Below are 228,434 nucleotides of genomic sequence, written 5' to 3' on the forward strand. Positions count from 1 at the left end.
TCAAAAAAAAGTAGATCGCTGGAACAAGATTGCTAAAGAGGCTGCAGAACAATCTCATCGTACGATTGTACCAGCAGTAGAAGCCCCAATTTCTTTTAAAAAACTAGTAGAAATTAGCGGTGATTATACTCATAAAGTTGTAGCCTATGAAGAAAGAGCAAAGCAAGGAGAAACATCTCATCTACACGCTGTTCTTTCAGCTTTAAAACCCGGCAATTCCGTGCTTGTGGTTGTAGGCCCCGAGGGTGGTTTGACCGAGCAGGAAGTAGAAGTATTAGAAGAAAATGAATTTACAATAAGCGGATTTGGTCCGCGAATTTTACGAGCAGAAACAGCTCCTTTATATGCGCTGTCTGCTATATCTTATCAAACTGAGTTAATGAGGTGACGATTATGTCAACAGTTGCTTTTCACACGCTAGGGTGTAAAGTAAATCACTATGAAACAGAAGCAATTTGGCAATTGTTCAAAGGCCAAGGCTATGAGCGTGTTGAATACGAACAAACTGCCGATGTATATGTAATTAATACATGTACGGTAACAAATACAGGAGATAAAAAAAGCCGTCAAGTTATTCGTAGAGCTGTGCGAAAAAATCCAGATGCGGTTATTTGTGTAACTGGGTGTTATGCTCAAACTTCGCCAGCTGAAATTATGGCCATTCCTGGTGTTGATATCGTAGTAGGTACACAAGATCGCGTTAAGATGCTTGATTATATTGAACAATTTAAAAAAGAGCGTCAACCGATTAATGGTGTAGGGAACATTATGAAAACACGCGTATATGAAGAGCTAGATGTACCGGCATTTACAGACCGTACGCGTGCGTCGTTAAAAATTCAAGAAGGCTGTAACAACTTCTGTACATTCTGTATTATTCCATGGGCTCGCGGTTTAATGCGATCTCGTGATCCTAAAGAAGTCGTAGCACAAGCACAGCAGCTAGTGGATGCAGGCTATAAAGAAATCGTGTTAACAGGTATTCACACTGGCGGATACGGAGAAGACATGAAAGATTACAATCTTGCACAGCTTCTTCGTGATTTAGAGTCGCAAGTAAAAGGATTAAAACGCATTCGTATTTCGTCAATTGAGGCAAGCCAAATTACGGACGAAGTGATTGAGGTACTAGATCAATCAGAAATGGTTGTACGTCATTTGCATATTCCTCTTCAATCAGGTTCAAATACGGTATTGAAGCGCATGCGTCGTAAGTATACAATGGAGTTCTTTGGCGAGCGCTTAAACCGTCTGAAAGAAGCTCTTCCTGGATTAGCGATTACATCAGATGTGATTGTGGGCTTCCCAGGTGAGACAGAAGAAGAGTTTATGGAGACGTATAACTTTATTAAAGAGCACGGTTTTTCAGAGCTTCACGTATTCCCGTATTCTAAACGTACAGGTACGCCAGCAGCTCGTATGACCGACCAAATTGATGAAGAAGTAAAAAATGAACGTGTGCATCGTTTAATTGAACTTTCAAATCAATTGGCAAAAGAATATGCTTCAACGTTTGAAGGAGAAGTACTAGAAGTAATTCCGGAAGAAAAATATAAAGAAGATCCTGAAAGTGGTTTATATGTAGGGTATACTGATAACTATTTAAAGGTTGTGTTTAAAGCGTCTGAAGAAATGGTTGGAAAGCTTGTAAAAGTTAAAATTTCAAAAGCTGGATATCCTTACAATGAAGGTGAGTTTGTTCGCGTGCTAGATGAGGTTCATCTTCAAGATCAGGTGAAAATGAGCTCATAACACTTATTGAAAAGCTGCGTGTTTACGCAGCTTTTTTCATACGTATAAAAAAGCTGAACGAGTAATGTTTTATCAAGAAAGTTCATAAAATAAAGGGGGAATAACTGCATTACTTTATGTAAAGCGGTTGACCTTAAGGAATCATTATATTATAATTGCAAAAGACATGTCTAACATGTCATTTCATTATGATGTTAGTGGTTTTGTTCGGAGGGAGGGAATTAGAATGTCAAGAACAGTTGTTCGTAAAAACGAATCGCTTGAAGATGCTCTTCGTCGCTTCAAACGTTCAGTTTCAAAAACTGGTACGTTACAAGAAGCAAGAAAGCGCGAATTCTATGAAAAGCCTAGCGTAAAGCGTAAGAAGAAATCTGAAGCTGCTAGAAAACGCAAGTTCTAATAAGAGGGTGGATTTATGAGTCTTCTCGAGCGTTTAAATAGTGATATGAAACAAGCGATGAAAAACAAAGAGAAAGAGAAGCTTGGGGTCATTCGTATGGTCAAAGCATCTCTTCAAAACGAAGCCATTAAGTTAGGCACTGACCTAACTGAAGCAGACGAGTTGACGGTTATTTCTCGCGAATTCAAACAACGTAAAGACTCCCTCCATGAATTTGAGAAAGCAGGTCGTCAAGATCTTGTTGATAAAATTCATTCTGAATTAGCGGTTTTAGAAGTTTACGCTCCTAAACAGCTAACTGAAGAAGAGTTATCTGAAATTATTAAAACGACGATTGAAGAAACGCAGTCTTCCTCTAAAGCTGATATGGGGAAAGTTATGGGAGCGCTTATGCCGAAAGTAAAAGGCAAAGCGGATGGCTCTCTTGTTAATAAGCTTGTCCTTCAACACTTATCATAAAAAACACCTTACCTTGTGTAAGGTGTTTTTTATATAGATAATATCCGAACGTATGTTTTGCTTCTCTAGTGCAAAGAATAAAATAGATAAATTTTAAAAAATTTGAAACTATTGTTAAAGTTATTCGTATATACAGATACATACTCATACTATCTATGGAAGGAGGGAAGTGTATTCGGTGAAAACCTTATTTTCTTTCGTGTGCTTTCTTATTTTAGCCACTGGGTTATTCCCCACTATTAGCACCGCTGACGTGAAGCGTGTACACATTATTCCTGTCAATAAAACGGTAGAAAATGGACTGCTTTCTTTTCTAAACAGATCCATTAAAGATGCGGAAAATGACGGTGCAGATTTGATTATATTGGACATAGATACTCCTGGAGGAGCTGTAGATGCAGCTTCTGAAATAGCTAAAAGCTTAACCTCAACACCTATTCCTACCGCTGCTTTTGTCGACAAAAAAGCATTATCGGCCGGAGCGTATATTGCACTTAACGCCGATCAAATTTATATGACACCCGGTTCTACAATGGGATCGGCAGCTGTGATTGACCAACAGGGAAATGCAGCAGGAAAAAAAGCTCAGTCCTACTGGTTATCGGCTATGAAGAGCGCAGCAGAACAAAATAACCGAAACCCTAAATATGCAGAAGCGATGGCAAACACAAAGATGGTCATACCTGAGCTCAACTTAAAAGGAAACGAATTGTTGACGCTAACTCCGAAGCAAGCCGAGCAAGTTGGTTATTCAGAAGGAACTGTAAAAAATTTAGATAATCTCCTGAGCGTACTTGGCTATGAAGATGCTAAACTGACGTATGCAAAAATGAGTGTAAGTGAACAAATTGCTCGTGTTCTTACCCATCCGCTTGTTGTGCCCATTTTATTATCCATTGGTGCTTTAGGAATTGTAATTGAATTGTTTACGCCTTCATTCGGTATTGCGGGCTCTATTGGAGTAGCTTCACTTCTTTTATTTTTCTATGGTCATATGGTAGCAGGATTAGCAGGAATGGAAGCGGTCGTTTTATTTATAGCAGGAATTATACTGCTTCTATTAGAGATTGTAGTGCCAGGCGGCGTTTTAGGGCTGCTAGGGCTTGGAGCTATCATTTTAAGTTTTTTTATGTCAACAGATAATAATGTCGAAATGGGAATTTCTCTTGTAATTGCAATAGTGGTGGCACTGGGAGGTGCGTTTGTGATGATGAAATTTTTTAAAAGAAAGCTTACACCTTTCAAAAAAATGGTGCTTAATGATTCACTTAATACCGAATCTGGTTATGTATCGAATCAAAATCGTTATGAATTAATAGGAAAACAAGGTAAAACAACAACACCGCTGCGTCCTTCAGGCACCGTGCTCATCGATGAAGAGTATGTGGATGTAGTCACTGAAGGCGGATATTTAGACAAAGATGTGTTAGTAAATATTATAAAAGTAGAGGGATCAAGGGTTGTGGTGCGGAAGCTTACAGAGCCTTTGAAAAAGGAGGACCTTAATTAATGGAAGCAGGTAGCGTATTGTTTTTTGTAGTTATTGGCCTAGCAATTATTGCTTTAGCTGTTTTTTTCACTTTTGTACCGATTATGTTATGGATCTCAGCATTAGCAGCAGGCGTTCGTATTAGTATTTTCACACTGGTCGGAATGAGACTTCGTCGAGTGATACCATCTCGCGTTGTGAACCCGTTAATTAAAGCAAGTAAAGCCGGTTTAGGTATTACCATTAATCAATTAGAAAGCCACTATTTAGCAGGCGGTAACGTGGACCGCGTGGTAAATGCGTTGATTGCAGCGCACCGAGCAAATATTGAGTTAACATTTGAGCGCGGAGCAGCTATCGACTTAGCGGGCCGTGATGTGCTAGAAGCTGTACAAATGAGCGTTAATCCAAAAGTTATTGAAACACCTTTTATTGCAGGGGTGGCTATGGATGGAATCGAAGTCAAAGCAAAAGCCCGAATTACCGTTCGTGCAAACATTGATCGACTAGTAGGGGGAGCTGGAGAAGAAACGATTATTGCCCGTGTTGGCGAGGGGATTGTTTCTACAATCGGTTCACAAAAAGATCACAAAAAAGTATTGGAAAACCCTGATATGATCTCTCAAACGGTTTTAGGAAAAGGGTTGGATTCCGGAACAGCGTTTGAAATCTTATCCATTGATATTGCTGATATCGACATTGGTAAAAATATTGGGGCAGTTCTTCAAACAGACCAAGCAGAAGCAGATAAAAATATTGCCCAAGCAAAAGCCGAAGAACGTCGTGCTATGGCCGTTGCTCAAGAACAAGAAATGCGTGCAAAAGTAGAAGAAATGCGTGCAAAAGTAGTAGAAGCAGAAGCAGAAGTACCATTAGCGATGGCAGAAGCACTGCGCTCTGGCAATATTGGCGTCATGGATTATATGAATATTCAAAACTTGACTGCTGATACGGATATGCGTGATTCAATTGGAAAAATGTCTAAAGAAGACGATGAGAAATAATGAATCAGTTTAACAAGGAGGTTTTCTCCTAATGAATATCGTTGAAACGCTTATTAAACTAATTATTAATAATGCTTTCATTTTTGTCATCATTGGAGGGATTATTTTTAACGTTGTGCAGCGTTTTATGGCTCAGTCAAAAGAGGAAGAACAGCAGCGTTCTAAAAGAGCTCCTATGCCTCCTGTAAACAATCCTTCAAGGCGGGAAAGACCTAGATATCGCCCTGTCAAAGAAGAGCCAAAAACAGCTCGTATGGAGCCAGAAACTGTTCCTTCAGCGGAAACAAATCCTTTGCAAGAAAAACTGGAAGAGCTAAAAAACCGTTCGTATCATGAACCTTCTATTCAAAAGAAAATTGCAGTTGAAAAACCAAAAACAACTGATGAGAAAAACGTTTTTAAGCCCATTTCTCGTAAAGAAGCTGTTCAAGGAGTGATATGGTCCGAAATTCTAGGGCCGCCAAAATCGAAACAACGTAAATATAAACGATAAATAGATGTGATACATTAACCCCCTTTCTCATAAACATGAGATGAAAGGGGGTTCTTTTTATGAGCAAAAAGTGGAGACACCAAATGAAAAGATGGATGACAAAAACAATGGAACTACCCGCTGATGTATTAATGGATCTTCCCCGTATTACGTTAGTTGGACAAATACACATTTATATTGAAAATCATAAAGGTTTATTAGCCTTTTCTGATACTGAAATACGCGTGTTACTAAAACAGGGACAAATGTTAATTCGAGGTGAAGGACTGGTCATTAAAGTAATACTGCCAGAAGAACTGGTTTTAGAAGGTAAAATCAATCAAGTTCTTTATTTAGAACAATAACACAAGGAGGAAAAAAATGAAGAATGGATGGACAAACTTTGTTATTGGTACCGTACGTATTCGAATTGTTGGAAAAGGAATTGAACGTTTTTTAAATAATTGTGTGAGACAACAGATTATGATTTCGAATGTCCATAAAGTTGACGGTCAGCTAGCGACAGCAACGATATTATTGAAAGATGTAAAGAAAATTCGTATACTAATTCGCAACGCAGACTGTAAAATTTATTTTATAAGAGGCCGAGGTTTTCCTTTTTTAACAAAACGAGTGATTAAAAATAGTGGATTTGCTTTAGGTTTTCTTTCTTTTTTTATTATTCTTGGTTTGCTTTCCAACATGGTGTGGAAAGTGGAAATTAGCGGTGCAGAACCACAAACAGAACATCAAATGACGAAGCAGCTGGCCAAAATAGGTGTAAAAAGAGGAGAGTTTCAATTTCTGTTAGAGAGTCCTGAAAAAATTCAGCGCTATTTAACGGATAATATGAACAATATTACCTGGGTGGGAGTAGAAGTGCGCGGCACTTCTTATCACTTCCAAGTGGTTGAAAAAAATGAGCCCAAGCCTCAGCAAAAAACACCTTACCAACATTTAATTGCTAAAAAGAAAGCTATTATTACGAATTTGTTTGTCGAAAAAGGACAACCTTTAGTCAAGGTTAATGATTTTGTCAACGAAGGCGAGGTCTTAGTTTCCGGTATTATTGGAAACGAAAAAAATAAAAAAGTAGTAGCTGCTAAAGGAAAAGTCTACGGTGAAACATGGTATAAGTCTGAGGTGGAAGTGCCTTTAAAAACTGATTTTCAAGTATTAACGGGTAATGGATATACGAAGCACTATTTAGATTTTCAACCTTTTAAAATGCCTCTTTGGGCTTTCAACAAAGAGAAATACGGCTCAAAGCTGACAGAAAAAGTGGAGCATCCACTCTATTTTTTTAAATGGAAATTACCTCTGTCGTATGAGAAAGTTGCTGTACGAGAAGAACAGAATTCGCAGCGCGTCTATTCTAAACAAGAGGCGGTGGAAAAAGCTTTGGAAATCGGTCGAAAAAAATTACTATCAACTTTAGGTGAGGATGCTAAAATAAAAGGTGAAAAAGTTTTGCACCAAGAACAGGACAATGGTAAAGTTAGATTATCAATACATTACCAAGTTATAGAAAATATTGCGAACACTCAACCAATTATTCAAGGAGATTGATGAATGTCAGAACAGCTAGTAACAATTAACGTACAACTTGATGATTCAAACGAAGCCATTTCATTATTTGGCGTACAAGATGCGAATTTAAAGCGAATTGAAGAAGAAATGCAGGTCTCGATCATTTCAAGAGGTGAGACTGTTGTAGTCTCCGGAAGTACAGAAAATGTTCAGCTAGTGGAAGAAATGCTTAAAAAGTTACTGAACATTATCCGCAAAAATATTTCCATATCTGAACGAGATGTTGTGTATGCGATTCAATTAGCTAAGAAAAATTCTCTCGAGTTTTTTGAAGATGTATATGAAGAAGAGATTGGTAAAAACGTAAAAGGTAAGACTATTCGTGTTAAGACATTAGGACAAAGTCACTACATTTCTGCTATTAAGAAAAATGATTTGGTATTTGGAATTGGGCCTGCTGGTACCGGTAAAACGTATTTAGCCGTTGTCATGGCCGTTAATGCTCTTAAAAATGGTCACGTACAGCGTATTATTTTAACACGTCCTGCTGTTGAAGCAGGTGAAAGTCTTGGCTTCTTGCCAGGAGATTTGAAAGAAAAAGTAGATCCGTACTTGCGGCCTCTGTACGATGCATTACATGATGTATTAGGAACAGAACATACGCAACGCCTAATCGAACGCGGAGTTATTGAAATAGCACCCCTTGCTTACATGCGAGGTCGTACACTAGATGATGCGTTTGTTATCTTAGACGAAGCACAAAACACCACGATGGCGCAAATGAAGATGTTTTTAACACGACTAGGATTTGGGTCTAAAATGGTGATTACAGGAGATATTTCACAAATTGATTTACCAAAAGGAGCTCAGTCTGGTCTAGCGGCTGTCTCGAAAATCCTGACCAATGTTAAAGGTATTTCGTTTGTTCATCTAGAACAGTCAGATGTTGTGCGCCATCCACTTGTGGGACGCATCATTCAAGCGTACGAACAAGCTGACCAAAAGACCCTTTCTTAATAGGGTCTATTTTTTGTAAAGGGGGTACGTTTGTGTCAACGTTTCGGATAATCAAGCAAACAATGGCACAGATCGAGCGATTACGGTTAATTCAAATTGGGTTATATGCCTTGTTAGGTATAATGATGTTTGCGTCTATGTATAGCAATGTAAAGCCGCAGGAATTAGATCTCAGACTATTGTCTATTTCCCCGCAAACCATTTACTCACCCGTTACCATTGAAGATAAAGAGAGCACAGAGAAAAAACGGGCAGAGGCAGAACAAGCCGTTGAAGATGTGTATACACAAAAAACAGAATACGCACAGAACCAAGTCGATCTTGTTGCATCTATTTTTGATGCGATGATGGAAGTTAATACAGAATATGAAAAAGAAGATCATGAAGATGACAGTATCGATGCCGTATTAAAAACCAAACAAAAAATGTTAGAGGACAAGCTTCCTGAAGACATTCAAAAAAACTTGCCAAAGGATACCATCAAGCAGCTGCTTCAGTCTTCTAACAGTGATTTATCGATTGCGAAAGACGCTGTAGTTACAGCCGTTCATCATGTGATGAAAGATCAAGTGAAGATTAGCGATGTAGAAGAGAAAAAAGACCAGGTAGAAGGTCAGCTTGTTTACACCAATGTCAGCAACTCCCTAAAGGATTCAATGAATGCAATTGCTAAATTCGCTATCATTCCGAATGTGATTTATGATCCCAAAAAAACAGCTGAAAACCGTCAAGCAGCTGTGGAAAAAGTGGAGCCTGTTCGAATTAAACAAGGTCAGATTATTGTAGAAGAAAATCAGCTTATTAATCCTGATATATATCGCCAGCTCCAGCTCGCGGGATTGTTGAATAATAAAGGATCTATTCAGCCTTTTGCGGGATTAGCTTTGCTGATTGTGATGATGATAGCGGGCCTCATTTACTATTTGCGTGAATTTCACACCAAGACATATCAGCCCTTGTTGTTGTATGTATTGGTAGCAACCATTACGATTGGCCTCATGAAAATCTTAAGCGTGTTTCAGCAAATTGATTTATCGGAAATTGGTTTCTTAGCTCCTGTTGCAGTGGGAGGTTTGCTGATTCGAATTTTAATGGATGAACGCATTGCTATTTTATCAAGTATTGTATTTGCTATTTGTGGAAGCATTATTTTTAATGGTGAATTGACAACCTCGTTTAATATGAACATTGGGATTTACTTTTTAATTAGCAATATTGCTGCTATTTTATTTTTAAGCAGGCAGCACAGGCGTTCACGGATTTTGCAGGCAGGTCTATTTGTGGCGATGGTAAACGTAATTATTAGCTTTGCTATTATTTTTATTAAAAATGGCCAAATTGGTACTGTAGAGCTTGGCTATTACAGCATGATGTCAATTGCATCTGGTGTTATTGCTTCCGTTTTAGCTATAGGTTTGCTTCCGTTTTTTGAAAGTGGATTTGGCATTTTATCTACGATGAAGCTGATTGAATTATCGAGTCCTAATCATCCGCTATTACGTAAAATCTTAACCGAAACACCAGGAACGTATCATCACAGTGTAATGGTGGCAAACTTATCTGAAGCGGCGTGCGAAACGATAGGAGCTAACGGTTTATTAGCGAGAGTGGGGGCTTATTACCACGATATTGGTAAAACGAAGCGACCGCAGTATTTTATTGAAAATCAAATGAATATTACCAATCCGCATGATAAACTAAGTCCGAAGACTAGTAAAAATATTATAATCGCACATGCTACAGATGGAGCGACCATTTTGCGAAATCACAAGTTTCCAAAAGAGATTGTAGATATTGCAGAGCAGCATCACGGAACGACCCTGCTTAAGTTTTTCTATCATAAGGCACTTGAACAAACAGAAGAAAAAATTGATGAAAAAGAATATCGCTATCCTGGACCAAAGCCTCAGTCGAAAGAAGCAGCGGTTATTTGCATAGCTGATAGTGTAGAAGCAGCCGTAAGGTCAATGTCCAATCCGACTCCGGAAAAGATTGAGAACTTGGTGCGAAATATTATTAAAGATCGCTTGCAGGATGAGCAGCTTAGCGAGTGTAACGTAACGCTCAAAGAGCTAGAGTTAATTCGCCAAGCACTATGTGAAACGCTAAATGGGATTTTTCATTCCCGAATTGAATATCCAGAGATAAAAAAAGAGAAGGTGAAGGTATGAGTTTAGTTATTGATTTTATTGATGAAACAAACGAAGTGAGTAAAGAGCAGCAAAAAGAGCTTGAGAAGCTGCTTGAAGCCGCTGCTATATATGAAAATCTTCAAGAGGATGCAGAAGTATCCGTTACATTTGTGGATAATGATCGAATTCAAGAAATCAATCATCAATACCGCCATAAAAATCAGCCAACGGATGTAATATCGTTTGCGCTAGAAGAAATGGGCGAAGATGAAATGCAAATTATCGGAGATGAGATGCCAAGAGTCCTGGGGGATATTGTCATTTCGATTCCAAAAGCTCATGAGCAAGCAGAAGAATACAATCACTCGTTCATGAGGGAGCTAGGATTCTTAACGGTTCACGGTTTCTTGCACTTGCTTGGGTATGACCATGAAACATCAGAAGATGAAAAAGAGATGTTTACACGTCAAAAAGATATTTTAGAACAATATGGACTCTCGCGATAAAAAAGGGATAGCTAAAGTTGTCAGTAGCTTTGGTTATGCAATAGAGGGGTTTCTCTATGTTTGTAAAACACAGAGAAATATGCAAATTCACGTAGCAGCTTCTTTCATCGTCCTTCTCTTAGGAGCCGTGCTGTCAATTACAGCTGGTGAATGGACGGTTGTGCTGCTTCTCATTGCAGGCATGTTCAGCTTAGAGTTAATGAATACAGCGGTGGAAAAAGTTGTCGATTTAGTTTCTCCTGAATATCACATACTAGCAAAACACGCAAAAGATGCAGCCGCAGCAGCGGTGTTGGTCTATGCGTGTTTTGCTGTCCTTATAGGAGGAATTATTTTCTTAAAGTATTTGTTTTAAAAAGGATTCTTTTTGGTTCTTTACACCCCCGTGGTATAATAAAAAAGGACAAGTTAAAAGACATGTAGAAGCGCAAAAGGAGAGCGGATAAATGGATAAGACCGGACTGATTGATGAGGCGAAAAAAGCTCGTGAAATGGCTTATGTACCGTATTCAAAATTTAAAGTTGGTGCAGCTTTATTGACGAAAGATGGAAAGGTTTATCGCGGCTGCAATATTGAAAATGCGGCTTATAGCATGTGCAATTGTGCTGAGCGTACGGCTTTATTTAAAGCCTATTCAGAAGGAGATAAAGAGTATGCAGCACTTGCTGTAGTAGCTGATACTGATCGTCCTGTTTCTCCGTGTGGAGCATGCAGACAAGTAATCTCTGAGCTTTGTCCAAAAGAAATGAAAGTTATATTAACCAATTTAAAAAATAACATACAAGAACTAACTGTGGAAGAATTACTTCCAGGAGCATTTTCATCGGAGGATTTACATGAGTAATAATGAATTTAAGTCAGGTTTTGTTTCAATTATTGGAAGACCAAACGTAGGGAAATCAACTTTTTTGAACCGAGTAATCGGTCAAAAGATTGCGATTATGAGTGACAAACCGCAAACAACTAGAAATAAAATTCAGGGTGTGTACACGGAAGATCAGGCGCAAATTGTGTTTATTGATACACCAGGAATTCACAAACCAAAGCATAAATTAGGCGACTTTATGATGAAGGTAGCGCAAAATACGCTTAAAGAAGTAGATTTAATTTTATTTATGATTAACGCAACAGAGGGTTTAGGTCGAGGCGATGAATTTATTATCGAGCGTTTAAAAGATACAAAAACGCCTGTTTTCCTTGTGATTAATAAAATTGATGAAATTCATCCAGACGAATTGTTTTCAATTATCACGAATTATAAAGACTTATATCCTTTCGCTGAAATTGTGCCAATTTCAGCTTTACAAGGAAATAACGTGGAGCGCTTGCTTGATCAAATCAAGCAGCGATTGCCGGAAGGTCCGCAGTATTACCCGGCAGATCAGGTAACAGATCACCCAGAGCGCTTTATTATTACGGAATTAATTCGTGAAAAAGTACTGCATGCAACGAGGGAAGAAATACCTCATTCTATTGCCGTTGTGATGGATTCTATGCAAAGACGAGATAATGGCGCTGTTTACGTCGGCGCTACAATTATCGTCGAAAGAGATTCACAAAAAGGCATCGTAATTGGAAAGCAAGGAAAGATGTTAAAAGAGGTAGGAAGAAAAGCAAGAGCAGACATTGAAGCTCTTTTAGGCTCAAAAGTATTTTTAGAACTATGGGTAAAAGTGCAAAAAGATTGGCGAAACCGAGCGTCGCATCTCCGTGACTTTGGATTTAGAGAAGACGAATATTAATCATTTGAGTTCTTGTTGGCGTCGATTTATACCCCTTCATAAAAGAAGGTAATTTGTAAAAAATTGTGTTACATGATTTTACGTCGGAAGGCTATTCTAAACATAAGGAATTGAAATATGTATCTGATCTTTATGGTTAGAAAGGTGGGAGTTCTATGTTGAATTTTACTTGGAACATTTTTTCACAAACAGGTAGCATTGATACTTATCTCATTTTTAAGGAACTTGAAAATGAAGTGAAAGAAAGACCCGAAACATATGAGGACAACAGCGAAAGTCTCAATTCTCCCTTGTCTTAGCCTTCTGTAAGATGGCGGTGATGATGATTGTTTAAAAAGTGTGAAGGAATTGTCATTCGAACGAATGATTACGGTGAATCAAATAAAATTGTCACCATTTATTCACGTGAACTCGGAAAAGTGGGTCTTATGGCAAGAGGGGCAAAAAAGCCCAGTAGTCGCTTAGCTTCCGTCACACAATTATTTACGTATGGATACTTTTTTATACAAGCAGGTTCAGGAATGGGTACTCTCCATCAAGGAGAAGTTATCTCATCTATGAGAAGCATACGCGAAGATATCTTCACAACAGCGTATGCTTCTTATATTCTTGAATTAACAGATAAAGCTACTGAGAACAATAAACCAAATCCATTTCTATTTGAACTGCTGCACCAAACCATTCATTATATGAACGAAGAGTATGATGCAGAGATCTTAACATTTATTTATGAAATGAAAATGTTAAACGTTCTAGGTCTTCATCCTACATTAAATGGATGTGCAGTCTGCCATCAAGGTGAAGGAACATTTCATTTTTCCATTCGAGAAGGCGGGTTTATTTGTCATCGATGCTTAGAAAAAGATCCTTATCATTTGAAAATTAGTCCGATGACGGTTAAACTATTAAGGCTATTTTATTACATTGATTTAAAGCGGTTAGGTTCTATTTCTGTTAAACCCGAAACAAAAAAACAATTAAAGTTTGTAATTGATCAATATTATGAAGAATATTCAGGATTGTTTTTAAAAACAAAGCGGTTTTTGAATCAGATGGAGTCTTTAAAACAATCGCTCTCTGATAAGAAATAGAAAAGATAATCAGTGATATGCAAGGAATTGCTGTCGCTAGGGTGCCTCGTAGTGTGTAGAGGACACCCTTTTTACTGTGGAGCGAAGGGATAGTTTCGCTTATTGTAAGCGTAATGTCTGCTTTTTTTGAGAAGCCATGGTAAAATAAACGGCATTCTAAAAAGATAAAATGCTAAAATTAATAAGTTATAGCTTTTACTTTTGCTTAAAAAGTATATAATGTTTTATAAATAGTATGTCACATTTAATGATTAGGTGGTGAGTACAATCGAACTGAACAAACGACAAGAACAAATTTTACAAATTGTCAAAGACGAAGGCCCTATTACAGGCGAGCATATTGCAGATCAGCTTAGCCTTACGCGGGCCACGCTAAGACCGGACTTGGCTATTTTAACAATGGCTGGTTATCTAGAAGCGCGACCGCGCGTAGGTTACTTTTACACAGGTAAAACAGGAGCACAGCTTCTTACAGATAAAATAAAAAAAATACAGGTGCAAGAATATCAGTCTATCCCTGTAGTCGTGAACGAAAATGTGTCGGTATATGATGCTATTTGTACAATGTTTCTAGAAGACGTGGGGACCCTTTTTGTAGTGGATGAGAAATCACAGCTAGTGGGAGTACTGTCGCGTAAAGATTTATTGCGCGCGAGTATCGGAAAGCAAGAGCTCACATCTATTCCTGTTCATATTATCATGACGAGAATGCCCAACATTACATATTGTTATCGCGAAGATTTGTTAATGGATATTGCTAAGATCTTAATTGAAAAACAGATTGATGCTATGCCCGTTATTAAAGAGGGAGACGGCAATTTTGAAGTGGTGGGACGCATTACCAAAACAAATATTACAAAATTACTAGTAGCACTAGCAAATGATGAAGTATTATAAGTGAAAAAGGATTAAAAAGGGGATGCACAAAATATGAACAACCCATGTCTTTATGTCATTTCGGATTCTGTAGGTGAGACAGCTGAACTAGTTGTAAAGGCTGCATCAAGTCAGTTCAATATGACGGACTTTGTAATTAAAAGAGTACCTTACGTAGAGGACATCGCAACACTTTCAGAAGTGGTTTCAGTAGCGAAGTTGAACAACGCTATTATTGGCTTTACGCTAGTAAAGCCCGAAATGAGAGAATTTTTAATTCAAGAAGCGTCCAAAAACGGGGTAGAGGTATTTGATATTATTGGACCTTTAATTGATAAAATTCAATCTTCTTATCAACTTTCTCCTCGCTATGAGCCTGGAATGGCTAGAAAGTTAGACGAAGATTATTTTAAGAAAGTAGAAGCGATTGAATTTGCAGTGAAATATGATGATGGGCGTGATCCAAGAGGCATTCTTAGAGCGGATATCGTATTAATCGGTGTATCAAGAACGTCTAAAACACCTCTTTCTCAGTTTTTAGCACACAAGCGTTTGAAAGTAGCCAACGTTCCGATTGTACCTGAGGTAGATCCGCCAGAAGAGCTGTTTCACGTATCACCTGAGAAATGTATAGGACTTACTATTAGTCCTGAAAAATTAAACGATATTCGTAAAGAGCGTTTAAAGTCTCTTGGGCTAAACGATAAAGCAATTTATGCTAATATTGGCCGTATTAAAGAAGAACTTGAATTCTTCCAAGGAATTGTAGATAAGATTGGCTGTGAAGTGGTTGATGTATCCAACAGAGCCGTAGAAGAAACAGCTGGTATCATTCTCAATACCATCAAAAAGAAATAAACGATGGATCTCCTCCGTGCGTGACAGAAAGGAGATTGCTTTCTTATGTTTGTATGCTGTAAGCCTAAGAAAATATACCAAAGATGAATATGACAGAACTTTTAAAAACAAGTGACTTTGGTATAGAAAATATAGGTTGTTTATATTATAATAAAAAATTGTGATAAAAAAGAATAGTTTTAGGTTTAGACTTTGTTAAGAACGAATAAACTATTTATATAAAAGTCAAGTCAAAATCGAAAAAAGTATTCGACAAATGCCATCTACAGGAAATAACAAATTGTTAGAAGGAATCTCTGGAGGGATGTAGAATACAGAGTTATAGCAAAAGAAAAAGTAAAGTTTTTGTCGATGCTGATGCATGCCCTGTTAAAGCAGAAATCGTTGAACTTACACATACATATGACATCGAGCTTGTGTTTGTTGCTTCCTATGCTCACATGCAAACAAATCCTACACCAGGAAAATGGGTCTATGTAGATGCAGAAAAGGAAGCCGCAGATTTATATATTTTAAATCACGCAGCCAAGCAGGATATTGTCGTAACTCAAGATACTGGCTTAGCAAGCATGTTAGTAAGTCGAGGGGTTTACGCACTGTCTCCTCGTGGAAAGTACTATAATGACGACGAAATGAATACGGTGCTTTTCTTTCGCTATGTTTCTGCAAAAGAGCGACGGTCAGGGCGTCATACTAAAGGCCCAAAGGCATTTAGTGAAGAAGATCGCCAGCATTTCATTCAAGCTTTTGAAAAAATGTTGTCGAAACTTGCAGGAATTTAGCACTTAGTGAAGAATATTATATGAAATACGGAGCTGTTACTATGGCAAATCGAATTCCTGATGAAGTAATCGACCGTATTCGGCATTCAGTAGATATTGTCGACGTCATAAGCGATTATGTACAACTAAAAAAACAAGGGCGCAATTATTTTGGACTCTGTCCGTTTCATGGGGAAAGCACACCATCTTTTTCAGTATCGCCTGATAAACAAATTTATCATTGCTTTGGATGCGGTGCAGGAGGGAATTCATTTTCATTCATAATGGAATTAGAAGGACTGTCCTTCACGGAAGCAGCTCAGCAGCTTGCTGAAAAAGGAGATATTCCTTTTGAACATGAGATACATCCTCATGAAGAAGATAATCAAAAGCCTAGCAATAAAATGATTGAAGCACACGAGCTTTTAAAGAAATTTTACCATCATTTATTGGTAAATACAAAAGAAGGCCAAGATGCTTATGATTATTTAATAAATCGAGGGTTTTCACGAGAAATTATCGATGAATTTGAGATAGGTTTTGCTTTAGATTCGTGGGAATTTGTAAGTAAGTTCTTAACAAAACGTGGGTTTAATCCGCAAGAGATGGAACATGCAGGTTTAATCATTAAACGCAACCAAGATGAAACGTACTTTGATCGTTTTCGCGATCGAATTATGTTTCCTATTGCTGACTTGCAAGGCAAAACAATTGCATTTTCAGGGCGCCTGCTAAAAGAGATAAAAGGGCAGCCTAAATATTTAAACAGTCCCGAAACTTCTATTTTTAACAAAAGTCGCACACTCTACAACTTTCACCGCGCTAAAAAACATATACGCAAAAATCAGCAGGTTATTTTATTTGAAGGATTTGCAGATGTTATTTCAGCTGTTAAAGCGGGGTGCCCAAACGCAATTGCAACAATGGGAACTGCCTTAACAGAAGAACAAGCCAAAATTATTCGCCGAAATGTAGAGTCCGTTATCATTTGCTATGATGCAGATTCTGCTGGAATTGAAGCAGCGCACAAAGCAACTGCTATCTTAACAAATGTGGGTTGTACCGTTAAGATTGCTGTGATGCCGGATGGTTATGACCCGGATGATTATATTAAAGAATACGGGGCAGAGAAGTTTCAAAATGATGTTATTAATAGCAGCTTGACCTTTATGGCATTTCAAATGAGGTATCTCCGCCGAAAGCGAAATCTACAAAATGAATCTGAACGTATGCAATACATTGAAGACGTTTTGAAAGAAATAAGCCTCCTTACAAAAGCTGTAGAGCGAGATCATTATTTACGCCAATTGGCACAAGAGTTTTCCATTTCATTAGATGCGCTTAAAGAACAGCAGTATCAAGTGTATCGAACGGAAAAAAAGAAAAAGGATAATGATTCTCCAAATCGAAATAATATAAATAGACAACCAGTCGTAAAGAGAAGCTTATTACCGGCTTATCAAAATGCAGAACGTTTTTTGATCGCTCATATGTTGAAAGATAAGGATGTAGCATTTAGAATTCAAGACCGACTTCAAGGTCAGTTCAATGTCGAAGAACATCGTGCGCTTGTTCTATATTTGTATGCCTATTACGAGGAAGGACACGAGCCTAATCCGAGCGGATTTATTGAGCGGTTGCCCGAATCTTCGTTGTCTAGTCTAGCTTCAGAATTGGCGATGATGTCAATCAATGATGAATTGTCGGAGCAAGCTTTGAATGATTATATCCAAACGATATTGATTTATCCACAAAGGGTAGCGATAGAAAAAAAAGAAGCAGAAAAGCAAGAAGCAGAGCGTCAAAAAGATTATTTAAAAGCTGCGACAATAGCAATGGAAATTTTACAGTTGAAAAAAACGTTAAAATAAACGATGTTGCGTATTAGTCCCACTTTTAGAAGGTTTTCCTTAAAATTTTGGAAGGAGGGGATCTGATGGCTGAAAAATCAGCTCAATCAAAACAACTTGATTCAGATTTAACAATTGAACAAGTAAAAGATCAATTGACCGAAATCGGAAAAAAACGTGGTGTGCTAACATACGAAGAAATTGCAGAGCGTATGGCGAACTTCGAAATTGAATCCGATCAAATGGATGAATATTATGAATACCTTGGAGAACAAGGTGTTGAAGTAATGAGTGAATCTGAAGCAAATGATGACGATGCCGATCCCGATATTCAAGAACTGTCAAAAGAAGAAGAGTTTGATTTAAATGATTTAAGTGTACCTCCTGGTGTGAAAATTAATGATCCAGTTCGTATGTACTTAAAAGAAATCGGACGCGTTGACTTATTGTCGGCAGAGGAAGAAATCAATTTAGCAAAACGTATTGAAGAAGGCGATGAAGAAGCGAAACGTCGTCTTGCTGAAGCAAACTTACGTCTTGTGGTAAGTATCGCTAAACGCTATGTTGGACGCGGTATGCTGTTTCTTGATTTAATTCAAGAAGGAAACATGGGTCTTATTAAAGCGGTAGAAAAATTTGATTATCGCAAAGGTTATAAATTCAGTACGTATGCGACATGGTGGATTCGTCAAGCTATTACTCGTGCGATTGCTGACCAAGCAAGAACGATTCGTATCCCTGTTCATATGGTTGAAACGATTAACAAACTAATTCGTGTTCAACGTCAGCTTCTACAAGATTTAGGTCGCGAACCATCTCCTGAAGAAATTGCAGAAGATATGGACTTAACACCAGAAAAAGTTCGTGAAATCTTAAAAATTGCCCAAGAGCCGGTTTCTCTTGAAACGCCAATTGGTGAGGAAGATGATTCTCATTTAGGTGACTTCATTGAAGACCAGGATGCAACATCACCTTCTGAACATGCTGCATATGAATTATTAAAAGAGCAGTTAGAAGACGTCCTTGATACGTTAACAGATCGCGAAGAAAATGTTCTTAGACTCCGCTTTGGTCTGGACGATGGGCGTACGCGTACGCTTGAAGAAGTAGGAAAAGTATTTGGCGTAACGCGTGAGCGTATTCGTCAAATTGAAGCTAAAGCGCTTCGCAAGCTTCGTCACCCTAGTCGAAGCAAACGTTTAAAAGATTTCTTAGAATAGATAAAAGCGTAAATAGCGCTTATGAGATAGCTTCTTTCCCTGCGGAAAGAGGCTATCTGTTTTTTTATGGAATAAATTTCATGAAAACGCATTTTAAAGAAGTATATTGATTTTTTTACCAACTTTTCTTCTTTCATATATTTTACTGAATTGTCCTTCGTTTTGCAAATGCTCCTTTATATTCTTTTGTTATAGAAGCGTAAGATGTTCAAATTTCATTTAAACATCCGAAAAAAATGGAATCGCTCTCATTTTATTCTTGCATTGATGAATACTCCTCTATTATAACATGAAAAAATTAAAACGTTTTAAAAGTTGAGAAAATTTACAAAAATGAATTATAATTAGATAATGTAAGCGTATACATTTTTTAGGGGGAATAAAAATGAATTATGAATTAACCAATGAACAAAAGATGATTCAACGGACGCTGAGAGAATTTTCAGAAGCTGAAGTAGCACCAAATGCACTAGAGCGCGATCGAAGTAAGCAATTTCCGCTTGATGTTTTTAAAAAGTTAAGTGAGCTTGGTGTAATGGGCCTTCCTTTTCCTGAAGAATATGGTGGCGGAGGCGCAGATACGGTTAGTTTTGCTATTGTCGTAGAGGAGTTAAGTAAAGCTTGTGGCTCTACAGGAATTACATACTCAGCTCATGTTTCGCTCGGGGGGGCACCTATTTATTTATTCGGAACAAAGGAGCAAAAAGAACAGTACCTACCAGCTTTATGCTCCGGGGAATCTTTTGGAGCGTTTGGTTTAACCGAACCGAACGCAGGAAGTGACGCGGGGGGAACGGAGACCGAAGCAGTGTTGAAGGATGGAACATTTAGGATTAATGGAAGTAAATGCTATATTACGAATGCCAGCTATGCAAAGTTTTTAGCTTTAACAGCTGTTACAAACCGTACAGAAGGTAAAAAAGAAATTTCAGCTATTATCGTGCCTACAGAAGCTCGAGGTTTTACTGTAATAGACAATTACGAGAAAATGGGTCTACATGCTTCAAATACAACTGAACTCGTTTTAGAGGATGTTGAAGTGCCTGAAGAGAATTTACTCGGTGTAAGAGGAGAAGGATTCAAACAATTTCTAATGACGCTTGACGGGGGAAGAATTGGAATTGGGGCAATGGCCGTTGGAATCGCTCAAGCGGCTTATGAAAAAGCACTGTCATATGCGCAGGAAAGAAAGCAGTTTGGGAAAGCTATTTCATCGTTTCAAGCGATTCAGTTTAAATTAGCTGATATGGCCATGAAAATTGAGTTAGCAAGAAATATGGTGTATAAAGCAGCGTGGTTAAAAGACCAAGGAAAGCCATTTACGAAAGAAGCAGCTATGTGTAAACTGTATGCTTCTGAAATTTGTATGGAAGTAGCCAGTCAAGCTGTGCAGATTCATGGAGGATACGGCTACATGAAAGAGTATCACGTGGAGCGGTATTTACGGGATGCCAAGCTTTTAGAAATTGGAGAAGGAACTTCGGAAATTCAGCGCTCTGTTATTGCAAGGCAAATTGGCTGTTAAGATAAGCAATAAGAAATTAGTTAATTATGTAAATAAAACCCTTTCACTTATGAGCATTTTCAAGTAAAATAAAAGTGCTTATACTATTTTGTTATTTCTAGGGATGGGAATACATAAAGGGGGTATAGTGAGTGAAGCGAAATCCGCTAATACCATTTTTATTAATTGCGGTAATTGGGATTGCTTTAATGTTAACGCTTTCGTTCAACGGATTGAACAATGCAAAAGAAATCGCGGCTGAAAAAGAAGGCGGTGGCGCGGAACAGCAGGCTTCAGCTAAACCAGAAGAAATTTATCAAAAAACTTGTATTGGTTGTCACGGTGATCAGTATCAAGGTGGAGTAGGTCCTTCGTTAAAAGGAATTGGGAAAAAAGTTTCTCAAGAAGAAATTGCAAATATTGTTGTAAACGGTAAAGGAAACATGCCGGCCGGGCTGGTTCCTCCGGAAAAAGCGAAGGAAATGGCTAAATGGGTATCCGAAATTAAATAGAGTTCAGAAACATGATTTTCTGGAAAGCCGCTCATTTATAAAGCAGGCTTTTTTTTTATGATTTTTTTATACGCATTCAGCTAGAAGGAAAACATGAAGAGAAATAGGAATCATGCAGCTATCTATGTTAAAATAATGAACAGTAATCACATAGAGAATAGGTGACAAAATGAATGAATTAAACTTATCAACAAGACTTGAAGAAGTAGTAAAGTCGATTCCTTTGGGAGCAAAGATAGCAGACATTGGCTCAGATCATGCGTATTTGCCATGTTTTGCTTATTTAAATGGATATATTAGCGGCGCTGTAGCAGGTGAAATTACAGAAGGTCCCCTGCAATCGGCTATTCAGCAGGTGAAAAAAACAAGCTTAACGGATGTTATTGATGTTCGAAAAGGAAACGGCCTAGAAGTAATATCGCCGAATGAAGTAGACTGTATTACAATCTGCGGAATGGGCGGAACGCTTATTACGATGATTTTAGAAGAAGGAAAGGCAAAATTAGAAGGAGTAAAAAGACTTGTGCTTCAGCCAAATATTGGTTCACATCATATTCGCAGCTGGCTGATTCAACACAACTGGGAAATAATTGATGAAAAAATCATCGAAGAAGACGGTCGTATGTATGAAGTCATCGTCGCTGAACCTGGAAACCCTTTAGCTCCGTATAACGGGGAAGTGGAAGCCGGCGTGTTAATGGGCCCTATTTTAAAAGAAAAGCGCTCTTCTGCTTTTATGACAAAGTGGACGCATGAACTAAATCATCTTAAACAAATTGTCAGTCAAATGGAACAGGCTCAGTCAGAGGAAAGCAAAGCAAAACTTCAAAAACTTACCCAAGACATCTCATTAATTGAGGAGGCGTTAAAATGAGTAAAATCCCTAACGGATTTCAAGTAATTGAGGCATTTGAATCATTTTCTCCCAAGCATTTAGCGGTTGAAGGAGATAAAATTGGTTTACAGATTGGAACGTTAAACAAGCCTGTAAAAAAAGTAATGGTAACGTTAGATGTTCTTGAAACGGTCGTAGACGAAGCAATTGAAAAACAAGTGGATTTAATTATTGCTCATCATCCTCCTATCTTTAGACCTCTAAAACAAGTGGTTACAGATCGTCCTGAAGGGCGTATTTTAGAGAAATGCATTAAGCATGATATTGCCGTATATGCTGCTCATACAAACTTAGATATAGCTAAAGGCGGAGTAAATGACTTGTTAGCCGAAGCGTTGGGGCTACAAGAGACAAAAGTGCTGGTTCCGACAACGTCGATTCAATTGAAAAAGCTAGCTGTATTTGTTCCTTCAAATGACGCTGAAGCAGTGCGCACAGCTATTTGTGATGCGGGAGCTGGACATGTTGGCCTTTACAGCGACTGTACGTTTTCAACAGAAGGCGAAGGCACATTTAAACCTTCTTCAGAAGCCAATCCATACATTGGCTCAAAAGGAGAGCTAGAACGTGTCAATGAAACAAAAGTTGAAACTATTTTTGAAGCGGGTCAACAAAATAAAATTATTCGTGCCATGCTCAGTGCTCATCCTTACGAAGAAGTAGCCTATGACATTTATCCAGTGGAACAAACGGGCGAAACGCTTGGACTTGGACGAATTGGTAAGTTAAAAGAAGAGATGACGTTAAAACAGTTTGCCGATCACGTTAAACAAGCATTGGATGTAGATGGTGTCAGAGTAGTAGGGTCTATGGATGCCACTGTGAAAAAAGTAGCTGTTCTTGGCGGAGACGGAAACAAATATATTACAAACGCAAAATTTAGCGGAGCAGATGCCTATGTAACAGGTGATTTGTATTTCCACGTTGCGCATGATGCAATGGCAATGGGATTAAACGTTGTAGATCCTGGTCATCATGTTGAAAAAGTCATGAGACAAGGTGTAACACGCGTATTAAACAGTCTTTTTGAAGCGAAAAACTTTGAGTGTGAAGTATTTGATTCAAAAGTAGACACAAACCCATTTACGTTTATGTAACAAAGAAGGTGTTGACGAATGTCAACACCTTCTTTTGCGTCTATTAAGACGATTTTTTTGTTCGAACTTTTGGTAAAATTTTTGAAAGAGGCACACTTTTTTCACGTGTCCATGTTGTTTCATCTTCCGGATCGAACTGATCTAGAAAATTGATGACCTCTTTTGTGATTGGAGTAGGGGTAGATGCGCCTGCCGTAACAGCTACGGTTTTCGCGTTCATCAACCATTCGATCTGAAGCTCTGAGATGTCACCGATGCGATATGCCTCAGTGCCGGCAATCTCCATTGATACTTGAGCTAGACGGTTTGAATTGTTACTTTTAGGATCTCCTACTACGATTGTAACATCTGCTTCACCTGCTTGCTCAGCTACAGCTTCTTGGCGAACTTGTGTAGCTAAACAAATTTCCTTGTGAACTTCAGCGTGCGGATATTTTTCTTTTACTTTTTCCATGACATCTGCAACGTCCCACTGACTCATTGTTGTCTGATTGGTTACAATGACTTTTTCACGTTGAATATTTAAATGGGCTACGTCTTCTGCTTTTTCAATTAAATGAACGATATCTGGTGCGATGCCAAGTGCACCTTCTGGCTCAGGGTGATTTCTTTTTCCGATATAAATAACGTCATAACCTTCTTTTTCTTTTTGGCGAATAAGGTCGTGGGTTTTTGTAACATCCGGACATGTAGCATCGATTGTTGTTAAACCTTTTTCTTTTGCTCGTTCTTTTACTTCTGGAGATACTCCGTGCGCCGTAAAAATAACGGTTCCTTCATTTATTTGGTCTAAGATTTCTAGGCGATTAGCACCGTCCAGTGTGATAATGCCGTCCTCTTCAAACGCATCTGTAACGTGTTTATTATGAACAATCATTCCTAAGATATAGATTGGTCGAGGCAATGATTTATCTAAAGCGGCGTTTCGTGCAATGACCATTGCGTCTACTACACCATAACAATAGCCGCGCGGTGCGATTTTAATAACTTTCATTTCAATTTCCTCCTCATCATAATCCTGACGAGCAATTCAACTCGCTTCTATTATATAAAAGAGGAAGGAAGAATACAAAGATATTCTTTTTTTACTTACTGTCTTTACTTACGGAACTAGCAGATTTATCAAATATAAAGTTTTGGTTTAGACACTCGATCTCTAGAGGAAAGTTCAATTTCTTCTTCGAAGAAATCCAGCTCATCATCAGATGAATCCGTGCTTTCTGCGCCTGTTGACAAAACCTTACTGTCTTTGCTTTCATCAGTTTCAGCAACCTCTGTTCCTTCTGCTTCGAGTACTTCATCTGTATCGTCACTTGAGCGCAGGGCCTGATAGATTTTCCATAGAGAAGGAGCATTTTTGACAAGAGGTCCGTATTGTTGAATCATAGGTCCCATCGTTTCCGCAGCTTTTAATACTCGCTGAACATTTCCCATCATGGAGCTTAAGTTAGCAGGGTTCGTTAAACCTTGTAAACCTCCAAGCAGGGAAGAAGAGTTGGTCGCTCCTGCAGCACCTTGGGCTCCTGAAAGGCCTGAAAACAAAGAACCTCGAGGAGCAGCAGCTGCTGCTTGTTGAAAGGGGATGTTTCTATTCCCGCCTCTTCGGAATAGGCGAGTTAAGAAGTTACCTCCTCCACGGTTCAGGCCTTGCTGATTCGGGTAAAATGATTGTTGAGCATTTGTTTGCTGGGCAAAGTTACGAAACTGCTGTAATGGATTAAATTGGCCAAAGTTACCAGGTTGTTGCCCAAAACCGTTTTGCGGTGGCATTCCTGGCATCATTCTTCTTTGCATACCGGGTGGAAATGGTGGTCTTCGCTGTAGCAAAGGACGCACCTCCTTTAGTAAAGTAGATTTTCTTTTACTATCGTATGCAACTCGCGATAAAATGTTTTTGAAACAGGTAATAAGTTTTAGTAATATGAATGAGAAGTAGTCACAGAAGGAAAAATCGATTATAATCATATATTGTGCCTTAAAAGATGAACGTGAATGTAAAAAAGGAGACTATTATGGAAAAAACAAACTTTGAACGTTTTGAGTTTCAACCATTTTTAATAGAAGCAATTAAACAATTAGGTTTTTATCAGCCTACAGAGATTCAAGAGCGCTTAATTCCTTCCGTTTTAAAAGGGGAAAGTGTAATTGGTCAGTCACAAACAGGGACGGGCAAAACACACGCTTATTTATTACCTTTACTTGAAAAGGTAGATCCTAAAAAAGAAGAAGTACAAGTTGTAATTACCGCTCCAACTCGTGAGCTTGCTTCTCAAATTTATCAAGAAGTCTTAAAGCTAACAAAACACAGTGCTGAAGGAGAAGAAATTTCAGCAAAATGTTTTATCGGCGGTACAGATAAGCAGCGTACAATCGACAAATTAAAGAAACAGCCTCAAGTGGTTGTAGGAACACCGGCTCGTTTGTTTGATTTAGTAAATGAAAAAGCGTTAGTTGTGTATACAACTAAGGCGTTAGTAGTAGACGAAGCTGATTTAATGCTTGATATGGGATTTTTAGAAGATGTGGACCGTTTGGCAAGCAACATGCCTGAAAAATTACAGATGCTTGTTTTTTCAGCAACGATTCCTGAAAAATTAAAGCCATTCTTAAAAAAATACATGGAAAATCCAAAATTTACGCATGTTTCGCCGAAGCAAGCAGCAGCGGCTAAATTAGAGCATGTATTAGTTCCACTACGTCATCGTAACAAGTTTAAGCTGCTGCACGATATGCTTATTTCGTATAATCCTTATTTAGCTATCGTCTTTACAAATACAAAGAAAATGGCGGACGAAGTAGCAGATGACCTACTGTCTAAAGGCTTAAAAGTAGGAAGAATTCACGGAGACTTATCTCCTCGTGACCGTAAGAAAATGATGAAGCAAATTAATAATTTAGAATTTCAATACGTAGTAGCGACAGATTTAGCAGCTCGCGGTATTGATATTGAAGGGATTTCACACGTTATTAACTTTGAGCTTCCTTCAGATCTAGATTTCTACATTCACCGCGTAGGCCGTACAGCTCGTGCTGGTCATTCTGGAATTGCTGCTACAATCTTCGATGTGGAAGATGAAGATGCAGTAAATAAGCTAGAGAAAATGGGAATCGAATTTGTAAACAAAGATCTTCAAAAGCAAGAATGGGTTTCTATTGATGACCGTAACCGCCGTAAAAAGCGTGTGAAGAAAGCGGATGAAGTGGGAGAAGAGGCACATCGTTTTATTCAAAAGCCTAAGAAAGTAAAGCCTGGCTATAAGAAAAAACGTGCTCGTGAAATTACAAAGTACGTGCAAAAGAAAAAGCGTAGTGAAAGACGCAACAATCGTTAATCGCAATAGGTTAGAGGTGTAAAAAAGAATGTTGAAAATTGGTTCTCACGTATCGATGAGCGGCAAAAAGATGCTTTTAGGAGCAAGTGAAGAGGCAGCTTCTTATGGAGCAAATACGTTTATGATCTATACAGGCGCTCCACAAAATACTCGTCGCAAAAAGATTGAAGAGCTTAATATTGAAGCTGGTCTTTTGCATATGAAAGAGCATGGAATGAAAGATATTGTTGTACATGCTCCTTATATCATTAATTTAGGGAATACAACAAAGCCCGAAACATTTGAGCTTGGAGTAGATTTCTTAACGTCTGAAATTCAGCGCACCCATGCTCTTGGCGCAAAGCAAATTGTTCTTCATCCAGGGGCTCATGTGGGGGCCGGAGCAGATGCTGGTATTCAGCAAATTATCAACGGTCTAAACGAAGTGTTGACAGCTGATCAAGAAGTTCAAATTGCGCTTGAGACAATGGCTGGAAAAGGAACAGAGTGTGGAAGAAGCTTTGAAGAAATCGCCCAAATTATTGATGGTGTGACGCACAATGAAAAGCTCTCTGTTTGTTTTGACACATGTCACGTACATGATGCTGGTTACGATATCGTTCAAGACTTTGACGGTGTATTAAATGAATTTGACAAAACCGTAGGAATACAGCGAATTAAAGTGCTTCACATCAATGATAGTAAAAATGTATGCGGTGCTCGAAAAGACCGTCATGAAAACATTGGGTTTGGTGAAATCGGATTTGGTGCACTGAATTATATTGTTCATCACCCAGCGTTTAAAGAAGTTCCTAAAATTCTAGAAACTCCTTATGTAGGAGAAGATAAGAAAAATAAAAAAGCGCCATATCAATTGGAAATTGATATGATTCGTGCACAAAGCTTTGATTCAGAATTAAAACAAAAGCTTATGTAATTTCATATGTGATTGAAAGAGGTCATGTCTACAGACATGACCTCTTCTTTTACATTAACTGCTGAAATAATTCGTTCACGCGTCTGGCAGTTTCACGATCTGTTACTTGAGCAATTTGTTTGATTAAATTTCGGCGCTCTTCAAGGTTATAAATATTTACGGGTTGCTGTCTAATGACAGATACAAGGGTGTGTGCCTGCTGATCTGTAATGGGGATGTTGTATTGTTTGCTATACTTTAAAAGCTCTTTCGGGGTAATATTGTTTACTTTCTTATTGACAATCTGCTGTACAATTTTCATATGATTACCTCCTCGTCATATACAGTTTATGAATAAAAAAGAAAGATGTGACTATATTGTGTAATAAAACAACATTTTGAGTCGGATGAACCTACGGGGGTAAGAAAGCGAAAGAGTGAAACGGCTTAGTTTACAAATAAAACACAATCCTGTATACTACATTAATGACTAAATCGTAATGATTCTGAGAAAGTAAATGGGTAACGGAGTATACGATAGAAACCGTGCCCTCTTTTGTATGGAGAAATATAAAAAAAGAATGGTGAGGCGCATATGAATACACCTGATATCATTGAAATTGATCATTTATCATTTCAATATGATGGAGTGAATGTATTAGAAGATATAAGTTTTTCAATTCCAAAAGGAGCTTTTTTGGGGCTCGTTGGTCCAAATGGTTCTGGGAAATCAACGCTAATCAAATGTTTGCTTGGTTTGCAAAAACCATCTCAAGGTTCAATTCGTTTATTTGGAAAAGATCAGAGAAGGTTTAAAGAACGAAGTAAAATTGGATATGTATCGCAAAAAGCGAATAGTTTCAACAGCGGCTTTCCTGCTACCGTTTTTGAAGTGGTTTCCACGGGCCTTACTTCAAAACTAGGTTTGTTTCGCTTTATGAATGCTTCTCATAAACAAAAGGTAAAAGAAGCGGTAGAAGCAGTGGGGATGAGCGAATTTTTAAATCGAAACATAGGAGAGCTATCCGGTGGTCAGCAGCAGCGAATTTTTATTGCACGCGCGCTTGTAAGTGAGCCCGAGCTGTTAATTTTAGATGAGCCTACGGTCGGAGTGGATGCACAAAATGTATACACTTTTTATGAGCTTCTTGAAAAGTTAAATAAAGAAAAAGGAATTACGCTTGTGCTTGTTACTCACGATATTGGAACTGTCTCGGAAAAAGTAACCCACGTTGCTTGTTTAAATAAATTTTTACACTTTCATGGGAATGCCAAAGAATTCGAACAGCTTTGTGAACATGACGTATCTATGTTTTATGGTCATAATGTTCATGTGTTAACCCATGATCATCATCATGGAGGGCAGCACGTATGATAAGCAGTTTATTTCAATTTGAGTTTTTGCGAAATGCATTTTTAACAGGTATGATTATTGGCGTCTTAGCTCCTTTATTGGGCACGTTCATCGTAGTAAGACGTCTTTCTTTAATTGCAGATGCGTTAAGTCACGTGACGCTAGCCGGAATTTCTGCGAGCTTGCTTCTTAGTCAGAAAATAGGGTTTATGCAAGGAGTGAACCCCGTCTATTTAGGAATGGTGTCTTCCGTTACAGGGGCTCTTTTTATCGAGAAGCTTCGAGGGGTCTACAAGCACTATCAAGAGCTTGCCATTCCGATTATTTTATCGGGCGGAATTGGTATTAGTGCAATTTGTATCTCGCTGGCAGACGGTTTTAATAATGATTTAATGAATTATTTGTTTGGAAGCGTGAGTGCAGTTAGTCGTTCGGATCTTTGGACAGTTGTTGTCATAGCCGTATTTGTAATAGCTATTGTCTTTTTCTTATATAAAGAATTGTTTATTTTATCTTTTGACGAGGAGCATGCTTCTGCTTCTGGAATTAAATCGAAGTGGATGCACTTTTTATTTATCGTGATGGTTGCTCTTGTCATTGCTGTATCGATGCGTATCGTCGGTATTCTATTGGTGTCATCGCTTATGACTCTTCCTGTAGCAGCAAGCATTCGCTTAGCTAGAGGCTTTAAACAAACGATTCTGCTTTCGGTGATTTTTGGTGAAATATCTGTTTTAGGCGGATTATTTTCAGCGTACTACTTGGATTTAGCACCAGGCGGTACAATTGTTGTCATTGCTGTTGTTATTTTAATCATATCTATTATGATTAATAAAGGACGGAAGGGGAAACAAAAATGAATTTAACTGAAGCCATTCATTTATTAAAAGATCAAGGATATAAACATACAGGAAAACGTGAAGAAATGCTTGCCTTGTTTTCAAAATCAAATAAGTACTTAACGGCAAAAGATGTATTAGAATATATGAAGCCTGATTATCCTGGTCTAAGTTTTGATACAATCTACCGTAATTTATCATTATTTGTGGAGTTAGGCGTACTTGAAATGACGGAGCTTTCGAGCGAAAAGCACTTTCGATTTAAATGTGCAACTGCTCATCATCATCACCACTTCATTTGTTTAGATTGTGGAAAAACAAAAGAAATTGAAGCTTGTCCGATGGAGTATGTAGACGAGGATTTGCGAGGGTATAATATTACAGGCCATAAATTCGAAATTTACGGTCAATGTATCGAATGTAATCAATAAAAAAGAGAGGGTGCTATGCACCTCTCTTTTTTATTTTTGCTGTTCTTTTAACCAGTCGGCTACCCACTGATCTGCTTCTAGCCAGTTATATACGCGAACCACTCCTTTTGGAACAGGTAAGCGATTATAAGGAGTATCAAATAAGATAACGGGAATATTGCATTCTTCACTGATTTCACAAGCATTATCATGTTTGTCTTCAAAAAAGATATCAACATCGTATCGTTTTGCTGTCTCAACTTTAAAATGAGAGCCGACTAACTCAATGTGATGAAACGATAGCTCATTTTTTTGAAACCATTCTTCCGTGACGTCCAATAGCTGATCGTGCCTTGCACTAATAAAGAATAATTCGTGCTTTTGATGCCACTTTTGCAAAACCGCTTTTGCATCGTCTGCAAGTGGAGAGGTTTCGTAAATAGAGCGTTCATTTGCTTTAAACCATTTCCCGAGTTCTGCAGGTGATACATTTACAAAAGGGCTGAAATCATATTCTGTAATATCTTCAAGTGTTAAATTTAAGTTAAAGGCTTTATTTAAATGAGGAACAAAAGTTTCAGGAGAGGTAACAGTTCCATCAATGTCAATTCCAAACTTTTTTGTCAACTACGTGCACTCCTTTAATACGTTTATTCTACTTAGGTGCTTGATTATTCTTGTCTAGTGTAACATAAAGCCTAAAGAGAAACAGTAATACTTTTTATACTCCTTAAGAAAAAAGATAAGGATGATTATACGGTGTGGGAATCGTGCAGGTATCTATTTTTGCAAGAAAATGAGCAGCTGTATAAGATTAACACTTATAATTTTTTCTCGCATTCAGATACTATAAATGCTCCTTATTTACGAAAGCGAGGGATTAAGCATGGAGAATGAAGAACAAAGGCGTAGAAAAGATGTATATGAAGCTGATTTCATGGAAGAAACTGCAGCTGAAGTGGGCGTTCCTTACCGAGTAGGAGAGCCACATGCAGAGCGTGAAGTTATAGATATTGACCGCAATCGCAATCATGAAGTCGCTGGACGAGGAGAAGGAACGGGATACGGTCGTTTCGCACTCGTGCTTTCGATTCTTTCACTATTCTTTTTACCAATTATTCTTGGTGCCGCTGGGATTATTCTAGGGTTTATCGCACGCAGAAAAGGAGCACTTACGCTAGGAGCATGGGCAATAGGGATCGGAGTTGTATCGATTATTGTCGGTACGTTTATATTACCGTTCTTTTCATAAAAAAAGCGAGGCGCATATGCGCCTCGCTTTTTTTGGTTATGATTTAGCTGCAGCTTTTTCAGCTTCTTGCTTTGCGTGATATTCAGCAGCAATTTTATCAATTTCTTTTTTTAGTTCCTCAACCATTGTTTCTTCCGGAACTTTGCGTACGATTTCACCTTTGCGGAATAGAAGACCTTCACCGCGTGCTCCTGCAATCCCGATATCAGCTTCACGAGCTTCGCCAGGACCGTTTACAGCGCAGCCAAGTACCGCTACTTTAATCGGTGCTTTTACAGTTGAAATATACTCTTCAACTTCATTAGCAATGCTAATTAAATCAATTTCAATACGTCCGCAAGTTGGGCAAGAAATAAGCGTTGCAGCATTGGAAGCTAAACCGAATGATTTTAGCAACTCGCGTGCAACTTTTACTTCTTCTACAGGATCCGCACTTAAAGAAATACGTAATGTATTTCCGATTCCTTTAGACAAAATAGCGCCAAGACCTGCTGCACTTTTTACAGTTCCCGCAAATAATGTACCCGATTCTGTAATTCCTAAGTGAAGAGGGTAGTCAAAAGCTTGAGCAGCTTTTTCATATGCTTCAATTGCCAAGTTAACATCGGATGCTTTCATTGAAACGATGATGTCATGGAAATCAAGGTCTTCTAAAATTTTAATGTGATGAAGTGCACTTTCTACCATGCCATCTGCTGTCGGATAGCCGTATTTATCTAAAATACGTTTTTCCAGTGAACCGGCGTTAACTCCAATACGAATTGGAATATTTTTAGCTTTTGCAGCATTTACAACAGCTTCCACTTTTTCACGGCGTCCAATATTACCTGGGTTGATACGGATTTTATCCGCTCCGCCTTCAATTGCTTTTAACGCTAAGCGATAGTCAAAATGAATATCTACAACTAATGGAATGTTAATGCGTTTTTTAATTTCAGGGATTGCATCTGCTGCGCGTTCATCTGGACAAGCAACACGAACAACTTGGCATCCTGCTTCTTCTAAACGTTTAATTTCTGCAACCGTTGCTTCAACATCATGTGTTTTAGTGGTTGTCATACTTTGAATAACTAATTCGTTACTGCCCCCAATTGTTAAATCTCCAACTTTGACGGGGCGTGTTTTTGTACGATGTATAATTTCACTCACGTGATAATCTCTCCTTCAAAATGAAATCAAGAATTTGAATTCATTAATAGAATAACTCTTTATGAACAAAATAACTAGTAGAAAGTACTACCTTAGCTATTTTAACAATGACTATCCCATCTTGACAAGAAGAATGCTGTCATTACTTGTAAATAGGGAACTTATACGTTTTTCCAATTTGAATATCTTCAGGCGCTGTACCGTTATTTAACTTCTTAAAGTCTTTAATCATTTGGTTCATAGAAACCGGTATCGATTTTTTTGTAAGCTCTTCAATGACGGACAAAACTGTATCGCCTGGCTTAATTTTTATTTTTGTATAGGTGGAAGAAGAGCTGGCGGCTTTTGTTTCTGCAGGCTGCGCTTTGCTGACTTGAACTGCTTCAGTCGCAGTAGGAATGGTACCGTATTTAATGTCGTAGTGACAAATATATCCGATAAAAGCGAAAGCGGCTAATGCACATAGCTTTTTCATTACGCTCCTCCTTCATTCTTTTGCTTATGTGTAAAGCCTATGCTTGTCTTACTTAAATATGATTGGAGAACGAAAATTGAAAGAAAAATTAATGATTGTTTCATTAGGCTTATTGCCTTTCATCATGGTGCTGGGAAATTCCATGCTCATTCCTCTGCTGCCAAGCATTCAAAAGTCACTTCACTTAAGTGGAGTCCAAACCAGTTTGATACTGAGTGTATTTTCGATTCCGGCTGCATTGTGTATTCCTGCGGTAGGAATTTTATCAGATCGATATGGACGTAAAAAATTAATTATGTATTCCCTCATCGTGATGATAATCGGTAGCCTTGTCGCTGCTAGTAGCGCTTTGGTCTCTTCTGGAAGCTTTGCTGTGTTGATGGCTGGAAGAGTGATTCAAGGGATTGGCGCTGCTGGTACTACAACGTTGGCAATGGCATTAACTGGAGATGTATTTACAGGGGAAAAAAGAGCAAAAGTCCTTGGGATTTTAGAAGTATATAATGGAGCTGGAAAAGTGGTTGCACCTATAATTGGAGCAACGGCGGCACTCGTTGTATGGTATGCCGCATTTTTTGTGTATCCTTTAGCGGCAGGTGCTGCTTTAGTAGGTATAGCCTTGTATGTGAGAGAAGCGAAAACAGGTTCAGATTCAGTATCTGTTGGAGAGTATTTAAAGAGAGCCATTGGGATTGTCTATGATAAAAGAAAATCGCTTTTTCCTTTATTCTTTGTCGGGGGACTGGGGTTGTTTTTATTATTTGGCATTTTATATTACTTATCTTTTTTAATAGAGGAAACGTATCATATAGACGGTTTTTTCAAAGGAACCGCTTTTTTATTTCCTCTTGGCGCGATGACGCTCGTTTCTTATTGGACCGGTCAGCGAATCAAAACAGATGTAGTGCTCATGAAAAAATTGATGATAGTAGGAATGATTCTTTTATTCGTAATGTTTGGAGTATTAACGGTGATTTATACGCTTCCTGTGCTGATGTTTTGTTTGACAGTCGCCTTTGGCGGCTTAGGATTTGTTCTTCCTTGTATTAATATGATGATTACTTCAGCGGCTTCAGACGAAGAAAGAGGATTTATTGTATCCATTTATGGAACGGTGAGATTTTTAGGAGTAGCGCTGGGACCCGTTGTTTTTGAAGTGTGGATGCATACTGAAAGGCTGATGTTTATTTATAGCTTTAGTTTGCTCGCAGCAGGAGGTTTGTGGGTTTTGTATCAGTTGAAAATTTTTTCTTCTGCAATGGGGAGAAGAAAAGTTGTACAGAAATAAAGAGGCTGGGACAAAAGTATGTTAGTTGAAGAAGCTCCCAACAAATTTGATTCTTGATCAAGAATTAAATTCGTTCGGAGCTTTTCATTGGCAGGGTAAACATAGATTTTATGTATGTAGGTGCTTCTAGCCGTTGATTGGATTCATTTCGTTATGTTTCAATCGCTTTATTAGGTTTTACCTTTTTTCTCATAGGAACCCTTGTGACGAGCAATAAGTAAATGAAGAACGTTCCTATCCAGTAAAGAGAGCTATGTGTTGCTAGAGACAAAGAAAAAGCTTCAAAAAGCGTATAAAGCAGCGTGAAGGCTACCGTACTATAAGCGCTCAGTGCCCATAGCTGTTTGAAAGGAAGCTGCTTCTTAGTGATGAGTCCAATCAGTTTTCCAAGATAAGCAAGGCAGGTAATAGAAAGGAAGTTTAGTCCAGATGTTAATACGTACAGTAAAAGCATAGCGATAGGGACAAGTATGTATAAAGAAAATTTTTGTTCGTGCAGCAAGTTTAACAGTTCATTTTTATCTTTATGATGCCAGTTTAGCAACTCATATGAATACGTTTGTGTTTGTGAATTAGTCGTGATGTAAATTCCATCCTTTAAAAAACCAATTGCATGAGCAGGGGAATGAAACCGTTCAATAGACTGTGAGGGGTCTAAGATAAAAGCGGTACCGTTTACTTTTTTTGTGAAAGGTTGGCTTGACGTAAGCTGTGAATTTGAAATAGAAAAAGAAGAAACAGATTTCGGGAGATCTGTAGTCGCGGTATGATAGCCGTTTACAATCGTCAAAGTCATAAAGAAAAATGTAGGCAGCAAAGAAATGAATGTTAAAAACAGCACAAAGCCAATTGTTTTATTCGTATGCTCAAAGCGAAGCGATCTTATTTTTTTGAAGGAAGTAAAACTCCATGCTATCTTTTTCAGCATGCTCATTGTAAAGCCTCCTATTATTGAAAATTCTGATTATACCTTATTTTATAGCGGAAATTTAAGGTTTACAATAGATTTTAGAAAACGTTACCAATTACAATAGTGCGATGGAGCGTTTTGTCAAAAGCATTTCTTTATATGTACAGATTTTGCTGTCATTGTTTTTGGGGGATATTACGGGCAGTTTGAGGACTGTGCTGTTAATAGTGCAGTGGTACACTCGAAAATCGTTATCTGAAGATATATTTGAAAGTAAAATAAAGGAAGGTCTCGTGGTGCAAGGTCTTTCTTTATAGGAGTGGTTATTGTATGATAAATAGTAATAATAAAAAGGATAGGTGCGGGCATGGCTATTTTATGTTGGGCATTAGTTATCATTAGCTTTGCTGTATCGTTTGTTGGGTTGGTTTATCCCATCATCCCAAGCGTGCTATTTGTAGCGCTAGGATTTGTTATATACGGTTTATTTTATGATTTTAGCTCCTATAGCTGGTTATTTTGGGTGATACAAGGATTGTTAGTTGTCGCACTTTTTTTAGCAGACTATATCGCTAATATTATTGGTGTGAAAAAATTCGGAGGCACTAAAGCAGGCGTTTGGGGAAGTACAGTTGGATTGCTTGTGGGTCCGTTTGTTATTCCGGGATTTGGAATTATTTTAGGGCCGTTTATCGGAGCGATTGTAGGAGAACTGATTGTTCATCGGACCACAATTAGCAACGCAGTAAAAATTGGAGTAGGTTCGGTTATTGGCTTTTTTAGTGGCGCTATCTCGAAAGGATTTATTCAACTGTTGATGATTGCCTATTTTTTATACGCTGTTTTAAAATAATATATTGACTTTAGGCCAGAAACATGTTAAATTTTTAATGTCGCTAGTAAATGTTATATTGTTCCACAGTAGCTCAGTGGTAGAGCTATCGGCTGTTAACCGATCGGTCGTAGGTTCGAGTCCTACCTGTGGAGCCATGGCGGTGTAGCTCAGCTGGCTAGAGCGTACGGTTCATACCCGTGAGGTCGGGGGTTCGATCCCCTCCGCCGCTATTTTCCAATTTACGTTTGTGACATACATAATTCATATTGTTCCACAGTAGCTCAGTGGTAGAGCTATCGGCTGTTAACCGATCGGTCGTAGGTTCGAGTCCTACCTGTGGAGCCACGTGGACCCTTAGCTCAGCTGGTTAGAGCAGACGGCTCATAACCGTCCGGTCGCAGGTTCGAGTCCTGCAGGGTCCACCATTTATAGGGTTGGAGGAATACCCAAGTCCGGCTGAAGGGATCGGTCTTGAAAACCGACAGGGGTGTTAAAGCCCGCGGGGGTTCGAATCCCTCTTCCTCCGCCATACTATTGTCTATTCAAAGCTTCTTTTGAGAAAAAGAAGCTTTTTTTATGTTTAAAAGAATAGCGAATGGGAATTAGGTAAATATAAATCATGGATTAGGTACTTTTTATTTGAAAGAGTAGGGTAAATTTGCTAATCTAAACGTATATGGTGCTTTTGCGCCAAAATGCTTACATATTTTGAAGGAGGAATTATTCATGGCTTACAAATTACCAGAACTACCTTATGCATACGATGCACTGGAACCACATATCGACAAAGAAACAATGAATATTCACCACACAAAACATCACAACACATATGTTACAAACCTAAACGCTGCTGTTGAAGGCAAAGCGGATTTAGAAAGCAAAAGTATTGAAGAGTTAATTTCAAACTTAGATGCTGTTCCTGAAGATATCCGTACAGCAGTACGCAATAACGGTGGCGGTCATGCGAACCACTCATTATTTTGGACAATCCTTTGCCCTAACGGCGGCGGTGCTCCAACTGGTGAATTAGCAGACGCTATCGCTAGCAAATTCGGCAGCTTTGATCAATTCAAAGAAGAATTTGCAAATGCAGCTAAAACTCGCTTCGGTTCTGGCTGGGCTTGGTTAGTTGTAAACAACGGCGAATTAGAAGTAACAAGCACACCAAACCAAGATAGCCCATTAATGGAAGGCAAAACGCCAATTCTTGGTCTAGACGTTTGGGAGCACGCTTACTACTTAAATTATCAAAACCGCCGTCCAGATTACATTTCAGCATTCTTTAATGTTGTAAAATGGGACGAAGTTGCTAAGCGTTACGACGCTGCAAAATAAGCTGAAGACGTATTTAAGAGCCAGTAAAGTAATTATTACCTTTACTGGCTTTTTTGTTTTCCAATTCTTTTACATATCTCCTTTTCTTTTTCACACACTAGGTGTAGAAGAGAAAAGGAGTTTTTTGATATGCCTTTATTAAAAAAAGTAGTTGGAGATGTAGAAGTTAGTAAAGATTTACTTTTGCTTTTAATTATAGGCGGTCTTTATGCCTTGGCTATTTCAATTTCCAATTCGTTTGTTAACATTTATCTGTGGAAACAATCAGGAGAATTTTCGGATCTCGCTATTTATAATTTAGCGGTAGTGGTGCTTCAGCCCCTTACGTTTATTTTAGCAGGTAAATGGGCCAAACGAATTGACCGGGTTGTGGTTTTAAGGTTAGGCGTATCTTTTTTAGCTGTTTTTTATATCGCTGTATTGGTCAGTGGAGCTAACGCAGCCGAGTATTTAGTATTGCTTGGTGGACTGCTGGGTATAGGATATGGCTTTTATTGGCTAGCTTTTAATGTGCTAACTTTTGAAATTACAGAACCTGATACAAGAGACTTTTTTAACGGATTTTTAGGGATCTTAAACTCTTTTGCAGGGATGATTGGTCCTTTAGGAGCGGGCTTTGTTATTTCCGCTTTGTATGAATCACTTGGGTATAAAATTGTGTTTGGTGTATCTCTGCTATTGTTTGTCGGTGCCGTTGTGCTTAGTTTTTTTATTACAAGACGCGCAGCTGAAGGAGTATACAAATTTAAAGAAGTGTGGGCTGAACGAAAAGTCAACAAAGACTGGAATCGAATATTACAGGCTCATTTCTTTCAAGGATTGCGTGAAGGTACGTTCATTTTTGTCGTATCCGTTATGGTATTTATTACGACGGGAAGTGAATTAGCTTTAGGAACTTATGGACTGGTGAATTCAGCGGTGGCGTTTGTAGGATACTATGTAGCCTCAAGATTTATTAAGCAAAAAAATCGCCTTCGATTTATTTTCACCGGGGGCCTCCTTCTCTATGGAGCAGTCTTTTTGCTTATCTTTAACTTATCGTATCCAAAGTTAATTATATATGCTGTTTGTATTGCCATTGCCTATCCTATTTTGTTGGTTCCATTCATTTCTCTAACGTACGATGTGATTGGACGAGCAAAGGACGTTGTTTCAAAAAGAATCGAATACATTGTTGTCAGAGAAGTATTTCTGAATATTGGGCGCGTCGTTTCCATATCTTTATTTTTAATAGCCGTACTATTTTTTGATGAAGCAAAAAGTATTCCTATTTTATTATCTATTGTTGGAGCAGGGCATACGATCATTTATTTTTGTGTAAGACATATCTCACAGCCTCTGCACAAAAAAGAAACGACTGTTACTCCTCCAGTATTAAATGAAGGAGACGGAGAGTCTCCAGCTTAGAGTATTATCAGCTCCTTCATTTGTACTATGGAAAATGCCTCTCTTTTCTTTTAGAATAAATACGTTGTGTAAATAGGCACCTGCCAGGTGTCTATTTATTTGCTAAATGTCTGATTTTATGGTGTTATGGTATATATGTTTTATAAAGTGTAGGTGTTGGTATGAAAAAGAAAAAAAGAAGAAAAAGTCACGTGCCTTTTCGTGTGAACTTACTTTTCTTGACCGTATTTGCCCTATTTTCCGTATTAATTTTGCGGTTGGGACTTGTTCAAATTGTGTACGGTGAGAATTACGAACGAGAAGTCGAAAAAACACAGGACGTTACAGTCAGTACGCCTGTTCCTCGAGGGAAAATGTACGATCGGTATAACCGCGTAATTGTAGATAATACCTCTTTAAATACGATTACATATACTCGTTTTCAAGGAAATACAGCTGAAGAAAGGCTGCGCATCGCTAAAAAGTTAGCCACTATGATCGATGTTCCTTACACCACAAATGTGATTGATATTCCAGAAAATAGAAAGAATAAAGATGCTAAAAACGTGGTAAAAATTACAGAACGCGACATGAAGGATTACTGGATTATGCTTCACCCTAAAGAAGCGGAGCAGAAAATTACGAAAGCTGATCGCAAAAAAGTTCAAGATGGTGAAATGACTGATGACGAACTGTATCAACGTCAGTTAGACCGCATTTCTAAAAAAGATTTAGAAAGTTTAAAGAGTGATTTAGAAGTTCTAGCTATTAAGCGCCAAATGGAGGCAGGTTATTCTAACACCCCGCAAATTGTTAAAAGCGGTGTGACAAATGAAGAGTATGCCGTTGTAAGTGAGCATTTAGATGAACTTCCGGGTGTTGATACAACAACGTATTGGGATCGCTCATACCCAGAAAACAGCACTCTCCGTACTTTGCTTGGAAATGTATCCTCTGCCAACGAGGGTCTGCCCAAAGATAAAGTACAGTATTACTTATCAAGAGGCTATAGTCGAAATGACCAAGTTGGGACGAGCTATTTAGAGAAGCAATACGAAGCTCAGCTCAGCGGTCAAAAAGAAAAAGTCCAGTATGTAACAGATGATAAAGGAAATCTCCTTGATACAATTCAAGTGTCGAAAGGCGAACGCGGCAGTGATTTGGTTTTAACTATTGATATGGAGCTTCAAAAAGCGGTAGAAAAACAAATTACGGACCAGCTTTTAGCCAAAAAGAAAATGAAAGGAACGCAGTTTTTAGACCGTGCTTTTGTGATTATGATGGATCCTCACACAGGAGAAATCTTAACAATGGCAGGTAAAAAATACACCATTGATAAGAAGACTGGGGTACCTAAAATAGAAGATTTTGCATTAGGGAATATTTCAACATCTTATACAATGGGCTCTGTTGTAAAAGGGGCAACGGTTCTAGCTGGCTTAGATTCAGGAGCTATTAAGCCAAACACAGTGTTCGTTGATGAACCGTTAAAAATTAAAGGAACACCAATTAAGAAATCAGCTGAGGCTGAGGGGTTAGGACCCTTAACGTATTCATCCGCGTTAAAATATTCATCCAACGTATTTATGTTTAAAACGGTAATGGCGATGGCTGGATTACAGTACCACAAGAACATGACTTTACCGATTAAACCTGACACATTCAGCGAACTGCGTTCGTACTACAGTCAGTTCGGCTTAGGCGTATCAACAGGCATAAACCTCGATAACGAATCAACAGGTGTACAAGGAGGAAGCAATGTTCCAGGTACAGCGCTTGATTTAGGAATTGGCCAGTATGATACGTACACGCCGCTGCAGCTTGTTCAATATACTTCTGCAATAGCTAATGGAGGGTATCGCATCAAGCCGCAGCTAGTAAAAGAAATCCGAAAACCAACGATAAAGACCGATGAAATTGGCGGTACGCAGCATTCCTTTGAACCTGATGTGTTAAATCGTATCACGATGAAAGAAGAATACATTAAAGATGTTCAAAATGGCTTTAAGCGGGTTACGCAGGAACAAGGCGGTACAGGGTACGCAGCTTTCCATACAGCGAACTATAATCCTGCTGGTAAATCTGGAACGGCACAAGCCTATGAGAAAAACCCAAGCGGAGGGGATCCAATTAAAGTTAATAATTCAAACTTTGTGGCCTTTGCTCCGGCAAATGATCCTGAAATTGCAGTAGCTGTTGTGGTACCATCGGCATTTGTGCCAAGTGCACCAAATACCATTACAAAAGAGCTTGCTCGTTCTGCGCTCGATACGTATTTTGATTTAAAGAAAAAAGGTGAACAAGAAGTAAAAGATCAAGAAGAGAATCAACAGGCTGTCATTGCAAACGACGCCAATTAAAGAGGCTGGGAAAAAGCATATTAGTTGAAGTAAGATCCGAACGACGTTGATTAAGAATCAACGCTGTTCGGATTTTTTTATTGAGAGGGTGAACGTAGATTTCATGTAAGTAGGTGCTTTAAGCGGTTGATTGGAGGGCAGGGCGAAGACTTCTGCCGGAAAAGCGGAAGAAGTGAGACCCCGCAGGAGCGGAAGCGACAACGAGGCTCATCGGCCGCCTGCTTGCACGGAAATCAACAGTGGTGTCAGAAGTGATTCGTACTGGCTTATTTATCTAATTTACTTATCTTTATATCAAATTAATTTAGTTATGTCTCAACCTCTTCTTTTTTTTGTTAGAAACATTTACATATATGGTTTTTTATTGAATTTAAGGGTCGTAAGAACTAGTTTTTTACCTAAAAAACACGCAGATAGGCCTTCGTTTACAAAAGCTTTACATTGAGTTAAAACACAATTAATAGTCGGCTATTATTCTGTAAGTGTAAGGATTAATAGAAATGATCAAAATAAGGGGAAGCGTTCGGCTTCTCGTATGTATTTACACTAATAGTAAACAATAGATATTAAATAGACATAGAGAGACTTTTATTGTGCTCAAAACGGTTAAAGACGATGAAGGAGGATTATCCAATGGCAATAACAATGGAATTGACTAACAAAGAAAAAGTAAATACTCCGCAAACAAAAGAAATTGTATATAAAACAAAAGGTTTGAATTTATGGTATGGCAACACACATGCCTTAAAAAATATTGATTTAGACATTCATGCTAACGAAGTTACCGCGATCATCGGTCCATCGGGCTGCGGAAAATCAACATATATTAAAACGTTAAATCGTATGGTAGAAATGACGCCAATTGTCCGTACATCAGGTGAAATTGAGTATAGAGGAAAAAATATTTTTGATAAATCGTACCATGTGGAAGAGCTGCGCACGCAAGTAGGAATGGTTTTCCAAAAACCAAATCCGTTCCCAAAATCTATTTATGATAATATCGCGTACGGTCCAAGAATTCATGGCGTTCGCAACAAGAAAAAACTAGATGAAATTGTTGAAAAAAGTTTACGAGGAGCAGCTATTTGGGACGAAGTTAAAGATCGTTTGAATCAAAATGCGAATGGGTTGTCAGGTGGACAACAGCAGCGTATCTGTATTGCGCGCTGTTTGGCTATTGAACCCGACGTTATTTTAATGGATGAGCCTACTTCTGCACTCGATCCAATTTCGACATTAAAAGTAGAAGAGTTAGTACAAGAATTAAAGAAAGACTTCAGCATTATTATTGTTACACATAATATGCAGCAAGCGGCACGTATTTCAGATAAAACAGCATTTTTCTTAAATGGAGAAGTGGTAGAGTACGCAGAAACAGATAAAATCTTCTCAATGCCATCTGATAAACGCACAGAAGATTATATTACAGGTCGTTTCGGTTAAGACATACAAGGAGATGGGATGAGTGGTTGTACGCGAAAAGTTTCATGGTGATTTAAAGATATTACGTGAAAAATTATTAGAAATAGGGCGCTTAACGCATGAGGCGTTATCAAAATCAATTGAAGCGTTGCAAACAAGTAACGTTGAGCTGGCGCTAGAAATTATCGACGGTGATTCATACGTGGATGACTTAGAAGAAGAAATTAATGACCTAGCTATCCTACTGATTGCAAAGCAGCAGCCCGTGGCTATTGATTTAAGACGTATTATTGTGGCAATTAAAATTGCTTCGGATGTTGAGCGTATGGCAGATTTTGCCGTTAATGTAGCAAAATCAGCTATACGAATTGGAAACGAAGAATTAATTAAGCCGTTAGAACATGTAAAGAAAATGCACGATATTTCGATTGAAATGCTGAGCCTTTCGTTAAAAGCTTATCACGAAGAAGATCTTGTGTTGGCTAAAAAAGTAGCGGAAATGGACGATCAAGTGGATGAGCTTTACGGAATAACAATTAAAGAACTTTTAAGTCTTGCTAAAGAAAAGCAGGAGGCTATGAACCAAATTACACAGCTTTTATTTGTAGCCCGTTATTTAGAGCGTATGGCTGATCATACCACTAACGTAGCAGAAAGCGTATTTTACCTTGTAAAAGGCAAACGCTACGATTTAAATGAATAGTGGAAAAAGAGGCTGGGACAAAAGTGTTTTAGTTGAAGGAAGATCCGAACGGTGAATCGTTCGGATTTTTTTCATTGTATCGAGAAACGTAGGTTTAATGTAGCTGCTTCTAGCTGTTAATGAGAGGGAAGGGCAAAGACTCCTGCAGGAAAAGCGGAAGCGACGAGGAGGCTCATCGCCGCCCTCGGAAAGCGACATTTTGCACGGAAATCAACAGCGGTGTAACAAACGATTCATACGGGCTCATGCATCCAATTTGCTGGCCTGGATTTTTTAACACAAATCGACAAATTGCGTTTATTGTGGCAACTTTTTCTGAATGGTAAGATGTTAATAAGTTTATACGGCATTTATATGTAGAAAAAACAATCTAAGAAACGAAGTGATAAAACATTGGCTCCTAATCTTATTCAAAACTTAAATGTGTGTATAGCTACTCAGCTTGACTCATCTCGTATTTATGTTCACTGGTCATTTTCAGAGCATATTCGAGAAATGGTAGAAAGTATGTTTTCGACACGATGGGAAGAATTGAATCTAGCTATGTGTACGTATGATATAACAGGCCTTCATTTTAACGGCCATGAATCAAACCGCTATTATATGAAGGGTCTTACTCCTAAGCAAGACTTCATATTTATGAATAGCTTGGAAAGTGAGCGCACGTATGTAATAGATATTGGTATTCAAGATAAAGAAGGAAGTTTTTTTTCCCTTCTTCGTTCGAATCCGGTTTATTTGATGAAAGAACAGCATGAACAAGTGAATGTAACGTCGTTGAGCTGGATGTACGAACCTGTAAAAGTTCACCAGGGTGTTCAAAATGAATTTAGCACATATTCCTTATATTCAAATGACTTGGAGCAGGTGAAGAAGCAATATGAATAGTGATGACTGTATTCTTTTAACTTATATGCATTATCCGTTGCTACATGTACTTCAAGCAGAGAGTGAGTATCCGCTGTTTGAACAAGTAACGAACGAATTCATCCCTTTTTTAGATCAAATTGAGTCTGAAAAATTGATAGGTGCAACAGCTGTGATGTCTTGTGTATTTTTGAACGTATTAAACGACGAGGAGTTTAATACTCGTTACGCTCAGTATTTACACCAGTTTTCAAGCCGGCAGCATCAGAGAGCACTCACTTTTTTAAAAAAATGGGACGGGAGCTTGTTCTCAGCCTGCAAATATTTCTTTCAGCATGACATGCTGGAATGTATTCCTACTACCGTAACGAACGCGTTCGTTTCCATCCTTAAAACAGAACAAACATTAAATCTCCAAATTACAGAAGCAATACGTGTTTTTCAACAGTTTTTTGAAAAAAAGCCCGTCGGTTTTTTTATACAGCAAGGAGAGTATACTCATCAAGTAGATATGCTCCTGAAATCTCATGAAATGCGCTATACCTTTGTGAAGTCATCAACAGATGAACTAAAAAAGTCCCCTGCTGGTATTATCTTGTTTCCATATCCTAAGCAAGGAAAACAAGTTGAGGAAGGAACAATGAATAAAGCGAGCGCTGTTTTGGATTTGAAAGCGAAGGACACGCTTGGCTTTCAGCGAATGCAAGCAGCAAGCGGTACATTTCAATATCCTTTAGATTACGCGAGGGATATAGAGTTTTATCAAAATGAAACTCTTGCACTCTACGGTGCAACAAAAAGCGCCGAATTTGTCAGTGAGAAAAATCAATTGTTTATTTCAACCGTACAGAAGTCAGAGGCGATGCTAGGTGTGATCGATTTTAAGCATCCTAGCGTGGTGAATGCTATCTACCGACAGTGGCTCCTTTTAAGTAGCAGCGATTGGCTTTATACTTTTGAAAAAGTCAGAGGTGAATACGAAAGGCAAATAAAGCTGTTTGATTTTCTCTGTCACGAAGAGAATCCAAGGATGGATAGTGAAAACAGTTTTCTTTCAGGAAGTTCTTTTTTATACCCTGTAAAAGAGATAGAGCCGTCGGCTTTATCAGTAAATCAATATAAAGGCGGTCTCTCCATTTTAATGCTTGCATGGGAATTCCCTCCTCTAGTTATCGGAGGACTTGCACGACATGTATTTGATTTATCCAGAGCGTTAGCTAGAGCGGGCCATCACGTTAGTGTATTAACGACCTATGTAGAGGGGCTGCCGGAATATGAACGTTTATACGGTGTTCACGTTTACAGAGTTAAAAGCCTGCAGCCTCATCATCCGGATTTTTTGACATGGGTAAACAGTTTGAACGTGGCTATGGCTCTTAGAGGACTGCAGTTAGGCTACAAGCTGTCTTTTGACGTTATTCATGCTCATGACTGGCTTGTTGCATCCGCAGCAAAATGTTTAGCAGATAAAACGGATAGGCCGCTAATTACGACCATTCATGCGACAGAACATGGGCGCAATAATGGTATTCATAATGACATGCAGCAGAAAATTCACTTGCAAGAAGAGGAGCTGATTCGACAATCAAGCTCAATCATTGTCTGCAGCGACTATATGAAGAAAGAATTAATCACTTTATTTCACGTAGAACAGGATAAAATTGCTATATTTCCAAATGGAATTGACAAGCAGCTGGTAGTCGACGCAGTAAATGAGCGGTTAAAAGAAAGTTTACAAAAGAAATATAATTTTAGAAAGGCCCCTATTATTTTTTCAATTGGACGAATTGTATATGAAAAAGGATTTCAGCTATTTATTGAAGCAGCGGAACTATTTAAGAAAAAACAAATAGATGTTCAATTTGTTGTGGCGGGAAAAGGGCCTTTACTTCATGAGTTTCGAACACAGGTAAGTGAAAAGCAATTAGACAAATACGTGTATTTTATTGGATACATTACCGATAACGAACGAAATCAGCTTCTTCAAGCTTGTAAAATGGTTGTTTTTCCAAGTCTATATGAACCTTTTGGAATTGTGGCTTTAGAGGGGATGGTAGCCAAGAAGCCAACCATCGTTGCGGATACAGGAGGTCTAAGCGATATTGTTTCACATTTCGACACGGGCCTGACGTTTGCCAGAGGAGATACGCTCGAATTAATCAACTGTATTGAATTTTTGTTAAAAAATGAAAAAATAGCTGCGAAAATCAGCGAAAATGGGTATAGAAAAGCAACAACGATGTTTAGCTGGGAGAAAATCGCTATTGATACAAGTAAGCTGTTTCAACATCACATTTGCCAAGATAAAAAAAGGAGGGAGGCAAAAAATTGAAAGCCATTATACTTGCTGGCGGTAAAGGAACAAGACTGCAGCCCTTGACCTACACGATTCCAAAGCCTATGCTGCCGCTTTACGATAAACCTGTGATGGAATATAGCATTGAACTGCTTAAGAAACATGGAATTACAGAGATTGGGATTACGCTGCAGTATAGGCATGAACAAATTATTGAATACTTTGGGGATGGCTCTCAGTGGGGAGTGACGCTTACTTATTTTATCGAAAAAGAGCCTCTTGGAACAGCGGGCGGAATTAAGCGAGCAGAGGCCTTTATTGAGGAAGACTGTATTATTATTAGTGGAGATGCCTTAACAGAAATTAATCTTCAAGACGTTATTCATTTTCATTATGAACAAAAAAGCGAAATGACCATTGTTACAAAAGAAGTAAACGACGTGCGGGGTTATGGAGTGGTGACGATAGATGAAGGGAATCGAGTCACGGGATTTGTAGAGAAACCGACCTACGAACAGGCCAATAGCCGATTGATTAATACGGGAGTGTATGTGATCAAAAAATCCGTTCTTGATTACGTGAATTCTTATGGTCCTACAGATTTTAGCTTTGACATTATCCCGCTTCTTTTGGAATATAATCATACTGTGTGCAGTTTTGTAACAAAGGATTATTGGATTGATATTGGGCAAATCCACCATTATCGTCAAGCACACTATGATCTGTGGAGCAAGTGGTTCGGCAATAGACAGGAAAGTATTGTCTCAGATGACGCGCTTATAGAAGAAGGGGTGACTGTTTACGATCCGGTTTACGTAGGAGAAAATGTGGTGATTAGAAAAGGTGCTTCAATTGGTCCTTACACGATTATCGGAACCAATAGTATCATAGAAGCACATGCTGCAATCGATAAAACGATTTTGCTTCAAAACGTAACGGTGGGGGCAGAATCGTTTTTATACAACGCTACGATAGGTCCGTATGTAAATGTTCAAGCAATGACTACGTATGTCCAAGATACAGTAGCTGAAAATCAAGTGCTACCTCACCTTTCTGTAAAACCAGATGTTTCTATCTTCAAAAACGGTCGCCTGTATGTACATTCATCTGTTGATCGAGAAAGACTATACAATGCGTTATTACTTGTATGCAAACATCAAGGATCGTTCTGTCTAGCAAGCGATGATGAAGGAGAAGCCACTCAACTTCGCAAAGAATGCTTTTCTTTTTTACGGAGTAATCATTCAGCTGTGTATGATATTAAAAAAGAAGCTCTTCCGGTATTTCGATATTACATGATGACTTCACAAGCGAGCATTGGTATTTATATTGGTGTGGATAGCAAAAACAGCGGTCTGTTTTTAGAAATATATGATAATAAAGGACAATTAGTTAATCAGCTTATTGAAAAAAAGATTGAGCGGATGTATCTTCAACCTAAAAAAGCAAACATAACGACTTCTGTTTCACTTAAAGAAACAAGCATAGGAAATATCAGGGAAGAATATTGTGATGCTTTAGTAAAATCAATTAATCAGCATGTTTTATTAGAAGACAGTACGCGGATTGGTGTGATTTGTTCACCGTTTATACAGGAAGTTGTCGAATTATTATGTAAGCGTCTTCGTGTCCATGTGTTATTTTTAAACAAGTGGGAGAAAACAGAAGAAACCAAACGAATAATTAAACGAAATAAGCTGTCTTTTTGTATTCAGATTAAAGAAGATGGAGAAACATTTGCTCTATATGATGAAAAAGGCTGCAGCGTAAATGACTCAGAAATTATGTCGCTTTATATTTATAGCGTATACATGACAAAAAAAGTAGCATTCGTTCCTATTCCTATACACTATTCATCCACACTAGAAACATTTGCTCAATCTCTCAATCAATCATTTATGAGGACAAAAGCAAAAAAACGTGACTTGCTTAGTCTTTTGGGGCCTGTTCAATTTCAGTTAGATGCCATGTACGCTTTATGTCAGCTGATCGAATTAATTATGGTGCAACAGCGGAAAATTTCTGAAATGATTCAATATGTCCCCCACGCTTATATGAACTGGCGCTATATTTCATGTCCGATAGAAATTCAAGAACAAGTGATGAAGAAGTTATTAGAAGAAGCAATCGGTAAACAAGTGTATGTCATTGATGGTTTGAAAATTTACCATGATCCTCATGAATGGACGCTTATTTTGCCCGATGGTCACTTGCCTGTATTAAATATTTATTCAGAGGCGTTAAACACTCAGACTGCCAAGAAGCTGTCGGCATATTTTGTAGAAAAAATACAAGAATATCAAAAAGTGTAAATAATGGATTTTATTTAAAAGAAAGGAAGTACGCCTCTCATAAAAAGAGTTCCGCCTATTTTAAGAAACTTCATCTATATATAAGGCGTAGCAGAGAAGGAGCTGAGGACTCTAAGAGGAAAGAAAAAGTGAAGAAATGAAATTAAATGACTTTCTTCAAAAAAACAGACTGGCATTTCCTTTCGAAAAATGATATTATATTAAAGTCTGATTTATGTTTATAATGTTTGGAGGGAAAATAGATGCGCGTAAACGTTACATTAGCTTGCACTGAAACTGGTGACCGTAATTACATTACAACTAAAAACAAGCGTAATAACCCAGATCGTCTTGAGTTAAAAAAATACAGCCCAAGACTTAAAAAAGTTACACTTCATCGTGAAACAAAGTAAGCAGTAGGAGTACAATCCTGCTGTTTTTTTTTATAGGGGGGAATTAAAATGAAATCTCATCTGCGCAAAGAGATGAAGCGCGTTCTTAATTTAATTTCTGAAGAGCAGCACGAGGCACATTCAACGAGCATAGCAAATGCACTGTATGAAACTTGTTTATGGAAAGAGGCTAGAGTCATTGCAGCTACGGTTTCAAGAAATAAAGAAGTTAGTACGAAAGCCATCATTGAACGGGCTTGGAAAGATGGAAAGAAAGTAGCTGTTCCAAAATGCAACCCCACAACATCTCAAATGGTTTTCTACGAGATTACGAATTTTTCACAGCTTGAAACAGTGTACTACGGGTTAGCCGAACCAATTGTTGAAGAAACGGTTCCCATTTCAAAATCTTCAATTGATTTACTCCTTGTGCCTGGCGTGGTATATAGCAAGAATGGATATCGTATCGGCTATGGAGGCGGCTATTACGATCGTTATTTAACAGATTATACCGGACAGAAGCTAAGCCTTGCGTTTGATTGTCAAGTCGTTTCAGAGGTTCCATATGAATCTCATGATATTCCCGTTGAATATATTTTGACAGAGAAGGAGCTTATTTGCTGTGAATCCGTTTGATGCTGTCATGATAATCGTGATATTGCTCATGGCAGGAGCGGGCTACATAGCAAAAGCACTGACAGTATCGGGAGCCTGCATGTCTTTCATCGTAGGAGCGAGCGTTTATATCGGTTTTTCGCTTCAAGGTTTTTTACTCTTACTCTTATTTTTTAGCACTTCTACGTTGTGTAGTAAGTATAAAAAAGAAAAAAAACGCGCATTAGAAGAAAAGCTAGAGAAGCACGACAGGCGAGATTACATTCAAGTCCTTGCTAATGGAGGTGTAGCTGCTGCTTGCGGTTTGTTATATGCTGCAACAGCTTTGCCTGTTTACATGTGGATGTTTATGATTAGTATCTCAGCTGCTAATGCTGACACATGGGCATCTGAAATAGGGTCTCTTAGTAAGAAGCCGCCGTTTTACATTTGGACGTTAAAGAGAGTAGAAGCGGGTACTTCAGGAGCCGTTTCACTTTTAGGTACAGCAGCCGGAGCAGCCGGAGCTTTTCTTATTGCTGCCGCTTGTTATTTTGCTTTTCCATCCGTATCGCTGAGTAGTATATTGCTAGTTGGGTGCTTTGGTTTTATTGGAAACGCTATAGACACTCTTCTTGGAGCAAGTGTGCAAGTTCGCTTTCGCTGTCAAAGCTGCGGTATTGAAACGGAACGGAAAGATCATTGCGGCAAGCCAACCGTAAAAGAAAAAGGAATAACGTTCTTTAACAATGATGTTGTGAATCTTGCCGCTATTTTGCTTGCTGCTTTTACAGGCGGAATCCTTATCCTGCTTTTACCTATATAAGAGCATAAAATGTTCGTCATAGGAGCAAAGTAAACGTAAGGAGGCTTGAAAATGAGACATATTGTATTAGTACTTACGCTTTTAGTTGTTGGAACGCTGGGCTACCAAATGAGATACCGTGTTTTAAATTCGCTGTTTGGAAATTCATTTATCCGCAGTCTAGCTGTTCGTTCATTTTTTAATTTGCCGTTTGTTCGGGATCGTTTAATGAAGCAGGTCTTTCGCTAAGAGCGAAAGATACATAAAAAACACCTTACAGACATGTAAGGTGTTTTTTCGTAGAAAAAGAAAAAGGGAAAATCGTTGCTTTTTTCCTGGCTTTCTGCCATCTTTACATATAGAGAGTGTGAGGAGGTGACTATTTGTCTAGGCAAGATTTTTATTATTTGCAGGTGGCACAGCAATTGCTTGGCCATTCTTCATATGAGCTGATTTCGATGAAAGCTGATGCTTCAGAGCTATGGTTTCAATCTCACTATCGCAAAGATAAGTCAATAATCCGCATAGTCCGCCGTAATTTCAAATCAGTCGTTGAGCAGCAAAAAGATGTATTGTATGCATTACAAAGAGCTGAGAATGTGCGAAAGCAGAGCGGTAAATCAACGCTTACTCTTAACACAATTTACTTTGCTGATTTTGATCCTTTTTATACAGAGCAGTCCTTAGAAAGTGCGCCGAGTCCCTCTAAAGTGAATAGTTATGTTGAACAACTAACGGCAGAGAAAGCAAGCGCTTATGAACCTCTATTCGAACGGCTGGGTCTTACATTAGAAAGCGCAGACAATTTCTCTTCCGAAGAAGAGGCTGAGCAGATAGAACAGTGGAAACATAAAATTGTGCTTTTTGTGCAGAAAAAACAAAGCGAAGAACAGCAAATAGCTGGATACGGAAAGCCTATTTTTACATATATATTTTTAGCGATGCAAATCTTAATGTTTCTATTTCTGGAGTGGAAAAGCAGTACGCAAAATACACTCACTCTGATTCAATACGGAGCTAAATATAACCCCTTAATGATAGAAGGCGAATGGTGGCGTTTTTTTACACCTATAATTTTGCATATAGGACTTCTGCATTTGCTTATGAATAGTGTAGCCCTGTATTATTTAGGAACGCTTGTAGAGAGGATATATGGCAGCGGGCGTTTTGTCTTTATTTATATATTTGCCGGGTTTGCAGGATCTCTAGGAAGTTTTATATGGAATACGTCTATTTCCGCAGGAGCCTCAGGGGCCATTTTCGGTTGCTTTGGAGCTTTACTGTTTTTAGCAAGAACAAATCCACGCTTCTTTTTTCGAACAATGGGATCGAGTTTCATTGTCATCATTGTGATTAACTTGATTTTTGGATTTGTTGCGCCGAACGTCGATAATGCAGGGCATATTGGCGGTTTGATTGGCGGATTTTTAGCTGCAAGCATCGTTAGTTTACCGAAACAAAAAAAGCTGTATATTCAGATTCCGGCTTTCATTTGCACGCTTTTATTAGTAGGAAGTCTGCTTTTTTACGGATATCATGAGCGTTCTGTTTATCAAGATGAGCCATATGCACTCAGCGTAGCGGCTACGTATCTTCAGCAGAAGCAGTATGAAGAAGCAAAAGACGCCATCAAGCTTTTTATTGAAAAAGGGACAAGCAATAGTGACATATATTTTATCAGTGCTAGCGCAGAATTTTATCTTGGAAATTATAAAGAAGCTAAACAGCAATTGAATCAGGCTGTAAAGTATGATTCAACTTTTCATGAGGCGTATTACAATTTAGCTTTGGTGAATATAAAATTGAATGATATTACAGCGGCCACACAAAATATCGACAAAGCAATTGCGCTTGAACCACAAAGTAAAAAATATGAAAAGCTGAAGCGACAGCTAGAAAATTAAAACTGTTGAATGACGAATTTAATATTTTATACTTTACTATTGTGAGAACGTTTACTAGAATATTAATATGTAGACCTAGCAGTGGGCGTTAAATACGGCCGCTGTTTATGACTGAATGACTGTTGAGTTATCTCAAAATAAATGAATCATATCACCTAGAAAATAGGATAAAGGTGACAGAATGAATACGTTATATGATGTACAACAATTATTAAAGTCCTTCGGCATTTTTATATACGTAGGCGATCGTACTGCTGATTTAGAGCTGATGGAAGCGGAAGTAAAAGAATTATATCAGTCTAATTTGATTGATGTACGTGATTACCAAATGGCAATTCTTTTGCTTCGTCGAGAGTTAAAACAACAAAAAGAGAAAAAGGATGAATGAACATGGATGACAAATGGTTAGTTGGAGTTGATTTAGGCGGTACAACAATAAAAATGGCCTTTATTAATCATTATGGAGAAATCATTCACAAGTGGGAAATTAATACGGATGTGAGCGAGCAAGGCCGTAAAATTCCAACAGATATTGCAAAAGCAATTGATAAAAAGTTAAACGATCTTGGAGAAGTAAAGTCAAGGTTGGTGGGAATTGGTATTGGTGCACCGGGGCCTGTCAACTTTGCAAACGGTTCGATTGAAGTAGCTGTCAATTTAGGTTGGGAAAAATTCCCTATTAAAGATATCTTGGAAGTAGAAACTTCTCTTCCTGTTGTAGTAGACAATGATGCAAACATTGCAGCGATAGGAGAAATGTGGAAAGGTGCTGGAGACGGAGCAAAAGATTTGCTGTGCGTTACGCTTGGCACAGGTGTTGGCGGCGGTGTCATTGCCAACGGTGAAATTGTACAAGGCGTAAATGGAGCAGCTGGTGAGATTGGCCACATCACATCTATTCCTGAAGGCGGGGCACCGTGTAACTGCGGCAAAACCGGCTGTTTAGAAACAATTGCTTCAGCAACTGGAATTGTACGTTTAACGATGGAAGAGTTAACGGAAACGGACAAACCAAGTGAGCTTCGCACAGTGTTAGAACAAAACGGACAAGTTACATCTAAAGATGTATTTGATGCAGCTCGTTCAAAAGACGAGTTAGCTATGCATGTTGTAGATAAAGTTGCCTTTCATTTAGGCCTAGCACTAGCAAACTCTGCTAATGCATTAAACCCTGAGAAAATCGTTCTAGGTGGCGGTGTGTCTCGTGCAGGCGAGGTATTACTTGCACCGGTAAGAGATTATTTCAAACGTTTTGCATTTCCTCGCGTAGCGCAAGGTGCTGAACTAGCAATCGCTACTTTAGGAAACGATGCGGGAATTATTGGAGGAGCTTGGTTAGTTAAATCTTATTTTGAATAATAAGCATGAATCTAACTGAGATAAAAAAGCGCTTTGACTAAATGTCAAAGCGCTTTTTTATCATGCATCTTTTCAATCTTTACATATACATAGTGTAAAGGAGTGAAGATTATGCGAATTATAGATATCCAAAAGCCTTACGATTACAAGCGAACCATAAAAGACATACAAACACTTTTGACTTATTATCCCTATGGTTCTCTTGAATGGATAGGGTGCAGCGTGCTTGGAAAGCCGATTCCTCATATTTTAATTGGAAACGGAAAGAGAAAGGTTCATATCAATGCGTCGTTTCATGCTAATGAATGGATTACGACAAATGTTCTTCTACAGTTTATGGAAGATTATTTAGCTGCTCTTCATTATGATCAGGCGTTGAACGGGCAAGATTCAAGAGCTCTTTTTAATCAAATTACGCTTTCTGCAGTTCCAATTGTTAACCCAGACGGAGTAGATCTGGTCTTAAAAGGTCCTGGTGTAGGCGAACCTTATGCGTCGTTTCTTTCTAAAATAGGGAGAGATTTTCCAGATTTTCAAAGCTGGAAAGCAAATATCCGAGGGGTGGACTTAAACAATCAGTTTCCGGCTTATTGGGAAATCGAAAAAAAGCGTAAAGAACCTAAAGCGCCGCATTATCGAGATTTTCCAGGCTATGAATCTCTCTCTGAACCTGAAGCTCAGGCAATGGTAAAACTCGTTGAGCGTCATGATTTTGATTGTGTGATTGCTTTACATACCCAAGGAGAAGAATTTTATTGGGGGTATATGAATGAAGAGCCTGAGGAAGCAGAGGAAATAGCAAGCTATTTTGAAAGGGTAAGCGGTTATAAAGCTGTCAAAACGATTGATAGCCACGCGGGATTTAAGGATTGGTTTATTTTAGAAAAGAAAAAGCTGGGGTTCACCCTAGAATTGGGGAAAGGGATTAATCCGCTGCCTTTATCTCAAATATCGCGCGTATATAATCCGACTAAAGCTATTTTAGTTGCGGCAATGGATTATCTGTCTATTTAAAAAGCCACGCAAAGCATATGCTTTGCATGGCTTTTTTAATGATGTACCGCCGGATAGCCGTGATGTATGATGGTCATCACGGTAAACCATCCGAATACACCGAATGTTAGTACCGAAAAACCAATGCCTAATATGTTTTTATTTCTCAAAGATGAAATAGCTGCAAATACGCCTAGCAATGTTGTTAGTGCAAAAATAATCATAAGACCCACTCGAAGAAACCTCCTTTAGGTAACTTAAAATTAAAGCGCTATCATTAGCTTATCCCTTCAATTGTAAAACTTTTCTAACCGTTTGTCGAGATGAAAACCAATCTTTCTTTTGCTTCTTTGGCTTAGAAAGGTCCTTACTTTCATTTATAAGATGATGTGTGTATGATAATGCATATAACGGAAATAAATTTACACAAGGAGGACACATTATGAACTATCATCGTATACCGCTAGGACCTATTCAAACGAATTGTTATGTCGTTGCTAACGAAAAAAAAGAATGTTTAATTTTTGATCCGGGAGCTCAGGGAAAACAGCTCGTTGAATTTCTCGAAAAACAAACGTATAAACCATTAGCTATTTTGCTGACACACGCTCATTTCGATCACATTGGAGGAGTAGATGAGGTGATGAATCACTACTCTATCCCGCTTTATGTACATAAAAACGAAAAAGAATGGCTTCATAATAGTGACTTAAACGGGTCGAAATTTTTTGACCTAGGAGAAATTACAGCTCCAGATGCAACCGATATTATTTCATCAGAAGGCAATTTAACAATCGGTTCATTCCAATTTGAGGTGTATGAAACGCCTGGTCATTCTCCTGGCAGCGTTTCATATTATTTCAAACCGGGTAACTTTGTAGTGTCTGGTGACGCGCTTTTTGCAGGCGGCATCGGGCGCACAGATTTACCTGGAGGTAACCAAGCCCAGCTGTTAGAAAGCATCGAATCAAAATTGCTGTCCCTTCCAGAAGATACGCTTGTACTAAGCGGTCACGGACCTGAAACAACTGTGGGACACGAAATGGATCAAAATCCTTTTCTAAATGGGTTTTAAGAATACAAAAAGCGATGGAAGCCCATCGCTTTTCTCTTTACTGTCCTGGTGTCATCATAAAAGTTGACCAGTACGTGAACCCCACAAAAAAGACGGTCAAATATGCTCCAAAAACGTAAATGTACATTCTTTCAGACAGCTTTAAATAACTAAGAATTACAAAAAAGCCTGTTTGAGCTAAAAAGAGTAAAGAAGTCTTATGCATGTGACCGAGGTAAAACATTACAGTGAAAATTGCTGTCCAGAACCCCATTACACGGTACATTCGTTCCACGTCCATTTCCTCCTTTATCAAACTTAGTTAGTGTCATGATGAATGTCATCGCTGTGTAAGCACTAGAAAGCACTTATGAAACTATATCGATACTTTTCCATTATAATACATCCTTTCTTTCCTGAAAACGCTATCTTTTCCTTGAAATACGACAGAAGAAAAAAAGTTATACAAAACGTATGCAAAATACTATACAAAAGTTATACAAAACGTGTACAATGTATATAAACAATCTATAACTAAAAAACGGGAGGGTTTCATATGGAAGAAATTAAATTTTATACGTACCCGAGCTGTACATCATGTCGTAAAACGAAAAAGTGGCTAGTGAAGGAAGATGTAAATTTTAAAGAGCGTCATTTATTTAGAGAAACACCTACTCATAAAGAAATGCTTGAACTTCTTTCTATGACAACAGAAGGGATGGATGAACTTCTTGCTAAAAGAAGTCAGGAATATAAAAAGTTAAATGTTGATGTGGACAGCATGACGTTATCACAAGTAGTCAATCTATTAATTGAACATCCTCGTTTGCTTCGCCGCCCCATTTTAACGGATGGCAAAAAGCTTGTAGTAGGTTATAACGAATCTGCACTTAAAAATTTGGTCAAGAAAAAAACAAGTCTTGCGTCTCTAGTTGTGTAAGCATACATGATGAAGAAGCTCAATTCAGTAAATAACGAATAAAACGACAGCGTAGAGTTTTACATCACGTTGTCTTTTTTTACGTAATCGTTTAGAGGTGTACAGAAGTTGTACATCGTGTACAAGGACTGAAGCGAAGAAAAGAAGCGTATACGAAAAAAATTATAAAAATGAAAAAAGAAGAAGGAAAATCTCGAAAAAGGTCGAAATTACTGTTTCTAGGTGTTTTAAGAATCATCTTCATTACAAATAAAGGAGTGATGATCGTTTGACCGAAATTGAACAGTTTGCTACTTACGTTATACGAGATGCATGTGAGTGTCGAAGTTCTGATGTGCATATTGTGCCCCGAAAGAAAGATGCTGTGATTCAGCTGCGAATTGACCAGGAGCTTATTTTAAAGAGGGTTATTTCAAAGGAAATGTCTGAACGGCTCATTTCGCATTTTAAATTTTTAGGGGGAATGGATATTGGGGAGCGCAGAAAACCTCAAAATGGTGCATTGACCACTTCCGTTGATCACTATCAAGTAAATTTGCGTTTATCAACTCTTCCTACTTCTCATGATGAAAGTCTTGTTATTCGGCTTTTGCCTCATCAACAATCTACCTCTCTCAAACATTTATCTCTTTTTCCTGAACATACTAAAAAGCTTATTTCTCTCTTGAAATTCTCTCATGGATTAATTATTTTTACCGGTCCTACAGGATCAGGTAAAACCACTACTCTATATACTCTTTTACACGAAGTAAAGCACCTTTTTAATCGAAATGTTATTACACTAGAAGATCCTATTGAAAAACCGAGTGAAACCGTGCTTCAAGTGCAGGTAAATGAACGCGCAGGGATTACGTATACGACTGGTTTAAAAGCTATATTGCGCCATGATCCAGACATTATCATGGTGGGAGAAATAAGAGATAGTGAGACCGCCAAAATTGCTGTGAGAGCAGCGCTTACGGGACACTTGGTTTTGACAACGATGCATACTAAAGATACAAAAGGATCTTTGTACAGGCTGCTTGAGTTTGGCGTTAGCTTTCAAGAAATGGAGCAGACTCTTGTAGCAGTAGCTGCACAGCGTCTTGTAGAAATTCGCTGTCCGCTGTGTTCGGGAAAATGCCACCCTGCTTGTAAAAAAATGAGGAAGCATCGTCAGTCCAGTATATACGAATTGCTTTATGGCAAGGAGCTTAGCGCAGTGATGAGAGAAGTGAAAGGAGAAAATGCGGATTATGATTATAAGACGCTCCGAGATGTTATTCTAAAAGGAATCGCGCTAGGCTATTTATATCCGCATTCGCTAGACGGATGGGGGTAAAGACAAATAGACAAAAAAGGTGGTCTCTCGCTCAGCAAGCAAAAATTCTTAAGCAGGTCTCCAAGCTCTTAGAAAAAGGCTACACTCTTTCTCAAGCTCTTTCATTTTTGACGTTTCAAGTATCTAACAAAGAAAAAACGGATATTGAAAAATGTCTTGAGCAGTTAAAACGAGGAGAATCTTTGCACGATGCTTTTGTTAAACTTCAGTTTCACCGTGATATTTTAAGCTATTTATATTTTGCGGAACAGCATGGAAACCTTCAATTTGCTTTAAAAGAAAGTAGCTCAATGATTGAAGAAAAAGTAAGGCATCGTAAAAAATTTCAAAAGCTTGTTCAATATCCCGTATTGCTACTTCTGTTTATTCTTTCCATTTTATTTGTTTTAAGTACGGTTTTACTTCCGCAGTTTGAAGCTCTGTACTTATCCTTTGGAAACAAGCAGTCTTCGTTTATCCTCTTATTTATGCAGGCGATGTCGTTCTTTCCTTTTGTGTTACCTGCAGTCATCAGTATGCCAATCATCCTTTATTTGTTTTATGTAATTTACATTAAAAAATTGCCTCCAGTAGTTCAAATGCAGCTTTTTATGAGAGTTCCCGTTATCCGAACGTTCACACGGCTATTTAACTCCTACTTTTTTTCTGTTCATATGAGCAATTTATTAAACGGTGGTTTATCTATTTATGAATGTTTTGCTCTTTTTCAAAAGCAGGAGCATCATCCGTTCTTTCAAGTGGAAGCTTTTGCTTTTACAGATCAACTTTCCTCAGGAATGCGATTAGATCATATCGTTTCAGCTAAATCTCATTATGAAAAAGACTTGGCTCATGTTATTGTGCATGGCCAGCAGAACGGTGAGCTTTCTCAAGAGCTGTATGATTACAGTCTATTTATGATGGAAAGAATGGAACAATTTATTTTTCGTATTTTAAAATATGTACAGCCGCTTACATTTTTGTTCATCGGAATGGTCATTCTGCTTATGTATATGTCCGTTATGCTTCCGATGTTAGAAGTGATGTCGAGCTTGTAGAAGGGTGAAAGAATATGATTCTAAAAAGTAATAAAGGGTTTACCCTTATTGAAATGTTAATCGTTATGCTCGTTATCACCGTGCTTTTGCTCATTATGATTCCAAATGTATTAAAGCATAATACGGTTATTAACAACAAAGGCTGCTCAGCTCTTGTCAAAACCGTAGAGGCTGAGGTACAAGTATATGAGCTTGAAAACGGCGAAAAACCAAGTCTAGAAGAGCTTGAAGCAGGAGGCTACTTAAAAGAAGGCACCGTGTGTCCAAATGGTCAAGCTATTCAAATTGACGGTACCGGAAAGGTTACGGCTAGTGGTTCTTCTTAAGCAAAAAGGATTTACCCTCATTGAGATGCTGATGGTTTTATTTATTGTGCAAGTGATGATGTTTTCCATTATCGTAACCATTCGGCCGCTTGTGGAATATTACAAAATCACATTATTCTTGCGACAGCTGCAAAGCGACACGTTTTATGTGCAGCAGACAGCCATGAATCGAGAATCTCCAATTAAAATTAACTTTGCACCGAAGGGAACAGAATATATTGTTTCTGATTCTCGTGCCGTTCTTTATAAGCGCGCCTATGACTCCACCATTCATATCACGTTTGGAAGCGGCAATTCCACGATACAATACAACAAAAACGGCAATATTTCTCAAGCAAAGACCATTTTTATCAGCAGTCAAAAGTTTAAATACAAAGTTACTTTTCAAATAGGTAGAGGGCGTTTTTATGTGGACAAGATGTAAGGGTCAGCAGGGCTATACCTTGTTAGAAATGCTTGTTTCATTTAGCATGCTTTTACTCCTAACCGGTACAATTATTCCTTTGTATGTTCAGATGAAGGAAGAAGAAAAGAAGCAATATGTTTCGTATCAAGCTGATGCTATCTTACACGAAGAACTATTGAAATATAAATATGAAACAGGATATAAACGGCGAGAAAAAATCGTAAAAGAAAACGTTGTGTTTTATCTGAAGTGGAACGGAGAAAGTGCTCAAAAGCTTTGTGTAGAATGGACAGATTCCGCTGATAAAATGAAAAAGAAGTGTGATGTGATGTTGAAGTGAAAAGTGAAAAAGGCTTTACGCTTGTAGAGATGTTAGTCAGTTTTGGTCTTTTTTTGATCATTGTTTCATTTTTCCCCATTATCATTCCGCTAGCTAAGCAAACATATAATCCAGACTTTAGTATGAATGAAATGGAGTGGGAAATTTTTGTGAATCAACTTGCTATGGAATATCGAGAAGCAAAAGAAGTGAGAATTCATGCGACTACGCTTACGTTGAAAATGGAAAATAATCAGATCATCACTTATGAACGATACGAAGACAAGATAAGAAGACGAGTGGATGAAAGCGGTCATGAAGTTGTGCTGCAGCATATTAAGAATATCATGTATGAACAGCAAAAAGAAAGGCTGCTGATTCGTTCAACAGATGGTGTTAACAAAGTTAGAGAAGAAACCATTACGACGTTTTTGATGCTTGCTTATGAAACATAATGAGCAAGGGTTTATTCTCCCGGTTGTGTTGGCATTTTGTGCGCTTTTTCTTCTGTTAGTAGCTCAGCAAACTACTTATTTTGTGACGAAAAGTTCATTTTATCAAGAAGTAGAGCAGAAAAATCGTCTGCAGCATCTTTTAGAAAACGCGGTTGTACATGTAAAAAAAGAAATAAAAGAACATAATAAATCTCCATCTGCACCCTTAGTGTTAGAAACGGGTACGGTTTCATACGACGTAGTAAGTGAAGATGAACAGATGATTATCCTAAAAATAAAGTGTCAAACACTGCAAGGAAGAGCATTGACAGAAACCGCATATATTCAAAAAAAGGACCAGCACATTGTGAAGTGGACGGATTAAGTCTCTTTCTCTCCGGATATAATAGTGCTGAGGAGATGATTATATGAAAACGAATGATTATGTAAAATATATGACTCAGCAATTTGTACAATATATGGATCAGCCAAAAGAAGAGAGGAAAACGAAAAAGATTCAAAAAAAAGAAGAGCGAGCACCTTTTGCGAACAGATGGTTTGGAATGATTCCGCTGTCGTTTATGCTGTGGTACCGAAAGAAAAAAGAAAGATGAGCATATCATATGCTCATCTTTTTTTAACCGGCTTGTGTTTTATTAAATTGACGTGACATCGTTTCGGGCGATATGTAAAATAAGCCACCGTTTATAAACTTAAATAAGATGGTCGGTTCGTACAGCTCTTGAAGCGCTGTTTTTTCGGTCATATATATTTCTGGCAGCTCTTCTGCTGTTTCGTAAAAATGATCAAGAAGCGCTAAGTCTTCGTACCATCTTTCCTGCGCTTTTTCTGCCCATTCAGTCGGTTGAGTTTTAACGTAGTCAGTCACGTATGATGTGAGTCGTGCAATCGCACTTTTCGGTTTAATAAAAGGTGAAAGAGTAAAGCAATAGTCCGAGATTTTAGATGACAAATTTTGATTAATGATTAATTCATGAAATGATTCAATGATTTGTCCGTTAATTAAATTAATGCCAAGCGACAAGAGCTCGTCTTTTTTACGATCACATTTGTACGAGACTTTAATATTTAACGCAAGCCAAGGATGTAAAGGCTGATTTGTTGGCTGAGCTGATGAAACTTGTTCATACAAGTGAATAAATCCGCCTAGCTTTTGAGTAGAAGCGAAAATTTGATGCAGCCTAGGTGAGCCAAAATGAATTCGTTCTCCTTGAACAGAATCATCTTCAAACGCTGGGTCTGTAATGAAAGTGAGTGAAGCAGGATTTGCTTCTCCGCCTGTCTTTTCAACATAATGCCAATAAAATGGACGATTCATCAACTCTTTGTCAAGTTCGATTGTTAATTGAACCGTTAGATAAGATGGTGTTTCTGTGACAATAGAACAATTATTAGCTAGAAAGTAACGCTTTAAAAATTGATGAATATCAGTTTGCTGCATGCTGATCCTCCTCGCTGTCTTCGTATTGAATAATAGACGTCAAGTTCTCCATTTTGATTTTTATTTCTCCTTCACTCCGTGAATGAAATAAAATATCCTGAATATGCTCTTCGATATTTTTTAAATCAAGCTTTGTTAAAATATCATCTAACTCTCCAACAACTCGTTCAAAAAGGTTTATTTTTTCGTATAACAATTTTAAAATATGTTCTTCGACCGTATGTTGAATGGCTAAATTGTAAATGTGAACATCATGTTTTTGACCTAAACGATGGACCCTTCCAATTCGCTGTTCTAGACGCATTGGATTCCACGGTAGATCATAGTTAATGATATGATGACAAAACTGAAGGTTGATTCCTTCTCCGCCCGCTTCAGTGGCAATAAATACTTGCGCGTGGCTTTCAAAAAGCTGCTTCATCCAGTCTTTTTTACCTCGCTTAAATCCGCCTCTAAACGGTACAGAGGTAATTCCATGCTGTTTTAAATACCACTGTAAATACAGTTGAGTTGCTCTGTACTCAGTGAAAATAATGACTTTGTCATCAATTTTTTGAACGAGCTCTAGCACTTTTTCTGCTTTTGCATTTTGCGGTACTTGCTGAAGTAGTTCCATTAACGGAGTAATCATATGTTCCGTTAATGCGCTGTTTTGATCTTCCTGACGTTCCAGCATGTTTTTTAATGTCATATATACCGCTTCGCGGCTGCTGCAGGCCTCTCGCTGCAGAGTTAAAATTGAAAAAGCGCTTGAAGGGTGCAGTCCGTTTCCTTTAAAAGACGTAATCGCATCGTATAGCTCGCGTTCTTTTGGCGAGAATTCAACAGGAATGGTTTGAACAATTCGCTTCGTCCATTCGATACCAGTATCATGGCGGCGATTTCGAATCATAACTTTGTTAACAAGCTCTTTTAAGTGCTCATCGTTTTGCAAAGAGCGTTTTTTAGCAGAAAATAATTCTTCGAAATAGTCTTTATTGCCGAGATGGCCAGGCTTTAAAAGAGAGACTAAGTTGAAAATTTCTTCAATTCGATTTTGAATCGGTGTTGCGGTTAGCAACAGACAAAATTTCTTTTTTAGACTTTGCACAAATTCATAGTTTTTTGTTTTGTTGTTTTTAAGTTTATGAGCTTCATCAATGATGATGAGGTCGTAGTCTTGTTCTAGCACAATTTCTCGATGAGGAGAACGTTTTGCTGTATCAATTGAAGACACAACGATGTCACACTGATCCCACACATATGATTTCCTTTGAGGGACTGCGGGAATATAAAATTTTTGATTCAATTCCATGGCCCACTGTGAAACAAGCGAAGCTGGAACTAAAATGAGAACTTTTTTAACAAGTCCGCGAATCATATATTCCTTCAAAATTAACCCTGCTTCAATAGTTTTCCCCAGTCCTACTTCATCTGCTAAAATGGCTTTCCCATTCATTGTTTCAACTACTTGTTTGGCTACTTCGAGCTGATGAGGAAGCGGCGTTAAATCGGCTAGATGTTTTGGGCTTTGTAGTCCTTCAAATTCTGAGATAAGCGTTTGGTCTTCTATTTCATAGGCAAGTTTATACAAATCCCATGCTGACCAAGGGCCGTCTTGCTCCAATTTAGTTGAGAAGGCTGCTTCCCATGTTTCATCGATGTTTAATTTCACTTTCATGATAAAAATGCTCCTTTGTAAAAAATTTTTATTGAACAAATGATAAGAATCAGGTAGGATAAAAATATATTTAGAAAATTTGAAAAAGAAAATAGATTAGCACTTTACAAATGATTGTGTGAATAAAGATAGATACATCTTTCAGTAGTATGCCCAACTTTACCAACTTTATAGAAGCGAATGACGACACGGGGAGAGACTACTTGAATGTAGCGCCGAAGGAGCAAGCAATAAAATTGTGAATCTCTCAGGCAAAAAGACTCTTGTTTGACGCAGCTCTGGAGAGTGTCTATGCGTTTATAGACCACCCACGAGGCAAACCTATTCGTTTATAGGTAAACTTTCAGGTGAAAAGGACAGAGACTTCCTACTAAATACAGTAGGGGGTTTTCTGTCCTTTTTTGTTTGGATACATAGTGATCCCCACACTATTTGAAAACTCCCCGTTATGAAAAGTTTCACGTGAAAAAGAGGAGGACATAAATATGACAACAGAATTACACAAAACGCCGCTTTATGATATCTATCAAAAATATGGTGCCAAAACAATTGATTTTGGAGGATGGGCTCTTCCCGTTCAATTTTCTTCTATTAAAGAAGAGCATGAAGCTGTACGTACAAAGGCAGGTCTTTTTGATGTCTCTCATATGGGAGAAATTCTTGTGACAGGAGCTGATAGCTTAGCTTTTCTTCAGCATACGATGACAAATGACGTTTCTACCCTTGTAGATGGAAAAGCGCAGTATACGGCTATGTGTTATGAAGACGGAGGCACGGTAGATGATTTGCTGATTTACAAAAAAGCAGATCAAGAGTATTTGCTGGTCGTAAACGCTGCTAATATTCAAAAAGACTATGAGTGGCTTGTGTCTCACAAACAAGGAGATGTAACGCTCGTTAATCAATCTGATGAAACTGCGCAGCTAGCATTACAAGGTCCTTTAGCAGAAAAAGTTTTACAAACGTTAACGAATGAAAATTTAGCTTCATTAAAGCCATTTACATTTGCTGATGATGTAGAAGTAGCGAATGTAAATGCTCTCGTTTCACGTACTGGATATACCGGAGAAGATGGTTTTGAAATTTATTGTTCTTCAGCTGACGCCTCTCACTTGTGGACGGCTATTTTAGAAGCAGGAAGTGAGGAAGGTGTGTTGCCTTGCGGACTAGGCGCTCGCGATACGCTTCGTTTTGAAGCTACTTTGGCTTTATATGGCCAAGAGCTTTCAAAAGATATTACGCCCATTGAAGCTCGAATTGGATTTGCAGTAAAGACGAACAAAGACAGCTTTATTGGAAAAGAAGTGTTAAAAGAACAGCGTGAAAGCGGGGCACCTCGTAAGCTGGTAGGAATTGAAATGATTGATAAAGGTATACCAAGACACGGTTACGAAGTATTTGCAGGTGAAGAACAAATTGGATTTGTGACAACAGGTACACAGTCACCGACATTAAAGAAAAACATCGGTTTAGCGCTATTATCAGCAGAGTATACAGAGCTTGGTCAAGAAGTGGAAGTGCAGGTTCGGAAAAAACGCTTAAAAGCAAAAGTGGTTTCAACACCTTTTTATAAACGTTCAAAGTAAGCTTTTGGGAGGAATTTAACATGTTACATCGCTATTTACCAATGACAGAACAAGATCAGCAGCAAATGTTAGCAGCAATTGGTGTTTCGTCTGTTGATGATTTATTTTCAGATATTCCGCAGCGCGTTCGTTTTCAAGGAGAATACAATATTAAAAAAGCGGCTTCAGAGCCTCAGCTTTTAAAAGAATTAAATAATATGGCTGCAAAAAATGCTCATTTGAAAGAATATTCTTCTTTTTTAGGAGCGGGAGTTTATGATCATTACATGCCGGTTATTGTTGATCATGTTATTTCTCGTTCGGAATTTTATACGGCCTATACTCCGTATCAGCCAGAAATTTCTCAAGGAGAACTTCAGGCCATCTTTGAATTCCAAACAATGATTTGTGAGTTAACGGGGATGGACGTGGCCAATTCTTCTATGTATGACGGAGGAACTGCTTTAGCAGAAGCCGCTATGCTCAGTGCGGGTCAAACAAAAAAGAAAAAAGTACTTGTCTCTGCGGCTGTTCACCCTGAGTCAAAAGATGTGTTAAAAACGTATGCGAAGGGTCAATACATTGAAGTGGTAGAAATCCCTGCAGCAGACGGCGTAACAGATATGATTGCATTAGAAAAAGAGATGGGAAGTGACGTGGCAGCTGTTATTGTCCAGTATCCAAATTTCTACGGACAAATCGAGCCGTTAAAAGAAATTGAAGAAATGACTCATCAAGAAAAATGTATGTTTGTGGTTTCAAGCAATCCTTTATCATTAGGTTTACTTACGCCTCCTGGAGAATTCGGAGCGGACATCGTCATTGGAGATGCACAGCCATTTGGTATTCCAAGTCAATTTGGAGGCCCGCACTGCGGATACTTTGCAACTACGTCTAAGCTTATGCGAAAAATTCCAGGACGATTAGTAGGGCAAACGGTGGATGAAAACGGTAAGCGAGGGTTTGTTTTAACCCTTCAAGCGCGTGAGCAGCATATACGCCGTGATAAAGCGACGTCTAACATTTGTTCAAATCAAGCGTTAAATGCTTTAGCAGCATCAGTTGCCATGACAGCTTTAGGCAAGCAAGGTGTAAAAGAAATGGCGCTGCAAAACTTATCAAAAACGCATTATGCATATGAAGCGTTAAAGGCAAAAGGGGTAAATGTAGCATTTGAAGGACCGTTTTTTAACGAACTAGTCGTGAAGCTTCCTGTTTCGGTAACAGAAGCAAACAATCATTTATTAGCATCAAAAATAATTGGCGGTTATGATCTTAGCCGTGATAACCAAGCACTTGAAAATCACATGCTGCTTGCTTTTACAGAACTCCGTACAAAAGAGGAAATTGACCAACTTGTAAATGAATTGGGGGATCTTCATGCTTAATCAAAATCAATCACTTATTTTTGAAAGCAGTAAAGAAGGGCGAATCGGCTATTCATTGCCGGAGTTAGATGTTCCGCAAGTAAATGCTGAAGAGCTGCTTGGAAAAGCGTATGTCCGTACCGAAGCTCCTGAGCTTCCTGAAGTATCAGAACTTGATATTATGCGTCATTACACCGCGCTTTCAAAACGAAATCACGGAGTGGACTCAGGGTTTTATCCGCTTGGTTCATGTACGATGAAATATAATCCAAAAGTGAATGAACAAGCAGCACGGATTGCTGGGTTAGCGCATATTCATCCGCTTCAAGATGAGCAAACGGTTCAAGGTGCTCTCGAACTTTTATATGATTTACAAGAGCATTTAACAGAAATTACGGGAATGGATGAAGTAACACTTCAGCCAGCAGCAGGTGCTCATGGCGAGTGGACCGGGCTTATGATGATTCGTGCCTATCATGAAGCAAATGGTGAGACGCAGCGAACAAAAGTCATTGTTCCAGACTCAGCTCACGGAACGAACCCTGCTTCGGCAACAGTTGCGGGATTTGAAACGGTAACGGTAAAATCAAATGAACATGGTTTAGTGGACTTAGAGGATTTACGCCGCGTAGTGGGAGAAGATACAGCCGCTTTAATGTTAACAAACCCAAATACGCTGGGGTTATTTGAAGAAGATATTTTAGAAATGGCTGAAATTGTTCACGCAGCAGGTGGAAAACTTTATTATGATGGTGCAAATTTAAACGCAGTATTAAGCAAAGCTCGTCCTGGAGATATGGGATTTGACGTTGTTCATTTAAATCTTCATAAAACCTTTACAGGTCCTCATGGAGGCGGCGGTCCTGGTTCTGGTCCGGTAGGGGTAAAAGCAGATTTAATTCCGTATCTGCCTAAACCAGTGCTTGTGAAAACAGAACAAGGCTATCACTTTGACTATAACCGTCCTCAGTCAATTGGACGCGTAAAGCCGTTTTACGGCAACTTCGGTATCAACGTTCGCGCTTATACGTATATTCGTTCAATGGGTCCAGACGGCTTAAAAGCCGTAACGGAAAACGCTGTGCTAAATGCCAACTATATGATGCGTCGTTTAGCAGAACACTATGAGCTGCCGTTTGACCGTCACTGTAAGCACGAATTTGTTTTATCAGGAAAACGTCAGAAAAAGCTTGGCGTGCGCACATTGGATATCGCGAAACGACTGCTTGATTTTGGCTATCATCCGCCGACTATCTACTTTCCTCTTATCGTAGAAGAGTGCATGATGATCGAACCAACGGAAACGGAGTCGAAAGAAACGCTAGATGCGTTTATCGATGCGATGATTCAAATTGCAAAAGAAGCAGAAGAGACGCCTGAACTCGTACAGGAAGCTCCGCATACAACGGTTGTGAAGCGCCTTGACGAAACGCTGGCAGCGAGAAAACCAGTTCTTCGCTATCAGAAAGAACAGGCTGTTCAAAACGTCTAACAAAAAACCTCGCCCAAAGGCGAGGTTTTTCTATATACATACCATTATTTTTTCTTTTTTACTTTACCGTTCCACATTTTGAAGCCGCCTTTTAAATCATAGATTTCTTGAACACCGTGGCGACGAAGCATTTGTGCTGCACGTCCTGTGCGCATTCCGCTTTGACAATAGATGTACACAGGCTGATCTGGACGAAATTCTTTAATGCGCATACGGAACTGTGAAAGAGGAATATTTCGTGCGCCTAAAATATGTCCGTTTTCGAATTCATTCGGTTCGCGAATATCAATTAGCTGTGCCTTGCGGTAGCCGCTGCGGAATTCTTCTTCAGTTAACGTTTTCATAATGCGACGTTGGATAAAGAACATAACGACAGAGTATATGATGATTACTCCAAGTAAAATGAGTACTGCTGTAATTGGTGACATGCTGATTCTTCCTTTCTTCGACAAAATCCATACTCTTATTATATAAGTGAATGAAATTAGAAGTAAAGCGATTTTGCCTTGAATCTAGCGGATTTCTTCCCCAAAATGAAAAAACTACCACATTTGAATTCGCAGTTTTATGTTGCTCTTTGCTTTTCCTTAGCTCAATCTTTTGGTAGACTAAAAAACGGATTTATTTTTTATATTACATATAGCTGAGGATGAGGTAGATGAAAGCAAAGTGGAGATTTATTGATTCCAACAACCGTTCGCCTTATTACAATATGGCGTTAGATGAAGCGTTATTAGAATGGCATAGTAAAGGGGAAATTCCACCTACGATTCGTTTTTACGGATGGAACCCTCCAACGCTGTCAATCGGTTATTTTCAAAAAGCTGAAAAAGAAATTAACTTTGATAAAGTAAAAGAATTAGGATTAGGCTTTGTGAGACGTCCAACGGGCGGCAGGGGCGTGCTTCATGATGAAGAGCTTACTTACAGCGTCATTGTATCTGAAGAGTATCCTAATATGCCTAAGACAGTTACAGAGGCATATCGCGTCATCTCTGAAGGTTTACTGGAAGGATTTCGTTCGTTAGGGCTCGAGGCTTATTTTGCTATTCCTCGTTCAGAAGAAGAAAAAAATAGCTTAAAAAACCCTCGTTCATCTGTATGTTTTGATGCTCCTTCTTGGTATGAACTTGTTGTAGAGGGCCGCAAAATTGCTGGAAGTGCCCAAACTAGACAAAAAGGAGTTATTCTACAGCACGGCTCTATTCTGTTAGAGATTGATGAAGATAAATTATTCAGCGTGTTTAATTATCCAAATGACCGCGTGAAAGAAAGAATGCAGCGCGCATTTCGTTCTAAAGCGGTAGCCATCAATGCAATTGCGGGTCGCAAAATTTCTATCGAAGAAGCAAAAGAAGCGTTTTATAAAGGATTTGCTTCTGCTCTTGATATCGATTTAGAACCGTATATACTATCTGAAGAAGAGGAAGCATATGTAGAAGAACTAGCGCGCACAAAGTACGGATCGGATGAATGGAACTTTAAGCGCTAAACGAATGCGGATGGTAAATAGATAAAAGTGCAACTTCTTATAAGTTGCACTTTTTATTGGAATTTTTAGAAACAATGCTTGGCTAATAGAATACATAGGGAAGAAAAGTCAAACACTTTTTTTACGAAAAAAAAAATATTTCACTTGACACCCTTCTATATGTAGATGTTTGGAGAAGTGTCAAATACTATATATTGAATTCGTCCAAGCCGTGTGGTAAGTTATTGATAGTTGATTGAAAAACTCTATTTCCTTTAAAAGGAAATAGAGTTAATAAATTTATAGATGTTCGATAGGTAAGGAGTTGTGAGAATGACTGTTTTGTTAAATCAAAAAGTGAATATGAATGTTGAAAAGCTCAATTCAGATATTGAACGCTTTCCGCAAGTACATCCGATTACACCGGATATGAAGTTGACTCATAAAGGTGTTTCAAGATTGGTAATGTTAGACCGCTATGCGTTTAAAGATACGGAAAAATTAACGTTATCAGAAGGAGATTTTGTTGTTCTAACTGTAAAAGAAGACCCAAAATTTCCAGCACGAGGACTTGGCTATGTGGAAAGCATTAATTTTGAGCAAAAAACCGCTGTTGTCAAGGTAGAAGATGAGTTTAGAGGAGCTTTATCACCTGAAGAAGCAGAAAATGGGTTAATTACTCGTTCTTTAGATGTCATTGAAAAACCTCTAGAGGTCTTCTATGAGCAAATTGCAAAACGTAATGCAACAGGCTTAGCTTCTGTGGAAAAAACAGAAGAAAAGCGCAAAGAGTGGTTTGAAAAGTTCTATCAAGAGCTTGTTCAGCTAAACTTTGTACCAGCTGGCCGCGTTCTTTACGGTGCAGGTGCTGACACGGATGTAACGTACTTTAACTGTTACGTAATGCCTTATGTAAAAGATTCACGTGAAGGTATTTCAGAACACCGCAAACAAGTAATGGAAATCATGAGCCGCGGAGGCGGTGTTGGAACGAATGGTTCAACTCTTCGCCCGCGCAACACGCTGGCTCGCGGTGTAAACGGCAAATCATCTGGTTCGGTTTCATGGTTAGATGATATTGCTAAACTGACGCATCTTGTTGAGCAAGGTGGGTCGCGTCGTGGGGCACAAATGATCATGCTTGCCGACTGGCATCCTGACATTGTAGAGTTTATTATTTCTAAAATGCAAAACCCTCGCATTTTACGTTTCTTAATTGAAAACACAAATGACGAAATGATTAAAAAGCACGCGCAAGATAAATTGAAGTTCACGCCGCTAACAGAGTCTGAAGAAGCAATGTACCAAGGAATCATTAACTATAAACAAATTCCTGGTCTTGGTGGATTTAATGAAAAAATCATTAAAGATGCAGAAGAAAAGCTGCAAACTGGCGGAACGTACAGCGTTCATAACTCAGAGTTTTTAACAGGAGCAAACATTTCTGTATGCTTAACAAAAGATTTTATGGATGCTGTTGAAAACGACGGTGAATACGAACTTCGCTTCCCAGACGTAGAAAGCTATTCAAAAGAAGAAATGGCTAACTACAATGAAAACTGGCACGAAGTAGGCGACGTGCGCGAGTGGGCAAAACAAGGAAACAAAGTTCGTACGTACCGTACTATCCGTGCAAAAGAGCTATGGAACTTAATTAATATTTGTGCAACGTACTCAGCTGAACCAGGCATTTTCTTCTTCGACAATGCCAATGACATGACAAATGCTCAAGCATATGGTCAGCACGTTGTTGCAACGAATCCATGTGGTGAACAACCACTTGCACCATTCTCTGTTTGTAACTTAGCTGCTGTTAACTTAGCGCAAATGGCAGATAAAGAAACAAAAACAGTTAACTTTGAAAAGCTACGTCAAACGGTTGAAACGGGCGTTAGAATGCAAGATAACGTTATTGATGCAACTCCTTATTTCTTAGAAGAAAACCAAAAGCAAGCGCTTGGCGAACGCCGCGTTGGTCTTGGTGTAATGGGTCTTCACGATCTTCTTATTTATTGTGAAACAGAATACGGCTCTGACAAAGGCAATGAGTTAGTAGATAAAGTGTTTGAAACAATTGCAACGACGGCTTACCGCGCGTCTGTAGAGCTTGGAAAAGAAAAAGGAAGCTTCCCGTTCTTAGTGGGCGAAACAGATGCTGAAACGGCTTCTTTACGTGAAGCATTCACAAATACAGGCTTCATGAAAAAAATGCCTGAAGATATTCGTGGAAACATTAAAGATCACGGTATCCGAAACTCGCATTTATTAACAGTAGCGCCAACAGGCAGTACTGGAACGATGGTTGGAGTATCAACGGGTCTTGAACCTTATTTCTCATTCTCATACTTCCGAAGCGGCCGTTTAGGTAAATTTATTGAAGTAAAAGCTGATATCGTTCAAGAGTATTTAGATCAGCATCCAGAAGCAGATCCAAACAATCTTCCTGAATGGTTCATTTCAGCTATGGAACTTGCACCACAAGCTCACGCGGACGTGCAATGTGTGATTCAGCGCTGGATTGATAGCTCAATTAGTAAAACAGTAAACGCTCCTCGTGGTTACACGGTAGAGCAAGTTCAAAAAGTGTACGAGCGTCTGTATAAAGGCGGAGCAAAAGGCGGTACGGTGTACGTAGACGGAAGCCGTGATGCACAAGTCTTAACGCTAAAAGCAGAAGAAAATACGTTTGATGAAGAAATTGAAGCGCCAAAAGAAGAAACAAAACCACACGTTGTGTTAGTTGATACAATTAATGAAATTCGTTCAACTGATGTAACAATCGGTTCTGAAGTAGGTAATACGTGTCCGGTTTGCCGTCAAGGAACGGTAGAGGAAATGGGCGGATGCAACACATGTACAAACTGTGGTGCACAGCTGAAATGCGGCCTTTAATTTTTAATCATGATTGACTAGTAAAAGCTGACTCAAGTGAGTCGGCTTTTATTATGTATGAAAATGGGGCATAAATAAGAAGCGGGAGAACGGTTCTTGTATTTGTATAAGCATTGTAGTATGATTTTAATTGAATGTCTTTTATCCAGTTTTATCTTATGACATCGCTTTATTTACACGTTTTTTTCACATAGATTATCAAACATGAACACGATATCACTATAAGAAACAGACATTTATGACTTATTATTAGCAATACATAATATTAATTGGGGGAGATTTCATGCCTACACCGAGTATGGAAGATTATATTGAACAAATATATATGCTAATTGAAGATAAAGGATACGCTCGAGTGTCTGATATTGCTGATGCATTGGCGGTTCACCCCTCATCTGTAACAAAGATGGTTCAAAAACTAGACAAAGATGAGTACTTAATTTATGAAAAATATCGAGGCCTTGTTTTAACAGCTAAGGGACAGAAGATTGGAAAACGTCTTGTTTATCGCCACGAGCTCTTAGAGCAGCTATTGCGAATCATTGGCGTGGATGAGAAGAATATTTATGATGACGTAGAAGGAATTGAACATCATTTAAGCTGGAATTCCATTGATCGAATTGGGGACTTGGTTCAATACTTTGAAGAAAATCATAACCGTATTCAAGATCTTCGCAATGTACAGAAACGAAATGAAGAAGAGCAAAAATTATAAGGAAAAAGCAGCGGCCAATAGCGTCACTGCTTTTTTTCTTTTTATCATAACTTGTTGCTGAGTCGACTACAAATGTAGAGTAGGTAGTTTGGAGGAGAGGCTGTGTACGTCGACGGAGTATTTTCAGGTGGCGGTATTAAAGGGCTTGCACTGATTGGTGCGTTACAAGCTCTAGAAGAAAAAGGCTTTATTTTTCGGCGGTTAGCGGGAACGAGTGCGGGTTCCATTATTTGTGCATTTGTAGCAGCTGGTTATACAAGTGAAGAAATCGTTGAAATGATGAATGAAATTGAGTTATCTTCTTTCCTAGATCAAAGAATGTCCTTTTTACCATCGAGCTTGACAAAATGGCTGTTTTTATATTGGAAAATGGGATTATATAAAGGAGAAAGGCTTGAAAAGTGGATTGCTGAGAAGTTGCGGAGCAGAGGAATTCGTACATTTGCTGATTTGCCTGATCAGTCGCTGCGTATTATTGCGTCAGATTTGACCAACAGTACGATGCTTGTTCTTCCAGATGATTTGCCTAAATATCACATTGATCCGAATCGTTTTTCTGTAGCAAGAGCCGTTCGGATGAGCTGCAGCATTCCATATTTTTTTGAGCCGGTTAAATTAAAATCTACTCCAAGCAGTTTAATAGTCGACGGGGGAGTGTTAAGCAACTTTCCAATTTTTTTATTTGATGATGATAAAAGTTTGAAGAAACGACCGGTAATTGGTGTGAAGCTGAGTCCGAAGGACGAAGAGAGAGAACGGAATAAAATTAAAAATGCCGTTGGTTTATTCAGTGCGCTTTTTGAGACGATGAAAGATGCGCACGATGCAAGACATATTTCAAAACGTCACGAGAAAAATATTATCTTTTTACCTGTTAATCAAGTTTTTGCGACAGAATTTACCCTCACAGAAGAACGGAAGGAAGAGCTGATTGCGTTTGGCAAAAAGCGTACAAGGGCATTTTTGAAAAAATGGTGCTATTAAAAAAACAAGGAGGCTTTTCTCCTTGTTTTTTTAAAAGAATGCTCTATTTTTCTTTTTTCCTTTTTTACCTTCGATGACGGTCAAGTGTGAGTTGTTTTTCTTTTTCTTTAGCGGTTTCGTTGATTTGGATACCGGGCGCTTATTTGAGCTTCGGTACGTATGCATATCAACTTTGTTGCTTCCTCGCTCTTTTTCTTTTTGACGCAGTTTCGATTGCTTTACTGCGCGCACATAGCCTCTATCTTGACCTTTTGTCTGAGAAGGGCGGAGAATAAACCGATAAACTAAGTAAAACAAAATGATAAACAGAAAAATATAACCTGCTTGACGTAATAAAACAGCTGGATCTGTAATCAACGTAAATGCAAAGCCAATGACTCCTAACCCGATTAGACCATATACAAGTGGTTTCACGAATGGACGTCTCATTTTGTTCACCTCCTAAAATAGTAAAAAAAGAAAGCAAAACGGTGTGGATTAGACAACTTGTTCGTCAGTGGTAGAAGAAAGTTCATTTTCAACGCGTAAAAGTTCTTTAAATGAAGCAATCGCAACTTCAACTTGATCATCTTTTGGTTCTTTGGTTGTTAAAAGCTGAAGCCATAAACCGGGATAACCTAAAAAGCGAAGAAGAGGGACATGACGAACTTTATTGGTTAACTGTAACACTTCAAATGATAAACCAAGGACAACTGGAATTAATGCAAGGCGATCCACAATTCGTAACCAAAGAGGATCCGTTGGAACTAGTAGGTAGACAAACATTCCTACAACTACGGTAAAGAGGATAAAGCTACTTCCGCAGCGATAATGAAGTCGAGATTGTGCTTGAACGGCTTCTACCGTAAGTTCAGCATTGTTTTCATATGCATTAATGACCTTGTGTTCTGCTCCATGATATTGAAACACCCGTTTAATAAGTGGCGTTTGTGAAATCACATAAATATAGCCAAGGAGCAATAATAGTTTAAATACTCCTTCAATAAAAACTTGAGCTACACTTGAAGTGAAAACAGGACGTGTCAATTGTGCTAAAAACACAGGAATCAATGTAAATAGTACTTTCCCGAAAAGAAAGGATATTACACCAATAGTTGCAACGCCAAATATTAAAGATAGTTTTGATTCTTTTTTCTTTTTTTGTTGTTCTGCTGCTACTTGAGCATCATCTTCTGGATTCACGTCATAGCGTTCAGAGGAAAAGTTCAAGTGCTGCGTACCGTTTGCACTGGCTTCAACAATAGCAGCAATTCCTCGTAAAAAAGGAATTTTTTTTAAAGCAGTGAGTACGGAATTTGATTTTCTTTTTGAATGAAAATAATCAATAGATTGATCTTTGCGGCGAATAGCCGTCACCATCATACGTTTGCCACCGAACATGACACCTTCTATAACGGCTTGACCACCATACGCAGGTTTTTGTAATTTAGACATTTCAGGCACCAACCTAACTTAACTAGACTAGACTTCTTAGTATTTTATATTCTACAGCAAAATCAAATAAACCTCTAGGCGGATGCATGTTATCTAGTTTAGCCAATATTTTTCATCTCCACACCCTTCATATGAATTTTTTTCCTTTCATTTATAAAATTTGTTTATGAAACTCTGTGTGAAGTAGTTTTAAAATGTCTCTGCGATATCAGGCGCCCTTCTTGCGTATAGGAAGAGTAATAAACGTAAAAACTTAGAAATGAGTCGGTAGGAAATGAGAAAAAAGTTCATACTACATCAAGAGGTGATTAATATGTCAGAACCTAAAGAACAGCATGAAAAAAAACAGGATAACCAACCTACGCATAAACAGGAAATATCTTTTTTATTTAAAGCCATCTTTATTTCCTTTTTTGGAGGGGTTTTCTGGAGCTTTATTGGCTATTTAAATTATCTGTTTAGCTTTAGTGTTATCAATCCAAATATGCTTTTAGATCCATGGGCATTAGGTGATTGGAAGGATAAAGGAATAGGTGTTATCGTCAGTATTTTTCTCATAGGGGTATTATCTATTGTTGTCGGGTTGTTATACTACGTCCTATTAAAGAAGTTTAAAACAATTTGGATAGGTTTTGCTTACGGCTTATTATGGTGGGCAATCGTATTCGTTGTTTTGAATCCGCTCTTTCCTAACTTGAAAACAATTGGAGAGCTTCCAGCTAACACAATTATTTCATCCCTCTGTATTTATATTTTATATGGTGTATTCATCGGATATTCCATTTCTTTTGAAGCGGCAGAGCTTCAAACAAAAGACGAATCTACAGATTTTCAAACGGCGAATAAGTAGTGTGAATGTTCCAACGTATGCTAATATATTCTATATAATGATTTAAAAAGAAAAATAAAGTGTAGATTCACACAAGTGAGCTGCATAAAGGGTTCGTAGTAGGGGAGAGTGTTGAAATAAGATGAATAAGATTTTAGTAATAAACGGTCCTAATTTAAACCGTTTAGGCGTACGCGAACCAGCGGTATATGGGACAGATAATCTTCAAAATCTTGAAGAGAAGCTTCAGCGAGCAGGCAGAGACCATGGGGTAGAAGTTGAGTGCGTACAGTCTAATCACGAAGGTGTAATTATCGACTGGATTCACGAAGCGGATGAGAAGTTTGATGGGATTATGATCAATCCTGGTGCTTTTACTCACTACAGTTATGCCATTCGAGATGCGATTGCCAGTATATCTGTTCCTGTTATTGAAGTGCATATTTCGAACGTACATAAGCGTGAAGAGTTTCGCCACCATTCGGTGACGGCACCTGTTACGCATGGTCAAATTGTCGGGTTAGGTTTATACGGATACGAGCTTGCTCTGCAGGCACTTTTACAATTAAGGGGGAAATAAAATGAAAATCGAAAAACTACGCGAACAGTTTTCAAAGTTGAATGTAGACGGTGTTGTCGTTACAAGTGAATATAACAGACGCTATATGACCAATTTTACAGGATCTGCTGGTGTCGTTATCATTTCTGAAGACAAAGCGGCATTTGTAACAGATTTTCGTTATGTTGAACAAGCAACTAGTCAAACAGAAGGTTTTGATATCGTTCAGCACAAGGGTCCTATTGTAGAAGAAGTAGCGAATGTAGTGAAACAATTTGGAATTAAAAAGCTTGGTTTTGAACAGAATTATGTTACATATGGACAGCATCAATTATTTGATAAGCATATCGGAGCGGAACTTGTTCCAATCTCGCACGCAATCGAAAACTTACGCTTGATAAAGAGTGACTCAGAGATTAAGATATTAAAGGAAGCTGCAAAAATAGCAGATGCAGCATATGAACATATTTTAACCTTTGTTCGTCCTGGTTTAACAGAGCTTCAAGTATCGAATGAACTGGAGTTCTTTATGAGAAAACAAGGCGCAACATCTTCATCTTTTGATACAATTGTTGCTTCAGGGCATCGCGGGGCTTTACCGCATGGTGTTGCTTCTGACAAAGTAATTGAAAAAGGCGAACTTGTAACGCTTGATTTTGGCGCATACTATAATGGTTACTGTTCAGATATCACACGAACATTTGCCGTCGGTGAAGTAAGTGATAAGCTAAAAGAAATTTATAATGTCGTACTGCAAGCAGAGCTTAACGGAATGAACGGTATCAAAGCAGGTATGACGGGTAAAGAAGCAGATGCGCTAACGCGTGATTATATTACAGAACACGGATACGGCCAGTATTTTGGACATTCGACCGGTCACGGCGTAGGGTTAGAAGTACATGAAGGCCCATCGCTTTCTGTGAAATCTACAGATGTACTGCAGCCAGGTATGATTGTAACCGTTGAACCAGGTATTTACATACCAGACTTAGGGGGCGTTCGTATTGAAGATGATACGGTCGTCACAGCAGAAGGTAATGAGGCATTATCGCACTCATCAAAAGAGTTCATTATTTTATAAAATGTAGGAGGATTTCTTCATGATTTCAGTAAATGATTTTCGTACAGGTTTGACAGTAGAAGTAGACGGGGGTATTTGGCGTGTAATGGATTTCCAACACGTAAAGCCTGGTAAAGGCGCTGCATTCGTTCGCTCAAAACTACGTAACCTTCGTACAGGAGCTGTGCAAGAAAAAACGTTCCGTGCAGGTGAAAAGGTAGGAAAAGCTCAAATTGATAATCGTAAAATGCAATATCTATATGCAAGCGGCGATCAGCACGTATTCATGGACAACCAGTCTTATGAGCAATTAGAGCTTCCGGCGAGTGCAATTGAATATGAGCTAAAATTCTTAAAAGAAAATATGGAAGTCGCAATTATGATGTATCAAGGTGAGACATTAGGTGTTGAACTTCCAAACACAGTTGAGCTTAAAGTAACAGAAACTGAACCTGGTATTAAAGGTGACACAGCTTCTGGCGGTACAAAACCAGCAACTGTTGAAACTGGTTTAACAGTAAACGTTCCTTTCTTCGTAAATGAAGGCGACGTATTAATTATTAACACAACAGACAGCAGCTACGTATCACGCGCGTAATTCGGTCGTGTAAGCAAGCTGTAAACACACGAAAAAGGCAGAGAATGATTCTCTGCCTTTTTTGTGTGTTTTTTTGTGCTAACCCTTCCTTATTTTGCATAGGTTGTACTAAACAACGCAGAGATGTAGGAGGGGCTTATGAAGCAGTGGTTGGATCATTTAAACGGTACGGTATTAACGATGGCGTGCCTTCGATTTATTTCTTCATTTATTGAGTTTATTGCCGCTATTTTAATTGTCACAAACAATGATGTGAAAAAAGCGTTAATGATTAATGGAATGCTAGCGCTTGTTGGTCCGATTGTAATGGTGAGTTCTTTCACCATTGGTTTAGTGTCCGTAGCAGATCAATTATCTTTTGGAAAATTAATCATGATTGTAATAGGAGTGCTCTTCATTTTAATCGGTGTTTTTAAATAAAAGGTAGGCATAAAATGGTCAAGCTCATAATACATTGAAGTGAGTTCAAATATGAGGGGATGAATATGTTAAACGAAATACTTGCAATTTTTCCGCCTAATTTAAAAAAGACTGTTGAATTTTATGTCACAAACCATTCTCATGTGCTAGAAGAAATTCGAGTGCGCATAGGAAGACCTGTCGAATTTACAATCAACAATCAGCCTTATTTCGAATCGTATCTTCCAAGTGCAGAAGATGCTTTATTTATCTTAAATAAACTAAGCCAGTTTTCGATTTATATGATTGAAGAAGAATTAAAAAAAGGATATGTCACCATTGAAGGCGGACACCGGGTTGGACTAGCGGGAAAAGTTGTAACGGAAAATGGACAGGTTCGTGTGATTCGTGATGTATCATCCTTTAATATCCGGATTGCTAAACAAAAGATTGGCATTTCGAATCAGCTTATTCCTTTTTTATACAATCGCTATTGGCAAAGTACGGTCATTATAGGACCTCCTCAAACAGGAAAAACAACCATGATTCGTGATTTAGCCAGAGTAATAAGCACTGGCATAGAGCGCTCTAAGATTCCTCCGTTTAAAGTAGGGATTGTAGATGAACGATCAGAAATTGCTGGGGCTGTTAAAGGGGTTCCTCAGCATACATTCGGATCTAGAATGGATTTATTAGATAGCTGTCCGAAAGCTGAAGGCATGATGATGATGATTCGCTCCATGAGTCCCGATGTACTGATCGTGGATGAAGTTGGAAGTGAAGAAGATTGTAAGGCCGTACTTGAAGCCGTTAATGCTGGTGTTCGTGTCATTATGACTGTTCATGGGTATGACATTGACGATTTAATGAAGCGTCCCACTTTGCAAGCTTTAATGAAACTTCACGTATTTAAAAAGTATGTTGTGCTATCGAACAGCCGAGGTCCTGGAACACTTCAGGCTATCTATGATGAGCATTATAACTCCATGAAATTGACCGCTGAAAAGTCGCTTATTGAAAATAGTAAAGGGTGATGGTGTATGAAACTGTTTGGTGCCATCTTTATCTTATTTGCTTCCACTTACACAGGATTTGAGTTTGCAAAGCAGCTTAGCGAAAGACCTAGGCAGCTCAGGCAATTAAAAACGGCTCTTCGGTCGTTAGAAGCGGAAATTATGTACAGCAACCGGCCTCTTCAAGAAGTTGCTCATTTGTTATCTCTACAGCTTCCTAACCCTTTAGCTTCTTTATTTAGTGAGTTTTCAATGAAATTAAAAGAAGGTACTGAAAGTGTCAAGGAATCTTGGGAAAAGACGTTGGACCAATTTTGGAAACAAACCGCACTTAAAACAGGAGAACTGGAAATCTTAAAACAATTTGGTGAAACGCTTGGTCAGCATGATCGTTATTCGCAGCAAAAGCATATTTTGCTGACGCTGAACCATCTCGAACGCGAAGAACAAGATGCAGTTGATAAGCAGAATCGCTATGAAAAAATGGTTAAAAGTTTAGGCTTTCTATCTGGATTGCTACTGGTCATCCTATTGATGTAGCGATGGAGGAGGATTGAATGTGGGAATTGATATGAACACCATTTTTCAGATTGCTGGGATTGGTATCGTCGTAGCTTTTTTAGTCACCGTACTCGAACAGATGGGAAAAAAAGATTACGCGAATTGGGTTACCCTCATCGGTTTTATTTATATTTTATTTATGGTTGCTTCGATTGTGGAGGACTTATTTCAAAAAATCAAATCGGTTTTTTTATTTCAAGGGTAGAGGGGTGATTTGCCATTGAAATGCTTCAAATTGTGGGCTTAGGATTAGTAGCGACATTTTTGGCACTCATTTTAAAAGAACATAAATCACCTATTGCTTTTTTACTTGTCGTATTCGTGGGATCCGTGATCTTTCTTTTTTTAATTGATCAAATCTACGAGATTATTAAGATGGTCGAGCGGCTGTCGATCAATGCCCACGTTAACATGATTTATGTGGAAACCATTTTGAAAATCATTGGTATTGCCTATATCGCCGAATTTGGTGCTCAAATTACGAAAGATGCAGGACAAGGTGCCATTGCTTCTAAAATTGAATTAGGTGGAAAAGTGCTGATTCTCTCCATGGCAATTCCTATTTTGACGGTCATTATTGAAACGATTATTTCAATGCTGCCCAATTAATTTTACTTAATATGAGGTGACGAAATGAAGCGGTGGACGTTTAAAGTGAATATACTCGCTCTTCTTTTGTTCCTCTTTTTTTTCTTTCCAGAAAATGTACAAGCTTCCGAACCCCCGAAGCAGCAAGAACTTGTCAATGAACAAATTGATAAGCTCGGTATCGATGAAGTCAAACAGTTTTGGGACGATATTATTACCCAATACGGCGGCTTTTTACCCGAGAGTCAGAAGGGAAGTTTAGTCGATTTTTTAAAAGGAGAAAAAGAGTTCTCTCTTAAAGAATGGCTAGGAGGTCTTGTAAAGTTTTTATTTCACGAAGTATTAGCGAATGGAAAGCTCCTCGGTACACTCATTATGCTAACGGTTTTTAGCGTGTTTTTGCAAACGCTCCAAAGTGCGTTTAATCAGCAAACCGTAAGTAAAGTAGCGTATGCGCTTGTATATATGGTTTTGATCATCATTGCTCTTAATAGTTTTCAAATTGCTATTTCTTATGCAACAGGAGCGATCGAGACCATGACCAAATTCATTTTAGCTCTGGTGCCGCTGCTGCTTGCCTTAATGGCATCATCAGGAGGAGTTGTATCGGCAGCCTTTTTTCATCCGATGATTTTGTTTTTAATGAACACCAGCGGTTTGCTTATTCAATACGTAGTGATGCCGCTGCTTTTTCTTTCAGCACTGCTTAGCATTGTGAGTACGATTTCAGATGAGCATAAGGTTACACAGCTTGCTCAGCTGTTGAGAAATATAAGCGTTGGCGTGCTTGGAATATTCCTAACTGTTTTTTTAGGTGTGCTATCCGTCCAAGGTGCCACATCAGCTGTTGCTGACGGTATTACGATTCGAACGGCAAAGTTCGTCACAGGGAACTTTATACCTGTTGTAGGACGTGTGTTCACAGATGCGGCTGATACAGTCATCAGTGCCTCGCTTCTATTAAAGAATTCAGTAGGGATTGCTGGAGTAGCAGTCTTACTGTTAATCGTCGCATTTCCGGCTATTAAAGTGTTAACGCTCGCTTTTATCTATAAGCTAGCAGCAGCTCTTCTTCAACCCATTGGAGGAGGACCGGTCATTTCCTGCTTGAGCATTATCAGCAAAAGCGTCATCTATATTTTTGCGGCGCTTGCTGTTGTCTCGCTTATGTTTTTCTTATGTTTAACGGTCATCATTACAGCGAGCAACGTCACAATGATGGTGAGGTGAAGAAATTGCAGGCCTTAACGACGTGGATTACGAATATCGTTCTTTTTATCTTATTAGCTACCATTATTAATTTACTGTTGCCCAATTCTAGTTTTCAAAAGTATACGAAGCTGGTGGTTGGACTTCTTTTGATGCTGATTATTATTACACCCGTTTTTCAAATTTTTAAAGTGGATGTTAATCAAATGCTGAAATCACTTAGCTTATCATCTATTCGATCCGATCAACAGGTAGAAAATTCAATAGAAAATCAGAAAAAAGAAATACAAGCTTCACAACGTGCATATATTTTAGAACAAATGGCTGTCCAAATGGAGGCAGATGTAAAAGAGGAGTTGATGGATCAGTATGGTGTAGCAATTGATCGAATTCACATTGAAACAAAAAAGCCGAACGACGAACCTACCGCTGATAATATTAAATCCATTTCAGTTGCCGTAAGTAAAAAAGCATCGGGTGATTCCGAGGTTGTTTCAGCTGTGAAAGTTATTTCTATTGATACCTCCACACCGATCGAAACAAACAAACCAACAGAATCCAAGAAATTATCCAACTATTTAGCAGCAAAATGGGATGTAAAACAAGGCCAAGTTGTTGTGAATATGGAGGAGGGAGACACGAAATGAGTCAAAAGCCAGAAAAAGGTGACCCATCATTTTTTCAGCGGTTCTTTTCATTTAAACAGTCATCAACTACGAAGAAACCTTCAAAGTTAATGTATATAGGTATTTTACTAGCTGCAGGCGTTATCTTTATGGTATTTAGCAACTCACTCACAACATCTATGAATTCAGGCGGATTATTAAAGAGTGCAAGCAAAGAAACCAGCGCACCACCCGTATCACAAGATATTCCCGCTTTTAGCTCCAAAAAGACAACAACGATGACAGGTTATGAAGAGCGGTATGAGGAAGAATTGAAAGATATTTTAGATCAAGTTAGAGGCGTAAGTAAGGTAAAAGTAATTGTGAACCTAGATGCAACAGAATCCAAAATATATGAAAAAAACAGCGTGACAAAATCGCAAACGACCAACGAGACGGACCGTGAAGGAGGGACTCGTAAAGTTGAAGATTCCTCAACAGATGAACAGCTGGTCATTGTAAGAAGTGGAGAACAAGAAAAGCCTGTTGTAGTCAAAACCGAAAAGCCAAAAGTCAGAGGTGTGTTAGTTGTCGCTAAAGGAGCTGATAATATCGAGGTAAAGAAATCTATTATTGAAGCCGTGACAAGAGCGCTCGATATACCAAGTCATAGAGTAGCAGTATTAGCGAAAAAAGGATGAGGGGGAAATGAATATGTTATTAAAAAAGCAAACGGTTTGGTTATTAACAATGTTAAGTTTAGTTGTTGTGTTATCGGTGTACTATATGACAACGCCAGAAAATCCTCAGAGTAATGTTGCGCTAGTAGACAATGAAAAACAAAGCGAAAAACAGGCTGATGACAAGGCTCCTGCAGAAGATACAAAACAACAGGCAGATGAGAAATCAGGAACAAAAGAAGGTTCAAAAACTGAAGGCTCAGCAGAAGATGTAAAAAAGGAAACGGCTAAAAATGCAAAAGAATCAGCGGTTGTATCAAGCACAGATAGCGACGAGCTATTTACGGCGCTCCGCTTGGAATTAAATGATGAAAGAAGTCAGCTGAAAGAAGAGTATCAGGAAGTAGCGGCATCAAAAAATGTAACGCCTGCAGAAGTAAGCAAAGCGATGGATAAAATCGATGAATTATCAAAGCTCGGGGAAAAAGAAGCAACACTCGAAACATTAATTAAAGCAAAAGGATACAGCGACGCGCTAGTAAGAGCAGATGGAAAACAAGTGCAAATTACCGTTAAGACAGAAAAACACTCAAAAACAAAAGCCAATCAAATCATTCAGCTAGTCAAAAAAGAAATGGGTCCAAAAGAAGTAGCGGTAGAGTTTCAGCCAACTAAATAAAGGGAATAAAAGAAGTGTAAAACAGCCGCAAATTGGGGTTGTTTACACTTCTTTTTTTATGAAATGACTAAAATCTAAGCGAGACGGGAAAAATTTTAACATGGCTTTCTTTTTTTACTTCGGTTATAATAGGTTTCATAATCTTATATTAGTACTAGGTGACAAATGTTTTCATAAGTATTGTCATCTGTAAAGCTATGTTTCCATTTATAAAACAATAACGCTAAAAAGTTATTATAGAGTAAGTGGAACTTCTTTTTAATGTTTGCCAAACGAATTGAATGGCTGTAGCCATTTATCGTATTATTAACATTGTAGAGAATTCTATTTTCATGAGGTAGGAGTGTTCAATATGTTAAAAATTCAAGAGATCCGTGAGATCATTAAACTAGTTGATCAATCATCAATCGAGGAGTTCACCTATGAGCACGAAGGCTCCAAAATCAAGATGAAGAAAAAAGACGCAATTGTTTCCAAACAAGCGCAGCAAGTAGTGGTTTCGGCACCTGAACAAGCAGCAGCACCTGCACCGCAGGCAGCAGCGGCTCCAGCGCCAGCCACAGCAGCACAGTCTGCTCAGCCAAAAGAAGAACAAGCGGCCCCAGCGGTTGATGAAAGCTTACATAAAATTACATCTCCGATGGTAGGGACATTCTATGCGTCATCGTCGCCAGAATCAGATGTATACGTAACGCCTGGAGATAAAGTACAAAAAGATTCGGTTGTATGTATCGTAGAAGCAATGAAATTATTTAATGAAATCGAAGCAGAAGTTAAAGGTGAAATCGTTGACGTATTAGTTGAAAATGGACAACTTGTAGAATACGGTCAACCTCTTTTCTTAGTAAAGCCTGAATAAGGAGCGGTAAATATGATTAAAAAGCTATTAATTGCGAATCGAGGAGAAATTGCGGTTCGAATTATTCGAGCGTGTAAAGAGTTAGGTGTAGAATCAGTAGCTGTTCATTCTCAAGCTGATCGCGACTCTTTGCATGTACAATTAGCAGACGAAGCGTATTGTATTGGACCAACGTCATCTAAAGACAGCTATTTAAACTTTACAAATATTATGAGCGTTGCGATGCTAACGGGCTGTGACGCCATTCACCCTGGATACGGCTTTTTAGCTGAAAACGCTGATTTTGCAGAGCTATGCAGAGAGTGTAACGTTACATTTGTAGGACCAAGTCCGGAAGCCATTAACAAAATGGGAACAAAAGACGTAGCGAGGGAAACGATGCGTGAAGCGGGTGTTCCAATTGTTCCTGGTTCCACTGGAATTGTAGAGTCAGTGGAAGACGGTATGTCAATCGCTAATGATATTGGCTATCCTGTTATTATTAAAGCAACGGCAGGAGGCGGAGGAAAAGGAATCCGCGTTGCGAAAAATGAACAAGAGCTTATTAAAGGTATTACAATTACGCAGCAAGAAGCTGCTACAGCTTTCGGTAACCCTGGTGTGTACATTGAAAAGTTCATTGAGGATTTCCGTCACGTTGAGATCCAAGTGTTGGCTGATTCTCATGGAAATACTGTACATTTAGGAGAGCGTGATTGCTCGATTCAACGCCGTCTTCAAAAATTAATTGAAGAAACGCCTTCTCCAGCGTTGGACGAAAAAACGCGTGAATTAATGGGCGACGCTGCTGTTAAAGCCGCTCAAGCCGTTAATTACACAGGAGCCGGAACCGTGGAATTCATTTATGATTATCGTGAAAACAAATTTTACTTCATGGAAATGAATACGCGTATCCAAGTAGAACATCCTGTTACAGAGATGGTGACAGGAGTTGACTTAATTAAAGAACAAATCAACGTGGCAAATGGTGAAACTTTACCGTTTACGCAAGAAGAAGTGACGTTTAACGGATGGGCAATTGAGTGCCGAATCAATGCAGAAAACCCAGAGAAAAACTTTATGCCATCACCAGGTACGATTCAAATGTACTTGCCGCCAGGTGGCTACGGAGTGCGCGTAGACTCTGCTGCATACCCGGGCTATGCAATCCCACCTTACTATGATTCAATGGTGGCTAAATTGATTGTTCATGCGCCAACTCGTGAGGAAGCTATTGAACGAATGAAGCGCGCGTTAGATGAATTTGTTATCGATGGCGTTGCGACCACTATTCCTTTTCACCAAAAGCTATTAAATCATGAAAAATTTGTTAGCGGTGAATTCAACACGAAGTTTCTTGAGCTATATGACGTAATGAATTCTTAGTATAATATAAACTATAGGAGGTGCTGTACATGAATGAAAATCATGTATTAGAAATGGAAGAACACCCAAATTCTCTTGGCAAAGTAGAAATTGCTCCTGAGGTTATTGAAGTCATTGCGGGTATTGCTGCTTCTGAAGTAGAAGGCGTTTCTGCAATGAGAGGAAATTTTGCAGCTGGCGTTGTGGAGAAACTAGGAAAGAAAAACCACGGTAAAGGTGTAAAAGTGGACTTAACAGAAAACGGGATAAAAGTAGACGTGTTTTGTATGATGAAGTTTGGTGTGTCTATTCCAAACGTAGCGCAGCAAGTACAAGATAACATTCGTCAAGCCCTTAAAAATATGACAGCTATTGATCTCGATGAAGTAAACATTCATATCGTAGGGATTCAGTTTGATACGCAAAAAACTGATATTGAAGAAGTTGAATAAAACAAACGTTTACCTAACGGCTGTTGCTAAAATGGAATAACGTATGATTACTTGTTCCTTTTCAACACAAGCTATGGTAAAGTGAAAAAGACTGTCTCGTCATAAAGACGGTCTTTTTCGTGTTCTACAAACTTCGTATAAGAACAATCAAGTATCGTTTCATAAACTATGCTATTATCTAGGTATACTAGTTGAAGAAGATAAATAAAGGAGCAAAAATAATGAAAAGACATACAGCACGCCAAAAAGCATTACAAGCACTATTTCAGCATGATTTAGGGCAAACCGAGCCAATGGAGGCAATCGGAAATGTTGTACAAAACGAAAAGTCTGATCAATTTTTAGAAAGTCTTGTGCTAGGTGTAGTTGAGCATCAGCAAGAAATTGATGAACTTTTACGCAATCATTTAGAAAAATGGACGTTAGACCGCGTAGCTACTGTAGACCGCGTAATCCTGCGTATTGCCGTATACGAAATGAAGTATGAAGAAGAAATTCCTACGAGCGTTACGTTAAATGAAGCGATTGAATTAGCAAAAACATTTGGCGATGATCAATCAAGCAAGTTTATCAACGGCGTATTGTCTAAAGTGTTAACAACTTTATCTAAATAAACGTTCATCTTGCCAAATCAAGTGACTAAAATGCTTCTCTCCTTTATATAAAGGGGAGAGGGTGACTGCAAAGGAGGCAAAATGATGAGTGAAGTGCGTTATCTAACCGTTACGGCTCTTACACGATACATCAAGCGCAAGTTTGACGTAGACCCTCACATGCAAGATGTATGGATTAAAGGAGAAATTTCTAACTTTAAACGTCATAGTCGAGGACATATGTATTTCACCTTAAAAGATCAAAATGCTCGTATCGCAGCCGTTATGTTTGCTGGGCATAACCGTCAGCTTAATTTTCAGCCTGAAGAAGGAATGAATGTACTGATTCGAGCTGAAATTTCGGTTTATGAACCAAGCGGAAATTATCAAATGTACGTAAAAGAAATGCAGCCTGACGGCGTTGGAAACTTATACTTGGCCTACGAACAGCTGAAAAAAAAGCTGGAAAAAGAAGGCTTGTTTGATCATGCTAGAAAACGAAAACTTCCGAAGTATCCAACAACAATAGGTGTGATTACATCTCCTACTGGAGCCGCCGTACGTGATATTATTACGACATTAAAGCGCAGATATAACGCGAACATTATTGTTATGCCCGCTCTTGTTCAAGGAGTGAATGCGGCACCGTCTATCATCAAGGCAATTGAAGAAGCAAACCGTCGTAAAGAAGCAGACGTATTAATTGTCGGCCGCGGCGGCGGGTCAATTGAAGAGCTTTGGGCGTTTAACGAAGAAAGCGTAGCTCGTGCAATTTTCACTTCTACTATTCCCGTTATTTCAGCGGTTGGACATGAAACCGATTTTACAATTGCAGACTTTGTAGCAGATTTGCGAGCCCCTACTCCAACGGGTGCTGCGGAGCTGGCAGTACCTCATATCAGTGAAATTACAGAAAGATTGACTCAGCGAAATATCCGTCTTCTTCGTTCGATGAAAGAGATGCTTCAGTCTAGTAGCCGCAGGCTTGAACGATCTCAGAAATCATATGCTTTTCGTTACCCTCAAAAGTTGGTCGAGCAAAAAGAGCAGCAGTTAGATCAGCTGATGGAGCGTTTTTATCGTGAAGGTAGAAGGTACATTGAGCATAAACGGACGAACTACGAGCAGCTAACAGCCGCTTTGTTGCGCAATCACCCCGAGCATCAGTTAACGAAAGCGGCAGACCGTCAACAGCAGCTGACGAAAATGCTGACAAAAGAGATGCAGCAGCTGCTAAAGCAAAAACAGCTTTTATTTGCCACGGCAACGTCAAAATTACATACACTTAGTCCATTAAAAACAATGGAAAGAGGCTACAGCTTAGTATACGATAAAGAAAAAGAGTTAATTAAATCAACCAAACAAGTATCCAAAGGTGATGTGGTAAACGTTCGTTTGACCGATGGACAGTTGCAGTGTGAAGTTTCGAAAATAGAGGAGCGATGAAAAATGGCGACAAATAAAGAGTATACGTTTGAAGAGGCGATGGAGCAGTTAGAAACCATCGTAAACAAGCTAGAAGAAGGCGACGTGCCTTTAGAAGAAGCAATTCAACAATTCCAAGAAGGAATGACTCTTTCAAAATTCTGTCACGATCGTCTTCAGCATATTGAAAAGCAAATGGAAACTATTTTACGTGAAGACGGAACGCTTGAGCCATTCTCGGTACAGGAGGAAGAGTGATGGTGAATGAAATGAATTTAAAAGAGTATATTTCTTTTACAAAAGATCGAGTAGAAACACGCTTGCCTGAAGTGGTAAAGGCATTACATGCTCCGGTTAACTTAAAGGAATCCATGCTTTACTCGCTTACGGCAGGAGGAAAGCGACTTCGCCCAGTGCTGTTGTTTGCAACGCTACATGCATTTGGAAAAGACGAGAGCATGGGATTAGAAACAGCCTGTGCAGTGGAAATGATTCATACATATTCGCTCATTCATGATGATTTACCTAGTATGGATGATGACGACTTAAGAAGAGGTAAACCGACAAATCACAAGGTGTACGGCGAAGCAACGGCTATATTAGCTGGAGATGCTCTTTTAACAAATAGCTTTCAGCTCATTTCTGAAGCGGTACATCCTGAAATTACATCACATATGAAACTTCAGCTCATTACAGAACTGGTAAAAGCAAGCGGAACAGAAGGTATGATCAGCGGACAGGTTGCAGATATGGAAGGTGAAAAAAAGCAGCTCACGCTAGATGAGCTTGAATATATTCATCTTCATAAAACGGGGAAGCTGCTAGGATTCTGTGTAAAAGCAGGAGCAATTCTTGCAAAAGCTACGCCTCTACAGCAAGAATTATTAGAAGAATTCAGTAAGCATGTAGGGTTAGCGTTTCAAATTCAAGATGATATCTTGGATGTGGAAGGGTCTGAAGAAAAGTTAGGAAAGCCAATTGGCAGTGATACAGAAAATGAAAAAACGACATATCCTTCTTTATTAGGTATGGAAGCGGCCAAAGAAAAGTTACAGTATCATGTTGAACAAGCACTTCTCTCGTTACGTCAAGCTCAAATTAAGCACGGATTACTAGAAGAAATTTGTTTATATATAGCAAAACGTGATAGTTAATGACGATTTCTGTCAGGTTTTTTGAGTGATACAGTAAAATAAGATTGAGTCCCAATAGGGGCTATGCTATAATGATTTTACTACTGTATAAAAGCGTAGTGCATAGGTTTGAAAGACATATACAATATCTTGGTGGCCGTTATCACATTTGTGTTAGCGGCTATTTTTTCACTATTTTCCTTTGAATATCACTGGTTTACTGATAGAATATCAAAGGTATTGTAAGTAATAAGGAAATACTAAAAATTGACTATACGTATAAAACAATAGACAATGTATTAAGGTAACTTTATAACAAGTACGAAAGTGAGTGATCCACCTTGGATCTTACAACGATAAAAAATCCTGAGTTTTTAAAGAAAATGTCAGTAACACAATTAGAAGAACTAAGTGAAGAGATTCGTCGTTTTTTAATTACAAAGCTTTCTGCAACTGGTGGTCATATAGGGCCAAATTTAGGGGTTGTTGAGTTAACGCTTGCACTCCATAAAGTGTTCGACAGTCCAAAAGATAAATTTTTATGGGACGTCGGGCATCAGTCGTATGTCCATAAAATTTTAACAGGACGAGCGGGAGAGTTTGATACAATCCGTCAATATAAAGGATTATGCGGTTTTCCAAAGCGAGATGAAAGTGAGCATGATGTATGGGAAACGGGACATAGTTCTACATCTCTTTCAGCCGCAATGGGAATGGCTGCTGCAAGAGATTTGCAAAAAACAAAAGCTCACATTGTTCCTATCATTGGTGACGGAGCTTTAACAGGTGGTATGGCTCTTGAAGCGCTTAACCACATCGGGCACGAGCAAACGGATATGACCGTTATTTTAAATGACAATGAAATGTCTATCGCTCCTAACGTCGGGGCTGTACACAGCATTCTGGGGCGTTTGCGCACGGCGGGCAAATACAACTGGGTAAAAGATGAGCTTGAAGTTCTACTGAAAAAAGTGCCTGCGGTAGGCGGTAAGCTCGCGGCAACGGCAGAACGTGTAAAAGATGGCCTAAAGTACATGGTTGTGTCAGGCATGTTCTTTGAAGATCTTGGCTTTACGTATTTAGGACCGGTTGACGGCCATAGCTATGACGATTTATTGGAAACGTTACAATATGCAAAGAAAACAAAAGGACCGGTACTGATTCATGTGATTACGAAAAAAGGGAAAGGGTACTTGCCAGCGGAAAGCGACAAAAGCGGAGCGTGGCATGGTACAGGCCCTTACAAAATTGAGTCCGGTGACTTTATTAAAGACAAAAATGTTCCGATTGCTTGGAGTAAATTAGTAAGTGATACGGTATTGAAAATGGCTAGAGAAGATGAGCGTATCGTAGCAGTAACGCCAGCAATGCCTGTAGGTTCAAAACTTGAAGCGTTTCAAAAAGAGTTTCCGCATCGCATGTTTGATGTTGGGATTGCAGAGCAGCATGCAACAACAATGGCCGCTGGTCTTGCAACTCAAAATATGAAGCCCTTTTTAGCTATTTATTCGACGTTTTTACAGCGTGCATACGATCAAGTGGTTCATGATATTTGCCGTCAGAAGCTAAATGTATTTATTGGGATTGATCGAGCTGGACTAGTAGGTGCTGATGGTGAAACGCATCAAGGTGTATTTGACATTGCGTTTTTACGTCATTTGCCTAACCTTGTTATTATGATGCCAAAAAACGAAAATGAAGGTCAGCACATGGTTCACACTGCTTTGACTTATGAAGAAGGTCCGATTGCGATGCGCTATGCGAGAGGAAACGGATTAGGTGTTGAACTAGATTCAGAACTGAAAAACATTCCGATCGGTACATGGGACGTATTAAAAGAAGGTTCGGATACAACCATTTTAACGTTTGGTACAACGATTTCAATGGCGATGGATGCAGCAGCAGAACTTGAGAAGCAAGGAATCAGCGTCAAAGTGGTCAATGCTCGTTTTATTAAACCGCTGGATGAAAAAATGCTTCACGAGATTTTCCAAACGAATAAGCCTGTGATTACGGTGGAAGAAGCGGTACTTCAAGGCGGTTTTGGAAGTGCGGTGTTAGAGTTTGCATCAGAGCACGGCTATTATAATACTCGCGTTGAACGTATGGGTATTCCAGATCGCTTTATCGAGCACGGCAGCGTAACAAAACTTTTAGAAGAAATTGGCTTAACCAAAGAAGAGATTATAAATCGAGTTAAAAAACTCGTAACACCAACACAAAAGAGGCTTGAAGTTAAGTGACAAAAAAAGAACGAGTAGATGTATTGTTAGTAGAACGAGGTTTGATTGAAACAAGAGAAAAAGCAAAGCGTACAGTGATGGCAGGACTTGTTTATGCGAATGAAGTCCGTTTGGATAAGCCGGGAGAGAAAATTGAACGCGATACGCCGCTGACAATTAAAGGTGCAGTGATGCCTTACGTCAGCAGAGGCGGCTTTAAGCTTGAAAAAGCGATTAAAGAATTTAATGTCCATGTAGCGGATAAAATCATGATTGATATTGGTTCTTCTACTGGAGGCTTTACCGATTGTGCGCTTCAAAATGGAGCGAAGATGTCCTATGCGCTAGACGTAGGCTATAATCAGCTAGCTTGGAAGCTTCGTCAAGATGAGCGAGTAGAAGTAATGGAACGAACAAATTTCCGTTATGTGACACCAGCTGATTTATCAAGAGGCTTGCCTGAATTCGCTTCTATTGATGTATCTTTTATTTCCTTAAGACTCATTCTCCCTGTGTTAAAAACACTTCTTGTTCCATACAGCGATGTTGTTGCACTTGTTAAGCCACAGTTTGAGGCTGGAAGAGAGCAAGTTGGGAAAAAAGGAATCGTGCGTGACTCAAAAGTGCATGAAGAAGTCCTTCAAGGAATGGTGGATTTCTCCCTTCGTCAAGGATACGATGTATATAACATGTCGTATTCACCGATAACAGGAGGAGATGGAAATATCGAATTTCTTCTTCACCTGAGCTGGAAAGGCGAGCGTGAACTTGGTGAAAATCAAGCTCCGCTTACTGTGCGTGAAGTGGTCGAAGAAGCACATAAGACGTTAAAAGAGAAAAAGTAATAATGGCCAATGTTAAGCAAAAACTTAGCATTGGCGATTTGATTATGACTCTTTATACAAAAGGTGCATAATCAAGTTGAACACATTATGATACTTAATTAGTGAAAGACTTATAAACAACAAAACAAAAAGAAGATTACATATTAATGTGAGGTGCCAACATGAATAAAGGGCAAAGACATATTAAAATTCGTGACATTATCACGAATAATGATATTGAAACACAGGATGAATTGGTAGATATTTTAAAAAACCAAGGTTTTAATGTAACACAGGCAACAATCTCTCGTGATATTAAAGAACTGCACTTAGTCAAAGTGCCTTTGATGGACGGACGATACAAATACAGCTTGCCTGCAGATCAGCGTTTTAATCCCTTACAAAAGTTAAAGCGCTCTCTTATGGACGCATTTGTAAAAATTGATTCAGCCGGGCATATGCTGGTGATGAAAACATTGCCGGGAAACGCAAATGCGATTGGCGCATTAATTGATCATTTGGACTGGGATGAAATATTAGGAACAATTTGTGGAGACGATACATGTTTGATTATTTGCCGTACTCCTGAAGATACGCAAATTATATCAGACCGATTCTTAGAAATGTTATAAAGGTGAGTGAAGCAGGTTGTTAGCTGAATTATCCATTAAAAACTTTGCGATTATTGATGAACTTTCTGTTTCATTTGAAAAAGGCTTAACGGTATTAACAGGCGAAACAGGAGCGGGAAAGTCGATTATTATTGATGCCATTTCATTGTTAGTAGGTGGAAGAGGCTCTTCGGAGTTTGTCCGCCATGGAACAGACAGAGCCGAAATTGAAGGGCTTTTCTTATTTGATGAAGAACAGCATCCGAGTCACGAAAAAGCCAAACAAGTCGGTTTGGAAGTGGAAGATGGAATGATTGTGCTTCGCCGAGATATCACTACAAATGGGAAAAGTATTTGCCGTATCAATGGGAAGCTCGTAACGTTAGCTATCCTACGTGAAGTCGGACAGACGTTAATTGATATACATGGACAGCACGAGCACCAAGATTTAATGAATCAAGATCGTCACTTAACTCTTCTTGATCAATATGGAGGAGAAAAAGTAGAAGAGGCTTTGACGGAGTATCGAGAGGTATTTTCGAGGTATACGTCGCTAAAAAAGCAGTTGGATCAATTAACTGAAAATGAGCAGCAGATGGCACATCGCCTCGATCTTATTCAATTTCAATTAGATGAAATCAAAGCCGCAAATTTGCAGCTCAATGAAGACGAGGAACTAAATGAAGAGCGTTTGAAGATTTCCAATTTTGAAAAGATCTATACGTCGCTAAACGATGCGTACAATGCGCTGCACGGTGAACATCAAGGTCTGGATTGGGTAGGCGTAGCAATGAATCATACGGAGGATATTTCGTCACTGGAAAAAAACTATGCCGAAATTTCGGAGATTATTTCATCGAGCTTCTATCAGTTAGAAGACGCATCTTATAAAATTCGTCAGCAGCTGGATTTATTAGAATTTGATCCGAAACGCTTAGACTTTATTGAAGCGCGTTTAAATGAAATTAATCATTTAAAGCGTAAATACGGTCAAAGTGTAGATGAAATTCTAGAATATGCAGCGCAAATTGAAGATGAAATTGATCGTATTGAAAATCGAGATACGCACGTGAGCAAGATCAAAGAACAGTTAAACAGCGTAGCACAGGATTTATTAGTAGAAGCTAACAACGTTTCAGCTATTCGAAAAAAACTTGCTCAGGAGTTAACGGACAGCATCCATCATGAGCTTCAAGAACTCTATATGGCTAAAACCGTATTTCAAATTAAATTCTCTGTCGTAAATGCAGGTAAAAATGACGTTGAAGTAAATGGCGAAAGAATAAAATTCACCAAAGACGGCATTGACAACGTAGCGTTTTATATTTCTACCAACCCTGGTGAACCGTTAAAGCCTCTTGCGAAAGTAGCATCAGGCGGAGAACTGTCAAGGATCATGCTGGCGTTAAAAAGCATCTTCTCTAAGCATCAAGGCGTGACGTCCATTATCTTTGATGAAGTTGATACAGGCGTAAGTGGAAGAGTAGCTCAATCGATCGGTGAAAAAATACATGCCATTTCCGTTGATTCGCAGGTTCTTTGCATATCTCATTTGCCGCAGGTAGCAGCTATGGCAGATACTCACCTCTTTATTGCTAAAGAGATAAAAGGTGATCGTACAACGACATCTGTTCTTCCATTAACTCTTGATGAAAAAGTAAAAGAAATTGGTCGAATGATTGCAGGAGCTGAAATTACAAGCTTAACGAAGGAGCATGCCAAAGAGCTTTTAGATTTAGCGGATAAGATGAAGCAGACCATTTAACAAAACACCTTTTAACACGTAACAGTATGTGTTAAAGGTGTTTTTTTATACAAAATGGAGGAACTGAAAATGTTTCCTTGCACTTCTTTTCATTTTTCTCTGAACTTCTGTTATAAATGCGCTCTAAGAAGGCTAAATTAAATGTGTAGCCATTTAGGCGAGGAAGCGAGGAGAGTGAAAACATGCAAAATCGATACAGACATATAATTGGTGCGATTCTCCTTGTTTCGTTCATTTTTGTAGGATTTATTCCAGTTGTGCAACAATATATACACATTCCAAAACAAATCGTCTTATTTGAACAGCAAAAAGAAAAAATTAATACGACATTACCGCTTAGCGTAGAAGCTTCATCACCTGTTTACGATGTAACAAGTAACAAGGCGAAGCTGACCGTAGCAGGCAAACAGGTAGGCAAAGAAGAGTTGATGCTTCATTTAGCCGGTATTCCTGTAAAGCGTGTAGACGTGCAGGTATTATCTGATTTTAAAGTCATTCCTGGTGGACAATCAATCGGTGTGAAATTAAATTCAAAAGGTGTTCTTGTTGTAGGCTATCATCAGGTAGATACAGCAAAAGGTAAAAAATCTCCTGGCGAAATTGCGGGTATTCAAGTTGGAGATATGATTACGAAGATTAATGGTAAAACCATTGAAAAAATGAGTGATATTACACCGTTTATTCAGCAGGCAGGGAAAACGGGTGAACCATTAAATCTGCATATTTTAAGAGAAAAAAAGCAGTTTGACACGAAGCTTTATCCGTTAAAAGATAAGCAAGATTATGCGTACAGAATCGGTTTATACATCCGTGATTCAGCTGCAGGAATTGGCACAATGACTTTTTATGATCCAAAATCTAAAAAGTACGGCGCTTTAGGCCATGTTATTTCGGATATGGATACAAAAAAGCCAATCGTAGTAGAAGATGGACAAATTGTCCGTTCGACCGTTACATCAATTGAGAAAGGTTCGAATGGCGTTCCCGGCGAAAAGCTAGCGAGGTTTTCTGAAGATAGACAAATCATTGGAAATATTACACGAAATAGTCCTTTCGGTATTTTTGGAAAATTGTCTTCAACGATGGAAAACGGAATAATGGATAAAGCAATGCCAATTGCTCTATCTCATCAAGTAAAAGAAGGACCGGCTAAAATTCTAACGGTAGTAGATGATGATCAAGTGGAAGAATTTGATATTGAAATTATGAGTACTATACCTCAAAAGTTTCCGGCTACTAAAGGAATGGTTATTAAAATTACAGATCCTAAATTGTTAAAGAAAACAGGTGGAATTGTTCAAGGAATGAGCGGGAGTCCGATTATTCAAAACGGTAAAGTCGTTGGAGCGGTTACCCATGTTTTTGTAAATGATCCTACCTCCGGTTACGGTGTCCATATTGAATGGATGCTTAACGAAGCAGGAATCGATATTTATAAAAATAATCGAAAAAAAGCGAGCTAATGTTGTCATTAGTTCGCTTTTTTTGATAAAAATTATTGTCGTAAATGTACGAGAAAAACGTCGAAAAACAAAGAAAATAAGAGAAAATCGAATAAATTCCATTTAAAAGACTTTTTTCTAAAAAAATAAAGGAAATAATGTTGCATTGTCGAATTTGTCCTTTAGAATAAAGAATAGAGACACGTAGGAAACGACGTATAACATAAAGGACTGAGGAGGAAGCTGCATTGAAAAAAATTAAAGTATGCTTGGTTGATGATAATCGGGAACTAATTGGTTTGCTTGAAGATTATATTTCAGAGCAAGAAGACATGGAAGTAATCGGAGTAGCTTATAATGGACAAGAGTGTTTATCCATTTTAAAAGATAAAGATCCGGATGTTCTTGTATTAGACATTATTATGCCGCATCTAGATGGATTAGCAGTTTTAGGTCAGTTAAAAGAAATGAAAAAAGAAAATTATCCAAATGTCATCATGCTAACAGCATTTGGGCAAGAAGACGTAACGAAAAAAGCGGTTGATTTAGGAGCTGCTTATTTTATTCTAAAGCCGTTTGATATGGAAAACTTAGTGAATCATATTCGTCAAGTTAGCGGACAAACATCTTCATTTATGCAACGTTCATCTTCTTCCATGCGTTCGCATCGCGACAGCAAACCAGCAAATTTAGATGCAAGCATTACGAGCATCATTCACGAAATTGGTGTACCTGCTCATATTAAAGGTTATTTATATTTGAGAGAAGCCATTTCAATGGTATATAAGGATATTGAGCTGCTTGGGTCGATTACAAAAGTGCTGTATCCTGACATTGCAAAAAAATACAATACAACAGCAAGCCGCGTTGAGCGCGCCATTCGTCATGCTATTGAAGTAGCGTGGAGCCGAGGAAACATTGATTCCATTTCTTCATTATTCGGATATACTGTCAGCATGTCAAAAGCAAAGCCGACAAATAGTGAATTTATCGCCATGGTTGCGGATAAATTACGCCTTGAACATAAAGCGAGTTGAAAGGGATAGGACTGCTGGAATTACGGGGTTTTGAGTGAGCTGATACCTTTTGTAATACAGAGTACATGCCGATAAACTTTTGGAATTTACACTAGATATTAAACTGAAAACCAATAAACTTTTTACTGGAGGGCCGATGGATTTTAATCATTCATGGGTCCTTTCATTTTGTTTTAAGAGTTGGAAATAGGGAGGTTAAGGGAATGTACATCTTGTGATCCATAGTAGTGTATTTTATTGAAATAATTTATTTAATTGTTATGAGGGCTTTGTGTTTGAAAGAAGATTTAGAAGATGTGTTAAAAAATTCATCTACATATATGGATAAGTAAATGATAAAAAAAGCAGCCTTCAGAAAAGGCTGCTTTTTTTAATCCATTAATTTAGCAATCGGTTTTGAAAGGAACAAAACAATAATTCCAAGTACAATTGTTACAGCTCCGATTAAGCTGAAGATGTCGAAATAACCTAACGACTGTGTATAAGATGCAAGAACACCCGCTAGCTTATTAGCAACAGCAGAGCTTGCCATCCATACGCCCATTAAAAGAGAAGCAAGCTTTAATGGAGCCAGTCTACTTACCATAGACAACCCTACTGGCGAAATCATAAGCTCAGCTAGCGTGTGCAGGAAGTAAGTGAAAATCATAAATAGGATATTTACTTTTAAAGCTGGGTCATTACCAGTATACATAACGGCTGGAATTAAAATTAAGAATCCTAATCCGACTGTTACAAGTCCCATACCCATTTTTGTTGGTGTTTTAAAATCACCGCGTTTTGAATTTCCTAGCTTGTACCAAACAAGTGACATAATTGGTGCTAAAATCATGATAAACAGTGGATTCAATGATTGGAACCACTCTGTTGGAACCGTAAAACTACCGATTTGACGATCAATTTGATCTTGAGCATATAGCGTTAAAGAACTTCCAGCCTGTTCAAAAGCTGTCCAGAAAGCAATAACAACGAAAGCTAGAATAACGATAGCAACCGTTCTTTTCTTTTCTCGTGCTGTCAGCGGAGCAGTTGATGTTTGAGATGCTGCTGCATGAACTTTTCCTGTAGGCTCTTTCCCAATATCACCTAAATAGCGATTAGCCAGTAGGTTAAATAAAATTTGTCCAACAACCATTCCGATAGCTGCTGTTAAAAATCCGTATTTATAACTCATTAATCCAACAACTAATGGGGCGAAAAATGCACCAAAGTTAATACCCATATAAAAAATGGTAAAAGCACCGTCACGGCGAGGATCATTTTCTGCATAAAGATCTCCGACCAATGTGGAGATATTTGGTTTGAAAAATCCGTTTCCGATAATTAATAAAGCAAGTCCGATATACAAAGCGGCTACGCTTTGATGAATGAAGATGGAAAAATTCCCGAGTGCCATAATCACACCACCGATTGTGATGGCTAGCCTTCTTCCGAGGAAGCGGTCTGTTAAATATCCGCCAATCATCGGCGTAATGTAAACAGCACTAGTGAATGTTCCATATAAGCTCAGTGCAGTTGCTTTATCTACCCCGAGTCCACCTTGAGCAGCGGTAGCAGTTAAATAAAGAACCAGAATGGCTCTCATTCCATAATAACTAAACCTTTCCCATGCCTCAGTCGCGAATAATAAGTACAGTCCAGGAGGGTGTTTTTTCCTAGACTCATTTGGCTGCTGATTTTCGTGTTGTACAGCTGCTTGCATAATGAAGTCCCCCTAAAATTTCTCTCATACTATTTAATTCTTTTATTTGAATTGATCAAAAAATCAGAATATAAGTACTGGAATAAATATAATGTATTTTTATTTTAGTAGAAAAACAATAATTTCGTCAATGAAATTATATGGAAAAATCAAAAAATAATTAAATATACACAAAAAAGTATTAAATTACTTATTTAAAAGCATTTTTAAAAATACATTTATATTATTAAATATTCTAATATATGTTATGGGAAATGAAGTAAGAAAGTAATACTATTTTTGGAAACGAAAATTCGAAAGAAAAAAGGATCTGTTATTCAGATCCTTTTTTATCTTCGCCCGCATTTAATTCAGCAAGCTTCTGCAGCAAAATATGCTGAGGCATATGCATCAATTGCTCGAGGGGGATATTTAATTGTTCTGCTAATTTTACGGCTGTATCCGGAGAAATTTGCAGTGGTCTCATACACAACGACCTCCTTTTGCATATAAAGTAATGAAAGTGAAGAAGTATAAACAGTAAATTCGTGCTTTCACTATTAAGTAATGCTAAAGTTAATAATAAGTGATAATAGAGGAGTTGAGCAAGTATGTTTGTAATAGGTCATCGCGGCGCAGCTGGAACGTTTCCTGAAAATACGATGATTTCCTTCAAAGAAGCAGCGAGAGTCGGAGCACACGGAATTGAACTTGATGTGCATATGACAAAGGATGGGGAACTTGCTGTAATTCATGATGAAAAAGTAGATCGAACGACGAATGGAAAAGGGTATGTAAAAGATTTTACGTATCAAGATTTACAAAAATTAGATGCGAGCTATAAGTTCAAAAAAAAGTACGGGGCATGTAAAATTCCCATGTTAAATGAAGTAATGGAGTGGGCTTCAAGTGAAGGAATTAGCGTAAACATCGAGTTGAAAAACAATATATTTGACTATCCATACTTAGAAATGAAAGTTTTAGATTTAATTTATTTATACAAGATGAAGGATCGAACGATGATTTCATCTTTTAATCATAACAGCTTAGCCCGAATTGGTTCTTTGGATTCTACGATTGAAACAGCTATTTTATATTCTTATCCGATGTATGAGCCTTGGGTATATGCGCAGCATCTTGGCGCAAAAGCTCTTCACCCTAATCAGCGTACCGTGAATGAAGTAAATGTAGCCGCTTCAAAAGATTGTCAAATTCCAGTGCGACCTTACACAGTAAATGATGTAAAAGTAGCTGAGCAGCTTCGGAAATATGGATGTGAATCCATTATTACTGATTATCCTGAAAAAATGGTGAAGCAATTTTGGGGACGCTTTTCGTAAAAAAACATCGCATTAATGCGATGTTTTTTTATCTTTTTGAAATCTGTTTTGAACTTTGTTTCGCTTGCGGTCTCTGTGCAGAATAAAGCCAGCAACAAATCCAAGGCCGATTACAAATAACAGAAGGCCGACTGAAAATTGCAAAAATAAAGAAGGGAACGGGGATTGCAGGATGCCAAAAATCATATCTCTCATAAGTTTAATGCCATATCCAGCGAGTATACCAGGAATAAGTAAGATTAGCAGGGCAATAATTCGAACCATAGCTTCTCCTTTCGCTTCTCTTTTTTAAAATGAATGCGTTTACATTATAAAACCGTTATACTTGAATCATAAAAGAACTAAATAAATTGTCAAGAGCGTTTCTTTTTTTATATGATAGGTATATGCAATATTTTGCACGGAACATGTACATATTAAGTAGAAAAGGTGAAAAAATATGCAAAATGTGTTGATCGTTGGAGGAGGAAAAGGCGGATTAGCTATTCTGAAAATCTTGTTGGAAACCGAATTTATGAAAGTGATTGGTGTAGTAGACGTACGAGCTGACGCGCCGGCTGTTTTGCATGCGAAAGAACAAGATATTTCAACCGGAATGAATTGGGAGCCTTATATGACAAAGCAGCTCGATGTCATTGTTGAAACAACAGGTAAACAAGGTGTTTTTCAACAATTGCAGAGAAGCAAACCTGCTGATGCACTGGTAGTTCCGGGATTGGTTGCTGAAATTATGGCCAATCTGATGGAGGAAAAAGAAGAGTTAATTCAGCGGTTAAAGCAAGAATCGTATAAATATGATCTTATTTTTAACGCGGCTCATGATGCGATGGTCGTGATTGATAGGAATGGATATATTACGCTATTTAATCAAAGTGCCGAGCGTTTGACGAACTTTTCACACAGAGATGTAATTGGTAAGCATCTTCATGAAGTTATTCCAAATAGTAAACTTGTTGATGTTCTTCATACAAAAACGATTGATCAAAATAGTGAATTTGTGTTAGATAGCGGACGGAAGGTCATTACGACTAGAATACCGATACTCGACGAGAATAGAGAGCTGTTTGGTGCCTTTTCGATTTTTAAAGATATTACGGACGTTGTCGGATTGGCAGAAGAAGTTACGAACTTAAAAGAAGTACAAACTATGCTTCAAGCTATTATTCAATCTTCTGAAGAAGCTATTTCGGTTGTCGATGAAGAAGGAAGAGGGATTTTAATTAATCCTGCTTATACGAGAATTACGGGTTTAAAAAAGACGGATATTATTGGTCAGCCCGCGACTGCCGATATCTCTGAAGGAGACAGTATGCACATGAAGGTGCTGCAAACAAGACGTCCTGTTCGAGGTGTAAGAATGAGGCTTGGTCCGAGTAAAAGAGACGTAGTTGTGAATGTTGCCCCTGTTATTGTCGATGGAAAATTAAAAGGCAGCGTTGGCGTTATTCATGATATGTCTGAAATTCAAGAGCTTACAAATGAACTCAAAAGAGCGCGTCAAATTATCCGAACGCTTGAAGCGAAATATTCATTTGCTGATATCATTGGTCAGTCTGAAGAATTTCAGCTAGCAATTGAGCAGGCTAGACTTGCTGCTAAAACACCAGCTACTGTTTTACTTAGAGGTGAATCTGGAACTGGTAAAGAGTTGTTTGCACATGCGATTCATAATGCGAGCAGCCGAAAGTTTAATAAATTTGTCCGGATCAACTGTGCTGCGCTTTCTGAGTCTTTGCTTGAAAGTGAACTTTTTGGGTATGAAGAAGGAGCTTTTTCAGGGGCAAAACGAGGCGGGAAAAGAGGCGTGTTTGAAGAAGCCAATAACGGTAGCATCTTTTTGGATGAAATTGGGGAGCTTTCAGCTCATATGCAGGCTAAGCTGCTTCGGGTGCTTCAAGAAAAAGAGCTTATTCGCGTTGGAGGCACGACCCCTATTCCGGTGAATGTTCGCGTGATTGCAGCTACGAATGTGAATTTAGAAAAAGGAATGGCTGATGGAAGCATCAGACAGGACTTGTATTATCGGCTCAACAAAATTCCGATTCACATACCTCCTCTTCGGAAGAGAAAAGAGGATATTGGAGCGCTTGTTACACACTTAATTACAAAAATCAATCAAGATTACGGCCGACATGTTGAAGGGGTAACAGAACGGGCTTTACAATCATTAAGATCATACGACTGGCCAGGAAACGTCAGAGAGCTTGAAAACATATTAGGCAGAGCCATTATTTATATGCACTATACGGAAACAATGATTGATTCTGTTCATCTCCCTTCACTTGAAGGAAAGGGCAAAAAAGAAAAAAATCAGGCGAATGAAGAGGTAGTATTCGAAGGGAAGACTTTGGCGCACATGATGGAAAATTATGAAGCTGAACTTATTCAAAAAGTGCTGCTTGCAAACGAGTATAATCGAACGAAAACAGCAAAACAGCTCAATATTTCCCTGCGTTCTCTGTATTATAAGTTGGAAAAATACAATCTTGCAAATAACAGCATGCAATAAAATGCATGGTGTGCAAGTTATTGCATATAAATAGAGAGGTATTCTTTTTTTCTGTTTGTCGTTAGAATCAATAAAAAAAATTTTTTGTGCGTAGAAACGGATATAAGCAGCTATATTATGTAATATATGCAGAGTGTGGCACAAATCTTGCATATATTTTAAGTGACTGCATAAACGCGCAGTATGCTCTTTAAAAAGGGGCAAAAGAAAGAATGAAAAAGGAGAGGTCGAACATTCCATGACTCTTGCTACCATCTTATCTCGGGTTGCTAAGCAGTCTTCTTTGACTGTTGCTGTTGCTGCAGCTGAAGACTTAGAAACAATTGAGGCAGTGTATGAAGCTGTGTCAAGGGAAGTTTCTGAATTTATTTTGTTTGGCAACGAAACAACAATTAATGAATTATTCAGGCAGTACCGCCCATCCTTACTCACTCATAAGGCTGTGACGGTCGTACATACGGAGTCCGTTTTAGAAGCGGCTCAATTGGCTGTGCGCTCAGTTCAGCAAGGTCAAGCTCATATCGTAATGAAAGGGAATTTATCCACATCGCTTATTTTAAAAGCTGTGTTAAATAAAGAGCATGGTTTGCGTACGGGAAATGTTTTATCACATGTAGCTGTGTTTGACGTTCCTCACTATGACCGCCCTATTCTTGTAACAGATGCAGCTATGAATATTACGCCATCTCTGGAAGAGAAAGTTCAAATCATTCAAAACGCGGTGAACGTTGCTCACTCGATTGGGATAGAGGTGCCAAAGGTAGCTCCTGTTGCAGCGGTTGAAGTTGTGAACCCTTTAATGCCTGCCACAGTAGAGGCTGCACTTCTTACACAGATGAACCGCAGAGGACAAATTAAAGGCTGCGTTATTGATGGACCTTTAGCACTCGACAATGCCATTAACATAGAAGCAGCCAAGCAAAAAGGCATTCAAAGTGAAGTTGCCGGTCAAGCAGATATATTACTCGTTCCAGCAATTGAAACAGGGAACGTCTTATATAAATCCCTTATTTATTTTGCTAAAGCAAAAGTTGGAGCTATTCTAGCGGGGGCAAAAGCTCCGGTCGTCTTAACATCCAGAGCAGATTCATCAGAAAGTAAATTATACTCACTGGCGCTTGCTATCAGCGTCGCTCAACAGAATTCTTAGGAGGCACTAACAATGAAAATTTTTGACTATATGGAAACATACGATTATGAGCAGTTATTATTTTGCCAAGATAAAGATTCAGGCTTAAAAGCCATTATTGCGATTCATGATACAACAATTGGACCAGCTCTAGGCGGTACGAGAATGTGGACATATGAATCAGAAGAGGCTGCAATTGAAGATGCGCTGCGTTTATCACGCGGAATGACTTATAAAAATGCAGCAGCAGGCTTGAATTTAGGAGGAGGAAAAACGGTTATTATCGGAGATCCTCGCAAAGACAAAAATGAAGCGATGTTCCGTGCATTTGGCCGCTTTATTCAAGGGTTAAATGGTCGATATATTACAGCAGAAGATGTGGGCACAACGGTAGAGGATATGGATATTGTATATGAGGAAACGGATTATGTAACGGGTGTATCTCCTGCCTTCGGTTCATCAGGCAATCCATCACCAGTCACAGCCTACGGCGTATACCGAGGAATTAAAGCAGCAGCAAAAGAAGCATTTGGAACAGATATGCTTGAAGGAAAAGTAGTAGCTGTCCAAGGTGTAGGAAACGTAGCATATAATTTATGCCGCCACCTTCACGAAGAAGGGGCAAAACTTATTGTAACGGATATTAATAAAGAAGCTGTTCAGCGTGCGGTAGAAGAATTTGGTGCGCAAGCAGTAGACCCAAATGATATTTATGGTGTAGAATGTGATATCTATGCTCCTTGTGCACTCGGAGCAACGATTAACGATGAAACGATCCCTCAAATAAAAGCAAAAGTTATTGCAGGGGCAGCTAATAATCAATTGAAAGAAACGCGTCATGGTGATTTAATTCATGAATTAGGCATTGTATATGCACCGGACTATGTTATTAATGCAGGAGGCGTTATTAACGTAGCTGATGAGCTAGTTGGATATAACCGTGAGCGCGCGCTGAAAAAAGTTGAAGGTATTTATGATAATATTGAAAAGGTAGTTGAAATCTCAAAGCGAGATGGCATTCCAACCTATCTAGCAGCAGATCGCTTAGCTGAAGAAAGAATTGAAAAGCTGCGTCGTTCACGCAGTCAATTTTTACAAAATGGACAGCATATTTTAAGTAGACGTCATACGCGCTAATGTTTGAGCTGAAGGCTAGGCAAAAGGAATAAATGAAATCCTTTCGACCTAGCCTTCGTTTATGAGAATGATAAGGTAGGAGGACATGTGTTGGATATGTACGAATATCGAATGCTGATAATAAATCCGGGTTCAACGTCCACAAAAATTGGCGTGTTTCACAACGATAAACCAATTTTTGATCGAACAATCCGCTACGATTCACAGCAAATGAATCAGTTTGAGACGATATATGCACAGTATGAGTTCCGTAAAAACTCGATTTTAGAGGCACTTGATGAAGAAGGGATTAATTTATCTAAATTAAGTGCAGTATGTGGAAGAGGAGGGCTTTTACGCCCGATTGAAGGAGGCACATACGAAGTAAATCAAGCCATGCTCAAAGATTTAAAAGACGGTTATGCCGGCCATCATGCTTCAAATTTAGGCGGGATTTTAGCGTTTGAGATTGCATCTGGATTAAATATTCCAGCATACATTGTTGATCCAGTGGTGGTAGATGAGCTAAGTGACATCGCTCGTATCTCAGGAACTCCTTTTATGGAAAGGAAAAGCATCTTTCATGCGCTGAATCAAAAATCGGTGGCTCGAAAAGTGGCTAAAGAAATGAATAGCACATACGAACAAATGAACGTTATTGTTACCCATATGGGCGGGGGCATTACGGTTGGAGTTCACAAGTGCGGAAAAGTAATTGATGTGAACAATGGCCTGCACGGCGACGGTCCTTTTAGTCCAGAGCGCGCTGGCGGTGTACCGGTTGGTGAATTAGTTCGTCTTTGCTTTTCAGGTCAGTATTACCGCGAGGAGATTATGAAAATGCTTGTAGGAAAAGGCGGACTTGTCGGTTATTTGGGCACATCTGACGTGCAGAAAGTCGAAGCGCTAGTGAAAAATGGAAACGAAAAAGCTAAGCTTATCTACGAAGCAATGGCTTATCAAATTTCGAAGGAAATTGGAGCTGCCAGTACGGTATTGCATGGAAAAGTAGATGCCATTATTCTAACGGGAGGCATTGCTTATTCAAAAGCGTTTGTTGAGCTGATTATTAATCATGTAAAGTGGATTGCAGATGTCATTGTTTATCCTGGAGAAAATGAGCTTCAAGCGCTAGCTGAAGGGGCTCTCCGAGTGCTTACAGGTGAAGAAGAAGTAAAGGAATATAAAGGCGCTTAATAGCGTTTGCAGAAAGGTGTGAAGCAGTGTGGCAAAAGAATATGATTTGGTCATTCTCGGCGGTGGAACCGGAGGGTACGTAGCAGCTATTCGTGCCTCTCAGTTAGGTCTATCGGTAGCGGTTGTGGAAAAAAATAAGTTAGGCGGCACATGCCTGCACGCAGGGTGTATCCCAAGCAAAGCTTTACTAAGAAGTGCAGAAGTCTATCAAACGGCTAAGAAAAGCAGTGAATTTGGCGTAGAAACGTCCAATGTACTATTGAACTATGCTCGTGTACAAGAACGAAAGTCAGAAATTGTTTCACAGTTACATAATGGTGTCAAACAGCTAATGAAAAAAGGTAAAATTGACGTATATGAAGGAATTGGACGTATTTTAGGACCTTCTATTTTTTCTCCTATGCCAGGAACCATCTCCGTTGAATTAAAAAGCGGTGAAGAAAACGAAATGCTTATTCCAAAGAATGTAATTGTCGCAACAGGGTCTCGCCCTAGAACATTACCTGGTTTAACAATCGATGGAGAGAAAGTAATCACTTCAGATGAAGCATTAAAGATGGAAACACTTCCTGCTTCTATTATTATTGTGGGAGGCGGCGTCATTGGAATTGAATGGGCGTCAATGCTCACAGATTTTGATGTTGATGTAACGGTTGTTGAATACAGCGATCGAATTTTACCAACAGAAGATCAAGATATCTCCCGTGAAATGACGAAGCTTTTAAAAGCAAAAGGAGTTACCATTATTACTTCTGCTAAAGTAATGGCTGATACACTGTCTGTTGGTGGTCAGGTGAAAATTTCTGCTCAAGTAGGAGACGATATGCAAGAATATGAAGCAGAAAAGCTGCTTGTATCTGTAGGGCGTCAAGCGAATGTCGAAGGAATTGGTCTCGAGAATACCGATATTGTAGTAGAAAACGGTGTGATTGCCACAAATGATTTTTATCAAACGAAAGAATCTCATATCTACGCAATTGGAGATGTGATTGGCGGACTGCAGCTTGCACATGTAGCTTCTCACGAAGGAATCGTAGCTGTTGAGCATTTACACGGTGACAAGCCTTTGAAGATTGATTACACAACAATTTCTAAATGCGTATACAGCAGCCCGGAGGCAGCAAGTGTAGGATTAACAGAACAAGAAGCAAAACAGCAAGGATTTCAGCTGAAGGTTGGAAAGTTTCCGTTTAAGGCCGTTGGAAAAGCTCTTGTATATGGAGAGGCAGAGGGATTTGTTAAAATTATTGCCGATGCCGACACAAATGATGTTCTTGGTGTGCATATGATTGGACCTCACGTGACGGATATGATTTCTGAAGCGGGTCTTGCAAAGGTATTGGATGCTACACCATGGGAAATTGCTCATACCATTCATCCTCATCCTAGCCTTTCAGAAGCGATGGGAGAAGCTTCATTAGCTGTAGATGGAAAAGCGATTCATTTTTGATGATTAAAGGAGGTTTAAACATGACAAAAAACCGTCATGAATCATTAGGATTAACTGATGAACAAGTACTTGAAATGTACCGCACTATGCTGCTTGCACGAAAAATTGATGAGCGTATGTGGCTATTAAACCGTGCAGGGAAGGTGCCTTTTGTTATTTCATGTCAAGGTCAAGAAGCCGCTCAAGTTGGCGCAGCTTTTGCCTTAAACAGAGAGAATGATTACATATTACCTTATTACCGCGATCTCGGGGTTGTGCTGGCATTTGGAATGACTGCGCGCGATTTAATGCTTTCTGGGTTTGCTAAAGCAGAAGATCCAAACTCAGGAGGTCGTCAAATGCCAGGTCACTTTGGCCATAAGGAAAAGCGAATTGTAACAGGATCTTCTCCCGTTACAACACAGGTGCCTCATGCAGTAGGAATCGCTTTAGCAGGACGGTTGGAGAAAAAAGACTTAGTCACGTTTGTCACGTTTGGAGAAGGATCTTCTAACCAAGGAGATTTCCATGAAGGCGCGAACTTTGCAGGTGTTCATAAGCTTCCTGTTATCTTTATGTGTGAAAATAACAAGTATGCGATTTCTGTTCCGGTTGAAAAGCAGCTAGGATGCGCAAAAGTATCTGATCGTGCGATTGGATATGGTATGCCGGGCTACACAATTGATGGAAACGACGTCCTTGAAGTATACCGAGTGGTAAAAGAAGCAAGAGATCGTGCATCCAGAGGAGAAGGGCCTACTCTTATTGAAACTGTTTCAGAGCGCTTGACTGCCCATTCAAGTGATGACGATGATCGTGCATATCGCGGAGCAGAAGAATTGTCTGAAGCTAAAAAGAGTGATCCGCTTGCGTACTTTGCGGCTTATTTAAAAGAGGTTAACGTGTTAACCGATGAACGAGAAAAACAAATGCTTGATGATATTATGAATATCGTTAATGATGCAACAGATTATGCTGAAAACGCTCCTTATGCAGAAGCGGAATCGGCTTTAAAATACGTGTACGGTGAGTAAGGAGGAGAATATATGCCGGTTATTTCATATATTGATGCAGTAACAATGGCCATTCGTGAAGAAATGGAAAGAGATTCCCGCGTGTTTGTATTAGGAGAAGACGTAGGGAAAAAAGGCGGCGTATTTAAAGCAACCAACGGACTGTACGAACAGTTCGGAGAAGAAAGAGTCATTGACACACCTCTTGCAGAGTCCGCCATTGCAGGCGTAGGAATCGGAGCGGCAATGTACGGCATGCGTCCGATTGCGGAAATGCAATTTGCTGATTTTATTATGCCTGCAGTCAATCAAATCGTGTCAGAAGCAGCGAAAATTCGCTATCGTTCTAATAATGATTGGAGTTGTCCAATTACAATTCGAGCTCCGTACGGCGGCGGAGTTCACGGTGCTCTTTATCATTCTCAATCTGTTGAAGCACTGTTTGCCAATACGCCAGGGTTAAAGATTGTGATGCCTTCTACGCCTTATGATGTAAAAGGATTATTAAAAGCAGCTATTCGTGATGATGACCCAGTTCTTTTCTTTGAGCATAAGCGTGCGTACCGTTTGATTAAAGGAGAAGTCCCTGAAGATGATTATGTCCTGCCGATTGGCAAAGCAGATGTAAAGAGAGAAGGAGACGACATCACGGTTATTACATATGGTCTTTGTGTACACTTTGCTCTTCAAGCTGCTGAAAAACTAGAAGCAGACGGTATTTCAGCACACATCTTAGATTTAAGAACGGTCTATCCGCTTGATAAAGAAGCTATTATTGAAGCAGCCTCTAAAACAGGTAAGGTCCTGCTTTTAACGGAAGACAACAAAGAAGGCAGCATTATGAGCGAAGTAGCAGCTATTATTGCTGAACACTGCTTATTCGATTTAGATGCGCCAATTCAGCGCCTTGCTGGCCCTGATGTTCCAGCTATGCCGTATGCACCAACAATGGAAAAATATTTTATGGTGAATCCAGATAAAGTAGAAAAAGCAATGAGAGAATTAGCTCAATTTTAAAAGGAGTTGTATCAATTGGCTATTGAAAAAATTACGATGCCGCAGCTCGGTGAAAGTGTAACAGAAGGTACAATTAGCAAATGGCTCGTTTCTGTTGGAGATCACGTAAATAAGTACGACCCGTTAGCTGAAGTCATGACGGATAAAGTAAATGCTGAAGTGCCTTCTTCTTTTAGTGGAACAATTAAAGAGTTAATTGCAGGTGAAGATGATACTTTACCCGTGGGAGAAGTGATTTGTTTAATTGAAGTAGAAGGAACTGTACCTCAAAAAGAACAGAAAACGTCTGATAAGACTGTAGAAGAATCAGCGCCAAAAACAGCGGACAGTCAATCCAATAAAAGCCGATACTCTCCAGCTGTTATGCGTCTGTCACAAGAACATAATATTAATTTAGATACCGTGACAGGAACAGGAGCGGGCGACCGCATTACGAGAAAAGATATTTTAGCTGTTATCGAAAAAGGCGGAGCTGCTGAAGTGAAAGAAACACCTGCATCAACAGTTCAGCCAGAAGCACCCGTAGCGGCAGCTGCTCCGAAAACGAAGCAACCCGCGCCGGTTGTGTCTGCAGCCGGAGATCAAGAAATCCCTGTTTCAGGCGTGCGTAAAGCTATTGCAGCAAATATGCTTCGCAGTAAACACGAAATTCCGCATGCATGGACAATGGTTGAAGTTGATGTAACGAACTTAGTTTCTTATCGTGATGCATTAAAGACGGAGTTCAAACAAAAAGAAGGTTTTAACTTAACTTATTTTGCGTTCTTCGTAAAAGCAGTGGCTCAGGCTTTAAAAGAATTCCCTCAAATGAATTCAATGTGGGCAGGAGACCGTATTGTTCAGAAAAAAGATATTAATGTATCTATTGCTGTTGCAACAGACGATGCTTTATTTGTGCCGGTTATTAAACAAGCCGATGAAAAGACAATCAAAGGCATTGCGCGTGAAATTACAGAGCTTGCGCAAAAAGTTCGTACGGGTTCATTGAAGTCTGAAGACATGCAGGGCGGAACGTTTACTGTTAACAACACAGGCTCATTTGGTTCCGTGCAATCAATGGGGATTATTAATTACCCGCAAGCGGCTATTTTACAAGTAGAATCTATTGTAAAACGTCCGGTTATTATTGATAACATGATTGCTGTTCGAGATATGGTTAACTTATGTTTATCACTTGATCACCGCGTGTTGGACGGCTTGGTGTGCGGCAGGTTCTTGGCAAGAGTTAAAGAGATTTTAGAATCTACGTCTAAAGAGAATACGTCCGTCTATTAAAAAAAGCAAATGGAGCTTTCTCCATTTGCTTTTTTATTTTGAAGCAATGATTGAACAATTTGTAAAAGATGTATTAAAATAAAAGAAGAATCATCAAACTTCAAAGTGTAATCATCTAGGTCTAGCAGGCAGCTATTAACTGTAAAGGGGCATGGAAATGAAAACAAATACATTATCATTTCATGAATTTACACGTACACCTAAAGAAGATTGGGCACAGGAAGTTAGCAAAAACACCGCGCTCCGCTCAAAAGAAACGTTAGAAAACATCTTTTTGAAACCGCTTTATTTTGAAAGTGATACGGCACATTTAGACTACTTGCAGCAGAGTCCGGCGGGAATAGATTGTTTAAGAGGAGCCGGTAAAGAATCATACATACTAGGGGAATGGGAAATCACCCAAAAAATCGACTTACCTTCTATTAAAGAAAGCAATAAACTTCTTTTACACAGTTTAAGAAATGGACAAAATACGGCCGCTTTTACGTGCAGTGAAGCAATGAGGCAAGGAAAAGACGTTGATGAAGCAACTGAAGCTGAAGTAGCCTCAGGCGCTACAATTTCTACTTTAGAGGATGTTGCTCATTTGTTTCAGCATGTAGCTCTTGAAGCTGTGCCTTTATTTTTAAATACGGGATGTACATCCGTTCCACTTCTTTCGTTTCTAAAAGCATACTGTGTTGATCATAACTTTGATATGAGACAGCTAACAGGTACGGTTGGAATGGATCCGCTCGGCACTCTTGCTGAATACGGGAGAGTTCCACTTTCTACTCGAGATTTATACGATCATTTAGCTTACGCAACGCGTTTGGCTCACAGTAATGTTCCAGAGCTCAAAACGATCATTGTATCAAGCATTCCTTACCATAACAGCGGTGCAAACGCTGTTCAAGAACTAGCTTATATGCTTGCTACAGGAGTGCAGTATATTGATGAATGCATGAAACGCGGTCTGTCCTTACATCAAGTTTTACCTCACATGACCTTTTCTTTTTCAGTTAGCTCACATTTATTTATGGAAATATCAAAACTTCGTGCTTTTCGCATGCTTTGGGCAAATGTAGTTCGTGCTTTTGATGACACGGCCGTTTCAGTGCCGTTTATTCATACGGAAACGTCACGTCTTACACAGTCTAAAGAAGATATGTATACAAATGCATTAAGGAGCACGGTTCAAGCGTTTGCTTCTATTGTAGGAGGAGCGGATAGTCTGCATATTGAACCATATGATTCCGTTACATCCTCATCTTCTCAGTTCGCTCATCGCCTTTCCCGTAATACTCACTTAATTTTGCAGCACGAAACACATATATCAAAAGTAATGGATCCTGCCGGAGGCTCTTGGTACGTTGAAGCTTACACACATGAATTAATGACAAAAGCTTGGGAGTTATTTGGCAACATTGAAGACCACGGCGGAATGGAAGAAGCTTTAAAACAAGGGCGAATTCAAGATGAAGTTGAACAAATGAGAGTAAAAAGACAAGAAGATATAGAGTGCCGAATTGAGCGCTTGATCGGAGTCACACACTATGCTCCTAAGCAACACGCTGCATCTGAAGAGATAAAAAGCACTCTGTCTAAAAAAGAAGAAAGAAAAATGAATAAATACAGTGACCAGAACACTTCGGAATTTTTATCAAATCTTTCGCTAGAGGACTATACAAAGCTAGCATCTAAAGGGGTAACAGCAGGGTGGATGCTAAAACAAATGGCGAAGCAGTCACAGCCAGACAGTGTTGTGCCGCTCACTAAGTGGAGAGCAGCAGAGAAGTTTGAAAAAATACGGGTTTATACAAAGGGAATGAGCATTGGCATTATGGAGCTCGCCGATCCTAGCAGCCATAAAAAAGCTGAGATTGCCCGGTCTTTATTTGAAAGCGCAGGCTTTGCGTGTGAAACAATTAAAAACATAGATTCCTACGTCGAGATAGCAGATTGGATGAATGAACAAAAGCACGAAGCATATGTAATCTGTGGAAGTGATGAACTCGTGGAAAAGCTCTTAACAAAAGCGATGACTTATTTTGAGGAAGATTCCGTTTATGTGTACGTAGTAGGGGAAGAATACGTATCACGCAAAACGCAGTGGCAGCAAAAAGGTGTAATGAGCGTCATACATCCTAAGACAAATGTTATTCAATGCGTTAAGAAGTTATTATGTGCTTTGGAGGTAGAAGTTCATGTATAAAAAGCCTTCTTTTTCTAATATTCCATTATCATTTTCAAAGCAGCAAAGGGAAGAGGACGTGACTCAAAGTTCATTCACTGCTTTTCAAACAAATGAACAAATTGAATTAAAATCATTATATACAAAAAAAGACAGAGATGACCTCGACTTTATTCACTTTGCACCTGGTATTCCACCGTTTGTGAGAGGACCGTATGCAACGATGTATGTGAATCGGCCTTGGACGATTAGACAGTATGCAGGATACTCAACGGCGGAGGAAAGCAATGCCTTTTACCGCCGAAACCTAGCTGCTGGACAGAAAGGACTGTCTGTTGCTTTTGACCTAGCTACCCACCGCGGCTATGACTCTGATCATCCAAGAGTTGTTGGAGATGTAGGAAAAGCAGGAGTGGCAATTGATTCAATGATTGATATGAAGCAGCTGTTTGAAGGGATTCCGCTTGATCAAATGTCCGTGTCGATGACGATGAACGGGGCGGTTCTTCCTATTTTAGCTTTCTACATCGTAACAGCTGAAGAACAAGGAGTAAAAAAAGAAAAGCTGGCTGGAACGATTCAAAACGATATTTTAAAAGAATATATGGTGCGCAATACGTATATTTATCCTCCTGAAATGTCCATGCGAATCATTGCGGATATTTTTAAATATACAGCGGAGCATATGCCGAAATTTAACAGTATTAGTATATCAGGCTATCATATGCAAGAAGCAGGCGCTCCAGCAGACTTAGAGCTTGCTTATACGCTTGCAGATGGACTTGAATATGTACGAACCGGCTTGAAAGCAGGAATTTCAATTGACGCGTTTGCACCGAGACTATCCTTTTTCTGGGCAATTGGAATGAACTACTTTATGGAAGTAGCGAAAATGAGAGCGGGGAGGCTGCTGTGGGCAAAACTCATGAAACAGTTTGAGCCGGACAACCCTAAATCACTTGCTCTTAGAACGCATTCTCAAACGTCCGGATGGAGCTTAACCGAGCAGGATCCATTTAATAATGTTATTAGAACATGCGTCGAAGCTCTGGCTGCAGTGTCAGGACATACGCAATCGCTTCATACAAACGCACTGGATGAAGCGATTGCTCTTCCGACTGATTTTTCAGCTAGAATTGCTCGAAATACGCAGCTTTATTTGCAAAATGAAACGGAGATTTGTTCCGTCATTGATCCTTGGGGAGGCTCTTATTATGTGGAATCATTAACGAATGAATTAATGATAAAAGCGTGGAAGCACCTTGAAGAAATAGAGCAGCTCGGCGGAATGACAAAAGCAATAGAAGCAGGCGTACCTAAAATGAAGATAGAAGAAGCTGCTGCGCGCAGACAAGCAAGAATAGACTCGCAGGTAGAAATTATTGTAGGTGTGAATCAGTTTCAGCCGGAGCAAGAAGAACCGCTTGATATTCTTGATATTGATAACACAGCAGTTCGAATGAAGCAGCTGGAAAAGCTAAAGAAAATACGCAGTGAACGTAACGAACAAGCGGTACTTGAAGCGCTTAATCGACTGACCACTTGTGCCAAAACAGGCGAAGGGAATCTCCTTGCTTTTGCGGTTGAAGCTGCAAGAGCTAGAGCTACACTAGGTGAAATTTCAGAAGCGATTGAGAAAGTGGCTGGAAGACATCAGGCTACTTCTAAGTCAGTCAGCGGGGTATACAGTGCGGAGTTTGCGCATCGAGATCAAATCGAAGAAGTTCGAAAGCTCACGGCTGAATTTTTAGAGGAAGAAGGAAGACGCCCAAGGATTTTAGTGGCGAAAATGGGGCAAGACGGTCATGACAGAGGATCAAAAGTGATTTCAACAGCCTTTGCTGACCTTGGATTTGATGTGGATATTGGCCCTTTATTTCAAACGCCTGAAGAGACAGCAAGGCAAGCTGTAGAAAACGACGTACATGTGATTGGGATAAGCTCTTTGGCAGCCGGGCATAAAACGTTACTGCCGCAGCTTGTTGATGAGTTAAAGAAATTAGAGCGCGACGATATCGTTGTTATTGTCGGAGGCGTTATTCCTAAACAAGACTACTCATTTCTTTTAGAGCATGGCGCTTCTGCAATCTTTGGACCTGGAACAGTAATCCCAAAAGCGGCCGTTTCCGTCTTACATGAAATAAAGAAACGGTTAGAAGAATAGTTGGTGAAGACAATTGGTGAAATTAAAAACGGTACAAGATTATAAACAAGGGCTGCTTGAAGGGAAAAGAACAGCGTTAGCTCAAGCCATTACTTTAATTGAAAGTAAAGCGCCGAAGCATAAAGCAATAGCACAACAGCTGATTAAAGAAATCTATCCCCATACGGGGCATTCAGTGCGCATTGGTTTTACTGGCGTACCAGGAGCAGGAAAAAGTACGCTGATTGACAAATTTGGATCGTATCTATGCAAAAATGGCCATTCCGTTGCAGTTTTAGCAGTCGATCCAAGCAGTACCTTGTCTGGAGGAAGTATTTTAGGAGATAAAACCAGAATGGAGCTGCTTGCCAAACAAGAGAACGCTTTTGTCCGTCCTTCACCTTCTCAAGGAACGCTTGGAGGTGTTCATCTTAAAACGAGAGAAGCCATTTTTCTTTGTGAAGCGGCTGGGTATAACATCATATTTGTCGAAACGATGGGTGTTGGCCAAGGTGAAATGATTGTAAAAGAGATGGTAGACTTCTTTGTTTTGCTTGCTTTAACCGGAGCAGGAGATGATTTGCAAGGAATTAAAAAAGGGCTGCTTGAATGGGTTAATTTAATTTGTGTAAATAAAGCAGACGGGGATAACCGGCTAAAAGCAGAAGTGACTGCAAAAGAATACAAAAGTGTCATCGGTTTTCTTCACGGTCATTCCGGAGGGTGGAAACCACAGGTCATCACAACTTCTGCTTATGAAGAAGCGTCGTTTCAACATTTATGGCAGATAATTTGTGACTATAAGGAATGGATGAATAAAAAAGATCTGTTTTATGCAGTAAGACAAAAGCAAATGAAGGCATGGTTACAAGCAAGTGTTAATGAATATTTACAAGAATCATTTTATGAACATCCTTTAGTTAAGCAAACATTAGGGGATGTTGAAAAACAAATGATGACCGGAGATGCCACAATGGCTGAAGCTCTCCAACACTTGATTAAAATCTATCAGCAGGCGATGAAAGAAATGTAAAAAAGGATCCTGCATTTTATGCGGATCCTTCTACACTAGGGAGTTAAGAGTATGGTTTTCTAGCTGTAAAAACAGTATCACCATTTCTTTTCTTGTTTAATCTTGATTACCAAGAAAAAATGAGTCAAAGCAATCGCCTTTTTAGTTTTCGTTTGCTATGATAAAGGATAGATAGCAAAAGGGAGGTATGAAAATGAATATCGATTTTAACTTGTTTATGAACGACGTTGTTCGTCAGGCCCGTAAAGAAATTACAGCTGCTGGTTATACAGAATTAACGACGGCTGAAGCGGTAGATGAAACGTTTAAACAGCCTGGCACAACGCTTGTAATGGTGAATTCAGTTTGCGGTTGTGCAGGAGGTATTGCAAGACCTGCTGCAGCGCACGCTGTACATTATGATAAACGTCCAACAAACTTGGTTACAGTATTTGCTGGGCAAGATAAAGAAGCAACTGCGCGTGCACGCGAATACTTTGAAGGTTATCCACCTTCATCTCCATCTTTCGCTTTATTAAAAGACGGAAAAATTATCACAATGGTAGAGCGTCACGAAATTGAAGGCCATGAGCCAATGTCAGTTGTGATGAAGCTGCAAGAAGCGTTCGAACAGAACTGTGAAGAAGTGTAAGAGAGAAGCCGTTTTGAACGGCTTCTTTTTTTATGCATTTTTTTACCCGTCTGTATGCAGGCTTTCTAATGAGTGGAAAATGTTGAGAAAAGGTATTTTCAAATAGTGAAACTTATATTTAAAAAAGATATTGCATATTTATAATGTTGTGTTAAAATACATTTATATGAATATATATTTAAATTTCGACATTTACTTGCAATAGTAAAAAACTTATTTCATAATATTATTAATTTTTAAAAAATAATGTAAGGAATAAACTAGGGGGAACGAAGATGAAATTGAAAAAGTGGTTATCGGTAACGGCAATTGGTCTCTTAACAGCAGGCGTTTTAGCTGCATGCGGAGCAGGAGAAGGAACGTCTAATGGCGGAGCAAGCAGCGACGACAAAGATAAAAAAGTACTTGTAATGGGAACATCAGCAGATTACCCACCATTTGAATATATTGATACGGCAAAAGGTGATAGTGAAGCAATCGGATTTGACGTAGATTTAGCAAAAACAATCGGTAAAAAGTTAGGCTATGACGTGCAGGTAAAGGATATGGAATTTGGCGGATTAATTCCAGCTTTACAATCTAATAAAGTCGATTTAGTTTTAGCCGGTATGACGCCAACTGAAAAACGTAAAAAGAACGTGGACTTCTCAGACGTATACTATGAAGCAAAAAACATGATTGTATCGAAGAAAGATGCGCCAATTAAAAACGCAGAAGAACTAAAAGGAAAAACAGTCGGTGTACAAACTTCTTCTATTCAAGCAGACGAAGCAAAAGAAATTGCAAAAGAAGTTGACGGAGTAAATGTAACAACGCGTGACCGTATTCCAGAACTAATTCAAGAAATGAAATCAAATCGTATCGATGCAGCGATTATTGAAGATACAGTAGCTAAAGGGTATGTGAACAAAGACAAAAGCTTGCAAATGTCTGATACAGGACGTCCCGATTCAAGTAAAGGATCAGCAATCGCATTTCCTAAAGACAGCAAGCTAACGAATGACTTTAACCGTGAATTAAAGAAAATGAAAGAAAACGGTGAATTGGATAAATTAATCGTTAAGTGGTTTGACGACCAAAAATAAGAATCATAGTTAGAGAGGAATGGAACTAGGCATGAATTTGGATTTTTCGCAAATCGTGCCTTCTATGCCTTATATTTTAAAAGGGATAGGGGTAACGATACAGATAGTCCTAGCTTCAGCAATTTTAGGGTTTGTGCTGGGAGTTATTTTATCTTTATGTAAAATCAGCCGCAATAAGCCTCTTCAATGGTTTGCGGATGCATATACGTCTGTGTTTCGCGGAACACCGCTTGTACTGCAATTATTATTAATATACTTTGGATTACCTCAGCTGCTTGGGTTTGATATTGCCCCGTTTCCAGCGGCCGTTGCTGCGTTCGGGCTAAACTCTGCAGCATATATATCTGAAATTATTCGCGCTGGTATTTTAGCTGTTGATAAAGGACAGCGTGAAGCGGCATTAGCGTTAGGAATTCCTTATCGCCGCATGATGGGACAAATTATTTTGCCACAGGCACTTAAAAATATTTTACCTGCTTTAATGAATGAGTTCATTACATTAACAAAGGAATCAGCTATCGTTACAGTTATTGGAGCACTCGACATTATGCGCCGTGCTTACATTGTAGGGGGAGAAAAATTCGCCTACCTTGAACCGTTAATTTTTGCAGGGTTGATTTATTATGTAATGGTAATGGGCTTAACGCTCCTTGGTAAAGCAGTCGAGAGGAGAATGAGAAAAGGTGATTAACGTTGAAAATTTACACAAATCATTTGGTAAGAATGACGTTTTAAAAGGTATTTCAACTACGATTAAGGAAAAAGAAGTCGTAGCTGTTATTGGCCCTTCTGGTTCTGGTAAATCTACTTTTTTACGCTGTATGAACCTGCTTGAAGAACCGACGAGCGGATTAGTTTCCATTAACGGTCAAGTGATTACAGATAAAAAAACAAACATTATGCGTGTGCGTGAAAATGTAGGAATGGTATTTCAGCATTTTCACTTGTTTCCACATATGACAGTGCTTGAAAATTTGACGTATGCTCCGATGACGGTAAAAGGCGTGTCAAGAGAAACGGCTGTTGCTAAAGGCAAAGAATTACTCCAAAAAGTTGGACTTGCTCAAAAAGCCAACGAGTTTCCAAGTCGCTTATCGGGCGGTCAAAAGCAGCGTGTAGCTATTGCAAGAGCATTGGCAATGGAGCCGAAAGTAATGCTGTTTGACGAACCAACATCAGCATTGGATCCAGAGATGGTAAAAGAAGTGCTAGATGTAATGAAGTCGCTAACAGAAACAGGAATGACGATGGTCATTGTAACGCATGAAATGGGATTTGCACGAGAAGTAGCGGATCGTGTGCTGTTTTTAGACGGCGGTGTGCTTGTTGAAGATGCGCCTCCGGCCGAATTTTTCTCAGCCCCTAAAAGCAAGCGTGCTAAAGATTTCTTAGAAAAGATTTTATAATAAAAAAAGTGCAGGAAGAGTACGATCTTTTCTGCACTTTTTTTATTGAAATTTATAAAGTACAGCAAGATTTAAGGTTGTGTTATTTTTCTATTCGTGTTAATAAAGAATAGAGTATTTTATCACACTAAAAAGAAACCAACATGTAGGAGTCTAGAAAATGAAATTTAAAATTGGGTACCGGACAATTAAAACAGCCGTCGGTACATCACTGGCTATTATTATAGCTCAGTTCTTTCACCTCGAGTTTTTTGTATCAGCTGGAATTATCACCATTTTGTGCATTCAAAATTCAAAGAAAAAATCGCTGCGAAGCGCAAGCGATCGTTTTATTGCTTGTTCTTTATCCATTCTGTTTTCGTTTATATTCTTTGAAGGGATTGCTTATCATCCACTTGTTATAGGACTGATGCTGCTTTTGTTTATCCCGGTTACGGTTATATTCAAAGTTAATGCAGGCATTGTTACAAGCTCCGTTATTTTGCTTCATATTTACTCCAAAGGCAATATGACGTGGGGAATCGTCTTTAATGAACTTGGCTTAATTGTAATTGGGATAGGGGTTGCCCTGCTTGTGAATTTATATATGCCAAGTTTAGATCAAGAGCTTCGCACGTATCAGCAAGAAATTGAAGAAAATTTCCGATCGATGTTAAAGGAAATTGCCCTGTATCTCAGAACCAATGACAGCAGCTGGGACGGTAAGGAAATTGCAGATACGGTAAAAATTTTAGAAAAAGCAAAAAGCCTTGCGTTTCGTGATGTAGAAAATCATTTTGTGCGTGGGGAAAATTATTATTACCGCTATTTTAAAATTCGTGAAAAACAGCTTGAAATTATTGAGCGTACGCTTCCTCTCATTACCGCTATTGATTTGGTGGTAGAACAGCGCTACATGATTGCCGATTTCATTGAAGAATTAAGTCTATCCATCCACCCCGGTAATACAGCAAAATTATTTTTAGCCAAACTTCAGCATTTACGAGAAGCGTTTGCAGAGATGCCGCTTCCTAAAACGCGGGAAGAGTTTGAAGCGCGTGCCGATTTACTGCACGTAGTCAAAGAAATTGAACAATATTTGGTTATTAAACAAACCTTAAAAATAAGTTAAACAGCATGCATGTTGTGTATCTTGCTTACGAACACTAAATAAGACAAGAGATGTCTCTCTTGTCTTTTACTTAGGACTAACGTAAGGTGGTGGATTACGTGCATGTGTTTGCTTTTATCCTTTTACTACTATCTCCGGTTTGGCCATTAGGAGAAAATCCGTTGCCAAATGATCCTTATATTATTATTAATAAACAAAGCAATGAGCTTGCTTATATTCAAAATAAAGAAATTAAACAAATTATTAAAGTAGCAACGGGGAAAACAGTTAATCTGACGCCCGAAGGGGAGTTCACGGTAACAGTAAAAGCTGTTAATCCTTACTATCGGAGAAGTAACATTGAAGGAGGCGCTCCTCAAAATCCTCTAGGTGTAAGGTGGATTGGGTTTGATGCAAGAGAGACTGACGGACGTATTTATGGCATTCATGGTACAAATCAGCCGGATTCCATCGGTAAATATGTATCGAATGGCTGTATTCGCGTAGAAAATCGTGAAGTAAGCCATTTATATGATCAAGTCCCGTTAGGTACAAAAGTATGGATTGTATCTACAGATCAATCTTTTGAAGAGTTAGCCGCTCAAAAAGGCATTGTGAATATACAGCAAAAGACTGGTGACTAGTCACCAGTCTTTTTTATATGTTTGCATTGCACAAAGAAACAGCAGTGCATCTATGTTTTTAGTCATCAGTCTCGATTAAAACCACATCGCAAGTCCCGCTAGAAGCGTAGATATTAACATGACAAGAAGCATTAAAAACACAATGGTTTTTTGGATTTTCTTATTAGACATACAACCAAAGTCCTCCTACACGTTTTTTTTCTTATTTTACATGTCTTCCGCTGCTTAGACAAGCAACTTTCTGTACATACGCGAGCAGGAGATTTCTTTTGTTTTCAAGAATATGTGTAAATGAAAACGCTTTTTTAAGAGGTGAGAAAGTGATAAAAGGAATTGACCACATAGGAATAGCTGTAAAATCAATTGAAGGCAGCCTCCCATTTTATGAAAAGGTATTAGGACTGTCTCTATTAAAAGTAGAAGAAGTAGAAGAACAAGGAGTAAAAGTGGCTTTTATTCAGTGCGGCAACGTGAAAATTGAATTATTAGAGCCACTCTTTGAAGACAGTGCGGTCGGCGCGTTTATCAAAAAGAGAGGTGAAGGCCTTCATCATGTTGCTTTAGGTGTACGTACGATTGAAGAACGGATTAACGAGTTAAAAGAAAAAGGTGTACAAATGATTGACGATGTTCCGCGAAAAGGCGCAGGGGAAGCATCCATTGCTTTTTTGCATCCTAAGTCAGCAAACGGTGTTCTTTATGAGCTCTGTGAAAAAACACTAGAGGAGGAGAAGAAGCATGGTTGACATTTATGATAAATTAAATGAATTGTACGATAAGCGCCGGAAAATCGAGTTAGGCGGTGGAGACGAAAAAATTGAAAAACAGCACCATAAAGGGAAGCTAACGGCACGTGAACGAATTGAAATTCTTTTGGATGAACATACATTTGTCGAGTTAAATCCGTTTATTGAGCATCGGTGTGCTGACTTCAGTATGAATAATCAAGTAGGACCAGGAGACGGGGTAGTAACAGGCTACGGCAAGATAAACGGTCGCTCAGTCTATTTGTTTTCGCAAGATTTTACGGTATTTGGAGGCGCGTTAGGTGAGATGCATGCTAAAAAAATTGCGCACGTAATGGATTTAGCGGCTAAAACAGGCGTGCCGTTTATTGGTTTAAATGACTCAGGCGGGGCTCGTATTCAAGAGGGCGTCATGTCTCTTGATGGATACGGTCATATTTTTTATCGAAACGCCATTTATTCAGGTGTTATGCCTCAAATATCTGTTATTATGGGTCCTTGTGCAGGCGGAGCCGTGTACTCACCGGCGATTACGGACTTTGTTTTTATGGTAGAAGAAACAAGTCAAATGTTCATTACCGGACCAAAAGTAATTGAAACCGTAACGGGGGAAAGCATTTCCTCTGAAAATCTTGGAGGAGCAGCTGTTCATAACGAAATTAGCGGTAACGCCCATTTCAGAGGTTCAACAGAACAAGAGGTACTAGAACAAGTACGAACGCTCTTAAGCTATCTTCCGCAGTCTAGTCAAGAGCAGCCTCCTTTAACTTCAGAGGCACAGAGTGATCATTACCGTCCGGATTTATTAGACGTTGTCCCGTTTGATGCCGTGCGTCCTTACGATGTGCGTCAAGTCATTCACCAAGTAGTGGACGAGCACTCCTTTTTTGAAGTGCAAAAAGACTTTGCTAGAAATATTGTCATTGGTTTTGCCCGCATAGATGGAAAAGTTGTCGGACTTGTGTGTAACCAGCCTAAAGTAATGGCAGGCAGTTTAGATATTAACTCCTCAGATAAAGCAGCAAGGTTTATTCGGTTTTGCGATTCATTTAATATCCCACTTATTACATTTGAAGATGTTACAGGTTTTTTCCCAGGTATCAAGCAGGAACATGGCGGAATTATACGACATGGTGCTAAAATTTTATATGCATACTCCGAAGCTACCGTTCCGAAAATCACGGTGATCTTGCGAAAGGCGTACGGAGGTGCGTATGTAGCTTTAAATAGTAAATCGATTGGAGCCGACCTTGTGTATTCGTGGCCGAATGCAGAAATTGCTGTTATGGGTCCTCAAGGTGCTGCAAATATTATCTTTGCAAACGACATTCGAGGTAGCGAAAACCCAGATGAAACAAGACACGAAAAAATTGAGCAGTATCGCGAAAAATTTGCTAATCCTTACGTAGCGGCAAGCGCTGGAATGGTCGATGATGTGATTGATCCTCGGGAAACACGAATAAAATTAATACAAGCGCTTGAAATGTTGCACAATAAAAAGGAAGAGCGTCCAGCAAAGAAACATGGTAACATACCATTGTAGGTTATTTTTGGAGGGATTACATATTATGATTAATGAACAACGAATCGTTGATTTATTTATTGAATTAGTACAAGTAGACTCAGAAACAAAGCATGAAGAAAAAATCGCTGTTGTACTAAAAGAAAAATTTACCGCATTAGGCGTCGAAGTAGTAGAAGATGATGCCAAAGAAAAAACAGGCCACGGAGCCAACAACTTAATCTGCACACTGCCAGCTACAAAAGAAGGCGTAGACACAATCTACTTTACTTCTCATATGGATACAGTCGTACCTGGAAATGGTATTAAACCATCTATTGAAGATGGCTATATTAAAAGTGACGGCACGACAATTCTTGGAGCGGATGATAAAGCAGGCTTAGCAGCAATGCTAGAAGCAATCACCGTATTAAAAGAAGAAAACATCGCGCACGGCAAAATTGAATTTATTATTACAGTAGGAGAAGAATCTGGCTTAGTGGGTGCTAAAGCTCTTGATTCTAGTCTCGTAACGGCAAAATTCGGCTATGCTTTAGATAGCGATGGCAAAGTGGGAGACATTATTGTTGCTGCGCCGACGCAAGCAAAAGTAAATGCAACAATTTATGGAAAAACAGCTCATGCGGGTGTAGCTCCTGAACGAGGCGTTTCTGCTATTACGATTGCTTCAAGAGCCATTTCTAAAATGCCGCTTGGACGTATTGATGAAGAGACTACAGCGAATATTGGACGTTTTGAAGGTGGAACGCAAACGAATATCGTGTGTGACCGCGTCGATATTTTAGCAGAAGCTCGTTCATTAATTCCAGAAAAAATGGAAGCACAAGTAGCGAAAATGAAAGAAGCGTTTGAAACAGCTGCACAAGAAATGGGCGGACGTGCAGAAGTTGATATTAAAGTGATGTATCCAGGCTTTAAATTTGGCGATGGAGATCATGTTGTCGAAGTTGCTAAAAAAGCCGTGGCTAATATCGATCGTCCTTCACGCCTGCTTCAAAGCGGAGGCGGAAGCGATGCAAATGTAATCGCAGGCTTTGATATCCCAACAGTAAATTTAGCAGTTGGTTATGAAGACATTCATACAACCAATGAAAAAATTCCGGTAGAAGAACTGGTGAAGACATCTGAACTAGTAGTGTCGATTATTAAAGAAGTAGCAAAATAATAGTTGCAGCCTTGCTTTTATATAAAAGCAAGGCTTTTTACATAGTGAATAGTAAATAGTCTGAATTTTTTAACATAATGTATAATGAAGAAAAGACGGTCGTTTTGTACAATAAAGTTAGTAATACATTTTACAAAGTAGAAGTTGAAAATAACGTATATAAAAAATATGTAAGCGCTTTCAATTTAAGTTTTATCAACAGATATTCTTGGGAGGTTGATGCAATGCGATCACCGGAAAGTTTGCAGTCCATCATTCAAAACTTTAATGAAGTAGAAAAAGGGTTGTCCAATAGAGAAGCAGTCGAAGAATCTAATCGATGTTTGTACTGTTATGATGCACCCTGTATTCAGGCATGCCCTACAGGAATTGACATCCCGACGTTTATTAAAAAAATTGCATCGGGCAATTTAAAGGGCTCTGCCGAAACGATTATGTCTTCGAATCCAGTAGGAGCAAGCTGTTCGAGAGTCTGTCCAACCGATGAACTATGTGAAGGAGCGTGTGTGCTAAACCATTCAACTAAACCAATTATGATTGGAGATTTGCAGCGCTACGCAACGGATTGGGCTATTCAAAATGAACAGGTGCTGTTTGAGAAAGGAAAAGCCAACGGCAAAAAGGTAGCGATTGTTGGGGGAGGTCCGGCTGGTCTCTCTGCAGCAAGAGAACTGGCCCGATTCGGGTACGACGTAACCATTTTTGAAGCGGAAAAACAAGCAGGAGGGTTAAATACATATGGAATCGTGTCGTTCCGTCTTCCTCAAGCGATTTCATTCTGGGAAGTTGAACAAGTAAAAAGCTTAGATGTGAAAATTAAAACAAACGTAAGAATTGGAGAAGATATTCTTCCAAGCGAATTACTGCAGTCATATGACGCGGTTGTATTAGCTATTGGTATGAGTAAGGTGCCTTCTCTACATGTTGAAGGTGAAGAGCTAGACGGTGTGTATGATGCGATTGATTTTGTGAAAAAAACGAAGTCAAGAGCGCTATCAACAGAATTTGTTGGTAAGCGTGTAGCCGTCATTGGTGCGGGAAATACTGCGATTGATGGTGCTACGTGTTCCGTGCGCTTAGGAGCTGAAAATGTTCAAATTTTATACCGTCGTACAAGAGAAGAAATGACGGCATATGATTTTGAATTTGAATTTGCGAAACAAGATGGTGTTGAATTCCGCTGGTTAACGGCTCCTATACGAATTATTGGAGATGAAAATGGTAAGGTGAGCGGAATTGAATGCGTAAAAATGACCCTAACAGATCCAGATGCAGACGGCCGCAGGAAGCCTGTTCCGGTTGAAGGTTCAACGTTTACCATTCCAGTGGATGCTGTTGTTAAAGCAATTGGTCAAGAACGTTACCTGTCCTTGATTCAACAATTCCAGCTGAACCATGAAGACGGAGTTGTCTTAATCAATCAAGAGACGTTCCAAACATCAAATCCAAAAGTATTTGCTTGCGGAGACGTCATTTTTGGTAAAGGACAAGGAGAAGCAATGGTTGTGACCGCTGCTCAGCAAGGAAAACAAACGGCGTTAAATATTCATATGCAGTTAACAAAAGAAACAATGGAAACAGCTTAAAATCAGGAGGAGGAGAAATCTATGGCAGATTTAACAACAAATTTAGCAGGTATTCAATCACCAAATCCGTTTTGGCTGGCATCCGCACCGCCAACCAATTCAGGTTATCAAGTGCAGCGTGCATTTGAAGCAGGATGGGGAGGCGCAGTTTGGAAAACGCTTGGTGATCCGATTTTAAATGTTTCCTCTCGATTTGCTGCCGTTGGCTTCAACGGTCAGCGCGTAGCCGGCTTTAACAATATTGAGCTAATCACCGATCGTCCGCTTGAAGTTAATTTGAAGGAAATCTATGAAACGAAAAAGAAGTTTCCTAACCACGCAATTATTGCCTCTCTTATGGTAGAGCCTCAGCAAGAAAAATGGCATGAGATTGTCAAAAAAGTAGAAGATGTAGGAGTAGATGGATTAGAGCTGAACTTTGGCTGTCCGCATGGAATGGCAGAACGAGGGATGGGTGCTGCCTCTGGGCAAGTCCCTGATTTAGTTGAAAAACAAACGTATTGGGCTAAAGAAGTAGCCCAAACGCCGGTCATTGTTAAGCTAACCCCAAATATCACAGATATTACCGTTACAGCAGAAGCAGCGGTTCGAGGTGGTGCCGACGCTGTTAGTATGATTAACACCATTAATAGTTTAGCAGGAGTAGACATTCATTCATGGAATACAATTCCACACGTAGCGGGAAAAGGCGCTCACGGAGGCTATTGCGGCCCGGCTGTTAAGCCGATTGCATTAAACATGGTTGCTGAATGTGCAAGAAGTCCGTTTATTAACGTTCCAATATCTGGTATGGGAGGCGTTTCGAACTGGCAAGAAGCAGTGGAATTTATGCTCATGGGTGCTACAGGTGTGCAAGTATGTACAGCTGCTATGCATCACGGATTCCGCATTGTAGAGGATATGATTCAAGGTCTCAACTATTACTTGGATGAAAGAGGAATCGAAAAAGTAAGCGATATTGTAGGGAAAGCCGTTTCAAAATATTCCGACTGGGGCAACTTAGATCTCAATTATAAAGTAGTGGCTCGCATCGACCCTGATACGTGTATTAACTGCAATAAGTGTCATATTTCTTGTGAAGATACTTCTCACCAATGTATTGATATGTTGAAAGATCCTTCAGGGAAACCTTATTTAAAAGTACGAGAAGAAGATTGTGTAGGCTGTAATTTATGTTCGATTGTATGTCCTGTGGACGGAGCTATATCCATGATTGAATTACCAAATGAACAACCGCCAATGACGTGGAATGAACGCCAAGCTGCTTTACAAGCGACGGCTGCACAGCGATTGGACGTATAAATACAAAGGGGATGAAGAAATGAAGAAAATCGTTAAAAATGGTGTCATAGTCACAGCAACAGATACGTATAAAGCCGATATTTTAATTGAAAATGGAGTGATTTCGGCAATTGGCTCAGCTTTTGAAGAACAGGGATGCGAAGTGATTGATGCAAAAGGCAACTATGTATTCCCAGGAGGCATCGATCCCCATACTCATTTAGATATGCCGTTTGGAGGGACCGTTACAAAAGACGACTTTGAAACAGGTACAAGAGCAGCAGCTTTTGGAGGTACGACAACTGTTATTGATTTTTGCTTAACCAATAAAGGCGAACCGCTCCAAAAAGCGATCGGCACATGGCATGAAAAATCAAAAGGAAAAGCGGCTATCGATTACAGCTTTCATCTAATGATTGGAGAAATCACGGAAGATGTATTAAATGAGCTTCCTACGATTATTGAAAAAGAAGGAATTACTTCTTTTAAAGTGTTCATGGCCTATAAAAATGTTTTTCAAGCAGACGATGCTACCCTTTACCAAACGCTAGTGCAAGCTAAAAAACTAGGGGCGCTTGTGATGGTACATGCTGAAAATGGAGATGTTATTGAGTATTTAACGGCAAAAGCGCTGGAGCAAGGACAAACTGATCCTATCTATCATGCCCTCACTCGTCCTCCGGAAATAGAAGGAGAAGCTACGGGAAGAGCCGCAGTGCTAACCGAGCTTGCTGACTCACAGCTCTATGTTGTTCACGTATCTTGCGCTGAAGCGGTTAAAAAGATTGCTGAAGCAAGGGAAAAAGGCGTAAATATCTGGGGCGAAACGTGTCCGCAGTATTTGACGCTTGACCAAACCTATTTAGAGAAACCGGATTTTGAAGGAGCAAAATACGTATGGTCGCCGCCTTTACGTGAAAAATGGAACCAAGATGTTTTGTGGAATGCCCTGCGTAATGGCGACTTGCAAACGATTGGATCAGATCAGTGCTCGTTTGATTTTAACGGTCAAAAAGATCTAGGAAAAGGAGATTTTACAAAGATTCCAAACGGAGGACCTATTATTGAGGATCGCATGAGCCTTTTATTTTCAGAAGGAGTAGTGAAAAACCGAATTAATATCAATCAGTTTGTGGATATAACATCAACAAAAATCGCGAAGCTGTTCGGACTGTATCCGAAAAAAGGAACGATAGCAGTTGGTGCAGACGCGGATCTGCTTATATTTGACCCTTCTGTTGAACGTGCGATTTCAGCTAAAACGCATCATATGGCAGTTGATTATAGCGCATTTGAGGGAATGAAAGTTACAGGTGAGCCGGTTTCAGTGCTTTGCCGAGGAGAATTTGTCGTAAAAGATAAGCAGTTTGTCGGTCAAAAAGGCTATGGACAGTATACAAAAAGAGCAAAGTTTAATGAGTTAAACACGGCTAACGAAGCTGAAAAATTAACGTTATAAAAACAGATGCCAAAATAGATTGGAGGCAGGGGAATGTCAAGTTACCATGAATATATGGCAGAGCGGGAAAAGATTGATTTTTTGCTGCAAAAAGGATTTAAAATAACGGCTGTAACAGAGAATCTAAGCGGGGCGTTTGTGACGTTTGAACGCATCGAAAAGAATCAAACCGAACAAGAAACGCTTCATATATTGACGGCGGATGCTAGAAAGTATTTTTCATCCGTACTGATTCAACAAGTATAAAAACGAAGGCTGAGACAAAATTATTTTAGCTGAAGGAAGATCCGAACGATGAATCGTTCGGATTTTTTTATTGGTAGGGTGAACGTAGGTTTCACGTATGCAGGTGCTCCTAGATGTTGATGGAAGTAATTTAGTTATGTCTCAATCCCTTTCTTTTTTTACTAAGACCTATAAGTTTTTTACTATATTGGCTGACAAAAGTGATCCGTTTTTGTGTTTTTTTCGTTTTGGATGTGAAACAAAATAACTAGATATTATCCATTGACTGTATTACAGTTGTTACATTTCGTTTACATCGAAAGAGAAAAGGTTTAGTTATCTAGTAAATTGTAGTAAATATTATAGTAGAACGTTTTCACAATAAATCTATTAAATATAAAAAGGGTGTGACACGGATGGATCAAGCTACGCAGTGTATGACACAAGAAGAAACAAAAATTATTGATAAATTAAAAATGGAAATGTTAAATGCAGTGTCACTACAAGATTTGCGTTTTTATAAAAAAGAAATTCACCGAATTAAAGAACAAGCGGTTAAGCGCCACGGTTTTTTTAATAAATTACAGCAAACGGCTCAGAAGCTGTAACGATCCATTATCGTTACAGCTTTTTTCGTTTCTTTTATTAAATATTTTATTTCTTCTAAATATTTAATATAATGTAAGAAGATATAGCTTTTGTTCTACACATATGCGAAATACGCGTTAATGATCCAGGAGACATGATGTGAAATTCGCTAGGGGCGGTGTTGACTTGAAATCATATTTAACAGTAACAGAGATTTTAACAAGGAAACATTTTGTAAACTGTGAAGTAATAGCTGGAGAGAAAGGGCTTACTAATTCTGTGAAGTGGGTGCACGTGATGGAAGTGACGCGCATTAATGAGCTGCTAAAAGGAAACGAGCTCATTTTATCAACAGGGGTAGGCTGGGGAGAAGATCCTCAATCTTGTTTATCATTTCTTCAGCAATTAATTTCTTGTAAGGCATCAGGACTGTGTATTGAACTTGGCACTTATACTTCTAAGATTCCGCAAATTGTCATTGATAAAGCGAACGAATGTGATTTTCCGATTATTTTATTTCACGAAGAAGTTCCGTTCGTTGAAATTACGCAAGATGTTCACTCACTTTTAATTAATCAGCATTATCAAATGATTTCCGATTTAGAACAGTATTCTCATCGGCTAAATCAGCTGCTGTTAACAGTTAATGACCCGGCCGTTATCTTACAGTGTTTATATGAATCTACGGGGCTTCTTGTCGGCCTTAAAGTTTCAAATGAATTACTTACCTTTGCTCCGGAGATGGACTTACTCAAACAGCAGCTTCTACTTCATTATATAAGCAGGGAAAATGAGAGTCCGCATTTTACTGAGCAGCCTATTCATTTATTAGGACAAGATTATGCTCAGCTGTATGTCGCCTCTATAAATGAAGCGTTAACAGAACTTGAAGTGCTCACCGTTGATCGGACGGCAACTGCACTTGCTCAGCATTTTTTGAAGGACTTGTATGTCGAAGAGAAAAAAAGAGTAGATGAAACTGAATGGATGACGAAATGGATGAACGGAGAGCTAACTCTTGAACAAATAAAAGATTCTATGCACGAGGTGTGTTCAGATTCTCCTATTCGCGGGGGTATCGTTGTTTGCTGTAAGTGGCAAAGACGGGAAAAGTTTGATCGAACGTATTTTAAGCTGATCTTACGAAGCATCTTTGAACAAGAAGGCTTTCACTTATTAGTCTCCGAGCGAAATCGCGAAGTGTTATTTATTCTTTTGAACAAACGAATGGTTAGCACGTGGAGAGAGAGATTAGAAAGCAGCCTTCACCGCTGGATGAATCAATACGAATCGGATGAAAACTCAAAGCGGAACGCTATTAGCTTTATCGGAATTGGCCAATACTGTGAACAGCTTGACTGTATGCATAAAAGCTATGAAACGGCTAAAGAAACAATTTCGATTCAAGAAATGCTGCAAAAACAAACCATTATTCATTTTTATGATGATTTGCATATGTACCGAATTATTTCGCTTTTACATCAGCATGAAGACTTACAGGAAGTGGTGTTTGAATATCTGCAGCCCGTTATTACATATGATGAAACGTACAATGCAAAACTCATGGAAACATTAAAAATTTATTTAGCATGCAACGGATCTAAACAAGAGACGGCTAAGCGTTTATACATTGTGCGGCAAACGCTGTATCACCGCATTGAAAAACTAGAAAAGCTGCTGGGTGAAGATTTTATGGAGCCGGAAAAACGATTGGCGATTGAATTTATGATTATGGCATATGAATATTTGTTTATGATGAAAAAGTCGCGTGCGGAATTTATAAACGGATAAGTAAGCAGCTGGAAACAGCTGTTTTTTTATGCTGAGGATGATTTTACTATATGTTCATTTTAGTTCATGCTTTCTCCGAGTTCACTGCGCAAAATGTGAAACGAGAATCTAGAGTTGTTTCACATTTTGTCTAATGCAACCACCATTTATTTATTCAATAATAAAGGTAGATTTGTCATTTCTTATTTTTTGAGGAGGCCAAGCGATATGTCAGTTGTGAATAATGATACGCAAGTTTTAAAAAATTACGTGGGCGGAAAATGGGTTGATACGGCAGGGCAAAAATTTGGAGAGGTAATTAATCCATCGACGGGCGAAGTAATTGCAAAAGTACCGCTTTCTACAAAAGAAGACGTAGCCAATGCGGTGGAAACAGCGCAAAAAACATTTGAAACATGGCGTAACGTTCCTGCTCCAAAACGAGCAAGATTAATGTTTGCGTTTCAGCATCTACTAGTTAAGCATCACGAAGAGTTAGCGAAATTAGTTGTACAAGAAAACGGCAAGGCTTTTAAAGAAGCTTACGGTGAAGTACAGCGCGGTATTGAATGCGTGGAGTTTGCTGCGGGTGCTCCTACTTTATTAATGGGAGAGTCATTAAATAACATAGCGGAAGAAATTGATTCTGAAATGTTCCGTTTCCCACTTGGTGTTGTCGGAGGCATCACACCTTTTAATTTTCCAATGATGGTACCGCTGTGGATGTTCCCGCTTGCCATTGTATGTGGAAATACGTTTGTATTAAAACCGTCTGAGCGAACGCCGCTTTTAGCAACGCGACTTGCTGAACTTTTTACAGAAGCAGGAGCACCGGATGGATTATTAAATATTGTACACGGGGCACATGATGTCGTGAATGGATTAATAGAGCACGAAAAAGTTAAAGCGATTTCATTCGTCGGATCGCAGCCGGTAGCAAAGTATGTTTATGAACAAGCTGCAGCTCAAGGGAAACGAGTTCAGGCTTTATCCGGAGCTAAAAACCATCATGTTGTGATGCCAGACTGCGATATGGATAAAGCGGTATCCCATATTATCAGCTCGGCTTATGGAAGTGCCGGCCAGCGATGCATGGCGTGCAGCGCCGTGGTCGTAGTTGGTGAAAAAGGCGATGAATTCGTCGCAAAATTAAAGCAAAAAGCAGATGAATTAATTATGGGAAGCGGCTTTGATGATGAAGTGCTTCTAACGCCCGTGATTCGAAAAGAGCACCGTGATAAGGTGCTGGATTATATTGAACTTGGCATGAAAGAAGGGGCGGAACTCATTCGTGACGGACGTAAAGAAATGGATGAGCATACGGAAGGCAACTTCTTAGGGGCAACCATTTTTGACCGCGTAACTCCTGATATGACCATTGCTAAAGAAGAGATTTTTGCACCTGTACTAAGCTTGCTTCGCGCTGACACATTAGATGAAGCACTTCGCTATATGGAAAAATCTCGTTTTGGAAATGGAGCAACGATTTATACAAAAGATGCAAAAGCCGTGCGTCAATTTAGAGAAGAAGCAGATGCGGGTATGCTCGGCATTAACGTAGGAGTACCTGCTACCATGGCTTTCTTCCCATTCTCCGGCTGGAAAGACTCTTTTTATGGAGATTTGCATGTAAACGGCAAAGACGGTTTGAACTTCTTTACACGTAAAAAGATGGTTACATCACGCTTTGACTTTTAACATATAGATGAATATAGCAAGTGGCTTCGGCATTTTGTCGAAGTCTTTTCATACAGAAAAAAATAACGCGCTAGCGATTTGGGAGTGGATAAGATGGTACAGGTCAGTCAAAATGAAAAAGATCTGCGTGCAAAAGATGAGCAGTATGTATGGCATGGAATGAAACCATACAGTCCGGATGCAACGATGGTAGCTACAAAAGCAAAAGGTGCTTGGATTACAGATGAACAAGGAAATCGCTATTTAGATGCAATGGCAGGGCTTTGGTGTGTAAATACCGGGTATGGACGGGATGAATTAGCGCTTGCAGCTTACGAGCAGCTAAAAGAACTGGCTTATTTTCCACTTACGCAATCTCACGTACCTGCTATCAAACTAGCAGAGAAGCTAAATGAAATGCTAGGTGATGACTATGTTATCTTCTTTTCAAATAGCGGATCTGAAGCAAATGAAACGGCTTTCAAAATTGTGCGTCAATACCATCAGCAAAAAGGAGAGCACTCCCGCTACAAGTTTATTTCGCGTTACCGAGGGTATCACGGAAATTCAATGGGCGCACTAGCAGCAACGGGCCAAGCTCAGCGTAAATATAAATATGAACCGCTTGCTCCTGGCTTTATTCACGTTGCGCCGCCTGATTCATACCGAGGGCAAGATGACTACCATGCGCCAAAAGAGAAGCTTCAATCTGTAAAAGATATTGACAATGTCATGACGTGGGAGCTAAGCGAAACGATTGCCGCTGTTATTATGGAGCCAATTATTACAGGTGGAGGAATTCTTTTACCGCCTCAAAATTATATGAAAGGCGTAAAAGAAACGTGTGAAAAACACGGTGCACTTCTAATTGTAGATGAAGTTATTTGCGGCTTTGGACGTACAGGAGAAGCCTTTGGTTTTATGAACTACGATGTAAAACCAGATATCATTACCATGGCAAAAGGAATTACAAGCGCATATCTTCCGCTCTCGGCAACTGCTGTTAAAAAAGAAATCTATGAAGCGTTCAAAGATAGCGATCAGTACGAGTATTTTCGCCACGTTAATACATTTGGAGGAAGCCCGGCTGCGTGTGCACTGGCATTAAAGAATTTAGAAATTATGGAAAGAGAAAATCTGTTTGATCGTTCTAAACAGCTCGGGGCTTACGTATTAAGTGAGCTAACGCCGCTTATTGATAGCCACCCATACGTTGGAGATGTAAGAGGTAAAGGGCTTTTAATCGGAATTGAACTTGTAGCTGATAAGCAAACGAAGGAACCGCTAGACGTTAATCTTGTAAATGAAGTGATTGCTAAATGTAAAAGCAAAGGAGTCATTATTGGGAAAAATGGAGCAACGGTAGCCGGCTATAATAATGTTCTCACGCTCTCGCCGCCGCTCAACATTGAGGAAAGTGATATTGAGCTGTTATTAGCTACTATTACGTATGCGCTTGACAGCATCAAATAGGTAAGTTTGCAAAAAGCCTGTATAATATACTTACAGGCTTTTTGTGCGTGTGAAGGAGGAAGTAGAAAATGGAATTGTTATTTTTAGGAACGGGTGCAGGAGTACCGGCAAAACAGCGGAATGTTTCATCTCTTGCGCTCGAACTTTTGCAAGAAAGAGGGGCGGTGTGGCTTTTTGATTGCGGAGAAGCAACGCAGCATCAAATTTTACATACAACCGTTAAACCGAGACGAATTGAAAAAATTTTTATTACGCACCTTCACGGTGATCATATTTATGGCTTACCTGGACTCCTTGGAAGCCGTTCGTTTCAAGGCGGAGAATCGCTGCTTACTGTATACGGGCCAAAAGGAATTAAAGAATTTATTGAAGTCACGCTTGCTGTAAGTCAAACTCATCTGCAATATCCTCTAGAGGTTGTTGAAATAGAAGAGGAAAGTGAAAGTGGAACGATTTTTGAAGATGAAACTTTTTCAGTGGAGTTTGGCAAACTTGAACATGGCATTTTATCTTATGGATATCGCGTTGTCGAAAAAGATTTGCCAGGGTCACTGGACGTTCAGCGTTTAAGAGAAATGAATATTCCCCCAGGGCCTCATTATCAGCAGTTAAAAGAAGGGAAAGAAGTAGTATTAAAAGATGGGCGTCTAATCAATGGACAAGAGTTTGTAGGAGAACCTAAAAAAGGGAAGGTCATCACGGTTTTAGGAGATACAAGAAGGTGCACGCAAAGTGTTCAGCTTGCTATGCATGCGAATGTGTTAATCCATGAAGCTACGTTTGCAGCGGGAGACGAGGAGCTTGCTTACAACTATTTTCATTCTACTGCAACAGAAGCTGCTGAAATTGCTAAAACAGCATCGGCCGAGCGTCTTATTTTATCTCATATCAGTTCGCGTTACCAAGGAGACGCAGTCAGCCAGTTAGCAGAAGGAGCAAAAGAAATTTTTCCGAATACCGATATAGCAGAAGACTTAAAAAGGTTTACGATTTCATAAAAAAAGACGAGGATATCCTCGTCTTTTTTTACCATCCGCGTTCGTACTGAACGGGTGCTGAAAGTGTTTCATTTAATTCTTTTGCCGCCGTGCGCGGGAAGTACGGATCGCGCAGAAGTTCGCGCGCAACAAAAATTAAATCAGCGCGTTCGCTTTGTAAAACCTCTTCAGCTTGTCGTCCAGTTGTAATTAATCCAACTGCGCCTGTATCAATATTTGCCTGCTGCTTAATTTTATCTGCAAACGGAACTTGATAGCCAGGGTATACGTTAATTGGAGCATGTACAAGAGCACCGGAACTAACGTCAATTAAGTCGACGCCTTGTTCTTTCATCCATTTTGCAAATACAACGTGATCATCGACTGTTAATCCGCCTTCTGTATAGTCAGAAGCAGAAACACGGACAAATAAAGGACCGTCCCACTCTGTTTTCACAGCGTCAATAATTTCCTTTAAGAAACGATAGCGGTTTTCTGCGCTGCCGCCATATTCGTCGCTGCGTTTATTGCTTAGCGGTGATAGGAATTGATGTACTAAATAACCGTGTGCCGCGTGAAGCTCGATAATATCAAATCCAGCTTCCTTTGAGCGTCGGGCGCTTTCTTTAAAGGCAGAAATCGTTTCATGAATTTGTTCTGTGGTCATTTCCACAGGTTTTTTACTTTTATCATCAAAAGCAATCGCAGAAGGAGCATAAATATCGCCTTCAACAGTTGCTTTACGTCCTGCGTGTGCAAGTTGAATGGCCGTTTTTGCACCGTTTTCTTTTAGCTGTGTCACAAGTTTTGTTAATCCATCTCTTTGCTCATCATTCCAAATCCCTAAGTCTTGAGCTGAAATACGACCTTGTGGGACGACAGCTGAGGCTTCAACCATAATGAGACCTACTTGTCCAACCGCGCGAGTTGTGTAGTGAACCATATGAAAGTCGGTTACTACTCCGTCTTCTTTTTCGCATGAATACATGCACATTGGTGACATTACAATTCGGTTTTTTAATGTTACGTCTTTCACTGTATAAGGTGAAAATAGTTTTGTTGTCATTCGGTTTAACCTCCAATTATTTCGATACTCTAAACAAAAGTTATTATATCACCGCATTGAAATATCTTTCACATAATCTGCTTATCCATTTTTAATCATAAAAAAACCTCTTTCTTTTTTTAGAAAGAGGTGAACCTTTACGAACGTTTACTCGAGATTTTTTCGTCAATCGTATCTCCTAAATATTTAGAGCGAATGGTAGCTTGTTCAATACACTGCATCATCGCTTCTTGGAAGTTATGAGAAATAAGCTGTTCGATTCCTGCTTCTGTTGTACCGCCAGGACTCATAACTTCTTTTCGAAGTACGGCCGGTGTTTTAGGTGACTGTTTCAGCATTTCTGCAGCACCGATAAGCGTTTGAAGAATTAGTTCATTTGACACTGACGTATCCAAGCCTTGTTTTTCAGCTGCTTTTTCCATTGCTTCTACTAGATAATAGACATACGCTGGGCCGCTTCCAGATAGTCCTGTTACAGCGTGAAGCTGCTCTTCCTCTACAGTTGTAACCGTACCAATCGTTTCAAATAAAGCAGTAGTAACGTTCATATGCTCCGCTGTAGCAAACTTCCCGGGTGCAATGGCTGTAGCCGATAATCCAATAGAAGCAGATGTATTTGGCATAGCTCTTACAACCGCTACTTCTTGGTCAAACAAGTTTACAATTGTGGCAGTCGATACACCCGCTAAAACAGAGAGAACGAGGTGATGGGGACGAATATAGGACTTAATCGTATTGATGCTTTCGGCTACGTCTTTTGGTTTAATAGCAAGCACGACGATATCGCTTTTTTCTATTAACAAGGCATGATTACGCGTAATGTTAATTCCATAGGCGTTTCGAAGTTCGTGAAGTCTTTTATCGCTGCTATGATTTGTTACGGTGATTTGATTGGGGCGAAGCTTTTTATCTGACAGCAGCCCTGAGATCATGGCTTCAGCCATTGATCCAGCTCCAATAAAGGCGATGTTTAAATCCGTTTTCATTAAAATTTCCTCCAGTCATTTGCTATCCAATGAAAACAGATACTGAAATTTCAGTATCTGTTAAAGGTTTGTGTTTGTGTATCTCTTCTTTATAAAATGCATAGTTATCTAAAGATATGAATAAAACTTCACTATATTTCTGTCATTATGCAATGAAAAAGAGAGGGATGTCAATGTAATTTTCAGAAAACGAAAGCAATTGTATAAATAAGGGGAAAAATCGTGTAAACTTAAAAGAAAATGCGATGGTAAAGGAGCAAAAATACAGATGAATGAGCAATTGTATAAAATTGTGCTGCCTACTCCTTTTGCGGTAGGAGATGTGAATGTTTTTGTTATAAAAGGTCAGACCGTTACGCTAATCGATGCTGGTATTAAAACGGAGGCAGCGTGGTCTGTATTTAAAGAAAAGCTTAATGAAATAGGATTAAAACCAGATGATATTAAACAAGTTGTCCTAACTCATCACCATCCTGATCACGTAGGAATGCTTGATTTTTTTGATAAAGATATCGCCATAGTCGGTCATGCGAAAAATCAGCCTTGGATCTCTCAGAATCCGGATTTTTTTGAGTGGTACGATGCGTTTTTTGAAGATCACTTTATGAAAGCGGGTGTAGATGAAAGATTTCGCCCCTATTTAAAACGTTTAAAAGCATCAATGAAGTATTCATGTCACCGTTCTCTTACAACTTCTGTGCAGGAAGGAGATTACATTCCGGGCCTAGAGAGTTGGAAAGTGCTTGAAGTGCCCGGTCATGCTCAAAGCCATATTGCATTATACAATGAAAAAACAGCGGTTATGATTGGAGGAGATTTGCTGTTAAAGCATATTTCATCTAATCCGCTTATTGAACCTCCTATGAAACCAAGCGGCGAGCGGCCTAAAACGCTTCTTCAATATAATCATTCGTTAAGACGTCTGCTTGACTTAGAGATAAGCTGTATCTATACAGGTCATGGAGATGAAGTATTACATGTCCGTGAACTTGTACAAGAGAGGTTACAAAAGCAAAGCGACCGAGCGGATAAAGTGCTTAGCATGATAAAAGAACGCCCTCAAACAGCGTTTGATATTTGCAAACAGCTATTTCCTACTATTTATGAAAAAGAACTAGGGCTAACTCTTTCTGAAACAATTGGTCAGCTCGATTTTTTAGAAGATGCAAATAAAATCAGTACACATGAAAAGGAAAGTACGCTTATTTATTCTGTGTGCTCTTAACTTACAAAAAAGGTGTGTTATATTTGAAATCCTCGTTAAAGAACCAACATGTCGTGATTACAGGCGCTTCAGGAGGTCTTGGAGAACATTTAGCTTATGAAGTGGCCAAAAGAGGGGGCGTCCCCGTTTTACTTGCACGTACAGAAGAAAAGCTGCAGCGAGTAGCTGAGCAAATTAATCAAAAGTATGGGATTACCTCTTACATATATAAAGCTGACGTAGCGAACGTAGAGGAAGTCATAAGTGTTGTTCAGAAAATGATAAGTGAAATTAAGCGTGTTGATGTGCTGATTAATAATGCAGGCTTTGGTGTATTTGAAGAAGTGAAAGAAGCATCCATTTCGACAATTGCATCAATGTTTCAAGTCAATGTTATTGGATTAATTGCATGTACACAAGAAATTTTAGCTTATATGCTAAAAGAAAACAAAGGACATATTATTAACATTGCTTCTCAAGCAGGCAAACTGGCAACGCCTAAATCCAGTGGCTATTCAGCTTCTAAACATGCCGTGCTAGGGTTTACCAACAGCCTGCGAATGGAATTAGCAAAAACGGATATCTATGTAACCGCAGTGAATCCAGGTCCTATTCAAACCAACTTTTTTTCAATAGCGGATCAGTCAGGAAACTATGAAAAAAGTGTAGAAAAGTTTATGTTAAAACCTCAATACGTAGCTGAAAAAACGGTCAATATTATTGGGAAACCAAAACGAGAAGTCAACTTGCCTAAGTGGATGAACATGGGTTCGAAGGTGTATCAGCTTGCCCCGGGGCTCGTAGAAAAATTGGCAGGGGATGCGTTTAATAGAAAATAACCTGTGCTTTAATCACAGGTTATCAATGTTTTTCGTTAATGCTTTCGTTCAGTAAAGCTGTATTTCTATGAATCTACTGCTCGTCTAAAACTTTTGCAGCGCGCACACAAGAGTCGAATTTTCCTTTATGATTTCCGTCGCAAAAGGGCATCTTTTGCGACTGGCCACATCGGCATAGTGAAAATGTCGGCTTTGTTTCAAATTTATTGCCGTCTGCATCAATTAATTCAACGTCTCCAGTGACACGGAAAGAACCGTTATCCATTACTTTAATTTGTACTTTTGACATAGAAAAACCTCCTTTTTGTACACACCTATATGAAGCGCCAGAGTTTAATGAAAGCAAGATGTGTATTATACTCATTATATAAGCAATTTTCGTTTGTTTATACAATTAGTTTAAAAGGAGTTAAAGGAAAATGAATATTACCTTTACAGATAAAGCAATAACAAAAATACAAGAAAAGTACGGAAAAGATTCTTCACTATATTTAAAATTGAAATACGATACGGATGGATGCGGCTGTGTGGTGAGCGGTGTAACGACGCTATGGATTGTTGATGAAAAAGAGAGCGATGATGTGACCATCGAGACGAACTTTGTTCCCGTTCTTGTCGAAAAAACAAAGCAAGTATTTCTAGATGATAATATGACGGTTGACTACAATGAAAGTGCATATGCGTTTATGCTAAAATGTCCTTCTCAAATTTTAAATCCGCGCATGTCATTCATCGATAAAACAAAAGAAGCGCTTTAATGCGCTTCTTTTTGTATTTTTTCTAAAAATGATTCAATAACTTGTTCATATTCCCCTGGATTATCAGCATACGAGCGGGCATGAGTGCCTACAGGTGCCAAATACATCCGTTTTGCACCCATTTTTTTGGCATGCAGCTGCTCCGTCATTTTAGGAAGAATATAGTCATCTTCTTTACTATGGATAAACAGAACAGGATGTTTTATTTGATCTACGACTGAAATGGGGGATACGTCTTTAAATGAATAGCCTTCTCGCCATTTTAAAATAATATTGGCTGCTGGCATCACAAGCTGTTTGGGCAGATGGAAATCTTGTTTTAAGCGATAGGCAAGAAGTTCTTCCAAGTCTGAAAAAGGGCAGTCGACAATATAAAAATCAGCTCCGTCTTCCATTCCAGCATACAAAAGAGTGGTCGCAGCTCCCATAGACTCCCCGTGAATCCCAAGGGAAATAGTTGAACCGAATTGTTCTTTTACCCAGTGAACAACAGATTGAAGGTCCAGCTTTTCATAATAGCCGTAGCTCGTTGTTTTCCCTTCAGACTTGCCGTGACGGCGATGATCATAAAGAACGACGTTCCATCCAAGCTTCAGAAAAAGCCGAGCATATTTCATAGAATTCAGTGAATGAACTGTGACTCCATGCGAAAGAATCATAAATCGGTTGTGATCGTGTTGTTTAATAACGGTCCCAGCTATGTTATAGCCTAGAGAAGAAGGAAGTACAAATGCTTCTTTAGGAAGAGTGCTATAGACTTTCTCATCATAAAAGCCATCTTCCGTATCGCGGTCAATAATAACTTTGTCGGTCTTTTTACGGATGTACATCATTTGATTTGTAAAAAAGATGCCAAGAGCGGCAAATGCTCCGAGAACGCTTCCTACTAATAATAGCCATTTTTTCATGATTAGCGGCTCCTTTTGTTAATATAGCTATTAGTTATTATAGCATCGCTCTCATAAAAACCTAATTTTTAACGCTGTGCAAATAAAGAGTATTGCTTGCTTTCAATCGGTCTTGAAATGTAAGGAGCGATAAAATCGACCGCTTCGAGCAGCTTTTCTTCATTAATAGAAGTGGAAATACCCATTTCATGAAGCATAAAGACAAGATCTTCGGTAGCTACGTTTCCCGTTGCTCCCTTAGCAAATGGACATCCTCCTAGCCCGCCAGCGGATGAATCGAACCTGTTAATACCGGCTTGCAGAGCTGCATAGATATTTGCAATAGCCAATCCTCTCGTATCGTGAAAGTGCGCAGCAAGTAGCGTGTGGGAAAAACTTTGTTTTAATTTCGAGAAAAGTGAAAATACATCTTTAGGATTTGCCATGCCAATTGTATCGGCAACGCTTAGCTCATCTACTCCAGCTTCCACAAAGCTTTCGCAAAGGCTCAGCACGTCACGTTCATTTATTTTTCCTTCATATGGGCAATAAAAGGCGGTGGAAATGCAGGTGCGAATAAAACATTCTTGCTGCTTAAGCTGCTGAATGAGAGGAAGCAGCGTTTGAACAGCTTCTTCGGTGTTTTTGTTAATATTTTTTTGATTAAAAGTATCGCTTACGCCAATAAAAAGCGCAACCGAGCGGCAATCAGCTTGCAGTGCCTTTTCCAAGCCTTTTTGATTCGGCACCAGTACAATGTTTCGGCATGTATCAGGCTGGAATATAGGTGCAATAGTAGAAGCATCTTTCATTTGAGGAACCCATTTTGGAGAAACAAAGGATGTAATTTCGATTTCAGATAGTCCAGCATCTTTTAATTTTTTGATAAAATTAATTTTTTTATCAGTTGGAACAAAATTTTTTTCATTTTGAAGTCCATCTCGTGGACCAACTTCTATAATTGTTACTTTTTCAGGAAATCCCATAAACCGCTCTCCTCCCACAATGTAAACGCTTACTAATATTTATTTTAATTCTAAAAAATTAAAATTCAATAAAAATTATAAATTTTTACAAAAAAAGAGGAATTTCGCAAGCGATGTCGAAATTAATACAAGTGACAGTTAATCACAGTAATCAAACAGTAAGGAGAGGTTTTCGACATGGGTCAAACAGAAGTAGTCATTGTAAGCGCTGTACGTACAGCAATCGGCAGCTTTGGGGGAAGCTTACAAAATGTATCCGCAACAACTTTAGGTGGTACTGTAATCAAAGAAGCTTTAAACAAAGCAGGGGTATCAGCAAACGAAGTAGATGAAGTTATTATGGGAAATGTCTTACAAGCAGGTTTAGGACAAAATCCAGCACGACAAGCAACTTTAGCAGCAGGGTTACCTGAAACTGTTTCAGCATTAACCATCAATAAAGTATGCGGATCAGGACTAAAAGCAGTACATCTCGCTACACAGGCGATTCTTGCTGGGGATGCTGATGTGATTGTTGCTGGTGGAATGGAAAACATGAGCCAAGCACCATACCTATTAAAAAATGCACGCAACGGGTTTAAAATGGGCGATCAAAAAGTAGTCGACAGCATGATCCAAGATGGATTATGGTGTGCATTTAACGACTACCATATGGGCGTTACAGCTGAAAACCTGTGTGATAAATATGAAATTACTCGCGACGAACAAGATGCATTTGCAGCTTCAAGTCAGCAAAAAGCAGAAGCAGCTATTCAATCTGGCCGTTTCGCAGATGAAATTGTGCCAGTAGAAGTGCCTGGAAGAAAAGGCCAAGTAACAATTTTTGAACAAGATGAGTTCCCACGCGCAGGCACAACGGCTGAAAGTCTAGGAAAGCTACGTCCAGCTTTCAAAAAAGACGGTTCAGTAACAGCTGGTAATGCATCTGGTATCAATGACGGTGCAGCTGCAGTAGTGGTAATGAGCCGTAAAAAAGCAGACGAGTTAGGCCTAACACCATTAGTGTCTATTAAAGCTAATGCAACTGCTGGAGTAGACCCAAGCATTATGGGAATCGGTCCTGTAAGCGCAGTGAAAAAGGCGCTTGAAAGAGCTGCTGTTTCATTAGAAGACGTTCAACTAGTAGAAGCAAACGAAGCATTCGCTGCACAGTCAATCGCTGTGGATCGTGAACTTCAATTTAACCATGATATTTTAAATGTAAACGGTGGAGCAATTGCGCTTGGACATCCTATTGGTGCAAGTGGTACACGTGTCCTGGTTTCACTTATTCATGAAATGCAAAAACGCGACGCAAAACTTGGTTTAGCAACGTTATGTATTGGCGGAGGCCAAGGTGTTGCAACAATCGTTGAACGTCCTTAATTTTTGATATAGCTTTAACAAACATTAAAGCTATATCACAACGCCACAGATTCCAAACATACTGCTTTGGAACTCGTGGCGTTTTTGTTTTTCTTTGAATTTTGTCTACTAATATAACTTTTTTGACAAAAAAATGATTAAATTATAATTTTTAGTTATATATATATTTAAAAAGAAATAAAAATCTTTTATAATAGATTAGAAAGCGTTTTCAAAAATAACGAAGGGGTGGTTATGTATGAAACAAGTACATACGTCGTTTAAAGAAGCGGTGAAAGATATTCACGACGGTGCTACGATGATGGTCGGTGGTTTTGGTTTATGTGGAATTCCGGAGAATTTGATTTTAGCGTTAGTTGAAACGGGGGTAAAAGATTTAACCGTAATCTCAAATAACTGCGGCGTAGACGACTGGGGACTTGGACTGCTTCTGAAAAACAAACAAATTAAAAAGATGATTGGCTCTTACGTGGGAGAAAATAAAGAGTTTGAAAGACAAGTATTGTCAGGAGAAATTGAAGTAGAATTGCTACCTCAAGGCACGCTAGCTGAAAAGATTCGCGCCGGCGGAGCGGGCATACCTGCATTTTATACACCAGCGGGAGTGGGAACACCCATTGCTGAAGGAAAAGAAGTTCGTGTGTTTGATGGGAAAGAATATTTACTAGAAGAGGCGTTAAAAGCTGATTTTAGTTTGGTTAGAGCTTGGAAAGCCGATCATATGGGGAATTTAGTGTATAACAAGACAGCGCGCAATTTCAGCCCAATGATTGCAGCAGCAGGAAAAGTGACGATAGCAGAAGTAGAGGAACTTCATCCAACAGGTTCACTTGATCCAAATATTATCCACACACCTAGTGTATATGTTCAATCGTTAATTATTGGTGAACAAGAAAAACGTATTGAGCGTTTAACCGTTCAAAAATAACAAAAGGGGAGAGATTTTTCATGATTGAAAACGGCGTGAACGTGAGAGAGCGAATTGCAAAACGTGCTGAAAAAGAAATTTTGGACGGATTTTATGTAAACCTTGGAATTGGTATTCCAACGCTTGTGGCTAATCATATCTCAGATAATAAAACGGTTGTGCTTCAGTCCGAAAACGGTCTGTTAGGCATTGGACCATATCCGAAAGAAGGAGAAGTAGATCCTGATTTAATTAATGCAGGCAAAGAAACCGTAACGGCGACAAAAGGGGCTTCTTACTTCGACAGTGCTGAATCGTTTGGCATGATTCGCGGAGGGCATATTAATATTGCGATTTTAGGAGGCATGGAAGTCTCAAAAACTGGTGACTTAGCTAACTGGATGATTCCTGGAAAAATGATTAAAGGAATGGGCGGTGCAATGGATTTAGTTCATGGAGCGCAGCGCATCATTGTTATTATGGAACATGTGACGAGAAAAGACCAACCTAAAATCTTAAATGAGTGCACCCTCCCTCTGACAGGAAAAGGGGTAGTAGATCGTATTATTACAGATCGAGCGGTAATTGACATTACGGCAGAAGGCCTAAAACTTGTCGAAGTAGCGAAAGGCTATACGGTAGAAGATATTCAACAGTCTACAGAGCCAACTTTAATCATTGATGAACATGTAAAACTAGATGCATTTTGATTTTTGGTAACAAAAGCAAGAATATGATACAATATCTCTCAATTAAAGTAGCGGGGGAATTGTGATGGCTAAAAAAAAGCAAAAACAATCAGCACAAAAACAAAATGATCAGCTCAGTATCAAAGATCAGCTAAATGATAGCTTATTAAAACAGCTTCAGGCTAAAAAACAGGCGCTTTCTTTAAAAGAAGAAGAGCAGAAAGAAACAGAACGTAAAGAAGCTGCTCGAATTCGAAAAGAAAAAGAAAAAAATAAATCGTTTGAAGAACTGTTAAATGAAAGTGATATGAACTGGTCCGAGTTTAAAAAATAAAAGCGCCGATAAAGGCGCTTTTATTTTTTAACGATGAGCTTCATATTGATTTGCTTTAAAAATCGAGTGCAGCTTGCTCACTTCAGTAGGCTGTAGCGGGGAGGTCTCGACAGCCTTTACGTTTTCACGAAGCTGTGAAGAAGAGCTTGCTCCTGCTACAACTGAGGCTACCGCAGGATTAGCTAAACAGTATTGAAGTGCAGTTGAATTCAGAGAGTGATTTGGTCGTACGTGACGAAATGCTTCAATCGTTTTTGATAATTCCGTACCGCTATAGTCTAAGTATCCCTTACCTTCGAATGCAGCAAGCTTTTGCTCTCCGTTTTCGGTTAGCAGCCCTTTGGCTACTGGACCTCTGGCTACAACGCTAATGCCGTTATCGTGCAAAAGGGGAAGTGCACTTTCTTCAGGACGTCTGTCTAACAAGCTGTATTGCATCATGACACTGACAATAGAAGAGTTTTGCACATACTCTCGAATCACATTCGGGCGGATAGATGAAATACCATAGTAGCGAATGACGCCTTCTTGTTTTAATTCTTCAAATGCTTCAATCGTTTCTTCAATATTGTCTTCAACAGTCCCTCCGTGCAGTTGATATAAATCGATGTAATCCGTTTGAAGCCGGCGCAGGCTTTCTTTTACTTCATCTTTTATGTAAGCTTTAGACGGATCCCACGTCCAGCTGTCTTTTGCATCATTCCAGCGATTTCCTACTTTTGTGGCTAAAACAATATCATGTCTGCGGTTTTTTAAAGCTTGTCCCACAAACTCCTCGTTTAAGCCAAAGTCATATAAATCTGCTGTATCAAAATAATTAATGCCATATTCCAGAGCTTCATCAATCATATTGACAGCGTGTTTCTGTTCCGTGCCAAGAGACATGCATCCTAAACCTAATGTACTGACCAGCAAATCTGAAGTACCTAAGCGTCTTTTTTCCATATATGCCACTCCTTATTTTTTACTTGTTTCTATCTATTGTAGCGCTATGATAGAGAGAAACTCAAATAAGAAGATTAAAAAACTGCAGCACAATTAGTGTCTGCAGTCTGCTTGTTGTTTGTAAGAATTAAAATTTTGAGAGATAGCGTTCGTCCACTCATCAACATACTGAAATTGTTCGCCGTATTCTTTTAACTTTTGCTTAATTTCCCATGCTTTACCGACTAAAATGATTTGCTTCTCGTGAACATAAACTTTCATTTTTTCTACCTCCCAAGATTCGTATGATAGAATATATGTAAGAGTCAAAAAAATAGAACGAGGTGGAGAAAATGGATCATTTAACAGAAAAAATGCGGTCTTCTGAAAAGCTGTTTGGAGGCAGAGTGATTGATTTGTACTTAGAAGAAGTAGAGCTTCCGAACGGAAAAACGAGTACAAGAGAAGTAGTTAAGCATCCTGGAGCTGTCGCTGTCATTGCGTTAACAAGCGATCATAAAATGGTTATGGTCAAACAGTATCGCAGACCGATGGATCGTATTTTAGTGGAAATTCCAGCCGGCAAGCTGGAAAAAGGAGAAGAGCCGATTGTAACGGCAAAACGTGAGTTAGAAGAAGAAACGGGCTATACAACAGATTCCCTTAGCCATATTATTTCTTTTTACACATCGCCAGGTTTTGCAGATGAGTTGGTTCACGTTTATTTAGCAGAAGATTTAAAAGTGATGACCACCAAAGCGGAATTGGACGAAGATGAATTTGTTGAAGTGATGGAAGTTACTGTAGATGAGGCCCTTACTCTTATTCAAAACAAAGAAATTTACGATGCAAAAACAGCATATGCTGTGCAGTACTTACAGTTAAAAAGCGGATTAGGAGAGTAAGAGAGTTTTTTCTTTTACATACGTACAGCAATCTAGCAATTTAGAGGTTTACATTGAAACGTCATTTGATGTGAGAAAAAACAGGCATGCGCGTATCTCTAGGTTAAAAAATGTGTGACAACCATATATTAGTTGAAGAAAAATCCGAACGATAAATAGAGATTCTTGATTTAGAATCAAATTCGTTCGGATTTTTTTAAGTTGATGGTGAACGTAGCTTTCATTTATGTAGTTGGTTCTAGCGGTTGATTGGAGGTCAAGGCGAAGACTCCTGCGGGAAAAGCGGAATAGGTGAAACCCCGCAGGAGCGTACGGGACGAGGAGGCTCACCGGCCGCCCGCGGAAAGCGAAGCCTTGCATGAAAATCAACAGCGGTGTCACAAGCTGTCCATACTATCTCATTTGTTCTTATTTAGATTAGATTAATTTCATTATGTCTTAATCTCTTTTTTATGTGATAGATTTAAAAGATTCTTGGCATAGTTTTTGTACTCTATCATACACTCTATTAAGCGATTAATAGGAGGAAGACGATGAGAAAAAAACAATTGCCATTATCGTATGCAAGACATTTTCAAGAAAACAGTTCTATTTATTTATTTGTAACCGTGCTGTTTTTAATGGGAATCATTTTTGGGGCTATTGTTGTAAATAGTTTGACGCTTGATCAAAAAGAAGACCTGTACTTCTATTTAAACCGGTTTTTCGGACAGGTAAAGAGTGGGGAAGTAGCAAGCAGCGTTGAAATGTTTCAGCAAAGTTTTTTTCACAATGTTAAATACTTAGGGCTCATTTGGATACTAGGAATTGCTATTATTGGTTTGCCTGTAGTGTTAATTCTGCTGTTTTTAAAAGGAATGGTGATTGGTTTTACCGTAGGCTTTTTAGTCAATCAAATGGGACTCTCTGGGTTTGCGCTATCTTTTGTATCTGTTATGCCGCAAAATATCTTTCTCATACCGGCATTTCTGATTCTGTCTGCAGCTTCAGTTGCCTTTTCTTTGAAGCTCGTGCGGCAGCAGTTTTTTAAAAAAGCAGCGGAGCCTATTTCTGCATCCTTTTTACGCTATAGCGGCACGATGATTGCAATGATATGCTTGGTTGCCTGTGCAGCTACAGTTGAAGCTTATGTATCACCTACTTTAATGAAAAGTGTAATGGCTCTATTAAATAAGTAAGAATAAGTATTAAATAAAAAGAATTCTTTTTTCTTATTAAGAATAACTTTATTTTGACACCCTCGACACATCTGATATAATGGATTAGTGAATGGCGAGGGAGGGAATAATTATGGAAAGTCGAATTGAGCGAATTAAGCAGCAGTTGCACTCAGCTAGCTATAAATTGACACCTCAACGTGAGGCGACTGTAAGAGTACTTCTTGAACATGAAGAGGATCATTTAAGTGCCGAAGATGTATATCTCCTCGTCAAGGAAAAGTCTCCGGAAATTGGATTGGCAACTGTTTATCGTACGTTAGAATTGTTAACTGAACTTAAAATTGTTGATAAAATAAACTTTGGCGATGGCGTTTCTCGCTACGATTTAAGACAAGAAGGAGCCGCACACTTTCATCATCACCTTGTGTGTATGGAATGTGGATCTGTGGACGAAATTCAAGAAGATTTGCTTGAAGACGTTGAAGAAATTGTGGAAAAGCAATGGAATTTTAAAATTAAAGATCACCGCTTGACATTTCATGGCATTTGCCATCGCTGTCAGGATAAAGAAGACAAGCAGTAAAAGCCTTTTCCATAATGGAGAAGGTTTTTTGTTGTACATAAATAGAAAAAATAACGAGGTTACAAGCTATATGGTTTTATAGAAAGGAAGGAAATGACAAGGAGAGAACTCAGCGTATAAAGGCAAGAAACATGTATAAAACCTGTCCCAATTGGCATATCTTCTAATAGAATCAAAAATTGGAGGAATTGTTTCATGAAATCATGGGCTGAAATGGTATATAATACATGTAAAGTATTTATCTTATTTACCGGGTTTACTCTTTTGTTTTATTTTGGAATGATATGGGTATCTCAAGAGTATCAAAATTATAAACGTTATGATGAGCCGTCGGGTTCAGCAGTTAAAGTCATGCAAGCAAGTGTGAACAAAGATCAGACGTGGCTGGAGCGTTTATTTATGTTTTATCAAAACGGGGAGTAGAGGCTATTGAATGATCAAATTCAAGATTTTATTCATTATTTAGTAGTAGAGCGGGGACTGGCGAAAAATACGATTGATTCGTATGAACGAGATTTAAAAAAGTATGCTCAATATTTAGAGCATGTAGAGCAGCTGAAATCATTTAATGAAGTAACAAGACTCCACATCGTTAATTTTCTGAAATATTTAAGTGATCAGCAAAAGTCATCTAAAACGATTGCGAGACATGTGGCTTCAACTAGATCTTTTCATCAATTCTTACTAAGAGAAAAAGCAGCGGATACAGATCCATCCGTTCATATTGATACTCCGCAGCTTGAGCGCAAGCTGCCAAAAGTGCTAAATGCAGAGGAAGTAGAGGCGCTGTTGAATGTGTTTGATACTTCGACGCCTTTTGGCATACGAGACAAAGCGATGCTTGAATTGCTTTATGCTACTGGAATTCGTGTATCTGAACTCGTTAACTTAAATATTGATGATGCACATTTGACGATGGGATTTATTCGGTGTATCGGAAAAGGGAATAAAGAAAGAATTGTCCCCATCGGAAGGTTGGCAACAGAGGCGATTGAAGAGTACTTACAGCATGGCCGGAGTATTTTAACAAAGCAAAAGGAACAGGACAAAGCACTTTTTGTTAATCATCATGGAAGGCGCTTGACAAGGCAGGGGTTTTGGAAAATATTAAAAAAGTTAGCTTCTGAAGCAAAAATTGAAAAAGAAATAACTCCACATACGTTACGCCATTCGTTTGCTACTCATTTGTTAGAGAACGGCGCGGATTTGAGAGCTGTTCAAGAAATGCTCGGGCATGCGGATATTTCGACCACTCAAATTTATACACATGTCACAAAAGCTCGTTTAAAAGATGTATACAATCAGTTTCACCCGCGAGCGTAGGAAGATCCCAATGTCCAGTAAGTTCATAGACATTGGTTTTTTTGATTGAGAACACTTTCATTCCTGTGTACAAAAAAATAAAAAGCGTCTATACTAATAGAGAGGTCAGACTTCTGACCAATAAGAGAAGATGGTTAAATTATTTCCAAACGGGAATTTTATAGAGAATAAATAAATTGATATTTGGAGGGAATAAAATGGCGCATACATATAAACGCGTATTTTTAGTTGTCATGGATTCAGTAGGTATCGGTGAATCACCGGATGCTGAAAAATACAATGATAAAGGTGCCGATACGTTTGGTCATATTGCAGAACACTGCAACGGTCTTCATATGCCTAATATGGCTAAGCTTGGTCTAAGCAATATCCGTGAAATTAAAGGAATTGATAGAGCCGAAAAGCCGCTCGCTTACTATACAAAAATGCAGGAAGCTTCTGCCGGAAAAGATACAATGACAGGTCATTGGGAAATTATGGGCCTTAATATTGATACGCCTTTTAATGTGTTTCCAGACGGATTTCCAGAAGAGCTGATTTCACAATTAGAAGAAAAAACAGGCCGTAAAATTATTGGGAACAAACCAGCATCTGGTACAGAAATTTTAGATGAGCTAGGAAAACAGCATATGGAAACAGGTGACTTAATCGTCTATACATCAGCGGATTCTGTTTTGCAAATTGCTGCTCATGAAGAAATTGTTCCAATTGATGAATTGTACAAAATTTGTGAGATTGCTCGTGAATTAACGCTTGATGATCCATATATGATTGGACGTGTTATCGCTCGCCCGTTTTTAGGTGAACCAGGTAACTTCACTCGTACATCCAATCGTCATGACTATGCATTAAAGCCTTTTGGACGTACAGTAATGAATGAATTAAAAGACAATGACATCGATGTTATTGCTATTGGTAAAATTTCTGATATTTACGACGGAGAAGGGGTCACAAAATCTCTTCGTACCAAGTCGAATATGGACGGCATGGATAAGCTAGTTGATACATTAAACATGGACTTCACAGGCTTGAGCTTCTTAAATTTAGTTGATTTTGATGCTCTCTATGGCCATCGCCGCGATCCACAAGGATATGGGCAAGCGCTTGAAGAATATGATGCACGCTTGGAAGAAGTATTTGATTTATTAAAAGAAGATGATTTATTGATTATTACAGCTGATCATGGAAATGACCCTGTTCATCATGGGACAGACCATACGCGTGAATACGTGCCGCTTCTTGTGTACAATAAAGGCATGAAAGAAGGAAAAGAACTTTCTATTCGTCAAACGTTTGCGGATATTGGCGCAACGGTAGCAGAAAATTTTGGCGTAGCAATGCCTAAGCATGGAAAAAGTTTTTTACAAGAGCTGAATTAAGCAGGGGGAATGGAGTATGAAAAAAGAATATATCGAAAAAGCAGCAGCATATATTAAAAATCAATCAGCTGTTACACCAACCATTGGTCTTATTTTAGGTTCTGGACTAGGGGTATTAGCTGACGAAATTGAAGGCGCGGTAAAAATTCCGTACAACGACATTCCTGAGTTCCCGGTTTCAACAGTTGAAGGTCACGCTGGTCAATTAGTCATTGGCACCATTCATGACGTACCGGTTGTAGCTATGCAAGGACGTTTTCACTTTTATGAAGGGTACGCCCTTGATAAAGTAACATTTCCAGTGCGCGTAATGAAAGAAATCGGTGTAGAAACGTTGATTGTAACGAATGCAGCAGGCGGAGTAAACGAATCCTTTAATCCAGGAGACTTAATGATTATTTCTGATCATATTAATAACTTTGGAACGAACCCTTTGATTGGACCTAATGACTCTGATTTTGGCGTAAGATTCCCGGATATGTCAACTGCTTACTGCAAGGACCTTCGTCAATTAGCGAAGAAAGTAGGAGCTGATTTAAATATCGCCTTACAAGAAGGTGTATATGTAGGAAATACAGGTCCAACATATGAAACGCCTGCTGAAGTACGCATGCTTCGCATTATCGGGGGAGACGCGGTCGGTATGTCTACAGTACCAGAAGTTATTGTAGCACGCCATGCAGGTATGAAAGTACTGGGTATTTCTTGTATTTCTAATATGGCAGCTGGTATTTTAGATCAGCCTTTAAATCATGAAGAAGTGATTGAAACGACTGAAAAAGTAAAACAGCAGTTTTTATCGCTTGTAAAAGAAGTAGTAAAGCAACTTCCAGCTGATCAAAAATAAGAAGAAAATATGACTTCAAGCATCGAGAATTTCTCGATGCTTTTTTTATTTCGTTTAGTATAAATCGATTATACCTTGGAAAAAATAGGTTGTATAAAGAATGGAGGTTTGTGGAGATGAAGCGAACTATTGTAAAGTTACTCGTTGTCATATTTTTATTTCCACTTATGACGCAACCTGTTTTAGCCGCAGAAAAAAAGAGTTCTGAGCTTGCTGACAGTGCTAGGTCAGCTATTTTAATTGAACGGGATACAGGAAAAATTCTATACGAAAAAAATAGTAATCAAGAACTTCCCCCTGCCAGTATGACTAAAATTATGACAATGATTTTAATTATGGAGGCTTTGGATAAAGGGAAAATTACCTTAAAAGATAAAGTGCGAGCAAGTGAATATGCCGCTTCAATGGGAGGCTCACAAATCTTTTTAGAGCCCGGAGAAGAAATGACGGTAAATGATTTGCTAAAAGGGATTGCGATAGGTTCTGGTAACGATGCTTCTATGGCAATGGCTGAATATTTAGCTGGATCAGAAGAAAAATTTGTAGCAAAGATGAACCAAAAAGCGAAAGAGCTTGGTTTGACTCATACAAAATTTCAAAATCCGACAGGCCTGCCTGTAGAAAATCACTATAGTACAGCTCATGATATGGCCATGATGGGCAGAGAGCTACTAAAGTATGAAAAAATTATTAACTATACAAGTAAATACGAAGCTTATTTACGCACGGATACAGATAAGAAGTTTTGGTTAGTAAATACGAATCGCTTAGTGAAGTTTTATCCCGGGGTTGATGGACTCAAAACGGGATTTACAGGTCAAGCTAAGTATTGCCTAACAGCTACCGCTAAAAAGGGAAATATGCGTGTGTTAGCGGTTGTATTCGGTGCAAGCACGCCAAAAGATCGCAATAATCAAGTAACCAAAATGTTAGACTACGCATTCAGTCAATATACAACGAAGCCTTTATACAAAAAAGGAGACGTTATTGCCAAGATAGATGTAAACAAGGGTAGTGAAGATCAGGTAACAGCCGTTACGTCAGAGCCTATTTCTGTTTTATTGAAAAAAGGAAATGCAGCCAAAGATGTTAAAACAGAAGTGAAAATGAACGAGAAGTTAAATGCGCCTATTCAAAAAGGCGACAAAATTGGAACGTTGACCATTAAGAAGGATAACAAAGTAATGAGTTCTTCACCGCTTCTTGCAAAAGAAGATATCGATGCTGCTTCTTGGTGGAAGCTATTTAAACGTACGTTCTCTATTTTCTCTCAAACATCTTAAACAGCTAAATGTGACGAAATAGAACTAGTTTTGTCGGTGAGAAGGATTCTATTCTGTTGGCAGCGAAAGATTGACTATAAGATTTCCGAGGAGGTTTGTATAGTGAGTCTTTCAATTGAATTGGAATTCAAACAAGATGTCTTGTTGGTTCGATTAACAGGAGAATTAGATCATCATACGGCAGAAGAGCTAAGAAGCAAAATCACCCAAGCGATAGAGAAGGAATCTATCAGCCATTTGATTTTAAATCTACAGCATTTAACCTTTATGGACAGCTCTGGCTTGGGGGTTATTTTAGGGAGATACAAACAAGTTCATAATAACGGTGGGGAAATGGTTGTATGCGCTATTTCTCCTGCTGTAGAACGTTTGTTTAATATGTCAGGCTTATTTAAAATTATTCGTTTTGAACCTAATGAAGAAAACGCGCTTCAAAAATTGGGGGTGGCATAATGAAAAATCAAATGAACCTCCAATTTTCCGCGCTTAGTCAAAATGAATCGTTTGCCCGCGTCACGGTAGCATCATTTATTACACAGTTAGATCCAACAATGGATGAGTTAACAGAAATTAAAACAGTCGTATCTGAAGCAGTAACAAATGCTATTATTCACGGCTACGAAAGCAATCCGGATGGTGTGGTATATATTTCTGTGACGCTTCATGAAGACGGTGTAGTGGAGCTGATGATTCGTGATGAAGGAATTGGTATCGATAACGTGGATGAAGCAAAGCAGCCTTTATACACAACGAAACCAGATCTAGAACGCTCTGGAATGGGTTTCACCATAATGGAAAACTTTATGGACGAAATTCGAGTAGAGTCTACTGTATTAGAAGGTACGACCTTATATTTAAAAAAGCACTTAACAAATAGTAAAGCGCTATGTAATTAAGGAGACTTGCCAATGGATGTGGAGGTCAAAAAAAATAAAAACGAACCGTATTTAAAGGATCATGAAGTTAAAGACCTCATCAAGCGCAGTCAGCAAGGTGATCAAATTGCACGAGATACAATCGTCCAAAAAAATATGCGGCTCGTTTGGTCGGTTGTTCAACGTTTTATTAACCGTGGTTATGAGCCCGATGATTTATTTCAAATTGGATGTATAGGACTATTAAAGTCCGTTGATAAATTTGACCTATCGTATGATGTTAAATTTTCAACATATGCTGTTCCTATGATTATTGGTGAAATTCAGCGGTTTATTCGTGATGATGGCACGGTAAAGGTTAGTCGTTCTCTGAAAGAAATGAGCAATAAAATACGTAAAGCAAAAGACGAGCTTTCCAAATTGCTTGGACGCGTCCCTACAGTCGCTGAGGTTGCAGAACATTTGGATCTCACTCCTGAAGAAGTAGTGCTGGCTCAAGAAGCTAATCGTGCTCCTTCGTCTATTCACGAGACCGTCTATGAAAATGATGGAGATCCAATTACCCTTCTTGACCAAATTGCTGATCATACGGAAGCGAAGTGGTTTGATAAAATTGCTTTAAAAGAAGCAATTGAAGAACTTGATGAGCGTGAAAAGCTCATTGTCTATTTGAGGTATTACAAAGATCAAACTCAGTCCGAAGTGGCCGCAAGGCTGGGAATTTCTCAGGTTCAGGTATCGAGGCTTGAGAAGAAAATCTTAAAACAAATGAAGCTGCATATGAATGATACGTAATACTTAAGAAGCAATCCGTTTTGCTATTCAAAGAAGAATAGTGAAACGGATTGCTTTTTTTATTTGGTAATTAATGGTCTGTTCAGAAACGTGAATTAGAAAATTTAAGAAAATCCATACTACACGTACAGGGAGATAATGAATCGTAAGGTGTGATATGAATGGAAAACGTTCTTTATCTTAAAATGAGGCATCGTATTCAAGTAAAACCTGATGAAGCTGTAAATATTGGACAATTAGCAATGGTTATAGCAGGAGATTCTGTTCAAAAACAAATTGAAAAGCTAATTGTCTATCAAGTAAGTATGAGTGATCGAAATATTATCATTGTTGATTTAATGAAGGTAATTGAAAAAGTTGCCTCTCAGTATCCGCACTTAGACATTCAGACGATTGGACCCGCTCAAACAATTGTAGAGGTCGTGTATAAAAAGAGACAATATTCCTTTTTGTTTTTTCTAGCTGTTTGGTTTCTTCTCTTCATCGGAGCTGCTTTAGCAATTATGAACTTTCACGAAGATGTGAGTATGAGACAAGTACATCAAAAATTGTTCTATATGCTGACCGGTCTGAGAGATAAGCAGCCTTTGCTGATTCAAGTGCCTTACTCTATCGGTTTAGGGTTGGGAATGATTCTGTTTTTTAACCACGTCTTTAGAAAACGAATTAATGAAGAGCCTAGTCCTCTCGAAGTCGAAATGTTTAATTACCAGCAAGACTTAGATCAATACGTCATTATGCACGAGAATAAAGAAAGTATGAAAAAAATTGATGATCATTAACATTGTGATGACCATTGTAATTGGACTTGCGGGAGGATTGGCTGCAGGTGCTGGGTTTGTAGCATTTTTAACGGTGCTGGGCATTATTCCGCGTTTGATGCAGCTGACCAAAACCATGAAATACATTCAAGCATATGAGTGGGGAGTCGTAGGTGGTGCCGTTACAGGCGGTTGGTGCAGTCTTCATCAATACACGTGGCAGTTTCCTGCGGTGCTTATTATGATCATAGGTCTAACGAGCGGTATTTTTATTGGGATGCTGGCAGCGGCTTTAACAGAAGTGCTTAATGTATTGCCGACGTTAACGAAACGAATAGGAATGGAAGGCAAGCTTATTTTATTGTTAATGGCCATTGTACTAGGCAAAGTATGCGGGTCATTATTTCATTGGATTTATTTTGTTAATCAATAAGAAAAGGATGTATGTAACATGGCAAATAATCAAAAATTAAAAGATAACTATCAAGAAAGCATTAAACCATTTCAGCCTAAACCTTCATATGTGGCAAATTGCCTAAAGGCCTTTTTGGTAGGGGGGATCATTTGTACATTAGGACAGGCAATTCAAAATTTCTATATTGCATTTTTTGACTTTAATGAAAAAAATGCAGGTAATCCTACCGTCGCAACCCTTATTTTAATATCTGCGCTCTTAACCGGGTTTGGGATATATGATCGTATTGGTCAGTTCGCAGGTGCAGGTTCAGCCGTTCCTGTTACGGGTTTTGCCAATTCCATGACGAGTGCAGCGCTTGAACATCGAAGTGAAGGAATTGTTCTCGGCGTTGCGACCAACATGTTCAAGCTGGCTGGAAACGTCATTGTATTTGGGACGGTTTCGGCTTACGTTGTAGGAATCATTCGCTACCTTTTTAAAACTTATTTGCTATGAAAAGAGGGGGATTATGAGAAAAACTGGAAAGCAAACGTGGGTTTATGAAAATCCTATTTACATTAATGCTACAGGAACAGCAGTAGGGCCAAAAGAAGCAGATGGACCGTTGGGAGAAACATTTGATATTACACATAAAGATTTGCACTGTGAAGAAGACAACTGGGAGTTAGCTGAAAGAAGACTGATGACGGAGTCCATTGACTCCTGCTTGCAAAAAATAAATTTATCCTATGAAGACATTGATTTGTTTTTGGCTGGAGATTTATTAAATCAAAACGTAACGGCTAATTTTGTAGCTCGACATAACCAAATTCCATTTCTATGCATGTTTGGCGCTTGCTCCACATCAATGGAAACGCTGGCAACAGGGGCAGCTCTTGTGGATGCGGGATTTGCTAATCGTGTTATTGCATCAGCGAGCAGTCATAACGCAACCGCTGAGCGCCAATTTCGAAATCCTACCGAGTACGGAGGACAAAAACCAGATACGGCAACGGCAACCATTACGGGAGCAGGGGCAGCACTGGTCTCGAAAGAAAAAGGTATTGTGCGTCTCACGTCTGCAACGATTGGGCGTGTAATGGATTATGGGATTAAAAACGCAAACGATATGGGTTCTGCTATGGCACCAGCTGCTGCGGATACCATTCAAAGGCATTTGGAAGACTTAAACGTCGCTCCAAACGAGTATGATCTTATTTTAACAGGAGATTTATCTGGTGTAGGCAGTCCAATTTTAAAACAGCTGCTCAAGGACGAAGGCTACGATATATCAACCAATCATAATGATTGCGGATTAATGGTATATCGCCCCGACCAAAATGTATTTGCAGGAGGAAGCGGCTGCGGCTGCTCGGCTATTGTCACGTATGGTCATATTTTAAATGAATTAAAATCGGGAAACTTAAAGAAAGTGTTTATGGTGGCAACAGGAGCTCTTTTAAGTCCAACGATGATTCAGCAAAAAGAGTCAATTCCAACGATTGCTCATGGCGTCGTCTTAGAACATATTGGGGAGGGGGATGATCAATGGAGTATGTAATAGCTTTTGCTGTAGGAGGAATCATTTGCGTTATTGGGCAGCTGCTGCTGGATCTTGCTAAACTTACTCCAGCGCATGTTATGAGTTCGTTTGTAGTTGCAGGAGCGATTTTAGATGGATTTGGTCTTTATGATAAGTTGATTGAATTTGCTGGCGCCGGAGCGACGGTTCCAATTACAAGCTTTGGTCATTCCTTGCTGCACGGAGCGATGAAGCAAGCAGATGACCATGGATTTATCGGGATTGGGATTGGGATTTTTGAACTTACCTCCGCTGGAATTTCAGCAGCTATTTTATTTGCTTTTATTATCGCGTTAATCTTTAAACCGAAAGGATAAAAGATTATGAAAAAAAGAAGGATCATTATTGTAACCGATGGCGATGAATATGCGCGCAAAGCAATTGAGCATGTAGCTAAATCGGTTGGTGGCAGGTGCATTTCGAGGTCATATGGAAACCCTACTACGTTAACAGGTAGTCAAACGGTAGATTTAATTCTTCAAGCACCATATGATCCCGTCTTTGTGATGTTCGACGATAGCGGTTTCTTAGAGGAAGGACCTGGGGAAATTGCTTTGCTGCATGTAGCAAAGCATCCTCAAGTAGAAGTTCTTGGAGTGATTGCCGTTGCATCACGAACTCATCAAAGCGAATGGACAAGAGTGGATGTGACCATTGATCGTTTTGGGGAAATATCGCATTACGGCGTGGATAAAAGCGGAATTCAAGAGTTAGAAGTCGGACGAATTAATGGAGATACAGTTTACTGCTTGGATCAGCTCGATATTCCCTTAGTTGTAGGAATAGGAGATATCGGCAAAATGGCTAGGATGGATGATGTCAAACTGGGATGTCCTATTACTGAAAAAGCAGCAAGGCTTATTTTAGAAAGGAGCGGTTCGTTTGGGTAAGCTAGCAGAGAAGAAAACAGCTATTTTTTCAAAAGTGCAAAAAAACGATCAGTGGTTCAAGGAAAACGCTAGTATGAACACAAGTTTTGATGTGGGCGTACGTAAACTGCTTATTTTGGATCGAGAAGTTCATATTTACTACGTAACGGGGCTGTGTGATAGTTCATTTATTATTGAAATTGCAAAAGTACTCATTCAAATTAATGATAATGAAGTTGAACGGGCAAAGTTAAAGGATATTGTTGAAAACCGTCTTATTCATCAGCAAGTCAAGCCTTTAAAGACGCTGGATGATGGAATGGTATCGGTTTTATCAGGACTGCTATTCGTTTTAATTGACGGTGAAGAAGTTGGCTTTGAAGTCGATGTGCGTACATATCCTGGCAGATCCCCTGAAGAAGCGGATACAGAGAAAGTGATTCGCGGAGCAAGAGATGGATACACTGAAAACATCATTATCAATACAGCGTTAACAAGAAGACGAATTCGTGACGGAAGATTTCGTTTTGAAATTATGAAGGTAGGCGAACGATCAAAACTGGACGTAGCGATTGGGTACATAAATGGCGTAGCTGATCCAGGGCTGGTTAAACTGATAAAAGATGAACTGGAAGCAATTGATATAGATGGTTTGCCTATGGCTGACAAATCAATTGAAGAGTTCTTAGTCAAACAAGGAATTAATCCTTTTCCAATGGTACGCTATACAGAACGACCGGACACAGCAGCAGCTCATGTGCTAGAAGGGCATGTGATCATTATTACCGATACGTCTCCAAGCGTTATTATTACGCCAACTACGCTGTTTCATCACGTGCAGCATGCGGAAGAATACAGGCAGGCTCCTTCTGTCGGTACGTTTATCCGCTGGATACGGTTTTTAGGAATTCTTGCTTCTCTTTTCTTATTACCGTTATGGCTGTTATTTGTACTTGAGCCAGACTTGCTGCCGTCAAAATTGCAGTTTATTGGACCAAACGAAGCAACAAATATTCCAACTGTTGTTCAAATTTTCCTAGCTGATTTTGGGATTGAATTTCTGAGGATGGCGGCCATTCATACGCCGACGCCGCTTGCCACGGCGATGGGCTTGATTGCCGCTGCGCTTATTGGGCAAATTGCTATTGATGTAGGTCTTTTTGTTCCGGAGGTTATTTTGTATGTAGCTATTGCAGCAATTGGTTCATTCGCGACGCCAAGCTATGAGTTAGCGGTAGCAAATAAAATGCTGCGATTGTTTCTGTTAATTTTTGTGGCGGTCTTTCATACCCCAGGGTTTCTTATTGCGACAACGTGTATCATTCTCTACATGGCGCGACTAAAATCATTAAATACGCCTTATTTGTGGCCGTTTCTTCCATTTAATCCGCAGGCTTTGTGGCAGATTCTCATCCGCACACCGGTTCCTGGAGCGAATCCGCGACCTAGTATTGTGCATCCGCAGGATAAAGACCGCCAGCCTGCAAAACCTTAAACAAAATATGTGGTTGAAACCTGTATGAAGATGTGATAGATTTGTTTTAAATATGGAAAATAATAAATATTTAGACAGTTAGCAGCGAATTGCCGTTAACTGTCTTTTTTACACTATACACAGGAACGGGGTCTAAACATGTTTTTACACGGAACAAGTCGCATAAATAAGCAGGGGCATCTGGAAATTGGTGGAGTTGATACAGTTGAATTAGCATCTAATTTTGGGACACCACTTTACGTATATGACGTGGCTTTAATTCGGCAGCGTGCTAGAGGATTTAAAGAAACATTTGAAAAGCATGGGGTGAAAGCACAGGTCGCTTATGCAAGCAAAGCTTTTTCGACAATTGCAATGGTCCAAGTCGTTCATGAAGAAGGTCTTTCGTTAGACGTTGTTTCGGGGGGAGAACTGTATACGGCTTTAGCAGCTGACTTTCCAAAAGAACGGATTCATTTTCACGGAAACAATAAAAGCCGAGCAGAACTAGAAATGGCCGTCAAAGAAGATGTAGGATGCATTGTAGTTGATAATTTTTATGAAATTGCATTGCTTGAGGAAATAACGGAACAGTATCAAAAAAAGATGCCTGTTCTTCTCAGATTAACACCTGGAATTGAAGCTCATACACATGATTATATCTTGACAGGGCAAGAAGACTCGAAGTTTGGATTTGATCTTCAAAACGGTCAAGCAGACGAAGCTGTGCGTCTTGTGCAAAATAGCAAGGGGCTAGAACTTTTAGGGATTCACTGTCATATAGGATCGCAAATTTTTGAAACAACGGGATTTATTATGGCGACTCAAAAGCTTTTTGCAAAAATGAAAGAGTGGAAACAACGTATAAAATTTGTTCCGCAAGTATTAAATTTAGGCGGGGGTTTTGGCATTCGTTATACGGAAGAAGATCAGCCTATCCCTGTTTCTCAGTATGTGGAAGTTATTATAGAAGAGGTCAAAAAGCAGTCCAAACAGTTAGAAGTAGAAATTCCTGAAATTTGGATTGAGCCCGGGCGCTCTCTTGTAGGAGATGCTGGAACGACCCTGTATTCAATCGGTTCTCGTAAACACGTACCGAATGTACGTGAATATGTAGCGATTGATGGAGGCATGAACGACAATATTCGTCCCGCACTGTATCAAGCGAAATATGAAGCGGTCATTGCCAATCGAATGAATGATGAGAGTGATGAGCTCGTATCCATCGCAGGTAAGTGCTGCGAATCGGGGGATATGCTGATGTGGGATGTACATCTTCCAAAAGCAAACCCAGATGATTTATTAGCGATGTTTTGTACAGGCGCATACGGTTATTCTATGGCAAGTCACTATAACCGTTTGCCAAAGCCAGCTGTCGTGTTCGTAGAAGATGGAGAAGCACAGCTAGTCGTAAAACGCGAAACGTATGAAGACATTGTAAAAAATGACGTGAAATACAAAGTGACGGTAAAAAAGTAACGAGTGATTAACGTAAAAAAAGAGCCTCTTGTTCAAGAGGCTCTTTTTTATGAGAATAACGATTTAATAGCATCAATAATATCAACAAAGAATTGCTTTAATTTATCAAGAAATGATTGGCCTTCTTCTGACTGAAGAAATGTTGTTACTTTTTCCTTTGTCGCAGAAAGCTGGTCTTTTACTTGGTTCCAATCGATGTTCATATCTTTTAACCGATTGAAAAAGTCAACCAGTGTATTAAGCTCTGAATCTGTTAATTTAATACCTAAATCATCAGTCACGCGCTGAATTAACGTGCGTAAATCGTCCTTTGTTTGAGGATTTTCTTTAGCAATTTCTTCTTTAATCGTTGCCATAAACTGCGCTGCTTTTTCTTTACCGATTTTTTCACCAAGTTTAGATGTTTGGACCATCTCTTCGTTGGCTGCTTTTTTTACTTCTTCTGGGATTTTTTGATCTGTTTGAACTTCATATGCTTTCATAATACCTGTTAAAGCGGCTGTACCAGATACTTCAAATGGAGCAGTAATCTGGATTTTTGCATCTTTAACGCCGGCGGTCATTAAAGCATTAATATACATGTCATCTGTAATACCATTAATATTTTGAGTTGATACGCTTAAACCAGAATCTTTTGAACCAAGGGTAATACTAGAAGATGAAATAGCACGAGATCCAATAGTAGCCTTTGGAATAAAGTCACCTAAGTATTCATGCTCTTCTTGGTTTGTCACGGTTACTGTTTGAGCATTGCTTGGTGCATCAAGGTCATTTAATACCTGTTGCTTCTGAGAGCTGGTTAAGTCCTGACCTAATGTAATAATCACATCGCCCGGAGCAGCATCTGCAAAACTTTTTAAGGGTGCGGTTAGGAATAGAAGAAGACCTAATGTCACCATCATTGCTTTTATCGTTAATTTCAAACCTTTTTCCTCCTTTAATCCCATACTTGCCCTATTATAATACGGGCAGGTCTGAAGTAACAGAGTCAATTCATCATTTTCCCATAAATCAGTCTAGAGGCGTAGATTTCTATATAAAATGAAATCTATGTATCTCCATCACTGTATTAGACGGATGATACTATAAAAAGTTTCATCTCACAACTACTATTTTTTATTTAGAGCCCTACGATAAGAAAGTGAAAAAGTGCATTCATTGAATTCATGAGCTTGTTTGTAGTAGAATAGAGTGAGTTTATAAATGTAAGTGTTCTGCCTCTAGGTGGCATTTACAACTTTTACGTTTTGCCGCTTTGACGGGGAAGATAGAGCCTGTAGCGGTACTAATACATATATTGGAGGTCATTTATATGAAAAAAGCAAGTATTTTAATGGAAAATGGTGAAAAAATTCTAATCGATTTATTTCCGAACGAAGCACCAGGAACAGTAGAAAACTTTGAAAAGTTAGCTAATGAAGGATTCTACAACGGCGTAACGTTCCACCGCGTTATCCCTGGATTTGTTTCTCAAGGAGGAGACCCAACTGGTACAGGTGCTGGCGGCCCTGGCTATTCAATTAAATGTGAAACAGAAGGAAACCCTCACAAACACGAAGCGGGTTCTCTATCAATGGCGCATGCTGGTAAAGACACAGGCGGCAGTCAGTTCTTTCTTGTTCATGAGCCACAGCCTCATTTGAACGGTGTTCACACTGTATTTGGAAAAGTAACAGAAGGACTTGATACAGTGTTGAAAATGAAAAATGGCGACGTAATGAAAGAAGTAAAAGTGTGGGAAGAATAAGAGCATACTGCTAGAAATGGATATCAGCTAATAAAACGTCATAACAACCTTTTACAGGGGGTTACGGCGTTTTTTCTTCGCGCAACAGCTCAAAAAGCGTAATAGATTAGGTTTCTCATACACGCGTGACATATGACAAGCTTTTGTGTAATATTGCTATTTACTTATAAATTTTGTATGATAAAAGCAGTAAAAAACGCAGCGCATTAATTTGTAGGAAAGTTTGAGGACGAGGGAGAATCGTATGCTTATTCGCTATAAACGAAACTATGAAAAAATTGCCATGGGTCTTCTATCGTTTGTACCTACGGAAAAAGATTTAAAAAAACTTCAACAAACGATGAAAGAATATGAGCAAAACGAACATTGGCAGCTGTATCTTTGGAAGCAAGAAGAAGATATTATTGGAATTGTTGGCATTTCCATGCTCGATAAAAGTTTGATTGAGGTTCAACACGTCAGTGTAAACCCTTCACACCGCCAACAGGGCATTGGCAAAAAAATGATTAAAGCTCTTAAAGAAATGTATACGACTGCACAAATTAAGCCGAGTGAAATCATCGCTCCTTTTTATGAAAAGTGTCAGGCGGATGAATAAAAAAAAGCATGATTAGTTGAGGTGCGAAAGCGTCTTTCACATCTTAGTCATCATAAAACAACAGGTAGCTTCTAGCTACCTGTTGTTTTGTTTTGCCAATAAGTTCGCTTGTCTTTCCGCAATCACATCTGAACGATCTCGTGTACTGTGACGATGAACAATCGCATCATTTTGCAGATTAGAAGCTGATAACCAGACAAGCTGTTTATCAGTGCTTCTTTGTTTGCAAGCTCGTAATAATGCTGGATCTTCAATAGGTAAGTTAATGCTTTTATATGGCTGATAGGTATCGATTAAAGCTAATTGTTTGCGAAGAAGTTTAAGCAGTGAAGGATAATTAAGTCCAAGCTGTGCAATGTTTTCTTCTTCCTTCGTTAAAATTGCCAGTGCCTTTTGCATCGTTCTTTTGGCTCCGGCGAAATTTTGACGTCGATGATGATAGAGTGAAACAGCAATTTGAATAAGGCCAACCCAAATAATATTGCGGTGTCCTCTTTCGTCTTTTTTCCAGTGTTCTTCTAGCAGTTCATGACATTCAAAGTAATCCCGGTCGCCATGAAAATGAACTAAATAATCAATATAGGCTTGTGAATACAATCTTGTTCCCTCCTGGTAAGACTCTATATGTAGTGTATCACAAAAATTAGCTATTCATCAGCGCTGTGCCTTTAAAGAGACAAACGTGCTCAAGGTATGGCGAACACGTTTGTTTTTATTCAATATGTGTGGTTAGAAGCGTAAGCAAGAACAACCAACAATAATTAATAAAATAAACAGTACAACAATTAAAGCGAAACCGCTACCGTATCCACAAGATTTTCCACCCATGCGAGTTCCTCCTTCAGCCATTTGAAAATGTTATTACCTTGACATCATATGTATGTTTAAACTTTTTGTATGGGCAAATGACCTATTTTTACGTTAATTTGTATTGGACATGTGTCTATAATCCTCTATACTAATGATAGTAACGTTATATAAAGCAGCAGAAATGATAAGCAATTGAAAAGTGTTGGTGAGATAAAAGTGGAGTACAGTGTAAAAGTAGATGCGTTTGAAGGACCTTTAGATCTTCTTCTGCATTTGATTAACCGATTTGAAATTGATATTTACGATATCCCAGTAGCGACAATTACTGAGCAATATATGATGTTTATACATACAATGAATGAGCTTCAGCTAGACGTTGCCAGTGAGTATCTAGTCATGGCAGCAACTTTGCTTCAAATTAAAAGTAAAATGCTTCTGCCTACGTATGAAGAAGATATGGATGAAATTGAAATGGTCGATGAAGAAGATCCGCGTGAAGAATTGATGCAGCGCTTAATTGAATATCGAAAGTTTAAAGAAGCGGCAGTAGAGCTTCAAAAGCTGGAAGAAGACCAAAGTCATGTGTATACAAAACCTCCAAGTAATGTGCAAATAAATGCAGAAGAACGTACGCAGCCTCAGGACGAAGGATTGGATATATCACTGTATGATATGCTAAGTGCTTTTCAAAAGTTAATGAAACGAAAGCAAAACAAAAAGCCTGTGCAGACGAAAATAGCAAGACAAGATATTCCAATTGACAAGCGCATGAGTGAAATTGTGAATGAATTAAAAGCCTTTAAAGGGAAAAAAAGTTTTTATCAGCTGTTTCCTTATCAAGAGCGTGATCATATTGTTGTAACGTTTTTAGCTGTGCTGGAATTAATGAAAGAAAATGAAATCGTTGTGGAACAGCAGCACAATCTAGACGAGCTTTATGTATCGTATCGAGAAAGGAATGAAGAGGAATGACAACGAATAATTTACAGGCTATTATTGAGAGCTTACTTTTTGTTTCTGGTGATGAAGGTCTGTCTATTAGCCGGTTAGCTGAGATTATAGAAAAGCCTCATGAAGACATTCAAGGTGCTTTGGAAAGCTTAGAGCAAGAGTGTAAGTTCAGAGGAGTTACACTTGTTGAAATAGGCGGGGCCTATCAGCTTGTTACAAAAAAAGAGCATGCACCATATATTGAGAAGCTCGTAGAAGCTCCTGCTAATCAATCATTGTCACAAGCAGCGCTTGAAACGTTAGCTATTGTAGCGTATAAGCAGCCAATTACAAGAGCTGAAATCGAAGAGATTCGCGGAGTGAAAACGGAAAGACCTCTTCAAACTTTAATTGGAAAGGTTCTGTTAAAAGAAGTGGGACGAGCGGAAGGCGCAGGGCGTGCCATCTTATACGGAACGACAAAAGAATTTTTAGGCTATTTTGGGCTTAAAAGTATCGAAGAGCTGCCGCCGCTTCCAGAAGATTTGTTACAAGAAGGAACCGATCAAGAGGCAGATTTATTTTTTCAATCGTTTCAAGAAATGAAGTGAAACCGTAAAAGAACATAGAGTTTTTCTATGTTCTTTTTTGTATGGACAAATCTTTTCATTCATAACCAAAAAAGACGAGCATAAACTTGTACAAACAGGTAGAGGGACGGGGATGACATGAAAAGAAGCAAAAAAAGTATCATCTATCTATTTATTGTATTGCTATGTCTCAGCGGTTGGCCTTCCGTATCATCTGCAGCAGGGAGTGTAAGTGCTCATAGTGCTATTTTGATGGAACAGAAGTCAGGAAGAGTGTTATACGCTAAAAATGCAGATCAAGTTAGCCGAATTGCTAGCATCACAAAAATTATGACAGCAATACTGGCGATTGAATCTGGCAAAATAAATAAAAAAGTTACCGTTAGCCACAACGCAGTTGGCGTTGAAGGTTCTTCTGTGTATTTAGTTGAAGGTGAAAAAATAAAATTAAAAGATTTAGTGTATGGCCTGATGCTTCGCTCAGGTAATGATGCTGCTGTAGCTATCGCAGAAGCCGTTGGAGGAAGCGAAGATGGATTTGTTTATTTGATGAATAAAAAAGCAGAAGAAATTGGCATGACGAATACAACATTTCAAAATCCGCATGGATTAGACGATCATGAAAATCATCGCTCAACAGCGCACGATATGGCTCTGCTTATGCGCTATGCAATGAATAATAAAATTTTCAAAGAGATTTCAGGAACAAAAGTCTATCGAATGAAGCACCCTGAAGAGAAATGGGATCGAGTGTGGAAAAACAAAAATAAACTGCTGACAACACTATATGCATACTGTACTGGCGGAAAAACAGGATATACAAAATTAGCAAAACGAACGCTTGTGACAACTGCTACAAAAGATGGAATGGATTTAATCGCCGTAACGATTAATGCGCCAGATGATTGGAACGATCACATTTCCATGTATGAAAATGCATTTGATAAATATGATATGACCAGTTTAGCTGCAAAAGGCGAATTGGCAGATATAAAAGATTCTTTCTATAAAGATCAGTTGTATATTAAACGAAATGTCGTCTATCCTCTTACAAAGAAAGAACAGAGCTCTGTAGAAGTGAAAACAACGTTAATTCAGCCTAAAAAGCAGTGGGAAGAAACAGGGAAAGTTCCCAATGTTGTAGGGAAGCTCGATATTTATAGAAGTGGAGAAACGATTGACAGTGTTCCTATTTATTTCGAAAAGCAGGCCGAGCAGCAAGAAGGTTTCTTTGATCGAGTGAAGCGATTAATGTTTATTCAGTCTGGAGCCAAAACAGATGGTTAATATTATTTGGATGTTGCTGACCATTATCGGAATTGTTTTTGCAATTATAAATGGGAAAATTGGTGATGTAAACAAAGCAATTTTTCAAGGTGCAGGCGAAGCGGTGACCATCAGCATTGGGTTAATCAGCGTGCTGGTCTTTTGGTTAGGTATGATGAATATTGCTCAAAGTGCAGGGCTTCTCGACAAGTTAGCGAAACTATTTCGACCCATTATTACTAGACTTTTCCCTGATGTTCCAAAAGATCATCCGGCCTTAGGATACATATTATCCAATATGATGGCGAATATGTTTGGGCTGGGGAATGCGGCAACTCCTCTTGGTATTAAAGCGATGGAGCAACTTAAAAAACTGAACGGCGACAGAGACGAAGCAAGCCGTTCTATGATCACACTTTTAGCACTTAACACAACCAGTTTAACGCTTATACCGACCACAGTTATTGCCATTCGAATTACGTATAACTCGGCTAATCCTACTGAAATTGTGGGTACTACGCTTTTAGCAACTGTTGTAGCTACAATAGGAGCTATCATCATCGATCGCTTCTTTTATTATCGACGTACGCGAAAAGGAGGAAAACGAAAATGACGATGCTTAATCAAGTATCATTGATGTTTATTCCTCTTATCGTAGGATGTATTTTACTTTATGGAACCTACAAAAAAATTCCTACGTATGAAAAGTTTGTAGAGGGAGGGAAAGACGGATTACAAATTGCTTTTTCCATCATTCCTTACTTAGTCGGCATGTTAGTGAGCATCTCTATTTTTCGAGCTTCAGGAGCCCTTGATTTTTTCTTATCTGTTTTAAAACCTATGCTGCAAGCAGTCGGCGTTCCGGCTGAAATTGTACCTTTAGCTCTTATTAAACCGATATCTGGAACGGCTGCCCTTGGTATCACAACGGATCTAATTTCTACATATGGACCTGATTCTTTTATCGGTCGTTTGGCATCGACCATGCAGGGAAGTACAGATACCACGTTTTATATTTTAACGGTTTATTTCGGAGCAGTAGGTATTAAAAAAATGGGAGATGCGCTGAAGGTTGGTTTACTGGCGGATTTGGTAGGGATTATTGCATCAGTTGTGATCGTAATCCTTGTATTTGGCCGGTAAGAAATCGAAAATTCTACCTCTGTGTGGCAAATAGACTTGTGTATTACTTCGTAAACAAGTAAGATGTTACAAGAGGTGAAGTGTTAATGGAACGATTACAAAAAGTGATTGCTCACGCAGGTGTAGCATCAAGACGTAAAGCTGAAGAATTAATCGGCCAAGGCCGAGTGAAAGTAAATGGAAAAGTTGTAAAAGAATTGGGCACGAAAGTAGGTCCTAACGATAAAATTGAAGTAGACGAAGTGCCGGTAGAAAGCGAAGCGCCCGTTTATTTTATGCTATACAAACCAAGAGGCGTGATTTCAGCTGCTAACGACGACAAAGGAAGAAAAACAGTCGTTGACTTCTTTCCACATGTAGAAGAAAGAATTTACCCTATTGGACGTCTGGACTATGATACGTCGGGTCTACTTCTTTTAACAAATGATGGTGAATTTGCTAATCAGCTAATGCACCCGAAATTTGAAGTGGATAAAGTGTATGTGGCTAAAATTAAAGGAATCCCAAGTCGTGAAAGCATCAGACAGCTGCAGCGCGGAGTGATGCTTGAAGACGGAAAAACAGCACCAGCTCGTGCAAAAGTTCTTTCCATTGATAAAAGCAAGCAGACGGCAATCGTAGAACTGACGATTCACGAAGGGAAAAACCGTCAAGTACGTCGCATGTTCGATGCAATCGGACATTCTGTATTAAAGTTAAAACGTGAGCGCTACGGACCTTTAGACTTACGCGGATTAAATGCAGGAGAAGCACGCGAGCTTACGGCTCATGAAGTCAAACAATTATATTCAATGTCTCAAACAGGTAAGTAATTTTCACTTACCTGTTTTTTTTATGAAAAATGTCGTGAATTAGAAAATCAAGCAAGGTTTTTTGAAAAAATGTCGAACTTGTAGAATGAGAGGAAGACTTCACAGAAACGTCGAAATATTATCGGAAAGCCACTACCAAAAAAATGATATAATGGTAGAAAAAAAGCGTATTGAAAGCGGTTAAAAGGAGTTCGTGCTATGAAAAAAAAGCGCTTGATTATTCGAACAGTTATATTAGCAGTTTTACTGTGCGCGGTTGGATATACCCTTTATGCTCAATTTTTTGCTGATAAACAAAAGGTATCGGTAGGAGATGAGGCACCTGACTTTATATTAAGAGATATTAATGGAGAAACTCATCAGCTATCAGATTACAAAGGCAAAGGAGTTTTTTTGAATTTTTGGGGAACATGGTGCAAGCCCTGTAAACAAGAGATGCCGGCGATGGAAAAGCAGTATGCAGCATATAAAAAGCAAGGCGTTGAAATTTTAGCTGTTAACGTTGCAGAAACGAATATAGCGGTAGAGCAGTTTGCTAAACAGTATGGGCTATCTTTTCCAATTTTGATGGATAAAGATTCACAAGTGTTGGGTGCGTACGGGATAGATCCTCTTCCGACTACGTTTTTAATTGATAAAAACGGAAAGATTGTAGACAGCTTTATTGGCGGATTAGAAGAATCTAAAATAAAAGAATATATGGAAGAAATTAAACCATAGGGAGTGTTGACAATGAAACACGTAAAATGTGAATGTGGACACGTTAACCCGCATGGTACGATTTTGTGTGAAGCCTGTGGTAAACCAATTGCAGAAGAAACAACTGAAAAATTAGTAGATATGCGTTATGAAGGAAGCGCAAGGCGATCGCAAACGTACAATAAAACAGTTATCGATAAAATATGGAATTTTTTATCTTCTGTAAAGGTAGGCATTTGGATCATTATTGTGACGCTTGTTGCGTCTGCAGTCGGAACCATTTATCCTCAAGAAGCTTACATACCTCCTAATGTGACAGCAGGTGAGTATTATCAAAAGGAATATGGATGGACAGGAGAGCTTTATTATAAGTTAGGTTTTCATCATCTCTATGAATCGTGGTGGTACTTGCTTTTAATTGCTGCTTTAGGAATGTCGTTAGTCATTTGCAGTTTAGATCGAGTAGTGCCTTTGTACCGAGCTCTAAAAAAGCAGAGCGTAACAAAACATCCAAACTTCTTAAAGAGACAGCGTTTATACAGCACTTCATCATCGTGGACGGATCAAGATTATGAACATGTAAAAAGCATGCTGAAAAAAAGAAGATACTCTATTCGCGAAGAAAAGGGCAATCTGCTGGCTGAAAAAGGACGCTTCTCAAGATGGGGTCCATACGTTAATCATATCGGTCTCATTATCTTTTTACTAGGTGCTATGCTTAGATTTGTACCAGGTATGTATATAGATGAAGTTCTTTGGATCCGTGAAGGTGAAACAAAAGTTATTCCTGGGACGAACGGAGAGTATTTTTTGAAAAACCATCGTTTTACTGTGGAAACGTATGATAAAGATAGCGAAAGCGCCGTGTTTCAAGAAGCAATTGATCGCGCAGGGAATAATAAAGTAGCCAAAAAATATGAAGCGGATGTTAGTCTGTATAAGCGCGAAGGAAAGCTTATACCGGGAGCAGATCCAAAGCTAAAAAAAATAAAAGATTCAGAGATTCGTGTGAATCAGCCGCTTAAGTTTGAAGGATATGCCATGTACCAAGTGGACTTCAAGTTAAATGAGTTTAGCTCTATGTCTTTCCATTTAACAGATAAAAATGCAAATAAAAACGTTGGTTCACTTACAGTAGATTTACATAATCCAAAAGCAACATATGATTTAAAAAACGGATATAAAGTCAAGCTCATGAGCTACTTTCCAGACTTTTTCTTTGATGATGAAGGAAACCCAAATACAAAAACAAGAGTGCCTAACAACCCGGCTTTTGTATTTAAAATGATTACGCCTCAGCATAAAAAAGGCGAAGTTGCTTTTGTTGGAATTAGAGAGAACTTGGAACCACTAGGAAATAACGATTATAAAATGACCTTTGCTGGTGTGGAAACGAAAAATGTAACGGGATTAACCGTTCGCAGAGACTATACGCTTTGGTTTTTAGGGATTGGCGGAGCCATCTTTATGATTGGTGTGATTCAAGGGATGTATTGGAATCATCGCCGCATGTGGATTCAAAAAGTCAATAATGAGATATGGTTGGCCGCACATACAAATAAAAACTGGTATGGTCTTAAAAAAGAATTAAATGGTTTATTAGAATCCACATCCCTCACACAGCTGAAGGACCAAAATGATAAAGAAACAAAATAGGAGGAAAAAGCATGGATTACGCGAGTATAAGTAGTAATTTACTGTATGTGGCGTTTATTGCTTATTTAGTTGCAACCTTTTTTTTCGGAGGAGCTATTCGAGATAAGCGAGCAGCTCAAAAGAAAACAAAGTGGGCAACGTTTGGAATTGCGGTTACCATCATCGGTTTTATTGCACAGATTGGCTATTTCATTACAAGATGGATTGCATCAGGCCACGCTCCTGTTAGTAATTTATTTGAATTTACGACGTTTTTTGGCATGATGCTTGTTGGCGCATTTATTGTTATTTACTTTATTTATCGTCTTAGCATGCTTGGACTTTTTGCCTTGCCGGTGGCTCTTTTAATCATTGCTTATGCAAGCATGTTTCCAACTGAAATTACGCCGCTGATACCAGCTCTCCAGACGAATTGGCTGCATATTCACGTTACAACCGCAGCTACGGGTGAAGCCGTGCTTTCCATTAGCTTTGTTGCAGGATTGATTTATTTAATCAAAACAATTGATCAATCCAAGCGAAATAAAAAAGCATTTTGGCTGGAATTCATCCTGTATACGCTTATTAGTACGCTTGGGTTTGTAGCGGTGACGCTGGCTTTTAATGCGGCTCACTACGAGTCATCATTTAATTGGGTTAATAAAAGTGGCGAACAAGAGCAAGTCGTATATCATATGGTTCCGCTAGTGGGGCCTCATCAAAGTGAGTGGACAGACGGGAACGACATACAGCCGCTTGTTGATATGCCGGCTATTATCAATGCTAAAAAATTAAATACGGTTATTTGGTCGTTAGCCGGTGGGTTTGTCTTATATTGGCTGATTCGTCTTATTTTACGGAAGCGAATTGGAGCCGCACTGCAGCCGCTTGTGAAGCAGGTAAACAGCGACTTGCTTGATGAAGTAAGCTACAGAGCAGTGGCGATTGGATTTCCTATTTTTACATTAGGAGCACTTATTTTCGCTATGATTTGGGCTCAGATGGCCTGGACGCGCTTTTGGGGATGGGATCCCAAAGAGGTGTGGGCGCTGATCACCTTTTTATTTTATGCCGCTTTTCTTCATCTTCGGCTGTCTAAAGGGTGGCACGGTGAAAAATCAGCTTGGCTGGCAGTTGGCGGATTTGCCATCATCATGTTCAACTTAGTGGCCGTGAACCTAGTTATTGCAGGTTTACATTCATATGCGTAACCTTTAAAAATAGAATAGAGGCTGAAATAAAGATATTTTAGTTGAAGAAGATCCGAACGATGAGTTGAGATTCTTGATGGAGAATCACATTCGTTCGGATTTTTTTATTTGCATGGTGAACGGAGGCTTCATATATGTAGTTGCTTCTAGCTCCTGTATTTTATCTGTCCATCTGTAGATTGGATGGATTTCGATATGTCTCAACCTCTTTTTTGAGGAAAAAAGCTATTTTTCATAAAGGTGTTCACGAATTGTCACATTGTTTGGGTAACATAAGTAGAACTCGCCGGTTTTTTTTTGTACACTAAGACTAGGAGGTTGAAAATACATGCAAAACGAACAAAGATTACTGCTAGTAGACGATGAAGATCGCATTAGACGATTGTTAAAAATGTACTTAGAAAAAGAAGGATACATCATTGAAGAAGCAGCCGACGGGCATGAAGCAATCGAAAAAGCGTTACACATAGATTATGATTTGATTGTATTAGATTTAATGATGCCTGGCATAGACGGTATTGAGGTCTGTAAACAAATTCGCGAGAAAAAAGCAACTCCTATTATCATGCTTACAGCTAAAGGTGAAGAAGTAAACAGAGTCCAAGGGTTTGAAGTAGGTACAGATGATTACATCGTTAAGCCGTTTAGCCCAAGAGAAGTGGTTCTTCGCGTAAAAGCACTGCTTCGACGTTCTTCTCAAGCAACGTTTATTCAGCCAGAAACGAGCGTGAAAAACCTTATTGTCTTTGATCACTTAACGATTGATAATGATGCACATCGCGTTACAGCAGACGGAAAAGAAGTTAACTTAACTCCAAAAGAATATGAATTATTGTGCTACCTTGCAAAAACGCCAGATAAAGTATACGACAGAGAGCAGCTGCTGCGTGAAGTGTGGCATTATGATTTCTTTGGAGATCTTCGTACGGTAGATACGCACGTCAAGCGTTTGCGTGAAAAGTTAAATCGCGTATCGTCACAAGCGGCGAAAATGATCGTAACCGTTTGGGGAGTAGGGTATAAATTTGAGGTTGAAAATAACTGATGTTTTGGAGAAGTGTAGTTGGTAAACTATGGTTTACTATCCTATTGCTCGTTACGCTTGTTTTATTTATTTTGACCATTTTACTGCTTCAGTTTTTTGAAAATTATCATGTTGTAGACGCAGAAAACCGTTTAACTAAAACGGCTGCTAAAATCTCTACCATTGTGCAGGAAACAGAGGATGAAAAGCTAGGACTATCCATTGCTCGTGAACTTGCAGATCAAGCAAGTGTAGTTATTGTTCAGGATAAAGATTTCTATTGGCATTCCACACATCCTGATAAAGAAAATAAGAAAGCTATTTCGGCCATTGTTAAACAAAACGATCAGCTAAATCAAGTGGTTGAAAAAGGTAAAGTAATACGGGAAAAAATGTACATGACCACAAAGAAAGACACGAGTGATGAGCCTTTAATGTTTGTTGTCGGTGTACCTTTAATGAAAGATAATAAACCGACAGGCGGCGTTTATTTGTATCAATCTCTTTCTGAAATTGAAGAGCCCGCTCAATATACGACTAAGTTCATTTTATTGGCTGCAGGTATTGCTATTATTTTAACTACTATCTTTGCTTTTTTCTTATCCACTCGAATTACAGCACCTCTTAGAAAAATGAGGCAGGCGGCATTTGAAGTAACAAAAGGGAATTTTGATACAAAAGTACCTATTTTAACTCACGATGAAATTGGAGAGTTAGCGATTGCTTTTAATCAAATGGGCAGGCAGTTAAAGTTTAATCTCAATGCGCTCAATCAGGAAAAAGAACAGCTTTCAAGTATTTTAAGCAGTATGGCAGACGGTGTTATTACGTTTAGTAGAGACGGATCGATTTTAATTACCAATCCCCCAGCGGAGCATTTTCTTCAGACTTGGTATTACGAGCAGGATGTGAACAACCAGCAGGTGCCTGAGCTTCCAGCAAACGTCGTGCATTTGTTTCAAACGGTAGTAGAGACTGAAACGGAGCGAAGTGCAGAGTTGAAAATTCAAGGGAAAACGTGGGTCATTTTAATGTCACCGCTCTATAATCAAACGAAAATCCGCGGTGCTGTAGCTGTACTGCGAGACATGTCTGAAGAGCGTAAACTTGATAAATCAAGAAAAGATTTTATTGCAAACGTGTCTCATGAATTGCGTACACCTATTTCTATGCTTCAAGGTTATAGTGAAGCTATTATTGACGATATTGCAAGTACGGATGAAGAAAAGAAAGAAATTGCACAGGTGATTTATGATGAATCACTCCGTATGGGCCGGCTTGTAAATGAACTTTTAGATTTAGCGCGAATGGAAGCGGGACATGTGCAGCTTCACTTAGAATCTGTAGCAATGGTTGAATTTACAGAACGTGTTTTGCGCAAGTTTCAAGGGTTAGCTAAAGAAAAACATATTAAACTGTCTCTTAATGGAAAAATAGAAAATGAATTTGAAGCGATGATTGATTCAGACCGTATGGAACAAGTGCTGACAAACTTAATTGATAATGCCATTCGTCATACGGATGACTACGGAGAAGTAAAGCTGCATCTTGATAAAAGTCAATCCGAAATCCATCTTTCTGTTCAAGATACGGGAGCAGGGATTCCAAAAGAAGATCTTCCGTTTGTATTTGAGCGATTTTATAAAGCTGATAAAGCCAGAACGAGAGGAAAGTCAGGAACTGGTCTTGGGCTTGCGATCGCTAAAAATATCGTGGAGGCACATCAAGGGATTATTGCAGTTGAAAGTGAATTAAATGAAGGAACAACTTTCTTTATCAAACTGCCAAAGTAAACACATGCTAAATAACAGTTTGTCTTCGGCTGAAATAATAAGAATAGCAAAGAGATGTGATTCATTGGAGAATCACATCTCTTTATTTTTTCTGTAAACAAGTCTAAAAGAGAAGGAATTGGCATATAGTATGTTTTGTGTGCAATGATCTACATAGGAGGTTCTTTCTTCATGATTGACGTGTTAAGAAGAATATTGGTTGTATTAGTGATGGGATTGTGTATAGGTCTTTTATTTTTGGGCGGGCAAATGGTAAAGGCAGAAGAGAAGCAGTGGGAGTGGCCGGTTGAAGGAGTCTTAACTGATATATTTGGTTCTCGTCACGCCAAACACTTTGGAATCGATATAGCAGCACCTGTTGGTACACAGGTGTATGCTGTTGCAAAAGGAGTGGTGAGCCGCTCTTATTATTCAAATACATACGGGCAAGTTGTTTTTATCAAACAAACGAATGGATACGAAACGGTCTATGCTCATCTAGAGAAACGACTTGTTGCAGAAGGAAATTCTGTAGCCCCAGGTCAAAACATTGGATGGGTTGGCAATACAGGACGATCTTCAGGTGCACATTTGCATTTTGAAGTTCATCAAGGAAGTTGGAATCCGGATAAAACCAATGCGGTAAACCCACTCGCCAAATTGGACAAGCAAAAACTATCGGCATACGTAAAAAACGATTTAGCTGCCACGGTTTTTCAGCAGTTACATCAGGCTTCTGATAACTGTATTCTTATCCATCAAGGAGATACATTATCTGAACTTGCGGCCAAATATGAAGTCGATGTGGAGCAGCTAAGAAAGTGGAATCATTTAGAGAACACCGCTTTAAATGCAGGACAAGTGTTAAAAATAAGTCCATAAAAAAAGAGCCGCTAAGGCTCTTTTTTCAATGTCACAACTCAATGCGCTGTATGGTCACAATTTCGCTTGTTTGTTTTAATGAAGTGATGACAGAATCATCTAAAAGTTTATCAAACGTGAGCATCATAATGGCTTCTCCGCCTTTTTGCTTACGGCCCACTTGCATGGTAGCAATGTTAATACGTAAATCTCCAAGTACTTTCCCTACATTTCCAATAACTCCGGGCTGATCACTGTGACGGATATAAAGAAGATGTCCTTCTGGATAAAAATCAATATCAAACGAATCAATATTAACAATTCGAGGTCCATATCCTGCTATATAAGTGCCCGTAATCGTAAATGTACGCTGTTCGCCTGTTACTGTAACGTCAATTATATTAGAATATCCTTGCGTATCTTCCGATGTTTTTTCACCAAATGTAATTCCTCGTTCTTTGGCAATCATAGAAGCATTGACTTCGTTAACAGGTGAGTCAATACGATGGGTTAAAAAGCCTGATAACAAGCTCCGTGTAATATAAGTGGTTTCTAAATCCGTCACTGTACCTCCGTAGGAGATCGAGATATGCTGAACGGGTTCTCGCATGCATTGAGATAAAATAGCTCCCATTTGTTTAGTAAGGCTCGTAAACGGCTGAATTTTTTCAAAAACTTCTTTAGAAAGCGTTGGTAAATTAATGGATGAACTTACAGGATTACCTTCTAGAAAATGCAGAACGTCATGTGCCACGTCTTCAGCAACGTTAAGCTGGGCTTCTTTTGTAGAAGCTCCTAAATGGGGAGTTGTAATAACTTGATCAAAATGTAACAAAGGGTTATCAATCGGCGGTTCAACTTCAAATACGTCAATAGCTGCACCTTGAACATGGCCAATTTCTAAATAATGAACTAAGGCTTTTTCATCAATGATCCCGCCGCGTGCGCAGTTTAATAAAAATACACCCTTCTTTGTTTTGGCTAATGTTTCATGATTGAGCAATCCCTTGGTTTCTTTCGTAAGCGGAGTGTGTACGGTAATTACATCCGCTGCTGCTAGTAATTCATCCAGGGATAATAGTTCTACGCCTAGCTTTTCAGCTCGGGAAGAGGTTAAAAAAGGATCGTAAACGTGAACGCTCATATTGAAGGCTTTTGCGCGTTTAGCAAGCTCTGAGCCAATTCGTCCAAATCCGATAATGCCCAGGTGTTTGCGATTAAGCTCTGTTCCAACAAATGCTGAGCGGTTCCATTCGCGCGCTTTGACTGAAGCATTTCCTTGGGGGATATGCCGAAACAAGCTAGCCATCATAGCAAATGTATGTTCCGCCGTTGAAATGGTATTTCCGTTCGGCGCGTTAATAACGACAACCCCTCGTTTGGTTGAGGCTTCAATATCAATATTATCGACACCTACTCCAGCGCGAGCAACAATTTTTAAATTCGGCATTTTTGCCAGCAAATCCTCTGTAACCGTCGTAGCACTCCGTACTAAAAGCGCATCGTACGTATGCAAATCATTCTCAACTTCTTCAACTTTTTTTCGCGTAAGATTCACATGAGGAGCTTCGAGTAGTGGAGCAAGACCTTCATTGCTAATTGAATCAGCTACTAATACGTTATACATGACGTGAACATCTCCCTTGGATTTTACTATCATCAAATATTTGATAATTTACCATGTTAAAAAAATTCTGTCAATTATATTTTTTAAACTTTACAATTAGTTATCAAATACACAATTGTAAACGTAAAATTGAAACTATAAATATGTCATAATGCTGTTGGTTATGCACTTATTTCCTTATTTTACATATAAAACAGTAATGAAGTTTATAAAAGACATCAATTTAATAGGAATTAAAAAAACTTCTTTATTTACTTTTAATTCGAGATAACATATAATAAATTCATAATTAAATATTGGTCTATCTTCGGGGCAGGGTGAAATTCCCGACCGGCGGTAAAAAAACAAATTGTTTTGAGCCCGCGAGCTTATATGTAATACATACGAGCAGATTTGGTGAAATTCCAAAGCCGACAGTACAGTCTGGATGGGAGAAGGTGGAGGTTCAGCGTTCAAAACCTAATGTGATGAACGTTTATTAAATATGCCTGCCATGTCTCCTCTCAACGAATCATTTGTTGGGAGGTTTTTGCGTGGGGATATGAAGTTGAACCTTTCTTCTTTGAAGAGTGGATCACAAAGAAGGAGAGAGGCAAGATGCAACAAAGTAAGAAAACTCAAAAGCTGGTTATACTAGGAATGTTGAGCAGTATTGCTTACATTTTAATGATGATTAATTTTCCGATTCCTGGATTACCTCCGTTTTTAACAATTGATTTTAGCGAAATTCCTGCACTCGTAGCAGCACTTGTATTTGGACCTATGGCTGCTGTTATAGTAGAAGGAATAAAAAATTTATTGAATTATTTAATTCAAGGAAGTGCTACAGGGGTTCCGGTTGGTCAAGTGGCGAACTTTGTAGCTGGTTTACTGTTCGTTCTTCCTGTATCATATATGTTCCGTCGATTTAAAACAGCTAAAGGCGTAACGATAGGTTTGGTTACGGGTACGGTTGTAATGACGGTACTCATGGCTGTCTTAAATTATTATGTCTTTTTACCGGCGTATACAATCTTCTTACAATCGCCAGAAATGTCTAGTGAACAAGCGCGTCAATATATCGTTGCAGGTATTTTGCCGTTTAACTTAATAAAAGGAGCAGCAACAGGGGTTATTTTTGTCTTATTGTTTTCAAAAATGAAGCAATGGATCACGCGCCGCGTTGCTGTTTAATTCAATCGCTCTCCCGGGGAGAGCGATTTTTATATATAAAAAAACCTGCAGCATGTACTATACTACAGGTTTGTTCAATACTTATTCGAATTTATTAGCATCGCCTTCGAATTTTTCATCCGCTACGCGAATTGAATCCGTAGGGCAGCCTTCCATTGCATCCATCATATCATCTTCTAGATCTTCTGGAATTTCTACTACACCTTGGTTATCATCTAATGTTACGAATGCAATACCTTCATCATCATAATCATAAATGTCTGGTGCTGCTGCTCCGCAAGCGCCGCATGCGATGCAAGTATCTTTATCAACAATTGTATATTTTGGCATAACAAGACCTCCTGTAAAGTGTTCGAAAATTTCTCATTATATAATCTCTTCGCGAATCAAGAGTGAAATTTCTCCTTATTCATTGTAAAATGATTTATAAAACTTTTCAATAGAAAAGTCACTGAGAATGCTTATCAAATCAAGGTTTCTTCACTTATCCAAACGTTTTGATACATAAAGGAAAGAGCTAAAAAGCCTTTATCTCACATGCTATTGGTCACTTTTGGTACAATGAATGAGAAAGGAAGTTGACACCTTTGAATTATATTCAAGTTAGCATTTTATTTTGTATAAAACAGTTAAAAGGTGAGCGAACCGCCTATGGTATTTATCATTTATTAACAGGTAAAAAGTCAGCACAAACAATTCAAGACGGAAAAATTTTTGGAATCTCTTTTCTTTTTCAGTCATTTCTTTACTTAGATAAACGGTCTTTTGAAACCTGCGTTGCATATTTAAAAGAACAGCAGTATATCGAAGAAACTGAAAATCAAAAGTATGTGATGACAGATAAGGGACGAACACGCCTTGAAGATGAACTGACGGCTCGGCCCTTTCATCCAGCTTTAGACGGATGGAAATTCGCAAGCAGTACTCAATTATTTTTAGCAAGAATCACTTTGTTCATTCAGACCTTATCAAACCTACAGTATTTTCAAAAAGGGTTTTTACCCATTTCCAAAAATCCTGAGGTCATTCAATGGGTCAAAACGTATATTATGTCTCAAAAGCAAACGCGTCAAGAGTTAGCCGCCGAGCTATTCAAAGAGCTCCGAACGTGCTTGAAAGATTGTACGGAACGGGATGCGTCTCTTTTTGTTTTGCAACTGACTGGATACGAAAGAGTAGGCTTTACAAAAAATCAGTTAGCATATCAATATGAACTCGATGAGCATTATGTGCATATTCAACTTTTAGGGGTTATTCATCATATCATTGAAAAAGTGAGTCAAAATAATGAAAGCTTTCATGTACTTTCTTCTTTTTTGCATGATCTATATTTAGAATTGCCTTTGACAAGCTCGACGTTAAAAACGTATAGCTGGCTTCAAAAAGGAAAGGCGCTTGAAGAAATTGCTTATATAAGGCGTTTAAAAGAAAGTACAATTGAAGATCATATTGCAGAATTAGCTCTGTTTGTTCCATCTTTTTCAATCGATGCATACGTATCGCCTAAGCAGCAGGAAGAAATTATCTCGGCTTTTGAAAGTTTGCGTACAAATAAATTAAAGGCGATAAAGGAAGAAGTAAAAGACGACGTTACCTATTTTCAGATTCGTCTCGTATTAGCAAAACATTTTACCTGATACTAAAAAAAGTGGTGTTTGATGTGAAGATAGAACAACTTCTACAGAAACAATTTGGCTATAGCCAATTTCGACTAGGACAAAAAGAGATTATTCAAGATATTTTAACAGGTCATAATGTGTTAGCGGTTCTTCCTACAGGAACAGGGAAATCATTGTGCTATCAGCTCCCCGCTTATGTGTTGAACCGACCGGTGCTGATTGTATCTCCTTTAATTTCACTGATGGAAGATCAAGTTCAACAACTAAAGGCAAGTGGAGAAAAGAGAGTTATTGCCTTAAATAGTTTCCTACAACAAGAAGAAAAAAGACGGGCGCTAAAAGATTTAGCTTTTTATCGTTTTATTTATGCATCTCCTGAAATTTTGCAAAACGCTGTTGTGGTAGAAGCATTAAAACAGGCAAAGGTAGGCCTTTTCGTTGTGGACGAGGCGCACTGTATTTCTCAGTGGGGACATGATTTCCGTTTGGATTATCTTCAGTTAGGAGATATATGGAAGGAACTTGGCAGTCCGCTATGTCTGGCACTAACAGGAACTGCGACTAGGGAAGTAGTGGAAGATATTAAGCGTTACTTATCGCTGCCTGCTGTCAACGAGCACATCTATTCCATGAATCGAAGTAATATTGCGATGAAAGTTGATTTTGTTGCAAGTATTGAAGAGAAAAAAGAGAAGTTGCTGATGTACGTTAGTGAACTGCAAAGTCCAGGAATTATCTATTGTTCCAGCCGATCTTGGACAGAAGCATTAACACAGCTTCTAAAGGAAAATGGGATACAGCGAGTGCAGTATTACCATGGGGGAATGGAACCGAATGAAAGAATGCTTGTTCAACAGCAATTTTTAGAAAATCAGCTGGATATCATTTGCTGCACAAGTGCATTTGGAATGGGGGTTAATAAATCGAATGTTCGCTTTGTTATTCATTTTCATACACCTACGCAGCTAGAAGCATACGTACAGGAAATTGGAAGAAGTGGACGCGATCAGCAAAACAGTATTGCGATTTTGCTTTATGCTGAAGGAGACGATGATTTTGCTCATTCTTTACTTGAAATTGAGCTTCCTTCTTCAGATATCATCTTATACTGCCTGTCGTATTTACGAAATCATGATCAGGCCATTCCTTTAAAACAAGTAGAGTCTCATTTTCTTTATACAGTGGGTATTCAAGAAACACATTGGCGATTTATTCGTTATTATTTGTACAGAGAAAATGTAGTGGAAAATGAACATGTTGAACCTAGGAAAATCCCTGAATCGCTGCATGAAACGATTGTTGCAGCTGTAAATAAACGTCTTCGAAACAAACATGACAAGTACCGTGCGATGAAGGAGTTTATTGAGGCAAAAGAATGCCGTCGTCAGGTGCTGCTTGGCTATTTCAATGAGCTGGGAAAATCAGAGCTTCAGAATTGTTGCGATTGCTGCGGATTGGATTTAGAAGCCTATAAAAAAACAAATGGTGAGCAAGAGCAATGGACATTTCAAGGCTGGGAATTAGAATTAGCTCGTTTGCTTCGTCAAGGAGAGATATAATGGCAAAGTCACAGCAAGAGCTTATTTCATCCATGACGGATGCAGAGCTGGTTAAAAATTTATATGTAACGCAGCTGCTCATCTGCTTTATTGCTTTAGGCATCGGTTTTTTCACATTTGATTCGTGGCATTCCTTTTTACAGTTTTTTGAGCTGGATTGGGCTTCTATTTTATTGTACGGGGGAGGTACAGCTCTCTTGGTAGTAGGAGGAGATATGCTTCTAATGAAATGTGTACCCGAGCATTTATATGATGACGGAGGGATTAATGAACGTTTATTTGCTAATCGTTCCATTCCTCATCTAGCCCTTATTTGCCTAATCGTTGCATGTTCAGAAGAAATATTATTTCGAGGGGTTATACAAGTTCAGTTTGGCCTTTTTTGGGCGAGTATCGTATTTGCACTCGTTCACATTCGATATTTAAAAAAGTGGTTTCTTTTTATTTCGATTGTGGTTTTAAGCTTTTTAATAGGGTTGCTGTTTTGGTGGACTGAAAATTTGTATGTCACGATTTTCACTCATTTTCTCATTGATTTTTTATTAGGCCTGCAGATACGAAAGTCAAAAGGGAAATCTGTACAGCCAGAAGAACTCATGCAGTAAAGGTTAAGGAAACAGCCATTATTTTCAGTGTTATCCACATAATCTTTTATATTCACTCATATGTTGTACTAGCATACGAGGGGGTGGAATGTTGGAAAACAAGTTGATAGACTTTGAAAGCGATGAAACACTTCAATATATATTAGCGAGCGTTATCAAAAGAAAAGAGACGGTTAATAAGCTGAAAGCTAAAGAGAAAAGATGGAAGCTTTTGTTTTTAGCCAGCGTAACGGCTGTTATTAGCTACTTTTTTTTCATATTTCAAAGCGGTTTTTTTACGACGTTTAGCGAATTTTTCTCATTTTTGTTAGGTAACATAGGGCATTTGATGTTTCTATTGCTTACCGTCTCCCTTTATTTTTATACTGTACAGCTGCAGAAAAAAAGCGAGAAAGCGGAAAAGACTTTTCAAGACTTGCGCTGTGAGATTATTAAAAGAAGCAAAGAGCTATGGGCGACGCCTGAAACATGGGAGAACCGAAAAGAAACGTTCCGCTGGATGCAGTCCACTTATGGAATTAATTTATATCATGAAAATAAATAGAATCGCATGAAAAAGCCTCTTTTTACATAGAAGTTTAGTGAAGGGGGTTTTTTTGTGAGAGATTGGTTTAACTTGCTGGCTGCGTGGTTATGCAGTTATTATATCAGCAGTTTAACGGCTGTAGGCTCAAAAGCTTCGTTAACCTATTTACTTATTCAAATGATTTTACATCCGTTAGATGTGTTTGGTATTATAATTTTATTTTTCACGGCTCTTTTTTGTCTGTCGGCGGCAGTTCGTAAAGTGTTTCTGCAAAGTCGGTTGTTTCTAAAAGGCTATAAGGTAAAATGGCATGAATATCTTGTTTCATGTCTATGTGTGATAGGAGTTTTATCGTTAAGTACAGTTGCGCTTTATCAAGTAGTAGGTTTGTTAACAATTGCGACAATTTATGCCCTTTCTTCTTTAACAGAAACACACCGTGTATAAAATGAAAAGAAGGAGAATATATGGTTATTTCTTTAATTATTTTAGCGTTAGGCATAGGCCTGCTGATTTTTATGTTTTCAGAAGCCCATCGTACATATGTAGAAGAAAGAACGATTCATTTATCAACATTTCCCGGAAATCAGCAGCCTTTACGCCTGTTTTTTATATCGGATGTACATAAGCGAACAGTTTCGTCGAAGCTGTTGGAAAAAATACCTGGTGAAGTAGATTTTGTGATCATAGGCGGTGACTTACTAGAAGGAGGAGTACCTTTATTGCGTGCTCGTCAAAATATTCAAAAGCTTAAAACGCTTGGACCGGTCTATTTTGTATGGGGAAATAATGATTACGAAGTAAGTCAAGTGCAATTGAAGCAGATGCTTAAGGATGAGGGAGTTATTACCCTTAAAAACGAGCATGTCTCTGCAGTTTCTAAACATGGTACTACATGCAATTTTGCGGGAGTAGATGATTTATCCGAAGGTGAGATGGATCTAAAGCGAGCTGTTTCTTCCATTGAACCTGACCAGCTTACCATTCTTCTAAGCCACAATCCTGATGTTATCTATTATGTAGATGAAGAATCAAAAGTAGATTTAATTTTGAGCGGACATACACACGGAGGACAGATACGCTTATTTAATTTTGGTATGTATGAATTAGGAGGGCTGAAAGAGAAAAGACAGATTCCTCTTTTTGTTAGTAATGGATATGGTACAACCTCCCTGCCTCTCCGTTTACAAGCTAGAGCACAAACGCATTATATCACTTTAAAAAGGAAAGAATAGCCTTGAACAAACTCTTTACATAGCATATACAAATTTTACACACAGGATAACTTATCCTATAATTCAATTAATAGAAACAGTTCACGAAGAGTAGTTGGAGGTTACGTATGGCTCACGAAGGGAAGTATAATATTAAAGCCATCTCAAATATGGTCGGGATCCAGCCGGGAACTTTGCGTGCATGGGAACGACGCTATCAAATTTTAAATCCTGTCCGCAATGAATCGGGGCATCGGTTATATACAGAGGAAGATTTGCGGAAATTAAAATGGCTCACGGAAAAAGTGAGCGGAGGTTTTACGATTAGTCAAGCGGTTTCGTTATTAGAAACGGAAAGTAGTACAGTAGGAGCGTTTGAAGAAGAAGGAGAAGTAGATTCCCCTCAGAAAATTAGGGATGAGCTGTTAACGATGCTTCTATCTTTTGAAGAAGGAAAAGCACAGGATTTAATTAATCATGCGTTTAGCCTGTATTCGGTAGAAAAAGTGGTTATTGATATTTTGGGTTCTCTACTCGTGACGGTTGGAGATATGTGGGAAAAAGGGCAAATCACAAGTGCTCATGAGCATTATACGACTCAAGTATTAAAAACGCGTATCAGCATGATTTTTTATTCGCTGCCTTCAAATGGCTTATTGCCTAAAGCGATTGCTGTATGTGGGCCTAATGAGACACATGAAGTTGGACTTCTAGTCTTTACGCTATTTTTACGCCGTAAAGGGTTTGAGGTTATTTATTTAGGAAGCAGCATTGAAGATAAAGATGTTGAGCTAATTGTTAAAGAAGTAGACCCAACGTTTTTATTTATGTCATGCACGATGATGGAAAATGCCGAGAAAACACTGAATTTGACGAACCAAATGATAAAGAAATTCCCGCATCTTAAAGTAGGATTAGGCGGTTATGTGTTTGATGGTTTAGATAGCAAAAGAAAAGGCGAGGCTCAGCCGTTTATTTTAGGAAATACAAAAGAAGAGTGGAACAGTTGGCTAACAAAAAAATTAGCAGAAATTGATTGAGAATAGCTTGTCTTTCCTTTCATAAACCTGTAAACTCGTAAGTAAACATCACGAACCGTTTTCCAAAAAATACATATACTGCATTATCGAACCATGTGGTTATGAGTGCAAGCGGGGAGGGACGCTAATGAGGCTTGAACGATTAAACTATAATAAGCTAAAAGTTTTTTTGACCTACGATGATTTAAAAGAAAGAGGGTTAACAAAAGAAGATCTATGGACAGATACATTCAAAGTAAAACAGCTCTTTCGTGAGATGATAGAGCAAGCTTCTCAAGAACTGAACTTTGAACCTACAAATTCTCTTTCGGTAGAAGTTTTTTCACTTCAAGCACAGGGAATGGTTGTATTTGTGACAAAGCAGTATGAAGAAGAAACCAGCTACGGTGAGTTCGATGAAGACGAGTTCGAGGACTTCATTGAAATGCAGGTCATGCTAGATGAAAGCGAAGACATGTTTTTTGAGTTTGATTCATTTGAAGATGTCATTCAGCTGACCAAGCGCATGTCAAACTTTTACGATACGGATAGCGTGCTCTATTCATTCGAAAAACGTTTTTACGTGCTATTGGATTATCACATGCTGTCACCGGCTGAAGTTGGGAATATGATTGCGGTTTTGGCGGAGTATGGAAATCCCTCTACAATTACAAAGCACCGCGTAAATGAATATGGAAAAATATTAGTAGAAAAGAGAGCTCTGGAGTATATTAACTCTGTCTTTTCTTAACTGTTTAATTGAAATAATTACACCCGTGAAGGATAAAGCACTTTTATTAAAATAAGAGTGGCTGCACTTTCAGCTTGTACAAAGTTGTTGAAAGTACTCTTTATCACCGGGTGTTTTTTATTTTTTTAAGACGATTAACGCATACTAGGAAAGAGGCAGACTTAAAACATTGTAGCATACCTTGTAAAGTTATTGGAAGCGTTTTCTTAGAAGAACACAAAAAATACTAAAAGTTCGATATTTTCCTTTGCAATGTAAAACTAAGGGTGTATACTATGTCATGAAAGAAGCACCATTCAATTAAAAACGAATAATTTTCGATACATTTTAGGAGGTTTACAGATGGTAGCCGACAAGATGCAAGACAGTAAAAATAGTCAAGAAGAGAAGCATGATGTTTTAAAATCTACACAAACAGTGATACATAAAGCGTTAGAAAAACTAGGCTATCCTGATGAAGTGTATGAACTATTAAAAGAGCCATTACGAATGATGACAGTAAAAATTCCTGTTCGTATGGATGACGGATCAGTTAAGATTTTTACAGGTCACCGAGCGCAGCATAACGATGCAGTTGGTCCTACGAAAGGTGGAATTCGTTTTCACCCAAACGTAACTGAAAAAGAAGTAAAAGCTCTATCTATATGGATGAGTTTAAAATGTGGAATCGTTGACCTTCCTTACGGTGGAGGAAAAGGTGGAATTGTTTGTGATCCTCGAAATATGTCTTTTGGAGAATTAGAGCGTTTAAGCCGCGGATATGTTCGTGCGATTAGCCAAATTGTTGGACCAACAAAGGATATTCCAGCGCCGGATGTGTTTACAAATTCACAAATTATGGCTTGGATGATGGATGAATACAGCCGGATTGATGAATTTAACTCGCCTGGCTTTATTACTGGAAAGCCCCTTGTCTTAGGTGGTTCGCACGGCCGTGAAACAGCGACTGCAAAAGGAGTAACTATTTGTATTCGTGAAGCAGCGAAAAAACGAGGCATTGAATTACAAGGTGCACGGGTAGTAGTACAAGGATTTGGAAATGCAGGAAGTTTTTTAGCTAAGTTCATGCACGACGCTGGTGCTAAAATTGTAGGGATATCTGATGCATACGGAGCGCTGCATGATCCTAATGGTTTAGACATTGATTATTTATTAGATCGACGCGATAGCTTTGGTACAGTAACGAAATTATTCAATAATACTATCAGCAACAAAGAGCTGCTTGAACTTGACTGTGACATCCTAGTTCCAGCTGCGATTGAAAATCAAATTACAGAAGAAAATGCCCATAACATTCAAGCGAGTATTGTGGTGGAAGCAGCAAATGGACCAACAACTCTTGAAGCAACGCGCATCTTGTCAGAGAGAGGGATTTTATTAGTTCCAGACGTTTTGGCAAGTGCGGGCGGTGTAACAGTCTCTTATTTTGAATGGGTGCAAAATAACCAAGGTTATTATTGGACGGAAGAAGAAGTAGAAGAAAAGCTTGAAAAAGTAATGGTGAAATCATTTAATAACATCTACGAAACTTCTACAACTCGAAAAGTCGACATGCGTCTAGCTGCTTATATGATAGGCGTAAGAAAAATGGCAGAAGGCTCTCGCTTCAGAGGCTGGATTTAAAAACAGAACAGCAGAACAATTGCGTAAATAGAAAAAATCTCCTATCATTAATGAGGAGATTTTTTTGTTTTACACTGCGTTAAAATAAAAAAAAGGTGCGTTTACAACTGAAGGAGTGACAGGCATGAAGAAAGAAAAAGTAATTATTGTTGGCGGAGGACCATGCGGGCTTTCAGCAGCTATTGAGCTTCAACATACAGGTATTGATGCCCTTGTAATTGAAAAAGGCAATATTGTGAATGCAATTTATAACTATCCGACCCACCAAACGTTTTTTAGTTCAAGTGAAAAACTAGAAATTGGGGATGTCCCTTTTATTACCGAAAATCGTAAGCCTGTGCGCAACCAAGCTCTTGCTTACTACCGAGAAGTGGTGAAGCGCAAGCAAGTTCGAATTCAGCCGTTTGAACGTGTCTTGCAAGTAGACAAACAAGCGGAAAACCAAATTATTGTCACAACATCCAAAGAGACATATGAAGCGGAGAATGTCATTATAGCTACGGGCTATTACGATCATCCTAATTATATGAATGTTCCTGGTGAAGATTTATCAAAGGTATTTCATTATTTCAAAGAAGCGCATCCGTATTTTGATAAAGATGTAGTCGTTATAGGCGGAAAAAACTCTAGCGTCGATGCAGCTCTGGAATTGGTGAAGTGTGATGCAAGGGTGACGGTTATTTATCGTGGCTCAGATTACTCCCCTAGCGTAAAACCTTGGATATTGCCTGAATTTGAAGCGCTGGTTCGAAATGGAACGATTGGGATGCATTTTAACGCTCATGTAACAAAGATAACGGATGAAGCAGTAACATATGAGCAGGAAGGGAAAGAATTTACGATTAGTAACGATTTCGTTTTTGCCATGACTGGCTATCACCCTGATCACTCGTTTTTAACAAAAATGGGTGTGGAATTAGATGATAAAACAGGCCGCCCTTCTTTTACCGAAGAGACGATGGAAACAAACGTGGAAGGAATTTATATCGCTGGTGTGATTGCTGCAGGAAACAATGCTAATGAGATTTTTATTGAAAATGGACGTTTTCATGGGAAATCAATCGCTTCTCATATTATCAACAAAAACAACGCATAGGCTTCTATGCGTTGTTTTACTAATGATTAAATAGCTGCTGCAGCTCATCATGATTCGTTGTTACTTGGAGAGCAACCAACAGTTTAATGCGTGCTTTAGGACCATTTAAGCCATTTGAAAAAATAACGCCCATCTCTTTTAACAGCTTGCCACCGCCTTCATACCCATATACATCTTGAGCAATTCCATTAAAACAGCGAGAAACGAGCACGATGGGTATCTTTCGCTTCAAAAGCAATTGAATTCCTGGAATGGTGAGAGGAGGCAGATTTCCTTGACCGAGGGCTTCAATTACAAGTCCGTCAACATTCATTGAAGCCACTGCTTGAAATAAATGGTCGTCCATTCCTGCATAAGCTTTTAATAAAGTGATTTGTTTATCTATTTGATTAACAGGATAAAATTCATGTTCTGTAGGCATGTGGTGAAAAGATACGCCGCGTTTTGTGATTAATCCTATTGGCCCGTACTGAGGGCTTTGAAATGTCGCCACGTTGCTTGTGTGGGTCTTGGTCACATTTTCAGCGGTATGAATTTCATCGTTCATCACAACTAAGACACCTTTTCCTTTTGCCCCGTCACTAATAGCCACCCGAACCGCAGATATAAAATTATAAGGACCGTCTGAACCGATTTCATTGCTTGATCTCATAGCTCCAGTTAAGACAATTGGAATATCTGTATGCACTGTTAAATCTAAAAAATAAGCGGTTTCTTCCAGCGTGTCCGTGCCGTGGGTTAACACGACTGCATCAATTTTGCCTTCATTAATTTTATCGCGTATTTTTTTTGAAAGTATAAGCATTTCCTTAGGAGTAATGTGAGGAGAAGGCAGATGAAATGCTTCTTCTACGATTACATTGGCCATACCTGAAACAGATGATGTTGAGCGGTGAAGCGGGTTTTGAATATCTGGTGCTACCGCTCCAGTTTCCATGTCTTCTTTCATCGAAATTGTGCCGCCGGTGTGAAGAATATAAACAGTTTTCATAGAGAGCTCCTTTCAATTTTTCGTATAAGTATGATACATTTTTTGGTATACTTGTTTAAGGTCTTTGTTAGGCTTTGTAAATCGACAGCAAGTTATGTGAGCATTTACATATAAAGATAAGGACATTATAGACGGAGATTTTCATCCTAAAGATAACATGTTACTATTAAAAAAAATAGAGGAGATGAGGCGCTATTTATGTTGGCGATTGTATCTGCAGGCATTGCGCCAGGATTGGCATTGTTAAGTTTTTTTTATTTGAAAGATGAATATGAAACTGAGCCTATTTCAATGGTATTAAAAACATTTATTTTTGGAGCAATGCTTGTTTTGCCAATTATGTTTATTCAATATGTATTTGGTGAAGAACACGTTTTTCAATCACCTTTTCTTGAAGCATTTTTTACGACAAGCTTTTTAGAAGAATTTTTCAAATGGTTCATTTTATATTTCACGATTTATCAGCATGTGGAATTTGATGAGCATTACGATGGAATTGTTTACGGGGCAGCTGTTTCATTAGGTTTTGCTACCGTTGAAAATATTTTATATTTATTTGCAAATGGTTTAGAATCAGCGCTAGGAAGAGCCATTTTACCCGTATCTAGTCATGCTTTATTCGGCGTCATTATGGGGTATTATTTAGGAAAAGCAAAGTTTTCTGAAGGAAAGGAAAAAACGAAGTGGACGCTGTATTCCGTATTTGCGCCGCTCATTTTACATGGAACATATGATTATATTTTAAAAACAATGGATCATTGGGTATTTATTATTATTCCATTTATGATTTATTTATGGTGGCTGGCATTAAGAAAAGTAAAAAAGGCCAAACAGCCATCGATTGTCTAGGCTCAGCTTGTAAATCTTTTTTGAGAGATTTACGAGCTGAGTTTTTTCATTTCGGTAAATTTTGCGCATCTTGTATAAAAAAACAACCTTTACAAAAAATACTCCTATCATCTTATCAGTTACATACGATGTAGGAGGTTTTGTCATGTTATCATTTCGATGTTTTAAAAAGTATGCATGTCTCATATGCATATGTTCATTTATTGCAGCGTCCGTTGTGAGTCCAAAGGCCGCTCACGCGTTTTCAAATCAAGTCATTCAACACGGAGCAGTTGGAGATGACGTTATTGAGCTGCAGTCGAGACTTCAGTATTTAGGTTATTATAACGGGAAAATTGACGGTGTATTTGGATGGAGCACATATTGGGCACTGCGCAATTTTCAATATGAATTTGGCATTAAAAAGATTGACGGTTTAGCAGGCTGGCAAACAAAGATTAAATTAGCTAACGCAACAAAATATCACGAAAGCTATGTGAAAAATCAAATTAGAAAAGGCAATAAGTTTACGCACTATGGCGGTAAGCCTCTTGATCAGCAATCTAAAGGAAGCGGTAGCAGTGGAAAAAGCAGCGGGAACAATGGTCAGCAAAAAGCACAAAGCGGATCTTCTCAAGCAAAAAAACCTGCCAGTCAGCCGCAGCGTAATACGTCTAAAGGAAATTCTGAACAACAGAAAGAAAAAGCACAAAAGCCAACAGCGGTGAATGTACCGAGCGGGTTTTCACAAAATGATATTCAGCTCATGGCAAATGCTGTGCATGGTGAAGCACGGGGTGAACCATATAATGGCCAAGTAGCCGTAGCGGCCGTTATTTTAAACCGAGTTAACAGTCCGTCATTTCCAAATACAGTCGCTGGAGTTATTTTTGAACCGCGTGCATTTACTGCCGTAGCAGATGGGCAAATTTGGCTTGAACCCAATCCAACATCTAAAAAAGCGGTTATGGATGCGATTAACGGATGGGATCCTACTGGGAATGCTATTTATTACTTTAATCCGGATACAGCAACAAGCGCATGGATTTGGTCACGTCCTCAAATTAAGCAAATCGGGAAACACATTTTCTGTCGATAAAGAGAGGTGAAGGAAACATGATTCGAACAATTTTAATTGTATTATTAGCTATTGGTGTTGTAGGTGTAGGGTATTGGGGGTACAGCGAACATCAAGAAAAAGATGCTGTGCTGCTTCAAGCGGAGAATACGTATCAACGAGCATTTCATGATTTGTCATATCAGCTAGATTTATTAAATGATAAAATCGGTGGCACGCTTGCCATGAGTTCGAGAGATCAGCTTTCGCCCGCGCTTGCAGAAGTATGGCGTTTAACTTCTGAAGCTCATAACAATGTAGGACAGCTGCCTTTATCGCTTTTACCGTTCAATAAAACAGAAGAGTTTCTTTCAGATGTTGGTGACTTTACGTACAAAGTGGCGGTAAGGGATTTAAGCAAATCTCCCTTAACAGATAAAGAGTATAAAACGTTAAATTCGCTTTATGATCAGTCAGGCGAAATTCAAAATGAAATGCGCCAAGTACAGCATCTAGTCATTGATAATAACTTGCGCTGGATGGATGTTGAGCTAGCTCTAGCCACAAAAGAAAAGCAAGGGGACAATACGATTATTGACGGATTAAAAACCGTTGAAAAAAGTATGGATTCTTTTGCCGAAACAGATTTAGGCGTTATGAATGCAACGAATGAACAGGAAAAAAACGCTTTTCATCAATTAAAAGGTAGAGAAGTTAGTGAAGATGTTGCCAAACAAGTGGCGCGTTCGTTTTTGAATTTAAAAGGAAATGAACAAATTCATATTGTAAAGAGCGGAAAAGATGCCGACTATGAGGTGTACAGCTTAACCATTACAGATCCAAAGACTAAACAAGAGACGTATATGGATATTACCCAAAAAGGTGGATATCCGCTTTGGGTGCTCGAAGATCGAGATATTAAAAAACAAAATATTAGTTTAAACGATGCTATGAACAAAGCGACTAAGTTTTTAAAAGATCATCGTTTTGAAAGCCTAGTGATGGCTGAAAGCGCTCAATACGATAACATGGGAGTCTTTACATTCGTAGAGCAAACGGAAAGTGGAGTTCGGATTTATCCGGATTCAGTTAAAATGAAAATGTCTTTAGAAGATGGATCTGTGATTGGATTCTCAGCTAAAGACTTCTTATTAAAACATCGTACAAGAGATATTCCAAAACCTAAAATTTCGAAAGAACAGGCAAAAACCAAGCTGAACTCGAATGTAAAAGTGATGGAAGACCGCTTGGCAATTATTACAAATGATTTAAACGAAGAAGTGCTATGCTATGAGTTTTTAGGGACAATTAAAAATGATACGTATCGTATTTTTATCAATGCCGATACGGGTTTTGAAGAGAAAGTCGAAAAACTGCAAAACTCAGAACCTTTATATAATGAAGTATAAAGCTGAGAAATCGGTGTCTATAGACACCGATTTTTTGTGTCGTATAAGTTTTTTGAGTCTAAATGACTAATTTTTATTTACAAAATAAATATATTTGACTATGTTTAAATAAAGGGAAAAAGTGTATATAGTGGAACTGAAGGAGAGAGAAGATGATAAAAGCGGGAATGAGGTTGACGTTAGAGAGCGGGCACAGAGAGTCTACCTTACAACAAACGTATCGATGTAAGGTAGTTGAGTTTACGGAAGACGTGATTTATATTAGCTATCCGCTAAATGAAGAAACGCAGCGAAGTGCTTTTTTACTAAAAGGTACAAAATTGCTGGCTACGTTTATTGGATATAATCAAAATGTATATACCTTTCCAACTGAAGTAACAGGACGCGAAATAAAAGGCATGCCTGTTGTGAAGCTCTTTTACCCGGGCGATAAAAAGTTAAAGTCCATCCAAAGAAGAAATCTTTTCCGTGTGCCGCTTACAGTGAAGGCGGTGATAGAAAGTGAACAAGGACAGCAGGCCGTAATGGAAATCATGACTAAAAACATCAGTGCAGGTGGAGTAGCCGGCTCCTTCCATCATTCGCTGCTTTTTAATGAGAAAGATTCCGTTGTTGTACGATTAAGTCTTCCTAATCGTGAGGGAACTTTGCAGCATCTTGAATTAAAAGGGGAAGTTGTACGAATTACCGCCCCGACTTCCTGTAAAGTAGGTCAGCTATCTATTAAATTTATGGACATTGAAAAACAAACGAAAGAAATGATGATTCGTTATACCTTAAAGCGTCAGCTCGACCTAAGGAGAAAAGGTCTTCTTTAGCGTATAAAAAAAACTTCTCTTTCCTAAACTGTAAGCAAAGGTACTACTTCTTACAAAAGGAGAAAAAGATGAATCGAATAGAACGAATTTTAATTAAATTAGTGGTTATTCAATTTGTGTTTTTAATAATTGCCCAATGTATTTTACTATCTAGCAGTCATAGTACATATTTCTCAAAGGTCATTCAGTATGAGGGAGTTAGCAAAAATAATTTTAATAAAATTATTGAAACATTCGACCAGTAGTCGGACGTATGGTAGAATAACTAGGAAAGAAACATGCAGTGAACACCAGGCAGGAGAAGACCCCCTGCTCTTTTTTTCGTTTATAAACGTTTCATATAAAATGGCTCATTGTATAAAAGATGAAAGTGGTTTGTTCCTGTTTTGAAATTAAGGGAGGCACTTATGGAAAAACAAATTTCAATCGCGATTGACGGTCCTGCAGCTGCTGGGAAAAGTACAGTGGCAAAGATTATAGCAGAAACCTTATCATATATTTATGTTGATACAGGAGCGATGTATCGTGCTCTAACGTATCAAGCGCAGAAAAACCAGGTGGATTTGCAAAATGAAGAAGAGCTATTGCATTTGCTTAATGAAACAGTAATCGATTTAAAACCGTCTGAATCTGGGCAGGTAGTCATCTTAAATGGACAGAATGTTACAAGTGAAATTCGTTCCGCAGAAGTAACTAACTCTGTATCCATCGTCGCGAAACATCGTGCAGTTCGCGAAGAGATGGTAGCGAGACAGCAGGGCCTTGCTAAAGATGGAGGCGTTGTAATGGATGGACGTGATATCGGTACACACGTGCTTCCTCAGGCAGAAGTTAAAATCTTTTTATTAGCGTCTGTGGATGAAAGAGCACAGCGACGCCATGATGAAAACATAAAAAAAGGTTTTGAATCAAATTTAGAGCGTTTAAAAGAAGAAATTGCCCGCAGAGACAAGCTGGATTCTGAGCGTGAAGTAGCACCTCTTAAAAAAGCTGAAGATGCAATTGAAATCGATACAACTTCCTTATCGATTGAAGGAGTTGTAGAAAAAATACTTTCTATTACAAACGAAAGGATTGGATGATTTTGAGCTTTTATATGTTTGCACGTGGCATTGTAAAAGGTATTTTAACACCAGTTTACCGTTATGAGGTAATCGGTGCAGAAAATATCCCTTCAGAAGGCGGAGTTTTGCTTTGTTCAAATCATATTGACAACTTAGATCCGCCTACGGTAGGTGTGACATGTCCAAGGCCTATTTCGTTTATGGCAAAAGCAGAGCTGTTTAAAGCACCTTTTCTGAAGACGGTTCTGCCAAAGTTAGAAACGTTCCCTGTAAAGCGGGGGATGGCAGATCGTGAAGCTTTGCGCCAAGGGTTAAAGATTTTAAAAGAAGGAAAAGTGCTTGGATTATTTCCAGAAGGAACAAGAAGTAAAGATGGAAAATTAGGAAAAGGAATGGCTGGAGTAGGCTTTTTTGCTTTGCGTTCAAAAGCAGCTGTTGTTCCTTGTGCTGTTATTGGTCCATATAAGCGTTTTGCAAGGTTAAAAGTAGTGTACGGACCGCCAATTCAGATGGATGAACTTCGTGAACGAAAGGCATCAGCCGAGGAAGTAACCGAAGTTATTATGAAAAGCATTGGTGAATTAATTGAAAAATATCAATAGTTTGTAACCTTATGACTTGACAAAAGATTCTATTTATTAGAAGTTAGTAACAAAGAGAGTTTTTTCTATACAGAGCTATATACAATAATGATGAGCTAAAAGAGTGAAGAACTCTTACAAGGGAATACATATTGTAGATGGATATTGGAGGAGGAAAAGACGATGACAGAAGATATGAATCAAGTAGAGGTAACGTCATTAGAAGTAGGAGAAACAGTAAAAGGTACTATTACAAAAGTAGAAGAAAAGCAAGTGTATGTAGATGTGCCTAACAGCAAACTAGACGGTATTATTCCAATTAGTGAATTAGCGAGCTTACATATTGAAAAAGCAGGGGATGTAATCCAAGAAGGCGCCGAAGTCGAAGCGAAAGTAATTAAAGTGGAAGACGATGTGCTTGTGTTATCTAAACGGGCTGTAGATGCTGAAAAAGCATGGGACGGTTTAGAAGCAAAACTTTCTTCAGGTGAAGTGTTTGAAGCGGTAGTCAAAGAAATTGTCAAAGGCGGATTAGTAGTAGACATTGGGGTAAGAGGGTTCATTCCAGCTTCTCTTGTTGAAACTCATTTCGTGGATGATTTCGCAGAATATCAAGATCAAACTCTTACAGTCAAAGTAGTGGAATTAGATAAAGAAAAAAATCGCGTAATCCTTTCGCATCGTGCAGTTGTAGAAGAAGAGCTTGTACAACAAAAAGAAAATGTTCTTGAGTCATTAAAAGAAGGTCAGGTTTTAGAAGGAACCGTTCAGCGCTTAACAGACTTTGGTGCGTTTGTAGATGTAGGCGGAGTAGATGGGCTAGTGCATATCTCTCAGCTTTCACATACGCGTGTAGAAAAGCCTTCAGACGTAGTAGCTGAGGGAGATACTGTGAAAGTCAAAGTATTATCTGTTGACAAATCAACGGGTCGTGTTTCATTATCTATTAAAGATACGTTAGAAGGTCCATGGTCCAACATTTCTACGAAGCTTCGCCAAGGTGATGTAGTAGATGGAACTGTTAAAAGACTTGTATCTTTTGGAGCTTTTGTGGAAGTTCTACCTGGAGTAGAAGGACTTGTACACATTTCTCAAATTTCACATAAGCATATCGGGACACCGCATGAAGTGCTTTCTGAAGGCGAAAAAGTGAAGGTAAAAGTACTTGATGTGAATGAACAAGAACGACGCGTTTCGTTAAGCATTCGTGACCTTGAGGAAGAAGAGCAAGAAGATTACGGTGACTATGAATTACAAGAAGAGTCAAAAGGCTTCCAATTAGGTGATATGATTGGGGATCAATTAAAAAAATTAAGATAAGTAATGGTGATGATTTGTGAGCAGAGCAAAACGTAAAATTGATCACATTCATCATGCGATTCAAACGGGACAGCATCGGCTGCACGGGCTAGATGATATTCGCTTCGTTCATAATAGCTTACCAAATACAGGCGTGCACGATGTTCATATTGATACAAAAATTGGCGAACTTTTGTTAAGTTCGCCAATTTTTATAAATGCTATGACGGGTGGAGGCGGACAAGAAACGGAACGGATTAACCGTTCGTTTGCTCAAATTGCTCATCATGGTCAATTAGCAATGGCCGTTGGATCGCAGATGGCTGCGATTAAAGATGAAAAGGAAGAACAATCATACAGAGTAGTGCGTCAAGAAAACCCTAACGGAATTATTTTTGCCAACCTAGGCAGTGAAGCTACAGTTGAACAAGCTAAAAAAGCGGTTGATATGCTTGAAGCAAATGGACTTCAAATTCATTTAAATGTTATACAAGAACTGGTCATGCCAGAGGGAGATCGTGATTTTACCGATGCATTACGTCGTATTGAACGAATTGTCCGAGAAGTAACCGTTCCTGTAATTGTCAAAGAAGTAGGTTTTGGGATGAGCGCTCAAGCAGTGCAAAAACTTAAAGATGTTGGTGTTGAAATCGTTGATATTGGTGGGTACGGTGGTACCAATTTTTCGAAAATCGAAAATGAAAGACGAGCAAAACATTTTCACTTCTTTAATGATTGGGGAATTTCCACAGCAGCTTCTTTAGCGGAAGTATCTCAGCACGTAGAAGGTATATCCATTATTGGTTCAGGAGGTATTCAAACCTCTATGGATGTTGCTAAGTCCATTGCGTTAGGAGCTTCTGCAACGGGAATGGCAGGATATTTTCTATCCATTTTAATGACGTCTGGTTTAGAAGCAGTCGTAGAAGAGATAGCCGAGCTGCATGAGGAGTTAACGTTTATCATGGCTGCATTAGGAGCAACTTCTATTGCTAAGCTTCAGCAAATGCCTCTAGTTATTACAGGGGATACCCATAGCTGGCTGACTCAGCGAAATGTATCTATAGAAACATTTAATAACAGATGATAAAAAAGCAAGCAGTTAACTGCTTGCTTTTTTATTTCCTTAGAAGATGAATGATCGCGTTTTCATTAAAAAAACAAAAAATATTGGCAGAAGAAGTGACAAAAAGCATGAAATCCCAAACGTTAGCCACTTATAATAAGTTAAATAAACAGAAAAATCAGAAAAATAGGTGACGTAATGAAAAAGGGACATCCTATATTTACAATTTTTCTTTTCTTTTTAGGCTGGGTTTTCATGTATGCAGATCGTAATATTTTATCTCCAGTTATGGGAGATATCGGTGCGCAGTGGGACCTTAATAAAGCTGAACTTGGTCTAATGTCTACCGTGTTTTTTGCAGCGTATGCAGCTATGCAGATTCCAACGGGTTTTTTGGCAGATCGATTTGGTCGCGTTAAGATCTTAGTGGCTGGATACATTTTGTTTGGAGTTGCCACATTCTTTACAGGACTTACGACTACTTTCGGTATGTTCTTGCTCATGCGGGCGCTGACAGGACTTGGAGAAGGAACGTATTATGGTTCACAATACGGAATTTCTTCAAGCATCACGTCTGAACGATACCGAGGTCTAGTGTCTGCGCTCATCAATAGTGGAATGGCTTTTGGTATATCGCTTGGTTTTATCGGTTCTACATACATTACATATACGTTAGAAAAAGACTGGCAGTTTACTTTTTACTTATTTGCTATTCCGACTATAGTAATAGCTATTTTAATAGCTTTCTTTGTAAAAGATAAGCAAAGGGATCAAGAAAAAAATTCGCTAAATAAAGAAACAAAGCAGTCGCTAAAATTATTATTTACAAAAAATCATATTTTCGTATACATTTTAATCTTCTGCTCTCTTTACGGATTTTTTGGAATGCTGACGTGGCTTCCTTATTATTTGCAGCACTCGCGCGGCTTAGAAGGGTCTCAAACAGGCATCATAGCATCTTTAGTACCGTGGGCGTCTATTCCAGGAGCAATCTTCTTTGGATATATATCGGATCGAATTGCAAATAAAAAAGCATTAATTGTGAGTTTGTCAGTAGCGGGCGCTTTATGTCAATTTTTTATTCCCTATACAGAGAGTTATTCTTGGCTATTAATCGGCTTAATTGTGTACGGTCTGATAGGGAAATTAGCATTAGATCCGATTTTAATTTCGTATATGGCGGATATTACTCCCTCTTCCATGTACTCTAAAGTGTACGGTTTTTTTAACTTCAGCGGCATGCTGTCATCGATCTTTGCACCTTACATTACCGGATATTTTGCAGATAAACTTGGAAGTATGGAATTCGGATTTTATTTGTCAGGAGCACTATTGTTAGTGGGAGGAGTTCTCTTTTTGTTTACAGGAAAGAAAGAACGTCCCTATCCTGTTTCACATCCAGTTTTAAAATAAAAAATGCGCTGACTTAGTCAGCGCATTTTTTTATTTATGCTCATTTAATTCGCGCGCTTCTTCAGGACTTTGCAAGCTAGTTGCTCCCGGATAGTGAAGTCCTTGATCACGGTCAGATTCAACTCGTTTTGATTCCTTTAATTTTTTCTCTTGACGATCTTTTCCCATTTTATATTCCCTCCTTTTTTCTGATAGGTTGTCCAAAATAAGCGGTTCTATTCTAAAACCCCGATTAAGTTTTCCAAAATTGATACATACTGATGACAGATAGGGGAGGTGCCATATTCAGTGGACGGAATTTTCTTTTATTGGCTTTCGTGGATGGGATGGATTGTTGCGACTTTTCTTATGCCCAAAACAGCTAGGCGTTGGAAGGTAGCAGCCATTATATTAATCAGTATACTCCTAAGCGGAATGAACATGCATATGACTCAGTTTTCATGTAGCTACACCGCTTTGTTTTTAGTGGGAGTAGCGTGTGTGTATGCTTCAGGCTACAGCCGATTTCAGCAGTTATATTATGTTATTGTATGCGGCATTATAATAATTGCCTATGCTAGTTTTTGTTTACTTGAGCTCTATGATCCTGTCTGGATTTTTATTGATCGTAAGTGGATTTTGACTGGACTTATCTTATATATTTGCTTTATGGTGGTTAAAGATGCTGAAAAAAGATTCGCAGCAATCATTTTAGGTGTAGTTGGAGGAGACTTTTTATACGCAGTTGTCATTCGGGATATCGCATCTTATGAAATAGGGTCTCTTCGTACACTCGACGTTTTAGCCACAGCAGTAGGAGCGATGTTTATTTGGGAGATGCTGGTTTATTTCTCTGCTTATTTAGATTTGTACGTGCTGAAGTCTCACAGGCAAAAGCAAAGTACTTACAAATAGAAGAAGAGATTTCGTAAAATTATATTGTTGTTACCGGTGATTTTTGATAAAATTGTTTGATTGAAAGAGTAATGCTTATTCAGCGGATAGGCAGTTAATCAGTTCAGTATAAGAAAGAGCTGATAAAAATCCTGCTTTATCGCTTATGATCGATTAGTAGAGGTCATGCCACGCTGCATGGCCTCAATTTTTGAAAAACGAATGATCTTATTTATTTGTACATGTAGATAAATACCTTTAGTCGATTAAAGACTGGTTGCCGATACATAAAAAAGATCAAGGAAAGGGAAGAATCGTATGCCAAAACCAATTATTGCGATTGTTGGTCGTCCCAACGTAGGAAAATCAACAATTTTCAACCGAATTGTAGGAGAGCGAGTATCTATTGTAGAAGATATTCCGGGTGTAACTCGTGATCGTATCTATAGTTCAGGTGAGTGGCTGAATTTGGACTTTAACATTATTGATACTGGCGGTATTGATATTGGAGATGAGCCATTTTTAGAACAGATCAAACAGCAGGCAGAAATTGCAATTGATGAAGCGGACGTAATCATTTTTCTAGTGAATGGACGCGATGGAATTACTGCAGCTGATGAAGAAGTGGCGAAAATTTTATACAAATCCAAAAAGCCCGTCGTCCTAGCCGTTAATAAAGTAGATAATCCTGAAATGAGAGAATTAATCTATGATTTCTACGCACTAGGATATGGAGAACCGTTCCCAATCTCAGGAACCCATGGTTTAGGTTTAGGTGACCTGTTAGACGAGGCAGCTAAGCATTTTCCAAAAGAAAAAGACGAAGACTACGGAGAAGAAGTCATTAAATTTTCATTGATTGGTCGTCCTAACGTAGGGAAATCTTCATTAGTTAATGCTCTTCTAGGTGAAGATCGTGTTATTGTCAGTGATCTCGCCGGTACGACACGCGATGCTATTGATACGAAGTTTACAAAAGAAGATCAAGAATATGTTGTTATTGATACAGCTGGAATGAGAAAGCGTGGAAAAGTGTACGAGAGTACTGAAAAATACAGCGTACTTCGCGCATTAAAGGCAATTGAACGCTCAGACGTTGTCTTAATTGTATTAAATGCTGAAGAGGGTATTATTGAACAAGATAAGAAAATTGCTGGCTATGCACAAGAAGCTGGAAAAGCTGTCGTCATTGTTGTGAACAAATGGGATACAGTAGAAAAAGATGAAAAAACAATGAAAAAATTTGAAGAAAATATACGCGAGCATTTTCAGTTCTTAACATATGCTCCAATTGTATTCCTTTCAGCTAAAACGAAAAAACGTACGCATACGCTATTGCCAATGATTGATCTTGCAAGCGAAAGCCATGCTGTACGTGTAGAAACAAGCATCTTAAACGATGTAATTATGGATGCAGTAGCAATGAACCCTACGCCTACTCATAACGGCAACCGCTTAAAAATCTATTACACAACTCAAGTAGCAATCAAGCCGCCAACTTTTGTTGTGTTTGTAAATGATCCTGAGCTAATGCATTTTTCATATAAACGTTTCTTAGAAAATAAGCTTCGTGAAGCTTTTGGATTCGAAGGAACTCCAATTAAAATTATTGCAAGACCAAGAAAATAACAGAGGATGTGATCGGCGTGGAAAGAATAGCTGTACTAGGAGCAGGGAGTTGGGGAACTGCATTAGCTTTCGTATTGGCGGAAAATGGACACGATGTTCGCATTTGGGGACATAGACAACAAGTCATTGATCAAATCAACGAGACGCATCAGAATGAAAAATATCTGCCTGGTGTAGAGCTTCCTCATCAGATTAAAGGTTTTACGTCATTAGAAAAGGCAATAGAGGGTGTTGAAACCCTTATTTTAGCTGTTCCAACGAAGGCCATTCGTGAAGTGTTGCAACAGCTAAAATCCCTTACCGATGAACTGTTTACAATTGTTCACGTAAGTAAAGGAATTGAACCGGATTCTCTTTTACGTATATCTCAAATGATTCAACAAGAAATTGATACAAAAGACATCGTTGTCTTATCAGGTCCGAGTCATGCTGAAGAAGTAAGTAGAAGGCAGCCGACAACCGTGACGTCAGCTTCAACAAATATACAAGCAGCAGAAAAAGTACAGGATTTATTTAATAATCAACAGTACTTCCGTGTTTATACAAATCCTGATGTGATTGGTGTGGAAATTGGGGGAGCGTTAAAAAATATTATTGCTCTTGCTGCTGGTATTACGGATGGACTTGGATATGGTGACAATGCGAAGGCCGCTCTTATGACTCGTGGCTTAGCTGAAATCGCTCGTTTAGGTACGGTGCTTGGCGCCAATCCTCTGACGTTCTCAGGTTTAACCGGGATTGGAGACTTGATTGTAACGTGTACAAGCGTTCATTCTCGAAATTGGCGCGCTGGTAATCTTCTTGGAAAAGGCAAAAATTTAGACGAAGTATTAGAAAATATGGGAATGGTTGTAGAAGGTGTACGCACGACGAAAGCAGCTTACCAGCTATCTCAAAAATACGACGTGAAAATGCCGATTGCTGATGCTTTATATAATGTACTGTTTAATGATGTGAAGACAAAAGATGCAGTAGACGCGCTTATGTCTCGTACTAAAACACATGAAATGGAAGATTTAGCGAATGTTTTAGGAGAAAAATTAAATTAAGTGCAAAGAAATATGAAAAAATAGGCAATTGGTGATACCCAAAATCATTTACTTGCATAAAATAACGTGTAAATAAAGATGAGTAGAACTGTTAGTATGGGAATATTTAGTTACGGTCGAAGCGAAGAGCCCCCTTCGCTTCGATTTTTTTATGTGAAAAAGCAGGAATTTGTCAATTTAATAGGAAAGTAATTACTATAGAGCGTAAATCAATGGAAGGTAAATAAATAGTTAATTTAGAATGTTCTATTAATATCCGTCTTAACTATAAGTCCTTATGTTATAATAACGGTGAAAAAAGGAGTGGATGCAATTTGTCGCCAGGTTTGTTAAAGATGTGGATTTCATTGGGTTCCATTGTATTTATGTTTATTGCGGTATTTTCTATTTACTTTAGTCGTTATAAAATCACGAACCGCGTTGGTAAAATTGTACTCGCTTTCATTGCCTATTCGCTCATGATTGTAGCAGGTCTTATTATGGTAATTGTTGTATTCAGCGGTCCAACAGATGCTTAATGTACATATGGTAGGGTGAGGAAAATGAAAAAATTCATGCTAACGTCTATGGTTGGGTTAACCATTTTTGTATTATCCGGTTGTTTATACCCGACGGAAAGAATGTCTCAAAATCAAGTTCCTTATAAAGATCAAGTTGCTTCCGTACAAACGGCCGTTGATCAATTTAAAGAAGAAAGCGGAGGCTTATTGCCGATAAAAACGAAAGATATGGACACGCCGATTTATCAAAAATATCCGATTGACTTTACAAAAATTGTTCCTAGATACATGCAAGACGCACCTGGGAATTCGTATGAAAGCGGAGGGATATTTGCGTACGTGCTTGTGGATGCAGAAACAAAGCCCACGGTTAAATTATTAGACTTACGGATGGCGGATACGATTCAAGATGTTAATGTACATTTGAATATATACCGTCAAAACCATAAAGGGTACGTACCGTTTAAAGACGTCATCGCTCCCGGCGTATTCTCTATTAACTATAAGAAATTGAATATGAAAGAACCCCCTGTCGTTACTAGCCCGTATACAGGGAATAGTCTTTCTTTAATTGTTAATGGGCAGGGAGATGTATTTGTAGATTATCGTCCTGATTTGTATGATGCCATTCAAAAGCATAAAAGCTCCTACAAACCGGGTGAAGATATCCGAAAGCTCCTTGTGGAAAACAGTGATTTTGTACCTGCTTACTCTCTTCCTTATACAGTTAACGATAAGAATGAACCAATATTTTTTAAAAAATAAGTCATGAACCCCTTCTCCTTGAATAATATTCAGAGAGAAGGGGTTTTCTCTTTCTTGTACACCAATAATGAAAATCAGAATGACTAAGTCAGCATGTGCATGAAAAAAATCATAAATTTTTCTATCAAAAGTCATATTTTAATAGGACAACGTCATAACTATATAGTGTCCTAATTTACTCTCGCAATGGATGTCATATTCCATGAACTCATAGATCGGAGGGGATCTTTTGGAAAAGGTGGATGTATTTAAAGATATCGCTGAACGTACAGGAGGCGATATATATTTAGGTGTGGTGGGAGCAGTTCGAACAGGAAAATCTACATTTATTAAAAAGTTTATGGAGCTGGTGGTCCTGCCTCACATCGAGAACGAGGCAGAAAGAGCTCGCACACAAGATGAACTACCACAAAGTGCAGCTGGAAAAACGATTATGACAACTGAGCCAAAATTCGTACCGAATCAAGCAGTCAATGTTTTGGTAGATGACGGGCTAGAAGTTAACATACGGTTAGTAGATTGTGTAGGATATACAGTGCCAGGCGCTAAAGGGTACGAAGATGAAAATGGACCTCGAATGATCAATACACCTTGGTATGAAGAACCAATTCCATTTCACGAAGCGGCTGAAATTGGAACGAGAAAGGTCATTCAAGAACACTCAACGATTGGTGTCGTCATTACAACAGATGGCTCAATTGGAGATATACCTCGTCAAGATTACGTGGAAGCAGAAGAGCGCGTCATTAATGAGCTAAAAGAAGTAGGCAAACCCTTTATCATGGTTATTAATACCGTACAGCCATATCATCCCGATACAGAAAAGCTTCGTGCAAAGCTTAATGAAAAATATGATATCCCAGTATTAGCGATGAGTGTGGAAAGCATGCGCGATACTGATGTGATGAACGTATTAAGAGAAGCACTATACGAGTTCCCTGTATTAGAAGTCAACGTTAATCTACCAAGCTGGGTAATGGTTTTAAAAGATAAACATTGGCTGCGTGAAAGCTATCAAGAAGCTGTTAAAGAAACGGTAAAAGATATTAAGAGACTGAGAGACGTTGAACGGGTAGTAGAGCAATTTAGCCAGTTTGAGTTTATCGATCAGGCTCGATTAGCCGGAATTGAGATGGGGCAGGGGATTGCCGAAATTGACTTATACGCTCCAGATGACTTATATGATCAGATTTTGAAAGAAATCGTGGGAGTAGAAATTCGCGGAAGAGATCATTTGCTGCAGTTAATGCAAGACTTTGTGCATGCAAAAACCGAGTATGATCAAGTCTCTGATGCACTTCGCATGGTTAAGCAAACGGGTTATGGTGTAGCTGCACCTTCACTTTCAGATATGAGCCTTGATGAACCTGAAATTATTCGTCAAGGATCGCGTTTTGGAGTTCGTTTAAAAGCAGTGGCACCTTCTATACACATGATTAAAGTGGATGTAGAATCAGAATTTGCGCCGATTATCGGAACGGAGAAGCAAAGCGAAGAATTAGTTCGTTATTTGATGCAAGACTTTGAAGATGATCCGCTTTCAATTTGGAATTCAGATATATTTGGCCGCTCTCTAAGTTCAATCGTAAGAGAAGGGATTCAAGGAAAGCTGTCGCTGATGCCTGAAAATGCGCGATATAAGTTAAAAGAAACGCTAGAACGGATTATTAACGAAGGATCTGGAGGTTTAATCGCGATTATTTTATAAGAATATAAGGTTAGGCTCCTCATAAAGGAGCCTCTTCTTTTTGGATAGATCATACAAAACTTTACATATATTGTGATAGATCGCGTGGTTATCCTATTCCTGCGTTATTTTCTGCTTGCTATGCCTTGTTCAATATGTTAATCTTTTAACAGAAATCGATCGATCATACTGTTTTCACTACATACATACGGCAGATGAATGAAAAACATTGAATTATTTAGTTCAATCGTTTATGATTAGGCTTGTCGATACATAGGTTATGTATAATATCCATTTGTTTTGTTAAAGAATGAGATATAACGAATTACTAGATTCCTTTTCTAACAAGGTTTTTAGTTATTATATGATCCGATTTTGGGAGGAGGTGAATGGCATGAACAAGACAGAATTAATTAATGCTGTTGCAGAAGCAAGTGAGCTTTCAAAAAAGGATGCTACAAAAGCAGTTGATGCTGTTTTCGATACAATTTTAGAAGCTTTAAAAGCTGAGGACAAAGTTCAACTTATCGGTTTTGGTAACTTCGAAGTACGTGAACGTGCTGCTCGTAAAGGACGCAATCCACAAACTGGCGAAGAAATCGAAATTCCTGCTAGCAAAGTTCCTGCATTCAAACCAGGTAAAGCTCTTAAAGATGCTGTAAAATAATATCTACATAAAATGGCTTTATTCATAGCCGTTGATGAAGAGCTTTGAAAGGTCGCACATTTGCGACCTTTCTTTTTTGCCTTTGGTATATACATATGCTAGAATTTTTTTCATAAAGTCGTAATGCAACGAATTGGAGGGCAACAACATGTCATCTGTAAATAAACCACAGATCGAACAAGCTGTGAGACTAATTTTAGAAGCAATTGGCGAAGATCCAAACCGTGAAGGATTATTAGATACACCAAAGCGAGTAGCTAAAATGTATGAGGAAGTCTTTTCCGGGTTGAATGAAGATCCAAAAGAGCATTTTAAAACAGTTTTTGGAGAAGATCATGAAGAGCTAGTGCTTGTAAAAGATATTCCTTTTTACTCTATGTGTGAACACCACTTAGTGCCTTTTTACGGAAAAGCTCATGTTGCGTATATTCCAAAAGGCGGACGAGTGACCGGTTTAAGTAAGCTGGCAAGAGCGGTAGAAGCTGTTGCGAAACGTCCTCAGCTTCAGGAGAGAATTACATCTACAGTGGCGGATTCTATTGTAGAAACATTAGAGCCGCACGGGGTAATGGTAGTAGTGGAAGCAGAGCACATGTGTATGACCATGCGAGGCATTAAAAAGCCTGGGGCTATGACAATCACTTCTGCTGTGCGTGGAGTGTTAGAACACGATGCAAGTTCTAGAGCTGAAGTTTTATCATTGATTAAATCATAATGTGGATGATGAAGGAGAAGAGAATATGACACAAAAAGGAACGCCAGAGTATATTGTCATTAAAGCGGTCGAAGATGGAGTTAACGTAATTGGCTTAACGCGAGGAGCAGATACGCGATTTCATCATTCAGAAAAACTAGATAAAGGCGAAGTGATGATTGCGCAGTTTACTGAGCATACATCCGCAATTAAAATTCGTGGCAAAGCCGTCGTTCAGACTGTTCACGGAGAAATTGAATCCGATACGAAAAAATAAGCAGGGATTTTCCTGCTTTTATTTATATTTAAAATAAATGAATAAGAACAGGAAAAACATGGTGAAACTAAAAGCAATATCTTAAATTACTGTCTAAGAAATCAAGATGGTATGTAGATGAACGGTGTTCAAGCGGATGAGCAGCTAAAGGATTTAAACCGTGAAAAAGCTTCAAAAGAATTTAAAGGATATTTTATAATGTAATTATGTTATAATTGACACTATCGATTTGGAGTTAAAAGAACTTTAAACAAATAGTGATGGAAAGGGAGACAAGGATGATGAGCGTAAAAACCATCTATGATATTGTGGCCAACATGAAAGAACAGCTTCATGTTGAATTAAGTCATCCATATGTAAAAAAATATATTCATCATCCGCGTATTGATGAAAATAGATTACTGTACATGTGTTCGTTCTTAGATACTCTTTCAATGGAAGAAGAAAAAAAGAACAGCTCTGTGCTATCTGTGATGCTCGTTCAAACCGCACTTGATACCCACGATCTAGTCTCCACTCAAAATGTTAGCGGAAATGAAGGGAAGCTGCATGAGAGGCAGCTGGTAGTTTTGGCCGGAGATTATTACAGCGGCCTGTACTATTACTATTTAGCTCAAAGCAGCCAGCTGAATTTAATGAAAGTTATAGCATCTGCTATTAAAGAAATTAATATCGCTAAGATACACATTTATAACAATCGCTCTACTAATCCACACGACGTTATGAATAGTTTTTTAGCAGCGGAATCATCGTTTGTAAGATGCTTATGTGACTATTTTGAACGTGAAGAGTGGAAAGAACTTTTAAAACATGCAGCGTATTTGAATGGGATATTAAAGCAATTAAAGTCATTACAGCATAAAGAGCCTACTCTCTTGCTAAACTATTGCAAACAAATTGGCATGAATCAAGAACAAATAAAAGAATACCTTTATTCGTATACTCAACAGTCTGTAAATATTGTTAGAGGGTACTTACGAAGTGAATTTGCGATGAATGAGTTTTTAAGAGAGCACTTAGATGAACTTACATCTAGCTTAGAAGTGTTGAAAAATGTCGTAGGAGAAGGATAGAGATATGCAGCAATCAAAAGAACAGCGTGTCCATGGCGTATTTGAAAAAATATACAAAAATTATGATCAAATGAATTCTGTTATTAGTTTTCAGCGTCATAAGGCATGGCGCAAAGATACGATGAAGCGAATGAATGTTCAAAAAGGAACAAAAGCTTTAGATGTTTGTTGCGGAACTGCGGATTGGACGCTAGCTATGGCTGAAGCAGTTGGAGAAACAGGAGAGGCAGTTGGCCTGGATTTTAGTCAAAATATGCTAAAGATTGGTGAAGAGAAAGTAAAAAACTCACCTTTTTCAAATATTACTTTACTACATGGCAATGCAATGGAGCTTCCTTTTGAAGATAATTCATTTGACTATGTAACGATTGGATTCGGACTGCGCAACGTGCCCGATTACCTTCAAGTTTTAAAGGAAATGCAGCGCGTCGTGAAACCTGGCGGAAAAGTGGTTTGCCTTGAAACGTCTCAGCCAACGATGATTGGTTACCGACAAATGTACTTGCTTTATTTTAAGTACATTATGCCTGCGCTTGGAAAGATGGTCGCTAAAAGCTATGATGAATATTCATGGCTTCAAGAGTCAGCTAGGGACTTTCCAGGTCAAAAGCAATTGGCTGATATGTTCCGTGAAGCCGGTTTGACAGATGTTGAAGTGAAATCTTACACAGGTGGAGTAGCGGCGATGCATCTAGGGTACAAACGATAAAAGAGAAAAAGCTTGTCCTACAGGTGCAACAGCCTGTAGGATAAGGAGTAAAGAATGAATATATAATGCAAGGTGAGTCCAATGAAACTAAAAATGATGTACGCTTTTTTGAATACGGATATTACCCTTATTGAGAAAGAACTTGAACAAACTGTTCATACCGATGAAACACTTATCACAGATGCTTCTCTTCACCTTTTACAAGCAGGGGGGAAACGAATTCGCCCTGTATTTGTTTTGTTGGCAGCTAAATTTGGGCATTACAATATCGACCAAATCAAACATGTGGCAGTAGCGCTTGAGCTGATTCATATGGCGTCTCTTGTTCATGATGATGTTATTGATGACGCTGATAAGCGACGGGGAAAACCAACAATTAAGGCAAAATGGGACAATCGCATTGCTATGTATACAGGGGATTACATCTTTGCTCGTGCACTTGAAGTTATGAGTGAGGTTAAAGATGTGGAAGCACATAAAATTTTATCTAATACGATGGTGGAATTAACGCTCGGTGAAATTGAACAGATTAAGGACAAATACAACCTAAACCAAAACTTACGCGTGTATCTGCGTAGAATTAAACGTAAAACGGCACTGCTAATTGCTGCAAGCTGTCAGTTAGGCGCAATTGCAGCGGGAGCTCCTGAAGATATACATAAACGTTTATTTTGGTTTGGATATTACGTGGGAATGTCATTTCAAATTACGGATGACATTTTAGATTTTATCTCATCAGAAGAACAGCTTGGGAAACCAGTTGGCAGCGACTTACTGCAAGGAAATATTACGCTGCCAGTTTTGTATGCCATTGAAAATGCTGAGTTTCGAGATAAAGTAGAACAGCTTTTCGAGAGGGAATATGAGCAAGAGCTGATCGATGAAATTATTTCTGATATTAAATCTTCTAACGCCATTGAACGTTCATTTGAGATGAGCGATCGTTATCTGCAAAAAGCGATGAGCATTTTAGAAGAACTGCCGCCAAACAAGGCGAAAAAAACGCTGCATCAAATTGCGAAGTACATTGGAAAACGGAAATTTTGATTTATTTACTTTCATAAGTTGTAAACTGCTCGAAACAATGTTAATATCTTCATGAGGTGTGATTGCGCTTTCAAAACTTGTTTACATATCATGAACTTCAGGGGTGGAGAGTAAAATGATACAAAAAACGTTTTTAATGGTCAAACCAGACGGGGTACAAAGAAGCATTATTGGTGAGGTTATTTCTCGCTTTGAGAAAAAAGGTTTTCAATTAGTTGGAGCTAAGCTTATGCATATTTCGCAGGAATTAGCTGAAACACACTATGGTGAACATAAAGAGAAACCTTTCTTCGGTGAGTTAGTGAAATTTATCACATCAGGTCCAGTTTTTGCTATGGTATGGGAAGGTGAAAACGTGATTTCAGTATCACGTCAAATGGTGGGGAAAACTAACCCTCAAGAAGCGCTTCCTGGAACTATTCGAGGTGATTATGGACTGATTGTGGATAAGAATATTATTCACGGCTCAGATTCACCAGAAAGTGCGGAGCGTGAAATCAGCTTATTCTTTGAAAGTGAAGAGCTGACTTTCTATAAAAAAGACGCAGACGCTTGGATTTACTAATTTAGATAGCGCAAAAAGACGAATGAATTTTCATTCGTCTTTTTTATTGTGTGTATAAACAGGCTTCTAGGCTATTAAGTGCAAAGATTTCCCCGCATAAACATTTTCATAATGTATTCCGATATATTAATAAGAAGCTAAGCGTATATAAAGGTTTTATTTCTTTATACGTCTAACATAAACGTATAGGAATGAGAAAGGAGAGTCAAAAATGATAGATGAATACGACGCGTTTGTGGAGAAAATAAAAACAAAAACAGGCATTGATTTATCACTATATAAGCAGTCTCAAATGCACCGCCGCCTCACCTCGCTGTATGAAAAAAAAGGTTTTTCTAGTTTTTTTGAATATTATCGAGCAATGAACAGTAACAACGAACTGCTTGAGGAGTTTTTAGATCGGATGACGATTAACGTGTCAGAGTTTTATCGCAACTATCAGCGGTGGGATATATTGGAGCAAAAAATTTTACCGACTCTTGTAAAAGGAAAATCAGATCTGAAAGTGTGGAGCGCTGCCTGTTCAACAGGGGAAGAGCCGTATACACTAGCGATGGTTTTATCAACATTTTTTCCGCTTTCGCGTATTTCTATATTGGCGACCGATCTGGATGAAAAAGTGATAGAAAAAGCAAAAATAGGCTTTTATGATGAACGTTCACTTCAGGAAATGCCTGTTTCGATGAAAAATAAGTACTTTCAACAAAGAGGAACCGGGTATTTATTAGATGAAAAAATCAAAAAAACAGTTATTTTTCAAAAACATAACTTACTGTCAGACTCTTTTCCTAAAAACGTTGACTTGATTGTTTGTCGAAACGTGCTTATTTATTTTACCGATGAAGCAAAGCATGCTTTATATGAAAAGTTTAGCAGAGCTTTAGCACCTGGAGGCATCTTATTTGTAGGGAGCACAGAGCAGATTTTCACTCCGCAAAAGTATGGGTTTGAAACGGCTGATACGTTTTTTTACAGAAAAGTAAAGACCATTTAATTGAGATAACCTGAAGCGATTTCTTACAAGCTGAGGTGAAACTTTTTATATATTCTTATGTTATAGTATGGTATAGTCATATTTAAAAATGGAAAAATTCTGACGAATAATACATATTAAGCGGAGGTACGATTATGCGATATTTAACAGCAGGAGAATCACATGGTCCACAGTTGACTACTATTTTAGAGGGTGTTCCCGCAGGGCTTCCTTTAACAGCCGAAGACATCAATACAGATTTAGCGCGAAGACAAAAAGGTCATGGTCGCGGAAGACGTATGCAAATTGAAAAAGATCAAGCGGAAATTTTAAGCGGTGTTCGCCACGGCTATACGCTAGGATCTCCTATTACGTTAGCGGTAGAAAATAACGACTGGAAACACTGGACAAAAATTATGGGCATCGAGCCAATTTCTGAAGAAGAATCAGAAGAAGTAAAGCGTAAAATCTCAAGACCAAGACCAGGGCATGCCGATTTAAACGGCGCTATTAAATATGGTCATCGCGATATGAGAAATGTATTAGAACGTTCTTCAGCTCGTGAAACAACTGTAAGGGTAGCAGCAGGTGCTGTGGCTCGTCAAATCCTTGCTCAGTTCGGGATTTCTGTAGCTGGACATGTATTAGAAATTGGCGGCGTACAGGCAAATCCTCCTCAATACAAAAGCTTAGAGGAACTTCAAGAAGTCACTGAAGCTTCTCCAGTAAGATGTTTTGACTCAGCTGTTGAGAAAGACATGATGCAAGCAATCGATGATGCTAAGAAAAACGGCGATTCGATCGGAGGCGTAGTAGAAGTTATTATTGAAGGCGTGCCAGCAGGAGTGGGCAGCTATGTCCATTACGATCGTAAATTAGATGCGAAGATTGCTGCAGCTGTTATGAGCATTAATGCATTTAAAGGCGTTGAGTTTGGGATTGGATTTGAAGCGGCTCGCAGACCAGGAAGCGAAGTTCATGACGAAATTCTATGGGATGAAGAGAATGGATATACCCGTAAAACAAACAACTTAGGCGGCTTTGAAGGTGGCATGACAACAGGTATGCCAATTGTAGTACGCGGTGTAATGAAACCTATTCCAACGCTTTACAAGCCGTTAAAAAGTGTTGATATTGAAACAAAAGAAGCCTTCGAGGCAAGCATCGAACGTTCAGACAGCTGTGCTGTGCCGGCAGCAAGCGTTGTAGCAGAAGCCGTTGTAGCTTGGGAATTGGCTGATGCGCTAATCGAACAGTTTGGACAAGACCGAATTGATTTAATTGCTGAAAATATTGAGAAAATGCGTGTACATGCGAGGGAGTTTTAATGTTGCAAATTGATATTCAAACTTTATCCAAAACATATCCTCTTTATTTAGGAAATGGATTAATTGAAAAGCTGCCTTCTATTATTGAGAGTGTAAAACCTAATCTGTCGTCGGTATTAATCATCACTGATTCAGCTGTAGATTCATATTATGGAGAAGCGGTTGTAAAAGCGATTGAGACGCAGTTTAAAGTGGCTAAATACGTAGTACCAAGCGGTGAACACGCAAAGTCATTTCAACATTACTACGATTGTCAGACTTTTGCACTCGAGCAGCAGCTTGACCGCAATGCGCTCGTTATTGCTTTCGGCGGAGGGGTAGTTGGCGATTTAGCTGGATTTGTAGCCGCTACATACATGAGAGGGGTTTCGTTTATTCAAGTGCCAACGACGCTTCTTGCTCACGATAGTGCTGTAGGCGGTAAAGTAGCCATTAATCATGAGCTTGGAAAAAATATGATTGGCGCTTTTTATCAGCCTGAAGCGGTTGTTTATGACATTGATCTTCTTAAAACGCTTCCTGAAAGAGAGTGGCGTTCTGGTTTTGCAGAAGTGATTAAACATGCTTTTATTCACGATGAAGCATTTTATGAATGGCTTCAGCAAAATATACAATCGCTGACTGATTTACAAGATGAAAAATTAATTTATGCTATTCAAAGCGGTATTTTAGTCAAAGCATCTGTTGTAAAAGAAGATGAGACAGAAGCTGGCGTTCGCGCTCACCTGAACTTTGGACATACGTTAGGTCATGCGATCGAAGCAGAGTGCGGCTATGGACAAATCAGTCACGGAGAAGGCGTAGCCATTGGGATGCTGTTTGCTATGAAAGTCAGCAATACGCTTGGGAAAAGCGAGTTCCCTGTAGCTGAAATTGTGAAATGGTTTGAAAAATTTGGCTATGAGACGTCTGTTCCAAACCACCTTTCAGCTGAAAAGCTGCTCGTGAGAATGAAAGCAGACAAGAAGTCCAAATCAAGCAATGTTCATATGGTACTGCTTGAAGGCATAGGAAAACCTTTTGTTCAACAAGTAGAAGATGAAGTGATTCTTAAGCTGCTGAATGAAGAGCTTCAAGCGTAGTTTCTTCAAAAGCCAAGTAGATAGTAGTTGACAAATGAATTTGAAACGTACTACAATTGGTAACAAGTTAGTTTAGAGATTTTAGTTATGAGAAAAAAATAGACAGTTTAGTTGAGATTAGGGTAGACGAGAATGAGACAGTTGAGCAGAGTTTAGTTGAGTGAATTTTACCATTCGTATACCCAAAGGCCCATTTTTGATGTGTCTTTGGGTTTATTTATTATATCCTCTTTTATATAACCTCATCTATTCTCATTCTCCATGAAATGGAGGATTGAAAGATATGACGAACACGTATACTTCTTTTTTAGAAGACTCTACAAAGTATTTAACCATTCCAATCATAAAAAAAATATTTATCGATAGCATGACACCTGTTGATCTTTTTCAGCAAGTAAAAGATGAAGCTGTATATTTGCTCGAAAGCAATGATGAATCATCACCATGGTCCAATTATTCTTTTATTGGCTTGAATCCGTTTTTGTATGTAGAAGAAGAGAACGGAACCTATCTAGCAAAAAACAAGCAGCTTCAACCTGTGCTGCAAGGAGACAGCTTTAAAGAGGTATTTTGTAAAATTCAGCAAGAGCTGAAAGTGAAAGTACCAGACCTTGCACTTCCTTTTAAAGGAGGAGCAGTAGGATTTATCAGCTACGACGCAGTATCGCAAATTGAAAAAGTAAACGTACATGCCCAAAACGATTTGAACATGCCTACTTTTCACTTTATCTATTGTCAAACGATGCTCGCTTATAATCACCAAACAAAAGAGCTTATGGTGATTCACTACATTCAGCTTGATGAGCAAGATAAAGAACAGCAGAAAAAAGAAAAACATGATGAAGCTCTAGCAGAGATCAATCGATATGTTGAAAGAATAGCGCAGACGGTGAAAGAAAAGCCAATGATGTTTGAAAGCGAGCAGCGCGAAGTCAGCTTTGAAGGCGTGACATCGTCATACCAAAAAGATAAATTTGTGCAAGATGTGGAAAAAATTAAGGAATACATTAAAAGCGGAGATGTTTTTCAAGCCGTATTGTCGCAGAGATTTCAAATTGATACGACCGTAGCTGGATTTGATATTTACAGAGTATTGCGATTAGTTAATCCATCTCCTTATTTATTTTACGTGAAAGTAAAGGGAGTGGAATTGATCGGAAGTTCCCCTGAGCGGTTGATTCAAATTGAAAACGGCCATTTAGAAATTCATCCAATTGCAGGAACGAGAAGACGCGGCAGAGATGCAGAAGAAGATGCGCGCCTGTATGAAGACTTAATTAACGATGAAAAAGAGCGGGCAGAACACTATATGCTCGTGGACCTAGCAAGAAATGACATCGGCCGAGTTGCACAGTATGGAAGTGTCCAAACGCCGGTATTAATGCAACAGGTTAATTTTTCGCACGTCATGCACTTGATTTCTAAAGTGACAGGACGCCTTGATGAAAAAGTACATCCTATTGATGCGCTGCTTTCTGCATTTCCAGCGGGTACCGTATCTGGCGCTCCAAAAGTGCGGGCGATGCAAATCTTAAATGAAATTGAACCAGTTGCGCGAAATGTATATGCAGGAACCGTAGCATATCTCGGATTTGATGGAAACATTGATTCGTGCATTGCAATTCGTACCATTCTTTTAAAAGACCAAACCGCTTATATACAGGCTGGAGCAGGAGTGGTTGCTGACTCAAAACCGGAGCTTGAGTGGAAAGAAACCCGCAATAAAGCTAGCGCTTTAATTAAAACAATTCAATTAGCTCAAGACATCTACGATAAAAAGGAGGATGTATATGTTTAAAGAATTGTTGAAAAAGTGTTTGCGCGGCGAGTCACTTTCAGCGGAAGAAGCAGAAAAAATTATGAATGATATTATGAACGGTAAAGTCCCGGCAGCTCAAATTGCTAGCGTGCTAACCATTTTAACGTACCGAGGAGAAACCGTCGATGAAATTGTTGGTTTTGTCCGGGGTATGAAAAACAACATGAATGCTATTTCTCTAGAAGAATTAAACGTAGTAGATACGTGCGGTACGGGAGGAGACGGCGCCTCTACGTTTAATATTTCGACGGCTAGTGCGATTGTGGCATCTGCTGCTGGAGTAAAGGTTGCGAAACATGGGAATCGCGCGGTGTCTTCTAAAAGCGGAAGTGCAGACGTGTTAGAACATCTGGATATATGGATTCAAGGAAATGAAAAAGAAGTGAAAAATGCGGTGTCTGACCTCAACATGTCCTTTTTATTTGCGCCGCTTTATCACCCTGCTATGAAGCACGTTGCTGCTACTCGAAAGGAATTAGGGTTTAGAACCGTTTTTAATGCATTAGGTCCGTTAGCAAACCCTACTAATTGCACAAAGCAAGTAATTGGCGTTTACTCTATTGAGCTTGCACGGAAATTAGCAGAAGCGCTTGTTGTACTTGGAGCTAACCACGTTCTTCTCGTTGCGGGCAGGGACGGTTTGGATGAAATTAGTGCCACGGATGTAACGGATATTGTAGAAGTGCAAGACAATGTTATTACAGAATATACGCTTGCACCAGAGGGTGTACACTTACAGAGAGGGAAGCTTGAAGACTTGGTGGTAGAAGACGCGAAATCGAGTGCAGAGCTCATTGAATCGCTATTTTTAAATAAAAGTAATGTAACTGCTAAAAATGCAGTCGTGTTGAACTCTGCTGCAGCTATTTACGTTAGCGGAAACGTTTCTACTTTTGAAGAAGGAGTAGCTGTAGCTTTAGAAACAATTGAATCAGGTGCTGCATACACGCAATTACAACGATTGAAATCGAAAAAGGTGGTTGAACATGCTCAATAAAATTATTGAAACAAAAAAAGAAGAAATTCAAAACCTACAGTTACCCGAACAGCAAAATGTTACAAAACGATCATTTTTAGAAGCTTTATCAAATCCAAATCGAGAGCTGGCTCTTATTGCAGAAGTAAAAAAAGCCTCTCCTTCCAAAGGATTAATAAAGGAGAATTTTCAGCCTGTGGAAATTGCTAAAGCCTACGAGGAAGGAAAAGCAGATACTTTGTCTGTGTTAACGGATCAGCACTATTTTCAAGGACACCGAACGTTTTTAAGTGATATTAAACAGCATGTCTCTATTCCTGTGCTTCGTAAGGATTTCATCATTGATTCCATTCAAGTGGAAGAAAGTGCAAGAATCGGTGCCGATGCTATTTTACTCATCGGAGAAGCACTTGAACCATTAAAATTGCAAGAGCTTTATCTTCAAGCTGCTGAAAAAGAGTTAGATTGTTTAGTAGAAGTGCATTCTTTAGAAACGCTTGAACAGCTGTTAGCTGTATTTACACCGAAGATTATCGGGATTAATAATCGAAATCTTCATACGTTTGAAACCAGCGTGCAGCAGACAAAAGAAATCGCTAAGCACGTGCCAAAAGATCAGCTTTTAGTAAGTGAAAGCGGCATTTACTTATACGATGATGTTTCCTACGTAAAAGAAGCTGGAGCAAAAGCTATTTTAGTAGGAGAATCGCTTATGAGACAGGATAATCAAACCAAAGCGATTAAAAAGCTGTTTGGGGAAAGTGAATATGCTTATTAAGTACTGCGGTATTCGATTAAAACAAGATATAGCTTTAATCGAAAAGTCGGCTGCTACTCACATTGGCTTTATTTTCTACCCTAAAAGTAAACGATATGTAAAGCCTGAACGAGTAAATGAGTTTGTAACGGATGAAATAAAAAAACAAGTCTCGCTAGTAGGGGTATTTGTTAATACACCGGTGGATCAAATACTTGAAATTGCCTCCGTGACAAATTTAGATGTGATTCAGTGCCACGGGCAAGAGACTGCTGCTGAAGTACGTGAGTTAAAGCAGCGTGGATATGAAGTATGGAAAGCACTCCCGCACAATAACGAGACGCTACAGCAAATGCATGTATATGAAGAAGCTGACGGTTATGTAATTGATAGCAAGGTTAAAGAACAATTCGGAGGAACGGGCGTCGCTTTTGATTGGAGCTTCGTTCCTCAGTATGAATCAGCTGCACAAAAGTTAGGTAAAAAATGCTTTATTGCTGGAGGAATCAATGCTTTTAACATTGAGAACTTGTTACCCTACAAGCCTGGGGCGATTGATATTTCTGGCGGTATTGAAACAAATGGAACGAAGGACTATACAAAAATTATAGAGATTGAAAGGAAGATCATACTATGACATACAATCACCCTGATGAATTTGGCCGCTTTGGTGAATTTGGCGGAAAATACGTACCTGAAACATTAATGAAACCACTTGAAGAAGTAGAAGCAGCTTTGAATCAAGCAACGAAAGATCCGGCATTTAAAGATGAGTATCTATCCTTACTCGTCAATTACTCAGGGCGACCAACGGCTTTAACATATGCTGATAATATTACCGAAACACTCGGCGGGGCAAAAATTTATTTAAAACGTGAAGACTTAAATCATACGGGTGCTCACAAAATCAACAATGCCATTGGACAGATTTTACTTGCTAAACGGATGGGCAAAACAAAAATTATTGCTGAAACAGGAGCGGGTCAGCACGGGGTAGCCACAGCTACAGTAGCTGCAAAGTTCGGAATGGAATGTAAAGTATTCATGGGAGAAGAAGATATTGAACGTCAGGCGTTGAACGTCTTTCGCATGAAGCTTCTAGGAGCGGAAGTCATTCCTGCAACTTCTGGAACAAAAACGCTAAAAGATGCAACAAATGAAGCAATCCGCTACTGGGTTCAACACTGTGAAGATCATTTTTACTTAATTGGTTCGGCAATTGGACCGCATCCTTATCCTAAAATGGTTCGAGATTTCCAAAAAATTATTGGAGAAGAAGCAAAAGAACAGTTTACAGCGGTAGAAGGAAAACTTCCAAATGCTGTCGTGGCATGCGTCGGAGGCGGTAGTAATGCAATCGGTATGTTTTATGATTTTATTAAAGAAGAACATGTACGCTTGATTGGAGTAGAAGCAGGGGGGAAAGGACTAAATACAGCTCTTCATGCTGCTAAAATGGCTAAAGGCACAAAAGGTGTTATCCACGGAACGCTCACGTATTTACTTCAAGATGAAAATGGTCAAATTACAGAGCCTTATTCTATTTCAGCAGGTTTGGATTATCCGGGTATCGGTCCAGAGCATTCTCACCTTTCATCTATTGGACGAGTAGAATATGAAAGTGTAACGGATGATGAATCAATCGAAGCTCTTCAGCTGCTGGCGAAAACGGAGGGAATCATCCCGGCTATCGAATCCGCCCATGCGCTGGCAAAAGCATTTGAACTGGCTAAAAGCATGACGAAAGAAGAAACCATTTTAATTTGCTTATCAGGTCGAGGAGATAAGGACGTTCATACATTAGTAAACTTGCTAGAAGGGAAGGAAGAAGAACATGAATACGTTTGAAGCGAGACTACCTAAACATGAAACATTATTTATTCCATTTATTACAGCAGGAGATCCTCATGAAGATGCAACGGTGGAGATTGCTTTGTCTTTGCAAAAGCAAGGTGCTTCTATTTTAGAGCTGGGCGTACCGTATTCCGATCCTTTAGCAGATGGTCCAATTATTCAAGAGGCGTCCAAAAGAGCTTTATCTGGCGGCATGTCTATTTCAAAAGCTATTAAGCTTGTATCGGTGATGAGAAAAAAAGGTGTGAAAATACCGGTAATTCTCTTTACCTATTTTAATCCTGTGTTACAATTAGGTTTAGAATCCTTTTTCGCGTTAATGCGAGAAAATGAAATAGATGGAGTGCTAATTCCGGATTTACCGTACGAAGAGAGTGGCCGTATCCGGGAGCTTGCCGCTGAAAATGAAGTTGCGTACATTTCAATGGTTGCTCCTACATCTAAAGAGCGTATTCAAAAAATTGCTGCAGATGCAACGGGCTTCTTATACTGCGTGTCGTCTTTAGGCGTTACTGGGGTTCGCTCTACGCTGCCGGCTGATATTGGCACCTTTTTAGAAGATGTGAAAGCAGCAGCTTCTATACCGGTTGCCGTCGGTTTTGGGATTTCAACAAGCGAACAAGTAGAGGTATTAAAAGAACACAGCGACGGCATTGTAATCGGAAGTGCAATTGTTAATAAAATTGGCCAGCTTGAACAAGTTCTTTTAAATAAGGATACACGCCGAGACGGATTAAATCAAATTGAGGAGTATGTTGCATCCATCGTTTCGCCTATACAAAAATGCGAGGTGTAACACGGTGAAAGTAAAAGAACAATTACTAACTTTATCTCCATATAAACCAGGTAAGCCAATTGAAGAAGTGAAGCGTGAATTTAATTTAGATCGCGTTGTAAAATTAGCATCCAATGAAAATCCTTACGGCAGCTCTGCTTTAGTAAAAGAGGCGATTGCTGCAGAAATTGAAAATATGGCGCTTTATCCAGACGGTTATGCAGCTGAACTGCGTGCAGCAGTAGCAAAACACGTAGGTGTAGATCAAGATCAGCTGATTTTTGGAAATGGGTCTGATGAAGTCATTCAAATTATTTGCCGAGCTTTACTATCGGCTGATACAAACACTGTCATGCCAACGCCATCATTTCCTCAATATAAGCACAATGCCGTAATTGAAGGTGCAGAAATTCGTGAAGTACCGCTGCGCGGGGGAGATCATGATTTAAATGCTATGCTTCGTGCAATTGATGAAAATACGACAATTGTATGGGTATGCAGTCCTAATAACCCAACGGGAACGTATGTGAAGGGCGATGAGTTAATTTCCTTTATGAAGCAAGTTCCTAAGCATACGTTAATCGTTATGGATGAAGCGTATTTTGAGTATGCAGCAGATCAAGCCGACTATCCGAATACGGTAGAGCTTTTGAATGAATACGAAAACTTAATTGTACTTCGCACATTTTCAAAAGCATACGGCTTAGCTTCTTTGCGTATTGGTTACGGTATTTCAAACGAATCATTGCTACAAAAAATTGAGCCGGCTCGCGAACCTTTTAATACAAGCCGCATGGCTCAAAAAGCAGCAATCGTTGCTCTTGAAGACCAAGCGTTCATTGAAGAGTGCAAAAAGAAAAATGAAGCAGGTTTGCAGCAGTACTATGCTTTCTGTGATAAGAATGGCTTAAACTATTATCCTTCTTTCACTAATTTTGTTCTAATTGATTTTGGCCGTCAAGGCGATGAAGTGTTTCAATTCTTATTGCAGCGCGGATTTATCGTTCGTTCAGGGAATGCACTAGGATTCCCAACTTCCGTTCGTATTACGGTGGGAACAAAAGAACAAAATGAACAAATCATTGAATTGCTTCAGCAGTTTGTTAACCAAGAAACGGCGAAAGCTTAATACCTAATATAGTAAAAGATGAGAGTGTGATTTCACACTCTCATCTTCATATGCACAATGAGGTGAAGGAAAGTGAAAGAAAATGTTTTTGTTATAGGCCTGGGATTAATTGGAGGATCTCTTGCTCTTAATATAAAAAAGACGCATCATCATCTTGATGTAATAGGTTTTGACATTAATCAAGAGCAGCTGGAGCTCGCTAAAACTCTAGGCGTAATTGACCAAGCGGCTTCTTCTTTGCAACAAGGCGCTGAGCAAGCGGATTATATTGTTATTGCTATTCCAGTCACCCAAGCAGCGGAAGTGCTAAAACAGTTCGAACATTTTACGCTCAAACAGTCTGTCATCGTAACAGACGTAGGAAGTACAAAAGAAGAAGTAGTGAAGACAGCCGAGGCTCTTATTTCTAAAGGCATTGAGTTTATCGGGGGTCATCCGATGGCGGGGTCTCATAAAAGCGGAGTAGCTGCTTCTAAAGCTCATTTATTTGAAAATGCAATGTATGTATTAACACCTTCATATTCTACTTCTTCGGAGGCTTTAAACAGCTTAAAGGAATTGCTAAGTGGTACAAAAGCTAAAATTATTGTAATGTCACCAAAAGAACATGATAAATTAGCAGGTGTCATTAGCCATTTTCCACATATTATTGCTGCAAGCCTTGTTCATCAAGCAGAATATTACCAACAAGACAATCAGCTAGTTTCGCAGCTTGCGGCTGGAGGGTTTCGTGATATTACACGTATTGCTTCAAGCAGTCCAGCGATGTGGAGAGATATTTTGCTTCATAACCAGGATGCGCTTCTTTCAATGTTTGACCACTGGCTTGAAGAAATGAACGACGTGCGAAATATGATCGAACGAAAAGATGCGAATGATATCTATACATATTTTTCACAAGCGAAACAATTTAGAGATCAGCTTCCTGTACGAACCAAAGGAGCGATTCCATCCTTTTATGATCTCTATGTGGATGTTCCTGACTATCCGGGTATTATCTCAGAAGTAACCGGTTATTTAGCAGAAGATGAAATCAGTATTACAAACATTCGAATTTTGGAAACACGAGAAGATATATACGGAGTATTACGTTTGAGCTTTCAAACAGAGGAAGATAGAAAGCGGGCAAGAGCGTGTCTCCATCAGCATCAATATCAGACGTTTATTTCTTAATGTACGAAAGGTGTGAATGAAATGAGTGGAAAACCATTAAAAACGAATCTTTCATCTCTTCAAGGAGAAATTTCTATTCCCGGGGATAAGTCGATTTCTCACAGAGCTGTGATGTTCGGAGCGATGGCAGAAGGGAAAACTACGATTAATCATTTTTTAGCAGGTGAAGATTGCTTAAGTACTATCTCTTGTTTTGAAAAGATGGGCGTATCGATTAAAAGAGAAGGCGAGTATGTCGAAGTGGAAGGTAAAGGTATCGAAGGATTAAGTGAACCTACTTCCATCTTAGATGTAGGAAATTCAGGAACAACTACTCGTTTAATGCTGGGGATTCTTGCCGGTGTGCCATTTCATACGTCTCTAATTGGAGATGAGTCGATTGCCAAGCGTCCAATGAGCCGTGTTACGGTGCCGCTGCGCTCTATGGGTGCAAAGATTGATGGGCGTGAGCATGGCCAATATACGCCTTTATCTACTAGAGGAGGAGCATTAAAAGCAATTCATTACCATTCTCCTGTAGCAAGTGCACAAGTAAAATCGGCGATTTTACTAGCGGGACTTCATGCCGAAGGCACAACAAAAGTAACCGAGCCTTTTACATCACGCGACCATACCGAGCGTATGCTTCGCGCATTTGGAGTAGACGTAGAGGTAGATGGAACGACTGTAAGTATTGAAGGGGGACAATCCCTGCGCGGAACGGATGTGTACGTCCCTGGAGACATTTCTTCAGCTGCATTCTTTCTTGTTGCAGGAGCCATTGTTCCAAACAGCCGAATCGTTTTGAAAAACGTCGGACTCAATCCTACAAGAACAGGTATTATTGATGTGCTTCAGCAAATGGGTGCACGCCTTACAATTTCCAATGAACGTATTCAAAATGGAGAGCCTATTGGCGATTTGACGATTGAAACGTCTCAGTTGAAAGGGATTGAAATTGGGGGCGATTTAATTCCTCGTTTAATTGATGAAATTCCGGTAATCGCTCTTTTGGCGACTCAGGCAACTGGGAAAACGGTGATTAAAGATGCGGAAGAACTAAAAGTAAAAGAAACGAACCGCATCGATACGGTTGCAACCGAGCTAAGCAAGCTGGGTGCCTCTGTTACGCCAACACCTGATGGACTTATTATCGAAGGCAAGACGGTTTTACAAAGCGGAGAAGTAGACAGCTACGGAGATCATCGAATTGGAATGATGCTTGCGGTCGCAGCAGCCATTGCAACGGGAGAGGTAACGCTAAAGAGAAGTGATGCCATTCACGTCTCCTACCCTACTTTTTTTGAAGATCTTGATGAGCTAAGCCAATAAGGAAGAGGCTGGAACAAACGTATTTTGGTTGAAGGGAAATCCGAACGAGGAATTGATATTGTTGATGAAAAATCAAACTCGTTCGGATTTTTTATTGAGATGGCGAACGAAGGTTTCATGTCTCAATCTCGTTTTTACCTAAAAAAATGTAAGCGTATTCAAATTGATTTGTTGAACAAACGCTCAAACTATTTTATCATTGTGTATAGAAGCATGTGTTCTTGCTTCGAGTTTGGAAAAATAGAAAATTAATTCGTTTTATTTTTATATAAAAAGTGAATGTAATAATAAAGGAGAATTGTGTGTGAAAGAACTAGACCGCGCGATAGGTTACGTAGAATCCAATGAAATTGAAAAAGGTCTTGCCCTTATTCATGAATTGAAAGATAAAGCTACAGACGAAGAAAAGTTTTTAATGGCTGAACAGCTGCAGGAGTGGGGACTAGTAAATGATGCGCTGCCTTTAATAGACGAGCTCATCGCTAAATACCCAGAAGAAGGCGAGCTGTATTTATTAAAAGCTGAAATGCTCATTGATTTAGAAGAAGAAGAAGCCATTCATATTTTAAATCAAATTAGCAGCGAAGACGATAATTACGTGCCAGCTCTGCTTCTTGTAGCTGACTTATATCAAATGCAAGGCCTTAGTGAAGTAAGTGAGCAAAAGTTAATGGAAGCGAAAAAAATGCTTCCAAATGAGCCGGTTATCGATTTTGGGCTCGGTGAATTTTACAGCAGTCAAGGAATTTATCAAAAGGCAATTCCTTTTTATCAAACGCTGCTAAAAACAGAAAAAGAATTTAACGGCACGGATCTTCGTCAGCGATTAGCTGAAAGTCTAGCAGGTATCGGCCAGTTCGAAGAAGCGCTTCCTTACTTTGATCAAGCGTTAAAAGATAAGCTTGAGATTAACACACTATTTGAATATGCGATTTCAGCGTATCAAGCAGGTCATTATCAGACCGCTATTGAAAAATTTACAGAACTAAAAGAGTTAGACCGTGAGTACCATTCTCTTTATTTATATTTAGCAAAGTCATATGAACATGAAGAGATGCTAGAAGAGGCTGCGGTGGCTGTCAACGAAGGTATTGCGCAGGATGAATTTCAAAAAGAACTTTACTTTTTTAAAGGCAAAATAGCATTAAAGCGCGGTCTAGAAGAAGAGGCTGAATCGGCGTTTCAACAAGCGATTGCACTAGATCCAGGGTACATTGAAGCTATTTTAACTCTCTCTAAACTTTATATGAGTCAAGAGAGATATGAAGATGTAGTAGAGAATATCGAGCACGCCAAAGAATATAATGAGCATGACCCTCATTTTGAATGGGATTTAGCAAAAGCTTATCAGGAATTAGAAAATTATGAAGAAGCGCTAAAATACTACGAATCTGCATATACTGTTTTTAAAGAAGAGTATGCGTTTTTAGAAGAGTATGGCTATTTCTTATTAGAAGAAGGACAGCGCTCGAAAGCGAAGGGGATTTTCCAAGCTTTATTAGCCATGGATCCAACAGTAGATGAAATTCAAGACATATTATTTCAATTAGAAGAATAAATAATAGTTCAGAGGATTTTATTGCTGCCGTGTGGAATAAATAACTGTAAAAGGTGTTTTAACTGAGAGTTTAAACACAGAGGAGGGAAGTGAGAATATGACGACCCCTGTTACTGTCAACGAGAAAAAAGAATTTGTTCGCTGGTTTTTAACGAATTATCAGCTGAAGCGCAGAGAATGTGTATGGATTTTAAATTATTTGATGAGCCATGATCAATTGATGAAACGAGTTCACTTCGTTGAGCAAGCACAGTTTTGTCCTCGCGGGATGGTGATGTCTACGCACTGTGTGGAAGACCCTCCATTTCGTTTTTATAAAGAAAATATCATGACAACCGATGCAGAAAAATCATTTCATGATATTCGTTTGAATCGAGAAGAAGACATTTATATTCAATTAAACTTCCGATCGTTGTATTCATCGCCTCAATATGTGGCTGTACTGGAAGACAATCCGTATATGCCAAAAGCTAATCAAACAAATGAAAAAGACAGAGTATTAGCTGAGCAAATATTGGAAGAATCTATTCAGAAATTTCAACGATCAAAAATCATGGAACTAATTGATAAAGCATTAGATGAAAATGATAAAGAGGAATTTCAGCGCTTAAGCGAATATTTAAATAACCATTATGTACAGTAGATAAACGAGAGATTGGCTAGCTTCTTAGAAAAAGGTCAATCTCTTTTTTTATCTCCTTATTCAGTTTG

Annotated in this window: 245 protein-coding genes, 5 tRNA genes and 2 riboswitches (1 of these 252 only partly in view); of the genes, 218 read left to right on the top strand and 32 right to left on the bottom strand. The window is 38.9% G+C overall.

All coding sequences use genetic code 11. The annotated features are described in order from the left end of the window. From ACNHOZ_RS01805 to ACNHOZ_RS01930, 26 genes are all read left to right on the top strand, one after another. Positions 1 to 388 carry the 3' portion of a 16S rRNA (uracil(1498)-N(3))-methyltransferase gene (locus ACNHOZ_RS01805; protein WP_048019736.1) on the top strand. It extends 365 nt beyond the left edge of the window, so only the last 388 of its 753 coding nucleotides appear in the window; its start codon lies beyond the left edge, outside the window; it ends in the stop codon at positions 386 to 388. Between the two features lie 5 nt (positions 389 to 393). After that, the gene (gene mtaB / locus ACNHOZ_RS01810; RefSeq protein WP_013059238.1) at positions 394 to 1,752 is read left to right on the top strand and encodes a tRNA (N(6)-L-threonylcarbamoyladenosine(37)-C(2))-methylthiotransferase MtaB; all 1,359 of its coding nucleotides are present in this window, start codon (positions 394 to 396) and stop codon (positions 1,750 to 1,752) included. 226 nt (positions 1,753 to 1,978) lie between these two features. Then, positions 1,979 to 2,152 (top strand): 30S ribosomal protein S21, encoded by a 174-nt coding sequence (rpsU, locus tag ACNHOZ_RS01815; RefSeq protein ID WP_013059237.1) that lies wholly within the window; start codon positions 1,979 to 1,981, stop codon positions 2,150 to 2,152. A gap of 15 nt (positions 2,153 to 2,167) precedes the next feature. Next, complete coding sequence (locus tag ACNHOZ_RS01820; protein WP_013059236.1) at positions 2,168 to 2,611, top strand: GatB/YqeY domain-containing protein; 444 nt, start codon at positions 2,168 to 2,170, stop codon at positions 2,609 to 2,611. A gap of 178 nt (positions 2,612 to 2,789) precedes the next feature. After that, positions 2,790 to 4,121: an NfeD family protein gene (locus tag ACNHOZ_RS01825; protein ID WP_048019737.1), complete on the top strand. Its 1,332-nt coding sequence runs from the start codon at positions 2,790 to 2,792 to the stop codon at positions 4,119 to 4,121. Then, entirely contained in the window at positions 4,121 to 5,104 is a 984-nt protein-coding gene (gene floA / locus ACNHOZ_RS01830; protein WP_028411651.1) for a flotillin-like protein FloA, read from the top strand. The genes ACNHOZ_RS01825 and floA overlap by 1 nt, the downstream gene beginning before the upstream one ends. Positions 5,105 to 5,135: 31 nt before the next feature. Continuing rightward, positions 5,136 to 5,597 (top strand): hypothetical protein, encoded by a 462-nt coding sequence (locus ACNHOZ_RS01835; RefSeq protein WP_048019738.1) that lies wholly within the window; start codon positions 5,136 to 5,138, stop codon positions 5,595 to 5,597. Between the two features lie 59 nt (positions 5,598 to 5,656). Continuing rightward, entirely contained in the window at positions 5,657 to 5,941 is a 285-nt protein-coding gene (gene yqfC / locus ACNHOZ_RS01840; RefSeq protein ID WP_013059232.1) for a sporulation protein YqfC, read from the top strand. Positions 5,942 to 5,957: 16 nt separating this feature from the next. Beyond that, on the top strand, positions 5,958 to 7,145 hold the full coding sequence (yqfD, locus tag ACNHOZ_RS01845; RefSeq protein ID WP_255905619.1) for a sporulation protein YqfD: 1,188 nt from the start codon (positions 5,958 to 5,960) through the stop codon (positions 7,143 to 7,145). Between the two features lie 3 nt (positions 7,146 to 7,148). Beyond that, the gene (locus tag ACNHOZ_RS01850; protein WP_033579680.1) at positions 7,149 to 8,123 is read left to right on the top strand and encodes a PhoH family protein; all 975 of its coding nucleotides are present in this window, start codon (positions 7,149 to 7,151) and stop codon (positions 8,121 to 8,123) included. Between the two features lie 62 nt (positions 8,124 to 8,185). Further along, on the top strand, positions 8,186 to 10,294 hold the full coding sequence (locus ACNHOZ_RS01855; protein ID WP_048019982.1) for an HD family phosphohydrolase: 2,109 nt from the start codon (positions 8,186 to 8,188) through the stop codon (positions 10,292 to 10,294). Beyond that, positions 10,291 to 10,761 (top strand): rRNA maturation RNase YbeY, encoded by a 471-nt coding sequence (gene ybeY / locus ACNHOZ_RS01860; protein WP_028411646.1) that lies wholly within the window; start codon positions 10,291 to 10,293, stop codon positions 10,759 to 10,761. Before ACNHOZ_RS01855 ends, ybeY begins: the two co-directional genes overlap by 4 nt. Then, entirely contained in the window at positions 10,745 to 11,116 is a 372-nt protein-coding gene (locus tag ACNHOZ_RS01865; RefSeq protein ID WP_016765589.1) for a diacylglycerol kinase family protein, read from the top strand. Before ybeY ends, ACNHOZ_RS01865 begins: the two co-directional genes overlap by 17 nt. A 91-nt stretch (positions 11,117 to 11,207) precedes the next feature. Further along, positions 11,208 to 11,606, top strand: a complete 399-nt coding sequence (locus ACNHOZ_RS01870) for a cytidine deaminase (protein WP_033579682.1) — start codon at positions 11,208 to 11,210, stop codon at positions 11,604 to 11,606. Continuing rightward, positions 11,599 to 12,504, top strand: a complete 906-nt coding sequence (gene era, locus ACNHOZ_RS01875; protein ID WP_013059225.1) for a GTPase Era — start codon at positions 11,599 to 11,601, stop codon at positions 12,502 to 12,504. Before ACNHOZ_RS01870 ends, era begins: the two co-directional genes overlap by 8 nt. Before the next feature lie 155 nt (positions 12,505 to 12,659). After that, positions 12,660 to 12,803, top strand: coding sequence for a YqzL family protein (locus ACNHOZ_RS01880; protein ID WP_014458193.1), 144 nt, complete (start codon positions 12,660 to 12,662; stop codon positions 12,801 to 12,803). Between the two features lie 27 nt (positions 12,804 to 12,830). Then, complete coding sequence (recO, locus tag ACNHOZ_RS01885; protein ID WP_048019740.1) at positions 12,831 to 13,595, top strand: DNA repair protein RecO; 765 nt, start codon at positions 12,831 to 12,833, stop codon at positions 13,593 to 13,595. 258 nt (positions 13,596 to 13,853) lie between these two features. Further along, entirely contained in the window at positions 13,854 to 14,492 is a 639-nt protein-coding gene (locus tag ACNHOZ_RS01890; RefSeq protein ID WP_155404465.1) for a helix-turn-helix transcriptional regulator, read from the top strand. Between the two features lie 33 nt (positions 14,493 to 14,525). Further along, positions 14,526 to 15,329 (top strand): pyruvate, water dikinase regulatory protein, encoded by an 804-nt coding sequence (locus ACNHOZ_RS01895; RefSeq protein WP_014458195.1) that lies wholly within the window; start codon positions 14,526 to 14,528, stop codon positions 15,327 to 15,329. Between the two features lie 311 nt (positions 15,330 to 15,640). Next, on the top strand, positions 15,641 to 16,111 hold the full coding sequence (locus ACNHOZ_RS01900) for a YaiI/YqxD family protein (RefSeq protein WP_028411643.1): 471 nt from the start codon (positions 15,641 to 15,643) through the stop codon (positions 16,109 to 16,111). A gap of 41 nt (positions 16,112 to 16,152) precedes the next feature. Then, complete coding sequence (dnaG, locus tag ACNHOZ_RS01905) at positions 16,153 to 17,961, top strand: DNA primase (RefSeq protein WP_016765586.1); 1,809 nt, start codon at positions 16,153 to 16,155, stop codon at positions 17,959 to 17,961. Between the two features lie 65 nt (positions 17,962 to 18,026). Then, positions 18,027 to 19,160 carry an RNA polymerase sigma factor RpoD gene (gene rpoD, locus ACNHOZ_RS01910; protein WP_013059219.1) on the top strand — a complete coding sequence of 378 codons (1,134 nt, stop codon included), beginning with the start codon at positions 18,027 to 18,029 and terminating at the stop codon, positions 19,158 to 19,160. A gap of 385 nt (positions 19,161 to 19,545) precedes the next feature. Continuing rightward, entirely contained in the window at positions 19,546 to 20,685 is a 1,140-nt protein-coding gene (locus ACNHOZ_RS01915; protein ID WP_028411642.1) for an acyl-CoA dehydrogenase family protein, read from the top strand. A 131-nt stretch (positions 20,686 to 20,816) separates the two neighbouring features. Beyond that, positions 20,817 to 21,176, top strand: coding sequence for a cytochrome c550 (gene cccA / locus ACNHOZ_RS01920; protein WP_048019742.1), 360 nt, complete (start codon positions 20,817 to 20,819; stop codon positions 21,174 to 21,176). A gap of 169 nt (positions 21,177 to 21,345) precedes the next feature. Continuing rightward, entirely contained in the window at positions 21,346 to 22,050 is a 705-nt protein-coding gene (locus ACNHOZ_RS01925; protein ID WP_028411640.1) for a tRNA (adenine(22)-N(1))-methyltransferase, read from the top strand. Continuing rightward, complete coding sequence (locus ACNHOZ_RS01930) at positions 22,047 to 23,168, top strand: Nif3-like dinuclear metal center hexameric protein (RefSeq protein ID WP_048019743.1); 1,122 nt, start codon at positions 22,047 to 22,049, stop codon at positions 23,166 to 23,168. Before ACNHOZ_RS01925 ends, ACNHOZ_RS01930 begins: the two co-directional genes overlap by 4 nt. 43 nt (positions 23,169 to 23,211) lie before the next feature. Here ACNHOZ_RS01930 and ACNHOZ_RS01935 read toward each other — a convergent pair whose 3' ends face one another. Both ACNHOZ_RS01935 and ACNHOZ_RS01940 read right to left on the bottom strand, forming a co-directional pair. Then, on the bottom strand, positions 23,212 to 24,162 hold the full coding sequence (locus tag ACNHOZ_RS01935; RefSeq protein WP_028411638.1) for a 4-hydroxy-3-methylbut-2-enyl diphosphate reductase: 951 nt from the start codon (positions 24,160 to 24,162) through the stop codon (positions 23,212 to 23,214). A gap of 128 nt (positions 24,163 to 24,290) precedes the next feature. After that, positions 24,291 to 24,995, bottom strand: a complete 705-nt coding sequence (locus ACNHOZ_RS01940) for a YqfQ family protein (RefSeq protein WP_028411637.1) — start codon at positions 24,993 to 24,995, stop codon at positions 24,291 to 24,293. A 185-nt stretch (positions 24,996 to 25,180) separates the two neighbouring features. On the opposite strand from ACNHOZ_RS01940, the gene ACNHOZ_RS01945 reads away from it, so the two are divergent. Beyond that, entirely contained in the window at positions 25,181 to 26,500 is a 1,320-nt protein-coding gene (locus tag ACNHOZ_RS01945; protein WP_013059212.1) for a DEAD/DEAH box helicase, read from the top strand. Positions 26,501 to 26,528: 28 nt separating this feature from the next. Beyond that, on the top strand, positions 26,529 to 27,416 hold the full coding sequence (locus tag ACNHOZ_RS01950) for a deoxyribonuclease IV (RefSeq protein WP_028411635.1): 888 nt from the start codon (positions 26,529 to 26,531) through the stop codon (positions 27,414 to 27,416). A 49-nt stretch (positions 27,417 to 27,465) separates the two neighbouring features. Here ACNHOZ_RS01950 and ACNHOZ_RS01955 read toward each other — a convergent pair whose 3' ends face one another. Further along, positions 27,466 to 27,717 (bottom strand): DUF2624 domain-containing protein, encoded by a 252-nt coding sequence (locus ACNHOZ_RS01955; protein WP_013059210.1) that lies wholly within the window; start codon positions 27,715 to 27,717, stop codon positions 27,466 to 27,468. Positions 27,718 to 27,990: 273 nt separating this feature from the next. Between ACNHOZ_RS01955 and ACNHOZ_RS01960 the strand changes: the two genes are divergently transcribed. Genes ACNHOZ_RS01960 through ACNHOZ_RS01970 form a run of 3 tightly spaced genes read left to right on the top strand, consistent with a single transcriptional unit; the run spans position 27,991 to position 30,019 of the window. Then, positions 27,991 to 28,770, top strand: a complete 780-nt coding sequence (locus ACNHOZ_RS01960; RefSeq protein ID WP_028411634.1) for a metal ABC transporter ATP-binding protein — start codon at positions 27,991 to 27,993, stop codon at positions 28,768 to 28,770. Beyond that, complete coding sequence (locus tag ACNHOZ_RS01965; RefSeq protein WP_028411633.1) at positions 28,767 to 29,609, top strand: metal ABC transporter permease; 843 nt, start codon at positions 28,767 to 28,769, stop codon at positions 29,607 to 29,609. The genes ACNHOZ_RS01960 and ACNHOZ_RS01965 overlap by 4 nt, the downstream gene beginning before the upstream one ends. Next, a complete protein-coding gene (locus ACNHOZ_RS01970; protein WP_013059207.1) occupies positions 29,606 to 30,019 on the top strand; it encodes a Fur family transcriptional regulator in 414 nt (137 codons plus the stop codon). The genes ACNHOZ_RS01965 and ACNHOZ_RS01970 overlap by 4 nt, the downstream gene beginning before the upstream one ends. A gap of 30 nt (positions 30,020 to 30,049) precedes the next feature. Here ACNHOZ_RS01970 and ACNHOZ_RS01975 read toward each other — a convergent pair whose 3' ends face one another. Further along, entirely contained in the window at positions 30,050 to 30,625 is a 576-nt protein-coding gene (locus ACNHOZ_RS01975) for a 5' nucleotidase, NT5C type (protein WP_034271152.1), read from the bottom strand. A gap of 259 nt (positions 30,626 to 30,884) precedes the next feature. Here ACNHOZ_RS01975 and ACNHOZ_RS01980 point away from each other — a divergent pair, with 259 nt between their 5' ends. Then, positions 30,885 to 31,250 carry a hypothetical protein gene (locus ACNHOZ_RS01980; RefSeq protein ID WP_013059205.1) on the top strand — a complete coding sequence of 122 codons (366 nt, stop codon included), beginning with the start codon at positions 30,885 to 30,887 and terminating at the stop codon, positions 31,248 to 31,250. A gap of 36 nt (positions 31,251 to 31,286) precedes the next feature. On the opposite strand, the gene ispG is transcribed toward ACNHOZ_RS01980, so the two are convergent. Both ispG and ACNHOZ_RS01990 read right to left on the bottom strand, forming a co-directional pair. Continuing rightward, complete coding sequence (gene ispG / locus ACNHOZ_RS01985; protein ID WP_201763664.1) at positions 31,287 to 32,390, bottom strand: flavodoxin-dependent (E)-4-hydroxy-3-methylbut-2-enyl-diphosphate synthase; 1,104 nt, start codon at positions 32,388 to 32,390, stop codon at positions 31,287 to 31,289. A 151-nt stretch (positions 32,391 to 32,541) separates the two neighbouring features. Further along, positions 32,542 to 32,874: a hypothetical protein gene (locus ACNHOZ_RS01990; RefSeq protein ID WP_028411630.1), complete on the bottom strand. Its 333-nt coding sequence runs from the start codon at positions 32,872 to 32,874 to the stop codon at positions 32,542 to 32,544. Positions 32,875 to 32,950: 76 nt separating this feature from the next. Here ACNHOZ_RS01990 and ACNHOZ_RS01995 point away from each other — a divergent pair, with 76 nt between their 5' ends. After that, positions 32,951 to 34,162: an MFS transporter gene (locus ACNHOZ_RS01995; RefSeq protein ID WP_053074054.1), complete on the top strand. Its 1,212-nt coding sequence runs from the start codon at positions 32,951 to 32,953 to the stop codon at positions 34,160 to 34,162. Between the two features lie 151 nt (positions 34,163 to 34,313). Here ACNHOZ_RS01995 and ACNHOZ_RS02000 read toward each other — a convergent pair whose 3' ends face one another. Beyond that, entirely contained in the window at positions 34,314 to 35,096 is a 783-nt protein-coding gene (locus tag ACNHOZ_RS02000) for a DUF1189 domain-containing protein (protein WP_048019744.1), read from the bottom strand. Positions 35,097 to 35,439: 343 nt separating this feature from the next. On the opposite strand from ACNHOZ_RS02000, the gene ACNHOZ_RS02005 reads away from it, so the two are divergent. The 24 genes from ACNHOZ_RS02005 (at position 35,440) to ACNHOZ_RS02120 (ending at position 54,635) form a co-directional block, all read left to right on the top strand. Next, entirely contained in the window at positions 35,440 to 35,925 is a 486-nt protein-coding gene (locus ACNHOZ_RS02005) for a DUF456 domain-containing protein (protein WP_048019745.1), read from the top strand. A 62-nt stretch (positions 35,926 to 35,987) separates the two neighbouring features. Beyond that, positions 35,988 to 36,062: transfer RNA gene (locus tag ACNHOZ_RS02010), tRNA-Asn, on the top strand. Position 36,063: 1 nt separating this feature from the next. Next, positions 36,064 to 36,137: transfer RNA gene (locus tag ACNHOZ_RS02015), tRNA-Met, on the top strand. Between the two features lie 40 nt (positions 36,138 to 36,177). After that, positions 36,178 to 36,252, top strand: a tRNA-Asn gene (locus ACNHOZ_RS02020). Between the two features lie 3 nt (positions 36,253 to 36,255). Further along, positions 36,256 to 36,332 (top strand) — tRNA-Ile (locus ACNHOZ_RS02025). An 11-nt stretch (positions 36,333 to 36,343) separates the two neighbouring features. Further along, positions 36,344 to 36,436, top strand: a tRNA-Ser gene (locus ACNHOZ_RS02030). Positions 36,437 to 36,633: 197 nt separating this feature from the next. Next, the gene (gene sodA, locus ACNHOZ_RS02035) at positions 36,634 to 37,242 is read left to right on the top strand and encodes a superoxide dismutase SodA (RefSeq protein ID WP_013059198.1); all 609 of its coding nucleotides are present in this window, start codon (positions 36,634 to 36,636) and stop codon (positions 37,240 to 37,242) included. A gap of 129 nt (positions 37,243 to 37,371) precedes the next feature. Then, positions 37,372 to 38,649, top strand: coding sequence for an MFS transporter (locus ACNHOZ_RS02040; protein WP_048019746.1), 1,278 nt, complete (start codon positions 37,372 to 37,374; stop codon positions 38,647 to 38,649). A gap of 161 nt (positions 38,650 to 38,810) precedes the next feature. Beyond that, the gene (locus tag ACNHOZ_RS02045) at positions 38,811 to 40,988 is read left to right on the top strand and encodes a peptidoglycan D,D-transpeptidase FtsI family protein (protein WP_033579690.1); all 2,178 of its coding nucleotides are present in this window, start codon (positions 38,811 to 38,813) and stop codon (positions 40,986 to 40,988) included. 126 nt (positions 40,989 to 41,114) lie between these two features. Further along, the gene (locus tag ACNHOZ_RS02050) at positions 41,115 to 41,243 is read left to right on the top strand and encodes a hypothetical protein (protein ID WP_268990046.1); all 129 of its coding nucleotides are present in this window, start codon (positions 41,115 to 41,117) and stop codon (positions 41,241 to 41,243) included. A 390-nt stretch (positions 41,244 to 41,633) separates the two neighbouring features. After that, complete coding sequence (gene pstB / locus ACNHOZ_RS02055) at positions 41,634 to 42,431, top strand: phosphate ABC transporter ATP-binding protein PstB (protein WP_370506071.1); 798 nt, start codon at positions 41,634 to 41,636, stop codon at positions 42,429 to 42,431. Positions 42,432 to 42,453: 22 nt separating this feature from the next. After that, positions 42,454 to 43,113: a phosphate signaling complex protein PhoU gene (phoU, locus tag ACNHOZ_RS02060; RefSeq protein WP_013059193.1), complete on the top strand. Its 660-nt coding sequence runs from the start codon at positions 42,454 to 42,456 to the stop codon at positions 43,111 to 43,113. A 119-nt stretch (positions 43,114 to 43,232) separates the two neighbouring features. After that, complete coding sequence (locus tag ACNHOZ_RS02065) at positions 43,233 to 43,439, top strand: hypothetical protein (protein WP_155404466.1); 207 nt, start codon at positions 43,233 to 43,235, stop codon at positions 43,437 to 43,439. 67 nt (positions 43,440 to 43,506) lie between these two features. Further along, complete coding sequence (locus ACNHOZ_RS02070; protein ID WP_034271122.1) at positions 43,507 to 44,001, top strand: DUF4912 domain-containing protein; 495 nt, start codon at positions 43,507 to 43,509, stop codon at positions 43,999 to 44,001. After that, positions 43,994 to 46,312: a glycosyltransferase gene (locus tag ACNHOZ_RS02075; RefSeq protein ID WP_310884107.1), complete on the top strand. Its 2,319-nt coding sequence runs from the start codon at positions 43,994 to 43,996 to the stop codon at positions 46,310 to 46,312. Before ACNHOZ_RS02070 ends, ACNHOZ_RS02075 begins: the two co-directional genes overlap by 8 nt. Beyond that, the gene (locus ACNHOZ_RS02080) at positions 46,309 to 48,588 is read left to right on the top strand and encodes a sugar phosphate nucleotidyltransferase (protein ID WP_048019748.1); all 2,280 of its coding nucleotides are present in this window, start codon (positions 46,309 to 46,311) and stop codon (positions 48,586 to 48,588) included. Before ACNHOZ_RS02075 ends, ACNHOZ_RS02080 begins: the two co-directional genes overlap by 4 nt. A gap of 242 nt (positions 48,589 to 48,830) precedes the next feature. Next, complete coding sequence (rpmG, locus tag ACNHOZ_RS02085; protein WP_013059189.1) at positions 48,831 to 48,980, top strand: 50S ribosomal protein L33; 150 nt, start codon at positions 48,831 to 48,833, stop codon at positions 48,978 to 48,980. Positions 48,981 to 49,028: 48 nt separating this feature from the next. After that, positions 49,029 to 49,595 carry a 5-formyltetrahydrofolate cyclo-ligase gene (locus tag ACNHOZ_RS02090; RefSeq protein ID WP_048019749.1) on the top strand — a complete coding sequence of 189 codons (567 nt, stop codon included), beginning with the start codon at positions 49,029 to 49,031 and terminating at the stop codon, positions 49,593 to 49,595. Next, complete coding sequence (locus tag ACNHOZ_RS02095; protein WP_047749836.1) at positions 49,582 to 50,379, top strand: DUF92 domain-containing protein; 798 nt, start codon at positions 49,582 to 49,584, stop codon at positions 50,377 to 50,379. Before ACNHOZ_RS02090 ends, ACNHOZ_RS02095 begins: the two co-directional genes overlap by 14 nt. A 51-nt stretch (positions 50,380 to 50,430) precedes the next feature. Beyond that, the gene (locus ACNHOZ_RS02100; protein WP_013059186.1) at positions 50,431 to 50,607 is read left to right on the top strand and encodes a hypothetical protein; all 177 of its coding nucleotides are present in this window, start codon (positions 50,431 to 50,433) and stop codon (positions 50,605 to 50,607) included. Between the two features lie 134 nt (positions 50,608 to 50,741). Then, complete coding sequence (locus ACNHOZ_RS02105; protein ID WP_048019750.1) at positions 50,742 to 52,262, top strand: rhomboid family protein; 1,521 nt, start codon at positions 50,742 to 50,744, stop codon at positions 52,260 to 52,262. A gap of 181 nt (positions 52,263 to 52,443) precedes the next feature. Next, the gene (locus ACNHOZ_RS02110) at positions 52,444 to 52,650 is read left to right on the top strand and encodes a YqgQ family protein (RefSeq protein ID WP_028411617.1); all 207 of its coding nucleotides are present in this window, start codon (positions 52,444 to 52,446) and stop codon (positions 52,648 to 52,650) included. 2 nt (positions 52,651 to 52,652) lie between these two features. Beyond that, on the top strand, positions 52,653 to 53,621 hold the full coding sequence (locus ACNHOZ_RS02115; protein ID WP_013059183.1) for an ROK family glucokinase: 969 nt from the start codon (positions 52,653 to 52,655) through the stop codon (positions 53,619 to 53,621). A 111-nt stretch (positions 53,622 to 53,732) separates the two neighbouring features. Continuing rightward, entirely contained in the window at positions 53,733 to 54,635 is a 903-nt protein-coding gene (locus ACNHOZ_RS02120) for a M14 family metallopeptidase (RefSeq protein ID WP_028411615.1), read from the top strand. Positions 54,636 to 54,670: 35 nt separating this feature from the next. On the opposite strand, the gene ACNHOZ_RS02125 is transcribed toward ACNHOZ_RS02120, so the two are convergent. Further along, complete coding sequence (locus ACNHOZ_RS02125; RefSeq protein ID WP_028411614.1) at positions 54,671 to 54,847, bottom strand: DUF2759 domain-containing protein; 177 nt, start codon at positions 54,845 to 54,847, stop codon at positions 54,671 to 54,673. 209 nt (positions 54,848 to 55,056) lie between these two features. Here ACNHOZ_RS02125 and ACNHOZ_RS02130 point away from each other — a divergent pair, with 209 nt between their 5' ends. Further along, positions 55,057 to 55,689, top strand: coding sequence for an MBL fold metallo-hydrolase (locus ACNHOZ_RS02130; RefSeq protein WP_028411613.1), 633 nt, complete (start codon positions 55,057 to 55,059; stop codon positions 55,687 to 55,689). 37 nt (positions 55,690 to 55,726) lie between these two features. Here ACNHOZ_RS02130 and ACNHOZ_RS02135 read toward each other — a convergent pair whose 3' ends face one another. Beyond that, positions 55,727 to 55,963 carry a DUF2626 domain-containing protein gene (locus ACNHOZ_RS02135; RefSeq protein ID WP_013059179.1) on the bottom strand — a complete coding sequence of 79 codons (237 nt, stop codon included), beginning with the start codon at positions 55,961 to 55,963 and terminating at the stop codon, positions 55,727 to 55,729. A gap of 261 nt (positions 55,964 to 56,224) precedes the next feature. Between ACNHOZ_RS02135 and ACNHOZ_RS02140 the strand changes: the two genes are divergently transcribed. From ACNHOZ_RS02140 to ACNHOZ_RS02180, 9 genes are all read left to right on the top strand, one after another. Continuing rightward, positions 56,225 to 56,608: a Spx/MgsR family RNA polymerase-binding regulatory protein gene (locus ACNHOZ_RS02140; protein ID WP_028411612.1), complete on the top strand. Its 384-nt coding sequence runs from the start codon at positions 56,225 to 56,227 to the stop codon at positions 56,606 to 56,608. Between the two features lie 268 nt (positions 56,609 to 56,876). Next, positions 56,877 to 57,929, top strand: a complete 1,053-nt coding sequence (gene comGA / locus ACNHOZ_RS02145; protein WP_028411611.1) for a competence type IV pilus ATPase ComGA — start codon at positions 56,877 to 56,879, stop codon at positions 57,927 to 57,929. Then, a complete protein-coding gene (gene comGB, locus ACNHOZ_RS02150; protein WP_033579696.1) occupies positions 57,920 to 58,966 on the top strand; it encodes a competence type IV pilus assembly protein ComGB in 1,047 nt (348 codons plus the stop codon). The genes comGA and comGB overlap by 10 nt, the downstream gene beginning before the upstream one ends. A 14-nt stretch (positions 58,967 to 58,980) precedes the next feature. Beyond that, the gene (gene comGC / locus ACNHOZ_RS02155) at positions 58,981 to 59,292 is read left to right on the top strand and encodes a competence type IV pilus major pilin ComGC (RefSeq protein ID WP_221832012.1); all 312 of its coding nucleotides are present in this window, start codon (positions 58,981 to 58,983) and stop codon (positions 59,290 to 59,292) included. Further along, entirely contained in the window at positions 59,279 to 59,716 is a 438-nt protein-coding gene (gene comGD / locus ACNHOZ_RS02160; protein WP_016765559.1) for a competence type IV pilus minor pilin ComGD, read from the top strand. Before comGC ends, comGD begins: the two co-directional genes overlap by 14 nt. Continuing rightward, positions 59,700 to 60,038 (top strand): type II secretion system protein, encoded by a 339-nt coding sequence (locus ACNHOZ_RS02165; protein ID WP_033579698.1) that lies wholly within the window; start codon positions 59,700 to 59,702, stop codon positions 60,036 to 60,038. Before comGD ends, ACNHOZ_RS02165 begins: the two co-directional genes overlap by 17 nt. Next, positions 60,035 to 60,472: a competence type IV pilus minor pilin ComGF gene (gene comGF, locus ACNHOZ_RS02170; RefSeq protein WP_048019759.1), complete on the top strand. Its 438-nt coding sequence runs from the start codon at positions 60,035 to 60,037 to the stop codon at positions 60,470 to 60,472. The genes ACNHOZ_RS02165 and comGF overlap by 4 nt, the downstream gene beginning before the upstream one ends. Next, the gene (comGG, locus tag ACNHOZ_RS02175) at positions 60,462 to 60,836 is read left to right on the top strand and encodes a competence type IV pilus minor pilin ComGG (RefSeq protein WP_033579700.1); all 375 of its coding nucleotides are present in this window, start codon (positions 60,462 to 60,464) and stop codon (positions 60,834 to 60,836) included. The genes comGF and comGG overlap by 11 nt, the downstream gene beginning before the upstream one ends. A gap of 43 nt (positions 60,837 to 60,879) precedes the next feature. Next, positions 60,880 to 61,065 (top strand): YqzE family protein, encoded by a 186-nt coding sequence (locus tag ACNHOZ_RS02180; RefSeq protein ID WP_013059170.1) that lies wholly within the window; start codon positions 60,880 to 60,882, stop codon positions 61,063 to 61,065. 23 nt (positions 61,066 to 61,088) lie between these two features. Here ACNHOZ_RS02180 and ACNHOZ_RS02185 read toward each other — a convergent pair whose 3' ends face one another. Both ACNHOZ_RS02185 and ACNHOZ_RS02190 read right to left on the bottom strand, forming a co-directional pair. Next, on the bottom strand, positions 61,089 to 61,913 hold the full coding sequence (locus ACNHOZ_RS02185) for a YqhG family protein (protein WP_048019760.1): 825 nt from the start codon (positions 61,911 to 61,913) through the stop codon (positions 61,089 to 61,091). Further along, a complete protein-coding gene (locus ACNHOZ_RS02190) occupies positions 61,900 to 63,573 on the bottom strand; it encodes a DEAD/DEAH box helicase (RefSeq protein WP_014458233.1) in 1,674 nt (557 codons plus the stop codon). Before ACNHOZ_RS02190 ends, ACNHOZ_RS02185 begins: the two co-directional genes overlap by 14 nt. A gap of 180 nt (positions 63,574 to 63,753) precedes the next feature. Beyond that, a riboswitch (glycine riboswitch) is annotated at positions 63,754 to 63,846 on the top strand. A 212-nt stretch (positions 63,847 to 64,058) separates the two neighbouring features. On the opposite strand from ACNHOZ_RS02190, the gene gcvT reads away from it, so the two are divergent. From gcvT to gcvPB, 3 genes are read left to right on the top strand one after another with little or no spacing between them, the layout of a single operon-like run. After that, positions 64,059 to 65,159 carry a glycine cleavage system aminomethyltransferase GcvT gene (gene gcvT, locus ACNHOZ_RS02195; protein ID WP_048019761.1) on the top strand — a complete coding sequence of 367 codons (1,101 nt, stop codon included), beginning with the start codon at positions 64,059 to 64,061 and terminating at the stop codon, positions 65,157 to 65,159. Between the two features lie 20 nt (positions 65,160 to 65,179). Next, positions 65,180 to 66,526 carry an aminomethyl-transferring glycine dehydrogenase subunit GcvPA gene (gene gcvPA / locus ACNHOZ_RS02200; protein WP_048019762.1) on the top strand — a complete coding sequence of 449 codons (1,347 nt, stop codon included), beginning with the start codon at positions 65,180 to 65,182 and terminating at the stop codon, positions 66,524 to 66,526. Next, positions 66,519 to 67,997 (top strand): aminomethyl-transferring glycine dehydrogenase subunit GcvPB, encoded by a 1,479-nt coding sequence (gene gcvPB, locus ACNHOZ_RS02205; RefSeq protein ID WP_028411605.1) that lies wholly within the window; start codon positions 66,519 to 66,521, stop codon positions 67,995 to 67,997. The genes gcvPA and gcvPB overlap by 8 nt, the downstream gene beginning before the upstream one ends. A 44-nt stretch (positions 67,998 to 68,041) precedes the next feature. Here gcvPB and ACNHOZ_RS02210 read toward each other — a convergent pair whose 3' ends face one another. After that, complete coding sequence (locus ACNHOZ_RS02210) at positions 68,042 to 68,425, bottom strand: rhodanese-like domain-containing protein (protein ID WP_048019763.1); 384 nt, start codon at positions 68,423 to 68,425, stop codon at positions 68,042 to 68,044. Between the two features lie 230 nt (positions 68,426 to 68,655). Between ACNHOZ_RS02210 and ACNHOZ_RS02215 the strand changes: the two genes are divergently transcribed. The 4 genes from ACNHOZ_RS02215 (at position 68,656) to ACNHOZ_RS02230 (ending at position 74,059) form a co-directional block, all read left to right on the top strand. Further along, on the top strand, positions 68,656 to 69,489 hold the full coding sequence (locus ACNHOZ_RS02215; protein WP_048019764.1) for a lipoate--protein ligase family protein: 834 nt from the start codon (positions 68,656 to 68,658) through the stop codon (positions 69,487 to 69,489). A gap of 312 nt (positions 69,490 to 69,801) precedes the next feature. Continuing rightward, a complete protein-coding gene (locus ACNHOZ_RS02220) occupies positions 69,802 to 72,360 on the top strand; it encodes a vitamin B12-dependent ribonucleotide reductase (RefSeq protein WP_048019765.1) in 2,559 nt (852 codons plus the stop codon). A gap of 283 nt (positions 72,361 to 72,643) precedes the next feature. Beyond that, entirely contained in the window at positions 72,644 to 73,075 is a 432-nt protein-coding gene (gene mntR / locus ACNHOZ_RS02225; RefSeq protein WP_013085004.1) for a transcriptional regulator MntR, read from the top strand. A gap of 102 nt (positions 73,076 to 73,177) precedes the next feature. Then, on the top strand, positions 73,178 to 74,059 hold the full coding sequence (locus ACNHOZ_RS02230; protein WP_028411603.1) for a patatin-like phospholipase family protein: 882 nt from the start codon (positions 73,178 to 73,180) through the stop codon (positions 74,057 to 74,059). A gap of 30 nt (positions 74,060 to 74,089) precedes the next feature. Here the strand turns inward: ACNHOZ_RS02230 and ACNHOZ_RS02235 are convergent, their stop codons facing one another. Together ACNHOZ_RS02235 and ACNHOZ_RS02240 are read right to left on the bottom strand one after the other, a co-directional pair. Beyond that, entirely contained in the window at positions 74,090 to 74,488 is a 399-nt protein-coding gene (locus tag ACNHOZ_RS02235; protein ID WP_013059160.1) for an SA1362 family protein, read from the bottom strand. Between the two features lie 48 nt (positions 74,489 to 74,536). Continuing rightward, positions 74,537 to 75,493: a DUF1385 domain-containing protein gene (locus ACNHOZ_RS02240; RefSeq protein ID WP_447697040.1), complete on the bottom strand. Its 957-nt coding sequence runs from the start codon at positions 75,491 to 75,493 to the stop codon at positions 74,537 to 74,539. A gap of 313 nt (positions 75,494 to 75,806) precedes the next feature. On the opposite strand from ACNHOZ_RS02240, the gene ACNHOZ_RS02245 reads away from it, so the two are divergent. From ACNHOZ_RS02245 to spo0A, 26 genes are all read left to right on the top strand, one after another. Next, positions 75,807 to 76,343, top strand: a complete 537-nt coding sequence (locus tag ACNHOZ_RS02245) for a YqhR family membrane protein (RefSeq protein WP_028411601.1) — start codon at positions 75,807 to 75,809, stop codon at positions 76,341 to 76,343. Positions 76,344 to 76,464: 121 nt separating this feature from the next. Further along, the gene (gene aroQ, locus ACNHOZ_RS02250; protein WP_013059157.1) at positions 76,465 to 76,902 is read left to right on the top strand and encodes a type II 3-dehydroquinate dehydratase; all 438 of its coding nucleotides are present in this window, start codon (positions 76,465 to 76,467) and stop codon (positions 76,900 to 76,902) included. Between the two features lies 1 nt (position 76,903). After that, complete coding sequence (locus tag ACNHOZ_RS02255; RefSeq protein ID WP_033579709.1) at positions 76,904 to 77,962, top strand: M24 family metallopeptidase; 1,059 nt, start codon at positions 76,904 to 76,906, stop codon at positions 77,960 to 77,962. Positions 77,963 to 77,981: 19 nt separating this feature from the next. Continuing rightward, complete coding sequence (gene efp, locus ACNHOZ_RS02260; protein ID WP_013059155.1) at positions 77,982 to 78,539, top strand: elongation factor P; 558 nt, start codon at positions 77,982 to 77,984, stop codon at positions 78,537 to 78,539. 138 nt (positions 78,540 to 78,677) lie between these two features. Beyond that, positions 78,678 to 78,959, top strand: coding sequence for a YqhV family protein (locus ACNHOZ_RS02265; protein ID WP_028411599.1), 282 nt, complete (start codon positions 78,678 to 78,680; stop codon positions 78,957 to 78,959). Positions 78,960 to 79,024: 65 nt separating this feature from the next. Next, the gene (gene spoIIIAA, locus ACNHOZ_RS02270) at positions 79,025 to 79,972 is read left to right on the top strand and encodes a stage III sporulation protein AA (protein ID WP_028411598.1); all 948 of its coding nucleotides are present in this window, start codon (positions 79,025 to 79,027) and stop codon (positions 79,970 to 79,972) included. A gap of 6 nt (positions 79,973 to 79,978) precedes the next feature. Then, positions 79,979 to 80,491: a stage III sporulation protein SpoIIIAB gene (spoIIIAB, locus tag ACNHOZ_RS02275; RefSeq protein WP_048019766.1), complete on the top strand. Its 513-nt coding sequence runs from the start codon at positions 79,979 to 79,981 to the stop codon at positions 80,489 to 80,491. Between the two features lie 19 nt (positions 80,492 to 80,510). After that, on the top strand, positions 80,511 to 80,717 hold the full coding sequence (gene spoIIIAC, locus ACNHOZ_RS02280) for a stage III sporulation protein AC (protein WP_013059151.1): 207 nt from the start codon (positions 80,511 to 80,513) through the stop codon (positions 80,715 to 80,717). A gap of 20 nt (positions 80,718 to 80,737) precedes the next feature. Beyond that, the gene (gene spoIIIAD / locus ACNHOZ_RS02285; RefSeq protein ID WP_013059150.1) at positions 80,738 to 81,121 is read left to right on the top strand and encodes a stage III sporulation protein AD; all 384 of its coding nucleotides are present in this window, start codon (positions 80,738 to 80,740) and stop codon (positions 81,119 to 81,121) included. 24 nt (positions 81,122 to 81,145) lie between these two features. Continuing rightward, entirely contained in the window at positions 81,146 to 82,330 is a 1,185-nt protein-coding gene (gene spoIIIAE / locus ACNHOZ_RS02290) for a stage III sporulation protein AE (RefSeq protein WP_048019767.1), read from the top strand. Further along, a complete protein-coding gene (gene spoIIIAF / locus ACNHOZ_RS02295) occupies positions 82,327 to 82,956 on the top strand; it encodes a stage III sporulation protein AF (RefSeq protein WP_224980536.1) in 630 nt (209 codons plus the stop codon). The genes spoIIIAE and spoIIIAF overlap by 4 nt, the downstream gene beginning before the upstream one ends. Beyond that, positions 82,953 to 83,615, top strand: coding sequence for a stage III sporulation protein AG (spoIIIAG, locus tag ACNHOZ_RS02300; protein ID WP_048019768.1), 663 nt, complete (start codon positions 82,953 to 82,955; stop codon positions 83,613 to 83,615). The genes spoIIIAF and spoIIIAG overlap by 4 nt, the downstream gene beginning before the upstream one ends. A gap of 7 nt (positions 83,616 to 83,622) precedes the next feature. Continuing rightward, a complete protein-coding gene (locus ACNHOZ_RS02305; protein WP_230683451.1) occupies positions 83,623 to 84,273 on the top strand; it encodes a SpoIIIAH-like family protein in 651 nt (216 codons plus the stop codon). A gap of 352 nt (positions 84,274 to 84,625) precedes the next feature. After that, the gene (gene accB, locus ACNHOZ_RS02310) at positions 84,626 to 85,132 is read left to right on the top strand and encodes an acetyl-CoA carboxylase biotin carboxyl carrier protein (RefSeq protein WP_048019770.1); all 507 of its coding nucleotides are present in this window, start codon (positions 84,626 to 84,628) and stop codon (positions 85,130 to 85,132) included. A gap of 12 nt (positions 85,133 to 85,144) precedes the next feature. Next, positions 85,145 to 86,497: an acetyl-CoA carboxylase biotin carboxylase subunit gene (gene accC / locus ACNHOZ_RS02315; protein WP_028411593.1), complete on the top strand. Its 1,353-nt coding sequence runs from the start codon at positions 85,145 to 85,147 to the stop codon at positions 86,495 to 86,497. A 29-nt stretch (positions 86,498 to 86,526) separates the two neighbouring features. Further along, positions 86,527 to 86,928: an Asp23/Gls24 family envelope stress response protein gene (locus ACNHOZ_RS02320; protein WP_013059143.1), complete on the top strand. Its 402-nt coding sequence runs from the start codon at positions 86,527 to 86,529 to the stop codon at positions 86,926 to 86,928. A 221-nt stretch (positions 86,929 to 87,149) separates the two neighbouring features. Continuing rightward, entirely contained in the window at positions 87,150 to 87,542 is a 393-nt protein-coding gene (nusB, locus tag ACNHOZ_RS02325) for a transcription antitermination factor NusB (RefSeq protein ID WP_013059142.1), read from the top strand. A gap of 84 nt (positions 87,543 to 87,626) precedes the next feature. Beyond that, complete coding sequence (gene xseA / locus ACNHOZ_RS02330; protein WP_034271010.1) at positions 87,627 to 88,967, top strand: exodeoxyribonuclease VII large subunit; 1,341 nt, start codon at positions 87,627 to 87,629, stop codon at positions 88,965 to 88,967. Positions 88,968 to 88,970: 3 nt separating this feature from the next. Continuing rightward, complete coding sequence (locus tag ACNHOZ_RS02335) at positions 88,971 to 89,204, top strand: exodeoxyribonuclease VII small subunit (RefSeq protein WP_013059140.1); 234 nt, start codon at positions 88,971 to 88,973, stop codon at positions 89,202 to 89,204. Continuing rightward, positions 89,204 to 90,100 carry a polyprenyl synthetase family protein gene (locus ACNHOZ_RS02340; RefSeq protein WP_033579711.1) on the top strand — a complete coding sequence of 299 codons (897 nt, stop codon included), beginning with the start codon at positions 89,204 to 89,206 and terminating at the stop codon, positions 90,098 to 90,100. Before ACNHOZ_RS02335 ends, ACNHOZ_RS02340 begins: the two co-directional genes overlap by 1 nt. Positions 90,101 to 90,420: 320 nt before the next feature. Further along, positions 90,421 to 92,322 carry a 1-deoxy-D-xylulose-5-phosphate synthase gene (gene dxs / locus ACNHOZ_RS02345; protein WP_048019771.1) on the top strand — a complete coding sequence of 634 codons (1,902 nt, stop codon included), beginning with the start codon at positions 90,421 to 90,423 and terminating at the stop codon, positions 92,320 to 92,322. Further along, positions 92,319 to 93,146: a TlyA family RNA methyltransferase gene (locus tag ACNHOZ_RS02350; protein ID WP_028411589.1), complete on the top strand. Its 828-nt coding sequence runs from the start codon at positions 92,319 to 92,321 to the stop codon at positions 93,144 to 93,146. The genes dxs and ACNHOZ_RS02350 overlap by 4 nt, the downstream gene beginning before the upstream one ends. A 161-nt stretch (positions 93,147 to 93,307) precedes the next feature. Next, positions 93,308 to 93,757 (top strand): transcriptional regulator AhrC/ArgR, encoded by a 450-nt coding sequence (gene ahrC, locus ACNHOZ_RS02355; protein WP_013059136.1) that lies wholly within the window; start codon positions 93,308 to 93,310, stop codon positions 93,755 to 93,757. Positions 93,758 to 93,773: 16 nt separating this feature from the next. Next, entirely contained in the window at positions 93,774 to 95,501 is a 1,728-nt protein-coding gene (recN, locus tag ACNHOZ_RS02360; RefSeq protein ID WP_014458250.1) for a DNA repair protein RecN, read from the top strand. A 182-nt stretch (positions 95,502 to 95,683) separates the two neighbouring features. Further along, positions 95,684 to 96,964 (top strand): SpoIVB peptidase, encoded by a 1,281-nt coding sequence (spoIVB, locus tag ACNHOZ_RS02365; protein ID WP_028411587.1) that lies wholly within the window; start codon positions 95,684 to 95,686, stop codon positions 96,962 to 96,964. A gap of 227 nt (positions 96,965 to 97,191) precedes the next feature. After that, positions 97,192 to 97,980 carry a sporulation transcription factor Spo0A gene (spo0A, locus tag ACNHOZ_RS02370; protein WP_013084985.1) on the top strand — a complete coding sequence of 263 codons (789 nt, stop codon included), beginning with the start codon at positions 97,192 to 97,194 and terminating at the stop codon, positions 97,978 to 97,980. A 370-nt stretch (positions 97,981 to 98,350) separates the two neighbouring features. On the opposite strand, the gene ACNHOZ_RS02375 is transcribed toward spo0A, so the two are convergent. Together ACNHOZ_RS02375 and ACNHOZ_RS02380 are read right to left on the bottom strand one after the other, a co-directional pair. Then, positions 98,351 to 99,682, bottom strand: coding sequence for a peptide MFS transporter (locus ACNHOZ_RS02375; protein WP_033579713.1), 1,332 nt, complete (start codon positions 99,680 to 99,682; stop codon positions 98,351 to 98,353). 313 nt (positions 99,683 to 99,995) lie between these two features. Then, positions 99,996 to 100,148: a YycC family protein gene (locus ACNHOZ_RS02380; protein ID WP_064504589.1), complete on the bottom strand. Its 153-nt coding sequence runs from the start codon at positions 100,146 to 100,148 to the stop codon at positions 99,996 to 99,998. A 124-nt stretch (positions 100,149 to 100,272) separates the two neighbouring features. Here ACNHOZ_RS02380 and ACNHOZ_RS02385 point away from each other — a divergent pair, with 124 nt between their 5' ends. Then, complete coding sequence (locus ACNHOZ_RS02385; RefSeq protein ID WP_048019772.1) at positions 100,273 to 101,001, top strand: glycerophosphodiester phosphodiesterase; 729 nt, start codon at positions 100,273 to 100,275, stop codon at positions 100,999 to 101,001. Positions 101,002 to 101,013: 12 nt separating this feature from the next. On the opposite strand, the gene ACNHOZ_RS02390 is transcribed toward ACNHOZ_RS02385, so the two are convergent. Then, a complete protein-coding gene (locus tag ACNHOZ_RS02390; protein ID WP_028411584.1) occupies positions 101,014 to 101,265 on the bottom strand; it encodes a DUF2627 domain-containing protein in 252 nt (83 codons plus the stop codon). 175 nt (positions 101,266 to 101,440) lie between these two features. On the opposite strand from ACNHOZ_RS02390, the gene ACNHOZ_RS02395 reads away from it, so the two are divergent. The 17 genes from ACNHOZ_RS02395 (at position 101,441) to ACNHOZ_RS02475 (ending at position 121,891) form a co-directional block, all read left to right on the top strand. Beyond that, on the top strand, positions 101,441 to 103,510 hold the full coding sequence (locus ACNHOZ_RS02395; protein ID WP_048019773.1) for a sigma-54 interaction domain-containing protein: 2,070 nt from the start codon (positions 101,441 to 101,443) through the stop codon (positions 103,508 to 103,510). A 238-nt stretch (positions 103,511 to 103,748) separates the two neighbouring features. Further along, positions 103,749 to 104,660, top strand: a complete 912-nt coding sequence (gene yqiS / locus ACNHOZ_RS02400; protein WP_028411582.1) for a phosphate butyryltransferase — start codon at positions 103,749 to 103,751, stop codon at positions 104,658 to 104,660. 12 nt (positions 104,661 to 104,672) lie between these two features. After that, complete coding sequence (gene bcd / locus ACNHOZ_RS02405) at positions 104,673 to 105,776, top strand: branched-chain amino acid dehydrogenase (RefSeq protein ID WP_013059125.1); 1,104 nt, start codon at positions 104,673 to 104,675, stop codon at positions 105,774 to 105,776. Between the two features lie 96 nt (positions 105,777 to 105,872). Next, positions 105,873 to 106,952, top strand: coding sequence for a butyrate kinase (buk, locus tag ACNHOZ_RS02410; protein WP_372497474.1), 1,080 nt, complete (start codon positions 105,873 to 105,875; stop codon positions 106,950 to 106,952). Between the two features lie 28 nt (positions 106,953 to 106,980). Then, entirely contained in the window at positions 106,981 to 108,402 is a 1,422-nt protein-coding gene (gene lpdA, locus ACNHOZ_RS02415; RefSeq protein WP_028411580.1) for a dihydrolipoyl dehydrogenase, read from the top strand. Between the two features lie 20 nt (positions 108,403 to 108,422). Further along, the gene (locus tag ACNHOZ_RS02420) at positions 108,423 to 109,415 is read left to right on the top strand and encodes a thiamine pyrophosphate-dependent dehydrogenase E1 component subunit alpha (protein WP_014458261.1); all 993 of its coding nucleotides are present in this window, start codon (positions 108,423 to 108,425) and stop codon (positions 109,413 to 109,415) included. 12 nt (positions 109,416 to 109,427) lie between these two features. Continuing rightward, complete coding sequence (locus ACNHOZ_RS02425; RefSeq protein ID WP_013084975.1) at positions 109,428 to 110,411, top strand: alpha-ketoacid dehydrogenase subunit beta; 984 nt, start codon at positions 109,428 to 109,430, stop codon at positions 110,409 to 110,411. A 15-nt stretch (positions 110,412 to 110,426) separates the two neighbouring features. After that, positions 110,427 to 111,686 carry a dihydrolipoamide acetyltransferase family protein gene (locus ACNHOZ_RS02430; RefSeq protein ID WP_048019776.1) on the top strand — a complete coding sequence of 420 codons (1,260 nt, stop codon included), beginning with the start codon at positions 110,427 to 110,429 and terminating at the stop codon, positions 111,684 to 111,686. A gap of 157 nt (positions 111,687 to 111,843) precedes the next feature. Next, positions 111,844 to 113,880: a methylmalonyl-CoA mutase family protein gene (locus tag ACNHOZ_RS02435; protein ID WP_048019777.1), complete on the top strand. Its 2,037-nt coding sequence runs from the start codon at positions 111,844 to 111,846 to the stop codon at positions 113,878 to 113,880. Then, a complete protein-coding gene (gene scpA / locus ACNHOZ_RS02440; protein ID WP_048019778.1) occupies positions 113,873 to 116,023 on the top strand; it encodes a methylmalonyl-CoA mutase in 2,151 nt (716 codons plus the stop codon). The genes ACNHOZ_RS02435 and scpA overlap by 8 nt, the downstream gene beginning before the upstream one ends. Before the next feature lie 16 nt (positions 116,024 to 116,039). Continuing rightward, entirely contained in the window at positions 116,040 to 117,035 is a 996-nt protein-coding gene (meaB, locus tag ACNHOZ_RS02445; protein ID WP_033579718.1) for a methylmalonyl Co-A mutase-associated GTPase MeaB, read from the top strand. 193 nt (positions 117,036 to 117,228) lie between these two features. Continuing rightward, positions 117,229 to 117,666, top strand: a complete 438-nt coding sequence (locus ACNHOZ_RS02450) for a BrxA/BrxB family bacilliredoxin (RefSeq protein ID WP_028411575.1) — start codon at positions 117,229 to 117,231, stop codon at positions 117,664 to 117,666. A 281-nt stretch (positions 117,667 to 117,947) separates the two neighbouring features. After that, positions 117,948 to 118,751, top strand: coding sequence for a transporter substrate-binding domain-containing protein (locus ACNHOZ_RS02455; RefSeq protein ID WP_026106695.1), 804 nt, complete (start codon positions 117,948 to 117,950; stop codon positions 118,749 to 118,751). A 31-nt stretch (positions 118,752 to 118,782) separates the two neighbouring features. Next, positions 118,783 to 119,442 (top strand): amino acid ABC transporter permease, encoded by a 660-nt coding sequence (locus ACNHOZ_RS02460; protein ID WP_013059114.1) that lies wholly within the window; start codon positions 118,783 to 118,785, stop codon positions 119,440 to 119,442. After that, positions 119,435 to 120,157, top strand: coding sequence for an amino acid ABC transporter ATP-binding protein (locus ACNHOZ_RS02465; RefSeq protein ID WP_028411574.1), 723 nt, complete (start codon positions 119,435 to 119,437; stop codon positions 120,155 to 120,157). The genes ACNHOZ_RS02460 and ACNHOZ_RS02465 overlap by 8 nt, the downstream gene beginning before the upstream one ends. A gap of 160 nt (positions 120,158 to 120,317) precedes the next feature. Next, positions 120,318 to 121,268 (top strand): aromatic acid exporter family protein, encoded by a 951-nt coding sequence (locus ACNHOZ_RS02470; protein ID WP_013059112.1) that lies wholly within the window; start codon positions 120,318 to 120,320, stop codon positions 121,266 to 121,268. 98 nt (positions 121,269 to 121,366) lie between these two features. Beyond that, on the top strand, positions 121,367 to 121,891 hold the full coding sequence (locus ACNHOZ_RS02475) for a L,D-transpeptidase (RefSeq protein WP_014458269.1): 525 nt from the start codon (positions 121,367 to 121,369) through the stop codon (positions 121,889 to 121,891). A gap of 75 nt (positions 121,892 to 121,966) precedes the next feature. Here ACNHOZ_RS02475 and prli42 read toward each other — a convergent pair whose 3' ends face one another. Further along, on the bottom strand, positions 121,967 to 122,062 hold the full coding sequence (prli42, locus tag ACNHOZ_RS02480) for a stressosome-associated protein Prli42 (RefSeq protein WP_149917156.1): 96 nt from the start codon (positions 122,060 to 122,062) through the stop codon (positions 121,967 to 121,969). A gap of 149 nt (positions 122,063 to 122,211) precedes the next feature. Between prli42 and mce the strand changes: the two genes are divergently transcribed. The 12 genes from mce (at position 122,212) to rnz (ending at position 136,381) form a co-directional block, all read left to right on the top strand. Next, positions 122,212 to 122,637, top strand: coding sequence for a methylmalonyl-CoA epimerase (gene mce / locus ACNHOZ_RS02485; protein WP_028411573.1), 426 nt, complete (start codon positions 122,212 to 122,214; stop codon positions 122,635 to 122,637). Continuing rightward, on the top strand, positions 122,630 to 124,180 hold the full coding sequence (locus ACNHOZ_RS02490) for an acyl-CoA carboxylase subunit beta (protein WP_048019779.1): 1,551 nt from the start codon (positions 122,630 to 122,632) through the stop codon (positions 124,178 to 124,180). The genes mce and ACNHOZ_RS02490 overlap by 8 nt, the downstream gene beginning before the upstream one ends. Positions 124,181 to 124,205: 25 nt before the next feature. Beyond that, the gene (locus tag ACNHOZ_RS02495; RefSeq protein ID WP_013084962.1) at positions 124,206 to 125,324 is read left to right on the top strand and encodes a tripeptidase T; all 1,119 of its coding nucleotides are present in this window, start codon (positions 124,206 to 124,208) and stop codon (positions 125,322 to 125,324) included. A gap of 224 nt (positions 125,325 to 125,548) precedes the next feature. Beyond that, the gene (locus ACNHOZ_RS02500) at positions 125,549 to 126,910 is read left to right on the top strand and encodes an NAD(P)-dependent oxidoreductase (RefSeq protein ID WP_048019780.1); all 1,362 of its coding nucleotides are present in this window, start codon (positions 125,549 to 125,551) and stop codon (positions 126,908 to 126,910) included. Between the two features lie 21 nt (positions 126,911 to 126,931). Beyond that, positions 126,932 to 128,212, top strand: a complete 1,281-nt coding sequence (gene preA, locus ACNHOZ_RS02505; RefSeq protein WP_033579722.1) for an NAD-dependent dihydropyrimidine dehydrogenase subunit PreA — start codon at positions 126,932 to 126,934, stop codon at positions 128,210 to 128,212. 19 nt (positions 128,213 to 128,231) lie between these two features. After that, positions 128,232 to 129,650, top strand: a complete 1,419-nt coding sequence (gene hydA, locus ACNHOZ_RS02510) for a dihydropyrimidinase (protein WP_033579723.1) — start codon at positions 128,232 to 128,234, stop codon at positions 129,648 to 129,650. A 33-nt stretch (positions 129,651 to 129,683) separates the two neighbouring features. Next, the gene (locus ACNHOZ_RS02515; RefSeq protein WP_048019782.1) at positions 129,684 to 129,896 is read left to right on the top strand and encodes a hypothetical protein; all 213 of its coding nucleotides are present in this window, start codon (positions 129,684 to 129,686) and stop codon (positions 129,894 to 129,896) included. Between the two features lie 395 nt (positions 129,897 to 130,291). After that, positions 130,292 to 130,483, top strand: coding sequence for a hypothetical protein (locus ACNHOZ_RS02520; RefSeq protein ID WP_013059103.1), 192 nt, complete (start codon positions 130,292 to 130,294; stop codon positions 130,481 to 130,483). 139 nt (positions 130,484 to 130,622) lie between these two features. Then, positions 130,623 to 132,254: a PucR family transcriptional regulator gene (locus ACNHOZ_RS02525; protein ID WP_098112926.1), complete on the top strand. Its 1,632-nt coding sequence runs from the start codon at positions 130,623 to 130,625 to the stop codon at positions 132,252 to 132,254. 207 nt (positions 132,255 to 132,461) lie between these two features. Continuing rightward, a complete protein-coding gene (locus tag ACNHOZ_RS02530; protein WP_099331272.1) occupies positions 132,462 to 133,931 on the top strand; it encodes a CoA-acylating methylmalonate-semialdehyde dehydrogenase in 1,470 nt (489 codons plus the stop codon). Positions 133,932 to 134,024: 93 nt separating this feature from the next. Next, positions 134,025 to 135,383, top strand: a complete 1,359-nt coding sequence (locus tag ACNHOZ_RS02535; RefSeq protein WP_048019785.1) for an aspartate aminotransferase family protein — start codon at positions 134,025 to 134,027, stop codon at positions 135,381 to 135,383. Between the two features lie 68 nt (positions 135,384 to 135,451). Continuing rightward, positions 135,452 to 136,381, top strand: a complete 930-nt coding sequence (gene rnz / locus ACNHOZ_RS02540; protein ID WP_048019786.1) for a ribonuclease Z — start codon at positions 135,452 to 135,454, stop codon at positions 136,379 to 136,381. A 28-nt stretch (positions 136,382 to 136,409) separates the two neighbouring features. Here rnz and namA read toward each other — a convergent pair whose 3' ends face one another. Continuing rightward, a complete protein-coding gene (namA, locus tag ACNHOZ_RS02545; RefSeq protein ID WP_028411563.1) occupies positions 136,410 to 137,426 on the bottom strand; it encodes an NADPH dehydrogenase NamA in 1,017 nt (338 codons plus the stop codon). A gap of 137 nt (positions 137,427 to 137,563) precedes the next feature. Continuing rightward, a complete protein-coding gene (gene proI / locus ACNHOZ_RS02550; protein WP_034270974.1) occupies positions 137,564 to 138,412 on the bottom strand; it encodes a pyrroline-5-carboxylate reductase ProI in 849 nt (282 codons plus the stop codon). A 268-nt stretch (positions 138,413 to 138,680) separates the two neighbouring features. Here proI and ACNHOZ_RS02555 point away from each other — a divergent pair, with 268 nt between their 5' ends. Both ACNHOZ_RS02555 and ACNHOZ_RS02560 read left to right on the top strand, forming a co-directional pair. Beyond that, complete coding sequence (locus ACNHOZ_RS02555; protein ID WP_028411561.1) at positions 138,681 to 139,637, top strand: MBL fold metallo-hydrolase; 957 nt, start codon at positions 138,681 to 138,683, stop codon at positions 139,635 to 139,637. A gap of 23 nt (positions 139,638 to 139,660) precedes the next feature. After that, positions 139,661 to 140,455, top strand: coding sequence for an SDR family NAD(P)-dependent oxidoreductase (locus ACNHOZ_RS02560; RefSeq protein ID WP_168761270.1), 795 nt, complete (start codon positions 139,661 to 139,663; stop codon positions 140,453 to 140,455). A gap of 73 nt (positions 140,456 to 140,528) precedes the next feature. On the opposite strand, the gene ACNHOZ_RS02565 is transcribed toward ACNHOZ_RS02560, so the two are convergent. Then, positions 140,529 to 140,744, bottom strand: coding sequence for a CDGSH iron-sulfur domain-containing protein (locus ACNHOZ_RS02565; RefSeq protein ID WP_028410691.1), 216 nt, complete (start codon positions 140,742 to 140,744; stop codon positions 140,529 to 140,531). A 130-nt stretch (positions 140,745 to 140,874) separates the two neighbouring features. On the opposite strand from ACNHOZ_RS02565, the gene ACNHOZ_RS02570 reads away from it, so the two are divergent. Next, positions 140,875 to 141,213, top strand: a complete 339-nt coding sequence (locus ACNHOZ_RS02570) for an iron-sulfur cluster biosynthesis family protein (protein ID WP_028411559.1) — start codon at positions 140,875 to 140,877, stop codon at positions 141,211 to 141,213. On the opposite strand, the gene ACNHOZ_RS02575 is transcribed toward ACNHOZ_RS02570, so the two are convergent. Both ACNHOZ_RS02575 and ACNHOZ_RS02580 read right to left on the bottom strand, forming a co-directional pair. Further along, the gene (locus ACNHOZ_RS02575; protein WP_033579727.1) at positions 141,210 to 142,121 is read right to left on the bottom strand and encodes an alpha/beta hydrolase; all 912 of its coding nucleotides are present in this window, start codon (positions 142,119 to 142,121) and stop codon (positions 141,210 to 141,212) included. The genes ACNHOZ_RS02570 and ACNHOZ_RS02575 overlap by 4 nt on opposite strands. Positions 142,122 to 142,189: 68 nt before the next feature. Continuing rightward, positions 142,190 to 143,086, bottom strand: a complete 897-nt coding sequence (locus tag ACNHOZ_RS02580; protein ID WP_048019789.1) for a hydroxymethylglutaryl-CoA lyase — start codon at positions 143,084 to 143,086, stop codon at positions 142,190 to 142,192. A gap of 177 nt (positions 143,087 to 143,263) precedes the next feature. Between ACNHOZ_RS02580 and ACNHOZ_RS02585 the strand changes: the two genes are divergently transcribed. The 4 genes from ACNHOZ_RS02585 to ACNHOZ_RS02600 all read left to right on the top strand — a co-directional run bounded on the left by ACNHOZ_RS02585 (position 143,264) and on the right by ACNHOZ_RS02600 (position 146,381). Further along, complete coding sequence (locus tag ACNHOZ_RS02585) at positions 143,264 to 144,451, top strand: acetyl-CoA C-acetyltransferase (RefSeq protein ID WP_028411556.1); 1,188 nt, start codon at positions 143,264 to 143,266, stop codon at positions 144,449 to 144,451. Between the two features lie 238 nt (positions 144,452 to 144,689). Beyond that, positions 144,690 to 145,379, top strand: coding sequence for a CoA transferase subunit A (locus tag ACNHOZ_RS02590; RefSeq protein ID WP_028411555.1), 690 nt, complete (start codon positions 144,690 to 144,692; stop codon positions 145,377 to 145,379). A gap of 20 nt (positions 145,380 to 145,399) precedes the next feature. Next, positions 145,400 to 146,068 carry a CoA transferase subunit B gene (locus tag ACNHOZ_RS02595; protein ID WP_028411554.1) on the top strand — a complete coding sequence of 223 codons (669 nt, stop codon included), beginning with the start codon at positions 145,400 to 145,402 and terminating at the stop codon, positions 146,066 to 146,068. A 64-nt stretch (positions 146,069 to 146,132) separates the two neighbouring features. After that, positions 146,133 to 146,381: a YqkE family protein gene (locus ACNHOZ_RS02600; RefSeq protein WP_033579729.1), complete on the top strand. Its 249-nt coding sequence runs from the start codon at positions 146,133 to 146,135 to the stop codon at positions 146,379 to 146,381. A 27-nt stretch (positions 146,382 to 146,408) separates the two neighbouring features. On the opposite strand, the gene ACNHOZ_RS02605 is transcribed toward ACNHOZ_RS02600, so the two are convergent. Together ACNHOZ_RS02605 and mciZ are read right to left on the bottom strand one after the other, a co-directional pair. Continuing rightward, entirely contained in the window at positions 146,409 to 147,326 is a 918-nt protein-coding gene (locus ACNHOZ_RS02605) for an aldo/keto reductase (protein WP_048019790.1), read from the bottom strand. Between the two features lie 93 nt (positions 147,327 to 147,419). Further along, a complete protein-coding gene (gene mciZ, locus ACNHOZ_RS02610) occupies positions 147,420 to 147,587 on the bottom strand; it encodes a Z-ring formation inhibitor MciZ (protein WP_033579730.1) in 168 nt (55 codons plus the stop codon). 71 nt (positions 147,588 to 147,658) lie between these two features. Here mciZ and ACNHOZ_RS02615 point away from each other — a divergent pair, with 71 nt between their 5' ends. From ACNHOZ_RS02615 to lysA, 19 genes are all read left to right on the top strand, one after another. Continuing rightward, positions 147,659 to 148,210 carry an NUDIX hydrolase gene (locus ACNHOZ_RS02615; protein ID WP_028411551.1) on the top strand — a complete coding sequence of 184 codons (552 nt, stop codon included), beginning with the start codon at positions 147,659 to 147,661 and terminating at the stop codon, positions 148,208 to 148,210. Positions 148,211 to 148,743: 533 nt separating this feature from the next. After that, positions 148,744 to 149,388 carry a stage II sporulation protein M gene (gene spoIIM / locus ACNHOZ_RS02620; protein ID WP_025750451.1) on the top strand — a complete coding sequence of 215 codons (645 nt, stop codon included), beginning with the start codon at positions 148,744 to 148,746 and terminating at the stop codon, positions 149,386 to 149,388. A gap of 112 nt (positions 149,389 to 149,500) precedes the next feature. After that, on the top strand, positions 149,501 to 149,953 hold the full coding sequence (fur, locus tag ACNHOZ_RS02625) for a ferric iron uptake transcriptional regulator (protein WP_013059082.1): 453 nt from the start codon (positions 149,501 to 149,503) through the stop codon (positions 149,951 to 149,953). A 195-nt stretch (positions 149,954 to 150,148) separates the two neighbouring features. Next, entirely contained in the window at positions 150,149 to 150,376 is a 228-nt protein-coding gene (locus ACNHOZ_RS02630; RefSeq protein ID WP_013059081.1) for a YqzK family protein, read from the top strand. A 6-nt stretch (positions 150,377 to 150,382) separates the two neighbouring features. Continuing rightward, entirely contained in the window at positions 150,383 to 151,276 is an 894-nt protein-coding gene (xerD, locus tag ACNHOZ_RS02635; protein WP_447697041.1) for a site-specific tyrosine recombinase XerD, read from the top strand. A gap of 197 nt (positions 151,277 to 151,473) precedes the next feature. Beyond that, complete coding sequence (gene deoB, locus ACNHOZ_RS02640; protein ID WP_048019791.1) at positions 151,474 to 152,655, top strand: phosphopentomutase; 1,182 nt, start codon at positions 151,474 to 151,476, stop codon at positions 152,653 to 152,655. 16 nt (positions 152,656 to 152,671) lie between these two features. Then, a complete protein-coding gene (locus ACNHOZ_RS02645; protein WP_028411548.1) occupies positions 152,672 to 153,502 on the top strand; it encodes a purine-nucleoside phosphorylase in 831 nt (276 codons plus the stop codon). A 116-nt stretch (positions 153,503 to 153,618) separates the two neighbouring features. Further along, positions 153,619 to 154,785 (top strand): D-alanyl-D-alanine carboxypeptidase family protein, encoded by a 1,167-nt coding sequence (locus tag ACNHOZ_RS02650; protein ID WP_033579732.1) that lies wholly within the window; start codon positions 153,619 to 153,621, stop codon positions 154,783 to 154,785. Positions 154,786 to 154,887: 102 nt separating this feature from the next. Further along, positions 154,888 to 155,238 (top strand): anti-sigma F factor antagonist, encoded by a 351-nt coding sequence (spoIIAA, locus tag ACNHOZ_RS02655; RefSeq protein WP_014458299.1) that lies wholly within the window; start codon positions 154,888 to 154,890, stop codon positions 155,236 to 155,238. Further along, complete coding sequence (gene spoIIAB, locus ACNHOZ_RS02660) at positions 155,238 to 155,681, top strand: anti-sigma F factor (protein ID WP_013084935.1); 444 nt, start codon at positions 155,238 to 155,240, stop codon at positions 155,679 to 155,681. The genes spoIIAA and spoIIAB overlap by 1 nt, the downstream gene beginning before the upstream one ends. 12 nt (positions 155,682 to 155,693) lie before the next feature. Next, the gene (sigF, locus tag ACNHOZ_RS02665) at positions 155,694 to 156,455 is read left to right on the top strand and encodes an RNA polymerase sporulation sigma factor SigF (protein WP_013059074.1); all 762 of its coding nucleotides are present in this window, start codon (positions 155,694 to 155,696) and stop codon (positions 156,453 to 156,455) included. A 161-nt stretch (positions 156,456 to 156,616) separates the two neighbouring features. Beyond that, complete coding sequence (locus ACNHOZ_RS02670) at positions 156,617 to 157,237, top strand: stage V sporulation protein AA (RefSeq protein WP_028411546.1); 621 nt, start codon at positions 156,617 to 156,619, stop codon at positions 157,235 to 157,237. Then, positions 157,227 to 157,649, top strand: coding sequence for a stage V sporulation protein AB (locus tag ACNHOZ_RS02675; protein ID WP_014458301.1), 423 nt, complete (start codon positions 157,227 to 157,229; stop codon positions 157,647 to 157,649). The genes ACNHOZ_RS02670 and ACNHOZ_RS02675 overlap by 11 nt, the downstream gene beginning before the upstream one ends. 18 nt (positions 157,650 to 157,667) lie before the next feature. Beyond that, positions 157,668 to 158,129, top strand: a complete 462-nt coding sequence (gene spoVAC, locus ACNHOZ_RS02680) for a stage V sporulation protein AC (RefSeq protein ID WP_028411545.1) — start codon at positions 157,668 to 157,670, stop codon at positions 158,127 to 158,129. A gap of 13 nt (positions 158,130 to 158,142) precedes the next feature. Continuing rightward, a complete protein-coding gene (spoVAD, locus tag ACNHOZ_RS02685; RefSeq protein WP_048019792.1) occupies positions 158,143 to 159,174 on the top strand; it encodes a stage V sporulation protein AD in 1,032 nt (343 codons plus the stop codon). Then, positions 159,162 to 159,512, top strand: coding sequence for a stage V sporulation protein AE (gene spoVAE, locus ACNHOZ_RS02690; RefSeq protein WP_013059069.1), 351 nt, complete (start codon positions 159,162 to 159,164; stop codon positions 159,510 to 159,512). The genes spoVAD and spoVAE overlap by 13 nt, the downstream gene beginning before the upstream one ends. Before the next feature lie 6 nt (positions 159,513 to 159,518). Beyond that, entirely contained in the window at positions 159,519 to 160,085 is a 567-nt protein-coding gene (locus ACNHOZ_RS02695; RefSeq protein WP_014458304.1) for a stage V sporulation protein AE, read from the top strand. Then, a complete protein-coding gene (locus ACNHOZ_RS02700) occupies positions 160,078 to 161,559 on the top strand; it encodes a spore germination protein (protein ID WP_048019793.1) in 1,482 nt (493 codons plus the stop codon). Before ACNHOZ_RS02695 ends, ACNHOZ_RS02700 begins: the two co-directional genes overlap by 8 nt. 138 nt (positions 161,560 to 161,697) lie before the next feature. Then, positions 161,698 to 163,017, top strand: coding sequence for a diaminopimelate decarboxylase (lysA, locus tag ACNHOZ_RS02705; protein ID WP_028411542.1), 1,320 nt, complete (start codon positions 161,698 to 161,700; stop codon positions 163,015 to 163,017). Between the two features lie 47 nt (positions 163,018 to 163,064). Here lysA and ACNHOZ_RS02710 read toward each other — a convergent pair whose 3' ends face one another. Beyond that, positions 163,065 to 163,940, bottom strand: a complete 876-nt coding sequence (locus ACNHOZ_RS02710) for a DUF1002 domain-containing protein (protein ID WP_447697042.1) — start codon at positions 163,938 to 163,940, stop codon at positions 163,065 to 163,067. 389 nt (positions 163,941 to 164,329) lie between these two features. Between ACNHOZ_RS02710 and ACNHOZ_RS02715 the strand changes: the two genes are divergently transcribed. Together ACNHOZ_RS02715 and ACNHOZ_RS02720 are read left to right on the top strand one after the other, a co-directional pair. Next, positions 164,330 to 164,764 carry a peptidylprolyl isomerase gene (locus tag ACNHOZ_RS02715; protein ID WP_013059064.1) on the top strand — a complete coding sequence of 145 codons (435 nt, stop codon included), beginning with the start codon at positions 164,330 to 164,332 and terminating at the stop codon, positions 164,762 to 164,764. 244 nt (positions 164,765 to 165,008) lie between these two features. Then, positions 165,009 to 165,362, top strand: a complete 354-nt coding sequence (locus tag ACNHOZ_RS02720) for a GNAT family N-acetyltransferase (RefSeq protein ID WP_013059063.1) — start codon at positions 165,009 to 165,011, stop codon at positions 165,360 to 165,362. Between the two features lie 75 nt (positions 165,363 to 165,437). Here ACNHOZ_RS02720 and ACNHOZ_RS02725 read toward each other — a convergent pair whose 3' ends face one another. Together ACNHOZ_RS02725 and ACNHOZ_RS02730 are read right to left on the bottom strand one after the other, a co-directional pair. Beyond that, complete coding sequence (locus ACNHOZ_RS02725; RefSeq protein WP_014458309.1) at positions 165,438 to 165,959, bottom strand: DUF309 domain-containing protein; 522 nt, start codon at positions 165,957 to 165,959, stop codon at positions 165,438 to 165,440. Positions 165,960 to 166,091: 132 nt separating this feature from the next. Continuing rightward, complete coding sequence (locus ACNHOZ_RS02730; RefSeq protein WP_372497462.1) at positions 166,092 to 166,211, bottom strand: YjcZ family sporulation protein; 120 nt, start codon at positions 166,209 to 166,211, stop codon at positions 166,092 to 166,094. 177 nt (positions 166,212 to 166,388) lie between these two features. On the opposite strand from ACNHOZ_RS02730, the gene ACNHOZ_RS02735 reads away from it, so the two are divergent. The 12 genes from ACNHOZ_RS02735 to ACNHOZ_RS02790 all read left to right on the top strand — a co-directional run bounded on the left by ACNHOZ_RS02735 (position 166,389) and on the right by ACNHOZ_RS02790 (position 178,136). After that, the gene (locus ACNHOZ_RS02735; protein ID WP_048019795.1) at positions 166,389 to 167,144 is read left to right on the top strand and encodes a segregation/condensation protein A; all 756 of its coding nucleotides are present in this window, start codon (positions 166,389 to 166,391) and stop codon (positions 167,142 to 167,144) included. Next, positions 167,141 to 167,713 (top strand): SMC-Scp complex subunit ScpB, encoded by a 573-nt coding sequence (gene scpB, locus ACNHOZ_RS02740; protein WP_048019796.1) that lies wholly within the window; start codon positions 167,141 to 167,143, stop codon positions 167,711 to 167,713. Before ACNHOZ_RS02735 ends, scpB begins: the two co-directional genes overlap by 4 nt. A 117-nt stretch (positions 167,714 to 167,830) precedes the next feature. Next, entirely contained in the window at positions 167,831 to 168,979 is a 1,149-nt protein-coding gene (locus ACNHOZ_RS02745; RefSeq protein WP_028411538.1) for a D-alanyl-D-alanine carboxypeptidase family protein, read from the top strand. Next, complete coding sequence (locus tag ACNHOZ_RS02750) at positions 168,972 to 169,571, top strand: nucleoside recognition domain-containing protein (protein WP_013059057.1); 600 nt, start codon at positions 168,972 to 168,974, stop codon at positions 169,569 to 169,571. Before ACNHOZ_RS02745 ends, ACNHOZ_RS02750 begins: the two co-directional genes overlap by 8 nt. After that, complete coding sequence (locus ACNHOZ_RS02755) at positions 169,568 to 170,101, top strand: spore maturation protein (protein WP_013084923.1); 534 nt, start codon at positions 169,568 to 169,570, stop codon at positions 170,099 to 170,101. The genes ACNHOZ_RS02750 and ACNHOZ_RS02755 overlap by 4 nt, the downstream gene beginning before the upstream one ends. 86 nt (positions 170,102 to 170,187) lie before the next feature. Beyond that, entirely contained in the window at positions 170,188 to 170,913 is a 726-nt protein-coding gene (locus ACNHOZ_RS02760) for a pseudouridine synthase (RefSeq protein ID WP_028411537.1), read from the top strand. A gap of 198 nt (positions 170,914 to 171,111) precedes the next feature. Beyond that, positions 171,112 to 171,633, top strand: coding sequence for a thiol-disulfide oxidoreductase ResA (gene resA / locus ACNHOZ_RS02765; protein ID WP_028411536.1), 522 nt, complete (start codon positions 171,112 to 171,114; stop codon positions 171,631 to 171,633). A gap of 12 nt (positions 171,634 to 171,645) precedes the next feature. Further along, on the top strand, positions 171,646 to 173,268 hold the full coding sequence (locus ACNHOZ_RS02770) for a cytochrome c biogenesis protein ResB (RefSeq protein WP_048019797.1): 1,623 nt from the start codon (positions 171,646 to 171,648) through the stop codon (positions 173,266 to 173,268). An 11-nt stretch (positions 173,269 to 173,279) separates the two neighbouring features. Beyond that, entirely contained in the window at positions 173,280 to 174,458 is a 1,179-nt protein-coding gene (gene ccsB / locus ACNHOZ_RS02775; RefSeq protein ID WP_034270935.1) for a c-type cytochrome biogenesis protein CcsB, read from the top strand. Between the two features lie 328 nt (positions 174,459 to 174,786). After that, positions 174,787 to 175,503 carry a response regulator transcription factor gene (locus ACNHOZ_RS02780; protein WP_013059051.1) on the top strand — a complete coding sequence of 239 codons (717 nt, stop codon included), beginning with the start codon at positions 174,787 to 174,789 and terminating at the stop codon, positions 175,501 to 175,503. Then, positions 175,503 to 177,275, top strand: a complete 1,773-nt coding sequence (locus ACNHOZ_RS02785) for an ATP-binding protein (protein WP_048019798.1) — start codon at positions 175,503 to 175,505, stop codon at positions 177,273 to 177,275. The genes ACNHOZ_RS02780 and ACNHOZ_RS02785 overlap by 1 nt, the downstream gene beginning before the upstream one ends. Positions 177,276 to 177,446: 171 nt before the next feature. Further along, a complete protein-coding gene (locus ACNHOZ_RS02790) occupies positions 177,447 to 178,136 on the top strand; it encodes a peptidoglycan DD-metalloendopeptidase family protein (protein WP_048019799.1) in 690 nt (229 codons plus the stop codon). Between the two features lie 31 nt (positions 178,137 to 178,167). Here ACNHOZ_RS02790 and serA read toward each other — a convergent pair whose 3' ends face one another. After that, positions 178,168 to 179,742, bottom strand: coding sequence for a phosphoglycerate dehydrogenase (gene serA, locus ACNHOZ_RS02795; RefSeq protein WP_048019800.1), 1,575 nt, complete (start codon positions 179,740 to 179,742; stop codon positions 178,168 to 178,170). Between the two features lie 299 nt (positions 179,743 to 180,041). Then, positions 180,042 to 180,185: riboswitch (FMN riboswitch) on the top strand. Positions 180,186 to 180,339: 154 nt separating this feature from the next. On the opposite strand from serA, the gene ACNHOZ_RS02800 reads away from it, so the two are divergent. Then, positions 180,340 to 180,915 (top strand): ECF transporter S component, encoded by a 576-nt coding sequence (locus ACNHOZ_RS02800; RefSeq protein ID WP_028411530.1) that lies wholly within the window; start codon positions 180,340 to 180,342, stop codon positions 180,913 to 180,915. A gap of 81 nt (positions 180,916 to 180,996) precedes the next feature. On the opposite strand, the gene ACNHOZ_RS02805 is transcribed toward ACNHOZ_RS02800, so the two are convergent. Continuing rightward, positions 180,997 to 181,245 carry a ferredoxin gene (locus ACNHOZ_RS02805; protein WP_013059046.1) on the bottom strand — a complete coding sequence of 83 codons (249 nt, stop codon included), beginning with the start codon at positions 181,243 to 181,245 and terminating at the stop codon, positions 180,997 to 180,999. Between the two features lie 257 nt (positions 181,246 to 181,502). On the opposite strand from ACNHOZ_RS02805, the gene ACNHOZ_RS02810 reads away from it, so the two are divergent. The 10 genes from ACNHOZ_RS02810 to ACNHOZ_RS02855 all read left to right on the top strand — a co-directional run bounded on the left by ACNHOZ_RS02810 (position 181,503) and on the right by ACNHOZ_RS02855 (position 190,927). Beyond that, positions 181,503 to 182,552, top strand: coding sequence for a helix-turn-helix domain-containing protein (locus tag ACNHOZ_RS02810; protein WP_048019801.1), 1,050 nt, complete (start codon positions 181,503 to 181,505; stop codon positions 182,550 to 182,552). Positions 182,553 to 182,575: 23 nt separating this feature from the next. Then, positions 182,576 to 184,093: a RecQ family ATP-dependent DNA helicase gene (locus ACNHOZ_RS02815; RefSeq protein ID WP_028411528.1), complete on the top strand. Its 1,518-nt coding sequence runs from the start codon at positions 182,576 to 182,578 to the stop codon at positions 184,091 to 184,093. Beyond that, the gene (locus ACNHOZ_RS02820; RefSeq protein ID WP_255905592.1) at positions 184,093 to 184,698 is read left to right on the top strand and encodes a CPBP family intramembrane glutamic endopeptidase; all 606 of its coding nucleotides are present in this window, start codon (positions 184,093 to 184,095) and stop codon (positions 184,696 to 184,698) included. Before ACNHOZ_RS02815 ends, ACNHOZ_RS02820 begins: the two co-directional genes overlap by 1 nt. 88 nt (positions 184,699 to 184,786) lie before the next feature. Then, positions 184,787 to 185,242, top strand: a complete 456-nt coding sequence (locus tag ACNHOZ_RS02825; RefSeq protein ID WP_033579743.1) for a DUF2663 family protein — start codon at positions 184,787 to 184,789, stop codon at positions 185,240 to 185,242. A gap of 54 nt (positions 185,243 to 185,296) precedes the next feature. Next, positions 185,297 to 185,671: a hypothetical protein gene (locus ACNHOZ_RS02830; protein ID WP_028411525.1), complete on the top strand. Its 375-nt coding sequence runs from the start codon at positions 185,297 to 185,299 to the stop codon at positions 185,669 to 185,671. Positions 185,672 to 185,691: 20 nt separating this feature from the next. Continuing rightward, a complete protein-coding gene (locus tag ACNHOZ_RS02835) occupies positions 185,692 to 186,459 on the top strand; it encodes a metallophosphoesterase (protein WP_028411524.1) in 768 nt (255 codons plus the stop codon). Positions 186,460 to 186,566: 107 nt separating this feature from the next. Beyond that, positions 186,567 to 187,478 (top strand): MerR family transcriptional regulator, encoded by a 912-nt coding sequence (locus ACNHOZ_RS02840; RefSeq protein ID WP_028411523.1) that lies wholly within the window; start codon positions 186,567 to 186,569, stop codon positions 187,476 to 187,478. Between the two features lie 127 nt (positions 187,479 to 187,605). After that, positions 187,606 to 188,208: a genetic competence negative regulator gene (locus tag ACNHOZ_RS02845; RefSeq protein WP_025750420.1), complete on the top strand. Its 603-nt coding sequence runs from the start codon at positions 187,606 to 187,608 to the stop codon at positions 188,206 to 188,208. A 357-nt stretch (positions 188,209 to 188,565) separates the two neighbouring features. After that, positions 188,566 to 189,831, top strand: coding sequence for a Glu/Leu/Phe/Val family dehydrogenase (locus ACNHOZ_RS02850; protein WP_370506064.1), 1,266 nt, complete (start codon positions 188,566 to 188,568; stop codon positions 189,829 to 189,831). A gap of 124 nt (positions 189,832 to 189,955) precedes the next feature. Then, positions 189,956 to 190,927, top strand: a complete 972-nt coding sequence (locus ACNHOZ_RS02855; protein ID WP_255905580.1) for a YpdA family putative bacillithiol disulfide reductase — start codon at positions 189,956 to 189,958, stop codon at positions 190,925 to 190,927. A gap of 19 nt (positions 190,928 to 190,946) precedes the next feature. Here ACNHOZ_RS02855 and ACNHOZ_RS02860 read toward each other — a convergent pair whose 3' ends face one another. Beyond that, entirely contained in the window at positions 190,947 to 191,918 is a 972-nt protein-coding gene (locus tag ACNHOZ_RS02860; protein WP_048019803.1) for an asparaginase, read from the bottom strand. Positions 191,919 to 192,116: 198 nt separating this feature from the next. Here ACNHOZ_RS02860 and prsW point away from each other — a divergent pair, with 198 nt between their 5' ends. The 10 genes from prsW (at position 192,117) to ACNHOZ_RS02910 (ending at position 201,453) form a co-directional block, all read left to right on the top strand. Beyond that, on the top strand, positions 192,117 to 192,767 hold the full coding sequence (gene prsW / locus ACNHOZ_RS02865; protein WP_028411520.1) for a glutamic-type intramembrane protease PrsW: 651 nt from the start codon (positions 192,117 to 192,119) through the stop codon (positions 192,765 to 192,767). A 145-nt stretch (positions 192,768 to 192,912) separates the two neighbouring features. Beyond that, positions 192,913 to 193,845, top strand: coding sequence for a spore cortex-lytic enzyme (gene sleB, locus ACNHOZ_RS02870; protein WP_028411519.1), 933 nt, complete (start codon positions 192,913 to 192,915; stop codon positions 193,843 to 193,845). 17 nt (positions 193,846 to 193,862) lie between these two features. Beyond that, positions 193,863 to 195,212, top strand: coding sequence for a germination protein YpeB (gene ypeB, locus ACNHOZ_RS02875; RefSeq protein ID WP_014458333.1), 1,350 nt, complete (start codon positions 193,863 to 193,865; stop codon positions 195,210 to 195,212). Between the two features lie 152 nt (positions 195,213 to 195,364). After that, a complete protein-coding gene (locus tag ACNHOZ_RS02880; protein ID WP_048019804.1) occupies positions 195,365 to 196,030 on the top strand; it encodes a flagellar brake protein in 666 nt (221 codons plus the stop codon). 68 nt (positions 196,031 to 196,098) lie between these two features. After that, positions 196,099 to 196,275, top strand: coding sequence for a YpfB family protein (locus ACNHOZ_RS02885; protein WP_013059030.1), 177 nt, complete (start codon positions 196,099 to 196,101; stop codon positions 196,273 to 196,275). A gap of 162 nt (positions 196,276 to 196,437) precedes the next feature. Further along, positions 196,438 to 197,112 carry a (d)CMP kinase gene (cmk, locus tag ACNHOZ_RS02890; RefSeq protein WP_028411517.1) on the top strand — a complete coding sequence of 225 codons (675 nt, stop codon included), beginning with the start codon at positions 196,438 to 196,440 and terminating at the stop codon, positions 197,110 to 197,112. Further along, a complete protein-coding gene (locus ACNHOZ_RS02895; RefSeq protein ID WP_033579748.1) occupies positions 197,109 to 197,696 on the top strand; it encodes a lysophospholipid acyltransferase family protein in 588 nt (195 codons plus the stop codon). The genes cmk and ACNHOZ_RS02895 overlap by 4 nt, the downstream gene beginning before the upstream one ends. Positions 197,697 to 197,858: 162 nt before the next feature. Continuing rightward, positions 197,859 to 198,995: a 30S ribosomal protein S1 gene (rpsA, locus tag ACNHOZ_RS02900; protein ID WP_048019805.1), complete on the top strand. Its 1,137-nt coding sequence runs from the start codon at positions 197,859 to 197,861 to the stop codon at positions 198,993 to 198,995. A gap of 16 nt (positions 198,996 to 199,011) precedes the next feature. After that, a complete protein-coding gene (fni, locus tag ACNHOZ_RS02905) occupies positions 199,012 to 200,061 on the top strand; it encodes a type 2 isopentenyl-diphosphate Delta-isomerase (protein ID WP_048019806.1) in 1,050 nt (349 codons plus the stop codon). A 177-nt stretch (positions 200,062 to 200,238) separates the two neighbouring features. Beyond that, positions 200,239 to 201,453 (top strand): MFS transporter, encoded by a 1,215-nt coding sequence (locus tag ACNHOZ_RS02910; RefSeq protein ID WP_048019807.1) that lies wholly within the window; start codon positions 200,239 to 200,241, stop codon positions 201,451 to 201,453. Between the two features lie 30 nt (positions 201,454 to 201,483). Here ACNHOZ_RS02910 and ACNHOZ_RS02915 read toward each other — a convergent pair whose 3' ends face one another. After that, positions 201,484 to 201,621, bottom strand: coding sequence for a YpzI family protein (locus tag ACNHOZ_RS02915; protein ID WP_013059024.1), 138 nt, complete (start codon positions 201,619 to 201,621; stop codon positions 201,484 to 201,486). A gap of 120 nt (positions 201,622 to 201,741) precedes the next feature. Between ACNHOZ_RS02915 and ACNHOZ_RS02920 the strand changes: the two genes are divergently transcribed. From ACNHOZ_RS02920 to ACNHOZ_RS03050, 27 genes are all read left to right on the top strand, one after another. Beyond that, the gene (locus tag ACNHOZ_RS02920) at positions 201,742 to 202,347 is read left to right on the top strand and encodes a YphA family membrane protein (protein WP_028411513.1); all 606 of its coding nucleotides are present in this window, start codon (positions 201,742 to 201,744) and stop codon (positions 202,345 to 202,347) included. Between the two features lie 297 nt (positions 202,348 to 202,644). Further along, positions 202,645 to 203,955, top strand: coding sequence for a ribosome biogenesis GTPase Der (gene der, locus ACNHOZ_RS02925; RefSeq protein WP_014458340.1), 1,311 nt, complete (start codon positions 202,645 to 202,647; stop codon positions 203,953 to 203,955). A 17-nt stretch (positions 203,956 to 203,972) separates the two neighbouring features. Beyond that, positions 203,973 to 205,004 carry an NAD(P)H-dependent glycerol-3-phosphate dehydrogenase gene (locus ACNHOZ_RS02930; protein WP_048019808.1) on the top strand — a complete coding sequence of 344 codons (1,032 nt, stop codon included), beginning with the start codon at positions 203,973 to 203,975 and terminating at the stop codon, positions 205,002 to 205,004. A gap of 314 nt (positions 205,005 to 205,318) precedes the next feature. Next, a complete protein-coding gene (locus tag ACNHOZ_RS02935) occupies positions 205,319 to 205,522 on the top strand; it encodes a DUF2768 domain-containing protein (RefSeq protein ID WP_028411511.1) in 204 nt (67 codons plus the stop codon). A gap of 24 nt (positions 205,523 to 205,546) precedes the next feature. Next, complete coding sequence (locus tag ACNHOZ_RS02940) at positions 205,547 to 206,269, top strand: hypothetical protein (protein ID WP_033579749.1); 723 nt, start codon at positions 205,547 to 205,549, stop codon at positions 206,267 to 206,269. 229 nt (positions 206,270 to 206,498) lie between these two features. Beyond that, entirely contained in the window at positions 206,499 to 207,977 is a 1,479-nt protein-coding gene (gene spoIVA / locus ACNHOZ_RS02945) for a stage IV sporulation protein A (RefSeq protein ID WP_013059017.1), read from the top strand. 373 nt (positions 207,978 to 208,350) lie between these two features. Further along, the gene (locus ACNHOZ_RS02950) at positions 208,351 to 208,623 is read left to right on the top strand and encodes an HU family DNA-binding protein (RefSeq protein WP_013059016.1); all 273 of its coding nucleotides are present in this window, start codon (positions 208,351 to 208,353) and stop codon (positions 208,621 to 208,623) included. Between the two features lie 148 nt (positions 208,624 to 208,771). After that, positions 208,772 to 209,338 carry a GTP cyclohydrolase I FolE gene (gene folE / locus ACNHOZ_RS02955; RefSeq protein ID WP_013059015.1) on the top strand — a complete coding sequence of 189 codons (567 nt, stop codon included), beginning with the start codon at positions 208,772 to 208,774 and terminating at the stop codon, positions 209,336 to 209,338. 25 nt (positions 209,339 to 209,363) lie between these two features. Then, entirely contained in the window at positions 209,364 to 209,594 is a 231-nt protein-coding gene (gene mtrB, locus ACNHOZ_RS02960; RefSeq protein WP_028411509.1) for a trp RNA-binding attenuation protein MtrB, read from the top strand. A 281-nt stretch (positions 209,595 to 209,875) separates the two neighbouring features. After that, positions 209,876 to 210,667: a heptaprenyl diphosphate synthase component 1 gene (locus ACNHOZ_RS02965; RefSeq protein WP_230624662.1), complete on the top strand. Its 792-nt coding sequence runs from the start codon at positions 209,876 to 209,878 to the stop codon at positions 210,665 to 210,667. 4 nt (positions 210,668 to 210,671) lie between these two features. Beyond that, entirely contained in the window at positions 210,672 to 211,376 is a 705-nt protein-coding gene (locus ACNHOZ_RS02970; protein ID WP_013059012.1) for a demethylmenaquinone methyltransferase, read from the top strand. A gap of 81 nt (positions 211,377 to 211,457) precedes the next feature. Further along, positions 211,458 to 212,423, top strand: coding sequence for a heptaprenyl diphosphate synthase component II (hepT, locus tag ACNHOZ_RS02975; RefSeq protein ID WP_028411507.1), 966 nt, complete (start codon positions 211,458 to 211,460; stop codon positions 212,421 to 212,423). A 115-nt stretch (positions 212,424 to 212,538) separates the two neighbouring features. Beyond that, positions 212,539 to 212,988 carry a nucleoside-diphosphate kinase gene (ndk, locus tag ACNHOZ_RS02980; protein ID WP_013059010.1) on the top strand — a complete coding sequence of 150 codons (450 nt, stop codon included), beginning with the start codon at positions 212,539 to 212,541 and terminating at the stop codon, positions 212,986 to 212,988. 211 nt (positions 212,989 to 213,199) lie between these two features. Then, entirely contained in the window at positions 213,200 to 213,982 is a 783-nt protein-coding gene (locus ACNHOZ_RS02985; RefSeq protein ID WP_033579750.1) for a CheR family methyltransferase, read from the top strand. Between the two features lie 134 nt (positions 213,983 to 214,116). Next, positions 214,117 to 215,289, top strand: a complete 1,173-nt coding sequence (aroC, locus tag ACNHOZ_RS02990) for a chorismate synthase (RefSeq protein ID WP_028411505.1) — start codon at positions 214,117 to 214,119, stop codon at positions 215,287 to 215,289. Further along, the gene (aroB, locus tag ACNHOZ_RS02995; protein ID WP_048019810.1) at positions 215,289 to 216,371 is read left to right on the top strand and encodes a 3-dehydroquinate synthase; all 1,083 of its coding nucleotides are present in this window, start codon (positions 215,289 to 215,291) and stop codon (positions 216,369 to 216,371) included. The genes aroC and aroB overlap by 1 nt, the downstream gene beginning before the upstream one ends. Positions 216,372 to 216,654: 283 nt before the next feature. Continuing rightward, a complete protein-coding gene (gene trpE, locus ACNHOZ_RS03000) occupies positions 216,655 to 218,169 on the top strand; it encodes an anthranilate synthase component I (RefSeq protein WP_028411503.1) in 1,515 nt (504 codons plus the stop codon). Further along, complete coding sequence (trpD, locus tag ACNHOZ_RS03005) at positions 218,162 to 219,187, top strand: anthranilate phosphoribosyltransferase (RefSeq protein WP_048019811.1); 1,026 nt, start codon at positions 218,162 to 218,164, stop codon at positions 219,185 to 219,187. The genes trpE and trpD overlap by 8 nt, the downstream gene beginning before the upstream one ends. Continuing rightward, the gene (gene trpC / locus ACNHOZ_RS03010; protein ID WP_048019812.1) at positions 219,177 to 219,944 is read left to right on the top strand and encodes an indole-3-glycerol phosphate synthase TrpC; all 768 of its coding nucleotides are present in this window, start codon (positions 219,177 to 219,179) and stop codon (positions 219,942 to 219,944) included. The genes trpD and trpC overlap by 11 nt, the downstream gene beginning before the upstream one ends. After that, positions 219,934 to 220,560 (top strand): phosphoribosylanthranilate isomerase, encoded by a 627-nt coding sequence (locus ACNHOZ_RS03015; protein ID WP_048019813.1) that lies wholly within the window; start codon positions 219,934 to 219,936, stop codon positions 220,558 to 220,560. The genes trpC and ACNHOZ_RS03015 overlap by 11 nt, the downstream gene beginning before the upstream one ends. After that, on the top strand, positions 220,557 to 221,771 hold the full coding sequence (gene trpB, locus ACNHOZ_RS03020) for a tryptophan synthase subunit beta (RefSeq protein WP_447697043.1): 1,215 nt from the start codon (positions 220,557 to 220,559) through the stop codon (positions 221,769 to 221,771). The genes ACNHOZ_RS03015 and trpB overlap by 4 nt, the downstream gene beginning before the upstream one ends. Continuing rightward, a complete protein-coding gene (gene trpA, locus ACNHOZ_RS03025) occupies positions 221,758 to 222,573 on the top strand; it encodes a tryptophan synthase subunit alpha (protein WP_013084883.1) in 816 nt (271 codons plus the stop codon). The genes trpB and trpA overlap by 14 nt, the downstream gene beginning before the upstream one ends. A 4-nt stretch (positions 222,574 to 222,577) precedes the next feature. Continuing rightward, positions 222,578 to 223,681 carry a histidinol-phosphate transaminase gene (gene hisC / locus ACNHOZ_RS03030; RefSeq protein ID WP_048019815.1) on the top strand — a complete coding sequence of 368 codons (1,104 nt, stop codon included), beginning with the start codon at positions 222,578 to 222,580 and terminating at the stop codon, positions 223,679 to 223,681. Between the two features lie 72 nt (positions 223,682 to 223,753). After that, positions 223,754 to 224,854 carry a prephenate dehydrogenase gene (locus tag ACNHOZ_RS03035; protein WP_048019816.1) on the top strand — a complete coding sequence of 367 codons (1,101 nt, stop codon included), beginning with the start codon at positions 223,754 to 223,756 and terminating at the stop codon, positions 224,852 to 224,854. A 21-nt stretch (positions 224,855 to 224,875) separates the two neighbouring features. Then, on the top strand, positions 224,876 to 226,165 hold the full coding sequence (gene aroA, locus ACNHOZ_RS03040) for a 3-phosphoshikimate 1-carboxyvinyltransferase (protein ID WP_033579753.1): 1,290 nt from the start codon (positions 224,876 to 224,878) through the stop codon (positions 226,163 to 226,165). A 304-nt stretch (positions 226,166 to 226,469) separates the two neighbouring features. Beyond that, positions 226,470 to 227,723: a tetratricopeptide repeat protein gene (locus ACNHOZ_RS03045; protein WP_447697044.1), complete on the top strand. Its 1,254-nt coding sequence runs from the start codon at positions 226,470 to 226,472 to the stop codon at positions 227,721 to 227,723. Positions 227,724 to 227,820: 97 nt separating this feature from the next. Then, a complete protein-coding gene (locus tag ACNHOZ_RS03050) occupies positions 227,821 to 228,366 on the top strand; it encodes a ReoY family proteolytic degradation factor (protein ID WP_013058996.1) in 546 nt (181 codons plus the stop codon). Positions 228,367 to 228,434 lie beyond the last annotated feature (68 nt).

Source organism: Priestia sp. D51 (assembly GCF_053345675.1).

Excerpts from the sequence above, each read along its gene's own strand:
- mtaB (WP_013059238.1), top strand. The coding sequence starts at position 394 with ATGTCAACAGTTGCTTTTCACACGCTAGGGTGTAAAGTAAATCACTAT.
- rpsU (WP_013059237.1), top strand. The coding sequence starts at position 1,979 with ATGTCAAGAACAGTTGTTCGTAAAAACGAATCGCTTGAAGATGCTCTT.
- ACNHOZ_RS01820 (WP_013059236.1), top strand. The coding sequence starts at position 2,168 with ATGAGTCTTCTCGAGCGTTTAAATAGTGATATGAAACAAGCGATGAAA.
- floA (WP_028411651.1), top strand. The coding sequence starts at position 4,121 with ATGGAAGCAGGTAGCGTATTGTTTTTTGTAGTTATTGGCCTAGCAATT.
- ACNHOZ_RS01835 (WP_048019738.1), top strand. The coding sequence starts at position 5,136 with ATGAATATCGTTGAAACGCTTATTAAACTAATTATTAATAATGCTTTC.
- yqfC (WP_013059232.1), top strand. The coding sequence starts at position 5,657 with ATGAGCAAAAAGTGGAGACACCAAATGAAAAGATGGATGACAAAAACA.
- yqfD (WP_255905619.1), top strand. The coding sequence starts at position 5,958 with ATGAAGAATGGATGGACAAACTTTGTTATTGGTACCGTACGTATTCGA.
- ACNHOZ_RS01850 (WP_033579680.1), top strand. The coding sequence starts at position 7,149 with ATGTCAGAACAGCTAGTAACAATTAACGTACAACTTGATGATTCAAAC.
- ACNHOZ_RS01855 (WP_048019982.1), top strand. The coding sequence starts at position 8,186 with ATGGCACAGATCGAGCGATTACGGTTAATTCAAATTGGGTTATATGCC.
- ybeY (WP_028411646.1), top strand. The coding sequence starts at position 10,291 with ATGAGTTTAGTTATTGATTTTATTGATGAAACAAACGAAGTGAGTAAA.
- ACNHOZ_RS01865 (WP_016765589.1), top strand. The coding sequence starts at position 10,745 with ATGGACTCTCGCGATAAAAAAGGGATAGCTAAAGTTGTCAGTAGCTTT.
- ACNHOZ_RS01870 (WP_033579682.1), top strand. The coding sequence starts at position 11,208 with ATGGATAAGACCGGACTGATTGATGAGGCGAAAAAAGCTCGTGAAATG.
- era (WP_013059225.1), top strand. The coding sequence starts at position 11,599 with ATGAGTAATAATGAATTTAAGTCAGGTTTTGTTTCAATTATTGGAAGA.
- ACNHOZ_RS01880 (WP_014458193.1), top strand. The coding sequence starts at position 12,660 with ATGTTGAATTTTACTTGGAACATTTTTTCACAAACAGGTAGCATTGAT.
- ACNHOZ_RS01895 (WP_014458195.1), top strand. The coding sequence starts at position 14,526 with ATGAACAACCCATGTCTTTATGTCATTTCGGATTCTGTAGGTGAGACA.
- dnaG (WP_016765586.1), top strand. The coding sequence starts at position 16,153 with ATGGCAAATCGAATTCCTGATGAAGTAATCGACCGTATTCGGCATTCA.
- rpoD (WP_013059219.1), top strand. The coding sequence starts at position 18,027 with ATGGCTGAAAAATCAGCTCAATCAAAACAACTTGATTCAGATTTAACA.
- ACNHOZ_RS01915 (WP_028411642.1), top strand. The coding sequence starts at position 19,546 with ATGAATTATGAATTAACCAATGAACAAAAGATGATTCAACGGACGCTG.
- ACNHOZ_RS01925 (WP_028411640.1), top strand. The coding sequence starts at position 21,346 with ATGAATGAATTAAACTTATCAACAAGACTTGAAGAAGTAGTAAAGTCG.
- ACNHOZ_RS01930 (WP_048019743.1), top strand. The coding sequence starts at position 22,047 with ATGAGTAAAATCCCTAACGGATTTCAAGTAATTGAGGCATTTGAATCA.
- ACNHOZ_RS01935 (WP_028411638.1), bottom strand. The coding sequence starts at position 24,162 with ATGAAAGTTATTAAAATCGCACCGCGCGGCTATTGTTATGGTGTAGTA.
- ACNHOZ_RS01945 (WP_013059212.1), top strand. The coding sequence starts at position 25,181 with ATGGAAAAAACAAACTTTGAACGTTTTGAGTTTCAACCATTTTTAATA.
- ACNHOZ_RS01950 (WP_028411635.1), top strand. The coding sequence starts at position 26,529 with ATGTTGAAAATTGGTTCTCACGTATCGATGAGCGGCAAAAAGATGCTT.
- ACNHOZ_RS01955 (WP_013059210.1), bottom strand. The coding sequence starts at position 27,717 with ATGAAAATTGTACAGCAGATTGTCAATAAGAAAGTAAACAATATTACC.
- ACNHOZ_RS01960 (WP_028411634.1), top strand. The coding sequence starts at position 27,991 with ATGAATACACCTGATATCATTGAAATTGATCATTTATCATTTCAATAT.
- ACNHOZ_RS01965 (WP_028411633.1), top strand. The coding sequence starts at position 28,767 with ATGATAAGCAGTTTATTTCAATTTGAGTTTTTGCGAAATGCATTTTTA.
- ACNHOZ_RS01970 (WP_013059207.1), top strand. The coding sequence starts at position 29,606 with ATGAATTTAACTGAAGCCATTCATTTATTAAAAGATCAAGGATATAAA.
- ACNHOZ_RS01980 (WP_013059205.1), top strand. The coding sequence starts at position 30,885 with ATGGAGAATGAAGAACAAAGGCGTAGAAAAGATGTATATGAAGCTGAT.
- ACNHOZ_RS01990 (WP_028411630.1), bottom strand. The coding sequence starts at position 32,874 with ATGAAAAAGCTATGTGCATTAGCCGCTTTCGCTTTTATCGGATATATT.
- ACNHOZ_RS02000 (WP_048019744.1), bottom strand. The coding sequence starts at position 35,096 with ATGAGCATGCTGAAAAAGATAGCATGGAGTTTTACTTCCTTCAAAAAA.
- ACNHOZ_RS02005 (WP_048019745.1), top strand. The coding sequence starts at position 35,440 with ATGGCTATTTTATGTTGGGCATTAGTTATCATTAGCTTTGCTGTATCG.
- sodA (WP_013059198.1), top strand. The coding sequence starts at position 36,634 with ATGGCTTACAAATTACCAGAACTACCTTATGCATACGATGCACTGGAA.
- ACNHOZ_RS02040 (WP_048019746.1), top strand. The coding sequence starts at position 37,372 with ATGCCTTTATTAAAAAAAGTAGTTGGAGATGTAGAAGTTAGTAAAGAT.
- ACNHOZ_RS02045 (WP_033579690.1), top strand. The coding sequence starts at position 38,811 with ATGAAAAAGAAAAAAAGAAGAAAAAGTCACGTGCCTTTTCGTGTGAAC.
- pstB (WP_370506071.1), top strand. The coding sequence starts at position 41,634 with ATGGAATTGACTAACAAAGAAAAAGTAAATACTCCGCAAACAAAAGAA.
- ACNHOZ_RS02065 (WP_155404466.1), top strand. The coding sequence starts at position 43,233 with ATGAGAGGGAAGGGCAAAGACTCCTGCAGGAAAAGCGGAAGCGACGAG.
- ACNHOZ_RS02075 (WP_310884107.1), top strand. The coding sequence starts at position 43,994 with ATGAATAGTGATGACTGTATTCTTTTAACTTATATGCATTATCCGTTG.
- rpmG (WP_013059189.1), top strand. The coding sequence starts at position 48,831 with ATGCGCGTAAACGTTACATTAGCTTGCACTGAAACTGGTGACCGTAAT.
- ACNHOZ_RS02090 (WP_048019749.1), top strand. The coding sequence starts at position 49,029 with ATGAAATCTCATCTGCGCAAAGAGATGAAGCGCGTTCTTAATTTAATT.
- ACNHOZ_RS02100 (WP_013059186.1), top strand. The coding sequence starts at position 50,431 with ATGAGACATATTGTATTAGTACTTACGCTTTTAGTTGTTGGAACGCTG.
- ACNHOZ_RS02110 (WP_028411617.1), top strand. The coding sequence starts at position 52,444 with ATGAATACGTTATATGATGTACAACAATTATTAAAGTCCTTCGGCATT.
- ACNHOZ_RS02115 (WP_013059183.1), top strand. The coding sequence starts at position 52,653 with ATGGATGACAAATGGTTAGTTGGAGTTGATTTAGGCGGTACAACAATA.
- ACNHOZ_RS02120 (WP_028411615.1), top strand. The coding sequence starts at position 53,733 with ATGCGAATTATAGATATCCAAAAGCCTTACGATTACAAGCGAACCATA.
- ACNHOZ_RS02130 (WP_028411613.1), top strand. The coding sequence starts at position 55,057 with ATGAACTATCATCGTATACCGCTAGGACCTATTCAAACGAATTGTTAT.
- ACNHOZ_RS02140 (WP_028411612.1), top strand. The coding sequence starts at position 56,225 with ATGGAAGAAATTAAATTTTATACGTACCCGAGCTGTACATCATGTCGT.
- comGB (WP_033579696.1), top strand. The coding sequence starts at position 57,920 with ATGGGGGTAAAGACAAATAGACAAAAAAGGTGGTCTCTCGCTCAGCAA.
- comGC (WP_221832012.1), top strand. The coding sequence starts at position 58,981 with ATGATTCTAAAAAGTAATAAAGGGTTTACCCTTATTGAAATGTTAATC.
- ACNHOZ_RS02165 (WP_033579698.1), top strand. The coding sequence starts at position 59,700 with ATGTGGACAAGATGTAAGGGTCAGCAGGGCTATACCTTGTTAGAAATG.
- comGG (WP_033579700.1), top strand. The coding sequence starts at position 60,462 with ATGAAACATAATGAGCAAGGGTTTATTCTCCCGGTTGTGTTGGCATTT.
- ACNHOZ_RS02180 (WP_013059170.1), top strand. The coding sequence starts at position 60,880 with ATGAAAACGAATGATTATGTAAAATATATGACTCAGCAATTTGTACAA.
- ACNHOZ_RS02185 (WP_048019760.1), bottom strand. The coding sequence starts at position 61,913 with ATGCAGCAAACTGATATTCATCAATTTTTAAAGCGTTACTTTCTAGCT.
- ACNHOZ_RS02190 (WP_014458233.1), bottom strand. The coding sequence starts at position 63,573 with ATGAAAGTGAAATTAAACATCGATGAAACATGGGAAGCAGCCTTCTCA.
- gcvT (WP_048019761.1), top strand. The coding sequence starts at position 64,059 with ATGACAACAGAATTACACAAAACGCCGCTTTATGATATCTATCAAAAA.
- gcvPA (WP_048019762.1), top strand. The coding sequence starts at position 65,180 with ATGTTACATCGCTATTTACCAATGACAGAACAAGATCAGCAGCAAATG.
- gcvPB (WP_028411605.1), top strand. The coding sequence starts at position 66,519 with ATGCTTAATCAAAATCAATCACTTATTTTTGAAAGCAGTAAAGAAGGG.
- ACNHOZ_RS02210 (WP_048019763.1), bottom strand. The coding sequence starts at position 68,425 with ATGTCACCAATTACAGCAGTACTCATTTTACTTGGAGTAATCATCATA.
- ACNHOZ_RS02215 (WP_048019764.1), top strand. The coding sequence starts at position 68,656 with ATGAAAGCAAAGTGGAGATTTATTGATTCCAACAACCGTTCGCCTTAT.
- ACNHOZ_RS02220 (WP_048019765.1), top strand. The coding sequence starts at position 69,802 with ATGACTGTTTTGTTAAATCAAAAAGTGAATATGAATGTTGAAAAGCTC.
- mntR (WP_013085004.1), top strand. The coding sequence starts at position 72,644 with ATGCCTACACCGAGTATGGAAGATTATATTGAACAAATATATATGCTA.
- ACNHOZ_RS02235 (WP_013059160.1), bottom strand. The coding sequence starts at position 74,488 with ATGAGACGTCCATTCGTGAAACCACTTGTATATGGTCTAATCGGGTTA.
- ACNHOZ_RS02240 (WP_447697040.1), bottom strand. The coding sequence starts at position 75,493 with ATGTCTAAATTACAAAAACCTGCGTATGGTGGTCAAGCCGTTATAGAA.
- ACNHOZ_RS02245 (WP_028411601.1), top strand. The coding sequence starts at position 75,807 with ATGTCAGAACCTAAAGAACAGCATGAAAAAAAACAGGATAACCAACCT.
- aroQ (WP_013059157.1), top strand. The coding sequence starts at position 76,465 with ATGAATAAGATTTTAGTAATAAACGGTCCTAATTTAAACCGTTTAGGC.
- ACNHOZ_RS02255 (WP_033579709.1), top strand. The coding sequence starts at position 76,904 with ATGAAAATCGAAAAACTACGCGAACAGTTTTCAAAGTTGAATGTAGAC.
- efp (WP_013059155.1), top strand. The coding sequence starts at position 77,982 with ATGATTTCAGTAAATGATTTTCGTACAGGTTTGACAGTAGAAGTAGAC.
- ACNHOZ_RS02265 (WP_028411599.1), top strand. The coding sequence starts at position 78,678 with ATGAAGCAGTGGTTGGATCATTTAAACGGTACGGTATTAACGATGGCG.
- spoIIIAA (WP_028411598.1), top strand. The coding sequence starts at position 79,025 with ATGTTAAACGAAATACTTGCAATTTTTCCGCCTAATTTAAAAAAGACT.
- spoIIIAB (WP_048019766.1), top strand. The coding sequence starts at position 79,979 with ATGAAACTGTTTGGTGCCATCTTTATCTTATTTGCTTCCACTTACACA.
- spoIIIAD (WP_013059150.1), top strand. The coding sequence starts at position 80,738 with ATGCTTCAAATTGTGGGCTTAGGATTAGTAGCGACATTTTTGGCACTC.
- spoIIIAE (WP_048019767.1), top strand. The coding sequence starts at position 81,146 with ATGAAGCGGTGGACGTTTAAAGTGAATATACTCGCTCTTCTTTTGTTC.
- spoIIIAG (WP_048019768.1), top strand. The coding sequence starts at position 82,953 with ATGAGTCAAAAGCCAGAAAAAGGTGACCCATCATTTTTTCAGCGGTTC.
- ACNHOZ_RS02305 (WP_230683451.1), top strand. The coding sequence starts at position 83,623 with ATGAATATGTTATTAAAAAAGCAAACGGTTTGGTTATTAACAATGTTA.
- accB (WP_048019770.1), top strand. The coding sequence starts at position 84,626 with ATGTTAAAAATTCAAGAGATCCGTGAGATCATTAAACTAGTTGATCAA.
- accC (WP_028411593.1), top strand. The coding sequence starts at position 85,145 with ATGATTAAAAAGCTATTAATTGCGAATCGAGGAGAAATTGCGGTTCGA.
- ACNHOZ_RS02320 (WP_013059143.1), top strand. The coding sequence starts at position 86,527 with ATGAATGAAAATCATGTATTAGAAATGGAAGAACACCCAAATTCTCTT.
- nusB (WP_013059142.1), top strand. The coding sequence starts at position 87,150 with ATGAAAAGACATACAGCACGCCAAAAAGCATTACAAGCACTATTTCAG.
- xseA (WP_034271010.1), top strand. The coding sequence starts at position 87,627 with ATGAGTGAAGTGCGTTATCTAACCGTTACGGCTCTTACACGATACATC.
- ACNHOZ_RS02335 (WP_013059140.1), top strand. The coding sequence starts at position 88,971 with ATGGCGACAAATAAAGAGTATACGTTTGAAGAGGCGATGGAGCAGTTA.
- ACNHOZ_RS02340 (WP_033579711.1), top strand. The coding sequence starts at position 89,204 with ATGGTGAATGAAATGAATTTAAAAGAGTATATTTCTTTTACAAAAGAT.
- ahrC (WP_013059136.1), top strand. The coding sequence starts at position 93,308 with ATGAATAAAGGGCAAAGACATATTAAAATTCGTGACATTATCACGAAT.
- spoIVB (WP_028411587.1), top strand. The coding sequence starts at position 95,684 with ATGCAAAATCGATACAGACATATAATTGGTGCGATTCTCCTTGTTTCG.
- ACNHOZ_RS02375 (WP_033579713.1), bottom strand. The coding sequence starts at position 99,682 with ATGCAAGCAGCTGTACAACACGAAAATCAGCAGCCAAATGAGTCTAGG.
- ACNHOZ_RS02380 (WP_064504589.1), bottom strand. The coding sequence starts at position 100,148 with ATGAGACCACTGCAAATTTCTCCGGATACAGCCGTAAAATTAGCAGAA.
- ACNHOZ_RS02385 (WP_048019772.1), top strand. The coding sequence starts at position 100,273 with ATGTTTGTAATAGGTCATCGCGGCGCAGCTGGAACGTTTCCTGAAAAT.
- ACNHOZ_RS02390 (WP_028411584.1), bottom strand. The coding sequence starts at position 101,265 with ATGGTTCGAATTATTGCCCTGCTAATCTTACTTATTCCTGGTATACTC.
- ACNHOZ_RS02395 (WP_048019773.1), top strand. The coding sequence starts at position 101,441 with ATGCAAAATGTGTTGATCGTTGGAGGAGGAAAAGGCGGATTAGCTATT.
- yqiS (WP_028411582.1), top strand. The coding sequence starts at position 103,749 with ATGACTCTTGCTACCATCTTATCTCGGGTTGCTAAGCAGTCTTCTTTG.
- bcd (WP_013059125.1), top strand. The coding sequence starts at position 104,673 with ATGAAAATTTTTGACTATATGGAAACATACGATTATGAGCAGTTATTA.
- buk (WP_372497474.1), top strand. The coding sequence starts at position 105,873 with ATGTACGAATATCGAATGCTGATAATAAATCCGGGTTCAACGTCCACA.
- ACNHOZ_RS02420 (WP_014458261.1), top strand. The coding sequence starts at position 108,423 with ATGACAAAAAACCGTCATGAATCATTAGGATTAACTGATGAACAAGTA.
- ACNHOZ_RS02425 (WP_013084975.1), top strand. The coding sequence starts at position 109,428 with ATGCCGGTTATTTCATATATTGATGCAGTAACAATGGCCATTCGTGAA.
- ACNHOZ_RS02435 (WP_048019777.1), top strand. The coding sequence starts at position 111,844 with ATGAAAACAAATACATTATCATTTCATGAATTTACACGTACACCTAAA.
- scpA (WP_048019778.1), top strand. The coding sequence starts at position 113,873 with ATGTATAAAAAGCCTTCTTTTTCTAATATTCCATTATCATTTTCAAAG.
- ACNHOZ_RS02450 (WP_028411575.1), top strand. The coding sequence starts at position 117,229 with ATGAATATCGATTTTAACTTGTTTATGAACGACGTTGTTCGTCAGGCC.
- ACNHOZ_RS02460 (WP_013059114.1), top strand. The coding sequence starts at position 118,783 with ATGAATTTGGATTTTTCGCAAATCGTGCCTTCTATGCCTTATATTTTA.
- ACNHOZ_RS02470 (WP_013059112.1), top strand. The coding sequence starts at position 120,318 with ATGAAATTTAAAATTGGGTACCGGACAATTAAAACAGCCGTCGGTACA.
- prli42 (WP_149917156.1), bottom strand. The coding sequence starts at position 122,062 with ATGTCTAATAAGAAAATCCAAAAAACCATTGTGTTTTTAATGCTTCTT.
- ACNHOZ_RS02490 (WP_048019779.1), top strand. The coding sequence starts at position 122,630 with ATGGTTGACATTTATGATAAATTAAATGAATTGTACGATAAGCGCCGG.
- ACNHOZ_RS02495 (WP_013084962.1), top strand. The coding sequence starts at position 124,206 with ATGATTAATGAACAACGAATCGTTGATTTATTTATTGAATTAGTACAA.
- ACNHOZ_RS02500 (WP_048019780.1), top strand. The coding sequence starts at position 125,549 with ATGCGATCACCGGAAAGTTTGCAGTCCATCATTCAAAACTTTAATGAA.
- preA (WP_033579722.1), top strand. The coding sequence starts at position 126,932 with ATGGCAGATTTAACAACAAATTTAGCAGGTATTCAATCACCAAATCCG.
- hydA (WP_033579723.1), top strand. The coding sequence starts at position 128,232 with ATGAAGAAAATCGTTAAAAATGGTGTCATAGTCACAGCAACAGATACG.
- ACNHOZ_RS02515 (WP_048019782.1), top strand. The coding sequence starts at position 129,684 with ATGTCAAGTTACCATGAATATATGGCAGAGCGGGAAAAGATTGATTTT.
- ACNHOZ_RS02520 (WP_013059103.1), top strand. The coding sequence starts at position 130,292 with ATGGATCAAGCTACGCAGTGTATGACACAAGAAGAAACAAAAATTATT.
- ACNHOZ_RS02530 (WP_099331272.1), top strand. The coding sequence starts at position 132,462 with ATGTCAGTTGTGAATAATGATACGCAAGTTTTAAAAAATTACGTGGGC.
- ACNHOZ_RS02535 (WP_048019785.1), top strand. The coding sequence starts at position 134,025 with ATGGTACAGGTCAGTCAAAATGAAAAAGATCTGCGTGCAAAAGATGAG.
- rnz (WP_048019786.1), top strand. The coding sequence starts at position 135,452 with ATGGAATTGTTATTTTTAGGAACGGGTGCAGGAGTACCGGCAAAACAG.
- namA (WP_028411563.1), bottom strand. The coding sequence starts at position 137,426 with ATGACAACAAAACTATTTTCACCTTATACAGTGAAAGACGTAACATTA.
- proI (WP_034270974.1), bottom strand. The coding sequence starts at position 138,412 with ATGAAAACGGATTTAAACATCGCCTTTATTGGAGCTGGATCAATGGCT.
- ACNHOZ_RS02555 (WP_028411561.1), top strand. The coding sequence starts at position 138,681 with ATGAATGAGCAATTGTATAAAATTGTGCTGCCTACTCCTTTTGCGGTA.
- ACNHOZ_RS02565 (WP_028410691.1), bottom strand. The coding sequence starts at position 140,744 with ATGTCAAAAGTACAAATTAAAGTAATGGATAACGGTTCTTTCCGTGTC.
- ACNHOZ_RS02570 (WP_028411559.1), top strand. The coding sequence starts at position 140,875 with ATGAATATTACCTTTACAGATAAAGCAATAACAAAAATACAAGAAAAG.
- ACNHOZ_RS02575 (WP_033579727.1), bottom strand. The coding sequence starts at position 142,121 with ATGAAAAAATGGCTATTATTAGTAGGAAGCGTTCTCGGAGCATTTGCC.
- ACNHOZ_RS02580 (WP_048019789.1), bottom strand. The coding sequence starts at position 143,086 with ATGGGATTTCCTGAAAAAGTAACAATTATAGAAGTTGGTCCACGAGAT.
- ACNHOZ_RS02585 (WP_028411556.1), top strand. The coding sequence starts at position 143,264 with ATGGGTCAAACAGAAGTAGTCATTGTAAGCGCTGTACGTACAGCAATC.
- ACNHOZ_RS02590 (WP_028411555.1), top strand. The coding sequence starts at position 144,690 with ATGAAACAAGTACATACGTCGTTTAAAGAAGCGGTGAAAGATATTCAC.
- ACNHOZ_RS02595 (WP_028411554.1), top strand. The coding sequence starts at position 145,400 with ATGATTGAAAACGGCGTGAACGTGAGAGAGCGAATTGCAAAACGTGCT.
- ACNHOZ_RS02600 (WP_033579729.1), top strand. The coding sequence starts at position 146,133 with ATGGCTAAAAAAAAGCAAAAACAATCAGCACAAAAACAAAATGATCAG.
- ACNHOZ_RS02605 (WP_048019790.1), bottom strand. The coding sequence starts at position 147,326 with ATGGAAAAAAGACGCTTAGGTACTTCAGATTTGCTGGTCAGTACATTA.
- mciZ (WP_033579730.1), bottom strand. The coding sequence starts at position 147,587 with ATGAAAGTTTATGTTCACGAGAAGCAAATCATTTTAGTCGGTAAAGCA.
- ACNHOZ_RS02615 (WP_028411551.1), top strand. The coding sequence starts at position 147,659 with ATGGATCATTTAACAGAAAAAATGCGGTCTTCTGAAAAGCTGTTTGGA.
- spoIIM (WP_025750451.1), top strand. The coding sequence starts at position 148,744 with ATGAGAAAAAAACAATTGCCATTATCGTATGCAAGACATTTTCAAGAA.
- fur (WP_013059082.1), top strand. The coding sequence starts at position 149,501 with ATGGAAAGTCGAATTGAGCGAATTAAGCAGCAGTTGCACTCAGCTAGC.
- ACNHOZ_RS02630 (WP_013059081.1), top strand. The coding sequence starts at position 150,149 with ATGAAATCATGGGCTGAAATGGTATATAATACATGTAAAGTATTTATC.
- deoB (WP_048019791.1), top strand. The coding sequence starts at position 151,474 with ATGGCGCATACATATAAACGCGTATTTTTAGTTGTCATGGATTCAGTA.
- ACNHOZ_RS02645 (WP_028411548.1), top strand. The coding sequence starts at position 152,672 with ATGAAAAAAGAATATATCGAAAAAGCAGCAGCATATATTAAAAATCAA.
- ACNHOZ_RS02650 (WP_033579732.1), top strand. The coding sequence starts at position 153,619 with ATGAAGCGAACTATTGTAAAGTTACTCGTTGTCATATTTTTATTTCCA.
- spoIIAB (WP_013084935.1), top strand. The coding sequence starts at position 155,238 with ATGAAAAATCAAATGAACCTCCAATTTTCCGCGCTTAGTCAAAATGAA.
- sigF (WP_013059074.1), top strand. The coding sequence starts at position 155,694 with ATGGATGTGGAGGTCAAAAAAAATAAAAACGAACCGTATTTAAAGGAT.
- ACNHOZ_RS02670 (WP_028411546.1), top strand. The coding sequence starts at position 156,617 with ATGGAAAACGTTCTTTATCTTAAAATGAGGCATCGTATTCAAGTAAAA.
- ACNHOZ_RS02675 (WP_014458301.1), top strand. The coding sequence starts at position 157,227 with ATGATCATTAACATTGTGATGACCATTGTAATTGGACTTGCGGGAGGA.
- spoVAC (WP_028411545.1), top strand. The coding sequence starts at position 157,668 with ATGGCAAATAATCAAAAATTAAAAGATAACTATCAAGAAAGCATTAAA.
- spoVAD (WP_048019792.1), top strand. The coding sequence starts at position 158,143 with ATGAGAAAAACTGGAAAGCAAACGTGGGTTTATGAAAATCCTATTTAC.
- spoVAE (WP_013059069.1), top strand. The coding sequence starts at position 159,162 with ATGGAGTATGTAATAGCTTTTGCTGTAGGAGGAATCATTTGCGTTATT.
- ACNHOZ_RS02695 (WP_014458304.1), top strand. The coding sequence starts at position 159,519 with ATGAAAAAAAGAAGGATCATTATTGTAACCGATGGCGATGAATATGCG.
- lysA (WP_028411542.1), top strand. The coding sequence starts at position 161,698 with ATGTTTTTACACGGAACAAGTCGCATAAATAAGCAGGGGCATCTGGAA.
- ACNHOZ_RS02715 (WP_013059064.1), top strand. The coding sequence starts at position 164,330 with ATGAAAAAAGCAAGTATTTTAATGGAAAATGGTGAAAAAATTCTAATC.
- ACNHOZ_RS02720 (WP_013059063.1), top strand. The coding sequence starts at position 165,009 with ATGCTTATTCGCTATAAACGAAACTATGAAAAAATTGCCATGGGTCTT.
- ACNHOZ_RS02730 (WP_372497462.1), bottom strand. The coding sequence starts at position 166,211 with ATGGCTGAAGGAGGAACTCGCATGGGTGGAAAATCTTGTGGATACGGT.
- scpB (WP_048019796.1), top strand. The coding sequence starts at position 167,141 with ATGACAACGAATAATTTACAGGCTATTATTGAGAGCTTACTTTTTGTT.
- ACNHOZ_RS02745 (WP_028411538.1), top strand. The coding sequence starts at position 167,831 with ATGAAAAGAAGCAAAAAAAGTATCATCTATCTATTTATTGTATTGCTA.
- ACNHOZ_RS02750 (WP_013059057.1), top strand. The coding sequence starts at position 168,972 with ATGGTTAATATTATTTGGATGTTGCTGACCATTATCGGAATTGTTTTT.
- ACNHOZ_RS02755 (WP_013084923.1), top strand. The coding sequence starts at position 169,568 with ATGACGATGCTTAATCAAGTATCATTGATGTTTATTCCTCTTATCGTA.
- ACNHOZ_RS02760 (WP_028411537.1), top strand. The coding sequence starts at position 170,188 with ATGGAACGATTACAAAAAGTGATTGCTCACGCAGGTGTAGCATCAAGA.
- resA (WP_028411536.1), top strand. The coding sequence starts at position 171,112 with ATGAAAAAAAAGCGCTTGATTATTCGAACAGTTATATTAGCAGTTTTA.
- ACNHOZ_RS02770 (WP_048019797.1), top strand. The coding sequence starts at position 171,646 with ATGAAACACGTAAAATGTGAATGTGGACACGTTAACCCGCATGGTACG.
- ccsB (WP_034270935.1), top strand. The coding sequence starts at position 173,280 with ATGGATTACGCGAGTATAAGTAGTAATTTACTGTATGTGGCGTTTATT.
- ACNHOZ_RS02780 (WP_013059051.1), top strand. The coding sequence starts at position 174,787 with ATGCAAAACGAACAAAGATTACTGCTAGTAGACGATGAAGATCGCATT.
- ACNHOZ_RS02785 (WP_048019798.1), top strand. The coding sequence starts at position 175,503 with ATGTTTTGGAGAAGTGTAGTTGGTAAACTATGGTTTACTATCCTATTG.
- ACNHOZ_RS02790 (WP_048019799.1), top strand. The coding sequence starts at position 177,447 with ATGATTGACGTGTTAAGAAGAATATTGGTTGTATTAGTGATGGGATTG.
- serA (WP_048019800.1), bottom strand. The coding sequence starts at position 179,742 with ATGTATAACGTATTAGTAGCTGATTCAATTAGCAATGAAGGTCTTGCT.
- ACNHOZ_RS02800 (WP_028411530.1), top strand. The coding sequence starts at position 180,340 with ATGCAACAAAGTAAGAAAACTCAAAAGCTGGTTATACTAGGAATGTTG.
- ACNHOZ_RS02805 (WP_013059046.1), bottom strand. The coding sequence starts at position 181,245 with ATGCCAAAATATACAATTGTTGATAAAGATACTTGCATCGCATGCGGC.
- ACNHOZ_RS02820 (WP_255905592.1), top strand. The coding sequence starts at position 184,093 with ATGGCAAAGTCACAGCAAGAGCTTATTTCATCCATGACGGATGCAGAG.
- ACNHOZ_RS02825 (WP_033579743.1), top strand. The coding sequence starts at position 184,787 with ATGTTGGAAAACAAGTTGATAGACTTTGAAAGCGATGAAACACTTCAA.
- ACNHOZ_RS02835 (WP_028411524.1), top strand. The coding sequence starts at position 185,692 with ATGGTTATTTCTTTAATTATTTTAGCGTTAGGCATAGGCCTGCTGATT.
- ACNHOZ_RS02840 (WP_028411523.1), top strand. The coding sequence starts at position 186,567 with ATGGCTCACGAAGGGAAGTATAATATTAAAGCCATCTCAAATATGGTC.
- ACNHOZ_RS02845 (WP_025750420.1), top strand. The coding sequence starts at position 187,606 with ATGAGGCTTGAACGATTAAACTATAATAAGCTAAAAGTTTTTTTGACC.
- ACNHOZ_RS02850 (WP_370506064.1), top strand. The coding sequence starts at position 188,566 with ATGCAAGACAGTAAAAATAGTCAAGAAGAGAAGCATGATGTTTTAAAA.
- ACNHOZ_RS02855 (WP_255905580.1), top strand. The coding sequence starts at position 189,956 with ATGAAGAAAGAAAAAGTAATTATTGTTGGCGGAGGACCATGCGGGCTT.
- ACNHOZ_RS02860 (WP_048019803.1), bottom strand. The coding sequence starts at position 191,918 with ATGAAAACTGTTTATATTCTTCACACCGGCGGCACAATTTCGATGAAA.
- prsW (WP_028411520.1), top strand. The coding sequence starts at position 192,117 with ATGTTGGCGATTGTATCTGCAGGCATTGCGCCAGGATTGGCATTGTTA.
- sleB (WP_028411519.1), top strand. The coding sequence starts at position 192,913 with ATGTTATCATTTCGATGTTTTAAAAAGTATGCATGTCTCATATGCATA.
- ypeB (WP_014458333.1), top strand. The coding sequence starts at position 193,863 with ATGATTCGAACAATTTTAATTGTATTATTAGCTATTGGTGTTGTAGGT.
- ACNHOZ_RS02880 (WP_048019804.1), top strand. The coding sequence starts at position 195,365 with ATGATAAAAGCGGGAATGAGGTTGACGTTAGAGAGCGGGCACAGAGAG.
- ACNHOZ_RS02885 (WP_013059030.1), top strand. The coding sequence starts at position 196,099 with ATGAATCGAATAGAACGAATTTTAATTAAATTAGTGGTTATTCAATTT.
- cmk (WP_028411517.1), top strand. The coding sequence starts at position 196,438 with ATGGAAAAACAAATTTCAATCGCGATTGACGGTCCTGCAGCTGCTGGG.
- ACNHOZ_RS02895 (WP_033579748.1), top strand. The coding sequence starts at position 197,109 with ATGATTTTGAGCTTTTATATGTTTGCACGTGGCATTGTAAAAGGTATT.
- rpsA (WP_048019805.1), top strand. The coding sequence starts at position 197,859 with ATGACAGAAGATATGAATCAAGTAGAGGTAACGTCATTAGAAGTAGGA.
- ACNHOZ_RS02910 (WP_048019807.1), top strand. The coding sequence starts at position 200,239 with ATGAAAAAGGGACATCCTATATTTACAATTTTTCTTTTCTTTTTAGGC.
- ACNHOZ_RS02915 (WP_013059024.1), bottom strand. The coding sequence starts at position 201,621 with ATGGGAAAAGATCGTCAAGAGAAAAAATTAAAGGAATCAAAACGAGTT.
- der (WP_014458340.1), top strand. The coding sequence starts at position 202,645 with ATGCCAAAACCAATTATTGCGATTGTTGGTCGTCCCAACGTAGGAAAA.
- ACNHOZ_RS02940 (WP_033579749.1), top strand. The coding sequence starts at position 205,547 with ATGAAAAAATTCATGCTAACGTCTATGGTTGGGTTAACCATTTTTGTA.
- ACNHOZ_RS02950 (WP_013059016.1), top strand. The coding sequence starts at position 208,351 with ATGAACAAGACAGAATTAATTAATGCTGTTGCAGAAGCAAGTGAGCTT.
- folE (WP_013059015.1), top strand. The coding sequence starts at position 208,772 with ATGTCATCTGTAAATAAACCACAGATCGAACAAGCTGTGAGACTAATT.
- mtrB (WP_028411509.1), top strand. The coding sequence starts at position 209,364 with ATGACACAAAAAGGAACGCCAGAGTATATTGTCATTAAAGCGGTCGAA.
- ACNHOZ_RS02965 (WP_230624662.1), top strand. The coding sequence starts at position 209,876 with ATGAGCGTAAAAACCATCTATGATATTGTGGCCAACATGAAAGAACAG.
- ACNHOZ_RS02970 (WP_013059012.1), top strand. The coding sequence starts at position 210,672 with ATGCAGCAATCAAAAGAACAGCGTGTCCATGGCGTATTTGAAAAAATA.
- hepT (WP_028411507.1), top strand. The coding sequence starts at position 211,458 with ATGAAACTAAAAATGATGTACGCTTTTTTGAATACGGATATTACCCTT.
- ndk (WP_013059010.1), top strand. The coding sequence starts at position 212,539 with ATGATACAAAAAACGTTTTTAATGGTCAAACCAGACGGGGTACAAAGA.
- ACNHOZ_RS02985 (WP_033579750.1), top strand. The coding sequence starts at position 213,200 with ATGATAGATGAATACGACGCGTTTGTGGAGAAAATAAAAACAAAAACA.
- aroC (WP_028411505.1), top strand. The coding sequence starts at position 214,117 with ATGCGATATTTAACAGCAGGAGAATCACATGGTCCACAGTTGACTACT.
- aroB (WP_048019810.1), top strand. The coding sequence starts at position 215,289 with ATGTTGCAAATTGATATTCAAACTTTATCCAAAACATATCCTCTTTAT.
- trpE (WP_028411503.1), top strand. The coding sequence starts at position 216,655 with ATGACGAACACGTATACTTCTTTTTTAGAAGACTCTACAAAGTATTTA.
- trpD (WP_048019811.1), top strand. The coding sequence starts at position 218,162 with ATGTTTAAAGAATTGTTGAAAAAGTGTTTGCGCGGCGAGTCACTTTCA.
- trpC (WP_048019812.1), top strand. The coding sequence starts at position 219,177 with ATGCTCAATAAAATTATTGAAACAAAAAAAGAAGAAATTCAAAACCTA.
- ACNHOZ_RS03015 (WP_048019813.1), top strand. The coding sequence starts at position 219,934 with ATGCTTATTAAGTACTGCGGTATTCGATTAAAACAAGATATAGCTTTA.
- trpB (WP_447697043.1), top strand. The coding sequence starts at position 220,557 with ATGACATACAATCACCCTGATGAATTTGGCCGCTTTGGTGAATTTGGC.
- trpA (WP_013084883.1), top strand. The coding sequence starts at position 221,758 with ATGAATACGTTTGAAGCGAGACTACCTAAACATGAAACATTATTTATT.
- aroA (WP_033579753.1), top strand. The coding sequence starts at position 224,876 with ATGAGTGGAAAACCATTAAAAACGAATCTTTCATCTCTTCAAGGAGAA.
- ACNHOZ_RS03050 (WP_013058996.1), top strand. The coding sequence starts at position 227,821 with ATGACGACCCCTGTTACTGTCAACGAGAAAAAAGAATTTGTTCGCTGG.